Annotated in this window: 183 protein-coding genes; 85 read left to right on the forward strand and 98 right to left on the reverse strand. The window is 67.3% G+C overall.

Going from position 1 to position 207,332, the window contains the following annotated elements:
- Positions 1–62: 62 nt before the first annotated feature.
- The 6 genes from ACE37B_RS21895 to ACE37B_RS21920 form a co-directional block, all read right to left on the reverse strand.
- Positions 63–1,817, reverse strand: a complete 1,755-nt coding sequence (locus ACE37B_RS21895) for a ribonuclease J (protein ID WP_409925472.1) — start codon at positions 1,815–1,817, stop codon at positions 63–65.
- On the reverse strand, positions 1,810–2,700 hold the full coding sequence (gene dapA / locus ACE37B_RS21900) for a 4-hydroxy-tetrahydrodipicolinate synthase (protein ID WP_409925473.1): 891 nt from the start codon (positions 2,698–2,700) through the stop codon (positions 1,810–1,812). The genes ACE37B_RS21895 and dapA overlap by 8 nt, the downstream gene beginning before the upstream one ends.
- 257 nt (positions 2,701–2,957) lie before the next feature.
- On the reverse strand, positions 2,958–3,578 hold the full coding sequence (locus tag ACE37B_RS21905; RefSeq protein WP_409925474.1) for a MarR family transcriptional regulator: 621 nt from the start codon (positions 3,576–3,578) through the stop codon (positions 2,958–2,960).
- 31 nt (positions 3,579–3,609) lie between these two features.
- Positions 3,610–4,689 (reverse strand): YbhN family protein, encoded by a 1,080-nt coding sequence (locus tag ACE37B_RS21910; RefSeq protein WP_409925475.1) that lies wholly within the window; start codon positions 4,687–4,689, stop codon positions 3,610–3,612.
- Positions 4,690–4,785: 96 nt separating this feature from the next.
- Positions 4,786–5,394 carry a hypothetical protein gene (locus tag ACE37B_RS21915; RefSeq protein WP_409925476.1) on the reverse strand — a complete coding sequence of 203 codons (609 nt, stop codon included), beginning with the start codon at positions 5,392–5,394 and terminating at the stop codon, positions 4,786–4,788.
- A 185-nt stretch (positions 5,395–5,579) separates the two neighbouring features.
- Positions 5,580–6,986: an NAD-dependent malic enzyme gene (locus tag ACE37B_RS21920; protein ID WP_409925477.1), complete on the reverse strand. Its 1,407-nt coding sequence runs from the start codon at positions 6,984–6,986 to the stop codon at positions 5,580–5,582.
- 129 nt (positions 6,987–7,115) lie between these two features.
- Between ACE37B_RS21920 and ACE37B_RS21925 the strand changes: the two genes are divergently transcribed.
- The 5 genes from ACE37B_RS21925 to ACE37B_RS21945 all read left to right on the forward strand — a co-directional run bounded on the left by ACE37B_RS21925 (position 7,116) and on the right by ACE37B_RS21945 (position 13,848).
- Entirely contained in the window at positions 7,116–8,027 is a 912-nt protein-coding gene (locus ACE37B_RS21925; protein ID WP_409925478.1) for a transporter substrate-binding domain-containing protein, read from the forward strand.
- Between the two features lie 114 nt (positions 8,028–8,141).
- Complete coding sequence (locus ACE37B_RS21930; protein WP_409925479.1) at positions 8,142–8,906, forward strand: amino acid ABC transporter permease; 765 nt, start codon at positions 8,142–8,144, stop codon at positions 8,904–8,906.
- 20 nt (positions 8,907–8,926) lie between these two features.
- Positions 8,927–9,721, forward strand: a complete 795-nt coding sequence (locus tag ACE37B_RS21935) for an amino acid ABC transporter ATP-binding protein (protein ID WP_409925651.1) — start codon at positions 8,927–8,929, stop codon at positions 9,719–9,721.
- A gap of 30 nt (positions 9,722–9,751) precedes the next feature.
- Positions 9,752–11,698, forward strand: coding sequence for an SGNH/GDSL hydrolase family protein (locus tag ACE37B_RS21940; RefSeq protein WP_409925480.1), 1,947 nt, complete (start codon positions 9,752–9,754; stop codon positions 11,696–11,698).
- A gap of 107 nt (positions 11,699–11,805) precedes the next feature.
- Positions 11,806–13,848, forward strand: coding sequence for an SGNH/GDSL hydrolase family protein (locus ACE37B_RS21945; RefSeq protein ID WP_409925481.1), 2,043 nt, complete (start codon positions 11,806–11,808; stop codon positions 13,846–13,848).
- A 62-nt stretch (positions 13,849–13,910) separates the two neighbouring features.
- Here ACE37B_RS21945 and ACE37B_RS21950 read toward each other — a convergent pair whose 3' ends face one another.
- The 5 genes from ACE37B_RS21950 to ACE37B_RS21970 all read right to left on the reverse strand — a co-directional run bounded on the left by ACE37B_RS21950 (position 13,911) and on the right by ACE37B_RS21970 (position 19,195).
- Positions 13,911–14,807, reverse strand: coding sequence for a DUF1996 domain-containing protein (locus tag ACE37B_RS21950; protein WP_409925482.1), 897 nt, complete (start codon positions 14,805–14,807; stop codon positions 13,911–13,913).
- The gene (locus ACE37B_RS21955; RefSeq protein ID WP_409925483.1) at positions 14,779–16,299 is read right to left on the reverse strand and encodes a right-handed parallel beta-helix repeat-containing protein; all 1,521 of its coding nucleotides are present in this window, start codon (positions 16,297–16,299) and stop codon (positions 14,779–14,781) included. Before ACE37B_RS21955 ends, ACE37B_RS21950 begins: the two co-directional genes overlap by 29 nt.
- 130 nt (positions 16,300–16,429) lie before the next feature.
- Positions 16,430–16,963, reverse strand: a complete 534-nt coding sequence (locus ACE37B_RS21960; RefSeq protein WP_409925484.1) for a plastocyanin/azurin family copper-binding protein — start codon at positions 16,961–16,963, stop codon at positions 16,430–16,432.
- Positions 16,960–18,591, reverse strand: a complete 1,632-nt coding sequence (locus tag ACE37B_RS21965) for a long-chain fatty acid--CoA ligase (protein WP_409925485.1) — start codon at positions 18,589–18,591, stop codon at positions 16,960–16,962. The genes ACE37B_RS21960 and ACE37B_RS21965 overlap by 4 nt, the downstream gene beginning before the upstream one ends.
- 25 nt (positions 18,592–18,616) lie before the next feature.
- Positions 18,617–19,195, reverse strand: coding sequence for a hypothetical protein (locus ACE37B_RS21970; protein ID WP_409925486.1), 579 nt, complete (start codon positions 19,193–19,195; stop codon positions 18,617–18,619).
- Positions 19,196–19,308: 113 nt separating this feature from the next.
- On the opposite strand from ACE37B_RS21970, the gene ACE37B_RS21975 reads away from it, so the two are divergent.
- From ACE37B_RS21975 to ACE37B_RS21985, 3 genes are all read left to right on the forward strand, one after another.
- On the forward strand, positions 19,309–20,028 hold the full coding sequence (locus tag ACE37B_RS21975; protein ID WP_409925487.1) for a hypothetical protein: 720 nt from the start codon (positions 19,309–19,311) through the stop codon (positions 20,026–20,028).
- A 67-nt stretch (positions 20,029–20,095) separates the two neighbouring features.
- Positions 20,096–20,590 (forward strand): thiol peroxidase, encoded by a 495-nt coding sequence (gene tpx, locus ACE37B_RS21980; RefSeq protein WP_409925488.1) that lies wholly within the window; start codon positions 20,096–20,098, stop codon positions 20,588–20,590.
- Between the two features lie 51 nt (positions 20,591–20,641).
- Positions 20,642–23,116: a hypothetical protein gene (locus tag ACE37B_RS21985; protein WP_409925489.1), complete on the forward strand. Its 2,475-nt coding sequence runs from the start codon at positions 20,642–20,644 to the stop codon at positions 23,114–23,116.
- A gap of 124 nt (positions 23,117–23,240) precedes the next feature.
- On the opposite strand, the gene ACE37B_RS21990 is transcribed toward ACE37B_RS21985, so the two are convergent.
- The 4 genes from ACE37B_RS21990 to rpsO form a co-directional block, all read right to left on the reverse strand.
- Entirely contained in the window at positions 23,241–24,506 is a 1,266-nt protein-coding gene (locus tag ACE37B_RS21990) for a glycosyl hydrolase family 18 protein (RefSeq protein WP_409925490.1), read from the reverse strand.
- A 43-nt stretch (positions 24,507–24,549) separates the two neighbouring features.
- Entirely contained in the window at positions 24,550–25,353 is an 804-nt protein-coding gene (dapB, locus tag ACE37B_RS21995; protein ID WP_409925491.1) for a 4-hydroxy-tetrahydrodipicolinate reductase, read from the reverse strand.
- An 80-nt stretch (positions 25,354–25,433) separates the two neighbouring features.
- Positions 25,434–27,896, reverse strand: coding sequence for a polyribonucleotide nucleotidyltransferase (locus ACE37B_RS22000; RefSeq protein WP_409925492.1), 2,463 nt, complete (start codon positions 27,894–27,896; stop codon positions 25,434–25,436).
- 274 nt (positions 27,897–28,170) lie between these two features.
- The gene (gene rpsO, locus ACE37B_RS22005) at positions 28,171–28,428 is read right to left on the reverse strand and encodes a 30S ribosomal protein S15 (RefSeq protein WP_409925493.1); all 258 of its coding nucleotides are present in this window, start codon (positions 28,426–28,428) and stop codon (positions 28,171–28,173) included.
- 242 nt (positions 28,429–28,670) lie between these two features.
- On the opposite strand from rpsO, the gene ACE37B_RS22010 reads away from it, so the two are divergent.
- The 3 genes from ACE37B_RS22010 to ACE37B_RS22020 all read left to right on the forward strand — a co-directional run bounded on the left by ACE37B_RS22010 (position 28,671) and on the right by ACE37B_RS22020 (position 31,535).
- Positions 28,671–29,447: an ABC transporter ATP-binding protein gene (locus tag ACE37B_RS22010; protein ID WP_409925494.1), complete on the forward strand. Its 777-nt coding sequence runs from the start codon at positions 28,671–28,673 to the stop codon at positions 29,445–29,447.
- The gene (locus ACE37B_RS22015) at positions 29,444–30,211 is read left to right on the forward strand and encodes an ABC transporter permease (RefSeq protein WP_409925495.1); all 768 of its coding nucleotides are present in this window, start codon (positions 29,444–29,446) and stop codon (positions 30,209–30,211) included. The genes ACE37B_RS22010 and ACE37B_RS22015 overlap by 4 nt, the downstream gene beginning before the upstream one ends.
- A gap of 124 nt (positions 30,212–30,335) precedes the next feature.
- Entirely contained in the window at positions 30,336–31,535 is a 1,200-nt protein-coding gene (locus tag ACE37B_RS22020) for an ABC transporter substrate-binding protein (protein WP_409925496.1), read from the forward strand.
- Positions 31,536–31,574: 39 nt separating this feature from the next.
- Here the strand turns inward: ACE37B_RS22020 and ACE37B_RS22025 are convergent, their stop codons facing one another.
- The 13 genes from ACE37B_RS22025 to rimP form a co-directional block, all read right to left on the reverse strand.
- Positions 31,575–32,543: a bifunctional riboflavin kinase/FAD synthetase gene (locus ACE37B_RS22025; RefSeq protein ID WP_409925497.1), complete on the reverse strand. Its 969-nt coding sequence runs from the start codon at positions 32,541–32,543 to the stop codon at positions 31,575–31,577.
- A 115-nt stretch (positions 32,544–32,658) separates the two neighbouring features.
- On the reverse strand, positions 32,659–33,531 hold the full coding sequence (gene truB / locus ACE37B_RS22030; protein ID WP_409925498.1) for a tRNA pseudouridine(55) synthase TruB: 873 nt from the start codon (positions 33,529–33,531) through the stop codon (positions 32,659–32,661).
- Between the two features lie 7 nt (positions 33,532–33,538).
- A complete protein-coding gene (gene rbfA, locus ACE37B_RS22035) occupies positions 33,539–33,916 on the reverse strand; it encodes a 30S ribosome-binding factor RbfA (RefSeq protein WP_409925499.1) in 378 nt (125 codons plus the stop codon).
- Between the two features lie 23 nt (positions 33,917–33,939).
- A complete protein-coding gene (locus ACE37B_RS22040; RefSeq protein WP_409925500.1) occupies positions 33,940–34,593 on the reverse strand; it encodes a hypothetical protein in 654 nt (217 codons plus the stop codon).
- Complete coding sequence (locus ACE37B_RS22045; RefSeq protein WP_409925501.1) at positions 34,586–35,572, reverse strand: ABC transporter ATP-binding protein; 987 nt, start codon at positions 35,570–35,572, stop codon at positions 34,586–34,588. Before ACE37B_RS22045 ends, ACE37B_RS22040 begins: the two co-directional genes overlap by 8 nt.
- Positions 35,572–36,651 (reverse strand): ABC transporter ATP-binding protein, encoded by a 1,080-nt coding sequence (locus ACE37B_RS22050; protein WP_409925502.1) that lies wholly within the window; start codon positions 36,649–36,651, stop codon positions 35,572–35,574. Before ACE37B_RS22050 ends, ACE37B_RS22045 begins: the two co-directional genes overlap by 1 nt.
- Positions 36,648–37,589 carry an ABC transporter permease gene (locus tag ACE37B_RS22055; protein WP_409925503.1) on the reverse strand — a complete coding sequence of 314 codons (942 nt, stop codon included), beginning with the start codon at positions 37,587–37,589 and terminating at the stop codon, positions 36,648–36,650. The genes ACE37B_RS22050 and ACE37B_RS22055 overlap by 4 nt, the downstream gene beginning before the upstream one ends.
- The gene (locus ACE37B_RS22060) at positions 37,586–38,758 is read right to left on the reverse strand and encodes an ABC transporter permease (protein WP_409925504.1); all 1,173 of its coding nucleotides are present in this window, start codon (positions 38,756–38,758) and stop codon (positions 37,586–37,588) included. The genes ACE37B_RS22055 and ACE37B_RS22060 overlap by 4 nt, the downstream gene beginning before the upstream one ends.
- Positions 38,759–38,859: 101 nt before the next feature.
- On the reverse strand, positions 38,860–40,686 hold the full coding sequence (locus tag ACE37B_RS22065) for an ABC transporter substrate-binding protein (protein WP_409925505.1): 1,827 nt from the start codon (positions 40,684–40,686) through the stop codon (positions 38,860–38,862).
- A gap of 180 nt (positions 40,687–40,866) precedes the next feature.
- Positions 40,867–43,911: a translation initiation factor IF-2 gene (gene infB / locus ACE37B_RS22070; protein ID WP_409925506.1), complete on the reverse strand. Its 3,045-nt coding sequence runs from the start codon at positions 43,909–43,911 to the stop codon at positions 40,867–40,869.
- A gap of 48 nt (positions 43,912–43,959) precedes the next feature.
- The gene (locus ACE37B_RS22075) at positions 43,960–44,346 is read right to left on the reverse strand and encodes a YlxR family protein (protein ID WP_409925507.1); all 387 of its coding nucleotides are present in this window, start codon (positions 44,344–44,346) and stop codon (positions 43,960–43,962) included.
- Complete coding sequence (gene nusA / locus ACE37B_RS22080) at positions 44,249–45,640, reverse strand: transcription termination factor NusA (RefSeq protein WP_409925508.1); 1,392 nt, start codon at positions 45,638–45,640, stop codon at positions 44,249–44,251. Before nusA ends, ACE37B_RS22075 begins: the two co-directional genes overlap by 98 nt.
- Positions 45,637–46,206 (reverse strand): ribosome maturation factor RimP, encoded by a 570-nt coding sequence (rimP, locus tag ACE37B_RS22085; RefSeq protein WP_409925509.1) that lies wholly within the window; start codon positions 46,204–46,206, stop codon positions 45,637–45,639. Before rimP ends, nusA begins: the two co-directional genes overlap by 4 nt.
- A gap of 310 nt (positions 46,207–46,516) precedes the next feature.
- Here rimP and ACE37B_RS22090 point away from each other — a divergent pair, with 310 nt between their 5' ends.
- Both ACE37B_RS22090 and ACE37B_RS22095 read left to right on the forward strand, forming a co-directional pair.
- Positions 46,517–48,283, forward strand: a complete 1,767-nt coding sequence (locus ACE37B_RS22090; protein ID WP_409925652.1) for a proline--tRNA ligase — start codon at positions 46,517–46,519, stop codon at positions 48,281–48,283.
- An 86-nt stretch (positions 48,284–48,369) separates the two neighbouring features.
- Complete coding sequence (locus ACE37B_RS22095) at positions 48,370–49,935, forward strand: AMP-binding protein (RefSeq protein ID WP_409925510.1); 1,566 nt, start codon at positions 48,370–48,372, stop codon at positions 49,933–49,935.
- A gap of 98 nt (positions 49,936–50,033) precedes the next feature.
- Here ACE37B_RS22095 and ACE37B_RS22100 read toward each other — a convergent pair whose 3' ends face one another.
- Both ACE37B_RS22100 and ACE37B_RS22105 read right to left on the reverse strand, forming a co-directional pair.
- Positions 50,034–50,891 (reverse strand): MaoC/PaaZ C-terminal domain-containing protein, encoded by an 858-nt coding sequence (locus ACE37B_RS22100; protein WP_409925511.1) that lies wholly within the window; start codon positions 50,889–50,891, stop codon positions 50,034–50,036.
- Between the two features lie 12 nt (positions 50,892–50,903).
- Positions 50,904–51,842, reverse strand: a complete 939-nt coding sequence (locus ACE37B_RS22105) for an SDR family oxidoreductase (RefSeq protein WP_409925512.1) — start codon at positions 51,840–51,842, stop codon at positions 50,904–50,906.
- A 227-nt stretch (positions 51,843–52,069) separates the two neighbouring features.
- Here ACE37B_RS22105 and ACE37B_RS22110 point away from each other — a divergent pair, with 227 nt between their 5' ends.
- A complete protein-coding gene (locus ACE37B_RS22110; protein ID WP_409925513.1) occupies positions 52,070–53,284 on the forward strand; it encodes a geranylgeranyl reductase family protein in 1,215 nt (404 codons plus the stop codon).
- A gap of 147 nt (positions 53,285–53,431) precedes the next feature.
- On the opposite strand, the gene ACE37B_RS22115 is transcribed toward ACE37B_RS22110, so the two are convergent.
- Positions 53,432–53,809: a hypothetical protein gene (locus ACE37B_RS22115; protein ID WP_409925514.1), complete on the reverse strand. Its 378-nt coding sequence runs from the start codon at positions 53,807–53,809 to the stop codon at positions 53,432–53,434.
- Between the two features lie 121 nt (positions 53,810–53,930).
- On the opposite strand from ACE37B_RS22115, the gene ACE37B_RS22120 reads away from it, so the two are divergent.
- From ACE37B_RS22120 to ACE37B_RS22130, 3 genes are read left to right on the forward strand one after another with little or no spacing between them, the layout of a single operon-like run.
- Positions 53,931–55,001: an AAA family ATPase gene (locus tag ACE37B_RS22120; RefSeq protein ID WP_409925515.1), complete on the forward strand. Its 1,071-nt coding sequence runs from the start codon at positions 53,931–53,933 to the stop codon at positions 54,999–55,001.
- Position 55,002: 1 nt separating this feature from the next.
- Positions 55,003–56,061: a DUF58 domain-containing protein gene (locus ACE37B_RS22125; RefSeq protein ID WP_409925516.1), complete on the forward strand. Its 1,059-nt coding sequence runs from the start codon at positions 55,003–55,005 to the stop codon at positions 56,059–56,061.
- The gene (locus ACE37B_RS22130) at positions 56,058–57,044 is read left to right on the forward strand and encodes a VWA domain-containing protein (RefSeq protein WP_409925517.1); all 987 of its coding nucleotides are present in this window, start codon (positions 56,058–56,060) and stop codon (positions 57,042–57,044) included. Before ACE37B_RS22125 ends, ACE37B_RS22130 begins: the two co-directional genes overlap by 4 nt.
- Before the next feature lie 150 nt (positions 57,045–57,194).
- Here the strand turns inward: ACE37B_RS22130 and ACE37B_RS22135 are convergent, their stop codons facing one another.
- The 3 genes from ACE37B_RS22135 to ACE37B_RS22145 form a co-directional block, all read right to left on the reverse strand.
- Positions 57,195–58,745 (reverse strand): VWA domain-containing protein, encoded by a 1,551-nt coding sequence (locus ACE37B_RS22135; RefSeq protein WP_409925518.1) that lies wholly within the window; start codon positions 58,743–58,745, stop codon positions 57,195–57,197.
- A 51-nt stretch (positions 58,746–58,796) separates the two neighbouring features.
- A complete protein-coding gene (locus ACE37B_RS22140; RefSeq protein ID WP_409925519.1) occupies positions 58,797–59,840 on the reverse strand; it encodes an LLM class F420-dependent oxidoreductase in 1,044 nt (347 codons plus the stop codon).
- 117 nt (positions 59,841–59,957) lie between these two features.
- Positions 59,958–67,859: an RHS repeat-associated core domain-containing protein gene (locus ACE37B_RS22145; RefSeq protein ID WP_409925520.1), complete on the reverse strand. Its 7,902-nt coding sequence runs from the start codon at positions 67,857–67,859 to the stop codon at positions 59,958–59,960.
- Between ACE37B_RS22145 and ACE37B_RS22150 the strand changes: the two genes are divergently transcribed.
- Positions 67,858–70,317 carry an alpha-L-fucosidase gene (locus tag ACE37B_RS22150; RefSeq protein ID WP_409925521.1) on the forward strand — a complete coding sequence of 820 codons (2,460 nt, stop codon included), beginning with the start codon at positions 67,858–67,860 and terminating at the stop codon, positions 70,315–70,317. The two genes, ACE37B_RS22145 and ACE37B_RS22150, sit on opposite strands and share 2 nt — an antisense overlap.
- A 133-nt stretch (positions 70,318–70,450) precedes the next feature.
- Here the strand turns inward: ACE37B_RS22150 and typA are convergent, their stop codons facing one another.
- Positions 70,451–72,337, reverse strand: coding sequence for a translational GTPase TypA (typA, locus tag ACE37B_RS22155; protein ID WP_409925522.1), 1,887 nt, complete (start codon positions 72,335–72,337; stop codon positions 70,451–70,453).
- Positions 72,338–72,523: 186 nt separating this feature from the next.
- Positions 72,524–74,149 carry a long-chain-fatty-acid--CoA ligase gene (locus tag ACE37B_RS22160; protein WP_409925523.1) on the reverse strand — a complete coding sequence of 542 codons (1,626 nt, stop codon included), beginning with the start codon at positions 74,147–74,149 and terminating at the stop codon, positions 72,524–72,526.
- Between the two features lie 125 nt (positions 74,150–74,274).
- Between ACE37B_RS22160 and ACE37B_RS22165 the strand changes: the two genes are divergently transcribed.
- Positions 74,275–75,162, forward strand: a complete 888-nt coding sequence (locus ACE37B_RS22165) for a hypothetical protein (protein ID WP_409925524.1) — start codon at positions 74,275–74,277, stop codon at positions 75,160–75,162.
- Between the two features lie 31 nt (positions 75,163–75,193).
- Here the strand turns inward: ACE37B_RS22165 and ACE37B_RS22170 are convergent, their stop codons facing one another.
- From ACE37B_RS22170 to ACE37B_RS22185, 4 genes are all read right to left on the reverse strand, one after another.
- Positions 75,194–76,177 (reverse strand): TIGR03621 family F420-dependent LLM class oxidoreductase, encoded by a 984-nt coding sequence (locus ACE37B_RS22170; protein ID WP_409925525.1) that lies wholly within the window; start codon positions 76,175–76,177, stop codon positions 75,194–75,196.
- Positions 76,178–76,194: 17 nt separating this feature from the next.
- Positions 76,195–77,439, reverse strand: a complete 1,245-nt coding sequence (locus tag ACE37B_RS22175; RefSeq protein ID WP_409925526.1) for a cytochrome P450 — start codon at positions 77,437–77,439, stop codon at positions 76,195–76,197.
- A gap of 21 nt (positions 77,440–77,460) precedes the next feature.
- Positions 77,461–78,264, reverse strand: a complete 804-nt coding sequence (locus ACE37B_RS22180) for an enoyl-CoA hydratase/isomerase family protein (RefSeq protein WP_409925527.1) — start codon at positions 78,262–78,264, stop codon at positions 77,461–77,463.
- A gap of 79 nt (positions 78,265–78,343) precedes the next feature.
- Complete coding sequence (locus ACE37B_RS22185; RefSeq protein WP_409925528.1) at positions 78,344–78,961, reverse strand: TetR/AcrR family transcriptional regulator; 618 nt, start codon at positions 78,959–78,961, stop codon at positions 78,344–78,346.
- Positions 78,962–79,050: 89 nt separating this feature from the next.
- Here ACE37B_RS22185 and ACE37B_RS22190 point away from each other — a divergent pair, with 89 nt between their 5' ends.
- The 6 genes from ACE37B_RS22190 to ACE37B_RS22215 are packed head-to-tail and all read left to right on the forward strand — an operon-like array spanning position 79,051 to position 84,894.
- The gene (locus ACE37B_RS22190) at positions 79,051–79,245 is read left to right on the forward strand and encodes a hypothetical protein (RefSeq protein ID WP_409925529.1); all 195 of its coding nucleotides are present in this window, start codon (positions 79,051–79,053) and stop codon (positions 79,243–79,245) included.
- An 8-nt stretch (positions 79,246–79,253) separates the two neighbouring features.
- Complete coding sequence (locus ACE37B_RS22195) at positions 79,254–79,547, forward strand: hypothetical protein (protein WP_409925530.1); 294 nt, start codon at positions 79,254–79,256, stop codon at positions 79,545–79,547.
- A complete protein-coding gene (locus ACE37B_RS22200; RefSeq protein WP_409925531.1) occupies positions 79,525–81,201 on the forward strand; it encodes an N-acyl-D-amino-acid deacylase family protein in 1,677 nt (558 codons plus the stop codon). Before ACE37B_RS22195 ends, ACE37B_RS22200 begins: the two co-directional genes overlap by 23 nt.
- Positions 81,201–82,190: an alpha/beta fold hydrolase gene (locus ACE37B_RS22205; protein WP_409925532.1), complete on the forward strand. Its 990-nt coding sequence runs from the start codon at positions 81,201–81,203 to the stop codon at positions 82,188–82,190. The genes ACE37B_RS22200 and ACE37B_RS22205 overlap by 1 nt, the downstream gene beginning before the upstream one ends.
- A complete protein-coding gene (locus tag ACE37B_RS22210) occupies positions 82,187–83,686 on the forward strand; it encodes an FAD-dependent oxidoreductase (RefSeq protein ID WP_409925533.1) in 1,500 nt (499 codons plus the stop codon). Before ACE37B_RS22205 ends, ACE37B_RS22210 begins: the two co-directional genes overlap by 4 nt.
- Positions 83,683–84,894: a phosphotransferase gene (locus ACE37B_RS22215; protein ID WP_409925534.1), complete on the forward strand. Its 1,212-nt coding sequence runs from the start codon at positions 83,683–83,685 to the stop codon at positions 84,892–84,894. Before ACE37B_RS22210 ends, ACE37B_RS22215 begins: the two co-directional genes overlap by 4 nt.
- 187 nt (positions 84,895–85,081) lie before the next feature.
- Here the strand turns inward: ACE37B_RS22215 and ACE37B_RS22220 are convergent, their stop codons facing one another.
- Positions 85,082–86,215 (reverse strand): acyl-CoA dehydrogenase family protein, encoded by a 1,134-nt coding sequence (locus tag ACE37B_RS22220; protein WP_409925535.1) that lies wholly within the window; start codon positions 86,213–86,215, stop codon positions 85,082–85,084.
- A gap of 172 nt (positions 86,216–86,387) precedes the next feature.
- Here ACE37B_RS22220 and ACE37B_RS22225 point away from each other — a divergent pair, with 172 nt between their 5' ends.
- From ACE37B_RS22225 to ACE37B_RS22240, 4 genes are all read left to right on the forward strand, one after another.
- Complete coding sequence (locus ACE37B_RS22225) at positions 86,388–87,194, forward strand: LLM class flavin-dependent oxidoreductase (RefSeq protein WP_409925536.1); 807 nt, start codon at positions 86,388–86,390, stop codon at positions 87,192–87,194.
- Between the two features lie 82 nt (positions 87,195–87,276).
- Positions 87,277–88,890, forward strand: coding sequence for an AMP-binding protein (locus tag ACE37B_RS22230; protein WP_409925537.1), 1,614 nt, complete (start codon positions 87,277–87,279; stop codon positions 88,888–88,890).
- Between the two features lie 9 nt (positions 88,891–88,899).
- Complete coding sequence (locus ACE37B_RS22235) at positions 88,900–89,661, forward strand: HAD family hydrolase (protein ID WP_409925538.1); 762 nt, start codon at positions 88,900–88,902, stop codon at positions 89,659–89,661.
- A gap of 109 nt (positions 89,662–89,770) precedes the next feature.
- Positions 89,771–92,188: a glycoside hydrolase family 65 protein gene (locus ACE37B_RS22240; RefSeq protein ID WP_409925539.1), complete on the forward strand. Its 2,418-nt coding sequence runs from the start codon at positions 89,771–89,773 to the stop codon at positions 92,186–92,188.
- A gap of 39 nt (positions 92,189–92,227) precedes the next feature.
- On the opposite strand, the gene ACE37B_RS22245 is transcribed toward ACE37B_RS22240, so the two are convergent.
- Positions 92,228–92,785: a hypothetical protein gene (locus ACE37B_RS22245; RefSeq protein WP_409925540.1), complete on the reverse strand. Its 558-nt coding sequence runs from the start codon at positions 92,783–92,785 to the stop codon at positions 92,228–92,230.
- A gap of 147 nt (positions 92,786–92,932) precedes the next feature.
- Between ACE37B_RS22245 and ACE37B_RS22250 the strand changes: the two genes are divergently transcribed.
- The 7 genes from ACE37B_RS22250 to ACE37B_RS22280 all read left to right on the forward strand — a co-directional run bounded on the left by ACE37B_RS22250 (position 92,933) and on the right by ACE37B_RS22280 (position 99,429).
- Positions 92,933–93,835 carry an SDR family oxidoreductase gene (locus ACE37B_RS22250; RefSeq protein ID WP_409925541.1) on the forward strand — a complete coding sequence of 301 codons (903 nt, stop codon included), beginning with the start codon at positions 92,933–92,935 and terminating at the stop codon, positions 93,833–93,835.
- A 162-nt stretch (positions 93,836–93,997) separates the two neighbouring features.
- Positions 93,998–95,113: an acyl-CoA dehydrogenase family protein gene (locus ACE37B_RS22255; protein WP_409925542.1), complete on the forward strand. Its 1,116-nt coding sequence runs from the start codon at positions 93,998–94,000 to the stop codon at positions 95,111–95,113.
- 34 nt (positions 95,114–95,147) lie between these two features.
- Positions 95,148–95,417, forward strand: a complete 270-nt coding sequence (locus ACE37B_RS22260; protein WP_409925543.1) for a hypothetical protein — start codon at positions 95,148–95,150, stop codon at positions 95,415–95,417.
- A 58-nt stretch (positions 95,418–95,475) separates the two neighbouring features.
- Positions 95,476–96,324, forward strand: coding sequence for an alpha/beta fold hydrolase (locus ACE37B_RS22265; RefSeq protein ID WP_409925544.1), 849 nt, complete (start codon positions 95,476–95,478; stop codon positions 96,322–96,324).
- Positions 96,325–96,407: 83 nt separating this feature from the next.
- Positions 96,408–97,292 carry a RecB family exonuclease gene (locus ACE37B_RS22270; protein ID WP_409925545.1) on the forward strand — a complete coding sequence of 295 codons (885 nt, stop codon included), beginning with the start codon at positions 96,408–96,410 and terminating at the stop codon, positions 97,290–97,292.
- Positions 97,293–97,294: 2 nt separating this feature from the next.
- Positions 97,295–97,882, forward strand: coding sequence for a phosphatase PAP2 family protein (locus ACE37B_RS22275; RefSeq protein ID WP_409925546.1), 588 nt, complete (start codon positions 97,295–97,297; stop codon positions 97,880–97,882).
- A 179-nt stretch (positions 97,883–98,061) separates the two neighbouring features.
- Positions 98,062–99,429 (forward strand): wax ester/triacylglycerol synthase domain-containing protein, encoded by a 1,368-nt coding sequence (locus ACE37B_RS22280; protein WP_409925547.1) that lies wholly within the window; start codon positions 98,062–98,064, stop codon positions 99,427–99,429.
- A 51-nt stretch (positions 99,430–99,480) separates the two neighbouring features.
- Here the strand turns inward: ACE37B_RS22280 and ACE37B_RS22285 are convergent, their stop codons facing one another.
- Positions 99,481–99,708 (reverse strand): hypothetical protein, encoded by a 228-nt coding sequence (locus ACE37B_RS22285; RefSeq protein WP_409925548.1) that lies wholly within the window; start codon positions 99,706–99,708, stop codon positions 99,481–99,483.
- A 146-nt stretch (positions 99,709–99,854) separates the two neighbouring features.
- Between ACE37B_RS22285 and ACE37B_RS22290 the strand changes: the two genes are divergently transcribed.
- From ACE37B_RS22290 to ACE37B_RS22300, 3 genes are all read left to right on the forward strand, one after another.
- Positions 99,855–100,640 carry an SDR family oxidoreductase gene (locus ACE37B_RS22290; protein ID WP_409925549.1) on the forward strand — a complete coding sequence of 262 codons (786 nt, stop codon included), beginning with the start codon at positions 99,855–99,857 and terminating at the stop codon, positions 100,638–100,640.
- A 12-nt stretch (positions 100,641–100,652) separates the two neighbouring features.
- Positions 100,653–100,997 (forward strand): hypothetical protein, encoded by a 345-nt coding sequence (locus tag ACE37B_RS22295; protein ID WP_409925550.1) that lies wholly within the window; start codon positions 100,653–100,655, stop codon positions 100,995–100,997.
- A gap of 126 nt (positions 100,998–101,123) precedes the next feature.
- On the forward strand, positions 101,124–102,167 hold the full coding sequence (locus ACE37B_RS22300) for a hypothetical protein (RefSeq protein WP_409925551.1): 1,044 nt from the start codon (positions 101,124–101,126) through the stop codon (positions 102,165–102,167).
- 15 nt (positions 102,168–102,182) lie between these two features.
- On the opposite strand, the gene nudC is transcribed toward ACE37B_RS22300, so the two are convergent.
- Positions 102,183–103,004 carry an NAD(+) diphosphatase gene (gene nudC, locus ACE37B_RS22305; protein WP_409925552.1) on the reverse strand — a complete coding sequence of 274 codons (822 nt, stop codon included), beginning with the start codon at positions 103,002–103,004 and terminating at the stop codon, positions 102,183–102,185.
- A gap of 47 nt (positions 103,005–103,051) precedes the next feature.
- Here nudC and ACE37B_RS22310 point away from each other — a divergent pair, with 47 nt between their 5' ends.
- From ACE37B_RS22310 to ACE37B_RS22325, 4 genes are all read left to right on the forward strand, one after another.
- A complete protein-coding gene (locus ACE37B_RS22310; protein WP_409925553.1) occupies positions 103,052–103,555 on the forward strand; it encodes an FABP family protein in 504 nt (167 codons plus the stop codon).
- Positions 103,556–103,688: 133 nt separating this feature from the next.
- The gene (locus ACE37B_RS22315) at positions 103,689–104,867 is read left to right on the forward strand and encodes a steroid 3-ketoacyl-CoA thiolase (RefSeq protein WP_409925554.1); all 1,179 of its coding nucleotides are present in this window, start codon (positions 103,689–103,691) and stop codon (positions 104,865–104,867) included.
- A gap of 92 nt (positions 104,868–104,959) precedes the next feature.
- Complete coding sequence (locus ACE37B_RS22320; RefSeq protein ID WP_409925555.1) at positions 104,960–105,484, forward strand: thermonuclease family protein; 525 nt, start codon at positions 104,960–104,962, stop codon at positions 105,482–105,484.
- 71 nt (positions 105,485–105,555) lie between these two features.
- Complete coding sequence (locus tag ACE37B_RS22325) at positions 105,556–106,401, forward strand: ChbG/HpnK family deacetylase (RefSeq protein ID WP_409925556.1); 846 nt, start codon at positions 105,556–105,558, stop codon at positions 106,399–106,401.
- Positions 106,402–106,432: 31 nt separating this feature from the next.
- Here the strand turns inward: ACE37B_RS22325 and ACE37B_RS22330 are convergent, their stop codons facing one another.
- Together ACE37B_RS22330 and ACE37B_RS22335 are read right to left on the reverse strand one after the other, a co-directional pair.
- Positions 106,433–106,672, reverse strand: coding sequence for a hypothetical protein (locus tag ACE37B_RS22330; RefSeq protein WP_409925557.1), 240 nt, complete (start codon positions 106,670–106,672; stop codon positions 106,433–106,435).
- Positions 106,669–107,685 carry a PIG-L family deacetylase gene (locus ACE37B_RS22335; RefSeq protein ID WP_409925558.1) on the reverse strand — a complete coding sequence of 339 codons (1,017 nt, stop codon included), beginning with the start codon at positions 107,683–107,685 and terminating at the stop codon, positions 106,669–106,671. Before ACE37B_RS22335 ends, ACE37B_RS22330 begins: the two co-directional genes overlap by 4 nt.
- A 124-nt stretch (positions 107,686–107,809) precedes the next feature.
- On the opposite strand from ACE37B_RS22335, the gene ACE37B_RS22340 reads away from it, so the two are divergent.
- Both ACE37B_RS22340 and ACE37B_RS22345 read left to right on the forward strand, forming a co-directional pair.
- Entirely contained in the window at positions 107,810–108,448 is a 639-nt protein-coding gene (locus tag ACE37B_RS22340) for a YbhB/YbcL family Raf kinase inhibitor-like protein (protein ID WP_409925559.1), read from the forward strand.
- A gap of 294 nt (positions 108,449–108,742) precedes the next feature.
- A complete protein-coding gene (locus ACE37B_RS22345; RefSeq protein WP_409925560.1) occupies positions 108,743–110,542 on the forward strand; it encodes a putative bifunctional diguanylate cyclase/phosphodiesterase in 1,800 nt (599 codons plus the stop codon).
- A gap of 184 nt (positions 110,543–110,726) precedes the next feature.
- On the opposite strand, the gene ACE37B_RS22350 is transcribed toward ACE37B_RS22345, so the two are convergent.
- From ACE37B_RS22350 to ACE37B_RS22360, 3 genes are all read right to left on the reverse strand, one after another.
- Entirely contained in the window at positions 110,727–110,972 is a 246-nt protein-coding gene (locus ACE37B_RS22350; RefSeq protein ID WP_409925561.1) for a hypothetical protein, read from the reverse strand.
- Between the two features lie 849 nt (positions 110,973–111,821).
- Complete coding sequence (locus ACE37B_RS22355) at positions 111,822–112,076, reverse strand: hypothetical protein (protein WP_409925562.1); 255 nt, start codon at positions 112,074–112,076, stop codon at positions 111,822–111,824.
- Between the two features lie 147 nt (positions 112,077–112,223).
- A complete protein-coding gene (locus ACE37B_RS22360) occupies positions 112,224–112,460 on the reverse strand; it encodes a type II toxin-antitoxin system Phd/YefM family antitoxin (protein WP_409925563.1) in 237 nt (78 codons plus the stop codon).
- A 350-nt stretch (positions 112,461–112,810) separates the two neighbouring features.
- Between ACE37B_RS22360 and ACE37B_RS22365 the strand changes: the two genes are divergently transcribed.
- The 5 genes from ACE37B_RS22365 (at position 112,811) to ACE37B_RS22385 (ending at position 119,829) form a co-directional block, all read left to right on the forward strand.
- A complete protein-coding gene (locus ACE37B_RS22365; RefSeq protein ID WP_409925564.1) occupies positions 112,811–113,677 on the forward strand; it encodes a rhomboid family intramembrane serine protease in 867 nt (288 codons plus the stop codon).
- 39 nt (positions 113,678–113,716) lie between these two features.
- Entirely contained in the window at positions 113,717–115,408 is a 1,692-nt protein-coding gene (locus ACE37B_RS22370) for an FAD-dependent oxidoreductase (RefSeq protein WP_409925565.1), read from the forward strand.
- 67 nt (positions 115,409–115,475) lie between these two features.
- Positions 115,476–116,330, forward strand: a complete 855-nt coding sequence (locus ACE37B_RS22375) for a zinc-dependent peptidase (RefSeq protein WP_409925566.1) — start codon at positions 115,476–115,478, stop codon at positions 116,328–116,330.
- Between the two features lie 72 nt (positions 116,331–116,402).
- Positions 116,403–119,357: a putative bifunctional diguanylate cyclase/phosphodiesterase gene (locus ACE37B_RS22380; protein WP_409925567.1), complete on the forward strand. Its 2,955-nt coding sequence runs from the start codon at positions 116,403–116,405 to the stop codon at positions 119,355–119,357.
- A gap of 94 nt (positions 119,358–119,451) precedes the next feature.
- The gene (locus tag ACE37B_RS22385) at positions 119,452–119,829 is read left to right on the forward strand and encodes a hypothetical protein (RefSeq protein ID WP_409925568.1); all 378 of its coding nucleotides are present in this window, start codon (positions 119,452–119,454) and stop codon (positions 119,827–119,829) included.
- Positions 119,830–119,835: 6 nt separating this feature from the next.
- Here the strand turns inward: ACE37B_RS22385 and ACE37B_RS22390 are convergent, their stop codons facing one another.
- Positions 119,836–120,819 (reverse strand): LLM class F420-dependent oxidoreductase, encoded by a 984-nt coding sequence (locus tag ACE37B_RS22390; protein ID WP_409925569.1) that lies wholly within the window; start codon positions 120,817–120,819, stop codon positions 119,836–119,838.
- A 197-nt stretch (positions 120,820–121,016) separates the two neighbouring features.
- Here ACE37B_RS22390 and ACE37B_RS22395 point away from each other — a divergent pair, with 197 nt between their 5' ends.
- Genes ACE37B_RS22395 through ACE37B_RS22405 form a run of 3 tightly spaced genes read left to right on the forward strand, consistent with a single transcriptional unit; the run spans position 121,017 to position 125,329 of the window.
- Positions 121,017–122,441, forward strand: coding sequence for an amidase (locus ACE37B_RS22395; RefSeq protein WP_409925570.1), 1,425 nt, complete (start codon positions 121,017–121,019; stop codon positions 122,439–122,441).
- Between the two features lie 11 nt (positions 122,442–122,452).
- The gene (locus ACE37B_RS22400) at positions 122,453–123,997 is read left to right on the forward strand and encodes an AMP-binding protein (RefSeq protein ID WP_409925571.1); all 1,545 of its coding nucleotides are present in this window, start codon (positions 122,453–122,455) and stop codon (positions 123,995–123,997) included.
- Between the two features lie 60 nt (positions 123,998–124,057).
- Positions 124,058–125,329 (forward strand): Glu/Leu/Phe/Val family dehydrogenase, encoded by a 1,272-nt coding sequence (locus ACE37B_RS22405; protein ID WP_409925572.1) that lies wholly within the window; start codon positions 124,058–124,060, stop codon positions 125,327–125,329.
- 31 nt (positions 125,330–125,360) lie between these two features.
- Here the strand turns inward: ACE37B_RS22405 and ACE37B_RS22410 are convergent, their stop codons facing one another.
- Positions 125,361–126,674: a pyridoxal phosphate-dependent decarboxylase family protein gene (locus ACE37B_RS22410; RefSeq protein WP_409925573.1), complete on the reverse strand. Its 1,314-nt coding sequence runs from the start codon at positions 126,672–126,674 to the stop codon at positions 125,361–125,363.
- Between the two features lie 107 nt (positions 126,675–126,781).
- On the opposite strand from ACE37B_RS22410, the gene ACE37B_RS22415 reads away from it, so the two are divergent.
- Both ACE37B_RS22415 and ACE37B_RS22420 read left to right on the forward strand, forming a co-directional pair.
- Positions 126,782–126,949: a hypothetical protein gene (locus ACE37B_RS22415; RefSeq protein WP_409925574.1), complete on the forward strand. Its 168-nt coding sequence runs from the start codon at positions 126,782–126,784 to the stop codon at positions 126,947–126,949.
- A gap of 44 nt (positions 126,950–126,993) precedes the next feature.
- The gene (locus ACE37B_RS22420; RefSeq protein WP_409925575.1) at positions 126,994–128,676 is read left to right on the forward strand and encodes an amidohydrolase; all 1,683 of its coding nucleotides are present in this window, start codon (positions 126,994–126,996) and stop codon (positions 128,674–128,676) included.
- A gap of 16 nt (positions 128,677–128,692) precedes the next feature.
- Here ACE37B_RS22420 and ACE37B_RS22425 read toward each other — a convergent pair whose 3' ends face one another.
- Positions 128,693–129,697 carry a CobW family GTP-binding protein gene (locus tag ACE37B_RS22425; protein WP_409925576.1) on the reverse strand — a complete coding sequence of 335 codons (1,005 nt, stop codon included), beginning with the start codon at positions 129,695–129,697 and terminating at the stop codon, positions 128,693–128,695.
- A gap of 82 nt (positions 129,698–129,779) precedes the next feature.
- On the opposite strand from ACE37B_RS22425, the gene ACE37B_RS22430 reads away from it, so the two are divergent.
- A complete protein-coding gene (locus ACE37B_RS22430; RefSeq protein WP_409925577.1) occupies positions 129,780–130,955 on the forward strand; it encodes a CaiB/BaiF CoA transferase family protein in 1,176 nt (391 codons plus the stop codon).
- 27 nt (positions 130,956–130,982) lie between these two features.
- Here the strand turns inward: ACE37B_RS22430 and ACE37B_RS22435 are convergent, their stop codons facing one another.
- Together ACE37B_RS22435 and ACE37B_RS22440 are read right to left on the reverse strand one after the other, a co-directional pair.
- Positions 130,983–132,470, reverse strand: coding sequence for a serine hydrolase domain-containing protein (locus tag ACE37B_RS22435; protein ID WP_409925578.1), 1,488 nt, complete (start codon positions 132,468–132,470; stop codon positions 130,983–130,985).
- Positions 132,471–132,611: 141 nt separating this feature from the next.
- Positions 132,612–133,520, reverse strand: coding sequence for a hypothetical protein (locus ACE37B_RS22440; protein WP_409925579.1), 909 nt, complete (start codon positions 133,518–133,520; stop codon positions 132,612–132,614).
- Between the two features lie 45 nt (positions 133,521–133,565).
- Between ACE37B_RS22440 and ACE37B_RS22445 the strand changes: the two genes are divergently transcribed.
- The gene (locus ACE37B_RS22445; protein ID WP_409925580.1) at positions 133,566–134,261 is read left to right on the forward strand and encodes a hypothetical protein; all 696 of its coding nucleotides are present in this window, start codon (positions 133,566–133,568) and stop codon (positions 134,259–134,261) included.
- Between the two features lie 48 nt (positions 134,262–134,309).
- Here the strand turns inward: ACE37B_RS22445 and ACE37B_RS22450 are convergent, their stop codons facing one another.
- On the reverse strand, positions 134,310–135,422 hold the full coding sequence (locus ACE37B_RS22450) for a M24 family metallopeptidase (RefSeq protein WP_409925581.1): 1,113 nt from the start codon (positions 135,420–135,422) through the stop codon (positions 134,310–134,312).
- 101 nt (positions 135,423–135,523) lie between these two features.
- Between ACE37B_RS22450 and ACE37B_RS22455 the strand changes: the two genes are divergently transcribed.
- The 6 genes from ACE37B_RS22455 (at position 135,524) to otsB (ending at position 144,023) form a co-directional block, all read left to right on the forward strand.
- Positions 135,524–138,688 (forward strand): BTAD domain-containing putative transcriptional regulator, encoded by a 3,165-nt coding sequence (locus ACE37B_RS22455; RefSeq protein ID WP_409925582.1) that lies wholly within the window; start codon positions 135,524–135,526, stop codon positions 138,686–138,688.
- Between the two features lie 71 nt (positions 138,689–138,759).
- Positions 138,760–139,092: a glutaredoxin family protein gene (locus tag ACE37B_RS22460; RefSeq protein WP_409925583.1), complete on the forward strand. Its 333-nt coding sequence runs from the start codon at positions 138,760–138,762 to the stop codon at positions 139,090–139,092.
- Positions 139,093–139,114: 22 nt separating this feature from the next.
- Positions 139,115–140,560 (forward strand): pyridoxal-phosphate dependent enzyme, encoded by a 1,446-nt coding sequence (locus ACE37B_RS22465; protein ID WP_409925584.1) that lies wholly within the window; start codon positions 139,115–139,117, stop codon positions 140,558–140,560.
- Positions 140,553–141,728 carry a cystathionine gamma-synthase gene (locus tag ACE37B_RS22470; RefSeq protein ID WP_409925585.1) on the forward strand — a complete coding sequence of 392 codons (1,176 nt, stop codon included), beginning with the start codon at positions 140,553–140,555 and terminating at the stop codon, positions 141,726–141,728. Before ACE37B_RS22465 ends, ACE37B_RS22470 begins: the two co-directional genes overlap by 8 nt.
- Positions 141,729–141,780: 52 nt before the next feature.
- The gene (locus tag ACE37B_RS22475) at positions 141,781–143,238 is read left to right on the forward strand and encodes a trehalose-6-phosphate synthase (RefSeq protein WP_409925586.1); all 1,458 of its coding nucleotides are present in this window, start codon (positions 141,781–141,783) and stop codon (positions 143,236–143,238) included.
- Positions 143,235–144,023, forward strand: coding sequence for a trehalose-phosphatase (gene otsB, locus ACE37B_RS22480; protein WP_409925587.1), 789 nt, complete (start codon positions 143,235–143,237; stop codon positions 144,021–144,023). Before ACE37B_RS22475 ends, otsB begins: the two co-directional genes overlap by 4 nt.
- Here the strand turns inward: otsB and ACE37B_RS22485 are convergent.
- The 3 genes from ACE37B_RS22485 to ACE37B_RS22495 are packed head-to-tail and all read right to left on the reverse strand — an operon-like array spanning position 144,012 to position 147,214.
- On the reverse strand, positions 144,012–144,773 hold the full coding sequence (locus tag ACE37B_RS22485; RefSeq protein WP_409925588.1) for a ribonuclease HII: 762 nt from the start codon (positions 144,771–144,773) through the stop codon (positions 144,012–144,014). The genes otsB and ACE37B_RS22485 overlap by 12 nt on opposite strands.
- A complete protein-coding gene (locus ACE37B_RS22490; RefSeq protein WP_409925589.1) occupies positions 144,757–146,145 on the reverse strand; it encodes a hypothetical protein in 1,389 nt (462 codons plus the stop codon). The genes ACE37B_RS22485 and ACE37B_RS22490 overlap by 17 nt, the downstream gene beginning before the upstream one ends.
- A gap of 58 nt (positions 146,146–146,203) precedes the next feature.
- The gene (locus tag ACE37B_RS22495; RefSeq protein WP_409925590.1) at positions 146,204–147,214 is read right to left on the reverse strand and encodes an NAD(P)H-dependent glycerol-3-phosphate dehydrogenase; all 1,011 of its coding nucleotides are present in this window, start codon (positions 147,212–147,214) and stop codon (positions 146,204–146,206) included.
- A 77-nt stretch (positions 147,215–147,291) separates the two neighbouring features.
- On the opposite strand from ACE37B_RS22495, the gene cofC reads away from it, so the two are divergent.
- The gene (gene cofC / locus ACE37B_RS22500; RefSeq protein ID WP_409925591.1) at positions 147,292–147,915 is read left to right on the forward strand and encodes a 2-phospho-L-lactate guanylyltransferase; all 624 of its coding nucleotides are present in this window, start codon (positions 147,292–147,294) and stop codon (positions 147,913–147,915) included.
- Positions 147,912–148,664: a PIG-L deacetylase family protein gene (locus ACE37B_RS22505; RefSeq protein WP_409925592.1), complete on the forward strand. Its 753-nt coding sequence runs from the start codon at positions 147,912–147,914 to the stop codon at positions 148,662–148,664. Before cofC ends, ACE37B_RS22505 begins: the two co-directional genes overlap by 4 nt.
- Positions 148,665–148,795: 131 nt before the next feature.
- On the opposite strand, the gene ACE37B_RS22510 is transcribed toward ACE37B_RS22505, so the two are convergent.
- Both ACE37B_RS22510 and ACE37B_RS22515 read right to left on the reverse strand, forming a co-directional pair.
- Entirely contained in the window at positions 148,796–149,221 is a 426-nt protein-coding gene (locus ACE37B_RS22510; RefSeq protein WP_409925593.1) for a histone H1-like repetitive region-containing protein, read from the reverse strand.
- Positions 149,222–149,225: 4 nt separating this feature from the next.
- Complete coding sequence (locus tag ACE37B_RS22515) at positions 149,226–149,513, reverse strand: HU family DNA-binding protein (RefSeq protein WP_409925594.1); 288 nt, start codon at positions 149,511–149,513, stop codon at positions 149,226–149,228.
- 329 nt (positions 149,514–149,842) lie between these two features.
- On the opposite strand from ACE37B_RS22515, the gene ACE37B_RS22520 reads away from it, so the two are divergent.
- Positions 149,843–151,306: a PhoH family protein gene (locus tag ACE37B_RS22520; protein WP_409925595.1), complete on the forward strand. Its 1,464-nt coding sequence runs from the start codon at positions 149,843–149,845 to the stop codon at positions 151,304–151,306.
- Positions 151,307–151,366: 60 nt separating this feature from the next.
- Positions 151,367–151,975 (forward strand): PolC-type DNA polymerase III, encoded by a 609-nt coding sequence (locus ACE37B_RS22525; RefSeq protein WP_409925596.1) that lies wholly within the window; start codon positions 151,367–151,369, stop codon positions 151,973–151,975.
- On the opposite strand, the gene ACE37B_RS22530 is transcribed toward ACE37B_RS22525, so the two are convergent.
- Both ACE37B_RS22530 and ACE37B_RS22535 read right to left on the reverse strand, forming a co-directional pair.
- Positions 151,963–152,928 carry a helix-turn-helix transcriptional regulator gene (locus ACE37B_RS22530; RefSeq protein WP_409925597.1) on the reverse strand — a complete coding sequence of 322 codons (966 nt, stop codon included), beginning with the start codon at positions 152,926–152,928 and terminating at the stop codon, positions 151,963–151,965. The genes ACE37B_RS22525 and ACE37B_RS22530 overlap by 13 nt on opposite strands.
- Positions 152,925–153,866 carry a helix-turn-helix transcriptional regulator gene (locus ACE37B_RS22535; RefSeq protein ID WP_409925598.1) on the reverse strand — a complete coding sequence of 314 codons (942 nt, stop codon included), beginning with the start codon at positions 153,864–153,866 and terminating at the stop codon, positions 152,925–152,927. The genes ACE37B_RS22530 and ACE37B_RS22535 overlap by 4 nt, the downstream gene beginning before the upstream one ends.
- A 108-nt stretch (positions 153,867–153,974) precedes the next feature.
- Between ACE37B_RS22535 and ACE37B_RS22540 the strand changes: the two genes are divergently transcribed.
- The 4 genes from ACE37B_RS22540 to ACE37B_RS22555 all read left to right on the forward strand — a co-directional run bounded on the left by ACE37B_RS22540 (position 153,975) and on the right by ACE37B_RS22555 (position 157,665).
- Entirely contained in the window at positions 153,975–155,213 is a 1,239-nt protein-coding gene (locus tag ACE37B_RS22540; protein WP_409925599.1) for an aminotransferase class V-fold PLP-dependent enzyme, read from the forward strand.
- Between the two features lie 15 nt (positions 155,214–155,228).
- Complete coding sequence (gene sufU, locus ACE37B_RS22545) at positions 155,229–155,699, forward strand: Fe-S cluster assembly sulfur transfer protein SufU (protein ID WP_409925600.1); 471 nt, start codon at positions 155,229–155,231, stop codon at positions 155,697–155,699.
- Positions 155,700–155,800: 101 nt separating this feature from the next.
- A complete protein-coding gene (locus ACE37B_RS22550) occupies positions 155,801–156,466 on the forward strand; it encodes a PaaI family thioesterase (RefSeq protein ID WP_409925601.1) in 666 nt (221 codons plus the stop codon).
- A 104-nt stretch (positions 156,467–156,570) separates the two neighbouring features.
- The gene (locus tag ACE37B_RS22555) at positions 156,571–157,665 is read left to right on the forward strand and encodes a phosphotransferase (protein ID WP_409925602.1); all 1,095 of its coding nucleotides are present in this window, start codon (positions 156,571–156,573) and stop codon (positions 157,663–157,665) included.
- Positions 157,666–157,753: 88 nt separating this feature from the next.
- Here the strand turns inward: ACE37B_RS22555 and ACE37B_RS22560 are convergent, their stop codons facing one another.
- The 8 genes from ACE37B_RS22560 to ACE37B_RS22595 form a co-directional block, all read right to left on the reverse strand.
- Entirely contained in the window at positions 157,754–159,040 is a 1,287-nt protein-coding gene (locus tag ACE37B_RS22560; RefSeq protein WP_409925603.1) for a cytochrome P450, read from the reverse strand.
- Entirely contained in the window at positions 159,037–160,377 is a 1,341-nt protein-coding gene (locus tag ACE37B_RS22565) for an aromatic ring-hydroxylating oxygenase subunit alpha (protein ID WP_409925604.1), read from the reverse strand. Before ACE37B_RS22565 ends, ACE37B_RS22560 begins: the two co-directional genes overlap by 4 nt.
- On the reverse strand, positions 160,374–160,613 hold the full coding sequence (locus ACE37B_RS22570; protein ID WP_409925605.1) for a transposase: 240 nt from the start codon (positions 160,611–160,613) through the stop codon (positions 160,374–160,376). Before ACE37B_RS22570 ends, ACE37B_RS22565 begins: the two co-directional genes overlap by 4 nt.
- A gap of 248 nt (positions 160,614–160,861) precedes the next feature.
- Positions 160,862–161,416: a YbaK/EbsC family protein gene (locus tag ACE37B_RS22575; RefSeq protein WP_409925606.1), complete on the reverse strand. Its 555-nt coding sequence runs from the start codon at positions 161,414–161,416 to the stop codon at positions 160,862–160,864.
- A complete protein-coding gene (locus ACE37B_RS22580; RefSeq protein WP_409925607.1) occupies positions 161,409–162,683 on the reverse strand; it encodes an MFS transporter in 1,275 nt (424 codons plus the stop codon). The genes ACE37B_RS22575 and ACE37B_RS22580 overlap by 8 nt, the downstream gene beginning before the upstream one ends.
- Positions 162,680–162,919, reverse strand: a complete 240-nt coding sequence (locus ACE37B_RS22585; protein WP_409925608.1) for a 4a-hydroxytetrahydrobiopterin dehydratase — start codon at positions 162,917–162,919, stop codon at positions 162,680–162,682. Before ACE37B_RS22585 ends, ACE37B_RS22580 begins: the two co-directional genes overlap by 4 nt.
- A 65-nt stretch (positions 162,920–162,984) precedes the next feature.
- Positions 162,985–163,338 (reverse strand): hypothetical protein, encoded by a 354-nt coding sequence (locus ACE37B_RS22590; RefSeq protein WP_409925609.1) that lies wholly within the window; start codon positions 163,336–163,338, stop codon positions 162,985–162,987.
- A 55-nt stretch (positions 163,339–163,393) separates the two neighbouring features.
- Entirely contained in the window at positions 163,394–163,702 is a 309-nt protein-coding gene (locus ACE37B_RS22595) for a ferredoxin (RefSeq protein ID WP_409925610.1), read from the reverse strand.
- A gap of 43 nt (positions 163,703–163,745) precedes the next feature.
- Here ACE37B_RS22595 and ACE37B_RS22600 point away from each other — a divergent pair, with 43 nt between their 5' ends.
- A complete protein-coding gene (locus ACE37B_RS22600) occupies positions 163,746–165,908 on the forward strand; it encodes a S9 family peptidase (RefSeq protein WP_409925611.1) in 2,163 nt (720 codons plus the stop codon).
- 37 nt (positions 165,909–165,945) lie between these two features.
- Here the strand turns inward: ACE37B_RS22600 and ACE37B_RS22605 are convergent, their stop codons facing one another.
- Entirely contained in the window at positions 165,946–166,323 is a 378-nt protein-coding gene (locus ACE37B_RS22605) for a MauE/DoxX family redox-associated membrane protein (protein ID WP_409925612.1), read from the reverse strand.
- Positions 166,324–166,340: 17 nt separating this feature from the next.
- Positions 166,341–167,210: an MBL fold metallo-hydrolase gene (locus ACE37B_RS22610; RefSeq protein WP_409925613.1), complete on the reverse strand. Its 870-nt coding sequence runs from the start codon at positions 167,208–167,210 to the stop codon at positions 166,341–166,343.
- Positions 167,211–167,435: 225 nt separating this feature from the next.
- On the opposite strand from ACE37B_RS22610, the gene ACE37B_RS22615 reads away from it, so the two are divergent.
- The 3 genes from ACE37B_RS22615 to ACE37B_RS22625 are packed head-to-tail and all read left to right on the forward strand — an operon-like array spanning position 167,436 to position 170,676.
- On the forward strand, positions 167,436–168,884 hold the full coding sequence (locus ACE37B_RS22615) for a thioredoxin family protein (protein ID WP_409925614.1): 1,449 nt from the start codon (positions 167,436–167,438) through the stop codon (positions 168,882–168,884).
- A 9-nt stretch (positions 168,885–168,893) separates the two neighbouring features.
- A complete protein-coding gene (locus ACE37B_RS22620) occupies positions 168,894–169,409 on the forward strand; it encodes a UGSC family (seleno)protein (protein ID WP_409925615.1) in 516 nt (171 codons plus the stop codon).
- Between the two features lie 28 nt (positions 169,410–169,437).
- Complete coding sequence (locus ACE37B_RS22625) at positions 169,438–170,676, forward strand: aminoacetone oxidase family FAD-binding enzyme (protein ID WP_409925616.1); 1,239 nt, start codon at positions 169,438–169,440, stop codon at positions 170,674–170,676.
- Between the two features lie 18 nt (positions 170,677–170,694).
- Here the strand turns inward: ACE37B_RS22625 and ACE37B_RS22630 are convergent, their stop codons facing one another.
- The 5 genes from ACE37B_RS22630 to ACE37B_RS22650 form a co-directional block, all read right to left on the reverse strand.
- A complete protein-coding gene (locus ACE37B_RS22630) occupies positions 170,695–171,591 on the reverse strand; it encodes an HpcH/HpaI aldolase/citrate lyase family protein (RefSeq protein ID WP_409925617.1) in 897 nt (298 codons plus the stop codon).
- Positions 171,592–171,602: 11 nt separating this feature from the next.
- A complete protein-coding gene (locus ACE37B_RS22635) occupies positions 171,603–172,667 on the reverse strand; it encodes an HpcH/HpaI aldolase/citrate lyase family protein (RefSeq protein ID WP_409925618.1) in 1,065 nt (354 codons plus the stop codon).
- 94 nt (positions 172,668–172,761) lie between these two features.
- A complete protein-coding gene (locus tag ACE37B_RS22640) occupies positions 172,762–175,224 on the reverse strand; it encodes a hypothetical protein (RefSeq protein WP_409925619.1) in 2,463 nt (820 codons plus the stop codon).
- Positions 175,217–175,762, reverse strand: coding sequence for an RNA polymerase sigma factor (locus ACE37B_RS22645; protein ID WP_409925620.1), 546 nt, complete (start codon positions 175,760–175,762; stop codon positions 175,217–175,219). Before ACE37B_RS22645 ends, ACE37B_RS22640 begins: the two co-directional genes overlap by 8 nt.
- A 37-nt stretch (positions 175,763–175,799) precedes the next feature.
- Entirely contained in the window at positions 175,800–176,000 is a 201-nt protein-coding gene (locus ACE37B_RS22650; RefSeq protein ID WP_409925621.1) for a hypothetical protein, read from the reverse strand.
- Positions 176,001–176,161: 161 nt separating this feature from the next.
- Here ACE37B_RS22650 and ACE37B_RS22655 point away from each other — a divergent pair, with 161 nt between their 5' ends.
- Positions 176,162–176,407, forward strand: a complete 246-nt coding sequence (locus ACE37B_RS22655; protein ID WP_409925622.1) for an AbrB/MazE/SpoVT family DNA-binding domain-containing protein — start codon at positions 176,162–176,164, stop codon at positions 176,405–176,407.
- A complete protein-coding gene (locus tag ACE37B_RS22660) occupies positions 176,391–176,816 on the forward strand; it encodes a PIN domain-containing protein (RefSeq protein WP_409925623.1) in 426 nt (141 codons plus the stop codon). The genes ACE37B_RS22655 and ACE37B_RS22660 overlap by 17 nt, the downstream gene beginning before the upstream one ends.
- Before the next feature lie 29 nt (positions 176,817–176,845).
- Here the strand turns inward: ACE37B_RS22660 and ACE37B_RS22665 are convergent, their stop codons facing one another.
- The 7 genes from ACE37B_RS22665 to ACE37B_RS22695 form a co-directional block, all read right to left on the reverse strand.
- Entirely contained in the window at positions 176,846–177,667 is an 822-nt protein-coding gene (locus ACE37B_RS22665; protein WP_409925624.1) for an A/G-specific adenine glycosylase, read from the reverse strand.
- A gap of 15 nt (positions 177,668–177,682) precedes the next feature.
- Complete coding sequence (locus tag ACE37B_RS22670) at positions 177,683–178,198, reverse strand: MaoC family dehydratase (protein ID WP_409925625.1); 516 nt, start codon at positions 178,196–178,198, stop codon at positions 177,683–177,685.
- Positions 178,199–178,248: 50 nt separating this feature from the next.
- The gene (locus ACE37B_RS22675) at positions 178,249–179,619 is read right to left on the reverse strand and encodes a YbhN family protein (RefSeq protein ID WP_409925626.1); all 1,371 of its coding nucleotides are present in this window, start codon (positions 179,617–179,619) and stop codon (positions 178,249–178,251) included.
- Between the two features lie 96 nt (positions 179,620–179,715).
- A complete protein-coding gene (locus tag ACE37B_RS22680) occupies positions 179,716–180,741 on the reverse strand; it encodes a serine hydrolase domain-containing protein (RefSeq protein WP_409925627.1) in 1,026 nt (341 codons plus the stop codon).
- 16 nt (positions 180,742–180,757) lie between these two features.
- The gene (locus ACE37B_RS22685; RefSeq protein WP_409925628.1) at positions 180,758–181,915 is read right to left on the reverse strand and encodes an ArsA family ATPase; all 1,158 of its coding nucleotides are present in this window, start codon (positions 181,913–181,915) and stop codon (positions 180,758–180,760) included.
- Positions 181,912–182,874, reverse strand: coding sequence for an ArsA family ATPase (locus ACE37B_RS22690; RefSeq protein ID WP_409925629.1), 963 nt, complete (start codon positions 182,872–182,874; stop codon positions 181,912–181,914). Before ACE37B_RS22690 ends, ACE37B_RS22685 begins: the two co-directional genes overlap by 4 nt.
- A gap of 58 nt (positions 182,875–182,932) precedes the next feature.
- Positions 182,933–183,856: a hydroxymethylglutaryl-CoA lyase gene (locus ACE37B_RS22695; RefSeq protein WP_409925630.1), complete on the reverse strand. Its 924-nt coding sequence runs from the start codon at positions 183,854–183,856 to the stop codon at positions 182,933–182,935.
- A 46-nt stretch (positions 183,857–183,902) separates the two neighbouring features.
- On the opposite strand from ACE37B_RS22695, the gene ACE37B_RS22700 reads away from it, so the two are divergent.
- Positions 183,903–185,039, forward strand: a complete 1,137-nt coding sequence (locus ACE37B_RS22700) for a CaiB/BaiF CoA transferase family protein (RefSeq protein ID WP_409925631.1) — start codon at positions 183,903–183,905, stop codon at positions 185,037–185,039.
- 13 nt (positions 185,040–185,052) lie between these two features.
- Here ACE37B_RS22700 and ACE37B_RS22705 read toward each other — a convergent pair whose 3' ends face one another.
- From ACE37B_RS22705 to ACE37B_RS22730, 6 genes are all read right to left on the reverse strand, one after another.
- Positions 185,053–185,352, reverse strand: coding sequence for a hypothetical protein (locus ACE37B_RS22705; RefSeq protein WP_409925653.1), 300 nt, complete (start codon positions 185,350–185,352; stop codon positions 185,053–185,055).
- Complete coding sequence (locus ACE37B_RS22710; protein ID WP_409925632.1) at positions 185,352–186,281, reverse strand: phytanoyl-CoA dioxygenase family protein; 930 nt, start codon at positions 186,279–186,281, stop codon at positions 185,352–185,354. The genes ACE37B_RS22705 and ACE37B_RS22710 overlap by 1 nt, the downstream gene beginning before the upstream one ends.
- A 72-nt stretch (positions 186,282–186,353) precedes the next feature.
- On the reverse strand, positions 186,354–187,448 hold the full coding sequence (locus tag ACE37B_RS22715; protein WP_409925633.1) for a ribonucleotide-diphosphate reductase subunit beta: 1,095 nt from the start codon (positions 187,446–187,448) through the stop codon (positions 186,354–186,356).
- Entirely contained in the window at positions 187,448–189,868 is a 2,421-nt protein-coding gene (locus ACE37B_RS22720) for a ribonucleoside-diphosphate reductase subunit alpha (RefSeq protein WP_409925654.1), read from the reverse strand. Before ACE37B_RS22720 ends, ACE37B_RS22715 begins: the two co-directional genes overlap by 1 nt.
- A 447-nt stretch (positions 189,869–190,315) precedes the next feature.
- Entirely contained in the window at positions 190,316–190,669 is a 354-nt protein-coding gene (locus ACE37B_RS22725; RefSeq protein WP_409925634.1) for a hypothetical protein, read from the reverse strand.
- Positions 190,670–190,805: 136 nt separating this feature from the next.
- Positions 190,806–191,375 (reverse strand): TIGR00730 family Rossman fold protein, encoded by a 570-nt coding sequence (locus tag ACE37B_RS22730; protein WP_409925635.1) that lies wholly within the window; start codon positions 191,373–191,375, stop codon positions 190,806–190,808.
- A 71-nt stretch (positions 191,376–191,446) separates the two neighbouring features.
- Here ACE37B_RS22730 and ACE37B_RS22735 point away from each other — a divergent pair, with 71 nt between their 5' ends.
- Complete coding sequence (locus tag ACE37B_RS22735) at positions 191,447–193,078, forward strand: acyl-CoA dehydrogenase family protein (RefSeq protein ID WP_409925636.1); 1,632 nt, start codon at positions 191,447–191,449, stop codon at positions 193,076–193,078.
- 45 nt (positions 193,079–193,123) lie between these two features.
- Here ACE37B_RS22735 and ACE37B_RS22740 read toward each other — a convergent pair whose 3' ends face one another.
- The 6 genes from ACE37B_RS22740 to ACE37B_RS22765 form a co-directional block, all read right to left on the reverse strand.
- On the reverse strand, positions 193,124–193,816 hold the full coding sequence (locus tag ACE37B_RS22740; protein WP_409925637.1) for an HAD family hydrolase: 693 nt from the start codon (positions 193,814–193,816) through the stop codon (positions 193,124–193,126).
- Between the two features lie 5 nt (positions 193,817–193,821).
- The gene (locus ACE37B_RS22745; RefSeq protein WP_409925638.1) at positions 193,822–194,514 is read right to left on the reverse strand and encodes a dienelactone hydrolase family protein; all 693 of its coding nucleotides are present in this window, start codon (positions 194,512–194,514) and stop codon (positions 193,822–193,824) included.
- A 15-nt stretch (positions 194,515–194,529) separates the two neighbouring features.
- Positions 194,530–195,564, reverse strand: a complete 1,035-nt coding sequence (locus ACE37B_RS22750) for a TIGR03842 family LLM class F420-dependent oxidoreductase (RefSeq protein WP_409925639.1) — start codon at positions 195,562–195,564, stop codon at positions 194,530–194,532.
- Positions 195,565–195,631: 67 nt separating this feature from the next.
- A complete protein-coding gene (locus ACE37B_RS22755) occupies positions 195,632–197,113 on the reverse strand; it encodes a CoA-acylating methylmalonate-semialdehyde dehydrogenase (RefSeq protein WP_409925640.1) in 1,482 nt (493 codons plus the stop codon).
- 64 nt (positions 197,114–197,177) lie between these two features.
- Positions 197,178–198,593: a dihydropyrimidinase gene (hydA, locus tag ACE37B_RS22760; RefSeq protein ID WP_409925641.1), complete on the reverse strand. Its 1,416-nt coding sequence runs from the start codon at positions 198,591–198,593 to the stop codon at positions 197,178–197,180.
- 1 nt (position 198,594) lies between these two features.
- On the reverse strand, positions 198,595–199,437 hold the full coding sequence (locus ACE37B_RS22765) for a nitrilase-related carbon-nitrogen hydrolase (RefSeq protein WP_409925642.1): 843 nt from the start codon (positions 199,435–199,437) through the stop codon (positions 198,595–198,597).
- Between the two features lie 89 nt (positions 199,438–199,526).
- Between ACE37B_RS22765 and ACE37B_RS22770 the strand changes: the two genes are divergently transcribed.
- Complete coding sequence (locus ACE37B_RS22770; RefSeq protein WP_409925643.1) at positions 199,527–199,832, forward strand: hypothetical protein; 306 nt, start codon at positions 199,527–199,529, stop codon at positions 199,830–199,832.
- Positions 199,833–199,903: 71 nt separating this feature from the next.
- Here ACE37B_RS22770 and ACE37B_RS22775 read toward each other — a convergent pair whose 3' ends face one another.
- Together ACE37B_RS22775 and ACE37B_RS22780 are read right to left on the reverse strand one after the other, a co-directional pair.
- On the reverse strand, positions 199,904–200,299 hold the full coding sequence (locus tag ACE37B_RS22775) for a hypothetical protein (protein WP_409925644.1): 396 nt from the start codon (positions 200,297–200,299) through the stop codon (positions 199,904–199,906).
- Positions 200,300–200,399: 100 nt separating this feature from the next.
- Positions 200,400–201,212 carry a hypothetical protein gene (locus ACE37B_RS22780; RefSeq protein ID WP_409925645.1) on the reverse strand — a complete coding sequence of 271 codons (813 nt, stop codon included), beginning with the start codon at positions 201,210–201,212 and terminating at the stop codon, positions 200,400–200,402.
- A 105-nt stretch (positions 201,213–201,317) separates the two neighbouring features.
- Between ACE37B_RS22780 and ACE37B_RS22785 the strand changes: the two genes are divergently transcribed.
- The 5 genes from ACE37B_RS22785 to ACE37B_RS22805 all read left to right on the forward strand — a co-directional run bounded on the left by ACE37B_RS22785 (position 201,318) and on the right by ACE37B_RS22805 (position 207,233).
- Entirely contained in the window at positions 201,318–201,827 is a 510-nt protein-coding gene (locus ACE37B_RS22785; RefSeq protein ID WP_409925646.1) for a hypothetical protein, read from the forward strand.
- Positions 201,828–201,846: 19 nt separating this feature from the next.
- Positions 201,847–204,393, forward strand: coding sequence for an ATP-dependent helicase HrpB (gene hrpB / locus ACE37B_RS22790; protein WP_409925647.1), 2,547 nt, complete (start codon positions 201,847–201,849; stop codon positions 204,391–204,393).
- 6 nt (positions 204,394–204,399) lie between these two features.
- Entirely contained in the window at positions 204,400–205,134 is a 735-nt protein-coding gene (locus tag ACE37B_RS22795; protein WP_409925648.1) for a TSUP family transporter, read from the forward strand.
- 74 nt (positions 205,135–205,208) lie between these two features.
- Positions 205,209–206,537: a chlorophyllase/cutinase-like alpha/beta fold protein gene (locus tag ACE37B_RS22800; RefSeq protein ID WP_409925649.1), complete on the forward strand. Its 1,329-nt coding sequence runs from the start codon at positions 205,209–205,211 to the stop codon at positions 206,535–206,537.
- Between the two features lie 63 nt (positions 206,538–206,600).
- Positions 206,601–207,233 (forward strand): LysE family translocator, encoded by a 633-nt coding sequence (locus tag ACE37B_RS22805; RefSeq protein WP_409925650.1) that lies wholly within the window; start codon positions 206,601–206,603, stop codon positions 207,231–207,233.
- Positions 207,234–207,332 lie beyond the last annotated feature (99 nt).

Genomic DNA, 207,332 nt, shown 5'->3' on the forward strand with positions numbered 1-207,332 from the left:
GGATGCGTCGACTCACGTCACGTTCGGATGCGTCGACTCACGTCACGTTCGGATGGGTCGACTCACGTCTCCATGACGACGGGCACGATCATCGGGCGACGCTTGGTGCGTTCGCTCACGAACTTGCCGGCCGCACGACGTGCTTCGCGTTCGAGTTGCTCCACGTCGCGGATGCCGTCCGACAGGGCCCGCTCGAGCGCATCGGCGATCGTGTCGCATGCCTCGTCGAGCAGTGCTTCGGCTTCGGGGGCGTACACCCAGCCGCGGGTGATGATCTCCGGGCCGACCAGCACCTTGCCGGTCTGGACGTCGACCGTCGCGACCACGACGATCACGCCTTCCTCGGCCAGCTTCTGGCGGTCACGGATCACGCCGCTGCCGACATCGCCGACGATGCCGTCGACGTACAGATACCCCGACGGCACGCGGCCGACCTGAGCGAGGCCATCGCTGGAGAGTTCGAGCACGTCACCGTCTTCGCACTGGATGATCCGGTTGCGCGGGACGCCCATCAACTCGCCGAGCTTCGCGTTCGCCACCATGTGCCGGTACTCGCCGTGGATCGGCACGAACCACTCGGGGTTGACGATCGACAGGTAGGTCTTGATGTCGTCGGCCTGAGCGTGTCCGGTGGCGTGGACGTCCATGACGCCGGAATGGATCACGTCGGCGCCGAGGCGTAGGAGGCCGTCGATCACCTTGTTGACGTTGCCCTCGTTGCCGGGGATGGCATGGCTCGACAGCACGACGGTGTCGGACTCGCCGAGCTTGAGGAACTTGTTCTCGCCACGAGCCATCAGCCCGAGTGCCGACATCGGCTCGCCTTGCGAACCCGTCGAGATCACGCAGATCTGGCCGGGCTCGTACTTGTCGATCTCCGAGATGTCGATGAGCGACGACTCGGGAATGTTGAGCACCTTCAGGTCGAGGCCGAGCCGGATGTTCTTCTTCATGCTCAGCCCGAGCGTGGCGACCTTGCGACCATCGGCGATGGCGGCCGTTGCGATCTGCTGGATGCGATGCAGATGGCTCGCGAAGCTGGCGGTGACGATGCGACGATCGCGGTGCTGCGCGAACAGCGTCGTCAGGACACCACCGACGTTGGTCTCGCTGGGCGCGAAGCCGGGCTCTTCCGCGTTGGTCGAGTCCGACATCAACAGTCGGACGCCTTCGGTCTTCGCGATCTGGCCGATGCGCGCCAGATCGGCGCGGCGTTCGTCGACCGGCGTGAGATCGAGCTTGAAGTCGCCCGAGTGCAACACCACACCTTGCGCGGTGTGTACGGCGATGGCGTGCGCGTGCGGCACCGAGTGGGTGACGGGGATGAACTCGATCAGCAGCGAGCCGACGTCGATCTGTTGCCCGTCTTCGACCGAGCGGCGGTCGATCCGGCCGAGCAGGCCCGCTTCCTCGATGCGGCTGCTGGCCAGGCCGAGCGCGAGCTTCGAGCCGTAGACCGGCAGTGGCCCGTCGAGCAGGTGGCCGATCCCGTCGTTGTCACGAAGCAGATACTGGATCGCTCCGATGTGATCCTCGTGGCCGTGGGTCAGCACGATCCCGGCGATCTGCTTGGCGTTGTCACGCAAGTAGGTGAAGTCGGGCAGGATCAGGTCGATCCCGTGCATGTTCATCTCGGGGAACATCAGCCCGCAGTCGATGAGCACGATCGTGCGGTCCGGGTCGTCCGCGGCCCCCTGCTCGATCGCCATGCAGTTGCGACCGATCTCACCGAGGCCTCCGAGGAAGACGATGCGCACCGGCACCTTCGGATCGAGGCGAGCGGTCAGGGGTTGTTGCTTCGTTCGGGCGTCAGCCACGGGAGGTCACCAATCGTTCGTAGACGCCGACGGCCGTCTGCTCGAGGCCTTCCGGGGCGGGCCCCATCGGCAGTCTGGCTTCGCCGACCGAGTGGCCGAGCGTTCTGAGCATCGCTTTGGCGGGGAGCGGATTCGGTGCCGCGTCGCCGGTCTCGAAGTCATAGCTCTCGAGTTGGCGTGCGTTGATCTCGCGGGCGGCTGCCGCGTCGCCACGACCCCACGCGTCGAACATCTCCACGTGATCGGGGGCGCACCAGTGCGTCGCCACGCCGACCGCACCGACGGCACCGACGGCGAGCAACGGCAACGTCATCGAGTCGTCACCGGAGTACACCTCGAAGTCGGCGGGCGTGTCGAACACGATGCGGGCGGTCGCGCCGGGATCCTTCGCCGCGTCCTTGAGCGCCACGATGTTGGGCACCGTGTTGGCGAGCGAGGTGATCAGCGCGCCGTCGATCTTGCGACCGGTGCGCACGGGGATGTCGTAGAGCATGATCGGCAGCTCGGTGTTGTCGGCGATCGCCCGGAAGTGGGCCTCGATGCCCGACTGGGACGGCCGGCTGTAGTACGGGCACACGCCGAGGATCCCGGCGACGCCGAGCTTCTCCGCTTCGACGGTCAAGCCGATGTCTTGGCGCGTGTTGGACCCGGTGGTGCCGGCGATGATCGGGACGGTCACCGCGGCGGCGACCGCTTCGAACAGGGTCAGCTTCTCGTCGATCGACAGCGTCGCCGACTCCCCCGTGGTTCCTGCGACGACGAGCCCTTCGTTGCCCTGCTCGACGAGCCACTTCGCGAGCGTCACCGCGGCGTCGACGTCGAGTTCGCCCTGGTCGTCGAACGGCGACACCATCGCCGTGAGCACTCGACCGAAACGAGCCATCACCGCGCTCCGTGGACGCGGCTCGGTTGCATCTGCACATTCACGCCAAAGAACCTAGGGCAAACCAAGAACGATCCCGCGACCCGATCCCAGAAAGCCAAAGAGCGGGTCGACGAAGTCGAGCAAATCGGCGCGGCCCTGCCGACAGCGGCGGTGCACCCGTGTCCGAGCGCAGCGAGTCCGGGCGCAGCCCGGAGAAAAGAGTTTTGAGGCGACGAAGTCGCCGGCGACGTCAGTCGCCTGAGCGGCGAAGCCGCTCAAAAACTCCCTTCGGTCGCCCGGTCGATGTCTTGGGTGAGGATCAGGTCTTCGTGCAGTTCCATCCAGATGTCGTGGTAGCTGCCGCACATCACGCCGGTGAACATCATCGTCTCGCCGGCCTGCACCTTGGCGACTGCTTCGGTGAGACGCGTGGAGTACGGCGCGAGTCGGGCGATCTCGTCGCCCATGGCGTCGATGATCGGTTTTGCCTGTTCGTGCATCTCGGCCAGTTGGGCGATGACGCCGGCGTCGTAGTCGGTGTCGGTGTGGTCGTTGGGTGCGCCGTCGCGGAGCTGCCATTCGCCGCACAACTCCTTGAACCGGACGTTGACCTCGACGAAGTCGGGGTAGTGCGCTTCGAGCGCAGCGGACGCGTCGAAGTCGTGGAGATCCTCGCTCAACTGGTCGAGGTGGGCCTCGCGGCCTTCGGCGGTCAGCTGCCAGAGCGACCGCTTGTCACGGAACTGCGCGTGCCCGGCTTCGGCCAGGTGCCCGAGGTGCTGCTCGACGTCACCCACCGGCTGCGACGTCATGTCGGCGAGCGTGGCCGCATTGGCGAATCCCTTGATCCGCAGTGCGTGGAGTGTTCGAAACGGTCCGGTCGATTCGTGCGCCATGGGGCGCAGTGTTGCCGACGCTGCCGAGGCGCTACGAATTCAAGGCGCGCTGCGGACCCGGGAGCAGCGCGGCCTCCGCAGCTTGCACGGCCAGCCGGCGAGCCTGACGCGACGACCACACGGCGTAGAGCACGGCTCCGAGCACGATCGGGGTGACGTAGGTGAGCAGCCGGTAGACGACGACGCCGGCGAGCGCGAGCGGGGCGGTCACCCCGGCTGCGACGAGCGCGCCGGTGAGGCCTGCCTCGACGACACCGATGCCACCGGGGGTCGGGGCGAACGTGCCGAGCAGGTGGGTGAGGAAGAACAGTCGGAAGAACTCCGTCGCCCCCAGTTCGTCACCGACGCCGACGCCCCGCAAGGCGACGAGCAAGATGACCGCGCCGCACGCTTGCGCCGCGACGGTGCGGGTCAGGATCCACCACGGCCGCTTCGCCATCTCGAGCAGTTCGAGGCGCACGGCACCGATGCCGGACGCCGGGTCGTGCGAACGGCACGCGGTGATGCGACGGGCGAGGCGAGCCCACACACCGCGGGTCTGACGCGACGCCCACCCCTCGAGGCGTTCCGAGCGGAGCACGACCGACCAGAACACCACCGACAGCACCAGCACGACGACGATGCCGATCAACATCGCCACGTCGGTGAGGCGTGCCGGACGCTGCGTGAGGTCGATCAGCAGTGCGATGAGCGGCAAGAGCCACGACGCGAAGGTGGTGGCGATCCCGTAGGCGACCAGGGTCGTGGCGAATCGTGTGGTCGGCACACCCGAATCGCGAGCGATCGACCACCGCAGCGCCGTGCCGAGCGCGCCACCGAACGGCACGCCCTTGCTCACGGCGTTGCCGACGTCGTGGATCGTCACCGCTCGCCCGAGCGACACGTCGCCGAGCATCCGGCGCATGATCCCAGCTCGCGACAGGCGCTCGTAGGTCGCCAGCACGACGAGGCCGACGATGGTGAGCATCGACAGCTTCCCGATCTGGCTGATGGCGTCGCCGATCAGACCCCGCTGGAGGTACACCGCAGCACCGAGCGCAACCGCCAACACCGCCATGGCGACGATGCGCAGCGTCGCCGTCCGCGCCGCACGCTCCGAGGGGATCGTCATCGTCGATGACGGTAGGAGCTGCGGCACGGCCATGCTCAACTGTTCGGCATTTCTTCAGCCGATCGTCAGCACTCGGCTGTGTGACACCCGTCACGGTCATGCAGCAGCGTCACACGCTTCCAGTAGCGAGTACGGCACGACGCTGGCTGCGAGGTCGACGAAGCCCGACCAGAAACGATCTGGCGTGCTCAGGCCAGAGACGGGTCCGCTCTGCTCGTACGCGGCAGGCTCGTTCGGCGGCGTGATGGCCCACAGGAGCGCACTGTCGTCCGACTCGCCGAGCGGAGACACTCCACCGAGGAGGGCAACGTCGTTCGCGCCCTCCGGCAGGTTGAGGCCCCAGTTGGCTGGGATCGTGTCGAGGGATTGCAGGTCGCCGTCGATGGCGAGTTCGACGTCGACACCCCGCGTGATGTCGCCGACGAGCCGAAAGCGCACCCCGACTCCCGCAACATCGAGCGACACGGCGACATCACCTGGCCGCTCGGCGATCTCGACCAGAGATATCTGCGCGCCAGTGCCCTCGATGACCGCACACGTCGGCGTCCTTGGATCATCGGGCGGATCGTCGGCTGGAGCAGGAGCCGCGAGGGCCTCCTGATCGGGCCGCCGATCAGGATCGACGAGCGACTCGGCGGTGACGATCCCCGACTCTGCCACCACATCCACGGAGGCATCGGTGCTCGACATCGACGACTGGTCCACGTCGGAGCGAACCATGTCGGGCTCGGAACTGCAAGCGACAAGCGCAAGCACCATGACGGTTGGCACCCACATCTTGCGCACATCGCCTCCTCGGCCCGGACGGCCCGGACGGCCCGGACAATGTCAACCTACTGTCACTCCGTTCCGACGTCGATGGCCGTCACGCCGCGTCAGGGGAAACGGGTTCAGGGGAGGCGGCTGACGCCGTCGGCAATGGCGGCTTCGGCGACCGCCGCGGCGACGCACATCGACACCGAGCGATCGAACACCGACGGCATGATGTTGGTCGCCGACAACTCCTCGTCGCTCACCGACTCCGCGATCGCCGCGGCGGCTGCGAGCTTCATGCCCTCGGTGATGTCAGATGCCCGAGCATCGAGCGCCCCACGGAAGATCCCCGGGAACGCCAGCACGTTGTTGATCTGGTTCGGGTAATCGCTTCGACCCGTGCCCATCACGCTCACCAGATCCCCGACCAACTCCGGCTTGATCTCCGGATCGGGGTTCGCCATCGCGAACACGATCGGATCGGCATTCATGTTGGCGATGTCGTCGACCGTCAAGATGTCAGGCGCGCTCACGCCGATGAACACATCGACGCCGTGCATCACATCGCTCAACGCACCCTGCAACCCGTCGGGGTTCGTGTTCTCCGCGAACCACTGCTTCCAGGCGTTGAGCCCCTCACGACCGTCGTAGACCGCACCCTGGCTGTCGACACCGATGATCTTGCCGGCACCGGCACCCAACAGGATCTTGCCGATCGCGACACCGGCCGCGCCGACGCCCGAGATCACGATCGTCAGTTCGTCAATCTTCTTGCCGGTGACTCGCAAGGCGTTCTCCAGCGCCGCGAGCGTCACGACGGCGGTGCCGTGCTGGTCGTCGTGGAACACCGGGATGTCGAGCGCCTCCTTCAAGGCCTCTTCGACCTGGAACGCTCCGGGCGCGGCGATGTCTTCGAGGTTGATGCCACCGAACGTCGGGGCGAGGCGGATCACGGTCTCGATGATCTCCTCCGGCGACGACACGTCGAGACAGATCGGGAACGCGTCGACACCGGCGAACTCCTTGAACAACAGTGCCTTGCCCTCCATCACCGGCATCGCACCCTTCGGCCCGATGTCGCCGAGACCGAGCACCGCGGTGCCGTCGGAGACGATCGCGACGGTGTTGCGACGGATCGTGTACACGTCGGCGAGGGATTCGTCGGCCTCGATCGCCTTGCACACGCGGGCGACACCCGGCGTGTACGCCATCGACAGGTCGTCCTGGTCACCGACGGGGCACAGCGACAACACTTCGATCTTGCCGCCCTCGTGCATCCGGAAGGTGCGGTCGTGCCACTCTTCGAGCACGACACCCTCGGTGGCTTCGACCGCGGCGACGATCTCGGCCTGGTGCGCCACGCTCTTGCAGTTGACGACGATGTCGCGTTCGAGATGACGCCCCTTCGCCACGAATCCCTCGATCGCGAAGATGTTGCCGCCCGCCGCACCGATCGCCGTGCACAGACGCCCGAGCACACCGGGGGTGTTGTCGAGAGTGACGTCGAGGGAGATCGAATACTGAGTGGCGGGAGGCGCTGACATGAGCGGCGAGGCTACTTGCGCAAAGCGCCGTGAACCCTGCCCGATTCGATCATTCCGGCAACGTCTGGATGTCGCTAGCGTGCACGTTGCGTGAACAACCATCCAAGGAGAACCGCCGTGTACACGAGCATGAAGTCCACCTCTACCCGCCTCGCTGCCGCCCTCGCCGTCGGCGCGCTCGTCATGGCCGCGTGCGGCAGCGACGACGACGCCGCAGACGACGCGCCAGCAGACACCACTGCCGACACCGCCGCCGACACCCCGGCCGAGACGACGCCGGCCGACGCGGCCGACCCCTGCGCCAACACCATCGACGACGGTGTGCTCACCATCGCCACCGGTGAGCCGGCCTTCTTCCCGTGGGTCATCGACGATGCACCCGAATCGGGCCAGGGATTCGAAGCCGCGGTCGCCTACGCGGTCGCCGCCGAGATGGGCTACGCCGCCGACGCCGTCACCTGGGTACGCACGAGCTTCGACGAAGCCATCCAGCCCGGAGCGAAGAGCTTCGACCTCAACCTGCAGCAGTACTCGATCACCGCCGAGCGCGACGAGAACATCGACTTCTCGCTCCCCTACTTCACGAGCAACCAGGCGATCGTCGGCCTCGAAGGATCCGCTGCCGAAGGTGCCACGTCGATCGCCGACCTCAAGGGCGTGAAGTTCGGTGCACAGGTCGGCACGACCAGCCTGCAGTTCATCACCGACGTGATCCAGCCCGACCAGGAGCCGCTCGTCTACGACGACAACGTCGGCGCCAAGGCCGCGCTCGAAGCGAACCAGATCGACGCTGCGGTGTTCGACCTCCCGACCGCGCTGTTCGTCTCGGCCGTCGAGATCGAAGGCTCCAGCGTCATCGGCCAGTTCGCCTCCGACGCCGGTGAGAACACCGACCAGTTCGGCATGGTCCTCGAAGACGGCAACCCGCTCAAGGAGTGCGTCGACGCGGCGATCACCACGATCACCGACAACGGCACGCTCGATGCGCTCGTCACCGAGTGGCTCGCCGACAACACCGGCGCACCGTTCATCAGCGAGTGAACCTCCGGCGGGTAGCGGGAATCGACGAGTGAACCTCGGAGCGTGAGCGACTCCTTGACCCGACGGCAGGCCTACGAGCGAGGCCGCCGACGACGGGGCCTCATCATCGCGAGCGTGAGCACGACCATCGTCATCGCGACGTTGGTCGTGCTCATCCCGCGGGCGCCCCGCTGGGATCGGGTCAAGAAGTCGTTCTTCGACACCGAGATCCTCCGCGACTCGTTCCCCGACCTGGTTCGAGCGTTCTGGCTCGACATCCAGATCTTCCTCTGGTCGACCCCACTCATCTTCGTGCTGTCGCTGTTGATCGCGATCGCACGCAACTCGCGCAGCCCGGCGTTGTTCCCGCTGCGGGCCTTCGCCGTCGTGTTCACCGACGTGTTCCGCGGCGTTCCGGTGATCTTGATCATCTTCCTCGTCGGCTTCGGCGTACCCGGCCTCATCGACTCGCGCGCGTGGAGCAACCCGCTGATCTGGGGCACCGTCGCTCTCGTGCTGTCGTATTCGGCGTACGTGTCGGAGGTCTTCCGCGCCGGCATCGAGAGCGTCCACGAAAGCCAACGCGCCGCCGCGCGCTCACTCGGCATGTCGAGTTCTCAGACGATGTCGACCGTGATCCTGCCGCAGGCGATGCGCCGCGTCGTCCCCCCGCTCATGAACAGCCTCGTGAGCTTGCAGAAAGACGTCGCGCTGGTCAGTCTCATCGGGCCGGTCGAGATCTTGCGCCGGGCCGAGATCCAGAAGTCGCTCGCCGCCAACTTCACGCCGTACGTCGGCGCGGCGATCATCTTCCTGGCGCTGACGATTCCGTGCACCCGGCTCGCCGACTGGGCGCTCAGCCGTGAACGTCGCCGGACCGGCGCGACGGCGATCGCATGAGCACCGACCGCGAGCACCCCATGAGCGATCCCCTCGATCCCATCGCACCCGGCGGTTTCATCGCGCAGGCCGGCGTCAAGCTCGATCTGATCGGCGTGCGCAAGGCGTTCGGCGACACCCAGGTGCTACGCGGCATCGACCTGTCGGTGGCACACGGCGAGGTGATCACCCTCATCGGCGCGTCAGGCTCGGGCAAGTCGACCCTGCTGCGCTGCGCGAACCTGCTGGAGCCGATCGACGACGGCGCGATCCTGCTCGACGGCGTCGACATCGCCGAGCCCGGCCTCGACCCCGATCCGATCCGTCGCCGCATCGGGATGATCTTCCAGAGCTTCAACCTGTTCCCGCACATGAGCGTCGTCGACAACGTCGCCATCGGGCCACGCAAGGTGCTCGGTGTCGCCAAGTCCGAGGCCCGATCGCAAGCACGCGAACTCCTCGTGCGACTCGGTCTCGCGGATCGGATCGACGCCTACCCCGACCAGCTGTCTGGCGGCCAGCAGCAACGTGTGGCGATCGCCCGATCACTCGCCATGCAGCCCGAGGTGATGCTGCTCGACGAGATCACCTCCGCGCTCGACCCCGAACTCGTCGGTGAAGTCCTCGACGTGGTCCGCGACCTCAAGGCCGGCGGAATGACCATGCTGTTCGCGACCCACGAGATGGCGTTCGCCCGAGAGATCAGCGATCGAGTGTGCTTCCTCCACCAGGGTCAGATCCTCGAGCAGGGGCCACCCGATCGACTCTTCGGTGCACCGACCGAGGAACGCACACGGGTCTTCCTCCAGCGCGTCATCGACGCGGGTCGCCTGTAGCCGATGTCGAGTTGGCTACGTTTCTCCGTGATGCACGACACTGGGAGGGGCGAGCCGATGAACCGAGGTCGCCACCGTGTGCGAGCGATCGGGTTCGCACTCGTGGTGTCGCTGGTCGTCGTGCCGTTCACGGTCGCCGACGAGCGCGACCGCCCTGCCACTGCGGCCGCTGCGACCACCCGGTACGAACCGGTGCAGCCGTGTCGGCTTGCTGACACCCGGTCCGGTGTCGGCTTCAGCCTCCGCAACTGGCAGACCGCGCGGATCGGGCTCGACACCTGTGGGCTACCAACTGACGCTGCCGCGATCGTGGTCACTGCCACGATCGTCAACGACGCCGGACGCGGCTTTCTGACGCTCTACCCGGCAAGCTCCACCAGACCGAACGCTGCGAATCTCAACTGGGATCCCGGCATCACGAGGGGCAACACGGCGACCGTCGCGGTGAGCGCGGCGGGCGTCGACGTCTTCAAGAGCAACGGGTTCGCATCCGGTCACGTCGTCGTCGACGTCGTCGGCGCGTTCGTTCCGGCGACCGAGGCGACGAGTGGCCGCTTCGTCGCACCGGCCGCGCCACGCCGACTGGTCGACACTCGCGGCGGCCCGGCGCCGGCGAGCGGCGACGCGTTGCGCATCCCGGTTCCCGACGGCGTCGACGCCGACGCGACAGCGCTGGCGATCACCGTCACGGCGGTCAAGTCGTCGGGACGCGGGTTCTTCACCGCCTACCCCGCCGGCACCGACCGCCCCGAAGCGTCGCTGCTCAACGTCGATCGTGCCGGTCAGTTCCGCGCTGCGGCGACGGTGGTGCCGATCAACGCCGACGGCTTCGACCTCTATGTCGACACGAGCTCCCATGTCGTGGTCGACCTGACCGGATGGTTCACCGGCCCATCCGCCGATGCGTCGTCGGCGGGTCTGTTCGTCCCGGTCGCACCGCGGCGCATCCGTGACACCCGCCCCGAGGCGAAGCCGATCCACCCGACCGGCACGATCGACGTCGTCCTGCCGGGTCGCCTCACCGAAGGAGTGCAGACTGAGCCCCCCGCGGCCGTCGCCGTGAGCATGACGATGATCGACGCTCTGGGACAGGGCTTCCTCACCGCGCACGCCGCCCGCAACGCTCGGCCCGAAACGGCGTCTGGGTACGGATTGCGCGGCGAGTTGACCGCTCAGTTCGGCTTCACGGCCACGTCGAGCGCCGGGCTCGCCGTGTATTCATCGAGCGGCACCGAACTCACCGTCGACCTGCTCGGCTGGTTCACCGGCCCGAGCCTCGGCACGCCACTTCCCCCGGCTGTCAACCCGGTTCCTCGTCAGCGCGTCCTGGCCATCGGCGACTCGTCGATGGCGGGCGTCGATCGAAACTTCGCCAACGGGGCCCTGCTCGGCGCCGACTTCACCTTCCTCGCCCGATCGTGCCGACGCCTGGTTCGCCCGTCGTGTTCCGGTCGCGAGGGCCCGATTCCACCGCCGACCGCACTCGACACGATCAACGCCGCGGGCGTGGACAACTATGACGTGCTGATCATGATGACTGGCTACAACGACCTGATGCCCGGCGTCGCGAGCGATGTCCCGACGATCGTCGCCGCGGCCAGGCGTGCCGGGTTTCGCCGCATCATCTGGATGACGATGGCACGCGAGTTCCGCAGCGACCGCGGCGGCGCCGATTCGTTCCAGGTGTACGAAGGCCATAATTCGGCGATTCGGGCAAACGCCGCCGTACACGACTTCATGATCGCCGTCGAATGGTCGGCGCTGGTCCGCCAATCGCCGTCGTGGGTCTACAGCGACGGCATCCACCTCGACCGACCAGGCGGATGGGCCGCGGCCGACGTCATGTCGCGCGCCGTTGCCCACGTCACGGGACAGCCGTGCCCGCTTCCGGAGGTACCGGGCGGGGCGACCGCCGACGTGTGCCCCGACCCAGGCACCCGGCCGCCGATCGACGTGCGCCGCCTCTACGGGTTCTGATCGCCCGATCCGACGCGCTGAGCTCCTGCCTTCGATGAGGGCGATCCGCACGGCGAGCACCACCGCCTGCCATGCGACACTCGATTTCGCTCACTACCGTCGAACGAGTGCGTTGGCGACATCGAACACCGGGTGCACGCGTCGCCGCGTCGATCGTGTCGATCGTGCTGGTCATGTCCGGCGTGTCGACACTGCCGAGCGGAGCCGACGCGACCGCAACACCGAGGCAGGCACCGCCGGACGAACCATCGCAGTGGCAGCCGTCTGACTCCGCTGCCCAGGCCCCGTCGGGAGCCACGTCGTACACCGCACTTCGAGCCTGCCGCCTGCTCGACACCCGGCCCGGGGCTCCCGACGCCGAGATCGACACCGCGCAGGTCGACGACCGCACATTGCGGTTGTCCGTCGACGGATGCGCCATCCCCAACGACGCGACGGCGGTGCTCGCGACCACCACGATCGTGCGACCTGCCCGCACCGGTTGGCTGGTCGCCTATCCGACGGGCACGTCGACACCGACTGCGGCAACGTTGAACTGGGTCGCTGGCGCGACCCGCGGTAACACCACGGCGATCACCGTCGGCGACGATCGTCTCGTCGACGTACGACGAAGCGACGGCTTCGGGGCCGGTGACCTCGTCATCGATGTCGTCGGCGCATTCGTCCCCGCCACCGGTGCGACGCGAGGCCGCTTGGTGCCGGTGGAGGCGATGCGCCTGCTCGACACCCGCGAACGCGCCACTGGAAGACTCGATGCCGACGCGTCGACACGCATCCCGCTCCCCGACGGAGTTCCGGCTGACGCGGACGCCGTCGCGATCACCGTCACGGCGATCGATCCCACCCGTCGGGCCTTCGTGACCGCGTACGGCGCAGGGACCGATCGGCCGAACGCGTCCATGCTCAATGTCGACGTTGCCGGTCAGTTCCGTTCGTCGTCGACGATCGTGCCCGTGACCAGCGACGGGTTCGAGGTGTTCGCATCGAGCGACATGCACCTGACGGTCGATCTCACGGGATGGTTCACCGGGCCCTCGGCGGCCGAGTCCATCGACGGCCTGTTCGTTCCCGTAGCACCGCGGCGGCTCCGCGACACCCGACCGGAGACGCATCCGATCCACGAGCGCGGCACGATCGAGGTGGCAGTTCCCGATACTCCTGCGGCGGTGATGACGAGCATGACGCTCATCAGCCCCGACGAGCGTGGCTTCCTCACTGCGCATGCTGCTCGAACCGAGCGGCCGACCACGGCGTCGGGCTACGCGATGCGCAACGAGACCACGGCCCAGTTCTCGATCACGCCAGCGTCGACAACCGGCCTCGCGGTGTACTCGGAACGAGGCACCGATCTGACCGTCGACCTGCTCGGCTGGTTCACCGGTGCGCCCGTCGACGAGACCCTCGATACCGCACCACCGAACCCGGTCCGCTTCCCGCGCGTCATCGCGATCGGCGACTCGACGATGGCCGGTGTGCGGTGGTATCGAACGCAAGGCGCGCTCACCGGTGCGTCGTGGACCTTCGACGGCGAATCATGTCGTCGCCTCGTCAGGGCGTCGTGTCGAGGGCGCGAGGGCCGCGTGCCGTCGACGGTTCTCGAGCGTCTCACGGTCACCCCCGACGTGTTCGACGTCCTCGTCGTCATGACCGGCTACAACGACGTCGCGTCCACCTTCGCCGCCGATGTCGAGCAGGTGATGGCAGCGGCGCGCGCCAAACACATCCGTCGGGTCGTGTGGCTGACCTACTCCCGCGAGTTCGCCACGGACCGCGGTGCGACCGGCGCACCTCAGATCTACGCGTTCCACAACGCGCTGCTGCGCGAGGCCGGCGAGCGCTTCGACGACCTCGAGGTCGTCGAGTGGTCGACGGTCGCCCGACAACGACCGACGTGGTTGCACGCCGACGGCATCCACTTCACCAACGAGGGCTCGTTCGGCAACGCCGACTTCATGTCACGAGCCGTCGCCCACGTGACCGGTCAACCCTGCCCGGTCGGACCAGCCGACGACCCGGTGTGCCCCGACCCCGGCCGCGTCGACATCCCCGACGTGCGGTCCCGTTACGGCATCGTCGACACCACCCTGCAGTGCTGGGAAGTCGGCCCCACGCGCGAGCCGGTCTGCCTCACCGACCCCTACGCCACGTAAGGGCACGGCGAAAGGTCATGGTGCCTGGCACCATGACCTTTGGTGAAGGTTCGCATGGGCGGTCAACTGCCGAGGCCGCAGACCAGGCCGCGGTTCAGGCAGTTGGTGACTTCGCTCTCCAGCTTGTCCTGATCCCAGGTGTTCCAGAAGTCGGCGTGGGCCGTCTCGAGCGAACCCGAGCTCAGCGAGAGTCCGGTGGGATCGACCGGCGGGAAGTCGATCGCCATCAGCAATTGCGGCACGGCGATCGGATGGCTGTCGGGGCAGCCGCCGTCGCTGTAGCGCACGTGCGCGCCACTACCGAACGACGACAGCCGCGATCCGTCCCAGCAATCTGGAAACGTGATCCACAGTCGCAGGGTGCTGTTGCTCGAACACGCCGGCGGCTCGACCTCTCGTCTCGCTCCACCACCGCATCCCCACGCGACCACGTCGAGGTCCGGGGTCTCGGCCGCCGCCGCGTCGCCGGCGATCATCATGAAGCCCGCCGGGTACGCGACGACGTCGGCGTGGTCGACGCCGTTGCCCGGCCGGTAGTACGCGGTGAGACCGAGCGCGTCGATGCGAGCACCGCGGTCGTCGAGCAGCGTCGGCGACCAATACGAGGCGGTGTCGAGCCGCTGATCGCACGACGTCGTCGCCCCGATCGCCCGCTCGTAGCCGGGATCGGAGTCGACGGCGTTGTTGCCGAAGAACTGGTGCTGATGGCTGGCACCCGGCTGCCAGGGCAGCACGATCGGATCGTCGAATGCGAGATGGCTCACCTCGCATTCGACGACGAACTGCGGCACGCGCCCCTGCGGCCCGATGCGCTGCGGGTCGATCTCACCGCCCGCGTCGGAACCAGGCTCGCCGCCACCGCACGCCGCCGACACGATCGCCAGGACGATCGTCGACGCTGCGACGATCGCGCGGAGGCGCCCGATCGACTCAGCCTTCCGGGGTCGTGATGGCGTCAAGATCGATCTCGTACGGCACGTCGCGTGCTGGACGGGCAGGCGCCGTCGCGGCGTCCGGCATGTCGTCGAGGTCGGGCAGCGGCGGCAACTCGGCGATCTCGTAGTTCACCGATGGCGGCCGCGTCTCGACTTCGCCGAGCCACGCCAACACGTTGAGCGCATCGACAGCCCACGCCTCGTCCGTCTCGGGGAGGATGTCGCCGTCACAGTTGGCGATCGTCTCGAGCGCTGCCGGCTTGGTGGTCGCGAACGTGTTGCCCGCCCAGCAGTTGCGCAGCGAGCCGGTCGGCGCCTCGACGCCAGCGACGCCGAGGTCGGCTTCACGGCTGTCGCGGACCACGTTGTCACGGATCACGTTGTCGTACGCCTCCCACAGCAACACGTCGGGGATCTCGTCCGCCAGCGGCGCATCGCGCTGTTCGGCACACGTCAGATCCCACTCGTCCTCGGTCGGCAGGTCGTCGTTGGGTCCTTCTTCGAGGAACGGAGTGAGACCGATGCCGGTCTTGTCGTGGTCGTAGACCAGGTTCTTCTCGACACGGTTGCCGACGCCGCCGGGGATCAGGATCCCGTTCCCCATCGCCAAGAGCGCGACGTCGATGGCGGGCGTGTCGGGCTGGTTGTTCGAGTACACCGTGTTGCCCATGATCACGTTGTCGCGCTGCGGGTAGCAGAGTTCGTAGCTGCCCGAGTTCGGCACGATGCCCGCCCGGTTGTTGCGAAACGTCGAGTTGACGATCGCGAGGTTGCCACCTGCGTTGGTACCCGAGTAGCCGAGTCCGTTGTGCTCGGACAGCACGTTGTCCATCACGGCGTCGCACGGGAAGCACTGACCGATGTAGAACCCCGCGTCGGGGCTGCCGGCGCCGTAGGAGTTGTCGATCTGACCGACGACGGAATCGAACGCGTAGATCCCGTAGTCGCCGTTGCGATACGCGCTGACATACGACACGCGGTACCCCTCGGCGGAGATGAAGAACACGCCATTGTTGGTGTAGTTCTGCGTGGTCAGGTTCTCGACGGCGACGCCCTTGGCCCCGAGCACCCTGATGCCGTTGTCGAGTTCGAACTGTCCGTCGAGCACCACGCCTTCTCGTTCCAGACCGCGGATGACGATGTCGTCGGTGACCACCGAGACCGCCTCGTTGTAGACGCCCGGCGAGATGAGCACGAGGTCACCCGGAACGGCAGCGTCGACCGCCTCGGTGATCGTCGCGAACTCGTCCGGCACTGCGAGGATGCCGTCGGCACTCGGCCCGTCCGGATCGGTCGCAGGCGGATCGGTCGCGGGTGGGTCGGTCTCGGGAGGATCCGTTTCGACCGGATCGGTGGCCGGCGGATCGGTCGCCGGCGGCTCCGTCTCGGGAGGATCGGTCGCCGGTGCCTCGGAGGCGGCGGGGGCCGGCTCGTCGACCTCTGCTGAACCGTCGCTGCCGCCGCACGCCGCGATCACCAATGCCGCGCCGCAGGCCAGTGCCCACATCTTCTTCATCGTTCCCCCTGATGGTTGCTCGTCACGTCGACGTTCAGGCGACTGCCCGATGTCCGAGACGGTAGTTGCTTCGAGCCGGGCACGACGATCTTCGCGCCGCACCCTGCGATGAACGGCCCGGATCGGCGGATCAGGCCGGGACCGTGACGACGATCGTGCCGACCATGCCGACCTCTTGCGTACCGTGGATCGAGCAGTAGTACGGGAACACGCCCGGCGTGTCGAACACGTACGCGTACTCGTCACCGGGCGCGAAGTCGGCGGTGTCGGCCCGGAACGTCGTCAGCTCCGCGACCTCGTCGACCGGCAACACGTTGTGCTCGTTGCGCCCGCCGTTGATCCACAGGACCTCGGTGCCTGCCTCGATCTCGAGCGTCTCCGGTCGGAAGCTGTTGTCGAGCGAGCGCACTTCGACCGTCACACCGTTCGCGGGAAACGTCTCCGGATCCGCACTCGCCGTCTCGACGATCCCGGCCTCGTCGACACTGCTGGCCGCATCCTCCATGGCGGGCGCCGGTGTCGTCGCCGGGAGCGGCGCGCGCGTCGCCGGGGGCGCGTCGACGGTGTACACGTCGCTCTCGTCGGGCGCGCACCCCAACGCCAGCACCCCCAGCACGCCGGTCAGCGTGAGTATCCGTCGGGCCGTCATCGAACCGGACGTCATTGGGCCATCAACGCGTTCGCGTACTCGCTGCGTAGGTCCTTCTTGGAGAACTTGCCCACGCTCGTCTTGGGGACCTCGTCGATCCAGACGATCCCCTTCGGCAACTGCCACTTGGCGACCTTGCCGTCGAGGAACTCGATGATCGCATCCTCCGTGGGCTCCTCGCCCGGCGCACGCACGATGCACGCCAGCGCGGCCTCTCCCCACTTCGGGTGCGCCACACCGATGACGGCGGCCTCCGCGACCTGCGGATGCGCCATGATCTCGTTCTCCAACTCGACCGACGAGATCCACTCGCCGCCCGACTTGATCAGGTCCTTCGTGCGGTCGACCAGCCGGATCCGACCGCGCTCGTCGACGGCCGCGACATCGCCGGTCTTCAGCCAACCGTCGGCGGTGAAGCTCTCACCACTGCGCGGATCGTCGTAGTAGTCGGCGGCGATCCAGTTGCCACGACACTGCAGTTCGCCGCTCGACGCACCGTCCCACGGGATCGGTTCGAGGGTTTCGGGATCGACGACGCGGGCTTCGACGCCGAAGCTGATCCGGCCGACCTGGGTGCGGAGCTCGGCTTGCTCGTCGACGCTGAGCAAGCGCTGGTCGACGTCGAGATGACAGACCGAGGCGATCGGGCTGGTCTCGGTCATCCCCCACGCCTGCAGGACCGGCAGTCCGAGCTGCTCGCGATACCCCTCCGACAACGACTTCGGCACGGCCGACCCACCGCACGGGATCGCCCGCAACGACGACGTGTCCTTGCCCTTCAGCTCTGGGAGCACGGCCATCCAGATCGTCGGGACGCCCGCAGCCACCGTGACCTTCTCGTCGACGATCAGCTTCGCGAGTGCCGGACCCGACAGGTCGGGTCCGGGCATGACCAGCGACGCGCCACTCGCCACGGCGGCGTGCGCCAGCCCCCAGGCGTTGGCGTGGAACATCGGCACGACCGGCAAGATCACGTCGGCTTCGCACGCTCCGAGGCTGTCGGACATCATCGCGCCCATCGTGTGCAGGAACGTCGAACGGTGGGTGTAGACGACGCCTTTCGGGTTGCCGGTCGTGCCGCTCGTGTAGCACATGCTCGCGGCGCGCCTTTCGTCGGTGATCTCCGGGAAGTCGATCGGCGACGCCGCCGCGAGCAGCTCCTCGTAGTCGTGGAGCTGCACGTCACCGAGGTCGAGATCGGGAACGCTTCCGGCACCGTCGTTCATGATGACCAGGTGACGTAGCCGCTCGAAGGTCGGCAACAGCGGGGCCAGGAGACCCATCAGCGACTGGTCGGCGAAGATCACCTCGTCGTCGGCATGGTTGACGATGTAGGTCAGCTGTTCGGGGAACAGCCGGATGTTGAGCGTGTGGAGCACCCGCCCGGTGCACGGCGCCGCGAAGTACAGCTCGAGGTGGCGCGCCGTGTTCCAGGCGAACGTCGCGACGCGACCGTCGGCGGAGATACCGAGGGTGTCGAGCACATCCGCGAGGCGACGCGTGCGCTGTGCCCACTCTGCATAAGTCGTGCGCTCGAGACCGGCGCCGGTCGCGGTGATGATCTCTTTGTTGCCGAAGTACTTCTCGGCACGATCGAAGAGATGTGTGATGGTCAGCGGAACGTCTTGCATCAGGCCCTGCATGGCCTGGAACGTACCACCCCGTGCGTCAGCCGAAGAAGGTGTCGATCAGCGGCTGCAGGCCATCGGCGGGCTTCGGAAAGCTCTGACGTTCGCCCTCGCCCGGGCTCCACGACGTGATGAACGGGCATTCGTCGGCCGGAGCCGACACCGAGTCCCGCCCCACCACGTTGGCGGTCACCGCCCGGCGCAGTTCGACGTCGTAGGTCGCTTCCATCATCACGAGCGTGAACGTGTCTCCATCGTCCTCGAACTCGCAGCGCTGGCCTTCCGACGACGCGGTCACGGTCGCACAGAGAATCACGTTGGCGTCGTCTCCGACCACCGCGTGTGCATCGCCGAACGTGTCGAACCACGCCGACGACCATCCCTCGCCGTCGCTGAGATACACGTAGCCGACCGATTCGCCGCCATCGGGAGCATCCTCGTGCGGCTCGCCGTTGCACACGGCGGCGGACGGGAAAGAGTCGGCCATGTCGATCGCCGATCCACCGCCACCACCGTCGTCGGAACCACCGCAGGCGCTGAGAGCCAGCGCTGCGACGACGGACGACGCCACGGCGATCCGCCGGGAGCGCAAACGTGATTGGGACTGCAAGTTGAGCATGCGGCGATCATCGTCCTACGTCGTCAACTCAGCGTCAACGACCGTGATCGACCGTGATCGACCAGGCCGCCGCCGGACCGAGTTCGCCGACGATCGGATACCGTCTGAGGTTCGTGAGCGACGCCGCACTCCCCGATCCGCAGGTTCCCCCGGCGACGCTCCCTGCGTCCCCTGATGCTTCGTCGCCGCCATCCGGATCGCCATCGTCGCCGCGTGGTCCTGCCCCCGAAGCGAAACGTCCGGCCTGGGCCCCGTTGACCTTGGCCGCGTTCGTCGGTCTGGTGATCTGCTCCAATGCGGCCACGGCCGTGTGGGCGAACTGGGTGAACTCGAACCCGGAGGGGTTGTTGCTGCTGTCATCGCGCAACCGGTACCTCGCGTTGACGCTCGCCGCCGGTGTCTCGCTACCGGCGTACGCGATCATCGCCTTCCTGCGTATCGGCGTCGCATTCGTCGTTTGCCACCTGATCGGGCGGGCATACGCCGGGGAAGTGATCGGCTGGTTCAAGCGGTACCTGGGGTTCACCGACGAGTCGGTCGACGCGTTCGACCGCGGGTTCGAGAAGGCCGAGTGGGCGCTCATCCCGTTGTTCGCCGGCTCCAACCTCGTCGCCGCACTCAGCGGGGTACGACAGACACCCCCGGTTCGCCTGGCGATGTTGCTGTCGGTGGGGATTGCCGGCCGCCTCGTGTTGATGTGGTGGCTCGCCCGCACGTTCGAGAACCAACTCGTCGACTTCCTCGAGTGGGTCGCCCGCTACCAGTGGTGGGTCGTCGGCGCCTCGGTGGCACTCGTCGTGCTGGTCAACATGCGCAATCTCCGCCGTCGTTGACGCCAACGCCCGACGCCAACGCCCGACGACACCGCTGCTGGCGTCGACCCTGCTGTAGTCTCGCCTCATGGCTGAAGTCACTCTGGGGGGCAACCCCGTCCACACGTCCGGCGAACTCCCCGAAGTCGGCAGTTCCGCACCATCGTTCACCCTCACCGGCACCGATCTCGGAAACGTCACGAGCGAGGGGCTCGCAGGAAAGAACGTGATCCTCAACATCTTCCCGTCGGTCGACACGCCCACCTGTGCGACGAGCGTGCGCACCTTCAACGAGCGCGCTGCGTCGCTCGACAACACCGAGGTCATCTGCGTCTCGGCCGACCTGCCGTTCGCACAGAAGCGCTTCTGCGGTGCCGAAGGAATCGAGAGCGTCGTGTCCGCCTCGACGTTCCGCTCGTCGTTCGGCGACGACTACGGGGTCAACCTCGTCGACGGCCCGCTCGCTGGCGTGCTCGCTCGTGCGGTCGTCGTCGTGGGCGCCGACGGAACCGTCAAGCACACCGAGTTGGTGGGCGAGATCGCCCAAGAGCCCGACTACGACGCCGCGCTCGGCTCGGTCTGATTTCGCGCCTCGTGCACGGCAACGATGCTGCGCACGTGGTTCGATGAACACGTGATCGGACGCCGACGGGACCAGGACCCCGACGCCACCAACGAAGACACCGGCGCGGAGTCGGCCGTGTCGCCGTGGGCGACCGGTGACGTGCCAGTCGCCGACGATCGTCCCGAGATCGATTGGGCGGTCGGTGCCCTCCGCCGTGATCAACGCGAGGCCGAATCCGACCGCGACGAGCCACCTCGGCGCCCGGCAGCGTCGATCGGTATCGGCGTCGCCGCGGTGGTCGCCGTCGGTGCGGTCGCGGTGTTCGTGTGGCCTCGGTCGGATGACGACGCAGCGCCCGTCGACGACGATCCCGCCACCGCGGAAACGGTGCTCGACGAACTCCCCGAACTCGACGATGGGCTCGACGATGGGCTCGGCAACGAACGACCGGACACTCCGGGGAACGGCGAACTCCTCGACGACGCTCGCGATGACGACATCGATGATGCCGGAAGCGGCGACGGCGACGAACTCCTCGACGACCCGGACCTTCGGCCCGGTGGACTCGGCTCCGTGATCGAGGTGCCCTCGGCGCTCGGCGAGTTGACGGCGGCCACCGAGGTGGTGCTGACCACCGCCGACGCGATCGTGACGCTCTCGCTGCCGTCGGGACGCGTCCGGACGGTCGAGATCGGTCGCGACACGTCGTTCGGTTTCGGCGGCCCGCCGCCCGTCGTCTCGCCCGACGGCGCGGTCATCCCGGGCGGTGACGGATCGCTGCTCCTGATCCCTCGAGTGGGCGGAGCGATCACCGTCGACGCCGCCGAACTCGGCGGCAACGGGATCTTCGCGCAAGGCTGGCTCACCGACGACGACGGTTCCACCGCGTTCCAGGTGACCGCGTTCGGCTCGTCGTCCCCCACCGAGTATCTCGTCCGCCTCGACGGGTCCGTGCGGGAGGTCAGCGATCCCTCGCTCGACGTGTTCAGCAGCTTCGAATACGTACGCAGCCCGAACGAGCGGCTCGTCAACGACGCCGGAGGCGTGTACCGATTGCTCGTCGACGGATCGGCCGAGCGGATCGCCGACGGACGCGGGTTCTCCTCGAACGGCGACTCACTGCTGCTCCGCGAGTGCGACGCCGCCCTGACGTGCCAACTGCTCGTCGCCGACCTCGTCACCGGCGAACGACGCATCGTCGACCCGACCCTGATCGACGGATTCGACCCGTTCTCACTCGACCTCGCTCCCGACGGCACTGCGCTGTCGATCCAGGTCGACAGTGGATCGAGCGAACGTCTCATCGTCGACTTCGACGAGGGCATCGTCGCCCGAGCGCCGTCGTTCGCGCTCTTCGCCCTCGGGTCGTCCTGGGTCGGCGACAGCTCCGGCGTCATCCAGCCCAGCGTCACCGGGCGCGGACTCACCTTCGTCGACCGCGCGACCGGGGAGACGAGCGACTTCGGCGACGAACTGGGTGCCGTCGGCTCGGTCACGGTGCGCTATCCCGACAGCGAACTCCCCCTGGAGACCGGTCCGATCAGCACGGTGAAGGTCGGGTTCGACGATCCGCTGAGCGCCAGCACGGGAATCGAACTCGTCGCCGTCGGTCGACTCGGTTCCGCCGTCCACCTCGATCTCGACGCCGGTCTCGCCTCTGCGTGGTCGGCGCCTGCGCTCCCCGGACAGCGAGCGCCAGGGCTCTTCGCCGCCGGCGCCACGGTCATCGCGGTGAGCAGCGGTGGTGACGGCTACCGGACCGATTTCGGGCAGGTGACCCCCTTCGAGAGTTCGCCGTCGTCCGGTCCGATCCCACCGGCGCCTCGCTTCGCCGGGTCGACGCCGGGAACGGTGTGGGCGCCTGCCGTCGACGATCCGACCAAGTATCTGCTCTACCCGCTCGACGGAACGCCCGAGACCCCGGTGGACACGGCGACCATCGACGTCGACGGTGCCACCATCCTCGGGGCCGACGGCCTCGGTGGCCTGGTGGCCGAGGTCGGCGGCGACGTGTTCGCGTTGTCACCACAGGGAGCCACACGGATCACGAGCGGTGATCTGCTCGCGTTGAACCAGTTCACGGCGCTGGTTCGCGAGTGCGACGAGACGCTGGTGTGCCGGGTGCTGCTCGTCGGACGAGGCAGCGGCGTCTCGCTCGACGTCGCCGGGAGCGATGGCGAGGTGGCCGTTGCGGCGGTGAGCGATCTGGCCGTTGCAGGGGTCGACGTGGACCGAGGGGTTCCGGTCGCCGACACCATGTCGCCATCCGGGTCCCTGCTGGTGCTCCCGCAACGCGCCGGCACCTCCACCGACGGCGTCGAACTGTGGGCGGTCCACGACGTCACCACGGGAACCGTCACCTCGATTCCGAAGCCAGCCGACGGCCAGCCGCTCATCTGGAGTGAGGTCGGCGACACTCTCGTGTTCCTGAGCGACGGTGATCTCCACGTCTACGAACGAGCGACCGGTGCGGTCACCACACTTCGCGGCATCGGCGAACTCCGGGCCATCACCCGCGTCGACCCCGACTTCGACGCCGAGTAGTCCACACCGCCGGCGCCACGGAGTGGTTGCGGTCGACAGATGGTCGCGGTGGACCAACGGTTGCGGACCGGCCGGCCCATGAGCCCAGTCGTCGGACCCGCGCCTCGCTGCTCCTCGCTGCTGATCAGTCCGACACGGTCGGGAGGATCTCGTTCCAGACGTCGTCGTCGTCGAAGCCGTAGGCCCACAGCGCGACACCGTCGAGTTGCGCGGCGCGGGCGAGATCCATCCGCAACCGGACGCCGTCGGCGTCGACGTAGTGCACTTGGCGGGTCTGGATGCACGTCGTCGTGCCGTCGGTGAGCTCGAGGTCGTAGGTGAACGACCACTCCCCCGTCACCTCGTCGAAGATCGGGGTCGCGCCGCGCCGTTCGATGAGGTCGTCGACCGTGCGATTGTTGACCGAGGTCACCCCCGGCACCTCCACGTCGGTCGGGCACTCGCCACTCACCGACACCGGCCAGTTCCGCCCGTAGGCAGCGAGCCCGAGCACGACCTTGCTCGGGTCGCCCGTCGCAGCGACCACGCCATCGATCGATCGCTGCACGAACGACAGTGGTGCGATCGGGCCCGGGTCGCCCACCGAGAAGTCGTAGGCCATGATGCGGATGCGGTCGACGTGCTCGGCGATCGCTCCATGGTCGTAGACCCAAAAGCCGCTGTCGCCGTTGCGTTCCGTGTCGTAGATCGGCGGAATGCTGACCGTCAGTGTGCGGCCGTCCGCGCGCAGTGCGTCGCTCATCTCTGCGACGAAGGCGACCCAATTCGGGCGAGTCGTCGCCCACGTGTCGCGACCGTCGGCGAACGCGAACTGCTCGTAGTCGAGATCGATCCCGTCGGCGTCGAGTTCGTCGGCGAACCTGCGAACCGCCTCGACGTGGCGCGACCTGGTCGCCGGGTCAGCCAGGATCGCTGCCATCTCGCCTGCGGGCAAGGCGTCGACGATCGACGGGACGAGCGCGACGTCGCTGTCGCGAACGACGTCGATGAACGCCTCGGCCAACTCGGTGTTCGTGTTCTGATCGACGGTGATCGAATCGACGCCGGTCGCAGCGAACCAGAAGGGGCTGACCTCGCGCATCGACGGCACGCGGAGCGGAGCCGTGGCCAGCGACGAATCGAGCGTCCAGTACGGCGCCCACGCGTCGAGCGGGATGTCAGGCTTGGGCGGCGGTGGCGGAGGCGGCCCGTCGTCGAGGACGAGCCCGATGCCGAGCACGCCGGCGGCGAGCGCGACCAGCCCGGCCAAGATCCCGATCTGACCGCGCCGCGAGAGTCGCGAGAGCCAGGCGGCGCGGGCGCTCGACGTGGTGGGATCGATGGGAGCGTCTGCCGCCACGGGCGTCGTGTCCAACGTGGCGAGATCGGTCTCCGTCGTGGACTGATTCATCGTGGCGCCAGCGTGGCACATCGTCGTGCGCCCACCGCGGCAGTCAACGCAGGAACGGGTCGAGCGACAGCGTGACGCCAGGGTGCTCTGCGATGTGACGGCACGCGAGCATCACACCGGGCATGAAGCTCGATCGGTCGTAGCTGTCCTGACGGATGATCAGCGTCTGGCCGAGCGTGCCCAGGATCACCTCCTGATGCGCCACCATGCCTTCCATCCGGACCGAGTGGGCCCGGATGTTGCGCGGTCCGGCACCGCCGCGGGCACCCGGGTAGACCTCGAGCTCGGTCGGATCGGCAGCGAAATCACGGTCGCGAGCCGCCGCCATTCGCTCGATCGTCGTCACCGCCGTGCCCGACGGAGCGTCGATCTTGCGGGTGTGGTGCAATTCGATCACCTCGGCGGTGTCGAACCACGGGGACGCCATCTCGGCGAAGCGCATCATCAACACCGCCGAGATCGCGAAGTTCGGTGCGATCAGGCAGTTCGGGCGGTCGTCGGGCCCGAAGGCCGCCTCGATCACCGTCAGATCGCCGTCGCCGAATCCGGTCGTTCCCACGACGGCGTGGATGCCGTGTTCGGCGAGCCATGGCAGCGTCGCCCGCGCGGCGGCCACGACGGTGAAGTCGACCACGACATCGCACCCCGCGTCGGCGAACGCGTCGAGGTCGCCGGCCACCGCCACGTCGTGCACCGTCTCGCCGATGGCGGACGGATCGACGGCGGCGACGAAAACGAGATCGGGGTCAGCGGCCACCGCATCGCAGACGGTTCGACCCATCTGCCCAGCGGCGCCGTTGACCCCGACGCGTACGGTGCTGTTGTCTGAGCTGCTGCTGGCGGGCACGGGGCGCAATGTAGCCCCGAGCCCACCCGAACGGGTCCCGCCCGTCCGGTTCAGCGCAGTTCAGTCGGATTCAGCCCAGCTCAGCGATGCCGACGACGGGCGCCACCACCACCGCGGCGGTTGCCACCGTCGCGGTCGGGCTTCGGACGCTCGCTCTTCGGACCGAGATCGCCGAGTTCGCCTTCGAGTTCGGCGTCGAAGCTGTCTTCGAAGCTCACCTCGACGACGTCGGTCGCCACCGCACCATTGTCCGATGCCGGAGCGTCGTCACGGTCGCTGCGCTCGGCCCGGTCGTTGCGGCTGCGACGCTCGCGGCCACCACCGTTGGAGCCGCCGCCGTCGCTGGCATCACCGTCGCCGCCGAGCGGGCTCGTCGGGGTCAGGCTGACCTTGCCCTTGTCGTCGATCTCGTCGACGCGGACCTCGATCTCCTGACCGAGTTCGAGCACGTCCTCGACGGCATTGATCCGGCGCCCGCCACCCATCTTGGAGATGTGGACGAGGCCATCACGGCCCGGGAGGATGTTGACGAACGCACCGAACTTGGTGATGTTGACGACACGACCCATGTAGACGCCCTCGAGCTCGGCCTTCGGCGGATCGACGATGTTGAGGATCGCCATCTTGGCTTCCTCCATCCGCCACGCCTCGACTGCTCCGATGGTGACGATGCCGCGGGCACCGTCGTCGTCGACCCCGATGTCGGCGCCGGTCTCCTGCTGGATCGTGTTGATGACCTTGCCCTTCGGGCCGATGACCTCTCCGACCTTGTCGAGCGGGATGTAGATCGTGGTGATCTTCGGCGCCGTCTCGGCGATCTCGTCGCGCGTGGCCGGGATGGCCTCGTTCATCACGTCGAGGATGGCGAGACGAGCATCACGAGCCTGCGCGAGCGCGGCACTCAGCACGTCGGCGGGGATGCCGTCGATCTTGGTGTCGAGCTGCAGGGCGGTGATCGCATCTTCGGTCCCGGCGACCTTGAAGTCCATGTCGCCCATGGCGTCTTCGGCACCGAGGATGTCGGTCAGCGTGACGTACTTGCCATCTTCGTAGATGAGGCCCATGGCGATACCCGACACGTGGCTGCGCACCGGCACGCCGGCGTCCATCAGCGACAGGCTCGACGAGCAGACCGAGCCCATCGAGGTCGAGCCATTGGAGGCCATGACCTCCGAGACGAGGCGCAGTGTGTACGCGAAGTCCTGCTGGTTCGGGATGACGGGCAGCACTGCACGAGCGGCGAGCGCTCCGTGGCCGATCTCGCGGCGCTTCGGTGAACCGACGCGGCCGGTCTCGCCGTTGGCCCACGGCGGCATGTTGTAGTGGTGCAGGTAGCGCTTCTCGTTGTTCGGTGACAGCGAGTCGATCATCTGGTTCATGCGCGGCATCGCCAGGGTGAGCACGTTCATCACCTGGGTCTCGCCACGCTGGAACAGACCCGAACCGTGCGCGGTCGGCAACACGCCGACTTCCGCGCTGATCTCACGCAGGTCGGCCGGACCGCGACCGTCGATGCGCACACCTTCGTCGAGAACGCGGCGGCGCACCATCTTCTTCATGAGCGAACGAACGGCTTCTTTGACCTGCTTGGACTGGCCGGGGAACTCCCCGTCGTCGCCACACAGCTGCGCGACCGCGTCGGCGCCAACCGCGTCGACGGCCTCGTTGCGGTCGGCCTTGGCCGAGATCTTGATCGCCGGCGCCATGCCCTCGGAGGCCACGCGCTCGACGGCAGCGAAGATCTCCGGGGTGTAGTCGAGGACCGGAGTCCACTTCATCTGCTCGATGGGCCCCTTGGTCGCGATGACCGAGGCGAGGAGTTGACGCTGCAGCGCGATCGACTCCTTGATCCAGACCTTGCAGGCCTGGAGGCCATCGCCGAGGACTTCCTCGGTGACCTTCTTGGCACCGTCGTCGTAGTAGTAGAACGCGTTCTCCGAGCCACCTGCTTCGACCATCATCACGGCGACGTCACCGTCGTCGAGTTCACGGCCGGCGACGACGAGTTCGAACGTGCCGTTCTCGGCTTCGTCGAAGGTGGGATGGGGGATCCACTCGCCCTCTTGGCTGTACGCCATGCGGACGGCGCCGATCGGCCCGTCGAAGGGGATTCCCGAGATCATCAGCGCAGCGGAGGCTGCATTGATCGAGAGCACGTCGTGGGGGTTCACCTGATCCGCACCGAGCACGGTCGTGACCACCTGGGTCTCGTTGCGGAAACCCTCGGGGAACGAGGGGCGCAACGGTCGGTCCGTGAGGCGGCACGTGAGGATGGCGTCCTCGGTCGGGCGCCCCTCACGACGGAAGAACGAGCCGGGGATCTTGCCGGCCGCGTACGCCCGCTCCTCGACGTCGACGGTCAGGGGGAAGAAGTCCATGCCGTCACGGACGGACTTCGCCGCATTGGCGGTGGTGAGGACCTTGGTTCCACCGATCGATGCCACAACGGCACCCATCGACTGGGGGGCGAACTTGCCCGTTTCCAAGGTGAGTGTCTTGTCGGTCCCTGAAACGGGGCCGGACACGGTGATGGCTTCAGCCATGGTGGTTCCTTTCGAACACGCAGCACCCTGCCGCGTGGCTTCTGAGGAGCGCAGTGGCCGGTTCTCGGTCGGCACGACCCGAGATCGACAGCCACGAAATGAAAAGACTCCGCACAGCATCTCGGAGTCGGTCACCGGCAACCAGCGCCTGGAACTCCGTCGACCGGACGTTCCGGTCCCGACCAGCATACCCCACGAAAACGACAACGGGCGGGACCCTGTGAGGGCCCCGCCCGTCAGGCGTCGTGCTCGGCCGAATCGACCGAGCGGCGTCTCAGCGACGCAGACCGAGATCGGCGACGATCTTGCGGTAGCGCTCGACGTCGATGCCCTTGACGTAGTCGAGCATGCGACGGCGACGACCCACGATCATCAGCAGCCCGCGGCGGCTGTGGTGATCCTTCTTGTGGACCTTGAGGTGCTCGGTGAGGTGCGTGATGCGCTCGGTCATCAGCGCGATCTGCACTTCGGGCGACCCGGTGTCGGACTCGTGGGTCTTGTTCTTGTCGATGGTCTCTGCCTTGCTCGGCATCGTGTTCGGCATCGTCGTTGGCCTTCCGGTGTGTCGTGTGACTGGAGGTCGCAGCCGGAACGCTTCCGGTTCTGCATCACGCCTGCGCAGCGATCGAGCAGCGACCTGCCGACCAGCCCAAACGGACCGTGGGAGCATAGCGGCGGACCTTGGGACCCACACTCGCAGCACGCCACACGTGGCGACGCACCGCCGCCGACCGGATCGGAGCCTCACCGGGACCCGCAGATACAGTCCTCGGCGTGTCGGCCAGCGTCGAGATCCGAGGGGTGTCCAAGTCGTTCGGCGCCCTGCGAGCACTCGATCACGTCGACCTCACGATCGAACCGGGCGAGATCGTGACGCTGCTCGGCCCATCAGGATGCGGCAAGACGACGCTGCTGCGCTTGATCGCCGGACTCCTCGACACGACATCGGGCGCGATCACGATCGATGGTGCGTCGCCGCGCCGAGCTCGGTCGTCCAAGCGCGTCGGATTCGTGCCCCAGGCTCCCGCGCTCCTGCCGTGGCGGACCGTACGCGCCAACGCTCGTCTGCTCCTCGACCTCAACGCCGGTTCACCCAGAGCGCGCTCGTCGTCTCGCTCGTCGTCCGTCGACGAACTGCTCGACGCCGTCGGCCTCGCCGAGTTCGCCGACGCGCATCCCCACGAGCTTTCCGGAGGGATGCAGCAACGCGTCGGCCTCGTGCGAGCGTTCGCGCTCGACGCACCGCTGCTGCTGATGGACGAGCCGTTCGCTGCGCTCGACGAGATCACTCGTGAGGAGATGCGTCATCTACTCGTTCGCCTCCGCGACCAGCACGAGGCCACCGTGGTCTTCGTGACGCACTCGATCAGCGAAGCCGCGTTCTTATCCGATCGCGTGGTCGTGATGTCACCGCGACCCGGACGCATCGCCACGATCGAGCCGGTCGACTTTCCTCGTCCACGCGAACCCGAGCTCGAAGACCAGTCCGAGTTCTTCACGGTGTCGGGTCGGCTGCGAGGCGCCCTCCGGGCAGCGGGAGGCTCGTCGTGAAGTGGGCCCGCTCCGTCGTGACGCCCGTCGTCGGCGTCGTGGTGTTCCTCGCTGTCTGGGAGTCGTTCGTGCGCGCCTTCGACATCCGACGGTTCGTCCTGACGGCGCCGACCGAGATCCTCTCCGAGCTGCTCGACGATCCGAACGCGTACTGGTCGAACACGCTCGTCACTGCGCAGCATCTCGCCGGGGGTCTGTTGATCTCCGTGTCCGTCTCGCTCGTCGTCGGATCCGTCATGGCCGCCTCGCGCTACATCGAAGAGGCGACGGCGCCGGTGTTGATCATCATCCTCGTCACCCCGTGGGTGGCCTACATCAACTCGGTCGTCATCTGGTTGGGGTTCAACGATCGCCCGATCATCTTCATGGTCGCCTTCACGTCGTTCCCGTTGCTGACCTTCGGTGTCGTCACCGGCATGAAGAGTGCCGATCCCGCCGCTCGCGAGCTGTTCGCCAGCGTCGACGCGTCGCGCTGGGAGGTCCTGTGGCGGCTCCGGCTCCCGTCCGCATTGCCCACCGTGCTCACCACCGCCCGGTTCGCCGTCGCCCTCGGTCTCGGCGCCGCCTACTTCAGCGAGGGAGCGTCGTCGGGGTTGCGCGGTTTGGGCGTGATCGGACGCCGAGCTGCACTCGACCAAACTCGCGGCGCCGAAGTGCTGTGGACGACCATCTTCTGCACCGCTGCGCTCGGCATCTCCGGTCTCGTCGCCCTCTCACTCGTCGAGAAGACGGCGCTGCGCTGGCATGCATCGCAACGCGACTGACCGTCGCCTGCCATATCACGACGTCGTGACGATCCGGCTCGGCACGATCCTGCGAGCGAGCCCTCGTTACCCTGTCGGCTTGCGGCAGACGAGGATACTGCCGACTCCGCTGACAGGACTTTCGATGCTCACCACTCTCCACTCGCTCCCCCTTCGCCGGACCGCCACGTTCGCGATCGCGATGGCGATCGGGCTCGCTTCGTGCGGTTCCGACTCGACGGACACCACCGACGACTCATCGGCCGACACCGGCGCGACACCCGAGGCCACAGCGCCACCCGAAACGACCGGGTCCGACCTGGCCGTGGTCGCAGGCGCGCCGTTCCCGGCCGAACGATGCGCTGCGAACGAGGCAGCCGGCACCGTCACGTTCCTCACCGGTTTCGACTTCGCTGCGGCGGCGTCGATCGTCGAAGTGATCGTGGCCGACGCTGCGGGCTACTACGACGACCTCTGCCTCGACGTCGAGATCCGCCCAGGGTTCTCCGCCCAGAACTACCCGCTGCTCGCGTCCGGGAGCGCACAGTTCGCATCCGGCGGGTCATTCAGCGAGGTCGTGAACTTCGCCAACGCCAACGACGCGTCGTTCATCGCCGCGTCGGTCGCTGGCCGGACCGCCATCGACACGCTCATCGTCAAGGCCGGTGTCGCGACCGAACTCGCCGACCTCGCCGGCACGACGATCGGTGTGAAAGGCAAACTGCCGACGTCGATCGAGGTCATGTTGCTCGAAGCCGGCCTCGTCGAGGGTGACGACTTCGACACGGTGCTGCTCGAAGGCTTCGATCCGCTCGCTCACATCGCGCAGCCGATCGACGCATTGCCGGGTTGGAAGAGCAACGAAGTCGGTGCGCTCGAGCGCGCTGGCGTCGGCATCTCGCTGTTCGATCCGCTCGAAGCGGGCGTTCCTGGCTCGTTCGGGGTGATCTTCACCACCGCCGAGTTCGCCTCCGAGCACCCCACGGCGGCGACGGACTTCATGCGGGCCACCGCACGCGGGCTCGCCGACGCGGTGACCGACCCGGCGGCGGCCGCGGCGACCGCGGTCGATCTCATCAACGCCGGCGGCAACCCGAACTTCCTCTCCCCCGACGGCGAGACGTTCCGGTGGGAGACCGAAGCCGAGTTGATCCTCGCCGGCACGCCCGAAGGAGTCGGCTTCGGCACGCCCGATCTCGCCGTGCTGCAGGCCGAACTCGATGCCTACGCGCCCACCGGCGTCTTCGGCGACGACGTGTCGACGCTCGATGCGTCGACCTACGTCGCAAGCAGCGTGATCGATGGCGTCTACGACGACGACGCCGTCGTCATCTGGCCCGGGTGATTCAGACCGGGTGATCCGGAACTGGCGAACAGGGCGGTCTCAGGCGCTGTCGCGAGACGCTTCGAAGTCGATCAGCAGGGTCTTCGCGTGCTCGACGTCGAACCGGAGCTGTTCGATCAACGCGTCGATGCCGTCGAACTTTCGCTCCGAGCGCAGGAAATGCGTGAAGCGAACGGTGGCGGCCTCGCCGTAGAGGTCGCCGTCGAAGTCGAGGAGATGGGCTTCGAGCAGCGACGTCTCGGCGAACTCGTAGAACGTCGGGCGGCGCCCGAGGTTGATCGCGCAGTGGTGCGTGTCGCCATTTTCGCGTTCGTAGATGCCTGCGTAGACGCCGTCGGCCGGGATGCACAGCCGATTGGGCACCTCGACGTTGGCGGTCGGGAACCCCAACAACCGGCCGCGCTGGTCACCTTGGACGACCCGACCGTTGACCTCGAACACGTGACCGAGCAACGCGTTGGCGCGGGTGACGTCGCCGCCGGCCAGCGCACGGCGGATCGCTGTCGACGAGATCGGCTCGTCGATGCCGTCGCTGCGCGGCACCAGTGTCAGCGGGACGACGTCGAAGTCGTGCTCGGCACCCATCTTCGACAGCAGATCGACGTTGCCGTCACGTCCGCTGCCGAAGTGGAAGTCCTCGCCGACCACGATCGCCGACGCCGCCAGATGTTCGACGATGATGCGGGTGACGAACGACTCCGGCGACTCGGCGGCTTGGGTCTCGTCGAAGGCGATCATCACGACCGCGTCGATGCCGGTGGCACCGAGCAGATCGAGCTTCTGCTCGGGCGACGTCAACAGCTTCGGTGCCGATGCCGGACGCACGACCGTCGCCGGGTGCTTGTCGAAGGTGATCAGCACGCTGCGACAACCCCGCGCCTCGGCCAACTCCCGAACCTGTGCGATCACGGCCTGGTGGCCGAGATGCACGCCGTCGTAGGCGCCGATCGTGATGACGGATCGCTCGCCGGGGAAGGCGGGGCTCGATTGGTCGGTGATGAGCTGCACGGCCTGGAACGCTAGTCGTCCGTTCCCACGACCAGGACATCTTGCTGGAGTACCGGCTCGCACAGCAGTTCGACGACGCCGGTGATGTCGTCGCCGGCCACAGTCGATCGTCGATTCAGACGGGGACGACCACCATCGGCTTCGCTTCGTCGGCGCCGTGCGCTTCGTACACCGCTGCCAGGGAGCCGTCGGGGCGAAACAGCGCCCACGGGCCGTCGCCGTCCCAGCGGGGCAGGACGCGACCGTTCGCGACGAATCCCTCGATGCGGTCGTTGATGTCGACGCGCGCCAGGGTGCGCACCGCCTCCTCGACCGGCAACAGCACGCACTCGTCCGGAGGTGCTGCCTCCCCGATCGTGAACCGGCCGACCGCGGTTCGTCGCAGGTTGCGGAGATGCGCGCCACCGCCGAGCAGCGTGCCGAGGTCGGCGGCGAGCGTGCGGATGTAGGTGCCAGCTGTGCACTCGACGGCGGCGAGGAACACCATCGGATCGTCGGTCGGCATCAGTTGGAACGAAAAGATCGTCACCGGACGCGCAGGCCGCTCGACCTCGATGCCCTCGCGGGCGAGTTCGTGCAACCGCTTGCCGTCGATCTTGATCGCCGACACCATCGGTGGAATCTGCTCGATGTCACCCAGTAGATGCTCAGCGACCGCGTCGCGCGCCTGCTCGATCGTCACGCCGGACATGTCGTACGTCGCGGTGACCTCGCCGTCGGCGTCGAGCGTGTTCGTCTCGGAACCGAGCACGATCTCACCGAGGTACGCCTTCGTGGTCTTCTCCACGAAGCGCAGCAGCTTGGTTGCTTTGCCAACCGCGACGACCAGCACGCCGGTCGCGCTCGGGTCGAGCGTGCCACCATGGCCGACCTGACGTTCGTCGAAACGGCGGCGCAGCATCGCCACCACATCGTGGCTGGTCACGCCCGCGGGTTTGTCGACGACGGCGATGCCGTGCGTCGTCGCGGGTTTTCCTCGCCGCCCCACGAGCCGTTCAGCGCTCGCGGGCGCGATCGGCGCGCAAGATGTCGTCGATCCGTTCGGCGGACCTGATCGCCATATCCGGTCGGAAATCGAGAATCGGCGTCTTCTTCGTTCGGATCTGGCGAGCGATCGACGACTGCAGCCGCACCCGGTACTCGCTGAGCGCTTCGATGATCTCGTCGTCACCGTCTTCTCCCGCGAGTGAGTCGAAGAAAACGATCGCCCGGTTGAGTTCCGGATCGACGTCGATGCCCGTGATGGTGACGAACGACAGTCGTTCGTCGTCGAGCCGCACGAGATCCTCGGCGATGATTTCGCGCAGCGTCTCGCCGACGCGCGCCGAGCGCGGGTACTTGCGACCGCCGCTGCCGGACTGCTTTCGTGCCATCCCTGCAACCTAGCGGCAGCAGGTCAGGTGAAGTCCGGCACGCCTCGGATCGACCGTTTCAGTTCGGCGACGCCACTGGTCGCGAGCTTCTCGACAGCGTCCCACAACTCGACCGCTTCGGCGCCTCGCGGCGCCTGGTTGAGCACGGGGCCGAAGAAGCTGCCCTCTCGGTCGGTGCCGGGCCGGAACGTGAGGATCGGCGTGCCGACATCAGGGCCCGTGCGGGCCAGCGCGAGTTCGGTCTCAGCGCGCAGATGCGCGTCGTGCGATTCGTCACCGGCGTGCGAGACCAGGTCCGGATCGAAGCCAGCCTGTCGAAGCACCGACGCGAGGAACACCTCGTGCTGCTCGCGCGCTTCGTCACGACGCTGATCTCGATGCAACGCCTCACCGAGCGCCGTGTACCAACGAGCGACGGCCGCCGGGTCGGAATCGCTCATGCGGATCTGATCAGCGATTCGAAGCCCTTGGTGACCGAGGTAGTGCCCCGCCCGATACTCCGGTTTGTACCACTCCTGGCGGTTGTCCTCGTTGAGGATGTAGAGCGAGATGAACCGCCACGCGACCGAGTACTGGCGCTGCTCTTGCACGTTGACGACCCAGCGAGACGTGATCCACGCCCACGGGCACACCGGGTCCCAGAAGAAATCGAGGTCGGTGGTCGTGCCGTCAGCCATGTGCTGACAGTACCGGGTGATGACACGCCACGAAATGGCCCACACTCACCTCGGTCAACTGCGGTTCGATCGTCCGACACTCGTCGGTCGCGGCCGGACAGCGCGAGTTGAAGCGACAACCGGCTGGCGGGTTGATCGCCGACGGCAACTCGCCTTCGAGTACGCGCTCTTCGACCAGTGTCTCGGCACCCGGAATCGCCGCCATCAACGCACGCGTGTAATGGTGCGTCGGCTTCTCGAAGAGGTCGTCGGAGCCAGCGATCTCACAGGTCTTGCCCATGTACATCACCATCACCCGATCGGAGATGTTCTTCACCACCGACAGGTCGTGGCTGATGAACATCAGACTGACGCCGTAGCGCGCCTTCATGTCTTCGAGGAGGTTCAGGATCTGCGCCTGCACCGACACGTCGAGCGCGGACACCGGCTCGTCGCAGATGATGACCTTCGGGTCGAGCACCAGCGCTCGGGCGATCGAGATGCGCTGGCACTGCCCGCCGGAGAACTGGTGCGGCTTACGTTCGCCATAACGCGGGTCGATGCCGACCGCCTCCATCAGGTCTTCGATGGTGTCGAGCGTCCACGAGTCGTTCTCGCCCCAGACCTTCAAGCCTTCGGCGATGATCTCGCGGACGGTGCGTCGGGGGTTGAGCGAACTGATCGGATCTTGGAAGATCATCTGCAACTGCGGTCGGACTCGACGCAGCTCCTCGCTCGAAAGCGACGTGAGGTCGGTCCCCCGGAAGGTGACCCGGCCCGAGGTCGGTCGGGGCAACTGGATGGTCGCACGGGCCGTGGTCGACTTGCCGCAGCCCGACTCGCCGACGATGCCCAACGTCTCGCCTTCGACGAGGTCGAAGCTGACGTCGGAGACGGCGTGGACCTTGCCGCCGGAGATGGGGAACTCGACGACCATGTTCTCGACGCGAACCAGTACGTCGTCGCCGTCGCGGAGGTGAGCAGTACCTGAGCCGGCCATCAGACGAGTTCTCCTATGACGTCGGTCATCGGTAGGCCAGCGGCGTTCTCGCCGTCGGCCAGGTTTGCGGCGAGCGCTGCGTCTCCGTCAGCCGTCCCCACGGGGTGGAAGCACGCGAAACGATGGTCGGCGCTGTCGCCGTCGAGCGGCGGCTTCGTGTTGAGGCAGTCGGGACGAGCGTGCCGACAGCGAGCCGCGAACGCGCAGCCCTGCGGCGGGTCGAGCAGGTTCGGCGGGCGCCCGGGGATCGGTTGGAGCCGAGAATGGCTCGGCATCGTCGGGTTCGGAATCGAGTCGAGCAACGCCTGGGTGTACGGGTGGCGCATGTCGGAGAAGATGCGGTCGGTCCGCCCCACCTCCATCAAGCGCCCGGCGTACATGACCCCGACCCGGTCTGCCCGCCCCCGGGCCACACCGAGGTCGTGGGTGATCAGGATCATCGACATCTTGCGCTCCGTTCGGAGCTCGTCGAGGAGATCGAGAATCGACTTCTGCACGGTCACGTCGAGCGCCGTGGTCGGCTCGTCGGCGATCAACAGACGCGGCTCGCAGGCGAGCGCCATGGCGATCACGACGCGCTGGCGCATACCACCCGACAACTCGTGTGGATACTGACGCAACCGCTGCTCCGGCGACGGAATGTGCACCTGCTTCAGCAACGCGACCGCACGCTCGGTTGCTTCACGCTTGGAGATGTTGAGGTGATAACGCATCGCCTCGGTCAGTTGAGCGTCGATCCGCTTGACCGGATTGAGCGAGGTCATCGGATCCTGGAACACCATCGCGACCTCGACGCCGAAGAAGTGCTTGCGCTCCGCTTTCGTCAGCGTGTCGATGTCGCGGCCGCCGATCTTGATCGAGCCGGTGCGCGTGCCGTTGCCGGCCAACAGGTTGATGAGCGTGCGGGCGAACACCGACTTTCCGGAGCCCGACTCACCGACGATCGCGTAGCTCTCGCCTTCGGCGAGTTCGAGCGAGACACCGTCGACAGCCCGAAGCCGTCCGGCCGGTGTGGCGAACTCGACGGCGAGATCCTCGACCTGCAGCATGCTCGACGTCGCAGAAGTGGAGTCGGTCACAGGCTTGCCTCCCGGATGTCGTAGCGCTTGAGCAGTCGGTCGCCCACGAGATTGAGGGCGAGCACGGTGAGGAACAGCACGATCGCCGGGGCGAACACGACGTGCGGTGCCTCGTTGAACTTGTCGCGGCCGGTGGCGATGATGGAGCCCCAGGTGATCGAGGGCGGCTGCACGCTCAAGCTGAGGAACGACAGCGAACTCTCCACCACCAAGATGATGCCGGTCGTGAGGAACGCGAACGAGACGAGCGTCGGCATCACGTTGGGCAACACCTCTCTGACGAGTATCGAACGCTTTCGCACGCCGAGCACCTCGGCAGCCTTCACGAACTCGCGGTCCGCGACCTGCAAGGTGCTGGCGCGAACGATGCGCGCCAAGGCGGGTATCGCCAACAGACTCACCGCCAAGATCACGTTGAAGAGGCTCTGGCCCCGAACGGTCACGATGAAGATGACGAGCAGCAACGCCGGCACCGACAGTGTGACGTTGATGATCATCTGGACGACGATGTCGACCTTGCCTTTGAGGTAGCCGGCGAGCAGGCCCATCAGACCACCGACGCCGATGCCGATCGCCGTCACCACCACTGCGACGAAGATCGACAGTCTCCCACCGATGACGACGCGGGAGAAGACGTCTTGGCCGAACGACGTGTTGCCCATGAAACCGCCGATCAGCGTGCAGTCTTCACCGGAGGCCGCGTCGTCACAACTGACGTCGAACATGTTCGTGATCCACGGCTGCGCGACGATCCTGTCGGCGTTGCGCAGGTCGGGATCTTGTACCAGCGGGTTCGCCTCGCCGAGGATCACGAACGCCAGCACGAGTACGAGCCAGCCCACGCTGACCCAGAAGACGAGATTCGAGTCACGCTTGCGTCCACCAGACGACGGCTTGGCGGTCGAGGTCTGGGCGATGTCACCTGCGATGTTGGTCATGACTCCGCCGCCTTCACTCGGGGATCGACGACGTTGTACAGCGCGTCGATGATCAGGTTGGTCACCACGAAGATGATCGCCACCAGCGCGACGAGCGTCTGTACGGCGAAGAACTCCTGTCGATACACCGCTTCGATCAGGTAGCCGCCCATTCCGTCGAAGTCGAAGATGAACTCCACGACGACCGCACCGTTGACGAGTTGGGCGATGTTCAGGCCGAGGACGGTCATGAGCGTGACGGTCGAAGGACGAAGAACATGGCGGAACAGGATGTGCGTGTTCGACATCCCCTTCGCCTTGGCGACGGCGACGAAGTCCTGCTGGAGGTTCTGGATCATGTCGGCGCGAAGTAGACGGAGGTACACGGGCGTCGCCGCGAGGCCGAGTACCACCGCAGGCAGCCAGATCGATCTGAGGTGCTCGAACACGCCATCGGACAACGGCGAGTATCCGGTCAATTTGTAGTAATCACGTTCCACGGCGAACGCGTATCGAAGCGTTTCGCCGATCACGAAGACCGGGAGTGACAACAACACGAACGCCATGAAGTTGACCGTCGTGTCGCCTCCCGAACCTCCTCGGAAGAAGTGGAAGATCAAGACCGGGAGGACGAGCGCGACAGCGATGACGCTGGTCAACAGCCAACCGAGCGTGAACTCAGCGAGGAGGTAGATGGGCACGACGATCACCCCCAGCGCCCAGAGCGGGATTCTCCGCGGGGGTTTGCTCGCCTGGTACGCCGACCAGATGCCGAGCGGGATGGCGAGAGCCAATGCGATGAATTGACTGTAGAGAAAGAGGAAGATCGTCCGGGGCAGGCGCTGCTCGATCGTGTCGGAGAGCGGCTCCTGATTCTTGTAGAACGCGTAGCCGAGGTCGCTGTTGATCAAGACCTGATTGCTCCAGGCTCCATACTGCGACAGCAGCGACCGGTCGAGGCCCTGGTCGTCGACGCACTCCTGTACCGCTTCTTCGGTGGCGGCCGTACCAAGTGCGATCTCGCACGGCTCACCCGGCACCTGCCGGATCAGGAACGACGTTCCCAACGTGACGAGCAAGAGCACCACCGCTGCGCCGATGACGCGTTGGGTCGCGTACTTGGTGTCGATACGCCATCGGAGGACGAAAAAGAGCGCCGTCAAGACGACGATCAGCAGCAGCAAGATCATGAAAGCACCTCGGTCGGGAACGGGACAGGCAGCGAGCCGGTGGGGTGCGACACCATGTCGTGTCGCACCCCACCAGATCAGCGGATCAGCAGATCAGTAGCTCAGCTCTCGATCCAGGCTTCGTCGACCTCGACGCGCCCGGCAACTGCCTGCTGGTTGCGGTTGCCCGACTCCAGCGTGATGTGCTGGAGACCGTGGACCCCGTCGCGGTACGGGATCGACCACTGCGTGGTGTCGAGCCACATGTTGTACACCTGATCGGCGAACAACTGGTTCATCTCCTTGGCGATCTCGTCGATTTCGGCCCGATCGACCGTGGTCCACGACTCGAACAGCAATTCATCCATGGCCGGGTCGACGATGCGACCGAAGTTCAGCGCAAGACCCTCGGCGTGGCGGCTGTGCCACCAGACGAGCTCGAGTCCCGGGTGACCCTGACCGTGGTTACGCCAGGCGAACACTTCGAACTGGCCGGTGATCGCACGGGTGATCAATTCGGACTGTGCGAACTGGTCGATCGCCACGTTGAGCCCGCAGTTGCGGTTCCACATGTCGGCGAACAGCTCCGCGGTCAACAGGTTGGCCGGTGCGTCGGTCGTACCGTAGTTGATGACGTCCGGCCGTCCGATCTCGTCGAAGAGGGCGTTGCCGGCCTCGGGGTCGAACTGCGGAAAGCCCGGGTCCTCGATGTAGCCAGCGGCACCCTCAGCGAACGGACCGTTGGCCAGCGCGTTGCCCGGCGCACGGAACGTCAGGTACTCGTTGCGGTCGGTGCACAGCGTCAACGCCCGACGAACGTCGGGGTTGTCGAACGGCGGGATCGAGTTGTTGAACATCAGGTAACCGACCTCGCGGGCAGGGTCGGTCTCGACGAGACCGTTGCCGTCGTCGAGCCACTCGCCTTCCCAGAACTCGCGGTTCTCACCGAAGCTGTCGTGGTTGACGTCGGCGTCGCCGGACTGCATCGTCGCCCGACGTGTCGACACGTCCGGGTTCGGACGGAAGTCCACACCGTCGAGGTACGGCAACGGCTCACCGTCGGCACCCATGCGCCAGTAGTTCGGGTTGGCGACGAGACGAGTCACCTCGCCGCGAACCTGCTCCTCCATGATGAACGGACCGGTCCCGACCGCGAGGTCACCGGCGCGGGTCTCGCTGTCCCAGAAGCTCGGGGCCAGCAGCCAGCCGGTGCGGCCGGCGAGGTTGTTGCCGAAGGTGGCGAAGGGCTTGTTGAAGCTCACCGTCACCGAGCCGTCGTCGTTCAGCACGATGCTGTCTTCGATCGCGCCCGGGTTGTTGGCGTTGAGCGGCGTGCCGTTGAGCAGGTCGAAGAAGACCTGGCCCTGCAGCGTGCCACTCGCCATCTCGATCATGTTGCGGTAGACCGCAGCACCATCGGCAGGCGTGCCGTCGTGGAACGTCACACCGTCACGCATGACGAGCGTGAACTCGGTGAAGTCGTCGTTGGCGGTGAACTCCTGCAGCAGGAAAGGCTCGATGCCACCGTCTTCGTTGACGATCGTCATCGTGTCGGCCACTGCGTTCATCACGGTGATGCACGACACGGCGCAGTTGGCCCCGGGGATGTCCCACGTGTCCGACTCGGCTTCGAGCAGGTACGTCAGGGTGCCGCCGCGCTGGATCGCCATCGGCTCGGCCATGTCGTCTTCGCCATCGGCGGGTTCCTCGGCCATGTCGTCTTCGCCGTCGGCTGGCTCGTCGGCCGGCTCGTCGCCATCGTCGGCCGGTTCGTCGGCGGGCTCCTCGGCGTCGTCGGCCGGTTCGTCGGCGGGCTCCTCGCCGCCGCCGGCGTCGACTTCTTCGTCGGCACCGGTGTCATCGCTGCTGTCGTCGCTTCCGCCACAGGCGGCTGCGATCATCGCACCCGCCACGAGCGGGGCGACCACGAGACGGACACGTCGTTTCATGATTCCCCCTTCAGGAACCCCGGATGGGTTCTGTCGTAGGAACAGAGTATGTCAGGCGTCACACTCCAGGAGAAATCAGGAGACGCATCACGAACACACGAGCGGTCCGGAGACGACCACCGCGTCAGAGCGTGGCAGTGAAAAGGGGGGGTCCGAAGTGCTGGGTCTCGATGACGCCGCTCAGAGCGACGTGCGCTCGATCTCGATGTCTTCGTAGGTCTCGATGATGTCGCCCGGCTTGAGATCTTGGAAGTCGTCGAGGCCGACACCACACTCGAAGCCTTCGCGGACTTCACGTGCGTCGTCCTTGAAGCGCTTCAGCGACGCGATCGCGCCCTTCCAGATGATCGTGCCGTCGCGCAGGAAACGCACCTTGGACCCGCGGGTGATGACACCCGAGGTGACCATGCACCCGGCGATCGCGCCCAGCTTGGGAACCCGGAAGATCTCGCGCACCTGGGCTTCGCCGGTGACCTGCTCTTCGAACTCGGGGTCGAGCATGCCGACCATCGACAATTCGATGTCTTCGAGCAGCTTGTAGATGATCTCGTAGGTACGGATCTCGACCTCGGCGTGCTCGGCAGCCTTGCGCGCCTTGCCGTCGGGTCGCACGTTGAAACCGATGATGGTGGCGTTGGTCGCCTCGGCGAGCGTGATGTCGTTCTCGGTGATCCCGCCGACGGCGCGATGCACGAACGACAACTCGACCTCGTCACCGTTGAGCTGACGAAGCGAATTGGTGACCGCCTCGAGCGAACCCTGCACGTCGGCCTTGATGAGCAGGTTGAGCTGCGCCTTCTCGCCAGCCTGGATCTGGGCAAAGATGTCTTCGAGCTTCGTGCCCGTCTTGACACGCGAGTCCTCACGAAGGTGACGTGCCTTGAGGCGCTCGGCTCGCGCCTCGCCGACCGTGCGGGCGACCTTCTCGTCGGGAGCGGCACGGAACTCGTCGCCAGCTTCGGGAACCGTCGACAGGCCCAGGACCTGGACCGGCGTGGACGGACCCGCCGTCTTGACCTGCTCACCCTTGTCGTTGATCATGGCGCGGACCTTGCCCCAGGCGCCGCCTGCGACGATCGGGTCGCCCACCTTGAGCTCGCCCTTGTCGACGAGCACCGTGGCGACGGGGCCGCGGCCCTTGTCGAGCTGAGCCTCGATGACGATGCCCTTCGCTCGGCCGGTCGGGTTCGCCTGCAGATCTTCGAGTTCGGCGACCACCTGGAGCTGCTCGATCATCTCGGCAACGCCGATGCCCTTCAGCGCCGACATCTCGACGACGATCGTGTCGCCGCCCCACGACTCGGGAACGAGTTCGTACTCGGCGAGTTGCGTCAGCACACGCTGCGGATCAGCGTTGTCCTTGTCGATCTTGTTGACCGCCACCACGATCGGCACGTCCGCCGCTCGTGCGTGGTTGATCGCCTCGATCGTCTGAGGCATCAGGCCGTCGTCGGCCGCCACCATCAACACGACGATGTCGGTCGCTTCGGCGCCACGAGCACGCATCTGCGTGAACGCCGCGTGACCCGGTGTATCGAGGAACGTGACCGAGCCATGCTCGTTGTGCACCTGATAGGCACCGATGTGCTGCGTGATGCCGCCAGCCTCGCCCTCGACGACGTTGGCGCCACGAATGTGGTCGAGCAAGGTCGTCTTGCCATGGTCGACGTGGCCCATCACGGTGATCACCGGTGGACGCGGTTCGAGATTCTCGTCATCGTCGGAGTCGTCGAACAGCTTCTGCAGCTCGACCTCTTCTTGTTGACCGGGCTCGACCAGCAGGATCTCCGCACCGACTTCGAGCGCGAACAGCTCCATCTGCTCGTCGGCGAGCGTCATCGTCGCCGTGACCATTTCGCCGTTGGTGAGCAAGAAGCGGACGACGTCAGCGGCAGTACGGTTCAGCTTCGGGCCGAACTCCTGCGCCGACACGCCCCGCTCGATGATGATCTCGCCGGCGGGAACGGGCACATCGGACGACGTGTACTGCGTGAGCTGTGGCTGGAGATCGTCCTGGTCGCGACGACGACGCCGACGACCGGTACGACGCGGCGGACGCCGCTGGCCGCTCGGACGATTGCCGCCGGGGCGACCGGGACCGCCACCGGGGCCACCGCCACCGGGAGCACCGCCGCCAGGACGCTGCCCGCCAGGACCGCCGCCGGGGCGATAGTTGCCGCCGCCACCAGGGCGCGGCGCACCACGGCCGCTCGGTGACGCCGGACGCGAAGAACCGGGCGGCGGGGGAATCGGCTTGCCGGACGGCGACAACGGCTTGGCTGCGCCGGGCGGAGGAGGAACCGGTCGACCCGATGGGCTCACCGGCGCCTTCGACGCGGGTGACGCCGACACGTCGTGCGGCAGCGGCGATGTGGTTTCCGGCGGCGGAGTGCCGTCGGCGCTGGGTCGAGCGCTCGAGATCACGCGACGCGGCTCCGGTGGCGGAGGCGGCGGGGCAGGAGCCGGAGCGGGAGCCGGACGCGTGGCCGCCGACTTCGGGATCGGCTTGCCTTCAGCAGCGAGCACCACCAGGTCGGCCGCCGACGGGCCGGTCTCTGCAGCTGGTGCGGGTGCCGGAGCGGGTGCCGGAGCGGGCTGGGGCGCAGGGGCTGCAGGGCGCGGCGACGGCGGAGCAGGCGGCGGCGGCTTCGATGGCAACGACGTCGAGGGGCGAGTGGCTGGCGGCTCTGCCGGTGTCGGAGCGTCGGCTGCCGGCGCCGATTCGGTCGTGGTATCGGCCGGCTTCTTCGACGACACGATCGGCGTGACCGTCGCCTCGGTCTCGGGCGCGCCGCCCTGTTCGGGCTGCTCGGCGGCGCTGTCGGCTGGCGACGACTCGACGCCAGCGGGAGCGGCACTCGTCGACGTGTCGACGACATCGTCGGTGGTCGCGGTTGCAGCGCTGCCCGTCGTGCCGGTCGCAGCCGCAGGGGCCGCCGGCGAGTCGGCGGTTTGCTTGGCTGCGGCTTTCTTCGTGGTCGACTTCTTGGCGGCCGACTTCTTGGCAGCCGACTTCTTCGCTGGCTTGACCTCTTCGGGCTGCTCGTCGCGAGTCAGGCCTTCGCGCTCGGCGCGACGACGCAACATGTCGGCGTATGCCTCCTGCAGGGTCGACGAGGGGCCCTTGGCCGCCACGCTCGCCGCCTTCGCGAGGTCGAGCAACTCTGCATTGGTCATCCCGAGCTCCTTGGCGAGCTCGTGGATTCGGATCTTCTTCGCAGACACGTTTCGATTCAACCTTTCCCTGTCGTCTTTCCCTCACCCGGCACGCAATCAGCGGGTGTTGTTCGTCGTTCGGATCGCGTCGAGCTCGTCTCGACCGATGGTGGTGCGCCAGGCTCTGGCGAACTGGCTTCGTCGAATCGCCTCATCGAGACACGACGATTCGATCGTCGCGAGCTCGGCGTCACCCGAGCCGTCGACTGCCCGGCACAGCCACGCGCCACGACCGCTGCTCGGCCCATCGACGACGATGCCGTCGGCCGACCGGGTGATCCGAACGAGTTCGGACGCCGGGCGGCGCTGACGGCAGCCGATGCAGCTGCGGACGGGATGATGACGATCAATCGCTGGAACCAGCCTTCGTATAGCCCGCCGCTTCCGCCGAGACCGCGGTGTCGAACCACACCTCGGCGATAGTGGCACCGTAGTAGCTGCCATCGGGCTCGTGATACTTCATGGAGTCGCGGTTGCCCTTGATCGGGTAGCCCTCGGGGGCGACGGCCGGATCGTCGAGCGGCGCGTGGCCACCGACGGGCAGACCCGCCGCCTCGGCAAGGATCGCCGCGTCCTCGGCCGCCCGGTCAGCCTGGCGTTGAGCAGCCGCCTCGGCAGCCATCTGGTCCTGCCATGCCGACTCCGAGATGACCGTTCCGTCCGTGGCGTGCCACTCCATCTCACCGGTCTCGGTGTTGGCGACCCATTGGCCGTCGGCGTAGTCGACGTTCTCCTCGTCACGGCCGCCGGCGGGGATGCCTTCGGCCAGTTGCGTCTCAGAGCGGATGTCGACGCGCACGCCGGTCAACCGAGCTGCCAGCCGCGCGTTCTGGCCTTCACGACCGATGGCGAGGCTGAGCTGGTGGTCGGGCACGATGACATCGGCCTGTGTGCCGTCAGGCGACATGATCACCTGGGTGACCTTGGCGGGCGACAACGCCTTCGCAACGAAGTCGTGGATGTCTTCGGAGAACGGGACGATGTCGATCTTTTCGCCTCGCATCTCGTTGACGACCATCCGGACACGGCCGCCACGAGCACCGACGCACGCGCCGACCGGATCGACGTTGTGGTCGTTCGACCAGACGGCGATCTTCGTGCGGTGACCGGGTTCGCGAGCGCAGGCCTTGATCTCCACGATGCCGTCGGCGATCTCGGGGACCTCGAGTTCGAACAGCCGCTTGATGAGTCCGGGGTGCGTGCGGGACACGACGATCTGCGGGCCCTTCGGCGTGCGACGGACCTCGACGATGTAGGCCTTCTGGCGCTCACCCTGGTCGGGACGCTCGAAGGGCACCTGCTCGGCCTGCGGCAGCAACGCCTCCGCGCGGCCCAGGTCGAGCAGCGTGTAGCGAGCGTCGGTGCGCTGGATGATGCCGGTCACGATGTCGCCCTCGCGGTTCGCGTACTCCTCGAACTTGCGATCCGATTCGACCTCGCGGATGCGCTGGCTCATCACCTGACGGAAGGTCTGCGCCGCGATGCGGCCCATCTCCTCCTTCTTCGGCGTGTCGTCGCGCTCGTTGACCCAGTTGCCGTCTTCGTCGACGTCGTAGGCGATGAACGAGAAGTCCATGGTCTCGGGGTTGACCTCGACGACCACCTCGTCTGCGGCGTCGGGTCGGCGCTTGTACGCCGACGCGAGCGCGTCGACGAGCACATGGAGCAGAGCGTCTTCCGACAGCCCCTTCTCCTGTGCGAGCAGCGAGATGGCTTCGCTCATGTCGAGATTGGTCACGACTCTTGCTTCTCCTTCTTGGTCGCAGCAGCATCTGCTGACTTGGGTGCAGCAGCTGCTGACTTCTTCTTCGTGCCGCCTGGTTTGGGAGCGGGGCCCCACTCGAACACGGTGCGAGCCTTGTCGATGCCGTCGATCGGGAACGTGCGCTCCTCGCCGGAGTCGAGCAACACCGTCGCCGTGGTCTCGTCGGCACCGATCAACTTGCCGTCGATGCGGCGGTCCTCGCCCTCACCCACGGCGTGGCCGGCGAGACGAACGGTGATGTCCTTGCCGATCTCACGCTGGAAGTGCCGCGAAGTGCGGAGTCGACGTTCGAGGCCGGGGCTGGTGACCTCGAGCGTGAACTGACCGGCGATCGGATCCTCGTGATCGATCTCACGCGAGATCAAGCGAGTGGCCAGCGACAGCGTGTCGAGGCTGATACCCGACTCCGAGCCCGGCGGCGTGTCGAGCGTGATCTGCACCACGGCGCTCATCCGCACGATGTCGTAGAGCTCGAGATCGAGGTCGGAGGCAATCGGTTCGACGAGCGCTCGTACTCGTTCGAGTTCTGTTGCTGCCATCGTTGTCTCCTCTCTCCTGATCTCGGTGTCGTCGAGGCCCGTTCAACAAACAAGGCGTGAGGCAGAGCCCCACGCCTTGGTCAAGTGAACCAATTTGCGGAATCCGATGCTAGCAGCCGATCGCGTCGCTCGGGGCCGAGGACGCTGCGTTTCGGTCCGGGCGCTCGATCGAGCGCGATGTCCCGAGCGCGATGTCCCGGCGCCGTGTCGCAACGCCGTGTCGCAACGCCGTGTCGCAACGCCGTGTCGCGCGGTGCGACCGCTCCCGAGCGTGTCGACGTCGGGCAGATAGGTTCTCGGCGTGCTGCGCATGTCGAAACTGTTCTTGAAGACGCTTCGCGATGATCCCGCCGACGCCGAGGTGCCGAGCCACCGGTTACTCGTCCGCGCCGGCTACATCCGCAGAGTCGCGCCGGGCGGCTTCTCCTGGCTCCCGCTGGGCTGGGAGGTGTACCGAAACGTCGAACGCGTCGTTCGTGACGAGATGAACGCCGCCGGCTTCCAAGAAGTGCACTTTCCGGCACTGCTCCCCCGCGAGCCGTACGAGGCGACGAACCGGTGGACGGAGTACGGCGACAACCTGTTCCGTCTCGTCGACCGCAAGGGTGCCGACTTCCTCCTCGCTCCGACGCACGAGGAGATGTTCACCCTGATGGTCAAAGACGTCGCTGGCTCCTACAAGGACCTGCCGCTGAGCATCTATCAGATCCAGACGAAGTACCGCGACGAAGCGCGGCCTCGCGCCGGGTTGTTGCGGACCCGCGAGTTCGTGATGAAGGACTCCTACAGCTTCGATCTCGACGATGCAGGGCTCCAAGCGTCGTACGACGCGCACCGCGCCGCCTACATCTCGCTGTTCGAGCGGATGGGCCTGCCCTATGTGATCGTGTCGGCCATGTCGGGCGCGATGGGTGGATCGGCGTCGGAAGAGTTCCTCGCGCCGATGACCGTCGGCGAAGACACCTACATCCGTTGCACCTCGTGTGCGTATGCAGCCAACGTCGAAGCGGTCACCACGCCCGTTCCCGATGCGATCCCACTCGACGGTCTTCCCGACGCCGTCGTGCACGACACGCCCGACACACCGACGATCGAGACCCTCGTCGACTTCGTCAACGCCGATCCGGCGCTACGTCGACCGGATCGCGACTGGACCGCCGCCGACACGCTCAAGAACCTCGTCGTCAACCTGAAGCACCCGGACGGATCCGTGGAGCCGTTGGCGATCGGCATCCCCGGCGACCGCGACGTCGACATGAAGCGACTCGAGGCGCAGGTCGCCCCGGCCGAGCCGGAACCGTTCTCCGAGGACGACTTCCGGAAGTACCCGGCACTCGCCAAGGGCTACATCGGCCCCGGTGCACTCGGCGCCGAGAGCGCCTCGGGGATCCGATACCTCGTCGATCCTCGCGTCGTGACCGGGACCGCGTGGATCACCGGCGCGGACCGCCACGGCAACCACGTGATCAACCTGACCGCAGGGCGCGACTTCACGCCCGACGGCGTGATCGAAGCCGCCGAGATCCTCGACGGCGACGTCTGCCCGCAGTGCGGCTCCGACGTCGAGATCGCTCGCGGTATCGAGATCGGCCACATCTTCCAGCTCGGTCGCAAGTACGCGGAGGCGCTCGACCTGTGGGTGCAAGGAGAGGACGGCAAGCCGATCACCCCCACGATGGGGTCGTACGGCGTCGGCGTCACCCGCTGTCTGGCGGCGATCGCCGAATCGACCCTCGACGACATCGGATTGTGCTGGCCTCGCGAGATCTCGCCTGCCGACGTCCACCTCATCATGGCGGGAAAGGAAGACGGCCCGCAGCGTGAAGTCGCCGAACGGCTCGCAGCGGATCTCGACGCCCGCGGCATTCGCGTCCTGTTCGACGATCGGGTGAAAGTGTCGCCCGGCGTGCGCTTCAAGGACGCCGAGTTGATCGGCGTGCCGACGATCGCTGTGGTCGGTCGCGGCGTGGCCGATGACGACCCGACGATCGAGGTGAAGGACCGTCGTTCCGGCGACCGCGACGACGTCCCCCTCGCCGACGCCGTCGCCCACCTCGTTGCCGTCTGCACCACCTGACCGCCGACCGTATCGGTTTGTCTCTGAGACAAACCGATACGGTCGGGTGCGAGCGGGGCGTCAGCTCGGCAGTATTTTGAGCCGGCATGTACGCCACCCCGTATGCCGCCCTGCATCCCGATCGGCCAGCGTTCGTCATGGCATCGACCGGCGAATCGGTCAGCCTCAGCGAGTTCGAGGCCCGAGCCAATCGACTCGCGCACCTGCTGTACGCGCACGGCCTACGTCCACTCGACCACTACTCCGTCTTCATGGAGAACAACGACCGATACCTCGAATCATGTGGTGCGGGCGAACGCTCCGGTCACTACTACACCTGCATCAACTCCTATCTGACGCCTGAGGAGATGGCCTACATCGTCGACAACAGCGACTCGCAGGTCGTCATCACCTCGGCGGCGAAGTACGACACGGTCGCTGCCGCCCTGCCCGACTGTCCCGCCGTGACGCTGGTGCTCGTCGTCGGAGGAGCTGACGCCGGCATCGCCCTCGACGATCGCATCCAGGACTTCGAGGCAGCGACCGCACATCACCCGTCGACGCCGATCGAGCACGAACGGCTCGGCACCCCGATGCTCTACTCGTCTGGCACCACGGGCCGCCCGAAGGGAATCATCCGCCCGCTTCCCGATCAACCACCGAGCGAGCAGATGCCGTTGTTCGCGTTCCTCTCGGCGCTGTGGCACTACCGCGAGGACATGGTCTACCTGTCGCCCGCGCCGTTGTATCACTCGGCACCTCAAGCAGCGGTCAGCCTCACGCTGCGCCATGGCGGCACCGTCGTCATCATGGAACGCTTCGACCCCGTGGAGTATCTCCGTCTCGTCGAGAAGTACCAGGTCACCCACACCCAGTTGGTGCCGACGATGTTCAGCCGCATGCTCAAGCTGCCCGCCGAAGACCGCCAGCGCTACGACCTGTCGTCGCTCGAGATCGCCGTGCACGCGGCCGCGCCGTGCCCGGTCCAGGTGAAAGAACAGATGATCGAGTGGTGGGGTCCGATCATCCACGAGTACTACGGAGCCACCGAAGGCCTCGGCTTCGCTGCGTGCAACACCGAGGAGTGGCTGGCGCACAAGGGCACCGTCGGGCGCATCGTGCTCGGCGACTTGTTCATCGCCGACGACGAGATGAACGAGTTGCCGATGGGCGTCCCCGGCACGATCTGGTTCAAGACGGCGACCGAGTTCGAGTACCACAACGACGACGAGAAGACCTCGGAAGCGAAGTCGGCCGACGGCACGATGACGACGGTGAACGACGTCGGCTACGTCGACGAGGACGGGTTTCTCTATCTCACCGACCGGGCGACGTTCATGATCATCTCGGGCGGCGTCAACATCTATCCGCAAGAGACCGAGAACCTGCTCATCACACATCCGTCGGTCGCCGACGCGGCCGTGTTCGGGGTACCCAACGTCGACCTCGGCGAGGAGGTGAAGGCCGTCGTGCAACCGATGCCCGGCATCGAAGCCGACGACGCGCTCGCAGCCGAGTTGACGGCGTTCTGCGCCGAGCACCTCGCTCGCCACAAGGTGCCGCGCTCGATCGATTTCACGGACGAACTCCCTCGCCTTCCCACCGGCAAGCTCTACAAGCGCAAACTCCGCGACGCCTACTGGAACGACTCGCCGAACAAGATTCTCTCCTGACCTACCCGTAACGGTTTGTGTCAGACACAAACCGTTACGGGTGGATGATCGCCCGGGTGGACAGCGATCGCTTGCGATGTGATCGCTTCAGGGGCCCTTCAGGAGTGACGGAGGAGGCCCTGGTCGATGACGATGCGTTCGTCGCCACCCGCGCCGTCGTGCGCGCTCGTCGTGAAGATCGTCTCGCCGGCCTGCTCGCCCGCCCACATGCGGATCGTCAACGCCTCGCCGGGGAACACCGGCGAAGCGAAACGGCCCTCGACGTGATCGAAGCGCGCGGGGTCACTGTCGCAGAGCGTGTGGAGCAGCGCCCGACCGGTGAATCCGTACGTGCACAGGCCGTGCAGGATCGGCGTATCGAAGCCCCCCATCGCGGCGAACGCCGGGTCGGTGTGCAACGGGTTGCGATCACCCGACAGGCGGTACACGAACGCCTGATCGCGAGACGTCTGGTACGTCACGACGTGGTCGGCGTCACGCTCTGGCGGCACGTTCTTCGGTCCGGAAGGCCCACGATCGCCGCCCCAGCCGCCCTCACCGCGGATGAACGCCGACATCGTGGTGGTGTACAACGGCTCGCCGTCCATCGTGGCGACGTTGCGCGATTCCACGACAGCAGCTTTGCCCTTGTCGTACATCCCGATGATCTCGCCGGTGATGGTCGCGGTCCCTTCGACCGGAATCGGCCGGTGCAAGGTGACGGCTTGCTGGCCGTGCACGAGCATCGCCGGATTGAACGTGCCGATCTTGCCCATCGCCGAACCGCGGCCGTATCCGATCACGACGGGAAACGTGGGGAAGACGCGCTGGTCGATTCCGTTGGAGTTCTCGGTCGTGAACGCCAACTCCTCGTGACCCGCTCCGATCCCGACCGCGTACAGCAGCGCGTCCTTGGAGTTCCACGAGACGTCGATCGGGTCGGACGTGGCGCCGACGGCATCAGGATTCAGTGGCATGTCATGCTCCGTTCAGTTCTGCCCGATCCCGGCGATCAGGTTCTGGGGTGGTCCGCCGGTGGCACCGTTCATGCCGGTGTTCCCACGGGCCTCGGCGAGGAGACCTTCGACCGCTGCGCCGAGCAGCGTCGGGTCCTCGATCGGGTCGATCGACGGGCCGCGAACCCACGGCTCTGCGACCGCGAGGAACTGCCCTGAGGCTTCGAAGACGCGCCCGGTCACACCCGCTGCCTCCTCCGAGCACAGCCACGTGACGATCGGAGCGATCCACTTCGGTGAGCGAGCCTCGCGTTCCTCGTCGGACTCTGGCTCCGGGCCCAGGCCCTCGGTCATGCGGGTGAGCGCCACGGGCGCCACTGCGTTGACCGTGACCCCGTAGCGGGCGAGTTCGAGCGCTGCAATGTTGGTGAACGACGCGATGCCCGCCTTGGCGGCGCCGTAGTTGGTCTGACCCGGATTGCCGTAGATCCCCGACACCGAGGAGGTGTTGACGATCCGCCCGCTGACCGGCTTGCCAGCCTTCGACTGGTCTCGCCAATACGCTGCAGCGTGACGGGCAGGGGCGAAGGTTCCCTTGAGATGCACGTGGATCACCGCGTCCCACTCGGCTTCCGACATGTTGGCGAGCATCCGGTCCCGCAGGATGCCGGCGTTGTTGACCACACCGTGCAGATCACCGAACGTCTCGATCGCCAGATCGATCATCCGCTTGGCGCCGTCCCAGTCCGCCACGTTGTCGCCGTTGGCCACGGCCTCACCGCCCAGGGCGACGATCTCGGCGACGACCTGCTCGGCAGGTGACAGGTCACCGCCGCTGCCATCGATCGCTCCGCCCAGATCGTTGACCACGACCTTGGCACCCTGACGAGCGAGGCTCAGCGCATGCTCGCGCCCGATCCCGCGTCCGGCGCCGGTGACGATGACGACCCGCCCTTCACACAATCCACTCATGGCCGTCACCGTAGGCCCTGCGCTGCGAGAGGATCGAAGTCGACGGCGCACCTGCCTCTCCCCTGTCGCCCGGCCCCCGTCACCTGTCACACTTCGCCCGTCGTCCGTTGTCGCGTCTGCGCCACGCTCCAGCCGACCCGTCGACGGCGAGGCCGGGTGACCGATGCCGCTGGATCGGCTCGACGTCGTCGGGTCCAAGCCGCAGGACCAGCCGTATCCTCGACTACGTGGGCGATCGACTCGTGGCGGATGTGGTGATCGTGGGAGCGGGACCCGCGGGGTCGGCAGCTGCCATCGAGTTGGTTCGGGCGGGCCGGACGGTCGTCGTCCTCGACAAGGCCTCCTTCCCTCGCGACAAGTGCTGCGGCGACGGCCTCACGACACTGGCCTTGCGTGAACTCGAGCACCTCGGCTTCGAGCCCGGTTCGGTCGCCGACTGGTTCGACGTCGCCGGCGCCACCCTGCGTTCGCCGTCCGGACGCGTGGTCGAGGTGCCGCTGCCCGACGACGGCAAGTACTCCGCGGTCGCACCGCGACTGCAACTCGACAACGCACTGGTCGACCTCGCGCGCCGCGTCGGTGCCGACGTTCGCGACGGATCCGGATTCCACTCGCTCGAGCGGTTCGACGACCGGGTCGATGTCGTGGCCGACGACCTCTCGGTGACGGCCCGCTACGTGATCGCGGCCGACGGCATGTGGAGTCCGGTTCGCAAGGCCGTCGGCGCCAACGTCGCCGGCTACCTCGGCGAATGGCACGGCTTCCGCCAGTACGCGTCGAACGTCACCGGCCCGGCCGCCTCGCAGCTGTTCGTGTGGTTCGAGCCCGATCTGCTCCCCGGCTACGCCTGGTCGTTCCCACTGCCCGGCAACCGGGCGAACGTCGGCTTCGGGGTGCTTCGCGACGGCGAGCGCTCCGGGAAGGACACCAAGGCGATCTGGCCCGACCTGCTCCAGCGGCCGCACGTGATCGAGGCGCTCGGCGCGGACTTCGAGATGGACGACCGCCACACGGCGTGGCCGATTCCGGCCCGGATCGATTCGCTGCCATTGACGTCGGATCGGGTGTTGTTCGTGGGTGACGCCGCCGCGGCGACCGACGTGATGACGGGTGAAGGCATCGGCCAGGCCCTGCTCACCGGGCGCCTCGCCGCCGAGTCGCTGATCTCCGCCGGTGCGCTCCAACCGAGCGTCGCCGCCGACCTCTACCGACGCGAAGTAGCACATCATCTCGTCGCCGATCATCGGATGTCGCTCGCGCTCGGCAAGGTGTTGACGACGTCGTGGGGCGCACGCGGTGCGCTTCGAGTCGTCGAACGCAGCGGCAACTGGGGTCGGCGCAACTTCGCCCGATGGATGTTCGAGGACGAACCGCGTGCAGTGGCGCTCACACCCAGCCGCTGGCACCGCGACTTCCTCGCCCGCCCAGGCGCCTACGCCTGACCAGAAAGGTCATCGTGCCTGGCACCATGACCTTTGACCAGAAAGGTCATCGTGCCTGGCACCATGACCTTTGCGCCCTGACCTTCACGACCTTCAAAGAGGTCATCGTGCCTGGCACCATGACCTCGCGGTGTCGGCGCGGTGTACTCACTCGTCGGGGAGTTTGGACTCCACGGTGACGTCGCCGACGTCGACACGGATCCCGTCGGCGTCGATGTCGGTGGGCTCGTCCGGTGACTCCGACACGGCGACGATCTCGTCGCGCTTGGGGCCCTCGTAGATCTCGCTCAGGGCCACCATCGCGCCGGCCATCGCCGCACCGGCGACGCCACCCTTGCGGCGGCCGGCTTCGATCGCCGACAGCCGGCGCTGCGCCTGCATCTCCTCCGCCTCGATCGACGCGGCATCGATGCCCGGATCGACCAAACCGAGCGTGGCGGCCGAACCGCTCGCATCCGCGGCGCCCACGTCGGTGGGCTCGTCCGAGCGTGCGGGATCGGGAGCGCGGCCGTCCGACGAGGTCATCCCCCCGATCGTAGAGCCGGCGCAGAGACCGAGCACGACGGCGCATCGAGCTGGTCGGCCACTATCTTCGAGCGGAGCATGACGGTGACGAGCGGAGCATGACGGTGACGAGCGAGCAGACATGACCGAGTACGCCTTCGATCCGACGCACGGCACCGGTCCGTCCGGACCCGCGCCGATCACACCGATGGACGACCGAGAGACCGGCGAGGTCTTCGAGCGCATCTTCTTCGAATTGCGCAAGGTGATCGTGGGCCAGACCCGCCTCCTCGAACGCATGCTCGTCGGTGTGCTGTGCCGAGGTCACTGCCTCCTCGAGTCGGTCCCCGGCCTCGCCAAGACGCTGGCAGCCGAGACGCTCGCGAACGTGGTCGGCGGCACGTTCGCTCGCATCCAGTTCACCCCCGATCTGCTCCCCTCCGACATCGTCGGCACGCGCATCTACCGCGGCTCGTCGGAGACGTTCGACGTCGAGTTCGGACCGGTGTTCGTCAACTTCTTGCTCACCGACGAGATCAACCGAGCACCCGCCAAGGTGCAGTCGGCGTTGCTCGAGGTGATGGCCGAACAGCAGGTCACGATCGGCGGTGTCACCCACCCCGTGCCGACACCGTTCTTCGTCGTCGCCACGCAGAACCCGATCGAGTCGGAAGGCGTCTACAACCTGCCCGATGCGCAGCGCGATCGCTTCATGATGAAGATCACCCTCGATCATCCGACCGCCGACGAGGAGATGGCGATCCTCGACCGGATGAGCGTCACCGCTGCATCGCCGATACCCGAGCAGGTCATCTCGCTCGACCAACTCGTCGAGCTGCAGACGCGCGCCGACCGCGTCTTCGTCGATCGCTCCGTCAGCCAGTACGCCGTCGACGTGGTCCAGTGCACCCGATACCCGAGTCGGTTCAACCTGGCAGACCTCGACAGCATCATCGGGCTCGGAGCGAGCCCCCGTGCCACGATCAACCTGATTCGGGGCGCACGCGCCCTCGCCATGCTGCGTGGTCGCACCTACGCGACGCCCCAAGACGTGTTCGACCTCGCGCCCGAGATCCTGCGTCACCGGTTGCTGCTCACCTACGACGCGCTCGCACGCGACGTCACGTCCGATCAGATCGTGCAGCGAATCCTCGCCACGGTGCCCGCCAACTGGGTGTCACCCAAGCCGAACGACGCGTTCGAGCGGAGCTGACATGGCCCCGCCGACGGACCCGGACGGCATCACCTGGTACGCCGGAGGCGACGTGACCATCCGGGAACAACCGACCGCGCAGCCCGCCGCGACCCGACCGCCGACATCGCTCCCCGCAACGCCTCCGCCTGCCCCGGCACATCCGTGGCTGGCGGGGCCGACCCCCGATGCCGCCGCCGAGATGGTTCGCTCGATGGAGTTGTTGATCAACCGCCGACTCGACGGTGTCCTGCACGGCAACTACCAGGGGCTCACTCCCGGCCACGGATCCGAACCGGGCGAATCGCGTCAATACCAGCCGGGCGACGACGTCCGCCGGATCGATTGGAACGTGACGGCGCGCACCAACGAGACCTACGTCCGTGAACAGATCGCCGACCGCGACCTCGCCGCATGGCTGGTCGTCGACACGTCAGCCACGATGCGCTTCGGAACGACCCTCAACGACAAGGCCCACACGGCGATGGCTGCCGCAGCCACCGTCGGATTCCTCACCGCCCGCAACCAGAACCGGCTCGGCGCCGTGCTCGTCTCCGGACCCCGGATCCACGTGATGCCGCCTCGGGCCGGCGCCAATCAGGTGCGGGCGATCCTGTCATCGCTCGCCGGCGCGCCGACCGGCGAGGGCGCTGGCGCAGCCGACCTCGCCGGTGCCCTCGAACGCGTCGGCGCCGTCGCGAAGCGACGAGGATTTATCGCCGTGATCTCGGACTTCACCGGCAACGGCTGGCATCGTGCCCTCGGGCGACTCGGCATCCGCCACGACCTGCTGGCGATCTCGATCCACGACCCGCGCGAACTCGATGTCCCACCGATCGGTCTGGTCGAACTCGTCGATCCGGCAACCGGCACGACCCGCGAGATTCGGGTCACCGCCAAGATCCAAGATCGGTACCGCGCCGCCGCTGACGCCGAACGAGTCGCCCGCAACGAAGCGATCGGCCGAGCCGGTGCGGAGCTGATCGAGTTGTCGACCGCCGACGACTGGCTCGGCAGCATCATCCGACACGTCCAGGAACGTCGCGTGCAAGCCGTGAGAGGGGAAGCGATCCGACGATGATCCCCGACTTCCTCGCTCCGGGCCGACTGTGGCTCCTGCTCGTCGTGGTCGCGATGGCCGCTGCGTACGTGGCGTCGCTGCGCTGGCGCAGGGCCGCACAGGTTCGCTTCACCCAGGTCGACTTGCTCGATCGGGTCGCGCCCAAGCGACCACGATGGCGTCGCCACGTGATCGCCGGCATCCAGTTGGCGGGCCTGGCGGTGGCCGTCGTCGCCGTCGCCCGACCGGTCGAGCGCACCACGGAACGAACGAACAGCGAGGGGCGCATCCTGGTGCTGTTCGACGTGTCGCTGTCGATGGAGGCCGACGACGTCGAACCCAACCGACTCGAATCCGCCAAGGACGCTGCGCGGAACTTCATCGAGGAGGTCGACGACGACGTCGAGGTCGGGCTCATCTCCTTCGCCGGCGTCGTGACCGTCGAGGTGAACCCGACCCTCGATCGCGACGTGGTCGACGACCGCATCGAACGACTCGATCTCGATCTGTCGACCGCGATCGGTGACGCGCTGGCGGTCGGCACGCGCCTCCTCGTCGACGGAGCCGCAGACGACGAGAACCGCGACGACGACGTTGCGCCCGGCGTGATCGTGCTGCTCAGCGACGGCGAGACGACGGTCGGTCGACCGACCGCGGAAGGCGGGAGCCTCGCTGCCGACGCCGGCATCCCGGTGTTCACCATCGCGTTCGGTACCGAGCGCGGGACGATCATCGACCCCGTCTCGGGAGAGCCGGTGCCGGTTCCGGTGAGCCCGGCCGATCTCGAACTCGTTGCCGAGCAGACCGGTGGCGAGTCGTTCATCGCCGAGACCGGCAACGAACTCGCCAACGCCTACGACCAGATCCGCGAGTCGCTCGGCGACACGCTCGGCGAGGAGATCGAGATCACCAAGGAACTGACGTGGCGCTACGCCCTCGGCGCGTTCCTGTTGCTCGCCGTTGCCTGGAGCCTCTCGCTCTGGTGGCTGCGCGGCATGGTGTGATGCGGCATGGTGTGATGCGGCATGGTGTGATGCGGCATGGTGTGATGCGGCATGGTGTGATGCGGCATGGTGTGATGCGGCATGGTGTGATGCGGCATGGTGTGATGCGGCATGGTGTGAACCCGTTGCGCTGACCGGGACGTGGGGCGTTCAGCTGTCGGCGATAGTCGTGGAGGGCTGTTGCTGGGGGTCGGGGATCGTCGTCGACGGCGGCGTCGTCGTCGGAGCGGTGGGCAGCGGCGCATCCGGCCCGGCGAGATCGGCGAGTTCTTCAGCGATCAGGCGGACCACGAGGTCGTCGAGCGCAAGTTCTTCGTAGTCGGTCGTGGTGATGTCGGTCGACGGGCCGGTTGCGGTACCACCGGCGCCGCCCGCGCCATAGCTGAGGAAGACGAACGGGGCGCCCGTGGCGACGGCGAGCTGGCGGAACACCAACTCGGCGACGTCGTCGGACTCCGATGAGGCGACCGGGAAGATCTTGATGCCCCGCTCGACCGCGTCGACGATCGAGCGCGTGTACGGCGTCTCGACCTGGCGCGACACCTGCGGCGGTGCGTCGGCCACGACGAACACCAGTTGGACCGCATCGGCCGGATCCCGCCACCCGGGCTCGGCGAGCGCTGCGGCGAGGCCTTCATCGAGCGCTTCGGGGTAGTCGCCACCACCATCGGCGACGACGTCTGCGAGCGCTTGGCGGAACGTCGCGACATCGTTGGTGAAGTCGAACGTCGATGTGACGAAGGCGTCGCCTTCGTCTCGGTAGAGCGTCATGGCGAAGCGGACGTCGGGGCGAGGGTCGAGCCCGCTGATGCGTTCGGCGACCGTGTCGATCGTCGCCTTCAAACGGTCGATCTCGTCGCCCATCGAACCGGTCGCGTCGAGGAGGAACAGCACGTCGAGCGGGACCGTTTCACCGATCGCGACCGCGGGTGCCGACAGCCGCACGTCGCTGCCACCGAGGGCATCGACCGACGAGCCTCCCTCCACGGCGAACGTCACTGCGGCATCGGCATCGACGTCGTACAGCGACGGGAAGAAGCGGGCGGTCCCGTCGGCAGTGGTTCGTAGGCGAGCGACGTCGCGCTCGCCTGCCGTCACCTCGACGAGCGCGCCCGCCACCGCGCGGCCGGCATCGTCGGTGACCGTCACGACGCTGCGATCGACACCATCGAACGGGCGTGCCGTGATGCCGAGGCCTGCCACCCGATCGAGGTAGTCGACGAAGCCGTCGTAGTCGACGTTGTCGTCGACGCTGCCCGCACGGAGTGGCGAGCCGTCGACGGGCGGGGCTTCGATGTCACCCTCCACCAACACTTCGCGCTCGCCCGCAGCCGGAGTGACGACACTCATGTCGTCGACCGAGTCCGCTGCAGCCTCAGTCCGCTCCTCGGCTGGCTCCTCGGCTGACTCCTCGGCTGACTCCTCGGCTGACTCCTCGGCTGGCTCCGACGCCGAGCCGGACATCGTGTCGGCGCCGCCCGACCACTCGGGCTCGCCACCGACCCAACCGCCATCGTCGGTATCGCTGCCCAGCCCGGTGCCGGAGGGAGCCACGGTCGCCACGCTCGGCACCCCGTCGGCGCGTTCCTCGCTCGTCGCGTCGAGGGACGAATCCGAGTCGTCGTCGCTTCCGCACGACGCGACGGCGAGTGCGCCAGCGGCGACGAGGGCGGTGAGGCGGGTGAGCACGGTGTGTTCCATGCCCACTGAGACGTTTCTCACGAGCGGGTGGTTCCCGCTCGTGCGAAAACGTCAGAGCATCGACTTGAGTTGCTCGATCGTGCTGACCGGGTCGGCGCCGACGGCGTTGACGCTGAGGTGGGTGACGCCGGCTTCCTTGTAGGCGGCGATGCGCTCTTTCACGTAGCTCGCCGGACCGACGAGGTTGGTGTTCGCCAGCATCTCGCCCGGGACGATCGAGGCGGCCTTGTCCTTCTCGCCCGCCAGGTAGTGATCCTGGATCGCGATCGCCTCGTCGACGTAGCCGTACTTCTGCATGATCGTGTTGTAGAAGTTCTTGTCGCGAGCACCCATGCCACCGACGTACAGCGCGGTGCTGGGGCGGGCGAAGTCGAGGATCGCATTGGCCTTGTCGCCGACCAGGTCCTCACCGATGGCGACCATGCCGCCGGCCGAGATCTGCAGTGGACCGAGTTCGGGATCGCGCTCGGCGTTGCCGGCTTTGATCTCGTCGCCCCACACGTCGTGGTACTTCTCCGGGTCGAAGAAGATCGGAATCCAGCCATCGGCGTGCTGCGCCGTCGCCTTGACCGACAGGCCCATGAGGCTCGCCCAGAAGATGGGGATGTTGTCGCGAACGGGATGGTTGATGATCTTCAACGGCTTGCCGAGACCCGTTCCCTGCCCCTCGGGCAGCGGCACCTGCACGGTCGGGCCGTCGTAGACGACCTTCTCGCGCTTGAGGGTCATGCGAGTGACGTTGATGTAGTCGCGGATGCGCGGCATCGGCTTCTCGTAGGGCACACCGTGGAAGCCTTCGATGACCTGCGGGCCCGAGGCACCCAGGCCCAGGATGAATCGTCCACCCGACACGAAGTCGAGGCCGGCCGCCGTCTGGGCCATGCAGGTCGCCGTGCGCGAGAACACGTTCATGATCGCGGAGCCGATCTCGATCGTCTCGGTCTTCGCTGCGAGGTAGCCCATCTGCGACACCGCATCGAAGCTGTACGCCTCCGGCACCCACACCACGTCGAGGCCGGCCTTTTCCAATTCCACGACCTTGGCGACGTCGGCGTGGAAATCACCGGAGTAATTGATCATCATCGAGAGCTTCATGACCGGCGATGCTACGGGAACGCCTGTTCTCGACCGCAATCGAACGACACGATCGAATCGAGTACCCGATGCGCGGCGACGTGATGGCCGCCCGATCGGCGGGCGGCCACCACGTGATCAGGGCGAATAGCCCATGTAGGAGGCAACGCCCAGGCCCGCGTAGTACACGTCGCTCGCGCTCACGCCGACGGTGTAGTTCCCGGTGACCGACACGTCGGCGCCGCCACCTGCGACGGCGGTCACGGTGCCACCCTGCAGCTTGCCGTCGACGATGTTCGAGCCGACACCGACCTTGACGCCCGCACCGGCTTCCACCGCGGTCGACACCGACGTGCCTCGCCGATCGGCGACCGAGCCCTCGTTCCAGGTGCCGATGACGCCGAGTTCGGGGGTGGACATCCCTGCGTAGGCGCCGCCGCCGACGGTGATCTCGACGCCGAAGTCGCCGTCGGAGTCCCACACGAACTGGGCATTGGCGGTACCGCCGAGCCCGGCGAACGACACCGTCGTGGTCGCCCCCACCCCGTAGTTCCGAGCCGATTCGGGCGCACCAGGACCGAGTCCGCTGGGGTCCTCTCGGTTGATCGGATCGCCGTCCGCGAAGAGGTACAGGTTCGTCTGGAAACCGTCGAACAGGATCGGGTCGCGGCTGGTGAACCGGCCGATGGTCGGGTCGTAGTCGCGTGCGCCGAACCGGACGAGCCCGCTTGCCTGCTCCACGAGACCTCCTCGGAACCCGAACGGCTGGAAACCCGGAGCGCTGTCAGCGGTGATCGCGCCGAGTTCGTCGTAGTCGAGCCGCTGGACGACCGCACCGGTGGTCGAGTCGACGACGAGTCGCGGTGACCCGCGCCAGTCGCGAACGACGACGTGGTCGACGCCGCCGCTGACGAGGTAGTCGGGGGACGCCGGATGGGTACCGAACACGAAGCGTGTGGCGACGGCACCCGAGCCGTCGAGTTCGACGACCGGCGACGGACCGCGTCCGTAGATCCACGAGCGATCGTCGACGCCGTCGACCTCCCGACCGACCCGGCGGTCGAGCCCGTCGTACTCGTACTCGATGAGCGCGCCGCCCGGCGTCGTCACCGACTGGAGCAGCTGAGACGCATCGATGTCGAACGTCGTCACGTCGGTGCCGTCGGTGATCGTGACGAGGTCGCCGGCTGCGTCGTGGTCGTAGATGACGCCGCCGATCGACTCGAGGCGGTCACGCTCGTCGTACGCCCCCGCTCCACGCGGGCCGTTCACGAGGTTGTCCGCATCGTCGTAGGTGTAGGTGCCGGGGACGCCGTCCTCGGTGGCCGATGCGAGCCGTCCACGATCATCGTAGGTGTACGACCACACGACCGGTGTACCGCCTTCGACGGTTTCGGTCCGGGCCGTGACCCGGCCGAGGTCGTCCCGAGAAATCACCTCGTCGTAGATCTCCACGGGCGGTCCACCGGTCGTCTCGACGGCGGTGATCCGAGCGAGTTGCCCGAAGCCGTCATAGTCGTAGGTCACCTCGACGTCGCCGACCGAGCGCGAGGTCACGAGCCCGGAGTCCGCGTCGAGCGTCATCGTCTGGTTCCCGATCGAAGTCAACCGGTCGTCGCCGTCATAGCCGTAGGCGACGGCGACACCGCCCGCGGTCTCCTGGCTCGTGCGGAAACTGGAGTCGTAGGCGACGGTGACCGTGCCGCTCGCCGGCCCACTGGTCGCGTACGACACCGGGAGGAACCCGTCGTAGTCGATGTCCACGTCCGCTTCGCCGTCCGCGTCGATGAGCAGACCGGACGTCGGGTCGTAGCCGAAGGTCACCGGCGCAGCATCGCCGGCGCGTGTCGTCGGTCGGCCGTCGACGTAGGTGACGTCGATCGTCTCGCCGTCGGGACGCGACACCTGTGTGACACGGCCCGCGTCGTCGCGCACGTACGTGGTCGTTCGCCCGTCGCCGTCGGCGGCGTCCGGCGCGGTGTGGCTGGCGAGGCGGTCGCGCAGGTCGAAGGTCTGCGTGTGGACCTCGCCCGATGGCACCGTGACCGCGGGGATGTTGCCGTGACCGTCGAGTCCGAGTCCCACGGTGGCGGTGTCGGGCAACTCGATGGCGACGAGACGACCGGCGTCGTCGTAGGTGTACGTGGTCGTGTCACCGTTGGGGTCGGTCAGCGAGGTGAGGTCGGCACCGTCCCAGGTCGCGGTCGTGGTGCGAGGGTTGACGCCGTCGTCGACGACGGCACTGAGGACCCGTCCGGCGCTGTCGTAGGTGTAGGTCGTGGTGGCGAGTCCGGCCGGCGAGACGGACTCGACTCGGTCGAGCGCGTCCATCGTCGTCACGAGAGTGCGGCCCTCGTCGGTCGTCGTCGTCAACGTGCGAGCTGCGTAGTCGTAGGCGACGCTCTCGGTGCGGCCGTCGACGGTCACGGCCGTCGTCAGCGTGTCGAGGACCCCGCCGACGCCGAGCTGCAGGCTTCGCTGTGCCGTCTGCTCCTGGGTCCGTGAGTCGGTCGCGACCACGACGCTCGAAGGGTACGGCAACCCGAATCGGTATTGCGGGTCCGGGGCGTATGCAACCTCGGTCGTGGTCCCGTCGGACTCGGTGTGCAGTTCGGACCCGTCGCGCCGGTAGACGCTGGTTCGGACCTCGCCGTCGATGCCGGTACGCGTGATGATCCGGTTTCCGAGGTCGTCGCTCTCGGTTCGGATCGTGCGGCTCTCGAGGAGCGGATTGGTGATCGTCGTCTCGACCACGCCCGGCGACGGGATCGTCTGGGAGATCGTCGTGGTCCCGTCCTCCGGGTCGGTGGCCGTCAGGAGGCGTCCGGTTGCGTCGTAGGTGAAGGTGTAGGCAGCGCCAGCCCGCTCCCCCGTCACGCTGGTGAGCAAGCCGCTCGTGCCGCTGTAGCCGAGCGACGTCGTCTCCGATTCCGGGTTGGTCACCGACACGAGTCGATCCTGCCCGTCGAGCGCGAGCGTCGTGACATCGCCGAACGGCGACACGATCGCCGTCGGCGCGCCGGCGCCGTCGCGCAGCACCGTCGTCGCGTTGCCGAACCGATCGGTGACGGAGACGATCCGGCCGGCGGTGTCGTACTGCACGGTCGACAGGACGGTCCGGGACCGCAAGCCCTCCGTGCGCAGGTGCCGTCCGGAGGGGTCGAACACGTGGAGCACGCCGTCGTCGGGCACGAATCGTTCGTTCGTCTCGACCGGCGGGGTCGCGCTGGCGATGACCCACATCCGTTGGCGATTGAAGAGCCCCTCGCCGAACACGACCTCGTTCGTCGGTGAGATCGCCAGCGACTCGAGCGAGAAGAAACTGGTCGACGTGGCGAAGTCTCCCGTCTGCGGGAAGCCGGGCTCCGCGGTGCCCGCATATCGGGTGATCATCCCGTCGGGGCCGATGCGCAGGAGGCGATAGTCGGAGAACTCGCCGTCGTTGTTCCAGTCTCCCGTGTCGCAGTAGTCCGGGTAGTTCGACGGGTCGGGCCCGCTGTAGTCGGGGTCGCCCGGCTGAGGCAGCTCGCACTGGCCGATGAAGCCGCCCGTGGCGAGGATCACCGCGCCGTCGGGAGCGACCTCGATCGAGGCGATCGGCGGGAGGGCCGTGTCGAGACGATGGAGGTCCTCAGCGCACGGACCTGACTCGTAGGTGCCCCCGTCGGCGAGCAGGCTGGGATCGCCTCCGAAGGAGAAGAACGCCACGTCGGGCACGTCGCCCCAGGCGTCACTGTCGTAGCAGTGGTTGCCGCCTCCTCCCCCGGAACCGGGACCGAACGTCTCGAAGTACTCGCCCGCCCAACGCTCGATGCGCCCGTCGACGGTGATGCGCCGGACGACACGGTTGCCCTCGTCGACCACGAGCAGACTGCCGTCGGGCAACTCGGCCATGTCGCGGAGGTTGAACCAGTTCGCCTCGGCGGCCAGCCCACCGTCCCCGCACGAGGTCTCGTCGGTACAGAAGCTGCCCGCGCCGCTGACGGTCTGGATGATCCCGTCGGTCGTCACGCGGCGAAGGCGATCGAGGCTGCCGATGAAGATCGAGCCGTCCTCCATCACCTCGAACGACTGGGGATAGCCGAGCGTCGCCTCGACCGCCGGACCGTCGTCGCCACAGACGGCGTCGGCGTCGTCGCAGTCGGCCGGACCCGGCGGCGCCGACGGGCAGATGAAGTCCAACCAGCCGTAGCAGGCACCGTCGCCGGCGACGGTGGAGATCGTGCCGTCGGGAGCGATGCGGCGAACCGCCAGCTTGGCGGCGTCGAGCAGGTAGATCGAGCCGTCGGGGCCGGTGTCGATGTCGAACGCTGCGAACTGCGCCTCGGTCGCCGGGCCGCCGTCGCCGCACGCGTCGTCGTAGGCGTCGCACGATGCCGGATCGATTGCCGACTGCACCGATGGGTCGGAGCAGTCGACGAGACGGCTGAGACACGATCCGTCACCTGCGATCGTCGCGATGATGCCCGTCTCGGCGTCGATGCGCCGGATCCTGCGGGAACTGTCGGTGAGCAGGAGGATGTCGCCGTCGTCGGCGTAGGCGATCTCGGAGATGCCGATGAACACCTCGGCCTCCGTCGCTGGCCCACCGTCGCCGCAGGGCTCGCCGTAGGCGTCGCAGTCGGCAGGCGCCACGTCACCGCTGAACGCTGCCGGGACCACCGGGCCGAACTGGCCCGGCACCTGCGAGACCCGCTCGCGGCTCCCGTCGCCGCGCAGCAACGAGCCGGTGTTGGCGTCGTAGCCGTGGACGCCCGACAGCGACCAGCCGCCGAGTCCGAGCGACACGGTGTCGGTCTCCGCACCGGTGACCGTGATGTCGCCCTTCACGGTGCGCCGGATGGGGACGCGGGCGTCGGCGAGTGCGTCGGCTCCGTTGCTGGCCACCAGGAACGATCGGTTGAAGATGCGGAACAGCCCGCCGATCCGGCGCACGGCGTAGCGCCCCTCGAACGAGTACGTCGTGGCGACCGTGGCGGTCGTGGAGCCGGCGACGATGCGCCCGAATGCGTCGCGACCGTCCCAATCGACGGTCCAGGTCTGGTTCGTGGCGAGTGGGAAGCTCTCGCTGAACTCCCGGCCGGCGATGGTGAGGGTGATGTCGACACCCTCGCTGGCGAGCGCCCCCGCCGGCAGTGTGGAACCCGTGACCGGGATGGTGATCCGTGTGCCCCGCCCCGGAACGCGCGCCGAGGAATACGTCAAGCGCTGCCCGGTGCCGGCGAGCTCGATCTCCTCGCGCAACACGCGGTTCTCCGGGTCGATCGTGCCGTATCCCTCCTCGGTCGCCGCCGCCGGCGTGTCGACCATGTCGACCGACGTGTCGACGTCCTCGTTGACCACGACGGGAATGTCCGGAATCGGATTCGTCGGCTCGGTGACGATGCGATAGTTGAGATCCTGCGGGCTGAAGTGAGTCAGTTCGCTGCGCCAGAACTCGTCGCCCGGCGCGTAGTGCGCCGCCAGTTCGGCGCGCTCGACGTCGTCGACGTAGTCCGACACGTCGTCGGCGATGCCGTCGCCGTCCTCGTCCAGGTCGACACGTCCGTCCGTGACGGACACGACGGCGAGGACGATGCCATCGGGTTGGCTCTCCCAGCGACCGACCTGACGGTTGTAGGTGCCGGTCGGTACGAACGATCCCACCGGCATCCCGAGGAAGTTGTCGGTGAGCAGGACGACCGGCTCGTCGAGCGCCACGCCGATGGCTCCCGCTGCGACGGCCTCGGCCGCCGTGATCTCGACGGCGTACGTATAGCCCGACGTGCTCGGCAGGTCACCGGGCATCGCGGCTTCGCCGCTGTCGCCCTCGGTGTACTCGGTGACGGTGATCGTGAGCGAGTCCGCAGGCTGCGTGGATCCGTCGGCGAACTCGAGTTCGGCGGTCGTTCCGTCGCGCACGAGGACCCGCGCCCGCCGTGACCCGTCGCCGTCGGTGACCTGACCGGCGACGTGGCTCGAGAAGCCGTCGCCAGGCGCCGCACCGTCGAGTCCGATGAGGGTCGACTCGGGGTCGACCTCGACCAACGCGACGTCGTCGACGGTGACCCACTCGGCCCACTCGATGTCGACGGTCCGCTGCGAGGGCAGGAAGCCGGGAGCGGTGTAGTCGATCGTGATCGGCGCTCCCCCGTTGACGGCCAGATCGAACAACCCGTCCGCTGCGGTGACGGTGTGGCCGAGCGCGTCGTCCTCGAGCACGGTGACCGTGACCCCGGACAGCGGGTTGCCGACGACGTCGACCACCCTCCCCGACACGATCCCGGTGCGCTCGTCGTCCAGTGCGCCCGGCTGCACACCGACCTGCACGGGGTTCGAACCCGAGTGCAGGAACGAGGCAAGATCCGCCGTCGTGGTCGCCCCGGCGGGAGGCAGCTCCTCGACCACGAGGTTCCGCGGCACGGGGGTGAGCATCGTCCGCTGTGAACCCGCCAACGGCGCGGAGGTCTCGCCATCGTCGGCGGCGACGACCTCCAGGTCGTACGGCGTGTCGGGCACGAGGCCGTCGAGGAGCGTCGACGTCGCCGGCACCGCCACCGTCTCGACCAGCGAGCCGTCGACGAACACCCGGTACTCCCCGGAACCGCCGATCCCGTCCGCCGCCGGCCACTGCACTCCGATCGACGTCGGCGTCGGCGACGATGTCGACAGCTCGGCACCGGGCGGGAACCCCAACCCCTCCGGCGGCAGCGTGGTGGTGGTAGTGGTCGTCGTGGTCGTGGTCGTGGTGCTCGTCGTCGAGCTCGTACTGGTCGTGGTCGTGGTGACGGTCTGGCCCGGAGCGATCCAGCCGGTCACGTCGACGATCAGGTCGACGGTTCCCGGGCTCGTGAAACACACAGCACCGCCCTCACCGATCCGGCTGATCACACCGTTCGACACCGCCCCGACGTCGATGTTGAGCGACGCGGCGTTCGGACGATCGACCCCGCACGGCCACACGGTCACGAACGTGGGTCCGACCGGGTTCGCAGCGGCCACGTTCAACACGACCGACTCCGCATCCGCATCGACGCCGCCGCGTCCCGCGACGACCAGTTCGGTCACCTCGTTCGGGCCCGGCGTGCCGATGCCGGCGAACTCGTCGTCGACCGTCTCCGCACCGGCCCGGGTGTCCAGCAGACGGGCCGGACGGAGAATCGTGGTCCCCGACCCGCTCGGCACGTAGCCGACGGCGTCGATGACCACGTGAATCGACGCAGAACTCGAAATGCAGATCGCTCCCCCGTCGCCGACTCTGGCGATCAGGTTGTTCGAGATCGCCTCACCCGCACCGACGTTGAGCGACGCGGCGAGGGGCATCTCGGTCCCACACGGCCACACCGTCGCGAACGCTCGACTCGCCAGACCGACCCCGGCGATGTTCAGCAACACCGCCTCGGCATCCTCGGCAACGCCACCGCGACCGAGCGGCAACATCTGCAGCACCTCACCGGCATCGAGCGTCCCGACCCCCTGCTGGAGGCCATCGATGGTCGCTTCACCGGTTCGCGTCTCGACGATCCGAGCAGGCGGCAACGTCACGATCGGCGAATCCGGAGACAGATAGCCGACCACGTCGACGACCAAGTCCATCCCCGACGACGAGAACAGACAGACGCGCCCCTGACCGTCGAGGCGAGCAACGGCGCCGTTGGCTCGGATGTTGCCAGCGGCGACATTCAACGAGCTCGCCGTCGGCGGCTCACCGCCACACGGAAACGTCGTCACGAACGCCCGGCTGTCCGGTCGGATCGCCGCCACGTTCAACACCGCGGCGACGGCGTCCGCGGCGACGCCGCCACGCCCAGCGACCCCCAACTCCGTGATCTGACCCGCCGTGCGGCGACCGATGCCCGCCGACACGTCGTCGATCGTCGACTGGCCGGGGCGCGTGTCGAGCAAGCGGGCGGGCGTCAGCGTGACGATGTCGGGGTCGAGTTCGGCCGCCGAGACCACCGGCGGAGTGAGAACAGGCCCCGGCCCCACCAGAGCGAGCACGCCCAGTACCAACGACAGCGCGAGCGAACAGATTCCGAGCTTGCGCCCATCGAACTCCATGGTCGGCAACGTAGGGAACGCCTGGCAACAGCTCGGTAACAGCGACGGCGAGGTCGTCGACGTTCGCGCCGAGCGCGCATGTGGAGCTGCGACGCGCGAGACTGAGCGACCGATGGGGATGCCGAGATGGTGGGACGAGCGGCGCTTCGGTCTGCTCGTGACCGCCTCGACCGCCACCGTGCCGGGGTGGGCCCCGATCGGGGCTGACGCCGGTTCGTACCGCGAACACCTCGACGGGCAGCGCGACGCACGAGACGGTGACGATTCCGGTGCGGGGCAGCTGGTGGAAGTTCTCGCCCATCATCGCGAGCGATGGGGGCACATCGATCGGTTCGACGACTTCACGCAACTGCTCGGCTTCGACCGCTTCGATGCCGAGGCGTGGGCCCGTCTGATCATCGATGCCGGAGCGGGCTACGCGGTCGTCACCGCCCGACATCACGACGGCTGGGCCTGGTGGGACTCCCCCGGCACGTCCACTCGTCTCACCGACATCGGGCCCCGACGCAACGTCGTCGCCGAGTTCGCTGCCGCGTGCGAACGCAACGACCTCGTGTTCGGCACGTCGTACGCGTTGCTCGTGGCGGGTGACGATGAGGCCGACACCATCGAGCTCGACGAGCGGGCGGCGTCGACGACCGTCGGCCAGGTCGACCAGGTCGACCAGGTCGACCAGGTCGTCCAGGCCGACGTGCTCGACCTCGTCAGTCGCTATGGCGCAAGCCTGTTGTGGGGCGAAGGGCCACGCGTGCACGACAGCGGTCGCTGGCAGAGCGCACAGCTGTCGCGGGCTGCCTCCGACATCGACCCCGACGTCGTGTTCGACGACCGCTGGGCGCTGTCGTCGCGTGATCGCCGCGACGACGACACCCGGTCGGCCGACGTCGTGCGCACCTTCGAGGTAACCCCGCCCATCGGAATCGTCGATGGGCCCTGGGAACTGCGGCGCAGCCTCGGCTCCGGTTTCGGATACAACCGCTGCGATCACGCCGACCATCACCTCTCCAGCCGCGACATCGTTTCGCTGTACACCGAGGTCCTCGCCAAGGGTGGCCACCTGCTGCTCACTCTCGGTCCGACCGCGGACGGGACGATTCCACCGCTGCAGGCGGATCCACTGCGGTTGGCTGGCCGCTGGATCCGGCGCTTCGACGGCCTGCTGTCGCGATCGCAGCCATGGGAATCATGGGGCGACAGCGGCTCACGACTGTTGCAGATGCCCGACAACTCCCTGATCGCGGTCGACGTGGCCGGTGATGGACGCTTCGAGATCGACGCTCGCGATCATCGGGTCACGAGCGTGACTCGTCTGAGCGGCGCGTCCGTCGTCGACGCGAGCCCTTCCGACGAGACACAACCAGTGGCCTTCGAGCACGACGGCGTCACGCTACAGATCGCCCGCGACCCGCGGTCGGCTCGCAACCGGACCCTTGTGCCACGCAACGAACCTGGACGCGACGAACCTGGACGCGACGAACTTGCACGCAACGAACCTGGAGGCGACGAGCTCGGCATCGAGGTCTACCGCATCGTGCTCCAACCCGTCGATCGACCCGTGGAGCTGTTCGAGCCCACCGACGCCGAGCCGATCCCCCTCGCGCCGCTGCTCGCCGACGCTCGACCCGGCGACGTGATCCAACTCGGCGACGGCACCTACCTCGGACCGGTGGAGGTTCCCGATCGCGTCGTGGTGCGGGGATTCGGAGCGATCCGTACCCGACTCGTCAATCCCGCCACCGGCATCGCGCCGCCCGCTCCGGTCGTCACCCTCCATGGCTCGGCACGACTGGAGTACGTGTCGGTCGAGCCGTCTCGTGGCGTCGGGCCCGTCGCGCCTGTGGTGAGCGACCTTCTGGTCTCGCTCTCGGGCCCGAACTCGGCCGTGCTCGGCTCGACCGTCGAGGGCCAGATCGACGTGACGGGCGACGACGCGACACTCCGAGCGGTGACTGGCCGAAGCGTCGTCGTGCGACGGGCGCAGCGGGTCTCGCTCCTCCGCTGCACGTTCACCGGCCACCACGACGACGTCGGCGTCCGTCTCGTCGGCGGTGACGGACATCGAATCGAATCCTCCGCGTTCACCGACCACCTGTGCGCGATTCAGGCGACCGACACGACCGGAACCGACGTGCGCGGAAACTCGATCACGGCACGGCGCTGGGGCGTGCGGCTCGAACGGACCGAGGATGCCCACGTCCACGCCAACCACGTTCGATCGACGATGCGAGCCGTCGACATCGACGGCGGAGCGCACGCGAGCGTCGACGGGAACGCGGTGATCGGCGGTGACAGCGGCTGCATCGTGCAGGGTGGCGCTGCCGACTGCCTCGTCAGCGGCAACCACTGGGAACGGTGCCGCATCGGTCTGCTCGCGTGGGACACCACCGATCTCCATCACCACGACAACGTCGCGATCGACCTGCTCGATCCCGATGGCGCTGCACTCCACGGTCCCTGACGGATCTCCAACCCCGATCCCCCGATTCCCGCCCAGCAATCTCGGCCCCGATTCGCGCCAGCAGTGGCAACGATTTCGGGTCGAGATCGAAATCGAGCGGCGCGATTCGGGGTCGAGATCGGAGTGGGGCGGGTCAGTCTTCGTAGCTGCGACGTTTGGCTTCGCGGTTGCGGATCGTGGCGTCGAGCTCGACCTTGCGGATCCGGACGTTGTTCGGGGTCACCTCGACGCACTCGTCGATGCTGATGAACTCGAGCGCACCTTCGAGCGACAGGATCTTCGGCGGCGTGACGTTGACCGTCTGATCCGACGACGAGGCACGAACGTTGGTCTGCTTCTTCTCCTTGCAGATGTTGACGTCCATGTCACCGGCGCGCGAGTTCTCCCCGACGATCATGCCGCAGTAGACCTCTTGACCAGCGGAGACCATCAGCGTCGAACGCTCCTGCAGGTTGACCATCGAGTAGTTCGTGACCGGGCCGGTGCGGTCGGCGACGAGCACACCCTGCGGCCGCGACCGGATCTCGCCGGCCCACGGCTCGTAGCCCTCGGAGGTGTGCGAGAGCACGCCGGTGCCACGCGTCTCGGTCATGAACTCCGTGCGGAACCCGATCAGGCCGCGGGCCGGGACGATGTAGTCGAGGCGCTTCCAGCCGGTACCGGTCATGTTCTGCATCCGACCCTTACGCGTCGCGAGCAACTGGGTGACGGCGCCCATGTACTCGTCGGGGACGTCGATGGTCACCCGCTCGAACGGTTCGTGGGTCTTGCCGTCGATCTCCTTGGTGAGCACGACCGGCTTGCCGACGGTGAGCTCGAAACCTTCGCGGCGCATCTGCTCGACGAGGATCGCCAGTTGCAACTCACCGCGACCCTGGACTTCCCAGGCATCGGGGCGATCGGTCGGGAACACGCGCATCGACACGTTGCCGACGAGTTCTTGATCGAGTCGCGCCTTGACCAGGCGAGCCGTCAGCTTCTTGCCCTCACGACCTGCGAGCGGAGAGGTGTTGATGCCGATCGTCATCGACAGCGCGGGCTCGTCGACTTCGATGACGGGAAGCGGCACTGGGTTCTCCGGGTCGGCGAGCGTCTCACCGATGAAGATGTCTTCGATGCCGGCGACTGCCACCAGGTCTCCCTGACGAGCGGACTCGACGGGCACGCGGGTGAGGTGCTCGGTGAGGAACAGTTCGTTGATCTTGGCGCGGGCGACCGTGCCGTCGCGCTTGCACCACGCGACCGATTCACCCTTCTTGATCGTGCCTTCCATCACCCGCAGCAACGCGAGACGACCGAGGTAGGGCGACGCGTCGAGGTTCGTGACCCACGCCTGCAGCGGCGCACCTTCGTGGTAGGTCGGCGCTGGGATCGAGTCGAGCAACACCTCGGCGAACGTCTCGAGGTCCTTGCCGGTGACGGTTCCGGCGACGATCGCCTTGGCCTCGTCGAGGTCGGTCGTCGACCAGCCGTCGCGTCCCGAGCAGTAGACGATCGGGAACTCGACCTGATGCTCGTCGGCATCGAGGTCGAAGAAGAGTTCGTAGACCTCGTCGACGACTTCTTCGACGCGAGCATCGGGGCGATCGATCTTGTTGATCGTGAGGATCACCGGCAGGTCGCGAGCGAGCGCCTTGCGGAGCACGAAGCGAGTCTGGGGAAGCGGACCTTCGGCCGCATCGACGAGCAGGACGATGCCGTCGACCATCGTGAGCGCCCGTTCGACTTCGCCACCGAAGTCGGCGTGACCGGGCGTGTCGACGATGTTGAGGGTGATGTCGTGACCCGAACGACGATCCTTCCAGACCAGCGACGTGTTCTTCGCGAGAATCGTGATCCCCTTCTCGCGCTCGAGGTCGCCGGAGTCCATCACTCGCTCGGCGACCGACTCGTTGGCGCGGAAGGCCCCCGACTGATGCAGGAGCGAGTCGACGAGCGTGGTCTTGCCGTGGTCGACGTGGGCGACGATCGCGAGGTTGCGCAGGTCGTCGCGCCGACAGAGGGTGTCCGATTGAGTCACGCGTCGACGCTATCGGCGCCACGACGCCGAATGCGGGAGCCTCAGGTCACGTACCACTGCGATGAGAACCGACGCGCACAGCTCACACCGATCCTCATCGCTGCCAGGTCACGTGCCACTGCGATGAGAACCGACGCGCACCGGTCACGCCGATGCTCATCGCTGAGCTGGCGGTGCGGCTGCGAGTCAGCTGACGCGTCGGTCCATGCCCGCCCAGTAGGGCTCGCGGAGGTCCTTCTTGAGCACCTTGCCGGTCGGGTTGCGCGGGAGCATGTCGACCCATTCGACACTGGTCGGGCACTTGAACGTCGCGAGTTGCGACTTGGCGAACGCGATGATGTCGGCGGCGGCGGTGTCGTCGTCGGCGGCGGCTCCCGGCGCTGCCACCACGATCGCCTTGCCGGTCTCACCCCATTTCTCGTGCGGCACGCCGATCACCGCGACATCGGCGATCGCCGGGTGTTTCATCAGCACGTTCTCCACCTCGGCCGGATAGACGTTCTCGCCTCCCGACACGATCATGTCCTTCACCCGGTCGTGGATGTACAAGTAGCCGTCGTCGTCGAGATAGCCAGCGTCACCCGATTTGAACCAGCCGTCGTCGGTGAGCGCCTTGGCGGTCTCCTCTGGCAGATGCCAGTAGCCGACCATGTTCTGCGGCGAGCGGATCCAGATCTCGCCGACCTCGTTCGGGCCGAGCGCCGTGACGCCGTCGTCGCCGACGATGCGCAACTCGACCCCCGGCCCGGCGACTCCGCACGAGCGCAGTCGGTGCCTGTTGGGGCCGGTCGGATCGTGATCCTCTGGCGGCAGGTTGACGATCGCGCCGGTGGTCTCGGTGAGTCCGTACGCCTGCCAGAACTTGCAGGGCTTGAACATCTCGACGCACTTGGCAAGCACCTCCTCGCTGATCGGCGACGCTCCGTAGACGAACACCTTGAGGCTCGAGTAGTCGGCGTCGGCAACGCCGGGCACCATCAGCATGAACTGCAGGACGGCCGGGACCAGGAACGCGTGCGTGATCCCGTGGTCTTCGATCAGCGAGATGAGCGCCGCGGGATCGAGCTCACGAAGGATCACCGACGTACAGCCTTCGTACATGCCGGCGATCGCCCAGCCCCCACCGCCGATGTGGAACAGCGGCATGGCGATCAGGTTGATCGCGTCGGCGTCGAGTTCCCAGATGTCCTTCGCCAGCGGGAGGAGGCTGAAGAAGTTCGAGTTGCTCAGCATCACGCCCTTGGGTCGGCCGGTGGTGCCGGACGAGTAGAGCTGGAACGCCGTGTCCGACTCGGCGCCGGAAGTGCCCGGATCGTCGGCGGGATACCGGTCGACCCAGTCGTCGTAGCGCTCCACCGCTGCGTCGCCTGCGAGCTCGGCGTTGCCGTCGCCGATCACGACGAACGTGGTGACCTTCGGCAACTGATCGGCGATCGACTCGAGGATCGGCACGAAATCGGGTCCGACGACGAGCACCTTCGCGTCGGCGTCGTCGACGATGAACCGCACCTCGGGCGCGGCGAGGCGCCAGTTGACGTCGACACACACGGCGTTGAGCAGCGACGCCCCGAAGAACACCTCGAAATGCTCGATGCCGTTCTTGTCGAGGAACGCGACTCGGTCCTGGTCGCCGACACCGGCGGCGGCCAGCGCGTTGGCCATGCGACACGATCGATCGAGCAGCTCACCCCACGACATCTCGCGTTCGCCTTGGATGAGGGCAACATGCTCGGCACGCCCGGCGCCGTGTTCGCGGACGATTCCGGCGACGTTGGTGATGTTCGAAGCAGCGGGAAAATCCGTGGTCGTCATGGCCGTGACCGTAGTCACTCGCATCACCGGGCGCTGCCTCGAACGCAGGCCCGGCAAGCGCCCGGCAGCCGATCTGTGCGTGGCCATCCCACCGCCGCGCGTGACAAGTCTCTACGATCGTGTAGGTGACCGACCTCTTGAACTCCAGCTCGACCGGTGCGACTCCGCCGGAGCCGCCGGTGGCTCCCGATGCTCCGTCGGCTGCCTCGTCCCTGGCGGCAGCCTCGTCGCCGGCACCGGTGAGTTTCTCGTCGCCGCCACCGGCATTCCCCCCTCCCGACCCGGCGGGCAGCGCCGCTGGCCGCGCCTCGAAGCTGCTCGTGCTCGTCGGCCTCGCCGGTCTCCTCATCGGGATCGTCATGACGATCCTGTGGCTCGGGGCCCGCAGCGATGCCGACGCCGCTCTCGTCGAGCGCGATGCGGTGCTGGTCGAGCGTGACGCTGCGACCAATGCACGGATCGCCGCCGAGACCGAACTCACCGCGGCGACCAGTTCGCTCGCCACCGCCGAAGAAGAACTCGCCGCAGCGCGTGCCGAACTCGCCGCAGCACAGGAGTCCGCGGCCAGCGCGGAAGAGCTCGACGCGCTCACGTCGCAGATCGCCGACCTCGAGGCCGAGGTTGCGACGCTCAGCGATGAGAACGTTCGCCTCCAGGCCGAGCTCGATGCAGCCATTGCCGCAGCGGAGTCACCGGTCGACGAAACCCCGGTCGACGAAACCCCGGTCGATGGCGGCGACGCGCCGCTGGTCAGTGCAGCGGAGTTCGACGCGACGACGACGCCGGAGTTCGCTCGCTACATCGGCGAACTGCTGTCGTCGTCACGTGGGTCGAGCCAACTCGGCGAAGCGGCCAGCATCTGCTTCGGTACCGAGGTGATCAACGCGATCGGCGTGGACGCCATCGGCAACGGCCAGAACAACGCCGCGTCGGGCGCCGAGCGCCAGATCGTCATCGATGCAATGGTCGCCGCTGCCGGCACCTGCGGCATCGACCAGAGCCTGATCTTCTGATCCGCGCCGACGGCAACAGATCGATGCGGACTCAGGTGCCTGCGAGCCGCTCGACGATCGGGGCGAACGCTTCCATGTTGGTGTCGCTCACCGTCACGTAGCTGATCTCGTAGCGCTCGCGACGCTCGACGAGGCGCTCGGCGATCTGGTCGAGCGTGCCGATCAAGCAGTTGGGGTGGTCGATGATCTCCTGGGCCTCGAGTCCGAACATCTTCCCGAACTGCTCGGCGGTCGCTGCGCCCGACGCCTCGTCGGGTGTGACCACGGTGAAGTATCCGGCGATCTCGATCTCGGGCAGTTCACGACCGGCCGACTCGGCGCCCTCGCGCACCCAACGGACCTTCTCGTCGATCTTCTCGGCGGTCGACGACTGCACGCCGGCTGGGCCGATCTTCCCGGAGGAATTGTCGAAGTTCAGGCTCACGATGTCAGCCTCGCGCCCGGCGATCCCGAGCACGCGCGGTGCACCGCCCCCGATCATGATCGGCATCGGCGTCTCGGGGACCGGCGAGGCGGCGAATCCGTGCAACGAGACGTACTCGCCGTCGATGTCGACCTCCTCACCGGACAGCAGCATCTTGGCGGCCCGCACGTACTCGTCGAGTCGCGACACTCGCACGCCGGCTCGGTCCATCGGGATGCCGAACGCCTCGTACTCACCGGCGAGCCACCCAGCTCCGAGTCCGAATTCGATTCGCCCGCCGCTCAGCCAGTGCATGGTGGCCGCCTCCTTGACCAAGATCGCGAGCGGCCGGTAGTCGATGCAGAACACGCGCGCACCGATCTTCAGCGTCGTGGTCGCCTCGGCCGCCATCGTCATCAACGGAATGGCGGCGTAGCGCTGGTGCGGATGGTTGGTGGCCTTCAACGCAGGGCCGTCGCCGAGGTAGTGGTCGGCGAGATGCAGAGCCGAGTAGCCGAGCTCTTCGACCTTGCGGGCTTTGTCGCGCCAGTCCTGGGGCGACTCGGCGCTGTACGACTGGACGGCGAAACGAAACGGGCGCTGGGTGCTCATCGCGCCCAGGTTGGCCGCTACCGCTGCGCGAAACCGAGCCGGAACGACACGACGGCGCGGGCGAAGATGTTCGACTCGACGTCGGGTTCGGTGATCGCCGAGAGATCGGTGATCCTGGCCGAGAGTTGCGAGAACACCGACGCCAACGTCCCTCGGGCGACGTGGGTGCCGATGCACAGGTGCGTCCCGAAGCCGAAGGCGACGTGCGGGTTCGGCGATCGGCGGATGTCGAATCGATACGGATCGTCGAACACGGCCTCGTCGCGGTTCGCCGACGGGTAGAGCAACACGATGCGATCGCCCCGCTCGATGGGCTGATCGCCGATGCGATCGTCGGCACCGGCACGCCGGAACATGTTGTTGAGCGGCGTGACCCAACGCAGGACTTCTTCGACCGCGCCGGCGACGAGTGACGGGTCGTTCGCCATCGCGTCCCACTGTTCGGGATGATCGACGAACTCGCGCAAGCCGTGACTCAGCGCCGTGCGGGTCGTTTCCGCGCCGCCTGAGATGAACAAGCCGACCTCGTGCGCGATCGCTTCGGGCGGCAGCGGCTCGTCGTCGATGCGACCGTGGATCCACGTCGAGATGAGGTCGTCGCCGGGGTTCGCGTACTTCTCCGCGGCGATGCCGCCGAGCGCGGTCATGAACTCGGTGTTCGCATCGATGAAATCGCGGAACACCTTGCCATCGCGCTCGCGCATGTCGGTGCGCATCAACCGCTCCGACCACGACTTGAGATCGCGCCACTGCGACTCGGGGAAGCCGAGCAGCCGAGCGGTCATGCGCGCCGGCACCTGGCCCGACAGTTGTTCGACGACCTCCATCTCGTCGGCGCCGTCGGCGAGCGCGGCGTCGATGACCTCACGCACCAACTCGTCGAGTTCGGCCTGGCGCTGCTCGACCGACTTCTTGGTGAAGTTGCCTTGGACGAGCATCCGCTGTTGACGGTGGCGCGGGTCGTCCTGGGCGATCATGTTGATCTCCGACGGCGACCACAACGCTCGGTAGCCCTGCCCCGACAGGAACACCGTCGAACGGCGTTCGACGTCCATCAGGTCGGCGTGTCGCGTCACGCCCCACAAGCCGTTGCGTTCGTCTCGATACACCGGTTCGTTGGCCCGCATCCACTCCCAGGCGTCGTGGGGGTTGCGACGGTAGAAGTCGGGGTCGAGCAGGTCGGCGATCAGTCGATCACCGCGCCACTCGACGCGATCGTCGTGTTCATTGCGGAGGGTGGTCCGGTCTTCGTCGAGCGACATGCGACCATCGTCGCAGATGCGTCAACGACCGTGGAAGACGGGCGATCGCTTCGACACGAACGCGTCGACGGCTTCGGCGTGGTCGGCGGAGACGAAGCACGGCATCTCCAACGACGTCGACAGGTCGAAGCTGGTCAGCAGCGCCTGCTTGATCTGGGCGTTCACTGCGATCTTGGTGCCCTGCAGTGCGAGCGGCGCTTGTGCGGCGAGTCGCTGCGCCCACCGATCGGCTTCGTTCGCCACCTCGTCGGCCGAGCACACGCTGCTGGCGACGCCCAGACGTAGCGCCGCGTCGGCCGTCAACGGTTCGCCGAGCATCAGGTGACGTTTGGCGGCGAGCGGCCCGACGAGCAACGGCCAGATGGCGGCGCCGCCGTCACCGGCGACGAGGCCCACCTGCACGTGCGGATCGATGATCGCGGCGGAATCGGCCATGACGATCACGTCGCACAGCAGGGCGATCGACGCGCCCAACCCGACAGCAGGTCCGTTCAGCGCGCACACGATCGGCACCTCGACATCGAGTTGGTCCCAGATCAGCTGCTTCGCTTCGCGTCGCAACGCGTGCAACGCGTCGGGTTCGCGAAGCGCCGGGAACCAGCTCATGTCTCCGCCGGCCGAGAAGGCCCGCCCGCTCCCGGTCAGTACGATGGCTCGTGCCTCGGGTTCCTGCTTGAGGAGTCGGAACAGTTCGGCGAACTCGAAGTGCAGAGCGGCGTCGACTGCGTTCATCGGCGATCGAGGATGATCGATCGTCACCGTGACGACGTGTCCTCGACGCGTCACGGTCATCGTCTCGAAGTCGTGATCGTCGATGCGTTGCATGGTCGGCAACGCTAGGCCACGTCGACGTGTCGACCCGTGCCGGGGCATCGACGTCTCGACCCATGCCGGGCGGCGTCCGTCACGGGTCGTCGAGAAGCGGGAGTATGTGTTCGACGAGGATCGGCAGGGTCGCGAGCATCGTCCGGCGAGCTCGATCGCGATCGATGCGACCACGTCCGACCCACTCCACGGTCAACTCCTGCACGAAGCCGCCCCACGCACGCACGAACGCCCGCACGACCGGCTCGTCGGCGCGGTCGCCCAGCCCGATCGCGACCAGCGTCTGGTCGGCGAAGATCTCCCGGGCCTCGTCGAGGATCGCAGCCACCTCGTCGTCTCGCTCGGCGCCGCCGACGTTCACCGAGTTCATCCATCGGGTCGGGTTGCGTTCGATCGCTGCGAGGAAGCTGTCGACGACGGTGCTCCACGCTTGTGGTGTGCCGACGGGTGCGGCCGATTCGTTGCCGAGTGGAGCCCGAGCCGCCGCTCGCACCACCTCGAGGTACAGCTCACGCTTGGATTCGAAGTAGTGGTGGAGCAACCCACGTGCGATTCCCGCCTCGGTGGTGATGTCGCTGATCGACACCTCGCTGTAGGGCCGTTCCCCGAACAGCCGCCCGGCGACGCGGACGATCTGATCGCGCCGGACGTCGGGGTTCAGGCGAACGCGACGCGGTGCGTCGCCGACGGAACTCATCACCTCATCTTGACGACTCACGCGCTCGGAGCCAACGCGCTCGAACTATTGGACGACGTTCAACAAGCAGGCTACGCTCCGATCCCACTATGGGTCTGCGACGATTCGTGTCCCCCGAGCCCGGCGAGGACCTCGAGTCGGTCGCGACGCGTGTGCTGCCCGAGACCTCCGACCCCGTGAATCAACTGCTCTCGTGGAACCTTCACCTGGCGGCACGTCGCGGGCGCGTGCTGCTCCCCAGCGACATCGTCTTCACCGAACCTCCGCCGGCCTCGAGGGAATGACCGATCGCATGACGGCCGTCATCAGCCACGCCAGCATCGTCGGCGGTCACGATGGTCGTGCCGAGATCGACATCGAGATCACCTACGACAACGGCGGCATCACGACGATCTCGCTGGACGAGGAGGCCTGCATCGCGTCACTCGACCGCGCCGGAGTGACCTCGATCGACGAACTGGTCGGCAAGCCGTGGAGCGTCGTGCTCCCGCCGCTCGAACACCGGACACTCGAACACCAGGACGGTCCGCATCCGGCGGCCGACGACGCGAAGGGACACCACCATGCTCGACCTCGTCATCCGTGATGGACTGATCGTCGACGGGTCCGGCCTGCCGGGCCGCCACGGCGACGTGGCGATCGACGGAGGCCGCATCGTCGCTGTCGGCGGCCGGGTGGGTGACGCGCGCACCGTCGTCGACGCCACCGGAAAAGTCGTCGCCCCCGGCTTCATCGACCCGCACACCCACTACGACGCCCAGCTCTGCTTCGACCCGTACGCGTTTCCCGCCATCGAACACGGCGTCACGACGGTGGTGCCGGGCAACTGCTCGTTGTCGCTCGCCCCGCTCCGCGTCGATCAACGCGACGCGTTCAGCCGGATGTTCCGACTCATCGAGGAGATGCCCGAGGCAGCGTTCGACGCCGGGGTCGATTGGCGGTGGGGTGAGGGCTTCGGAAGCTGGCTCGACACTCTCGCCGCGAACATCGCACTCAACGTCGCCCCGCTGGTCGGCCACTCGGTGTTGCGCATGTTCGTCATGGGCGCCGACGCGCAACAGCGTCATGCGACAGCACAGGAAACCCGGGCGATGGCCGATCTCCTACGCTCATGTCTCGACGCTGGCGCCATCGGCCTGTCGACCAGCTTCGTCGACATCGACGAGACCTACCGTCCGGTTCCGAGCCGCTGGGCCGCTCCCGCCGAACTCGACGCGCTGTGCGCCGTGCTCGGCGAGAAGCCAGCCGTTCTCCAGATCGTGCACGAGTTCTTCGATGCCGACCTCACCGTGGCCCGCATCGACCAGCTCGCCGACCTGTCACTTCGCCACGGCATCACGACGACGCTGTCGCCGCTGTTCCACTCCGACGCCAACCCGGGCGCGGTCACCAAGGTGATGGCCGCCGTGCACGAGGCCCGCGCCCGAGGCGCTGCGGTGTGGCCGCAGGTGCAGACACGGCCGATCGACATCAGTTTCACCCTCGATCAACGCAGTCTCATGCTGCTGACGATGCCGTCGTGGTGGCAGGTCGCCTCGCTCGGCGACCACAGCGCGAAGCTCGCCGCGGTCGCCGACCGACGCCAGAAGCTCGTCGACGAGATGAACGCGCTCGCTGCGCGCGGCACCGGCGGCGCGGGCGCGTTCGTCGTGCGCGACGTGGTCCACGACCGCAACCGCGAGCTCGTGGGCCGAACGATCAGCGACATCTCCGACGAACGTGGATGCACCCCCGGCGACGCGATCGTCGACCTCGCGCTCGACGAAGACCTCGGCACGTGGTTCATCAGAGCGTCGATCGGCCACGACAACTCCCCGGTGATCGGCGAGTTGCTCGCCGACCCACTCGTACACGTGGGAGCGTCCGACGGCGGTGCCCATGTCGGCTCGTTCTCGACGTTCGGCGACACCGGCTACCTGTTCTCCGAGTTCGTTCGCACCACGAACTCGCTCAGCTTGGAGGCAGCAGTGAAGAAGATCACCCTCGACCCCGCCACCATCTGGGGACTCGACGGTCGAGGCCTCCTGTCCACCGGGAACGCAGCAGACGTCGTCGTCTTCGACGCCGATCGGATCGGCCGAGGGCCCGAGATCGCGTCCGACGACTTCCCCGGCGACGGGCTCCGGTGGATCCGACGGCAAGAGGGAGTGGAGACCGTCGTGGTCAACGGCGAGATCACGTGGACCGACGGCAACGGGTACGTGCCGGGCGCTCGCGCCGGCGAGATCGCGACCCGCTGATGTCGGGCCCGGTTCTCCCCGCAGGCTGTCGATCCCACGTCGTCGACGTGGCAGGCACGCGCCTGCACTGCGTCGAGGCGGGCGAGGGCCCTCTCGTGCTGCTCGTGCACGGGTTTCCCGAATCGTGGTATTCGTGGCGCCATCAGATTCCCGCCCTCGCCGAGGCCGGCTACCGGGCGGTGGCGATCGATGTTCGCGGCTACGGACGCTCGTCGAAGCCGTTGGCGATCGACGAGTACCGCATGGTTCGACTGGTCGCCGACAACGTCGGCCTCGTGGCTGCGCTCGGCGAGGAGACGGCGACGATCGTCGGGCACGACTGGGGAGCCCCGATCGCGTGGACGTCGGCGATGCTGCGACCGGACGTGTTCGTCGCGGTGGCCGGGCTGTCGGTGCCGTTCTCGCCACCGTCGGAACACCGCCCGCTCGAGATGATGCGCGCACTCGCCGGCGACGAGGAGTTCTACGTCGAGTACTTCCAGGAACCGGGACGAGCCGAAGCCGAGATCGAAGCCGACGTCCGCGACTGGCTGCTCGGATTCATGGTCACGGCATCGGGTGACGCTCCACCACCGGACCCCGCAGCGGGCACGGTGGCGACCGTGCCGCGGGGAGCGAAGATGAAGGATCGTTTCCACCGGCCCGACGTGCTGCCTGCATGGCTCACCGACGACGACGTCGACGCCTACGCGAGCGAGTTCGAACACTCGGGGTTTCGCGGACCGCTGAACCGCTACCGCAACGTCGACCGCGACTGGGAGGACCTCGCAGCGTTCCGGGGAGCGTCGATCCGGGTGCCGGCGTTGTTCGTGGGCGGAGACCGTGACGGACCGACCGTGTGGGGCGCTGCGGCCATCGCTGCGTTCGGTCGGACGTTGCCACACCTACACCGCTCGACGATTCTCGAGGGGTGCGGACACTGGACTCAACAGGAGCGGCCCGACCAGGTCAACGACGCGTTGATCGACTTCCTGCGGAGCGTGTCGTGAACGCGACACGTCGCGCCGCGACACCCCAGGACATCGCCGTCGTCGGTGGCGGCATGGCCGGCATGCTCGCTGCGCTGGTGCTCGCACGTGACGGCCACTCGGTCACCGTGTACGAGCGCGACGACACCGACCTCCCGGCGACCGCCGACGAGGCCTTCGAGCAGTGGGACCGGCGAGGTTCGCCGCATGCTCGCCAGTCGCACGCCCTGCTCGCGCGGCTTCGGCGATTTCTCTGCGACCGAGCACCCGACGTACTCGACGCCTTGCGCGAACAGGGAGCAACCGAGCTCTCGATCGAGCAGATCCTGCCACCCGACATCATCGACCGCGAGCCACGCGACGGCGACGACGAACTCGCGATCCTGTGCTGCCGGCGCCTCACGATCGAGTGGGTACTCCGCAAAGCTGTGACCGCCGAACCCGGCGTCACGTGGCGCGGCGGCGTCCGCGTCGAGGGGCTCCTCGCCGACGGCACCGGCGGCACGGACGCGCCCAGGGCCACCAGTGTCAGGGGCCTGCGACTCGACGACGGCACCACGCTCGAGGCCGACCTCGTCGTCGTCGCCGGCGGACGAAGCACTCCCGTGCTCGACTGGCTTGCCGAACTCGGCGCCACCGAGCCCGGCGAAGAGCACAGCGAGGCCGGGATCATCTACCTCTCGCGCTTCTACCGGCTGCGAGACGGCCGGACGCTTCCGGTGCTGACCAAGGCGGGCGCGGGCGGCGATCTCGGCTATCTGGCGTTCGCCGGGTTCTACGGTGACAACCAGACCTTCTCGATCACCCTCGGCATCCCGACGGGCGATCGCGAGCTGCTGAAGCTGCGAGACGTGGATGCATGGGAAGCCGCGATTCGCACCCTCGTACCGCTGGAACCGTGGACCGAGGACGGGCTGGCCGACCCGATCTCGGATGTCGAATCGATGGCCCGCTTGCAGAACCGGATCCGACGCTTCGTCGTCGACGGCGAACCCGTCGCGACCGGCCTGGTCGTCATCGGCGACGCCGCGGTCGTCACCAATCCCTGGTACGGCAAAGGTTGCTCGATCGCCGGGATCGGAGCCGAGGCCCTGTCCGATGCGCTGATCCGACATGGTGGCGACCGTGTCGCGGTCGCCCACGCGATGGACGAGGCCGTGCGCAACGAGATGGAACCGCACTATCGGATGGCCTGTCGACAAGATGCCGATCGATCCAGCCTGCACGCTGCGCTCCAGGGGCGCGCCGAGCCAGACCCGGCTGCCGTTGCGACGCGCGACTTCGTCGTCAACGGGCTCATTCCCGCTACCCGCGTCGACCCCGACGTGTTCCGTGCGTTCTTCCGTTCGTTCAACATGCTCGACGATCCGACTGCGCTGTTCGCGGACCCGAAGGTGATGGCGGCCGCCGGGGCGGCCCACGCTTCCAAAGACGAGCGGCCACCTCTGCCGGAGCTCGGACTGCCACGCGACGACCTCCTCGTGGTCGCATCGAACGCCCGGTCGCACGGGCGATGAGCCGTCAGCACGGCAGCCGCCGGAGAGCCGCACGCCACGGGACCCCCGAACGCGTGATCCCGCAGCGCGTCGAGGAACTCACCGCGGACTGGTTCACCGACGTCCTCGCCACCGGTTCGACGGTGACGGAAGTGCGCTGCGAGGAGATCGGGGTCGGCATCGGATTCATGGGGCAGGTCCATCGATGTCACCTCAGCTGGCGCCCCACGGCGAGTATCGGCGACTCGGCCGATCTCCCCTCGTCGGTGATCGTGAAGACACCGACGCAGGTCCCCGAGAACTTCGCTGCCGGTGATGCGCTGCGCGCCTACGAACGTGAGATCGTCGTCTACCAGACCCTCCGGACGACGCTCGGCGTCCCGATGCCCGGCTATCACCACGGGGAGATGGACCCCGATCCGGCTCCGTGGATCCAACGCCCGTTGTTCTTCCTCTTCGACCATCTGTCGATCCGCGGCGTCAACTGGGTGATCAACCGCTTCCTCGGCATGTCGGGCAAGAGCAGGCGGCGCTACATCCTCGTGATCGAGGACATCAGCGACGCCCGTCCGCCGACGCAGATGTCGGGCGGCTCGCTCGACGATGCCCGACGATCGCTCGAGGTGCTCGCTCGGTTCCACGCCGCGAACTGGATGCGTACCGATGCCACGCAGCACTACCGGCACATCTTTCCGGTCGACACCGTGCCTCGCGTCGGGCAGGCGAGCTATGTCAGGAACCGCGAGGCGTTCGTCGAGCGGTTCGGCTCGGTGCTCCACGACGGGATGTTGGAACGCCTCGACGAGATCCAGACCCGAGTCCCCGAGATCTGCTCGTCGCTGGCCGCGGAGCCCTGGACGTTGCTGCACGGCGACTACCGACTCGACAACGTGCTGTTCCGCCCGAACGGCGAGGTGGTGGTGCTCGACTTCCAGGGCCTCAGCTCCGGACGGCCCGCCATCGACGTCGCCTACTTCATCACCACCGCGCTCAGCGCCGATCATCGCGACGAGGAGGAGACACTGCTGCGCGCGTACCACGAAGCACTCGTCGCCTCCGGCGTGTCGTCGTACTCGTTCGACGAACTCGTCCGCGATGGCGAGCTCGCCAAAGAGCTGCTGGCGCACCGCATCGTCGGCAGCGCCGACGTGCTCGACACCTCGGTGGCGACCGGCGGCGACGATTTCTTGGACGTCATCCAACTCCGCGTCCTCGACTGGCTCCGCTGACGCAGCGAGTCGACCACCGTCTTGCGGGGGCGGCCGCACCGATCCACAACGCTCCGACCCTGATAGACGACGGCATCCGCTCGGACGCTGCGCACGGTCCCGCGCTCGTTCACGACGAGTACGCGGCCGTCGACTCGAGCCCTGTTGCTCGCGTCCCATCGGCCTCGCTCACGCCGTGCCGGCGGCTTCAGAACATGGCGACGTCGGTGTCGATGCCGAGCAGCAGCTGGCCGATCTTCTCGTTGAGTTTGGGCGCCGTCTGGATGTGTTGCGTGACGACGTGGGCATCGCGCAGACACCGGCCGAGGACGCTGGTGTCGTAGACCGCGCTGCCGCCCGCCAGCGTGAACGCGACGTCGGCGACATCGGCGGCGACGGACGCAGCGTGCGTCGCTGCGAGGCGGATACCGGTCCGACGCTCCAGGTTCGCTTCGCCGTCGGCGGCGACGGCTTCCCACGCCTGGGAGATCTCGTCGAGCAGGAACACTCGCGCCGAACGCAACGCCGCCTCGGCCCGAGCGAACTCGATCTGCGTGAACGCGCTCTCGGCGAGCGTGCGGGCCGAGAACTGCGGGCGCTTGCCCTGCGCGATCTCGTGGACCTCGTCCATCGCTCGCCGGGCGACACCGAGCCCGACCGACGCCACGCTCGCTGCGAGCAGGGCGAAGTTCGGGAACCGGGCCAGCGTCGTGTCGACGACCGGAAGGGTGATGCCGGGTTGCATCGTTCGTTCGGAGGGAGCGAACGCTCCGTCGACGGAGTAGTCGAGCGATCCGGATCCGCGCATCCCACCGGTGTGCCACGTGTCGTGGAACGTCACGACGTCGGCGGGAAACCAACACAGTCGGAAGGTCTGATCGTCGCAGCGTGTTCCGCCGAGGATCCACTGGCAGTGCTGAGTGCCGCTCCCCCACGCCCAGCGTCCCGAGACCGAGAAACCATCATGGCCCTCGACGGTCACCGATGCGCCGGTGCCGTTCGGGGCGAACACGCCGCCGGTGACGGTGGCCGACGGGCCGTAGATCTCCAACGCTGCCTCGGCGGGCAGGAACGCCGACATCGACGAGGTCGTCGACGCGATCATCGAGCACCACCCTGCGGCGCCGTCGGCATGAGCGAGCGCCATGATCGCCTCGAGCATCGGTCGAGGTTCGATCTCGGGACCGCCGTATTGGGCCGGCACGCACATCCGCATCAGGTCGGCAGCGACGAGCGCCTCGACGACCGGAGTCGGCAGACGGCGTTCCCGCTCGCCTGCATCTGCGTGCGCCTCGATCAGATCGGCGACCTCCACCGCGGCATTGACGACATCGACACCCATGGGCGGAGCGTAGAACACTGCCACCGATTCGCACGATCGTGACCTGTCGAGACGACCGTGACCGCGCAGGCGTCGAGCCGATGGCACCAACCGACGCGGCACGGCGCGAGAACACGGCGCGAGAACACGGCGCGAGAACACGGCCCGCGGAGAATGCGGTACGGTCGAGATCGTGAAGTACGGCTTCGTTGTCCCGTGGGGCGACGCCGCCGACATCGGTGATCTCGCCGAAGCAGCAGAATCGTCGGGCTGGGATGGACTGTTCGTCTGGGAGCCGGTGTGGGGCGTCGACGCCTGGATCTCGCTCGCGCTCGCCGCGGTCCGAACGTCGCGGATTCGCCTCGGGACGCTGCTGACCCCGCCATCACGCCGACGCCCGTGGGAACTCGCAGGCCAAGTCGCCACGGTCGACCGGCTGTCCGACGGTCGAGTCACGCTCTCGGTCGGCCTCGGAGCACTCGACAGCGGGTTCGAGGCGTTCGGCGAGGAGTGCGACCGTCGCGTCCGGGCCGAACTGATGGACGAATGCCTCGACATCGTCTGCGGACTCTGGGCGGGTCAGCCCTTCGAGTACGACGGTGATCACTACCGGATCCGCCCGACCGACTTCCCGACGATCGGCGAAACGGTGCAGCAGCCGCGAGTGCCGATCTGGTGCGTGGGAGCGATCGGCCGCGAGCGGTCGATGCGGCGTGCGTTGCGCTGGGACGGCGTGATCCCGCAGGTCCTCGATCCCGACAGCCCCGGCGGTGCGCGCCAGCCCACGCTCGACGAGGTGGAACGGCTTCGCACCACGATCGCCGACGGGCCGTCGCCCGACACCGACATCATCGTCGAAGGCCAGTGGACCGAGCATTCTCCGAGCGCATACGCGAGCGCCGGCGCGACCTGGTGGATCGAGTCGATGTGGACGGCGATGAGCGAACACTCCCCCGTCACCGCGGCCTACGACCGACTCCGTCTCGGCCCACCGGTCTGACGAACGCCGGAGCACACCGAGCACGTCGAGCGTTCCGGTCGGCTGGTCCGGTCGGCTGGTTCGGTGAGTAGGTTCGACGCCGATGAACGACACCGGATGGAACTTCGCCGACCTGTGGGAAGCGATCGCGACACAGCTTCCCGATGCGCTCTGTCAGCAGCAGGGCTCGCGCGAGATCGACTGGTCCACGTTCAACCGCCGCGCCAACGGCATCGCTACCAGGCTGCTCTCGGGGCCCGGGGCTGGCGAGCAGGACAAGGTCGCCCAGTACCTCTACAACTGTCCCGAGTATCTGGAGTCGGTGTTCGCGGCGTTCAAGGCCGGCTTCGCCGTCGTCAACACGAACTATCGCTACGCTGCCGACGAACTCGTCTACCTGTGGGACAACGGCGATGTCACGGCGGTGGTGTTCCACGCGACGTTCACCGAACAGATCGAAGCGATCCGTGACCGGGTGCCACGAATCACGACCTGGCTGTGGGTCGACGATGGCCACGGGACGTGCCCCGACTGGGCGACACCGTACGAGACCGCGGCAGCGACCGGCACCGACGACAACGTCGAGGGCTCGTGGGGCCGATCAGGTGACCATCTGCTCCTGCTCTACACCGGCGGCACGACCGGCATGCCCAAAGGCGTGATGTGGCGACAGGACGACCTGTTCGGAGTGCTCGACGCCAACAACCGCAAGCGAATGCCACCGGAGCAAGACCTCGATGCGGCGACGACGCGCCTCACCCAAGCCGGCCCGCGCAACATGCCGTCGGCGCCGCTCATGCACGGCACCGGGCTGTTCAACGCGATCAGCAACCTGATGATCGGCGGCTCCATCACCACCATGCAGGGCCGATCCTTCAGTCCCGAAGAATTCCTCGACACAGTGCAGACCTACGGCATCAACTCGACCTCGATCGTCGGCGACGCGTTCGCCAAACCGATCCTGCGAGCACTCGACGCGGAACCCGGTCACTGGGACATCTCATCGCTGCGCGTGATCGTGTCGTCGGGCGTCATGTGGTCGAAGGAAACCAAGGACGGACTCCTGCGACACAATCCCCGTCTCATCATGGTCGACGCGCTCGGCTCGTCGGAAGCGATCGGGATGGCGACGAACACCACGACGTCGGAGTCGAGCGGCGACACCGCCCGCTTCGAACTCGGTCCGAACACGCGGGTCGTCACCGACGACGGCCGTGACGTGGCGCCGGGGTCGGATGAGCTCGGTCGGGTCGCGATCCGCGGCCGCACTCCGATCGGCTACTACAAGGACGAAGCGAAGTCGGCGATGACGTTCGTCGTGATCGACGGCGACCGCTACTCGATTCCTGGCGACTATGCCACGGTCGATCACGACGGCACCGTCGTCCTCATGGGCCGCGGGAGTCAGTGCATCAACACCGGCGGCGAGAAGGTGTACCCCGAAGAGGTCGAAGAGGTACTGAAACTGCATCCGTCGGTCGCCGATGCCGCCGTGATCGGCGTGCCCGACGAGAAGTGGGGCGAGGCGATCACGGCCCTGGTCGAACTCGTGCCCGGCGCGACCCTCGACCAAGCTGCCCTGCGAGATCACGTCAAGTCACGCCTCGCGGCGTACAAGGCACCCAAGCGAGTGCTCGACATCGGCACCGTCGGACGCGCTGCCAACGGCAAGCTGGACTACAAGGCACTCGCCGTTCTCGCTCGCGACAGCTCCTAGTCTGGCCCGATGGCGCAACAGGACGGCACAGCGGATCACGCGAACGCACCAGATCGCGAGACCGGCATCTCCGGATTCCGTTGGAACGACTTCGATGCGGTGCTGTTCGACCTCGACGGCGTGATCACTCCGACCGCCGAGATCCACGAACACGCGTGGGGCGAACTCTTCGCTGACTTCGACTACACCGAGGCCGACTACCTCGCGTACATCGACGGCAAGCCGCGTTACGACGGGGTCCGCTCGTTCCTCGCGAGCCGAGGGATCACCTTGCCCGACGGCGACCCGACCGACCCACCCGGCACCGGCACCGTCGCCGCGTTGGGAAACCGCAAGAACACGCTGTTCAACGACATCCTCGTGCGCGACGGCATCGCTCCGTACCCCGGCTCGGCTGCCACACTCGACCTGCTCGAGCGCCTCGGCGTCGACTCGGCGATCGTGTCGTCGTCACGCAACGCCGTGCCGGTGCTGCGAGCGGCGGGACTCCACGACCGGTTCGAGGTCGTCGTCGACGGCATCGTGGCCGGCGATGCCGGTCTCGCTGGCAAGCCGGCGCCGGACGGCTACCTGCTCGGCGCGCGTCTTCTGGGCGTCGAGCCGAATCGCACGGTCGTCGTCGAGGACGCGGTGTCGGGCGTCGCCGCCGGGGCCGCTGGCGGCTTCGCGGTCACGATCGGGGTCGATCGGGGCGCCGGTCATCAGACACTGCTCGACCACGGCGCGACCTTCGTGGTCGACGACCTCGACCAGTTGCTGCCGTCGACGTGACGGCGTCACGACACGGTTTCTGCACCGTCAGCAAGAGCGGCACCCACGCTGCGAACCGAACCGTCAACCGCAACGCGGCTCACCGCGACTGAGACCAGGACCGATCGAGATGGCCAGCAATCACATCCCACCGCCCACCGGCCCGGCGCAACATCGCTTCCCGGCCGAGCCGTGGCGCTTCGTCGAGACCGAGTACGACCCGTCCGATCTCGGGGTGACCGAGACGCTGTTCAGCGTCGCCAACGGGTACCTCGGCATGCGCGGCAATCCCGAGGAAGGCCGAGACGCACACACACACGGGACGTATCTGAACGGCTTCCACGAGACGTGGGAGATCCGCCACGCCGAGAACGCGTTCGGCTTCGCCAAGGTGGGCCAGACGATCGTCAACGTGCCCGACGCGAAACTCATCAAGCTCTACGTCGACGACGAGCCGCTGTTGCTCTCGAGCGCCGATCTCGTCGCCTACGAGCGAGCGATCGACTTCCGCTCCGGCCAGCTCGAACGGTCGCTGATCTGGCGAACTCCCGGCGGCAAGAAGGTCCGCGTTCGCTCGACGCGCATGGTGTCGATGGCCGAACGCCACCTCGCCGTGATGACGTTCGAGGTGACGATGCTCGACGCCGCCGCACCGGTCTGGATCTCCTCGCAACTGCTCAATCGCCAAGACGGAGAAGACGAGTACCACGTCGCCGCTGCCGCACTCGGAGAAGGCGACGATGCCCGCGACCCGCGCCAGGCGAGCGGCTTCGACCATCGGGTCCTGCAGCCGAAGGTGCGACGCAACGGCTGCGATGACGACGGCACAGGGACCGTCGTGCTCGGCTACCGTTGCACGAACAGCGCGATGACCCTTGCGTGCGGTGTGCATCACGAGGTCCACGCCGATGGGCGCTACGAGGTCACCACCAAGGTCGACGAGGACATCTCGAAGACCATCGTCGAAGCGCACGCCGAGCCGGGCGTACCGATCACGATCGTGAAGTACGTCTCGTACCACACGTCGACAGGCGTGCCCTGCGAAGAACTCGCCGACCGATGCGAGCGCACGATCCAACGGGCGAAGACGCTCGGGGTCGCCGAGATCCACCGAGAGCAGCGCGAGACGCTCGACGCCTTCTGGGCTGCGTCCGACGTCGAGATCGACGGCGACCACATCGCCCAGCAGGCGCTGCGATGGAACCTGTTCCAATTGGCTCAGGCGACGATCAAGACCCAAGAGCAGGGCATCGCAGCGAAGGGGGTCACCGCCGGCGGCTACGACGGTCACTACTTCTGGGATACCGAGGTGTACGTCGTGCCGTTCTTGGCCTACACCGACCCGGTCGCCGCCAGAAAGCTGCTGCGCTTCCGGTGGAGGATGCTCGACGCAGCCCGGCGACGCGCCCGCGTCCTCAACCAGCGCGGCGGCTTGTATCCGTGGCGAACGATCAACGGCGAGGAGGCGTCGGCGTACTACGCCGCCGGCACCGCGCAATACCACATCAACGCAGCGATCGTGTTCGCGCTCGGGCGCTATCTCGATGCGACCGGCGACGTCGAATTCCTCGCCGAAGAAGGCGCCGAGATCCTCACGGAGACCGCCCGGTTGTGGGAAGACCTCGGCTTCTACGCGACGAACAACTCCGGCTCGTTCCACATTCACCGCGTGACCGGACCCGACGAGTACACGACGGTCGTCAACGACAACTGCTACACGAACATCATGGCGCGCTTCAACCTTCGCTACGCCGCGCGCACGGTGCGGTTCCTCGCCCAGTGGAACCCCGAAGCGTTCATCGCGTTGCAACGCCGGACCGGTCTCGAACTCGCGGAGCTCGACGCGTGGGACGCTGCGGCCGACGCGATGTTCATCCCCTTCGACGAAGAACGCGCGATCCACCCACAAGACACCGCGTTTCTCGATCTCGAACCATGGGACTGGGAAGGCACGCCGCTCGACAAGTATCCCCTGCTCCTGAACTACCACCCGCTGGTGATCTACCGACACCAGGTGCTCAAGCAGGCCGATGTCGTGTTGGCGATGTATCTGCGCCAGGAGCAATTCAGCGAAGAGCAGAAGCGACGCAACTTCGACTTCTACGACCCGATCACGACCGGCGACTCATCGCTGTCGGCGTGCGTGCAGGGCATCGTCGCCGCACACGTCGGGCACGCGGATCTGGCGCTCGACTACTTCCAGCGAGCGCTCTACCTGGACGTGTGCGACGTACATTCGAACACCGCCGATGGCGTACACATCGCGTCGTGCGGTGGCGCCTGGGCGGGCATCGTGCACGGCTTCGCCGGAATGGTCGAGACCGGCACCGCGCTCAAGTTCGCGCCGCGACTTCCGCCAGCGTGGTCGGCAATTCGCTTCTCGCTGCAGCGCCACGGGTGCTCGATCAGCGTCGAGGTGACCGCTGCGGGCGCATTGATCACGGTCCACGATGGCGTGGGCGTGCCGATCATCGACGGCGACCGTGAGATCATCGTGACCCCAACCGAGCCCTATCTCGTCGCAGCCGCCGCACCGTCGACCGGCTGAGTCCGGATCCGGTACGTCGACGCTCAGAGCGAGATCAGGTCACTCGGTGATCAGATCACCGATCACGTAGTTGCGACTCGCGAACCCGTTCTCGGCGTCGAAATCCGAGAACGTCACGGTCAGGCCATAGCGTTCGCCGGTCTCCGCGTCGGTGATCACGCAGTCCAGCGTGTTGCCCTCGTCGAGCACGCTGGTGACCTCCGGACAGGCGACATCAGCGGGGTCGATCTCGACGCCGACCTCGGGGCTCAAGATCTCGGCGGCTTCCGATTCGACCAGCGGCATCTCGCCGGCCGTGATGATGTTGGAGGTGCGCACGAAGATCTCGTCGTCCTCGACGAACTCGGCGAGGAACGTGATCGTCGAGCCTTCCGGAGTGAGTGCTGAGCACTCGAACGTCTGGCCCTTCTCCTCGGCGGCCGGGGTGTCGCACGTTGCGTCGGTCAGGTCGCCCATCCCGATCTGATCCGCGAGTTCGCCACGGATCAGCGTCGTTGCGACGTCGCGCGGATCGCTGTTGCTGCACGCGGACAGGAGCAGGACGCTGACGAAGGCGCCGAGCACGGCGCCCACCTGTCGATTTCGTGATCGAGACATGGCACCATCAGATCACCCCGACGTGACCCAACCGCGAACCGACCGCACCACAACCATCGGATCACGCCGGATCACGCCGGATCACGCCGGATCACGCCAGGACGGATTCTCTGGTCGGGCCGGGGCGACGATAGCTTTTCGGCCCATATGAGCAACTCAGAACTCGGTTTCGACGGCAAGGTAGCGATCATCACCGGAGCCGGTGGCGGCTTGGGTCGGCAGCACGCGCTGATGATGGCGGCCCGCGGTGCCTTGATCGTGGTCAACGACCTCGGCGGCGCCGTCGACGGATCCGGTTCCGACAAGGGCGCTGCGCAGTTGGTCGTCGACGAGATCACCGCTGCCGGTGGTGAAGCCGTCGCCAACACCGACTCCGTCGCGACCCCCGAAGGCGGCGAGGCCATCGTGCAGTCGGCTGTCGACGCGTTCGGCACCGTCGACATCGTGATCAACAACGCGGGCATCTTGCGCGACAAGTCCTTCCACAACATGACCCCCGACCTCGTCGACCCCGTCCTCGACGTCCATCTCCGCGGCGCGTTCAACGTCACGGCACCAGCCTGGAAGATCATGCGCGACAAGAGCTACGGCCGCATCGTCTCGACGTCGTCGGCCGCTGGCATCTTCGGCAACTTCGGCCAGGCGAACTACGGCGCCGCGAAGATGGGCCTGGTCGGTTTCACCAACGTGCTCGCCGTCGAAGGCGCCAAGTACAACGTGCGCGCCAATGCGATCGCCCCGCTCGCGTTCACCCGGATGACGGAGGACCTGCTCGGCTCGCTCGGCGAGAAGCTGCAGCCCGAACTGGTGTCGCCACTGGTGACCTATCTGTCGCACGAGTCGTGCGAGTCGACCGGCCGGATCTACTCGGTCGGCGGCGGCCGCGTCGCCGAGGTCTTCATCGCCGAGTGCCAGGGCTACACCGACACCGAAGGACTCACCCCCGAAAGCCTCCGCGACAACTGGGATGCCGTCACCGACCAGACCGGCTACGAGGTGCCCTCTGCCATCGCAGAAGAAACGGCGATGTTCCTCAAAGCCCTCAGCTGACCCGCTGGCATCCCCGACGCCGGTCAGGGTCACGAAAGGCATCGAGGTCATCGAGGTCATCGAGGTCATCGAGGTCATGGTGCCTGGCACCATGACCTTCGTGACCCGTATGACCTTGCGTCTGGATAGCCGCAGACGGGGTCGGTCTGGCACGATCGGTGCATGATCCCGGTCGAGGAGTTCCAACACGAGGCGGCGACCTGGCTCGCTGCGAACGCCAGCGGCGCACCGCGGGACTACGGCGCCATCTGCCCGCCTGATCTGATCGATCAGGGCATCGCCTGGCAGCGGACGATTCGCGACGCCGGGTACGCGGGGATCCATTGGCCGACCGAGTTCGGTGGACGCGGACTCAGCCCCGACCACAACGGGGCGTGGCTGCTCGAATGCGCGAAGGCCGGCGTCCCTTCGGTGCTCAACATGGTCGGTCTGGTCCTCACGGGTGGCGCGTTGTTGCGCTACGGCACGCCCGAGCAGCAGGCCACACATCTTCGCGCCACGCTCGACGCCGACCACGTGTGGTGCCAGCTGTTCTCCGAGCCGGGCGCCGGCAGCGACCTCGGCTCGCTGTCGACCCGTGCCGAACTCGACGGCGATCGCTACATCGTCAACGGCCAGAAGGTGTGGTGCTCCGGCGGCCGCTACAGCAACTGGGGCATCCTCATGGCTCGGACGCGTTCGTTGGAGGAGGCCAAGAAGCACGACGGCATCTCCTTCTTTCTGTTCCCGATGGACCTGCCTGGCGTCGAGATCCGACCGTTGAAGCAGATGACCGGCGACGCCGAGTTCGACGAAGTGTTCTTCACCGACGTCGAGCTTCCTGCCGACCACCTGCTCGGCCCGCTGCACGGCGGCTGGGGCGTCGGGATGGCGGTCTTGACCAGCGAACGCGGGCACATCGGCACGTCGGTGATCTCGCTCGAGCGACGCCTCGAGCAGACCGCGCGGCTCGCCGACGGCCGAGACCTCACGATGACGGAACGCCAACAGCTCGCCGGACTGCTCAGCCGAGGATCCTCGTTCAAGGCCATGGCGCAGCGCCAGGGTCCGATCGCGTCGACCGCCGCATCACTGATGAAGCTCGGGATCACCGAGATGATGTTCGACGTCGCGATGACCCGCGGGTCGTTCGGCGGTCCGAACGCACTGCTCGACGGCTCCGACGCGGCCGGCATGCTCGCCGCGCCGGGAGGACGCATCGCAGGCGGCAGCAGCCAGGTGCAACGCAATATCATCGGTGAGCGCCTCCTCGGCTTGCCGAGGGAACCCAAGGCGTGACCCACCCGACACCCACCCGACGAGCGGAGTACTGATGGCACGAGACGACACCACCGAATTCGACGACCAGGCGCCCGCGACGAAGAACGGGCCGTCGCTGTTCTTGATCTTGTCGATCGCCGTCGCTGCACTGGCGGGCGTGTTCATCGTCCAGAACCGCGACGAGGCCGAGATCCAATTCCTGTTCTTCTCCGGCGAGTTCCGGATCTGGGTCGCGATCAGCTTCGCCATCCTGCTCGGGGTGTTGCTCGACCGGTTGATCCTCACTTGGTGGCGGAGGGCGCGACGCGACGCGAAAGACTGAATTCGACCTCGATTGGTGCGCCCGCGAGCGCACGAACGATGATGGCGCCGTGCGGGTGATGTCGTCTGATCATGTCAACGTTGCGATCCACGAGTTCGGTGGCAACGGGCGGCCTCTGCTCTTGTCGCACGCCACCGGGTTCCACGGCTACTGCTACCTCCCCATCGCCGATCGCCTCGACCAACAGTTCACGTCGTACGCGCTCGACTACCGCGGACACGGCGCCACACCGTGCAACGACGACTGGGACGGCGACTGGTTCCGCTACGGCGACGACGCGCTCGCCGCCGCCCGCCGCATCGCTCCCGACGGCGGCCTGATCGGATTCGGGCACTCGATGGGTGCGACCGGCTTGCTGATGGCCGCCCATCGCGAGCCCGGGTTGTTCGACCTGATCATCGGGTTCGAGCCGATCGTGTTCCCGACAGCGATGCCTGACGACGGCGGCGACCAGGACGGTCCTCCGTCGATGGTCGAAGGGGCACGACGCCGCCGACCCACCTTCCCGTCGTTCGAAGCGGCCGTCGACAACTACGCGTCGAAGCCGCCGTTCCAGTTCGTCGACTCCGACATGTTGCGTCTGTACGTCGCACACGGATTCCGCCCGTCCCCCGAGGGAGTCCGGCTGAAGTGCGATCCCGCACACGAGGCGTTGACCTTCATGGGTGGCGCCGGACATCGACTGTGGGACGCACTGCCCGAGATCGACACACGGGTGGTCGTGATCGGCGGTGGTGATGGCGAGGGCCCCGCTCAGATCGCACCCGGCATCGCCGAACGCCTCCCCGACTGTCTCTTCATCAGCCAGCCGGACAGCACCCACTTCGGGCCGTTCGTCGACCCGGCCGGCACCGCTGACCTCATCGTCGACCTCACCGCCGGCCTGACCACCGACCTGACCACCTGACGGAGCGCCGAGCATGCCGGTCGACACCGAAGACGGTCGAGACGGTTGCCGGGCTGTCACACCGGCTCTCTACAGTGGGCGCCATGACCGACACCCTCGCTGACGCCGTCTCGGCGACGCCCGAGCCCGTGTGGCCCATTCCGTCGTCGCTGTCGCCGTCGCGCGTCTCGTCGTTCACGTCGTGCCCGATGCAGTTCCGGTTCTCGTCGGTGCAGCGACTGCCCGAGCCGCCGGGCGTGGCCACCACCAAGGGCTCGCTCGTCCACCGAGCGATCGAGCTGTTGTTCGAACTCCCGAACACGCAGCGCACCCGAGCTGCGCTCGACCACTGCCTCGATTCGGCGCTCGCGGAGTATGCAACGCACCCCGACTACGTCGGTCTACGCCTGGACGAACGGGGCGCGGCGAGCTTCGAGCGAGACTGCCGCAAGCTGATCGAGCGGTACTTCGACATGGAAGATCCGACCATGATCAATGCGATAGGTCTCGAACTCCGCCTGGCTGCGCAGGTCGGCTCGCTGGAGCTGCGCGGCATCATCGATCGGCTCGAACTCGACGACGACGGCGAACTCGTCGTCACCGACTACAAGACAGGGCGGGCGCCCTCCGGCCACTTCGAACAAAAGAGCCTGTCGGGCGTTCACTTCTACTCGTTCCTGTGCGAAGCCGTGCTCGGCAAGCGGCCCGCCAAGGTGCGGCTGATGTATCTGTCGAGCGGCGAGACGATCGAGACCGTGCCGACCGCACAATCGGTGCGGTTCATCGACACGCGAACCGCCGCCGTCTGGAAGGCGGTGGAGCGAGCCTGCACCACCGGCGAGTTCCGACCCAACGTGAGTCGACTGTGCGACTGGTGCAGCTTCCAGGAGTGGTGCCCCGCGTTCGACGGCGATCCCGACCTGGCTGCGACGGAGGCCGTCGAGCGCTACGAGCAGTTGACCTCCACCGCGTCCGACACAGCAGGCTGAGCGTGGACGATCCGCAGCGCAACGATGCCATCCACGTCCAGGCAGCACCGGGACGAGCATCGTTGGGGCCACTCGTCGAAGCGTTCGATGCTCGCAGCGACCTGCTCCTCGAGCGCATTCGCGGCAACGCCATCGCCGATCGGGTGTTCACGACGGCCAGCCACGTCGGCGACTTCAGTCTCGTGTGGCACTCGATCGGGCTGGCGCGCGCGATCATCCGACGCCGGCCCGATCAATTCATCGTGCTCGCGGCGGCCATCGGTGCCGAGAGCCTCATCGTCAACCAGGGTGTCAAGCGGATCTTCCGTCGAGCACGTCCGACGGTGGCCGGCGACGAGCGACTCCAGGTCCGTCAGCCGAGCACCTCATCGTTCCCCTCCGGGCACGCCAGCGCCGCGGCGTTCGCCGCCACGCTCCTGACCGCGTGGGACGGACGGCGGTGGGGTCGGCTCTGGTGGACGATCGCGTCGGTGGTCGGCGCGAGCCGCGCGTACGTGCGTATCCACCACGCCTCCGACGTCGTCGGAGGCGCAGTCGTCGGCAGAGCCCTTGCACTCCTCGTGCGGCCGTCGCTGCGACGGCTCCGCTGAGCCCGATCGCCAACCTCGCCGCCGGGCGTCTCCACAGCGATCGTTCGAGTCGAGGGACCGTGCCGAGCGCCCGCCGAGTAATGTGACGATCTGGCTCGACGACCACGCGGTTGCGGCCCGGGCACCGGTCGGGCGAGCCGACGCACGCAAAGGAGCGACCGATTCACTACGACAACAAGATGTCCGACGCCGAGGGACTGATGTGGCGGATGGAGAAGGATCCGTCGCTGTCGTCCAACATCGGCACGGTCACCATTCTCGATCGCGCGCCCGACTTCGAACTGTTCCGGGAGCGGATGCTGCACGCATCGCTGCACATGCCGCGTCTTCGCCAATGCGTCCGCGTCGCGCCGGGCAACCTCGCACCGCCGAGTTGGGTTCGAGACAGCAACTTCGACATCGACCACCACGTCCGGCGCGTCGCGCTCGCAAAGCCGGCCGACGAGCGGGCGCTGTACGACCTCGCGTCGGTCATCACGTCCGATCCCTTCGACCGCACGCGCCCGCTGTGGCAGTTCACGGTGGTCGAAGGCCTCAAGGGCAACCGAGCCGCGTTGATCCAGAAGCTGCACCACACGATCGCCGACGGGGAGAGCGGGGTCTTGCTCAGCCTGCTCTACCTCGACTTCGAGCGAGATGCGTTGCCGCCTCCCGCACCGACGCCCGACGAGGCCGACGAAGCTGCCGAAGCGATCGACCGGGACCTCGAGACAGCCGATGCAGTCCGCGACCTGCTCGCAGGAGCGCTTCGGGTCCCGCTCGGCGTGCTCGGCCAAGTGAAGGACCTCCTCGCCGACCCGGCGCAGATTCCCTCGGCCACGACAGCGGCGACGAACACGGTTCGAGGTATCGCGACGCAATTGGGCGACACCGACGGGGCTCGCTCACCGTTGTGGACCCAACGGTCGATCCGTCGCCGCTTCGAAACCACGTCCGCGCCGTTCACGGAGACCAGAACTGCCGCGAAGAAGCTCGGCGGCACCCTCAACACGGCGTTCATGACGATCGCCACGGAGGCGGCGAGCCGCTATCACGTCGAGTTCGGTGAGCCGGTCGAGGCCTTGCGTTCGTCGATGGCGATCAGCACCCGCACCGACGACAGCGGCGCGAACGCGTTCTCACTCGTCCGGATGCTGGTGCCAACCGGCGAGATGTCGATCGACGAGCGCTTCCGAGCCATCCACGAAGCGACCGATTCGGCCGTTCGCGCCTCCTCGTCGGCATCGCTCGACAAGCTCGCCGCGCTCGCGGCACTCCTCCCGACGTCGGTCGTGACCCGACTCGCACGCCAACAGGCGCAGACGATCGACTTCGCGACCTCCAACGTCAAGGGTGCTCCGGTGCCGATGTTCGTCGCTGGCGCACAGTTGATCGCGAACTATCCACTCGGACCGTTGAGCGGCGTCGCGTTCAATCTCACGCTGCTGTCGTACCTCGGTCGACTCGACATGGGGATCAACATCGACGCCGCCGCGGTGGCCGAGCCCGAACGGCTTCGTCAGTTGGTGACCGATGCGGTCGCCGATTTCACCGCACTCGCCGACTGACGGCACCTCGCCCGCGGCGAGCTACCGTCCGTTGCGCCAGGTCAGACCAGGTCAGACCAGGTCGGACGCAGGCTGCGCAGCGGACACCGCCGCCGGGTTGAAGAGGTCGACATCGGTGAGCAGTGTGCGCACGTCGAGCAACAGGTCGGCCACCTCGCCGGACGACACCAGCTCGCGCTGCATCATCTTGGCAAGGGCGGCATCGATCACTCCGAGTGCCTCGCTGATCACGGCTTCGTTGGTGCCGGACTGACTGACGTTGGGAAACTGATCTGTCATTGCGTTTCACCGTACCCCGAACGTCGAGGTCGCGCGCGCACATGCGCCGGATGCCACTCGATCTTCACAGTCGTTGTCGCTACGTTCGCACACCCACCGCTGCGCCGGAGCCCGCTGTGCTGGCCTTCGGCCTCTACGATGCGCGCATGGACCTGTCCGGAAAACACACCGTCGTCACCGGCGCGGGTCGAGGAATCGGCGAGGCACTCGCCCGAGCGTTCCACGACCGCGGCGCACGAGTCACCCTCGCCGATCTTGCCGGAGCGCCCCAGGTGGCAGCCGACATCGGCGGCGACCGTGCCGTCGGCCTGGACGCCGATATCGCCACCGAGCGCGGCAACGAGCAGTTGATCGCCGCGGCTCGCGAGGCGTTCGGGCCGGTCGACTTGTTCTTCGCCAATGCCGGCGTCGGCACCGGCACCGATCTGTCGACGACCGAGGACGTCTGGGACACGGCGTTCGACGTCAACGTGCACGCACACCGCTGGGCCGCCAAGTACCTGATCGACGAGTGGCTCGAACGCGGTGAGGGATACTTCTGCTCGACCGCATCAGCCGCTGGGCTGCTCGCGCAGATCGGCTCGGCTCCCTACACGCTGACCAAGCGGGCGGCGGTCGCGTTCGCCGAGTGGATGGCGATCACCTACGGCGACCAGGGCATTCGCGTGAGCTGCCTGTGCCCGCAAGGCGTCAACACGGCGATGATCAACGGTGGAGACGGCGGGATCACCGGCGGTGACGTCGTGAAGGCAGCAGGTGCCGTGCTCGAACCCGGCGACGTCGCTGCGGCCGTCGTCGAGGCGATCGAACTCGAACGCTTCTTCGTCCTCCCTCATCCGGAGGTCGCCGACTACATGCAACTCAAGGCCAACGATCCCGAGCGCTGGCTCGGCGGCATGCGCAAACTGCAGCGTCGCGTGATGGGTGCCTGACCCGAGCGGATCATGCATCGTTCGGCCGCCGCGCTCGCACGTTTCGGGCTTCGTCCTGCCGAACCGATCCGCTTCAAGCGCAACGACAAAGGCCGCTACATCGTGGGCAGAGTCGAAGGCATCGAGATCGACGGCAGCATCACCTTGCGTGACCCCGACGGCTCGGCGCGATCGCTGAAGCCCGAGCGAGTCGAGATCCGTCGTCCCGGCTCCGGCGGCCGCCTACGCTGGCAGGCCGTCAGCGATGTCGCGATCACCTGGGAACAGCTCGAACTGTTCGAGAAGGCGCCGGAACCAGAACCGGGACCGATGCGTCGCGTGAAGATCGAACGGAACCACCCCACGCTGTTCGACTGACCCGCCGGGCCTGCCTGACCCCTCGAGGTCCACCTGACTCCCCCGGCCCGACTGTCGGCCGGCGAGATGATGTCCGGGATCGGCCGGGGTCGTGGCCGCAGGTGCCGCCGATCTAGCGTTCGCGTCATGGCAGTACGACTGGACGAATCCGACGAATACATGCACGAACTCGGCCCCGAGTCGAACTTCAACGAGAGCATGTACATCAATTGCTTCGATCACGGGCAAGGCGTCGGCGGCTGGTTCCGGATCGGCAACCGTGCCAACGAGGGCTACGCCGAGATGACGGTGTGTCTGTACCTGCCCGCCGTCGACGGCCACGGTGGGCGCCAGGTGGCCTTCCAGTACAAGCGGCCCGAGATCGACAACAACGACGCCTTCGATGCGGGCGGTCTGACGTGGACGATGGTGACACCGTTCGAGGAGTTGCAGATCGACTACACCGGCAAGGTGCTGCTCCTCGACGAGCCCGAACAGATGGCGAACCCTCGCGACGCATTCAAGAACAACGAGTTCGTCGAGGCCGAGGTCCATCTGACCTTCGGCGGACAGGGCCGCGCATCGATGTTCGGCGGCGAACCCGACGAGCCCCACGAAGCCCCCGGCGAGGAGTTCGCCAAAGGCCACTATGAGCAACTCATCTCGGGCACCGGGACGATCCGAGTCGGCGAACGCGAATGGCAGATCGACGGCTTCGGGCTCCGCGACCATTCGTGGGGTCCCCGCTACTGGCAGGCCCCCTGGTACTACCGCTGGCTGACGGGCAACGTCGACGCCGACTTCGGCTTCATGGCCAGCCGCGTCGCGAAGAAGGACGGCCCGGGAACCCGAGGTGGCTTCGTGTGGGAGAACGGCAAGATGCACTACTGCGACGACGTGCAGATGTCGACCGTGACGCGCGGTGACGAGCACTACCACGACACGATCGAGTTCACGATCAGTTCGAGTCGCTCGGAACGCTCGTGGACGATCTCGGGCGAGGCGATCGACCTGATCCCCCTGCGCAATCGACGTCAGACTCCCGACGGCGACTGGCTGCAGACCCGGATCTCCGAGGCGTTCACGAAGTGGACGGTGCGCTCCGGCGAGTTCGAAGGCCGCACCGGCTTCGGGATGAGCGAGTACCTCGACCAGATCATCGACGACGCACCGGTCGGTATCGCCGAGTGACCCCGCTGTGCTCGCCTACTCGGCGAGCCACGCCTGGATGATCTTGCCGGCGATCGAGATCTCCGGTGGGATCATCGGCAATGCGTCTTTGCGGTACCAATTGGCGTCCATGATCTCGCCTTCTTCGAGCACGATGTCGCCGCCGACGTAGTTGACGCGGAACCCGACCATCAGACTGTGCGGGAAGGGCCACGGCTGGCTCCCGACGTAGCGGACGTCGTCGACGTCGACGCCGACTTCCTCTTTCACCTCTCGGATGACAGCACCTTCGAGGTCCTCACCCGGCTCGACGAACCCGGCGAGGCAGGAATACATCGGCCGCGGGAAACGGACGCCCCTCGCGAGGAGCGCCTCCTGATCGGGTCCGGGCTCACCTCGGGTGATCAGGGTGATCATCGCCGGCGCAACTCGTGGGTAGACGACCAGACCGCAGGCCGGACAGCGCAGACCACGCTCGCCGGGCGACGGCTCGGTCGGCGTCGCGCAGCGACCGCAGAAGCGGTGCGTACGAACCCATTCCGCGGTCTGCACGGCGCGCCCGGCAGCGAGCCACTCGGCCTCCGATGCCGTGGCGTAGTGGGTGAAGAGATCCATCGCCGCGCCATACGACGGGTCTTCACCGTCGGGAACGTCGACGGCCCACCAGCCTTCGCCGTTGACGATGCCGATGAAGTGCGACGACCACGATGCCTCCTCCAGACGATCGTCGACGAACACCGACGTACCGATCACGTGGACGTACCGGTGCGTACCGGCGAACCCTGGCGGCACCTCGTTGAGCGCTTCGTACAGCGACGCCGTGTTCATCGAGACCAGACCGAATTCGTGTGCACTCATCGCAATGATGCGTAGCACGAACGGCGCTCGCACCTACGCTCGGCGCGATGACGCCCGCCACGACTCCGCCGTTGCACCCCGATCTGATCGTCCTCGAGTCGTTGCTCGGAACCTGGAGCGGCAACGGAACCGGCGAGTACCCGACCATCGACGGTTTCGAGTATTCAGAGACGGTCACGTTCGGCCACGTCGGCAAGCCGTTCCTCGCGTATGCGCAGCGGACCGCGGCTCCCGACGGCCGCCCGCTCCATGCCGAGACGGGCTACTGGCGGGTTCCCGAGCCGAGCCTCGCCGAGCTCGTCATCGCTCATCCGACCGGCATCACCGAGGTGCTCGAAGGATTCGTGGCGCCGAACCTACCCGGGAGCGGCACGCTCGTGATCGACGTCCGCTCCACGAGCATCGCGTCGACGGCGTCCGCCAAAGAGGTCACCCGAACCGAGCGGACCTTCGAGATCACCGGCGACGTCATGCGGTACACGATGCGCATGGCAGCGGTCGGCCAGCCGCTGCAGCACCACCTCGCTGCCACGCTGCACCGCCGTTCGTGAGCCAGCGACAGAGTGGGTCAGACCCACTCTGTCGCCCAGGCAGTCTCCGCGATCGCGCCGACGACAGAGTGGGTCTGACCCACTCTGTCGTTTCGATTTTCGGTGACGGCGTGGCGGGCGTAGCGTGGCGCGCATGTCGAATGTCGTGATCGTCGATGCCGTCCGTACTCCGATCGGAAAGCGAGGTGGCGGACTCTCCACCATGCATCCCGCTGAGGTCTTGTCGCAGGTGCAGAAGGCCATCATCGACCGGACCGGGATCGACGCCCACGAGGTCGGCCAGGTCGTCGGCGGATGTGTCAGCCAGGTCGGCGAGCAGAGCTTCAACATCGCCCGCACGGCGTGGCTCGCCGCAGGCCTGCCGCTCGAAACCGCGGCGACCACCATCGACACGCAGTGCGGATCGAGCCAGCAGGCGACCAATCTCGCCACGTCGCTCGTCGGTTCCGGCGTGGTCGACGTCGCCCTCGCCTGTGGCGTCGAGGTGATGAGCCGCATCCCGATCGGCATCAACTCGTCGAAGAAGCTGGGCCTCGGTGTGCCGATTCCGAAGACGTACTTCGAGCAGTACGAGATGACGTCGCAGTTCGAAGGCGCCGAGCGGATCGCCGACAAGTGGAACATCAGCCGCGCCGACGCCGACGAGTTCGGGCTCGCCTCGCAGGAACGAGCGGCTCGCGCGTGGGCCGAAGATCGCTTTGCCGGCCAGTACATCACGGTCGAGGCACCCGACGTCGACGAGGAAGGCAACCCCACGGGCTCGACTCACACCGTTGCGCGCGACGAAGGCCTACGCGAGACCACGCTCGACAAGCTCGCCACGTTGAAGCCCGTCGCCCGCGAGAACGGCGTGCACACGGCGGGCAACGCCTCACAGATCTCCGACGGGGCTGCGGCCGTCCTGGTGATGACCGACGACAAGGCCGGCGAACTCGGCCTCACGCCGCGGGCACGCATCGTCGACACCTGCCTGGTCGGCGTCGACCCGGTACTCATGCTGACCGGGCCGATCGACGCCACGCAGAAGCTGCTCGCCCGCACCGGGCTGTCGATCGAGGACATCGACGTGTTCGAGATCAACGAAGCGTTCGCCTCGGTCGTGCTCGCGTGGGCGAAGGAGACCGGCGCCGACCTCGACAAGACCAACCCCAACGGGGGCGCGATCGCGCTCGGTCACCCGCTCGGCGGCACCGGGGCGTTCTTGATGACGAAAGCGCTGTACGAACTCGAGCGCACCGGCGGCCGGTACGGCCTGATCTCGATGTGCTGCGGCGGCGGCCTCGGCACCGGCACGATCATCGAACGCCTGTAGACGTCCGCCCCCGTCGCCCCACGCCCCGAGGCGGTGGGCGTCTCGACTGCTCCTCGGTCCTGGTTCCGACACGCTGCGATAGACACGAGTCGATGAGTTGGTCGGTGCTGCGCGGGATCGTCGTCGGCGCGCTCGTGTGCGCCGGGTGCACCTCGGCCGATGCGGGACCCGACCCGTCCGACACCGTGCCGGCCTCCGGCGTCGACGCGAACGCGACGGTCGAGCGCATCGTCGACGGCGACACGATCGACGTCGTGATCGATGGCCGAGATGAGCGAGTCCGTCTCATCGGTATCGACACCCCCGAGACGAAGCGACCGGACACGCCGGTCGAGTGCTTCGGCCCCGAAGCGACTGCACACATCGACGCGTTGCTCCCGACGGGCACCCCGATCCGGATCGAACGCGACATCGTCGGACGAGACCATTTCGACCGGCTGCTCGGCTACGTCTACCGAGCCGACGACGGACTGTTCGTGAACGTCGAGATGATCCGGGCAGGATTCGCACAGCCGCTGTCGATTCCGCCCAACGAGACCTACCGCTCGGTGTTCGTCGAGGCGGCTCGAACCGCCGAACGACAGGGAGTGGGTCTCTGGTCGGCCTGCGCGAGCTGAAGCGCTGACGAGGCGCACAGCAACGAGAACCGGTCCGCGCGCAGCAGACGTGGGCGGATAGCGTCGTCGCCGTGACGGACTCACTCGCCGAACGGCTCGGGCACACTCCCGACACGAAGCTCGTCATCTTGTCGTGTGACGACCTCGGTGCGAGCCACGCCTCGAACGAAGGCGTGTTCCGAGCGCTCCGCGAGGGCGTCGCGACGTGCGCATCGATCATGGTTCCCGCTCCGTGGGCGGGTCATGCGGCAGCAAAGGTGCTGCCGAGCGACGACATCGGCGTCCATCTCACGCTCAACTCCGAACACGAGACCTACCGCTGGGGGCCGGTGACCCACGCGCCGTCGCTGCTGTCGGGCGAGGGAGGATTCCCGCGAACCGTCGCCGATCTGTGGGAACACGCCGACCGCGACGAGGTGCTGCGCGAGCTGCGAGCGCAGATCGAACGGGCGCAGGTGTGGGGCATCGACGTCACCCACCTCGCACCGCACCTCACGGCGATCACGCTGCGACCCGAGTTCTTCGACGTCTACCTCGAACTCGCCGACGAGTTCCAGCTCCCGATCCGCTTGCCGTCGACGATCACGACCGAGCAAGCCGGATTCCCGTTCCGCCAACTCGCGAGCGAGGAAGGGATCGTGTTTCCCGATCACTTCGACCACGACTGGCGAGCCGGCAGTCGCGACCGCGTGTTCGGAGCGATCGAGCGACTGCAGCCGGGCGTGACCGAGATCCACATTCAACCTGCCATCGACTCACCGGAGGTCCGAGCGTTCGCCGGAGCGTCCGCGGACGGCTGGATCGCCGACCTCGAGCTCGCGACCAGTGCCGAACTCCGCTCGGCGTTCGACCGCTCGGGCGCCATCTTGATCGGGTTCCGACAGCTCCGCGACGCCATGCGCGCACAGTCTCGGTGACGACGGCTGCTCACGCGACCAGCCCGAGGATTCAGAGGGCGGCGACGATGCCGCGGATCGCGTCGCTGGCGCGGCCCGACTTCAGTTCGGCGAGGATTTCGCCGGTGTGTCCGCTCGCCTTGAGCTTGCCGCGCATGAACGCCACCGTCGGATCGAACCCGTCGGCGGCCGCGTCGACGACCGGCACCGTGAACACCACGTCGGCATCGTCAGGCCCAGCGGTTCGCTCATCGCTCTTGGCCACGACGACCCGATACTGCACGCTGCTCATGATGTGGCTCCTGGCTTGTCCGAGTCGACATGGCCGACGGCGGATGTGACGCCCCCGGCTCGAATCCCGTCGAAGAGATCGCGTTCGTCGTCGCTCTCGGGGATGCTCCCGGCGCGCGATCGAGCAAGGATCCAGTCTTCCCAGGGATAGGTCTCGGCGAGTTGCTCGTCGGTCAAGCCGAACCACCAGCCGGCGTTCGGGTCGACCTGGGTCGCATGCGCTCGCAGAGCGCCGGTGCGCGCCCACTGGAAGTCGGCGACGTCGATCTTGGTGGTGATGCGATGATCTTGCGCCGGACGATCGAGCCACTCCTCGGTGAAGGGTGATTCCCCGGTGTAGCGCAGCATCGCCTCGTGGACCGCGAGGATCCGGGCCTTCGCCCACACGGAGTAGTACAGCTTCGACGGAGCGAACGGCTCGCCGAGTTCGCGATACCAATTCGGGTCGCCGGCACGATCGAACGCCAGCACGGAGATGTCGTGCACCCGCAGATGGTCGGGATGCGGGTAACCCTTCTGGTCGTCGCCATAGGTGATGATGACCTGCGGACGGGTCCGACGGATAACGGCGACGAGTCGCCCCACCGCCTCGTCGAGGTCGGCCTGGTGGAAACAGTCGGGATGCTCGTTCGGCGGGGTCTCGGCCATGCCGGAATCTCGGTAGCCCAGCATCACCACTTCGTCGAACCCGATGATCTCCGCCGACGCAGCCAACTCCGCGCTGCGCATCGATGCGACGAGCGCGCGCTCCTGCTCGGGCGACATCTCGAAGAACGGTTGGCCCTCCTCACGCAGCGACGGATTCTGCAGATCGCCCTCCTCGCCGCCGGTGCAGCACACCAGCGTGGTGCGAACGCCTTCACTGTGGTACTTCGCCAACGTCGGCGCTCCCTTGGACGCTTCGTCGTCCGGATGGGCGTGCACGGTCAACAGCGACAGCGGCTCACCACCGGCGACGGTCACGGCGGTCGCCGACCGCACGTCGTCGATCTCTGCAGCGTTCGGGTCGGGCACGGGGCCGAGGCTATCCGTGGCGCAGAACCTCGGCACGACCGATGCCCTACGCTCGACATCCGTGACTCGATTTCCGTCCCGATTGCCGGCTCGATGCTCCGTGGCCGTCGCCACCGTGTGTGCAGTGTTCGCACTCAGTGCGTGCGACACCGGCGACGGCACGACGCTGCAGGACCCGGTGGCACCGACCACGTTGCCGCCCATCGACACGACCCCGCTCGAGTCGGTCGCGATCGATCCGACCGACGCACTCCTCGCCACCGTGGCACCACCCGACGACGTCGCCGAGCCACCCGCACCGCTTCCCGGTGAAACCGGGCTCCGGTTGTTCACCCCGTGGGCCGAGGGGGGCCCGATCGACGCTCGTTTCGGGTGCGACGGCAGCAACGCAGCTCCACCGCTGAGCTGGAGTGACCTGCCCGACGGCACCGTCGAGGTCGCCGTGGCGCTCGTCGACGAATCCAACCTGTCCAACGGACGACCGTTCGTGCACTGGGTCATGGCCGGACTCACTCCTGCCACGCCCGGACTCGCAGAAGGGGAGGTGCCGATCGGCGCCATCCAGGCGCTCAACTTCTTCGGCAACGTCGCCTACGACGGGCCGTGCCCGACGCTCGGCGAGACCAACTCCTACCGGGTGACGCTCTTTGCGCTCAACCAGCAGGTCGAACTTGCCGATGGAACTCCTGCAACGCAACTCCTCGATCTCATCGACGCAACAGCGATCGAGTCGGCCAGCGTGCTCGGGACGAGTACTCGCTGACGATCTCACCTCGCCGAGCGCTTCCAGGATCACCGACGACGGCGGACACTCATGGCGGACGACAACGACTCAGACGCGACCGGCGCGACCGGCGCGCCTGCGACCGGTGCCACGAGCGTGCCTGCTCCCGGCTGGCCTGCGCCGCCGGTGACGCCCCCGCCTGACGCACCATCCATCCCAGCTGCGCCTTCCGCCCCCACTGCGCCATCCCACCTCGCTGCGCCATCCCACCTCGCTGCGCCATCCCACCTCGCTGCGCCATCCCACCCCGCTGAGCCGCTCGACGAACCGCTGGTGACGATCGAGCATGCCGCGGACACGCTTGCAGCACCGACGGGCAACGTCGCCGCGACCGCGGCGAACCTCCTCGAGCTGCCCGAACACCTCCGAGGTCTGCTCGACGCCGACGGGACCGGCGTGGCCATCATCGGGCCCGACGGTCACGTCGCACAGATCAACCGCGTGATGATGTCGCTGATCGGTGCCGACTCGGTCGACGACTTGGCGCCGGAATCGCCGAGCATCACCGTGTTGCGCTCGCTGCTCGACCACGTGCCGCTCGACGTGTTCGCACCCGAACTCGAGTCGGATGCTGCGCCGACGCGGGCTCGACACGATCGAACCTGGCAGGGCGATTTCGACCATCGCACGCTCGGTGGAACGACACGATTGCTTCGAGCCACCGTTCACGCCACCCGCTCCGAACGCGCTGACGAGACGACGATCGCGCTGCTCGTCCACGACGTCAGCGAGTCGCGTCGCGAACGAGCGCTGCTCCATCATCGAGCAACGCACGACCCACTGACGGGTCTCGACAATCGGCCGTCGATCATGCTCGTGCTCGCCCAGGCGATCGCGTCGCAACGGGACCGGCGCGGCCATGTCGCCGCGTTGTTCGTCGATCTCGATCATCTGAAGTTCGCGAACGATGCCTTCGGCCATCAGGTCGGCGACCAACTTCTCGCGTCGACCTCCCATCGCCTGGCGCAAGCAGTCCGACCCGCCGATCGCGTCGCCCGTCTCGGCGGTGACGAGTTCCTCGTCGTGTGCGCCGACATCACCGATGCAATCACAGCCCTCGAGTTGGCCGAACGCGCTCGCCGAGCCCTGCGCGGCCACCTCCGGATCGGTGAACTCGACCTCGACTTCTCGGTGAGCGTCGGCGTGGCCTTGACCGACGCGGATGTGTTCGACCTCGACGACGAGGCGGCGGCTGCACTCCTCATCAGCAACGCCGACACCGCGATGTACCAGGCCAAACAGCAGGGCAGGGACCGCTGCACCCTCTTCACGACGCAGATGCGGGCCAGCGCCCGGGAACGTACCGAGATGGCAGCTGCCCTGGCTCGTTCGGTGTCCGATGGCGACCTGACCGTCGACTACCAGACCGTCTTTTCGTCGGTCACCGGCGAAGGCGTCGCAGCGGAGGCGCTCGTCCGCTGGACACACCCGACCCAGGGTCGCATCGACCCGGCGACGTTCATCGGCGTCGCAGAAGAATCGGGCATCATCGGCAAGCTCGGCGAGGTCGTCCTCGACCGCGCGCTCGGCGATCTCGCCGCTTGGATCGGCATCGGCACCGTGAACGCCGACTTCGCCGTCCACGTCAACGTATCCGGGATGCAGCTCGGCTCGAACTCGTTCGTCAACACCGTGTCGACCATGCTGCGTGTGCACGAGATCGAGCCGCACCAACTCGTCCTCGAGATCCGCGACACGTCGCTGTCGGGTCGTGTCGGCGACGTCGAACGCTCGATCCGAGCGCTCCGACGTGCGGGTGTTCGGATTGCGGTCGACAACTTCGGCACCGGTCCGAAGTCGATCGGCGTGATGACCGACGTCGGCGCCGACGTGATCAAACTCGACGGCGCACTCGCGCTGCCGAGCGGCGTATCGGACGCCGAGACGCGCCTCGTGCGAGCCGTGGTACTGCTCGCTCACGCGCTCGACATGACCGTGGTCGCCGAACGCGTGAGCGGCACCGAGCAACTCCGCCGCCTTCGCTCAGCGGGATGCGACCTCGTGCAGGGCAACCTGCTCGCTCCCCCTCGCCCGGCCGACGAACTTCGCACGGTGCCGCTCCACGGCTGGTGACACCGCACGGACGAACCCGGGAGACTCGCAGGGAATCGCGGGGTGCGGCTCGCGAGCTCTGCACACGGACCTCGAAGCGCGGCACGTGGCTGACGGTTGCGCGCGGCTGTACATGTGAGTCCGCCGAACGGGACGTCCCGACCCGACATCGGTGGTTCGGTGGTCGAATCCGTCGCGAACGGTTTCAGGCCGTCCAGCCGGACGACGGGTTGGTCAGCGTGATCGATCCGATGTCGATCGGCGAGCCGTCGATATCGACGGTGGCGTTCTCGAGGGTGGTGATCACGGCACTGCACTCTGCGTCCTCGACGGCATCGGGGAGGTCGAACGATCCGGCGATGACGGGCCAGGTTGCAGCCACGGTGGAGTCGGGTTCGTACCAGTCCTGGACATCGTCACAGGCCATGGCGAACAGGTGCTGACCAACCATCACCGTGACCGAAAATCGATCGTCGGGCAAGGAGACCGGCCCTGGCGGAGCTGGCTCGCTGGGCGGCTGCGGCACCGGGATCGACCGGTTCGTCGTGTCGGAGCGTCACGGCGAGAACGCTTGGCCCGCTTGCGTCGCAGAACGCGTCGTCGTCCGCCCATCTTCTTTCGCTGCTCCCCGGGAGATAGCGGGTCGAGTCATGGACGCCCCATCGATCGCAACGGGATCGCCAGCACCGATGACCTCACCGTTGCCGGTGACCAGGGTGTCACCGTCGTCGCCGACCGTGGTGTCGGGGATCGAGCGAACATCGGTGTACCTCGCAGAACAGAAACAGAACAGAACGGAACAGAACAGAACCGAAGGAAAGAGAAGGAGAAACTGCGTGCTCACTTCGACGTTGCGAAACAGTCGTCAGTTCCCCATCTCCGACGCATGCTTTCAGGCATCGACCCGCGCAGCCGACGGGACTCCCCTACGCTCGACTGGGGCCTCGGCGCAGCACGGGCCTCGTCCGGGTCACCGAGCGCGCGATTCGAATGGATCGAGACGACGGAGCGATGCGTCGACAAGCTGATTCGCCAGCAGGTGTGCCCGTTGTGGTGCTGCGGCGCGGCGCGCCAGCTTCGGGCCAGCCTCCGGGAGCGACCCGGCAGATCGGCACGTACCGCGGCCCATGCTGCGTCCCGGGATCGCTCTCGGCTCATGCCGGGCGAATCGAGGCAGCGACCTCAGGCATGGAATCAGATTCTCGGGTTCATGGCCGCCAGGCTCGTCCTCGCGTCGCAGCTCCGGCGAGACACGGGTGTCGAGCACTCGATATCGCTCGCCCCCAAATTGCGAGGACGGTCAGTCGTGATCGAGACGGGGTACTGCCACGACCTCGAGCGCATCGATTCCGATGAGGTCGCCCGGATTGCAGATGTCCACCGGTAGCTCGGCTGCGGGTGCGGTCGCGGCGATCATCGCGTCGTAGGCCCGCGCTGTTGCTGCGCGGCCGTTGCGCCTCAGCGACGCTGCCGAACGCTGTCGCGGCCGCAGCGTCGAAAGGAAGCGGACCGAAGTCTGCTTCTTCGGCCTGGAGATGTGCTTGGCGTGCGACACGGTCGTCGTCGGTCGTGGCCACGAGCGGACCGACGGACAGCTCCGCCAGGGTTGCCGCGGTGATGAATGCTGCGTCGGATACAGCATCGATTGCCGTGATCCGTCCGAGAAGGATCAGCGTGCTCGTGTCGAGAGCGCCACGCTCGCTCACACGGATGCGTCGATCACGGAATCGAGATCGCGGCGCAACTCGCCAGGGTCATCTCGGGGAGGGTGGGCTCGCCGACGCATCAGCTCTGCGATGGAGGCCACACTCGAGCGCAGGGGACGGAGTTCGGTCACCTGCTGGCCGCGGCGCGTCACGGTCACGCGTTCACCACGGGCCACGCGATCGACGACCTCACCGCCGTGGTTGCGTAGCTCTCGGATCGGCACATCCGCCATGTCGTCAAGGTGTCACCGGTGATGCATTGCGGACAGTCGAACCGCGCAGAAGTGTCCGGTCGGTCGACGATCAACAGCACTCGGGAACCGGCGACATGTCCGACGGCCCGGTTCGCCGGTGGTGTTCGTCGCGTGTTTCGCGCTCTGCAGGAACGTGCCGCCGAGCCCTCGGTATCCTGAGCGTCGTGCCACTCCCGTTGCCTCCTTCCGACGCCGGCGGCACGGAGCCCGGACGGTCCCGCAGCCAGTCCAGCCTTCCGCAGCCACCTCCGAGCGCCACGTCGTTCGGGGTACCGAGCGGTCCGCCCGTCGGCCCACCATCGGCCGGACCAGCCGGAAACGCTGGCTCCGTGAGTTGCTACCGGCATCGTGACCGAGTCGCCGGTCGTCGCTGCACGCGCTGCGGCAAACCGGCGTGCGGCGAGTGCCTCGTGCAAGCCAACGTCGGCAGCCATTGCCTCGAGTGCGCGAAGGCGTCGCGTCCCGACCTGCGCACTCGGGCTCGCTTCTGGTCAGCGGGCAAACCGGCGCTCGTCGCCTACACCCTGATCGCAGTCAACATCGCCGTCTTCGTCCTGCTCGGCGCTGCGTACGACCTCGGCGGGATGCTGTCGGGTCGGATCACCGATGCACACCTGCAGTTCGGGCTCAACTCGCTGTTCGTCGACGGCAACCCCGTGCCGTACCGCCTGTCCACCGATGAAGTGGTCATCAGCGGGGGCACCGACTACTACCGACTCGTCACCTCCGGGTTCCTCCACTTCGGGTTGATCCACATCGGGATGAACATGTTCTTCCTGTATCTGCTCGGCAACGAGATGGAGCCGATCCTCGGGCGGTTGAAGTTCGCACTGGTGTACGGAGCGTCGCTGCTCGGTGGTTCGGCCGGCGTGATCCTGATCGATCAGGGGTCGATCACCGCTGGCGCATCGGGAGCCGTGTTCGGCCTGCTCGGTGCATACGCGGTCGGCATCTGGCGACACGGCGTCAACGTCTTCAGCACGCAGATCGGCTCGCTGCTGATGATCAACCTGTTCTTGACCTTCTTCGTGGCGAACATCTCGATCGGCGGGCACATCGGCGGTCTCGTCGCCGGCGGCATCTGCGGGTTCGTCGTGCTCGCCCCTGGCTACAAGGGCGTCCCGAACTGGGCGAAGTACGCCACCCCCTGCATCGTTGCGGTCGCCGCCCTCGCCGTGGCGCTCGTCGCAGCATGACCCTGAACGCAGCGCCGTCGGCGTCACTAGCCTGATCTCATGGCACTGCGCGAGACCCACATCGAGCGGATGCGAGACGGATCGTTCGACACACTGATCATCGGCGGCGGCATCAACGGCGCGGTGACCGCCGCGTCGCTGGCTGGCCGAGGCGCCAACGTGGCGCTGATCGACCGGGGCGACTTCGCGAACTTCACCAGTCAAGCCTCCTCGAACTTGGTGTGGGGCGGGTTCAAGTACCTGGAGAACTACGAGCTGTGGCTCGTGTTCAAGCTCTGCCAGTCACGCAACCGGCTGATGCGCGCGTACCGCGACAACATCAAGGAGATCGGGTTCTACGCTGCACTCGACAAAGGCGGGCCCTATCCCCCGTGGTTCGCAGCACTCGGCGCCCTCGGCTATTGGATCATCGGACAGTTCGGGACCCGGTGGCCTCGCTTGTTGTCGCGCGACACGATCGAACGAGAAGAGCCAGCGATCAACACGACGGGCGTCGCTGGCGGCATCGAGTATCGAGACGGCATCTTGATCGACAACGACGCACGCTTCGTGTTCAGCTTCGTCCGCTCCGCGATCGAAGCCGGCGCCGCGGCAGCGAACTACGTCGAGCTCGTCAGCGCTCGGCGTGATGGCGATCGCTGGATCGCCTCGCTACGCGATGTCGACAGCGGCGACGAGTTCCAGACGACAGCGCGCACGATCGTCAATGCAGCCGGACCCTTCGTCGACGAGACCAACGAGAGCTGGGGCCTCACCACCGAACACCGGATCGTGTACTCGAAAGGCATCCATCTCGTCGTGCCGCGACTCACGACGCGTCACCACGACAAGGTGCTTGCGTTCTACGACGACACCGAGCGACTGTTCTACGTGATCCCGATGGGCCGCCGCTCGGTGATCGGCACCACCGACACCCGTGTCGACACACCGTTCACCCAGGTCGACGACGACGACATCGACTTCTTGCTCGCACAGATCAACGCCCGCCTCGACCTCGACGAACCGCTCAGCCGCAAGCACATCATCGCCGAACGGTCGGGGGTGCGTCCGCTCGTCGTGAAGACCGACGGCGCCGACCACGACGACGTCGACTGGACCAAGCTGTCCCGCAAACATGCGGTCGAGACCGACCACCGTCAGCGCGTCGTGACGATCTTCGGCGGCAAGCTCACCGACTGTCTGAACGTGGGCGAAGAGGTGGCCGACGAGATCGAGCAGCTCGGTATCCCCCTCGAACGCGACCTGCACAACTGGTACGGCGAACCGGCCAAGGCCACGCGCAAGGAGTTCTACCGGCAGGCGCGTCTGATGAAGCTCGACGGGCTGCGCGACAAGCCGGAGGTCGAGCCCCTCTCGGATCGACTGTGGCGCCGCTACGGCCGCCGAGCCTTCGCCATGCTCGACGCCATCCGCCAGGAGCCGTCGATGGCGGAAGACATCATGGGATCCGCCGACTACATCCGAGTCGAACTCCACGAGGCGGCTCGCTCCGAGATGGTCACGCGCCTGGAGGACTTCATGCGTCGCCGCTCCAAAATCGACCTGGTGGTGTCCGACGACGACATCGCCCGATCCAGCGGGCTCCGCGAGGTCGCCGAGATCCTGTTCGGCGACGACGCCGAACGCCGCCTCGCCGAGTACTTCGGCGGGGTCGACAAGGTCCCCGAGGCCGTGATGGCCGGCCCACCACCCACTCCGCGGACCCGCTCGGCCGGCGTCGTGCTCCACTGACCGTCATCACATCCGCCGTCATCACATCCGCCGTCATCTCATCCATGCGCCGTCCCGCCGAGCACCGTTGCCTCGACCACCGTTGCGAGCTCGCAACGCCCGGGCTGGCAATGTCCGGGCGGGCAACGTGTTGAGCCGTCTCGTTCGCGCTGCGCTCGGGCGTCTCGGTTTGCGACGGTCGGCGCCGTCGTTCGATCCCCGTTGGGAGCCGTTCCTGCACCGAGGCTTCGAGCACTGGCGGTTGCTGTCGCCCGACGAACTCGACCGCATGCGTCATCTCGTCGCGCTGTTCTTCTTCGGTCGACGATGGGAGGCAGCGAGAGGAATGGACCTGACCGACGAGGTCAAGGTCCTCATCTCGGCGCAGGCATCGATGTTGCTGCTCGGACTCGAACTCGACGAGTACGCCGACGTGACGTCGGTGATCGTGCATCGTTCGACGGTTCGCCTCCACGGGGCCCGGCCGACCGGGGGCGGCACCTGGTCGAGCGGGACCCAACACCTGGCCGGGCAGGCCCACCACAAGGGTCCTGTGGTGCTGTCGTGGGCGGCGGCGCGCAGCGGGGCGCTGGTACCTCAGCGCGGCATGAACGTCGTGTACCACGAGTTCGCACATCGTCTCGACATGCTCGACGGCATCACCGACGGGACCCCGCCACTCGAGAGCGAGGAGGCGGTCCAGCGATGGCGCGACGTCTGCACCGCTGCCTTCGATCGAGTTCGAGAGGGCGAGTCCATCCTGCGCGGCTACGCCGGCACGAACCCGGCGGAGTTCTTCGCGGTGTCCACCGAGTTGTTCTTCAACCGACCGATCGACCTGCGGGCTCACGAACCCGCGCTGTACGGCGAACTCCAGGCCTTCTACGGACAAGACCCAGCGGCTCGATATCCCGACGCCGTCCCGTTGATCCCACCCGCGTGACACGTGACGCCGGCGACACGGCGAGACGGTTTCTTGAATCAAGGGACGATCTGTCGTCGTCGATGACATCTCGTGCGTTTCACCCTTCGACCAGCAGGCGGCTCGTTCGCGTTGCGTCTGCTCGTCCTGCTCTTCGTGCCGCTGGTCGCGTTCGGCACGCTGGCGATCCAGCGCATCGACGAGCAGACCACGGCAGCCCACGAAGCGCGGGCGCTCGTCGAGGACGCACGTCTGCGAAGTGACGTGGCCGCCGTGTATGGGCCGGCGCAGCTCGAACAGATCGCCCTCGAGGGCCTCGCCGTCGTCGATTCGATGAACGTGCCGCGCGGCCTGGTCGTCACCTTCGCCGGTGTCGACTTCGAGGCCACCTACGACGAGAACGACCGACGACTCGACGACGCGCTCGACAACTTGCTCGATCGGCACAGCACCCTGGCGTTCACCAACGGCTCGACGCTGCGCGACGAGTTGAGCTTCCTGCGCGGCACGCTCCAGGCTCAGCGCGCGCTCTCCAGCGAGTTCCGCGCCGACCAACTCGACGTCCGCACGGTGTTCGAAGAGCTGTCGTCGACGCTCGCCGATGCAGCTGCCAGCAGCGAGCTCGCCAACGACGTCGACCGCCGCCTTTCGGGTGAGCGGAACCAACTGGTGGCCATGACCAGGTTGATGGAAGCGGCCGGCGACCGAGGAAGCGCACTGCTCGACAGCATGTTCATCCCGTCGGTCAACGCGATGCGCCAGGTCGTCATCACCGACGCCCGCCACGCCGACGCCGCAGCAGCGTTCGCGAAACTGCTCGACGACCGCACGGCGATCGACGGCCTGCTCGACTCGCTCCCCGCCGTGTCACCCGAACTGCTGGCTCTGACGGGTTCGGCCGACGACCGCACGAGCATCGATCCGGCGAAGGTGCAGCTCGCCGCAGGCGAGTTCGTCGCCCACCTCGACTACCTGGCCGCGCTCGGTGACTACTCCACCGACTTCCACCGAGACGTCGTCGTTACCCTCGAGGACACCGCCGACGCTGCCGAGCGTGCGGCAACGCAGACCCGGCTGTTCGTCGGATCCGTGATCGCCGTCAGCCTGCTCCTGCTCGGCTTCGTCGTCTGGTCCACACTGCGCCCTCTGCGTCGCCTGACGAGGCGCGCTCGTCGGATCAGCGATGGCTCCTTCGACCTCCAGCCGCTCCCGGTTCGTGGCCCGGCCGACGTGCGAACGCTCACGTCGACGGTCAACAAGATGACCGCGACCTTGCGAGCGGTCGACCACGAGATCGGCATCCTCGCGACGGGGCCGGGCGAGCATCATCAGGTCGATCTGCCAGGAGCGATCGGCGTGTCGCTCAAGCAATCGTTCCATCGGCTCGAATCCACCACTCGACAACTGCACGCCAGCGAACTGCTCGCGCGGGCCATCGTCGAGCAGGCCGCCGACGCGATCTGGACCACCGACACCGACGGCATCATCACGCGCGCCAACGAAGTCGCCGGCGCCCTGACCGGCGTGGCTCCCGACGACCAGATCGGTACGCCACTGTCGACCCACCTCCCGCTGACCGACGGTGAGGTCACGATGACGACCCCGAACGGCGAAACGGTTCACCTGCTGATCGCCAGCAGCCAGATCGACGGGCCCACCGCGCCGTTGGTGGCCGTGATCGCCCGCAACATCTCCGAACGGCTGCGCTTCGAGGAACGGCTCGCCTACCAGGCGCACCACGACGCGCTGACCGGCCTGCCGAACCGGTACGCACTCCTGGACGCGATCGCCGCGGCGCCACCGGACGAACCATTGTCGGTGCTGTTCGTGGACCTCGACGGGTTCAAGTCGGTCAACGACACCAAGGGCCATGTCGCCGGCGACGCCGTGTTGAGCGACGTCGCGCAGCGCATCTCTCGCCACATCCGACCAGGCGACCTCGTCGGCCGTCTCGGCGGGGACGAATTCGTGGTCGTCAGCCACGACGTCGCCGACGAGGACTCGATGGTCGCGTTCGCGTATCGGCTCATCCGCGAGATCGAGCAACCGTCGGTCGGACCAGACGGATTGATCGCCCTGTCGGCCAGCGTCGGCGTGGCCACCTTTCCGGGAGGGCTCCGAGCTGACGGACTGTCGCCGCTCGACGCCATCCGGCGATCCGACTCGGCGGTCTACGCCGCCAAGCGTCACGGGCGTGGCCGGGTCGAGGTCTTCGACGCTCGACTCCAGGAGCGCATCGTGCGCGACGCCGACATCGAACTCGCGCTGCGCCAGGCCGTCCCGAACGGGGAACTCGAACTCCACCTGCAGCCGGTCTTCGACATCCGATCCGGCCGGTTCGCCGGTGCCGAGGCGTTGATTCGCTGGAACCGTCCCGGGGTCGGTCTCGTTCCGCCCGGCCAGTTCATTCCGATCGCCGAACGCTCATCGCTGATCGCCGACATCGGCCGGTGGGTGCTCAACGCCTCGTGCGACATCCTCGCGAGATGGCAACGCGACAGCGAGCTCGCGTCGATGCAGGTCGCCGTCAACGTCGCCGGTTCGCACCTGATCGACGGTGATCTCCTCGCCGACCTCGACGACGCGATCGCGCGCACGGGCATCGACCCACGACTCCTCGAATTCGAGATCACCGAGACTCAGCTGATGCAGGACATCGAACGGGCGAAAGCGGTGCTGGCCGAGATCCGGTCCCGCGGTGTGAGCGTCGCGATCGACGACTTCGGAACGGGCTACTCCTCGATGGCGTACCTGCGCGAGCTCCCGATCGACGTGCTGAAGATCGACCGGAGTTTCGTCGCCGGCCTCGGAGACGGCGACCCGACGGTGCTCGACGCACTCCTCACGATCGGCCACGCGCTCGACCTGACCGTGGTCGCCGAGGGGATCGAGACCGCCGAGCAACTCGCGTTCCTCACCGCTCACGGATGCGACCGGGCCCAGGGGTTCCATCTCGCCCGCCCGCGCCCGGCGGCGCAGGTCGAGCGGGTCATCGCACCCCGCAAGTGGCGGGGTCAGACGCAAGATCACCGCAGCGTCAGCGTCTGAGCGGGACCCCGCCGACGTTCCCCCGAGGCGCTGCGCTCACGCTGCGTGGGCTCGTCGGGGAACTCTGTCACAGGGCTGTGCGCATGATGGCGACATGAACACCACCTCCGAGCGCACCACCCTCCAGGGCACCATCCCCCAGCGCACCACGACCCCGCGCACCACGACCCAGCGCGAGTCGGTGGCTGCCCGCGACATCTCGACCGCGCCGTCCGTCGCAGCGGCGCCCGGCGTCGGCCGGGCCGACTCGGCGGACCACGAACAACTCACCCTGCTCTCGGTGCCGGCCGACACTCGTGCGACCCAGCTCCCCACGTCAGCGGTTCACCCCCGCTTTCAGCTCAACCGCAAGACCCGCGAGATCGGGCTCGCTCACGTCGCCGAGATCCGCCGTCAGCTCGCCGAGGCTCAAGCCGTCCGCGATGCTGCGAACGTGCAGCGGCTGCCACGCCGACGCACGACGGCGGCGTGACCCCGATCAACCAGCCGACGGCGAGAGATCTCGAACCGCCTGCCAGTGGTTCAGGTCCGGATCGAGCGGCAAGATGGCGAGCGAGCTGGTGGTCACGCCGTTGTCGAAGTACTCCTGGATCTTCGCTCGACACGCAGCCGGCGATCCGTGAACGATCAGGTCATCGACCACCTGGTCGGGGATCTCGGCCAGCGCCGCCTTGCGGTCACCGGCCTGCCAGGCGTCCCACATACCGCGGAGTTGATCTCCCCGTCCGAGCCACTCGTGGAACGCGGCGTAGACCGGCACGTTGAGATACGCCGCGATGGCGAACTTCGCCGCGGCTCGAACGACCTCGGAGTTCTCGCTGGGGCAGCAGAAGATCCGACACACCACCTCGCGCTCGTCGCCACCAGCCGCGTCGGTGACCACCTTGGTCACGGTCGGCACGTCGTGCGGAGCGAGCCAGTTGATGATCACGCCATCGCTCTCCCGACCTGCGAGCCTCAACATCCCCTCGCGCAGCGCCGCGACCAGGATCTGCGGACGCTGCTCCGGGCGCACGCCCAGCCGGAACCCACTGACCTCGAAGGTGTCATAGGCCTTGCTCACCTTCTCGCCGTCGAGCGCATCGTTGAGGAAGCGCACGACATCGCGCACCTTCTTGTACGGCTGCTCGAACGGAATCCCGTTCCAGCGCTCCACGATCACGTTGCTCGACGAGCCGATGCCGATCGCGAACCGACCCGGCGCGGCGTCGGCCAGCGAGGCGACGCTTTGCGCGAACAGTGCCGGCGAGCGCGTGTACGCCGGCACGATCGCCGTGCCCAGACGCAGCCGTGGTTCCCAGGCGGCGGCGAGTGCGAGCGGCGTGAACGCGTCGGCGCCATCGCTCTCGGCCGACCAGATGTCGGAGTAGCCGAGATCAGCGAGTTCGGCCAGCTTGGCCTGATGCGAATGCAACGGGCCGGGAAGTGGGACGGTCATGCCAGGTCGAGTGGGGTGGGCCATGACGCCGAGACTAGGAGACGGCGTCCTCGATCAACGTGTCCCGACACCTGCGGTTCGCCCCGCCACCATCATCATCACGCGCCGCCGCCATCACTCGCTACCAGTACCGGTACCGCCACCGCCACCGCACAGCACGACCGGTGTGGGATCGCGCCTGCGATCCCAGCAAGCCATGCGGGGTTCGGTACGGTCTCGCCATGAGCGATGACACGTTCCAAGGTGATGCCGTCGGCCTGGTCGAAGCGTTCCGCGCCGGCGAACGATCACCATCCGAAGAACTCGCCGCGACCTACGCCGCGATCGACTCGAGCGACCTCAACGCCGTCTGCTTCACCGACCGCGAGGCTGCCGAGGCTGCCGCCCGAACCGCCGACATCTCCCTCCCGTTCGGTGGCGTGCCGATCGGCGTCAAGTCGCTCACCGACGTGGCCGGGTGGCCGGCCGACGAAGCTTCGGTGCCACTCAGACACCTCGTCGCCGCGCACACGGCCACCATGGTCCAGCGAATTCGTGATCTGGGCGGCGCCGTGCTCGCGGCGCAGACCACGTCGAGCGAGTTCGGCGGAGTCAACGTGACCCGCACCGTGCTCCACGGCACGACGCACAACCCGTGGCAGCACGGACGCACCCCCGGCGGTTCGTCGGGCGGATCCGCTGCCGCGGTGGCGGGAGGTGTGCTCCCGATCGCGACCGGCGGCGACGGTGGCGGCTCGATTCGCATCCCGGCCGGCTTCACCGGCCTCGTCGGCTTGAAGGGCACGTTCGGCCGCATCCCCCTCGGGCCTGCTGCGCAGTACGGCAACCTCACGGTCTCGACGGGCTGCATGGCCCGCTCGGTGCGCGACACCGCTCGCTGGTTCGACGTGACGAGCGGACACGACCCGACCGACCCACTGAGCCTTCCGAAGGATGCGCCGTGGGAGCCGATGCTGGGGACGCACGTCGATGCACTGCGCGGGCTTCGTGTCGCCGTCGTGCCCGACTGGGGCGGCGCCACCGTGTCGCCGGTGATGTGGGAACTGCTCGAGGAAGCAGCGCACCTCTTGATCGACGACGTCGGGCTCCGCCGGGTGGACGGCGTCGAGACCCAACTCCCGCGGATGGGCGCTGCGTGGTCGATCTCGGGGATGATCAGCATCGCCGAGCAACTCAAAGACCATTGGCCCGCCTGCGCCGACGACCTGACACCGGAGATGCGAGCCGGGCTGGAGCTGACCGCTGGGCGCTACGGCGCCGACGAGCGCGCGAAGATCGAGCGCCGTCGGATGGAGGTCAACCAGGCGATGGCGAGGATCTTCGATCCGAGCGAGGGGGTCGACCTGATCATCACCGCCAGCAATCCCGACGTCGCCTTCGATGCCGACGGCCCGCTCCCCTCCGAGTTCGGCGGTGTCAAGGCCGGCCAAGGCAACAACGGACTCCTCACCTTCCCCGCGAACCTTCACGGCAACCCCGCCATCTCGGTTCCCGCCGGCTTCCTCGACGGCCTCCCGATCGGCCTTCAGATCATCGGCCGGCACTTCACCGAGCCGCTGCTCCTCGACCTCGCGCTCAGCGTCGAACGAGCTCGCCCGTGGCCGCTCACGTCGCGCAGCACCACGACGGGCGCTCGACTCGCGTAAGTTGACGGCCGATGAAGGTTGCACTCACCGTCAATGACTTCCTCCGACGAGCGGAACTTGTCTATCCCGATCGCGACGCCATCGTCGACGAACCCGACCAACCCGCCGAGAGCTGGGACACCATCGACTACCGCGAGATGGCTCGCCGAGCCAAGGCGATGGCTGCAGGGCTCGACGCGCTCGGCATCGGCGTCGGCCAACGCGTCGCGATGGTCTCGCACAACTCGGCTCGTCTGCTCACTGCACTCTTCGGCGTGTCGGGCTCGGGCCGCGTGCTCGTACCGATCAACTTCCGGCTGGTCGCCGAGGAGATCCGCTTCATCATCAGGCACTCGGGAGCTCGACTCCTCCTGATCGACCCCGAACTCGCCGACGCCCTCGAGGGCGTCGACTGCGAACGCAAGATGATCATCGGCGCCGAGAGCGACGCCGAACTGCTGCGCTTCGACGTCGAACCCGAGCCGTGGGACGGCGACGAGGATGCGACCGCCACGATCAACTACACCTCCGGCACGACGGCTCGTCCGAAAGGCGTTCAGCTCACACACCGCAACGTGTGGATCAACGCCACCACGTTCGGATGGCACATGGGGGTCAGCGACCGCGACGTCTACCTGCACACGCTGCCGCAGTTCCACTGCAACGGGTGGGGGATGCTCTACGCGGTCACCGGCATGGGCGCGAAACACGTCATCATCCGAAAGATCGACGGCCACGAGATCCTCCGACGCGTCGCCGAGCACGGCGTCACGCTGATCTGCGGTGCGCCTGCGGTGCTCAACGCGGTCCTCGATGCGGCCACCGAACTGCGTGCGGCTGGCGAACCGGTTCCCGGCCGCGACCGCGTCCGCATCGTGGTCGCGGGCGCTCCGCCGCCCACCAAGACGATCGAACGCACCGAGACCGAGCTCGGCTGGGAGTTCGTCCAGATCTACGGCCTGACCGAGACCGCACCGCTCATCACGATCAACCGCAACCGCGCCGAGTACGACGCGTTGACACCGACCGAGCGGGCCCAGAAACTCGGTCGCGCCGGCGCGCCCAGCATCGGCACGACGATGGCCGTCGACGCCGAGGGCGAGATCATGGCCCGCAGCAACACGATCATGGCCGGCTACTGGGAGCAGCCCGACCAGACCGCACTGGCGATCCGTGACGGCTTCTTCCACACCGGTGACGGCGGCATCATCGACGACGACAACTACGTCGTGATCTCCGACCGCAAGAAGGACGTGATCATCACCGGAGGCGAGAACGTCTCGTCGATCGAGGTGGAGGACGCGATCTTCCAGCATCCGGAGATCACCGAGGTCGCCGTGATCGGCATTCCCGACGAGAAGTGGGGCGAGCTCGTCACCGCGCTCGTCGTCACCACGCCGGGCAGCACGCTCGACGAGACCGGTGTCATCGCGCACACGAAGTCCCTGCTCGCGGGGTACAAGTGCCCGAAGCGAGTCGAGTTCCGCGACGAACTCGCACGCACCGCAACCGGCAAGCTGCAGAAGTTCAAACTGCGCGAGCCGTTCTGGTCCGATACCGGCAAACAAGTGAACTGATCGGAGCATCGCAGCAGAGATCCCGGTTGTGGTGCCTCCATTCGGGTAGACCTGTTCGGCATGGACCCGCACCCGCTCCCGCTCGGACACGACCTCGGCATGAAGCCGTTCGAAGCGGTCCAGTACTTCTTCGACGAGGCCGCCGACATCCTCGAACTCTCGGAATCGGCTCGACAACTACTGTCGATCCCCAAGCGTGAGTTGCGCGTCGAGTTGCCGTTGCGCCGCGACGATGGAACCCTCTCGGTGCTCATCGGCTATCGGGTCCAGCACGACAACTCCCGCGGGCCCTACAAGGGCGGACTCCGGTTCCACCCGAGCGCCGATCTCGACGAGGTCCGCGCGCTCGCCTCGCTGATGACCTGGAAGACCGCGGTGGTCGACGTGCCATTCGGCGGAGCGAAGGGCGGCATCGAGGTCGACACCGCCACGCTGTCGCGCGCCGAGTTGCAGCGACTCACCCGCCTCTACACCCGGGCGATCGCCGACGTGATCGGACCGACCACCGACATCCCGGCACCCGACATGGCCACCAACGCGCAGGTGATGGCGTGGATCGTCGACGAGTACTCCCAGATGGTCGGACACGCTCCGGGTGTCGTCACGGGCAAGCCGATCGAGTTGGGCGGGTCGCCGGGCCGCAACGAGGCGACCGGCACCGGTTGCATCGTGTGCCTCGACCAAGCAGTCGCACACGCGGGCATGAAGCGCGAGCGAACGACCGTTGCGATCCAGGGCTTCGGCAATGTCGGGAGCTGGGCGGCGCGAGAAGCGCAGGAACGTAACTACGTGGTGGTGGCAGCCTCCGACGTCGGCGGCGCGGTGTACTGCCGAGGAGGCCTCGACATCGACCAACTGATCGAGCACAGCGACGCAACGGGTTCCATCACCGGCGCTCCCGGCGTCGACTCGATCACGAACGAGGAACTCGTCGCGCTCGACGTCGACGTGTTGATCCCGGCCGCCGTGGCCGGCGTGATCAACCCGAGCAACGTCGACACGGTCCGGGCCTCGATCATCGTCGAGGGAGCGAACGCTCCGGTCACGCCCCGCGCCGACGCCGCGCTCGCCTCGGGCGGCGTCACCATCATCCCCGACATCCTCGCAAACGCCGGCGGTGTGACGGTGAGCTACTTCGAGTGGGTGCAGAACATCCAGCGTTTCCGGTGGAGCCGCCAGCGGGTCATGGGCGAACTGGAGTCGATGCTCACCAGCAGCTATCGGCTGGTTCGGTCACGCGCAGACAAGCACGACGTGCCGTTGCGGGCCGCTGCGTTCGTCGTCGGCATCGACCGCGTGCACGAGGCGAGCAAACTTCGCGGCATCCTCTGACCGATCGGCGCCGACGGAGGCGTCTCGTACGTCACTCCAGCGTGGCGTACGTCGTGGAACGATCGTCGGTCGTGTGACCACGCACCTCGTCGACACAGGCGCGCAGATCGACCAGATAGTCGTCGATCACGCCCGTGTTGGTGTTGCTGACCGTCGAGTGCAGGTTGTCAGGTGGCCCCTGTCGATCGTGATACCAGCCTCGTGCGAGCAGGGCGTCGCCGAGTGCGAACATGTCGATCGGCGACGCGTCGTTGACGCCGCCGTCATCGGCCGCCATCGCGACGAGGTGGAACTGGCCGTCACCGAGCACCCGGATTCCGTCGATCGCCATGATTCCCGCGCGGAGTCTGTCGGCGTTGATCAACGTCTGGCGCGTCAAGTCGACGTAGCCGTCGACACCGAGGTGTTGCATCACCGCCCACGCGCACGCCATCGGCAGACCGGAGCGAGTGCCCTGCATGTTCGGCGAGGCGTAGAAACCACCCAGCCAACCGTCGAACACGAACGTCTGGTAAGCCCGCGACGCTTTCGTCCGGTGCAAGATGACCGACACGCCCTTGGGCGCGTACCCGAGCTTGTGGATGTCGGCCGAGATGGTCGTGACACCGTCGACTCGAAAGTCCCAAGGCGACACCTCGCGACCGAGCCGCTCCGCGAATGGCAGGACGAAACCACCCATGCACGCGTCGACGTGGCAGTTCGCGCCCACCGACGCAGCGAGCGCTGCGATCGCAGCAATGTCGTCTTGCACGCCGTGCGGGTACTGCGGTGCCGAGCCGACGACGATGGCGGTGTTCGCGTTGACCATGGCCGCCATGGCATCCACATCGGCGGTGTAGTCCGCTCGCACCGGGGCGATGCGAACGACGAGCCCGAAGTTGTGGGCCGCTTTGTGGAACGCCGCATGAGCGGTTTCGGCGAGCACGATCTCCGGCTCGGTGATGCCACGCTCTGCCGCGGCTCGTTCGCGCGCCGCCAGCACGCCGCACAGGATCGACTCGGTACCGCCGCTGGTGAGGAAGCCCGCCACCTGGTCGTCACCGTGCAGCAGGTCGGCGGTCCACCCGACGACCTCTCGTTGGATCTCCGCCAGCGACGGGAACGCCTGGGTGCTCAGCGCGTTCTCGTGGAGGTAGAGCTGCGCTGCACGCTCGGCCACCTCGTGGACGCTCGGGCCTCCGTCGTAGACCATGCCGAACGTCTTGCCGTCCGCCCACTTGACGTCACCCGCTCGCTTGTCGATCAGATCGGCGATCACGTCGTCGACGGGTCGGCCGGCTCGCTGTAGTGCTCCCATCGGATCAGTCTCGCGCAGCGAAGCCGACCCCTCCGCCTCGCCCGTCATCGACGCAGGCGTACCAGTCTGCGTCAGACACAAACCGCTACGCCTGCGTCCGGCCGCTGCGGTGACATGTGCGCCGACCCATGACACGACCTGCTATTGTCCGACGCATGACCAATCGGCTCACTCACCGATTCGCCGCGGCCACGCTCACTTCGCTCATCGTGGCGGCAGCGTGCGCCGGTGCAGACGCCGACGCTCCCGAGCCGCATGATGATGCAGCAACCATTCCGATGACGGTCGAGACCAGCGGATCGTCATCGGCGTCCCCCGACTGACGCCGTCTCGATGTTCGCTTGACACGACCCGGTACGGTCCGGGCATGAGCGCCGATCCGAACGCCACCGTCGTCTACCGAGCGCGAGCGATACGCACGATGGACCGGTCGCAGCCGGTCGTCGAGGCTGTCGCCGTTCGCGACGGACGGGTGTTGGCCGCCGGATCGTTCGAGGAATGCGCGTCGTGGGGGCCGCATGTGGTCGACGACCGCTTCGCCGATCACGTGATCGTCCCCGGCATGATCGAGGGGCACGCTCACTCGCTCGAAGGAGCGTTCGCGATGCTTCCCTACGTCGGCTGGTTCGACCGCCATCGCCTCGAGGGCACCGCGCCCGGCGTTCGTTCCTACGACGAACTCGTCGACCGCCTTCGCCGTCTCGACGCCGACATGCGCGACCGCGGCGCCGGGGCGCTCGAGCCGCTGGTCGTCGGCGGGTTCGATCCGATCTACTTCCGCAACGAGGCGCGCCTCACCCGTGACCACCTTGATCGTGCCTCGACCGAGCGGCCGATCTTCGTGTTCCACGCGAGTGCGCACCTCGCAACGGTCAACTCCGCGATGCTCGCCGCGCACGGCATCACCCGCGACAACGCAGTCACGGGCGTCGCCCGAGACACCGACGGCGAGCCCAACGGTGAACTCCAGGAAATGCCTGCCATGTCGCTCGCATCGTCGGCGCTCCAGAGCATCTTGCGGGCGATGAACGACCCGGCCTCGATCGACGCACTCGGGCAGATCTGTGCCAACCAGGGCATCACGACCGTGTGCGACCTCGCGTCGGCCGGACTCCAGCGGCCCGCCGTCCAAGACCTGTGGCACGCAACGGTCGATCGCGACACGTTCCCCGCCCGCATCCTCCAACGCCACGTCGCCGCGATCCCACCGGGAGCCTCCACCTGGGATGACGCTGCCGAGCACCTGCTCACACTCGCCGAACGCGACACCGACAAGCTCCGCACCGCCGGCATCAAGATCATCCTCGACGGGTCGATCCAGGGTTTCACCGCCAAGATGGACTGGCCCGGCTACTACACCGGCACCGACCACGGTGTCTGGATGACGGCGCCCGATCAACTCCTCGACATCTGTCGGCCGTTCCACCAGCGTGGGATCAACATCCATGCTCACTGCAACGGCACGTTGACGATCGACCTGTGGATCGACACCGTCGAACGGCTCGTGATCGAGTACCCGTGGCTCGATCACCGGCACACGGTCCAGCATTGCCAGCTGACCTCACCCGCTCAGTTCCGGCGCATGGCGAGGCTCGGCATGTGCGCCAACATCTTCACCAATCACCTCTGGTACTGGGGCGACGAACACCATGATCTGACCGTCGGCCCTGAACGCGCTCGTCGGATGGAAGCGTGCCGAACCGCCGAACTGGAAGGGGTTTCGTTCTCCATCCACAGCGACGCCAACGTCACACCGCTCGGTCACCTCCACACGATGTGGTGCGCCGTGAACCGAGTGACCCCCTCGGGGCGCGTGCTCGGCGAGAGCGAGCGGATCAGTGCAGCATCGGCGCTGCACGCCGTCACGATCGGCGCGGCGTACCAACTCCACCTCGACGCGGAACTCGGCAGCTTGGAATGCGGCAAGACGGCCGACTTCACCGTGCTCGACGACGACCCACTCGCGGTCGATCCGATGGCGATCAAGGACATCGGCGTGTGGGGCACGGTCGTGAGCGGCGTTCCGTTCCCGGGTCGGCACGCCGACTGACCCGATCCCCGGCGGCTCAGTCGACGCGTCGACCGGGCATGCCACCAGCCGGCTCGACCGAGCCGAGGTGCAGTTCGGCGAGCGCATCGAGCCGCCTGAACGTATCGGCGGTGTCGTCGAGACCGATGGCGACGAGGCCGACCTGCGGAGGGGTGCCCCGCAACGACACGACCTCACGCTGAGGGCCCACGCACTGGATCAACACGTGCCGCTCGGCATCGACGACGACCCATCCCTTGAGACGGAGCACGCCGTCGGGAACACCGGCCATGAACGCGTCGATGTCCTGACGTCCGATGCGCTCGACGGATCCATCGGGCCCCCAGCGCCAACGCCGATATCGCTGATGCACACTCGCTGCGCCGGAGGAGTCGTCGGAGCGCAGTCGATCGACGCCAGCGATCCACGGCGAGTCGGGGAGCACGACATCGATCGGGAGGTCACCCGCAACCGACTCGACGATCGGCGCCGCCGTGATGCTGCGCAGCCAGGTCCGCACCGGTGCGAGCTCGCCTGGATCGCACCGATCGATCTTGGTCAGCACCACCAGATCGGCGCCCTCCAGCTGTCGGCGCACCTCGCCGCCCACGTAGCGATCGGACGCGCTCCGCCGAACCGAGTCGGCCGCGGCGAGCACGATGGTCCCGCCTCGCTCGAAGCCCGGAACACTGCCCCACCGGGCGATCGCCGCCGGGTCGGAGACGCCGCTCGCTTCGATCACGATGTGGTCGAGGCGCGGCGCCACGAGCGCGAGCTCCCGCAGCGCCGTACCGAGGTCGTCGCCGAGGGTGCAACACACGCAGCCGTTGGCGAGGTTGACGAGACCATCGTCGTTCGCCATCGAGTCGGCGAGCAGCGCCGCGTCCACCCCGAGCTCACCGAAGTCGTTGACGATCACCCCGATGCGCCGGCCGTCGGCGCGGCGCAAGAGCGAGTTGAGCAGCGTCGTCTTCCCCGCGCCCAGATACCCGCCGATCACCGTGACCGGTATCGCCGATGGCCGTACTGCACCGACATGCATTCCCGCAGGTTCGCGCGTCGGAGCGAGATGAGTGACATCTCCGGCTCGTCGCGAACCGCCCGCCGCGGTGATCATCGTCACCATGGGACCATTGGATGGCGTCAAGGTTGTGGATTTCTCGGTCATGATCTCGGGGCCACTGGCCGCGATGATGCTCGCCGATCAGGGTGCCGAGGTGATCAAGGTCGAGACCCCCGGCTTCGGTGACATCATGCGGCTGCTGGGAACCTCGAAGAACGGAATGACCGGGATCTTCGCGAACAACAACCGAGGCAAGCGGTCGCTGGTCGTCGACCTCAAGTCCGATGGCGGCAACGACGTCATCTGCAAGCTCGTCGAAGATGCTGATGTCGTCATCCAGAACTTTCGTCCCGGCGCGATGGCACGACTCGGTCTCGGCTACGACGAGTTGTCGGCGATCAATCCGAACCTGATCTACACCTCCATCTCGGGCTACGGGTCGACCGGCCCGTACAGCAGGCGACGAGTCTATGACAACGTGATCCAGGCGGCCTCGGGCCTGGCCAGCGTGCAAACCGATCCGGCGACCGGCGAGCCGTCGATGTTCCGCACACTGTTGTGCGACAAGGCAACGGCGTACACCGCAGCGCAGGCGATCACCGCCGCGCTGTTCGCTCGTGCCACCGGCAAAGCCAAGGGTCAACACATCGAACTGGCGATGCTCGACACGGCCATCGCGTTCATGTGGCCCGACTCGGCGATGGACGCAGCCCTGCTCGACGACGACGTCACCCGCCAGCCGACGCTCGCAGCGAACTATGCCGTGACCCGTCTCGCCGATGGGTTCGCCAGCGCCGCTGCCGTCACCGACTCCGAGTTCATGGGTCTCTGCTCGACGTTCGATCGTGCCGATCTCGCGGAGGATCCGCGCTTTGCCAACACGCTTTCGCGTATGGCGAACGCCACGGAGATGGTGGCGCTGCTGACCGAGGCGGCCGCCCAGTGCTCGCTCGCCGACTTCGTCGAACGCTCCGAGGAGTTCGACGTGCCCGCATCGAAGATCAACTCCCTCGACGATCTGCCCAGCGACCCGCAGGTGCTCAACAACGAGGTCTTCGTCGAGCGAGATCATCCGATCGCCGGACGGCTCCGCGAACCTCGACCGGCCGCGCGACTGCACGCGACCCCGCAACAGATGAGCCGCGTAGCGCCCGGTCACGGTGAACATTCCGACGAGATCGTCACCGAACTCGGCCTCGACCCGCACGCCCTGCGCGCCGCAGGCGTCATCCACTGACTCGGGCGCCTGGGGTCGCGGCAGGCCTCAGCCGGTGGTGAATCCGCCGGCGGCGAAGGCCGCGTTGACGAGTCGTTCGAGGTCGGTCGAGTCGCGCACGTTGTCACCCGCGACGGTCACGGCCCACGTCACGCCGTCGCCGCGGTTGAGGACCATCGCGTGGGTCGCCTCGATCGTCCCGGTGTGGCCGAAGCGTCCCGCTCCGTAGGAGATGATGCCGATGCCGTAGCCCTGCTGTCCGTACTGGCCACCGACGGGGGTGACGATCTCGAACACCGATCGCTGGTCGAGCGGCTTGAACCCCGGCGTGTCGAGATCGAGCGCGTCCATGATCGTGACCAGATCGGTCGGCGTGGCGATCCATGCCCCCGCCGCTCCGAGCGTCTCCATGTAGTTGCGGCCGAGCGTGGTTCGGTGCTGCACCTCGTCAGGGCCGGGATCGATGGTGGGCGGCATCCGCATGCCCGAGATGCCGAGCGGGGTCAACAGGTAACGGTAGACGGCGTCCTCGTACGACAGCCCCGTGATGGCCTCGATGGCGAGCCCGGCGATGCAATAGTTCATGTTGCTGTAGACGTAGCCGCCTCCACCTGCACCGCTCGTCAATCCGCGCCGTGCTGCGTCGTCGCAATCGTCGGCAGCACCACCGAAGAACGTCGAGTCGAACTTCCCGAAACCAGAACGGTGGGTGAGCAGTTGGCGCAGCGTGAGGGATCGAGCCGACGCTGACACACGCAGCGTCGAGTCTGGGGCCACCGAACCGTCGGCCAGTTGGCCAGCGAGATGATCGGCGACCAGACCGCCGACCGGATCGTCCAGCGCGACCAGGCCATCGGCGACGAGCGCCATGACGACGATGGCGGTGATCGGCTTCGAGATACTGGCGATGCGGAAGCGGTCGTTCGGGTCGACCGGTTCACCACGCGCCGGATCCCGCACCCCGAACGCGGCGGCGTGGACGACATCGCCATCGATCGACACGGCGACGGACGCCGCGGTGTTCCCCGGGCGGATCAGCGCCGCCTCCAGCGACCGGTCGAACGCTGCCCACCCGGTGCGTGCAGCACCTGCGTCGTCGGGCAGCGCTCCACCGGCACCGTTCGTGGCGGTCGAGTCACCGGAGTTGGGAGGCGGCGAACCGCCGAGTCCGGCATCGTCGACCGGGAACCTGGCCAGGTCGACGTCGAGTTCGACCGGTGGTCCGAGTTCGAGCAACGGGTCGTCTGTCCCGGGATACGTGGCAGGAAACTCGTCCGCTGCCGCGTCGGGTTCGGCATCCAGATCACGATCGGCGCTGGCGTTCACCCCTGGTTGGGTCAGCGCGGTGGCGGGCGCGGGAGCGGCGAGCGTCGTGGGCGCCGCCGGAATCCGGTTCGTCGCCGACGCGTTCGGGACGGTCGTCGTGGCCTCGGTCGTCGTGGTGATCTCGGCGGCGACCGGGGGCGAGGCATCGGCCGAACACGAAACGACCGCCAGCGAGGCGACCACCGCCAGCACCGACCACGGTTTCGTCACGACGTCTTCACCACCGGACCATGATGACCGCTCGACACCCGGCAGTGGCGGCACCGGTCGCGATCAACCACGCCCGTGGGTCACGGCGATCGCTTGCGGCATACCCTCGAGCCAGATCGAGCCAGATCGACTCAGATCGACTCAGGTCTGGTCAAGCACGGCGCGGGCAACGATGTCGGTACCGAACGCTGTGAGGATCGCCAGGTACAACAGCCCGGTCGCGGCCATCACCGCCGAGTAGTACCGCTCACGCAACGCCGCCTTGGTGACCATCACGAGGATGATCGTGGTGAGCGCACACGCGCCCCACATCCACCCGAGGAGACCGCCCCAACCGTCATCGACCGTCCCGACCCAGACGCTGATCATTCCGGTCGGCAACAGCAGTGCGCCCACCTCGAGCGGCCACAGCCATGCCAGTGCCGTGACCAGTTCGTTCAGCAGTCGACGCGGGAGTCCGGGTTGAACGAGGTACCAGTGGCCGAGCAGCATGCCGTCGCTGATCGCCCCGATGAACGCCGCACCGATCAGCGTTCGCAGTAGCGCCACCGTGGTGTTTCCACCGGCGTCGATGGCCGCTGCGATCAACCCGACCATGCCGATGAGCGCCGGCACGAGGTCGAGTACGGGTGGGAACTCCTTCACACGGGTCGTCGCCCCGCTCTCACCGGTGCCGACACCTCCGACGTCGCGCCCACCGCTGTCCGCGGCTGATGTGGTTCGTTCGATGCCCGTCATCGCCGCAACGCGCTCGGAGCGCCGATCGAACTCCTCCTGCTGGCCGCTCACCCCGGCCGACTTGCGAGCGATCGACACGCCCAGACCGACCAGGCAGGCAGCGGCGACGCCGAGCGAGGCGCCCTCGCGTACCGGGTTCACCCCGAGCGCGAGCCCTGCGGCGAACGCTCCGATCGCGAAGCAGAAGTAGACACCTCGCAGCAGCCAGCCATAGCCGAGACCGACCACCCGACGCCGTGTGGTGAACCAGCAGAACAGCATGCCCCCTGTCGCCCATTGCAAGAGCACGGTCGCGGCGTCGAGGCGAATCACAGCCGATCAGGCTAACGCCGTTCCCGGTTCTAGCCTGAGCGGTGCATGACCATCGATCGTCGCATCCGTCCGCTCCCTACCGGCATCGCGACGTCCGCCCGAGCAGCGATCATCGCCACGGCCGTCGCCTCACTGTTGCTGACCGGCTGCTTCACCGGCGAACGCCCGAGCTTCGACGACGAGGGCGCCAACCGCGCCGGCACCAGCACCGGGAGCCCCGACATCGATGCCGTGGCGGAGCGCCTCGACGAGGTCGCTGGGGCCACGTTCACGGCAACGTTCGTGATCGAGACGAAGTTCGGCAGTCTGACCTCGACCGGCACCGTCGTGCAGACCTCCGACGGCCAGCGCACCGTGACGGTCGAGCGTCCGGCGGCGACGACGCGGTACTCGATCCTCGACGGTGACGAACAGACGTGCAACGTGTTGACCGGCGAGTGCGAGTCTGCGTTGAACGACGCTCGGATCTCCGATGTCGGCATCCCGCACACGTTCTACGGCCCGTCGTTCGCGACCCGCTTGCGCGTCAGCGCGGACCGACGCATCGGCGAATCGAGCGCCTACACGTCGCCGATCGCCGGCCGAGATGCTCGTTGTGTCGACGTGCAGGTCGCTGGTGGCACCGAGACGTTCTGCTCGCTCGACTCCGGCGTACTCGCTCGCTTCATCGGCAACGACGTCACCGTCGAGTTGACGAGCTACTCGCCCGACGCCGACCCGGCGATGCTCGCAGCAACCTGAGTCGACCAGTCGAACCTTCCGCACGAACCCGCCGGGCGGCTCGTGAAGTCAGACGGCAACGAGCGAGTGATCGGAGTTGTTGACCGGCACCGGTCCGCTCTCGGTCGCCACGACGATGTCTTCGAGTCGCATGCCCCACTTGCCCGGCACGTAGATGCCGGGCTCGACGCTGAAGGCGTGGCCCGCTTCGAGCGGTCGCTCGTTGCCCTCGACGATGTAGGGATCCTCGTGTTCTTCGAGGCCGATGCCGTGACCGGTTCGATGGATGAAGTAGTCGCCGAACCCGGCTTCGGCGATGATCGAGCGAGCCGCACGATCGACGTCTTGACACGGTGTTCCGACCGTCGCGGCGCGAACGGCGGCAGCCTGAGCCTCGTGCAGCACGGCGTACGCCTCGGCGACGTCGCTCGCGATCTCACCGGTGAAGAAGCACCGTGTCGTGTCGGAGCAGTACCCGTTCATCGTGCCGCCGAAATCGCACAGCACGATCTCGTTCTTCCGGATCACCCGGTCGCCGGCGTGATGATGCGGGCTCGCTGCGTTCTCACCGGCGGCGACGATCGCGAAGTTCACTTTCTGATGACCCTCCTCGATGATTCGCCGGCCGATGTGCGCCGACACGTCCGCTTCGGTCCGGCCGACGAGTGGAATCTCACCGCGCTGGAGTTCGCCGGCGATCGTGTCGACCGCTGCACCGGCGGCGGCCAGCGCGTCGATCTCGGCGCGGTCCTTGCGCATGCGGAGCGGGCCGACCACGTCGACAGATCGTGTGTACTCGACATCGCGAAGATGTGGGAGGAGTTCGACGAGGAACCGTGCCCACATCTGGTCGCCGACGGCGATCCGCTTCGAGCCGGCAGCGAGCCGAGCGACGATCGCCGTCGGATCGTCGGTTTCTCCCCACGGAACGATGTCGAACACACCGGGCTGCTCCACGACTCGGGCTCGCTCCAGGCCGGGGATCACCATCGTTGCGTCGCCCTCGCGGGGCACCACCAGCATCGTGAGGCGTTCGAGCGGCATCGCGGTGTATCCCGTGAGGTACGGGAGGTCGTGTCCGACCGAGATCAGCAGCGTGTCGACCGACTCGGCCTCCATCGTCGCACGTACCCGGTCGAGTCGATCGAGGTACACGGCAGCATCGGCAGTCTCGGAACTCATGCGTGCAGTCTGCCAGTGTCACCCGCTGGTCGCCTCGCGCAGCGCGCCCACCAAACGCCCGCACATCGACGGGTTCACCCCGGCCCTCTACAGTTGTCCGCGTGACGACACCCGCCGCGGCGAATGGCATGCCGGTCCTGCATCGCACCATGATCAGCCGCCCACGGCTCCTCGACGTGATGGCCGATCGGATCAACCGGTCGGTCACCGTCATCACCGCGGGCGCCGGGTTCGGCAAGAGCACGCTACTCGCCCAGGCGATCCACGACCCGATGATGTCTGGATTGGCCCACATCGTGTTCCACCGGCTCGGGAGCCGTGACCACGACGCGTCGCGCCTCACCGAGTCGTTGACTCGCCAGATCGGCGAACTCGCTGCGTCGCTCGTGGCCGCCGGCGACGAGCACCCGTTGCGCCTCGATCGATTCGCTCCCGACGTCTCGGTCGCCGATCAACTGTGGCACCTGAGCCCGGTGCGCGTGTCGGTCATGATCGACGATCTCCACCACCTGCCGCCGGGTGCGAGCGGTTGGACGGTGATCAACGACCTCATCGGCGATCTCCCCGACAACGCAGACCTGGTGTTCAGCGGTCGCGGACCGCACGAATTGAAACTGGCCCGGCTGATCGCGCGCGGCGAGGCGGTCGACATCACCGAGTCGATGCTCGCGTTCACGGACGACGAACTCGACGAGTTCGCCAGCAACCGTGGCGTCGACCGCAGCCACCTCGACGACCACGGATGGCCTGCCTTGGTCGAGTTGGAGGCCAGCGCGGGGTTGGCCGGCGCGCACAGCTTCGTCGCGCAAGAGGTCCTCGATCGCCTCGACCCCGGCCGGGTCGCCGCGCTGCGCCGCTTGGCGGTGGTCGACGTGATCGACGCCGAGATCGCCGCCGAGATCGCCGCAGTGTACGTCACCGGCGCCGGAGCAGCCGAGCCGCCCGAACCGCAAGGGGGCGTTGCGTCGATGACGCCCGGTGAGTTGCTCGCCGGACTGCCCCTCACGACTGCCCTCGACGACGGCACCTGGGTCATGCACGATCTGTGGCGCGAGGTCCTCACCGCCGCACTCCCCGACGCCGAGCGCCGCGTCGTCGCATCGAGCGTGAGCGCCGTGCTCCGGCGCCGAGGACAGCTGCGCGACGCTCTGGTTGCGGCAGTCGCCGGCGACGATCGAGACGCAGGTGTCCAGACCCTCGTCGAGTTCGCCCGCGACCTGCCACTGCGACACTCGATCGCCGACCGCCAAGCGGTGATCGACCTGCTCCCGCCGACGCTGTCGTCGACCGCCGAGGCCGAGTTGCTGCGCGCCGACGTCGCATACGCGACCGAACCGATGGCGGCAGCCGAACCGCTACAGCGCTCTATCGATGCCGCGACCGCCCAGAACCGCCCCGAGGTCACCGTGCTCGCGTTGCTTCGACTCGGTGACCTCGCGTATCGCTCCGGCGACCGAGCTGGGCTCCGTGATGCGCGAACTCGACTCGGTCGGCTCGCCGACCTCGGCGGCACGGGAGCCGAGGCCGGCCTCGCGTTGACCGATGCCTGGCTGCTCATGCTCGACAACGCTTCCGAGGCGGCGCTCGACGCCATGAAGTCGCCGGCGCTGCCGCGCTATCGGCCCGTGAGCTCGATGGTCGACTACTACCGCGCCGTGCAGCTCGGTCACGCCGGTCGATGCGACGCATCACTCGCAGCCCTCGACGACCTGAGGCGCACGCCCGACGCCCGCATCCTCGAACGCTTGGGCGGCTTCGGGACGTTGATGACCTGGTGGACCGGCCGTCTGCAGGTGGCGGGCCGAGCGGCCACGCTGCAACTCCTCGATCGCCTCGGCGCCGACCGACAGGTCCACCTGTACGTGGAAGCGGCCGCCACTGCGGCGTTGTTTCACGCCTCGGCTGGCGAGGTGACCGCCGCTCGCTCCCTCATCGAACGAGCGACCGCGCAGGCCAGCCGAGTACCCGACACGGCATGGGGGGTGATCGCGATCCAACTGGCGACGGCTGCGGTCGAACTGATCGACGGTGACGAGGCGGCAGCTGCGGCACGGCTCGAACGGGTCGTACCCGAGTCGGGCCCCTTCGACGGCGTCGCCCGCCACGTGTTCGGCAACGCTGGGGCGATGATCTACGCCCTCGTACCGCGAGCGCGGCCGTTCTTCGACGCCGAGACGGTCGGCCCCGACCTCGCGGTCGCCACCCGGGTCGGATCCGCACTCGTGTCGTTGCGCGAACACGGCAGCACCGATGGAGCCGTTCGCCTGCCTTGGGATGACCTGCCCCGACTCCGCACGTGGGCCTACGAGCCCCATCTGGCCGAACTGGCCGTCGCGGCGATCAGCGCCGGTTCGATTCGCGCCCGAACGGCCCTGCAGGCGCTGCTCCACGATCCGCGGCGAGCACTGCGCGGTGTCGCCGCCCGCCACGACGGACCGGTCGGCCAACTCGCGGCGACCGAACTCGCAGAAACCCCACACCGCCCCGCCGACACCGTGCGCGTCGGAGTTCTCGGCCCGACGATCATCACGTTCGGCGACGAACCGGTCGACTCGGCCATCCCGATCAAGCGCAAGATGGTTCGCGAGCTGCTCCTCCTTCTCGTGATGCGCCGAAGCGTGCGACGCGACGAGGCCGCCGCAGCCATCTGGCCAGACAAGGACGAGAACGCTGCCCGGAACAACTTGCGCGCCACGTTGAATCACCTTCGTCAGCTGCTCGAAAGCGACGGCAGCGACGACAGCAGCCCGCCGTGGCACATCCGTTCCGACGGCGAGTCGCTCACGTTGTTCGCAAGCGACCGCCTCATCGTCGACAGCGATCTGTTCATCGCATCGATCGACGCCGCGCGCAGCGCCGACCGAGACCGTCGCGCCGCCGACGCACTCGAGGCATACCGACACGCCGTCGAGCTGTATCGCGGACCGTTCCTCGACGACGCGCTCGATCAGGATTGGGCGTTCAACCAGCGCACGACGTTCCACCTCGACTTCGTCGACGCAGCGACCCGAGCGAGCGAACTGGCATCGGGACGGGGCGACACCGACGCTGCGATCGGCTTCGCACGCCGAGCGGTCGACGCCGAGGAACTGTCGGAACGAGCCCACCGAGCGCTCATCCGCGCCCTCACTGCAAGCGGCGACCGGGCGGCGGCACGGCGTGCCTTCGATCGCGTGTGTGCCGTCCTCGCGGCCGACGGCCTCGAACCCGACGGTGACACGTTGCGCCTCGGGGCTCAACTCGGCGCTCCCGTCACCCGAAGCTGATCCTGACAACGTCATCGAAACAGACGCGGCCGACGAGCGTCGCCGGCGCCCTCGGTTTGTAGCGTGGCTCCATGACTGCGAGCACCCCCACACAGGTCGATCTCTACTGGCGTCCGGGCTGTGGATTCTGTTCGTCGCTCATCCGCCAGCTCGACAAACTGGGCATCGACCGGGTCGAGCACAACATCTGGGAAGATCCGGCCGCCGCCGAGATCGTTCGCACACACGCGAACGGCAACGAAACGGTGCCCACCGTCGTGATCGGCGAAGTCGGAATGGTCAACCCGTCCGCAGCACAGCTTGCTGCGCATCTCGCCCAGCATGCCCCCGACCTGCTGCCCGACGGCTACGTCGCGCCCGAGCCCGGTCCGGTCGGTCGGGCACTCGGCAAGATCTTCGGCTGAGCAAAGGGGGTACTCTCCCGACATGAGCCATCCACAACTCGAGGGCACGGAGATCGTCGACTCGGTACTCGATCTGATCGGCAACACCCCGATGGTCCGACTGAAGCGGGTGAGTGAGGACCAGGGCATCGAGTGCAGCCTCGTGATGAAACACGAGGTCACGAATCCCGGCGGATCGTCGAAAGACCGTCCCGCGCTCGAGATGATCCTGGCCGCCGAGGCGAGCGGTGAGCTCCAACCGGGCGGCACCATCGTCGAGCCGACGTCCGGCAACACCGGTGTCGGACTCGCCATCGTGGCCGCGCAGCGCGGCTATCGCTGCGTGTTCGTGATGACCGACAAGGCCGGCAAGGAGAAGGTCGACCTGTTGCGCGCGTACGGCGCCGAGGTCGTGGTGTGTCCGGTCGCCGTGGCGCCCGAAGACCCACAGAGCTACTACAAGACCGCCGAGCGGCTCACCGTCGAGTTGGGCGCCTATCGCCCCAATCAGTACTCCAACCCGCACAATCCGACCGCCCACGTGAAGACCACCGGCCCAGAAGTGTGGCGTCAGACCGCCGGTCGCATCACCCACTTCGTCGCCGGCGCCGGCACCTGTGGTTCGCTCACCGGCACGGGCCGCTACCTGAAGTCCATGAACCCCGACATCCAGTTGATCGCCGCCGACCCCGAGGGTTCGGTGTTCTCCGGCGGGTCCGGTCGGCCGTATCTCGTCGAAGGTGTCGGCGAAGACTTCTTCCCCGCGGCGTATGACGGCGACCTGTGGGACGAAGTGATCCCGATCAGCGACGAGGAGAGCTTTCTCACCGCCCGCTACGTGAGCCAGACCGAAGGGATCCTGATCGGCGGGTCGGGTGGTACCGCCGTCGCCGCAGCGCTGCGCATCGCTCGCCGTAGCGATCCCGACGCGATGATCGTCGTCTTCAACCCCGACTCCGGTCGCGGTTATCTGTCGACGGTGTTCAACGAGAAGTGGATGGCGAACTTCGGCTTCCTCAAGGAATGCGACCAATGCGTCGGCGCCGTCCTCGACACCCGCAACGCGTCGATCGAGAACCTGCTGTACGTCAATCCCACCCAAACCGTCGCGAACGCGATCGAGGTGATGCGCTCCAACGGTGTCAGTCAGTTGCCCGTGTGCAAGAACTCCCCGCCGTTCGCGAACGCCGAGGTCTCGGGATCGGTCGACGAACTCGAACTGATGGAGGTCATCCACCGCGACCCCAGCGCGATGTCGATGGAGGTCGAAAAGGTGATGGGGCCGAAGCTACCGACGATCGGCGTCGGACAGAAGGTGGAACTGGCCGTCGAGATGCTCGAGACCTCCCCCGCGTTGCTGGTGCTCTCCGGGGGTCGCCCGCTGAGCGTGCTGACGCGCACGGACGTGTTGTCGTACTTCACGGCCGTTGCCGAGGCCGCCCAGCACACCACCGACCTCGAGAACGAAACGGAGCATGCCGATGGGTGACACCGAGACCGAGACCGGCGCCGAACGTGGGCTCGCCGGCTTCTCGACGCGGGCGATCCACGCCGGCCAAGACCCCGAGCCGACCACCGGCGCCGTGATCCCACCGATCTCGCTGTCGACGACGTTCGCGCAAGACGGCGTCGGCAACCACAAAGGATTCGAGTACTCGCGTTCCGGCAATCCGACGCGCACCGCGATGGAGATCCAGGTCGCGTCGCTCGAAGAGGCCCGCTACGGGATGGCGTTCGCATCGGGCCTCGCCGCCGAAGACAACATCTTGCGGCTGCTCACGCAAGGCCAGCGGGTGATCCTCGGCAACGACGCCTACGGCGGGACGTTCCGCCTGATCTCCAAGGTCTGGGCCCCGCTCGGCTTTCCGTGGTCGGCGGTCGACCTGACCGACCTCGACGGGCTGCGCGACAACTGGCCGAGCGACACCGGCATGGTGTGGCTCGAGACCCCGACCAACCCGCTGCTGACCTGCTTCGACATCGAGGCGATTGTGTCGATCGCGCACGAGCGCGGCGCGATCGTCGTCGTCGACAACACGTTCGCCACCCCGTATCTGCAACAGCCGATCACACTCGGCGCCGACATCGTCGTCCATTCGGCCACCAAGTACCTGGGCGGGCACAGCGACGTCGTCGGCGGATTCGTCGCGACCTCGGACGACGGGTTGGCCGAACGTCTGTCGTTCACGCAGAACGCTGCCGGCGCCGTGCCGTCGCCATTCGACTGTTATCTCGTCCTGCGTGGCGTGAAGACGTTGGCGGTACGCATGGACCGCCACTGCGAGAATGCCCGCGCCGTGGTCGACCTGCTCGTCGATCACGACGCCGTCGAACGGGTCCTGTATCCACAGCTCCCCGACCATCCCGGCCACGAAGCAGCGGCCAAACAGATGCGCGACTTCGGCGGCATGGTGTCGTTCACGCTGCGCGCCGGCCGAGACGCAGCGATGCGGGTCGCAGCCGCCACCTCCATCTTCACGCTCGCCGAGTCGCTCGGTGCGGTCGAGAGCCTCATCGAGCATCCCGGGGCGATGACCCACATGTCGGCCGCCGGATCACCGCTCGAAGTGCCGGACAACCTCATCCGGCTCTCGGTCGGGATCGAAGACGCGCACGATCTCGTCGACGACCTCGCCGCCGCGCTCGACACGATCTGAGCTGTCTGGCGGGTGTGGTTTGCCCGGCGAGCGTCCGTGCCATGCTGGCACCATGACCGCCTCGAGCCCCCCAGGACACATCGACGCCGACCCTCTCGCCGGTTCTGCTCCGGAGTCTCCCGCCACATCGACCGAGCATCCGATCGTCGTCGCCGCCAACCGACTGCCGGTGAAGCGAACCCCCGAGGGGTGGGCACCGTCGCCAGGCGGACTGGTTCGAGCGCTGCTGCCGATGCTGCGGGCGTCGGGCGGGACGTGGGTCGGATGGACCGGCGAACCCGACGACGTGCCCGAGCCGTTCACCGTCGACGGTGTCGATCTGCACCCGATTCCGATCAGCGAGGAGGAGATCGAGCTCTACTACGAAGGCTTCTCCAACGACGGCCTGTGGCCGCTGTACCACGACGCACTGCGCGAATCGACCTACGACGCGGCGCAGTGGGACGCGTACCGAACGGTCAACCAGCGCTTCGCCGACAAGCTCGCCGAGATCTCCCCCGACAACGCGTTCGTCTGGATCCACGACTACCAACTCCAGCTCGTGCCGGCGATGCTGCGAGCGCAGCGGCCCGACCTCACGATCGGGTTCTTTCTGCACATCCCGTTCCCGCCCGTGGAGTTGTTCACGCGACTGCCGTGGCGCGACGAGATCATCGAAGGACTGCTCGGCTGCGACCTGCTCGGCTTCCAACGGCCGATCGGCGCAACCAACTTCGCTGCGTGCGCGCACCAGTTGCTCGACACCGACGAGAGCGACGACGTCATCGAGAACGACGGACACTCGACGCGCCTCGGCGTGTTCCCCATCTCGATCGATGTCGCCGAAGTCGAGGAGATGGCTGCCGGTCGAGCGTCGCGCAAACGCACGAGTCAGATCCGAGCGCGACTCGGCGACCCGGAGGTCATCCTGCTCGGCGTCGATCGCCTCGACTACACGAAGGGCATCGGACTTCGGCTCAAAGCGTTCGGTGACCTGCTCCAGGACGGTCGTCTCGACCCCGAACACCATGTCCTCGTCCAGGTCGCCACGCCCACGCGAGAAGCCGTGGAGCACTACCGCGACGAGCGCCAGGAGATCGAGCGGCTCGTCGGCGAGATCAATGGACGCTTCAGTCGGATCGGCCTCCCGGTTGTGCACTACCTGTACCAGACCCTCCCCTACGACGAACTCGTGGCGTTGTATCGGGCAGGCGACGTCATGCTCGTCACCCCGTTCCGAGACGGCATGAACCTCGTTGCGAAGGAGTATGCAGCAGCACATATCGACGGCGACGGCGTGTTGGTGCTGTCGGAGTTCGCTGGAGCGGCCGACGAGCTCACCGATGCCGTGTTGGTCAATCCGCACGACGAGGCGGCCCTGCGCGACGCGATCGTCGAAGCGGTCGAGATGCACCGGCACGAACGCCGCGGTCGGATGGCCGGGCTCCGCAATCAGATCCGCAAGAGCGATGTGCAGAGCTGGGCCGATCGCTACCTGGCCGCGCTGTTGGCGGCGGGAGACGCATCGTGAGCGAGCACGCCGTCGACGACCCGGCCGAGTTGGCCGCGATCCTCGCCCAGTTGCCGTCACCGATCCTGCTGGTGTTCGACTGCGATGGTGTTCTCGCGCCCCTCGTCGACCATGCGGACGATTCGGTGCTCACACCGGGCGTCGCCGAGCGCCTGGTCTCGCTGGCAGCCGCTCGACCTGGTGACGTGCGAGTGGCGGTGCTGTCGGGGCGCTCGCTCGACGGACTCGCTCAGTTTGCATTCGACGAGTCGATCATCGTCGTCGGCAGCTACGGCGGCGAGCGACGCGATCGCGAACCGCACCCACTCGACGACGACGAGGCCGCGCTCTTGCGTCTGCTCGACGACGAAGCCACCCGCGCCTGTCAACTCGCCGGCCCCGGTGCTTGGGTCGAACGCAAGCCGGCGAGCGTGGTGCTCCACGTGCGCCAGGCCGATCGCGACGCCGGCGCCAAGGCGCTGGCCGACTTGGCGCAGCGACAACGATCGATCGCCGGGTCGCAGGCACACGCCGGAAGCGACGTGCTCGAGTTGATGGCCCGCCCGAGCAACAAAGGGCTCGCGTTGCAGCAGCTCTGCGACGACGAAGCACCAGCGTCGACCGTGTACCTCGGCGACGACCTCCCCGACGAAGACGCGTTCGCCGTCCTCGGCGCCGGCGACATCGGCATCAAGATCGGCCTCGGCGAAACCCGAGCGCCCCATCGACTCCAGGACCCGACCGCCGTCTCGGTATTCCTCGACCGGCTCCTCGACCGGCTCCTCGACCGTGCGTCAGAACAATGAGGTCTGCCCAGCTGGCGGCGTGCGACGCACCCCGGTCCACGGGTTGTAGTTGTCCATGAACACCCAGCTCCGACGGTGGATCGCCGACGGGCCGTACCCCTGGATCGCGAACTTGTGCAGCGGGCACGGGTATCCCTTGTTCGTCGCGAACGACCAGTGCGGGTAGTGCTCGGCCTCGGCGCGCATCTGCCGATCACGCACCACTTTCGCCAAGATGCTCGCGGCGGCGACGCTCAGGCAGCGACGGTCGGCCTTGACGACGAGCTCCACGGCGCCCACCGCTGGCGACACGAAATCCCACTTGCCGTCGGTCACCGCGACGTCGGGGACCACGCCGAGGCCCTCGATCGCTCGACGGGCCGCGAGCTTCTGCGCAGCCGACATCCCGAGCTGGTCACATTCCTCCTGCGTGACGGCACCCACCGCCCAGGCGTCGCACCAGTCGGCGATGCGGTCGAACAACGCCTCGCGGCGCCGTTCGGAGAGCACCTTGGAGTCGCGTACGCCGTTGACGCGACGCTGTCGCGGGAGGATCGCTGCGCCGACCATCAGCGGTCCGGCCCACGCTCCTCGACCGACCTCGTCGATACCGACCACGATCTCGTGACCGCGACCCCACAGCAACTGCTCGATCTCGCGGGTCGGTGCCGCCTGCCGGCGGGCCGCCGTGCGAGCAGGCGGAGCGCTACGAGCGACGTCAGCCGATGTCGAGTGGGCCACGAGTTCGGCCCGTTCAGGCGAACGAGCCACCGTCGGGGTCGACGTCGGCGATGCTGGTCACGGACAGTGTCGCCGAACGCGGCGCAGCCGGGGCGGCCAGCAACGCTTCACCGATCGCTTCGTGGGTCTCCCACGACGAGTCGATGGCAGGAGCGGTGAGTCGCATCGGAGCGCCGTGCTGCTCCCACAGCACCGCCGGGCGTTCGCCGTGCCACCGGATTGCGAACGACACGGCGGTCGTCGATGCGGCCGGAACCTGATGCACTTCGAAGTTGCTGCCCAACCAGCCGACCGGGAACCCTGCTGGCAACAGCGCTGCCGTGTCACTCCCCGTGTCGCCCGCCGTGTGGCGAACGAGGCGACGCTCGATGCCGCGGACGAAGCGCCCGACCGACTCACTGCGCCGGAGCCCGGCAAACGACACGTCGTCGCCAGCAGCGACCGACTCGGTCGAGGCAGCGACCGTTCGTGCAGTTCTGCGGCCTCGCCGCGGTTCGATCATGCGCTCGATGTCGCGAGCCGCGCGTTCGTCGCCGGCGCGTCGCGCGACGAATCGGGCCGCATCGAGTGCGGTGCGACGATCGGGCGAATCGCTGTGGTCTCGCCCGACGAGTTCGGTCGGCGCGACGATGTCGAGCAACCACGACGCTGCATCGTCGCCGCATCGCACCAGTTCAGCGACATCGAGGAGGAACCCGACCGGATCGATTGCGGCATCGACGGGGCCTTCGAGCAGCAGGTCACAACGCGCTGCAGTCAGCGCCTCGACCAACGACTCGTCAGGCAACACCAACCGGCTCGCTCGCTCGGTCACATGGGTCCAGCCGCGAACGACCGACATCGCGGGTGGAACCGCAACGAAGCGATGCCCCCCTGCGTCGGCTGCCGGCACGAGCACACGCACCGTCGCCCGATGGCCGATCGGCAGCAGGATCGCATCGTCGGGCAGATCGATGCCTTGGATCTCGACTGCCGCTGGCGCTCGCTCGGTGAGCACCCTTGCGCCGGATGCGACCACGGCGACGGCGAAGGGCATCGGCGAGTCGTTCTCGAATTCGACGACCATGCAGCCGCCGAGCTCCGGGACCGCCCACACTCGCTGGACGGCATCGCCGTCGGGCACACGAACACGGGTCTCGACGACGGGCGTACCTTCGATCCGACGCTGCCGGACCGTGGGCTCGTCGGCAGGCACGTGCCATCGGTCGTCGGCGGCAACGAACCAGTCGAGCGTCGGCCGCTCTGACTCGGTGCCGGGTCCGGCATGCTCGCGCATCTCCTGAGGCTCGCGACCCCACGCGAACATCGCACCCCACGGACTCACCGTCCAGCGGGGCAACAGCCCGGTCACGCCGATCGTGATGCCGAGATCGACCCCGACCTGCTCCGCGTTGCTCGCCATCGCCGTCACTCGTTCATCACTCCGCTTCGCTCACGTCGGCGATCCCGCCGACATCTCGTCACTTCTCGATCTCGCTCTTGCTGCTGCGCTCCATCAGAGCGGACAGCGCTGCCGATGCGGAGAGACCGTCGTGGCAGACGGCCACGACCTGCTCGGTGATCGGCATCTCGACACCGTATCGGCGAGCGAGCTCGAGGACGCTGGGACACGACTTCACGCCTTCGGCGACCATGCTCATGCTCTCCACGATGTCGTCGATGCGCTCTCCCTCGCCGAGGCGCTGCCCAACGGTGTTGTTGCGGCTCTGCGTCGACGAGCACGTGGCGATGAGGTCACCCATCCCGGCGAGACCGGCAAAGGTCATCGTGTCGCCACCCATCGCCTCGCCCAGCCGAGTCATCTCCGCAAGCCCCCGCGTGATCAGCGTCGCGCGAGTGTTGTCGCCGAAGCCCATGCCGTTCGCCATGCCCGAGGCGATGGCGATGACATTCTTCACGACGCCAGCGACCTCACACCCGACGACATCGGGGTTGGTGTAGACGCGCAAGCTCGGACGGCTGAAGATCCGCTGGAGTTCGGCGGCGACCCGAGCATCGTCGATCGCCACCACGCTCGCCGCGGGCTGGCCGTCGATGATCTCCTTGGCCAAGTTCGGCCCCGTCATGACAGCGACCGGATGGCCGGGCATCTCTTCCACCGTGACCTCGCTCATACGCATCTGCGTGCCCCGCTCGAGCCCCTTGGTGAGCGTGACGACCGGAACCCACGGGCGCAGATACTGCGCGGCTTGCGCGGCCACGTCGCGATAGCCGTGGCTCGGAACAGCCATCACGACCACGTCGGCGTTCGAGACCGCCTCCTCGAGCGAACTCGTGGCTGCGAGGCCACCAGGCAGTTCGAACGTCGGCAGGTAATCGGAGTTGCGGTGGTGCTGGTCGATCTCGATCGCGAGAGCAGGCCGCCGCGCCCAGAGGGTCGTCGGCGTGTTCGCCGCGGTGAGTGCAGCGACCGTGGTCCCCCACGACCCGGCACCGATGACCGCAACCTTGATCTTGGGCAATCCCGTCATGCCCAGACCGTAGTTGGCCGGACCACCGTGGACGCCCGCTGGGAGGCCCGGAGCACTCGTGGTCCTACATTGTCGACGTGGACGTCGCCGCGCTCATCCCGGTCAAGGCCTTCTCCTCGGCCAAGCAGCGTCTGTCCCATGCGCTCACTCCCGCCGAACGGGTCCGGTTCGCTCGCTGGATGGCCGAGGGGGTCGTCGCCGCGGTAACGCCGATGCCGGTGGTCGTCGCGTGCGACGACGACGAGGTCCGCGACTGGGCACGATCGCTCGGCGCCGACGTCGCGTGGGGGCCCGGGCTCGGGCTGAACGGTGCGGTCGACGACGGGGTGCGCCACATCGCACGAGCCGGATTCGACCACGTCATCGTGTCGCACGCCGACCTGCCACTGCCGCACCATCTCGTCCACGTGCCGCGCCCCGGCGTCACCACGCTGGTCCCCGACCGCCGCCACGACGGCACCAACGTGATGTCGTTCCCTGCCGACGTCGCGGTGCCCGCTTCGTATGGTGGCGGCTCGTTCCGGCGACATCTCGCCGCTGCCTACGACACCGGCAAGCGCGTCGTCGAGGTTCGTGTCGATCTCGAACTCTCGCTCGACGTCGACACGCCCGCCGACCTCGCCCATCCACTGCTCTCGGAGGTGCTGCCCGAATGGCTGCCAACGATCCCGGCCAACCGCTTCACCCACGTGTCTCGATGACCGACCCGTCGTCGTTCTCGCGTGATCTGGCGACCCCGTCGTCCGCGCTCGCGATCGGAGCGCATCCCGACGACGTCGAGTTCGGCTGCGGCGGATTGCTGGCGAAGTGGGCGGCCGACGGCTGCGTGATCCACCACCTCGTCTGCACCGACGGATCGAAGGGCACCTGGGACCCCGACGCCGACGTCTCGGCACTCGCCGACCGGCGACAGATCGAGCAGCGCGAAGCGGCCCGGCGGCTCGGCGGCGACCACGCGGGTGACGTCCGGTTCCTCGGTCACGTCGACGGGGAGCTCCGCAGCGACCTCGACGTTCGGGCGGCGGTCGCCTTGACGATTCGGCAGCTGCGTCCGGCGGTCGTGCTCGGCCATGATCCCTGGAAGCGATATCGGCTCCATCCCGATCACCGTCACGCCGGCTTGCTCGCCTGCGACGGCATCGTCGCCGCACGCGACCCCCACTTCTTCCCCGAACAGCTCCGCGACCACGGTGTCCGCCACCATCGGCCCGAGGCCCTCCTGCTGTGGGAAGCCGACGAGCCCGACCACGTCGAGGACGTCTCCGCCACGGTCGATGCGAAGCTGCACGCACTCGAAGCTCACGAGAGTCAGTTCGAGTCGACGATGAAGGCGGTCGACGATGCCGAGCTCGAGCGATTCCGCCAGCGGATTCGGGCTCGACTCGGCGAGCTCGGCGCGCCGTTCGAACTCCGCGCCGCGGAAGTGTTCAAGCTGATCACGAGCCTGTGACGATCACCCTCTGACACCGGCTGACACCGGCTGACACCCGGCTGACACCCGGCTGACAACGCAGAACGGGCGGGGGCCGTAGCCCCCGCCCGTTCCGGAACACCATCGCTGCAGCACGAGGCTGCGGGCGACTACTTCTTCTTCGCTGCGGTCTTCTTCGCAGCAGGCTTCTTGGCCGCCGTCTTCTTGGCTGCCGTCTTCTTGGCCGCGGGCGCCTTCTTCGCAACCGCCTTCTTCGCAGCTGCCTTCTTGGCCGGAGCCTTCTTGGCTGCCGCCTTCTTGGCAGGCGCCTTCTTCACGGCTGCCTTCTTGGCCGGAGCCTTCTTGGCTGCCGCCTTCTTCGCAGGCGCCTTCTTCACGGCTGCCTTCTTGGCCGGAGCCTTCTTCGCAGCTGCCTTCTTCGCAGGCGCCTTCTTCACGGCTGCCTTCTTGGCCGGAGCCTTCTTCGCTGCCGCCTTCTTCGCAGGCGCCTTCTTCGCAGCTGCCTTCTTGGCCGGAGCCTTCTTGGCAGCTGCCTTCTTGGCGGGGGCTTTCTTGGCTGGACGCTTCGCGGCCATCAGATCACTTCTTCTTGCCGTTCAGCGCTTCCTTGAGCGCCGAGCTGGCCGAGAACTTCATTGCGGTCGAGGCCTTGATCTGCACCGGCTCACCCGTCTGCGGGTTGCGGCCGGTGCGAGCGCTGCGCTCGGTGGTGCTGAACTTGCCGAAACCCGGCCAGGTGACGGCTTCGCCCTTCTTCGTTTCGGCGACGACGTGATCGAAGAACGCTCCGAGCGTGCGCTCGGCGTCGGCCTTCGACACACCAGCGGCGTCTGCCACTGCGTCGATCATTTCTGCCTTGGTTGCCATTGAATCCTCTTTCGATGAGTGACCATTCCCCCGCCACGGATGCGGCAGGGCCGATTCAGCGCCCGCTCTTTCGGGCCCGAATGACACACACGTAACTTACCGCGGACCCCGATACACAAGTACCAAAGTCTTTGCATCTGCAATCAGAGGCATCTGCAACCCTTGCGCTGTCTGGCCTCGGCGCCCCGCCGGGAGTGTCGACGGCCTTCGACGCACCCGACTTCACGGTTCATCCACCATCACCCCCTGCTCGTCGGCTACAACAGAGTTCGTTGCGTATGAGTTCCCTTCTCGGCCCTCACGACCCGAACAACGACCAGGAGTAATCGGTGACCGACCTTCTCCCGTCCGACACGCCCGCCGCATCGACTGCGGCGAACGAGCTTCGGGAAGGAGGTGTGCCAACACCCACCGAGCCGGTTCCGACCGCGTCGAGGCACGAGGTTCCCACTCCCCGAGTCGCGACCGGCGCCAGAACCCGACTGGTCCTCGACACCTCCGTCTTGATCGCCGATCCGACGTGCATCTTGGAGTTCAAGGACGTCGACGTCGTGATCCCGCTCACGGTGGTCGAGGAGCTCGACGGCTTGAAGAGTCGCAGCGACGACGTCGGCCGGGCCGCCCGAACCGCGCTTCGCACGATCGAAGAGCTCCGAGTTCGCCACGGCGGCTCCCTGGCCGAGCCCGTCGCGACCGGAGCGCACGGTGCCACCGTGCAGATCGAGATCAACAACATCCGCAAGCATCTGCTGATCGAGCACGGCCTCGACCCATCCGTGCCCGACAACCGGATCATCGGTGCAGCGATCGGCCAAGCCGACTTCGGACCCACCACGATGATCAGCAACGACGCGGCCCTCCGGATCAAGGCGGCCCACCTCGGCGTGAGCGCCGCCGAGCACCGCCTCACCGCAAGCGACCGATCGGTGACGGCGATCGGTTGGTCGACGATCGACGCGGGCTACGAGATCATCGACTGCCTCTACGCCGCCGGAGCGATCGCGATCGACGCGGTCGTCGAGACCAACGCTGACCGCCCTCGAGAGAACGAGTTCGCCGTGCTGCGCTGCGGTTCGCAGTCCGCCCTCGTGCGCACCGTCGACGACGAATTCGTCCTGTTGCCGCAGACGGCTCCCGAGCCTTGGGGGCTTCGTCCACGAAACAAGGAGCAGCGGTTCGCGCTCGAACTGCTCCTCGATCCCGACATCGCAGTCATCGCGCTCGACGGCCGGGCCGGTACCGGCAAGACCTTGCTGGCCATCGCTGCCGGACTCGAGCTCGTCGTCGAGCAGCGCCGGTACGAACGACTCGCGGTCTATCGCCCACTCGTCCCGGTCGGTCGCGCGGATGTCGGCTTCCTCCCCGGTGGCCTCGACGAGAAACTCGACCCGTGGATGTCGGCCATCCACGACGCGATCGTCGCGTTGAGCGACCACGGCAACAGCCACGATGCGCGCAACCTCGTCGACGAGTTGACCGATCGAGGGCAGCTCTCGCTCGAGTCGGTCACCTTCCTTCGGGGACGCTCGCTCCAACGCCAGATGGTGCTGATCGACGAGGCCCAGAACCTCGAGCCGACCACGCTGCGGACGATCCTCACCCGCGTCGGCGAGGGAACGAAGGTGATCTTCACGGGCGATACCAGCCAGATCGACGCGCCCTACCTCGGCGAGTCGAACAACGCACTGAGCGTGTTGGCCGGCGCCTTCGCCGATCAACGCTGTTTCGGGCACATCACGTTGACCGCTTGCGAACGCAGCTCTGTCGCGAGCCTCGCCGCCGAACTGCTCTGAACGTCAGCACCACACGACGCGCATGCCAACCATGTCGCAGGGCCGCTCTAGGGTGGCGTCGTGGCACTCCCCCGGTTTGCGGTCGTCGATCTGGAGACCTCTGGCCTGTCGACGTCGCGGCACCGGGTCCTGCAGATCGGCGTGGTCACCGTCGACGCGGACGGCACGGTCGTCGACGAATGGGAGAGCCTGGTGCGCTTGCGCTGGCCGCTCGCACGCGTCGGCCCCACTCACGTGCACGGCCTGACTCGCTCCGACCTTCGCGGCGCGCCGCGCATCGGTTCGGTCCTCGACGAGTTCGAACGACAGGTCGGCGAGTCGCTGTTCACCGCGCACAACGCTGGCTTCGATGGATCGTTCCTGATGCAAGCTGCTCGTCGCCGTAACGGATGCACGCCACCGTGCTTGTCGCCGCGTTTGTGCACGCTGCGCATGTCTCGCAGGCTCGACCCCGAACGCACTCTGTCGCATCGACTCGGCGACGTGTGCGCTCGCTACGGCGTCGCGATCGAGCGGCCGCACGATGCGTTGGCCGACGCGTCGGCGACGGCAGCCATCCTCCCGCACCTGTTGGCTGCGCACTCGATCACCGAGTTCGAGCAGCTGACGCCGTTCTTCGACCGCGAGCCCGCCGCCGAGACCCGCGGGCCGATTCCTCAGTCTCGATAGCGATCGAGCATGCGTCCAGCGAGCTCGTCGACGGTCTGGCGGAACGACACCGGCTCCACGAGTTCGGCATCACGGCCGAGACGGATCAACAGGCGCGCCATCCACCGCTCGCTCGCCAGTGGCATCGTCACCGTGGCCCACCCGTCGGGCCCGTCCTCGACGACCTCGTCCACCGGATAGCGATCCACGACCCAGCGCGCCCTCGGCCCGACTCGCACCACGGCACGGGGCACCTCGACGTCGGTGAAGAACGGAGCGGGCGCAACATCGGTCCCCTCGTTGGGCACGGTCGCTCCCGTCCACTCCACCGCTTCGAAGCGGTCGATGCGGAACGTGCGCCGCTGCGACGATCGAGCATCGTCGGCGAGCACGTACCAGTTGCCCTGCTCGACGAAGACGTGACGCGGGACCATCACCCGCTCGCTGACTTCATCACGAGACGGCGAGTAGTAGCGGACCTGCAGTTCGGCGGACTCCGCGACCGAGCGGACCACGAGATCGGCGAATCCGGGTCGGTCGAGGTCGATCGCCACGCCAGCGGTGTCGTCACCCGTGTCGGGGGTGTCGAGACCGACCGCTCCCAGCGCAGCAGCCAGCTTGTCCATCCCGCGGGCCAGCGATCCGTCGGCGTCGAAACCCGGGAGCTCCATCGCCGCCCGCGCCGACACCAGCAACGAGAACGCCTCGGGTGCCGTCAGACGCAAGGTTCGAGTGAACAACCGAGGCACTCCCACGTAGACCATCCCGTCGTCCACGAACACATCGATCATCTCGTCGACGTAGGGCGGGAGCCCGCACATCGCGACGAGCTCCAGATCACGGGTCACCTGCGCCGGAGACATGTCGAAGCGAGCCGCGACGACGTCGAGCGGTACCTCGCCTTCCTCCATGAGGTACGGCAGCATGACGAGCAGGCGACGCAGGCGGTCCTCGGCATTGCGGGGGCCGCTCATCGGGGGTCTCCGGTACCGACAGCGCGCAGCCAGTCGACGATGTGCGCACGGACCGGTGCGGGTCCGAGCACCACTGCGTGGTCGGCGAGGCCCAGCACCCACGATCGGAACGCGTCGAGATTGGTCGCCGGCACGAGGACCTCGATCACACCGTCGGCTCCACGATGCACCACGCGATCGGAGCCGAGTTCGCGTTCGATCGCAGCGGCGCGCATCGCCGAGATCTCGACGGTCGCCTCGACACCGTCGTCGGCGGCGTGCCCGATCTGCTTCGGATCGGCGGGAAAGGCCGAACGTGGATCGAAGTCGGCGGGCCGAACGAACGCGTTCGGCGATCCGACGTCGATGTCGCCTTCGATGCGGTCGACCCGAAAGGTGCGCTTCCCCTCGCGCAGATGATCGAACCCGACGAGATACCAGAACCCGCCACGGAGGAGCACGCCCCACGGCTCGACCTCGCGAGGTTCGCCGCGGTAGCCGAACGAGATCACCGACCGCGACGACACCGCCGCGCGGATCGTGGGCAGTTCTGGCCGGTCGGGTAGCACGGCCGACACCGACGGCCGCTCGTTGCCGACCGCACCGCCCAGTTTCCAGATCGCATCTTGGCCAGCATCGGTCCGGATCGTGGCCACCGCGACCTGCAGCGCTCGCATCTCGTCGGGGTCGAGATCGAGATCGTCGAGCTCGTACGCCGATCGATCGATCCAGTACTGCGCCTGTCCGCCCAGCTCGCTGCCCGACACGACCGTCATCTCGATCGGGACACCGATGCCGCGCAACGCAGACTTGTCGCGCTCGAAAGCCTGGCGCGCCGCTGCATCGCCGTCCGGATACTGCCCGGCCAACTCCGTGCGAATGCGTCGAAGGGACAACGGCTCGCGTGTCTCGAGCAAGAGCGCCAGCAGGTTGGTCAGTCGCTCCACCCGGTCGGCCATCCCGACACGATAGGGCTCTGCGTACCAGCACGTCCGACTCCCGAATTCGTCGGTTCGTGAATCCAGGCCCGACCAAACGGCCGGGTGGCTCGTAGAATCAGGGAGCAGATGAGTTCCTTCGACATCGATGCCGTCCGCAGCCAGTTTCCGTTGCTGTCCGAACGCACGATCGACGATCGCCGCCTGGTGTACCTCGATTCCGGGAACACGTCACAGAAGCCGCGCCGGGTCATCGATGCGATGTCGGAGTTCATGGAACGGTCGTATGCGCCGATCAACCGCAGCTCCTACCGGCTCGCCGGTGAAGCCACCGACGCCTACGAGGGCGCTCGTGTCGCGATCGCCCGACTGATCAATGCCCCCTCGGCCGACGAGGTCGTCTTCACCAAGAACGCCACCGAGTCGATGAATCTGATCGCTCAGGCGTGGGGCCGAGCGAACCTCGGCGCCGGTGACGTGGTCGTGCTGACGGCGATGGAGCATCACGCCAACATCGTGCCGTGGCAGATGCTCGCCGCCGAGCGCGACATCGAGATCCGCTGGATCCCCCTGACCGCCGACGGCCAGCTCGACCTGTCCGACCTCGACAACCTGCTCGACGGTGCGAAGGTGCTCTCCTTCACCGCGATGAGCAACGTCCTCGGCACACTGCCACCGGTGCAGAGGCTGTGCCGTGCTGCGCACGATGCCGGCGCGCTCGCCGTCGTCGACGCCTGCCAGTTCGTGCCCCACAACGTCACCGACGTCCAGACGTGGGACGCCGACCTCGTCGCGTTCTCGAGCCACAAGATGTGCGGGCCGTCGGGGATCGGAATGCTGTGGGGCAAGATGGCGATCCTCGACGAGATGCCGCCGTTCATCGGCGGCGGGAACATGATCGACACGGTCACCTTCGACGGATTCACGACCGCGCCGGTGCCGGCGAAGTTCGAAGCGGGAACCCCGCCGATCGTCGAAGCGGTCGGGCTCACCGCCGCCGTCGAGTTCCTCGAGGACATCGGCATGGCCAACATCCGTCAGCACGAGATGAACCTGACTCGCTACACCCTCGACACGCTGCAGGCCCGCTTCGGTGACGACATCACGATCTTCGGCCCCGACAACGTCGAGGTGCGCGGCGGAGTGTTCAGCTTCACCTTCCGCGATCTGCACCCGCATGATGTCAGCCAGGTGCTCGACGAGACCAACGTGTGTGTGCGTGCCGGCCACCATTGCGCCAAGCCCTTGATGAAGACCTTGGGCGTCGCTGCGACGACCCGGGCCAGCGTGTATCTGTACAACGACGAGGCCGACATCGACGCGCTGGCCGACGGCCTGGACGGCGCGACCGATATCTTCGGTTTCTGATGCGAGGACGTGACCATGTCGGGACTTGAAGACCTCTACCGCGAGATCATCCTGGATCACTACCGAACACCGCGCAACCGCGGTGAACTCGATCCGCCCGCGACGCGCACGGAGGGCCACAACCCGCTGTGCGGCGACGAGATCACCGTCTACCTGGCCCTGGAGGGCACCGGTGACGAGGCCATCGTTTCCGACATCAAGATCTCGGGCCAAGGTTGCTCGATCTCGCAGTCGTCGGCGTCGATGATGACCCAGGCGGTCCTCGGCAAGCCGATCGGTGACGTCAAGGCGGTGCTGCGTCGGTTCAAGGCGATGATGGGCGTCGAGAGCGCCGACGCCGTCGATGCCGACGACGACATCGACCTCGGCGACCTCGAGGCGCTCCAAGGCGTCGTCAAGTTCCCGGTACGCATCAAGTGCGCCGTGCTCGGCTGGAACACCCTCGCGAGTGCGCTCGACGAGGCCGGCGCCTCGGCGACCGACTGAGCGAGTCGGCCGCCTCGACCGGCGTCGTTCAGGTTCATCCGATTCGGATTCGTCCCGTCCGGGTTCGCATCGGCTCGGTCCGGCCGTGCAGGCTTCGTCCGATGAGTTCCGCTCCGCAGTCCCCGTTCCCACCCGACATCGCCGACGCTCGCGCTCGGCTCGGCGCCTCGTACCGCCGGCTCGGACACGCGATCGCCGGGCACCTCGTCGAGGTCGACGTGCTCGATCGGCTGACGACGGCGCTCGATGCCGCCACCGCTGAACTCGATGCGCTTCCCGCACGCGATCGCGTCTCGGAACGTCCGACCGGCGATTGGGGTCCGCCTCCGGCGAGTGGCGAGGCGATGTTCAGCTTCGACGAGCGACCGGTCTCGGGGCGCGCTGCGCCGCTCGGGTTCGACGTGTCGGTCACACGCGACGGCGACGAAGCAGTCGGGCGACTCACGCTCGGCAAGGCACACGAGGGAGCGCCGTCGCGCAGCCACGGTGGGATCATCTCGGCGCTCTTCGACGACCTGTTCGGCTTCGTGCTGACGATCGCCGAGCAAGCAGGGTTCACCGGCGAGCTCACGATCCGCTACGAGGCCGGCACACCGATCGGCGTGCCGCTGGTGTGTCGCGTGCGCATGGTGGAGCGAGTCGGCCGGAAGCTGTTGATGACCGGTGAGCTCACGCCGGAGTCCGATGAGACGCAGGTGTTCGCTCGAGCGACCGCGACGTTCATCGCCATCGACCCGGAACGCTTCCGCCAGCTGACCACCGACTGAGTCTTCGACAGCCGGGTCACCGACGGCCGGTTCACAGGCGGCGGGGTCACCGGCGAGCGCGCCGACGCCAGGCCACGAATCGCGGCCGACTACGTTGCGTCGGCATGGCTGACGTCACCATTCCCACCCAGATCGCCGACATCACCGTCGACTGGTTGAACGAGGTCCTCGGCGGCCCCACTGCCGGGTTCGGCATGATCTCGTCGTTCGAGGCGGCGCGCTTCGGCGAAGGTGTCGGCATCCTCGGTGAACTCGCTCGCTTGCATCTCACCTACGGCGACGGCGAGACGGGGCCTGCGACGATCGTCGCGAAGTGCCAGTCGCCGTCGCCCGAGAACCAGTTCCTCTCGCAGATGATGGGCTTCTACCTCCGCGAGACCAACTTCTACCGCCACGTCGCCGGCGACGTCGACATCCGCGTGCCACGCCCTCACTACGTCGACGCTGCTCCTGACGGCCTGCCGTTCGTGCTGTTGATCGAAGACATCCAGGGCGCCGTCACACCCGACCAGATCGCGGGCCTCAGCGTCGAGGAGGCGAAGAAGATCATCTCGACCATCGTGCCGCTGCACGTCCAGTTCTGGGGCACCGACGAACTGCTCGGGCTCGAGTGGCTGCCGCCGATGAACAACGACCTCTACAAGGGCGGCCAGGCGATGGCCACCGCGTTGTTCCCGGGGTTCGCCGAGCACTTCGGAGACCGGATCCCGGCCGCCGAACTCGCTGCGATCGGACGCGCCTGCGAGCGCTACGCCGAGTTGCTCGACTACACCGTGACGATCGGGACCCCGACGTTCACGCACACCGACTGCCGTGCGGAGAACTATCTGTTCGGTGGCCCCGACGGCGACGACGCGGTCACGGTGATCGACTTCCAGCTCTCGACCCGCCACGTCGGCATGTGGGACGTGACCAACCTGCTCGCCGGGTCGATGGAACCGGCGTTGCGCAAGGAGACCGAGCGGTCGCTGCTCGAGCACTACGTCGCCGAGATCAACGCCGCCGGGATCGACTACACGATCGAGCAGGCCGTCCACGAGTACCGGGTGTGTCTGCTGCAGCAGACCACCGCACAGGTGATCACCAGCGACCTGCAGGGCGGCAACGAGCGCGGCACCGCCCTGCTCGAACAACTCCATCTCCGCCCCGTCCACGCCGCCGTCGACAACGACGCCATGCAGGTCCTCGACCTCTTCTGATCAACACCTGGGGTCAGACCCCACGTGATCAACACCTGGGGTCAGACCCCAGCGGTTCAACACCTGGGGTCAGACCCCACGTGTTGGGTCAGCGGTAGGTGACGTCGAGTTCGAGGTGTTCGAGGCCGCGGAGGATGAAGCTGCCGCCGTAGCGCAGCGCTTCACGGTCGACGACCGAGATCGTGTCGATGCGCGTGGCGAGCACCTGCAACGCGACCACCGCTTCGAGCCGGGCCAGCGCCGCACCGAGGCAGTGGTGGATGCCGTGGCCGAACGCGATGTGGTTGCGCACACCCGGCCGATCAGGCCGGAACGCTTCGGGGTCGGCGAACACCCGGTCGTCGTGGTCGGCCGAGCCGTACATCACCCACACGGTCGCCCCGGCAGGAATCGGCGTGCCCGCCACCTGGGTCTCCGCGGTGACGATGCGGTAGAGGCCCTGATTCGGGCTCGCCCAACGCAAGCCCTCCTCGGCCACGAGCGCCGCCCGCTCGGGGTCGGCCTTGAGGCGCGCCCACTCGTCGGGGTGCTCGGCGAGCAGCACCATCAGGTCCGCCATCAGGCTCGTGGTGGTCTCGCTGCCGGCGACCTGGATCTGACGGATGATCGAGAGCATCTCGGCCATCGTGAGCGAGCCACCCTCGACGCCGAGTTCGGGATCGGCCTGCAGCTCGGCGTTCACCAGGTCGGTGAGGAAGTCGTCGCGGGGATCGGTGCGGCGAGCCTCGATTTCGCTCGCGAAGTACTGCTGCTGGGCAACGATGTCGCGCTCGGCGGCGACCCGCTCGTCGTCGCTGATCGGCTTGCCGATGGCGGCGACCGATGAGTCGGCCCATTTCTTGAACTCACCACGATGCGTGTCGGGCACCTCGAGGATCGTGGCCACCGCTGCCACCGGAAGCGGCACGGCGAACCGGTCCATGAAGTCGACACGCCGCTCACCGTCGAACCCGTCGACCAGTTCCTCGCAGATCCGGCGGATGTCGGGTTCGAGCCGCGCCACCCGTTTGGGGGTGAACGCCATCGACACGAGCCGCCGGTACCGGGTGTGCGACGGTGGGTCCTCGGTGAGCATCGTCGACACGTTCGGCCAGCCTCCATCGACGTACACCTCACGCAGCCGGGCGAGCAGCTCCGGCGTCGGCTTGAACGCGGGCGTACCGAAGCGCGACGAGAAGGTGACCGGATCGTGCAGGATTCGCTTGACGTCGTCGTAGCGCGACACGGCGTAGATGCGTTCGTCGGGCCGCCCGAACATCGCACCGTCGAGTTCGAGGACCGGTGCGTCGTCGCGCATTGCCTGGTAGTGCGGGTACGGGCATTGGACGACGGCGTCGTCGGACACGTCGAACGTCACGTCGGTGGCGTCGGTCATCGAGCGATCCACTCGTCGAGGATCGCGTGGAAATGGCGCGGTTTGGTCTCCTGGTAGTCCGCGAACGTGACGCCGGGCTTGATCATCGCTTCGAGCCCGATCTGCACTTCGGGCAGGTTGTAGACGTCCTGGTTGAAGACGCGGCCGAGCATCCCGAGCTCGCTCGCCGTCGTCCAGTCCTCGTCGTCGGCCAGCCAGTGGATGGGTGCCGCCGGCGGCCGCTCCCCCGTGAACGGCGAGAGGAACATGCACTCCATGATCGAGCGCCGGTGATCGTTGCCGTACGGGCGGAAGCGGTAGACGATGCGGTTGTACGCACCCCAGGGATGAAAGTTCGGGAAGACCGTGTAGTAGATGCTCTCGGTGAGCTCGGCATCGCAGAGTTCGTCGACGCGGTCACCGAGCGCTGGCCGCAACGACGCCCGCGCGGCCTCCGCACCGAGGTGCCGGGCGGTCTCGCCGTCGGGCACGATCGCCTTGGGATCCTCGTCGAGGTTGCGGTCGCTCATCGCGTCGAAGATGTCCTGCTGTGACGGTTCCCACGCAACGTGCGGGCTCGGCACACCGTTCGGCGTGATCGCTCGGGAGAAGTTGCCGAACACGTCGTACTGACTGATCGCGTCGCCGAGACTCGGCAGCAACTGCGGGTGCGTGGCAACGACGTGGAACGCCTCCATGAACGCCTCCTGCGCGACCTTCCAGTTGCAGTCCATCACCTTGGCGACGTGGGCTTCCTTGTAGCGATCCTCCAGCGGCCAGCGTTCGAAGTGTCGATCGAGGTCGCCGAGGAACGTCTCCAGCGGTTCGCAGTCGGGATCCATGTTGACGAACACGAACCCGCCCCACGTGCCGACCCGCACGTCGGGGAGCGCCCACTCGTCGGGTTCGAGGCGGGGGAAGTCCCACTGGCACGGCACCTGCTTGAGGCAACCGCCGAGCTCCCAGGCAAAGCCGTGGAACGCGCAGCGCAGTTCGGTGTCACGTCCCCGCGATTCCTTCAGGCGACGCCCCCGATGCGGGCACACGTTGTGGAACGCCTTGATCTCGCCGTTCTCCGCGCGCACCACGAGGATCGAGCGGCCGACGATGTCGTAGGAGAGGTGATCGCCGATCTCGGGGAGGTCCTCCTCACGACATGCCATCTGCCAGACCTTGGTCCACACCTTCTCGACCTCGAGCCGGTGGAATTCGGCGGACGTGTAACGCTCGACCGGTACATCCGCTTCGCTCGGTGACATCGGCGAGAACCAACGGAGCACCTCGGGCACCTCGTGCGAATCGGTGTCGAGGAGCTGTTGGTAGGTCAGCGATGGCGGCTGGGTGTAGTCGATGGTCACTGCGCGCTCGCCGACTCGGTCGGGCGGAATCGTGGCAGCACAGCCAGCCGCGGCGGCAGTTGCGGCCCGGCGAGCCAGCCGCAGAGATGGGGGTCGGCATGACGGAGTTCACCGCTGATCCACTCCCCGTCCGGCGTGAAGACTCCGGTGATCCCTCGGCGTGACGTGACCTCGACGTTGCCGTCGTCTCGCACGTCGTAGAGCGCACCGCTCAGTGCATGTCGTCGTGTTCGCACGCAAACCCCCTGTTGTCGAACGTGTTCGACGAACTTGCCAGAGCGTCGAGCTGTCGATCAGGGCCAAAGGTCCCAGAATTGATCGCCCGGTCAATTCGACGGCGAGCAGGCTCGAGGCCATCCAGCAACCCGGCGCAGCCGCACCGCGTTCACGTTTCGGGTTGATCGACCAGCACCTCGCCCGTGCAACACCTGGGGTCAGACCCCAGCGGTTCAACACCTGGGGTCTGACCCCAGGTGTTGGCGGGTCAGGTGCGTTTGAGGTCGGTGACGACTCCGCCGCTCGCTTCCACGAGCTTGTGCGGCTCGATGCCGAAGACGTCGTTCCAGGTGCCGGCGGCCGCCCACACCTCGTCGTACTGCAACAGGTCGGGATCGACGAACACGTCGAGGTCCGTGTCGTGACCGAACGGCGGCACCCCACCGATCGGGAAACCGGTCGCCGACCGCACCGCGTCGGCGTCGACGCGCACGCAGCGTTCGGCACCGGCCGCAGCGGCGAGCAGGCGCTCGTCGAGCATGTTGGAACCGCTCACGTACGCGAGCACCAGGTCGAGGTCGCCGGGCATCCGCTCCACGCCGAAGATCAGGCTCTTCACGATCTGGCCGACCTCGACGCCGATCGCGTCGGCAGCATCCTGCGCCGTCTTGGCCCCCTGCGGATACGTCACCGGCCGCACCTCCACACCCAGCCGGCGCCCGGCCTCGATCACCTTCACGACGTTGCGATGCAGGTCGTTCCCACGTGTCTCGTTCGCGAGTTCGTCGTGCGGGGGCGAGTCGGGTGCTGCGTCGTCAGGCATCGGCGGGAACGGTAGCGGGACCGGCCTGCGCGATCACGAACGTTCCCGTCAGACACAGCCCCGCCGTGATCACGTACGGCCACTGGTATGACCCGAACACGTCGTACAACCATCCGATCAGCAACGGGCCACCGGCCACGCCGGCGATCGCGATCGCCTGCGACCGACCGAAGATCTTCGGGTAGTCGACGACCCCGAACCGCTCCGCGATCAACAGCGGCTGCAACATCAACAGGTTGCCGACCGTCATGCCGAACAGCACGATCGATGCGAAGATCAGCCAGGTCGCCTGCGCCACGCCGATCCCGGCGAGCGACACGGCTTGCAGGGCTGCCAACACGACCGTGAGTTTCGTCATCGGCACGATCGAGACGAGTCGTCCGCCGATGAGGCGCGCCAGCACCGATGTCGCGGCCAGCACGGCGATCGCGAACTGCGCGGTCGACTCGTCGGTTCGACCCTCCACCAGTTTGACGAGTTGTTGGATGCCCCCGACCTGGGATCCCAAGGCGAGCACGAAGCCGTAGGTGACCATCTTGTAGAACTTCGACGACACCGCCTCCGCGTACGGGATACCTCGAGCCAGAGCCGGCGCTGCACCGCGTTCCAGGCGGATGCCATCCGGCTCCCACCCGTCGCTGGCCGGGTCGGGGCGGATCAGGAACCAGGCGACCGGGACGATGGTGACCGCGAAGAACAGGCCGAGCCACGGCGTCGTCGCCGCCAGTCCGTTGTCGTCGATCAGTCGCTTCGCGAACGGCGTCACGACGATGCCGCCGACCGACAACCCGGTCGATGCCACCGACAGCGCGACGCCGCGCTTGACGTGGAACCACCGGGTGACGACGGTCGTCGTCGGCACCAGCCCGGCGAACGCGTAGCCGACCGCGAACACCGCGTACGCCAGATACATCTGCCACTGCGCCTCGACCTGGCCGATCACCGCCAGCGACCCACCGGCGATCACCGCACCGATGATGATGATGATCCTCACGTCGTAGCGAGCGATCAACTGCGCGACCCACAAGCCGACCAGGCCGCCGATCACGAAGAAGATCGTGACGGCGAACGAGATGCTGCCGAGCGCCCAGCCCTGCTCGTTGCTGAACGCGTTCAGGTAGACCGCCAAGCCGTAGAACGCGAGCCCGGCGTTGATCAACAGGACGAAGAAGCAACCGGCGACGACTCGCCATCCGGGGAACCGTCCGGTCAGGGGTTCGCCGGCCGGCACCGACCCGACCTCGGTCGGGCCCGCCTCGCTGGTCATCGTTCGAGCAATCGATCGATCGCTGCCGCCACCGCGTGGTCCCGATCGGTGACCGTGTTGCCGGCGTCGTGGGACGTGAGGCGAATCGACACGCGCCCGTAGACGTTCGTCCACTCCGGGTGATGATCGAACTCCTCGGCGATGAACGCCACGCGGGTCATGAAGCCGAACGCCTCACGGAAGTTCGCGAACTCGAAATCCTGCGTCAGGGCACCGTCTGTCTCGATCCAGGCCATGCGCGGAAACTACACCCGCCTGCCCGAATCGAGCGGATCGGTACGTGCGGCGCAGCGCGGTGAACTCAGCGTCGGCGCTTGAAGATCTTGGAGAAGAACCCGCGTTTCGCTGCCGCCTCGCGTTCGGCCTGCACCTCGGCCATCACGTCGTGCCCGATTGCGTTGACGATGTCTTCGGCGGCATCGAGCACCGCCGCGGCCGACCCGTCGTCGAGTCCCGCAGGTTCGGGAGGTGTCACCGGGACCGTGAGCGATCCGTGGGTCCACGCTGCGTCCGCGAGGCGACGTTCGTAGCGCTGACACTGCTCGGGGCACCGCCACGGTGCGTCGGGGGCCAGGTCGAGGTTGCACTTCCGGACGGTGTCTCCGTTCGGGTACGACCGTGATTCGAAGTGCTTGCACTCGGTCCGCATCGGCATGTCGTCCAGAATACTTCCGCGAGGTGCGCCTGCGGCCGTCGACCCTAGGAGCGTCTCAGGCGGCCGGTTGTGCGTCGTCAGCGATCCTGGCCGTGACGACCTCGTCGGTGGCCAGTTCGGCGACCGGTTCGTCGATCTCGATGAAGATGCACTCACCGGGGCACATCTCGGCGGCGTGGATCACGTCGCCGACGTGGCGAGGCGACACGGCGGCGAGACTGCCCGATCCACCCGGATCGTTCAGCGGTCGACCGGCCTCGGCCACGTAGGCGATGCCGTCTTCGAGCTGCACGAACACCTCGCCGCAATGATCGACACAGATCCCGTCGCCCGTGCACAGGTCTTGGTCGATCCACACTCTCATGGCTGTCCGAACGGTACCGCTCTCTGCCTACATTGGCTCGACCGTGAAGCACTCAGATTCGCCCTCAACGACCGACGTCACACCGGCACCGGGCTCGCCCGCAGCAACGCCGATTCCCGCGATGCCGCCGAGCGCACCGCGACGTCCGCACACCTGGCAGCGCCCCACGGGTGACGCCGACGACGACTATGCCTGGATGCGCGACCTCGACGATCCGGAGTTCCTCGCCTACCTGCACGCGGAGAACGACTACAGCGACGCCTTCTTCGCCACGCACGGGGAGCCGATCGAGGAGTTGTTCGGCGAGATCAAGTCCCGTGTCCAGGAGACCGACATGTCGACGCCGGTCCGCAACGGTGACTGGTGGTACGTGGCCTCGACCGCGGAGGGCATGAGCTATCCGACGCATCATCGCGGGCCGACGCTCGACACCGCCGACGCGCACCTCCTGATGGACGAGAACGCCGAAGCCGACGGGCACGAGTACTTCGACCTCGGTGCGTTCGACGCGTCCCACGACCACACGCACTTCGCCTGGTCCGCCGACACCACCGGCGACGAGCACTACACGCTGCGGATCCGCCGGTTCGACGCCGACGGATCCTTCGTCGACCTCGACGATCGCATCGACGACGTCGCCAATGCCGGCACTGCGTGGTCGGCCGACGGCGACTGGCTGTTCTACGTCCGCTCCGACGAGCAGGAACGACCGTTCCAGGTGTGGCGGCACCGAGTCGGCGAGGCAGACGCCACCGACGACGTCCTGATCTACCAGGAGACCGACGAGCGCTTCTTCGTCGAGATCGGGGAAACCCGCTCCGACGAGTGGATCGTGATCCACGCCGGTAGCAAGACGAGCGCCGAGGCCCACCTCGTCCCGAGCGCGCAGCCGTTGATCGCTCCGACGTGCGTCCTCCCTCGCCGAGACGGCATCGAGTACCAGATCGACCACTGGGGTGACCGCTTCGTGATGGTGAGCAACGACGACGCCGTCGACTTCCGCGTGATGGCAGCGTCCGTCGACGACGACTGGACCGACTCGACGAGCTGGAGCGAACTGGTCGCTCACCAGGCGGGTCGTCGCATCCTCGGCGTCGAGGCGTTCGAGTCGCACCTGGTGATCTACGAGTGGGCCAACGCGCAACCCCGCTTGCGTCTGCTGTTCCGCGACGGCGACACGAGCAGCACGGCCGGCGAACGCATCATCGACCTCGGCGGCGAACCCCACGACGTCGGCCCGTCGGCGAATCCGGAGTGGACGACGACGACGCTGCGCTTCGTCACGCAGTCGTTGACCACGCCGGCGACGCTGTACGACGAAGACGTCTACTCCGGTGAACGCACGCTGCTGCGTCGCATCCCGACGCCGAACGTCGATCTCGACCGGTACGTGTCGAGCCGCATGTGGGCGACGTCGGCCGATGGCACCTCCGTGCCGATCGACGTCGTTCGCCACGTCGACACACCGATCGACGGCACCGCTGCTGCGTGTCTGTACGGGTACGGCTCCTATGAAGCGTCGATGCCGCCGTGGTTCTCCGTTGCTCGCCTCTCGCTGCTCGACCGCGGCATGATCTGGGCGCTCGCGCATCCCCGCGGCGGCGGCGAACTCGGGCGCAACTGGTACCTCGACGGCAAGCTCGAACACAAGCAGCACACCTTCGACGACATGCTGGCCAGCGCGCAGCATCTGATCGACACCGGCGTCTGCGCCCCCGATCGCCTGGCGATCCGCGGAGGCTCGGCGGGTGGTCTCCTCGTCGGCGCGTGCATGACCCAGCGACCCGACCTGTTCGCCTCTGTCGTCGCCGAGGTGCCCTTCGTCGACATCGTCAACACGATGAGCGATCCGACGCTGCCGCTCACGGTCACCGAGTGGGAGGAGTGGGGCGACCCGCGCACCGAGCCGTTCGCCTCCGCCATGCTCGCCTACTCCCCCTACGACAACACCGTGCCCGCCGAGTATCCGGCGCTGTTCGCCACCGCCGGGCTCAACGATCCGCGCGTGAGCGTCCACGAACCGGCGAAGTGGGTCGCCCGCCTGCGCAGCGTCGCGACCGGCGACGCGCCGATCCTGTTGCGCACGGAGATGGGCGCCGGCCACGGCGGACCGACCGGTCGGTATGAAGCGTGGCGCGACGAAGCTCGGACGCTGGCCTTTCTCCTCGCGACCACGACCGCCTCGAACGACACGTCTGCCGACTGAAGCGACGACTTCCCGCCAACCGACACGGCGGGAGCGATCAGAGCGCGGCGAGCACTGCGAGCACGAGCAGTGCGAGGTTGCGCGCGACGTGCTTCCACCCGATCGGTTCGGCGGACCACGCACCGAAACACGCGCATGGCGGCCGGACACCTTCGCGCAGTCGAACCCCGATCAGCACGGTGAACGCCACGAGCAATGCGGCAGCGGCACCGGCCGCCGCGACCGGAACGAGGCGCACGACGAGCAGCGCCCCGAGCGCGAGTTCGAGCCACGGCACGATCGGGATCGTCCAGGCGGGTGCTCCCAGGCCTCTCGCCTGAGACGGCCACGCGGGTCCGGCGGCGAGCTTCGACGCACCGGCAACGACGAACGCTGCACCGAGCGCGATCGAGGCCAACAGTGCGACGGTCGACATCGCCTCGGTCGGCTGCCTCAGCCGTCGGACGCGCTCGGCACGTCGCCGACGGCGACGGTCAGCCCTTCACGAGCCCCGAACACGTCGACCCCGTATTCCAGGCCGAGTCGAGTCGCCTCGGCGACCAACTCGTCGAGTTCGTCGTCGTGATGGCTCGGGTCGTGGTGGAACAGCGCGAGTTTCTTCGCCCCGGCTTCGGCCGCCATCCACACGGCGAACTCGATGGTGCAGTGGCCCCAGTCGCGCTTCAACTCGAACTCGGCTGGCGTGTACTGCGCGTCGTGGATCACCAGGTCGGCACCGGCGCACAACTCGATCGCTCCGGGCGTGGCGACGAACGAGCCGTCGATCGGCATCTGGTGATCGCTGAGATACGCGACCGATCGACCCGCCCACTCGACGCGGTAGCCGACCGTGTTGCCCACATGAGGGATCTGGCGTGCCATGACCTGCACCTGGTCCTGCTCGCCGAGCGTGAACTCCGAGTCGAGCACCTCGTGAAACGAAACGTCTCCGGGCAGCACCTCGAGATGCACCGGGAACAGCGGGGGCTTGATCGTGTCGGCGAACACGCTCGCGACCGACGCCCCGCTTTCCTGCTCAGGCGCGTAGACGGCGACACGGGAATCGACCTGCAAGAGTGGCGTGAAGAACGGAATCCCCTGGATGTGATCCCAGTGCAGGTGGCTCAGCAGGCAGGTCCCGGTGAACGGCATGCCCGCAGGCCGGCTGCGACCGAAGTAGCGCAACCCGGTGCCGAGATCGAACAGAATCGGGTCGACGTCGGGGATGTCGAGCGAGACGCACGACGTGTTGCCGCCGTACTTGAGGATCTCGCTGCCGTGGCACGGGGTCGAACCACGGACGCCATGAAACGTCACCGACATGCCGCACGAAGCGGAGCGATGGTGTGCGTAACCCCCGATTCACCAATCGTATGCACTCCGCGCCGCTTCCCGACAAGACCGAGCGATGTGACCCATGTCGACCTCGCCGACGGCGGGTCCGGTGTCGACGCGTCGTCTCGGGTACCGTCCTGACGACAGCGAGCCGCACCACGCCGCTCGGCCCGACGATCACGACGGAGATGCGACCATGACGGAGACGAGCACATGAGCGACGAGTCGGCACCGGCGCTTCCCGATGGTCTCGTCGTGGTGGTCAAACGGGAGTGCGAGACGTGCGTGACCGTCGTGCCGGTGTTGCGCCAACTCGCAGCAGCGGGCGAACTGCACGTCTACTCCCAGGACGATCCCGAGTTCCCCGGCGACCCCGCAGCGATCGACGACACCGATCTCGCGCTCAGTTGGCATCACGACATCGAGACCGTGCCGACGCTGATCCGCGTGGAAGATGGCGTCGAGGTCGACCGCACCGTCGGCTGGTCACGCGCTGCGTGGGAAGCGCTCACCGGGATCGACGGCCTCGGACCCGACCTGCCGGTGATGCGGCCCGGATGCGGGTCCCGGTCGGTCGATCCGGATCTCGTCGATTCGCTGCGTGTTCGCTACGGCGGGTCCGCGCTCGCCGCTCGTCGCATCGAGGTCGCCGAGGCCGAGGACGTCATGGAGATGATGTTCGCCCGCGGGTGGACCGACGGTCTCCCCGTGGTGCCGCCGACCGAGGAACGCGTGATGGCGATGCTCGACGGCACGAGTCGCGCGCCCGGCGAGATCGTCGCGACGATCCCGCCCGACCTCGTCGACATCACCGTCGAGAAGGTCGCCATCTCCGCGGTGATGGCCGGGTGCAAGCCCGAGTATCTGCCGTGGGTGCTCACGGCGGTCGAGGCCGCGTGCAACGACGAGTTCAACATGCATGGCGTGTTGTGCACGACGATGCCGGTCGGCCCGGTGATCGTCTGCAGCGGGCCGGGCACCCGGGCGATCGGCATGAACTCGGGCGGCAACGTGTTGGGCCAGGGCAACCGCGCCAATCTCACGATCGGACGCGCGCTGCAACTCGTCGTGCGCAACTTCGGTGGCGGCGTCCCGGGCGACATCGACCGCGCGACACACGGCAGTCCGTCGAAGATCAGTTTCTGTTTCGCGGAGGCCGACGACACCTCACCGATCGGCACGCTGGCCGGCGAGCACGGCATCGAGCCGGGCACCGACGCGATCACCATCTTCGCCGGCGAGGGTCCGCACGGATTCGTCGACCAGTTGTCGCGCACGCCCGAGTCGCTCGCGAAGTCGATGGCGATGAAGCTGCAGTCGGTGCAGCATCCGAAGCTGATCATGATCTTCGACACGATCCTGCTGATGGGCCCCGAACACGCACGCGTCTACGCCGAGGCGGGGTGGAGTCGCGAGCAGATCGTTGCTGCGATCAGCGAGCACCTGAACTCGCCGGGTTCCGACCTCGTGCGCGGCGCGCACGGCGTCGCCGAGGGCGTGCCGGAGGCGTTCGGGTCGGCCGAGTCGCTCCCGAAGTTCCGGCCCGGCGGCTTGATGCTCGCCTTCGCCGGCGGCGGTGCCGGGCTGTTCTCGCAGGTCATCGCTGGCTGGGCCAGCGGCGACAAAGGCTCCAAGCCGGTCACCCGAGCCGTCCGGTACTAGGTTGTAGTCATGACCGTGTTGCTCGACCCGACCAGTGAACGTCACGTCGCCGAACGGGAGCGGCTGGTTCGTCCGTCGTCGCTCGAGGGCCTCACCGTCGGCCTCCTCGACATCTCCAAGCCGCGCGGCGACATCTTCCTCGACCGGATCGAGGAGCGCTTGAACGGGGTCGGCGCAACGGTGAAGCGGTACGCCAAGCCGACGTTCACCAAGCCGGCACCGGTCGATCTGCGCCATCAGATCGCCACCGAGTGTCACGTGGTGATCGAGGCGCTCGCCGATTGAGGCAGTTGCACGTCGTGCAGTGTGCACGACATCAACGATCTCGAACTCCGCGGCATCCCGTCCGTCTTCGTCGCTTCCGATCAGTTCGTCGACGCGGCCGAGAAGCAGGCCCGCTCGCTCGGCTTCCCGGCGGTCGCTCGCGTCTTCACGCCGCATCCGATCCAGGACCGCACCGACGACGAGATGCTCACCTACGCCGACCTGGTGTTCGACGAACTCCTCGACCGCCTCACGCTCTGAGCGCGCCGGCAGCTCCCGTCGCCAGGCGATGAGCAACAGCGCGACGTTCGACGCGGTCGTCATCGGCGGCGGTGCCGCAGGGTTCTTCGCCGCGATCACGGCGGCGGAACAGTCCGACGCGTCGGTGCTGATCCTCGAGAAGTCGTCGCAGCTGCTGCACAAGGTGAAGATCTCCGGCGGCGGTCGGTGCAACGTGACCCACGACTGCGCCGAACCGCGTGAGCTGAGTGTGAACTATCCACGCGGCGCCAAGGCGTTGATCGGTTCGTTTCATCGGTTCGGGCCTGCCGAGACCGTCGAGTGGTTCACCGGGCGTGGGGTCATGTTGAAGACCGAAGCCGACGGTCGGATGTTCCCCACGACCGACGACTCTCAGACGATCGTCGACGCGCTGCTCGACGCTGCCGCGGCCGTCGGCGTGCAGGTGCACACCTCCGAGGCGGTCACCTCGATCGTCAAGACCGACACCAACTCCGGGGATGTCTTCGAACTCCAGACCACCGCCGGGCGCACCTACGCCGCGTCGAGTGTCGTCATCGCGACCGGCGGCACGAGGGTCGCCGCAGGCGCGGCGCTCGCCGCGAGCCTCGGGCACCGACTCGAACCGGCGACGCCGTCGCTGTTCACGTTCAAGATCAAGGACCCGCGACTCGCCGGGCTGTCCGGGTTGTCGGTGGATCCCGCGGACGTCGCCATCGCGCAGAGCAGACTCCGCAGCAGCGGACCCGTGCTCATCACCCACACCGGCCTGAGCGGCCCGGGAATCCTGAAGATCTCGGCGTGGGGCGCCCGTGAGCTCGCTCAGCGGGGCTATCGGTTCGACATCTCGCTGAACTGGCTGCCCGACGCCGATCCGGCGGCGGTGATCGACGAGAAACGACGCAGCGACGCGAAACGACGCCTCTCCAGCAGGAGTCCGTTCGAGTCGATCCCGAAACGACTCTGGCAGCGTCTGGTCGAAGCAGCCGGCATCGCCGAGGAGACGACGTGGTCGCAGCTCACCAAGGCGAACGCCACACAGCTGCTCGACGAGTTGACCGACGCGACCTTCACGGTCGTCGGCAAGAGCACGAACAAGGACGAGTTCGTCACCTGCGGCGGCGTCGCGCTCGACGAGATCGACTTCCGCACGATGCAGAGCAAGCTCGTCGACGGTCTCTATTTCGCTGGCGAGGTCATCGACGTCGACGGCGTCACCGGCGGCTTCAACTTCCAGAACGCCTGGACCACCGGCTTCCACGCCGGCAGCCACATCGCCGCACGGTGAACGCAACCAAGCGTGCGATCAGGACAAGGCGGTGATGGCAGCCGCGACGGCGAGGACGCGGCGGGCGTTGTCGACGTGCAGGTTCTCGATCATCCGGCCGTCGACGGTCACGACACCGCGACCCTCGGCGAGGGCCTGATCGAACGCGTCGATCACGCGACCCGCGTACTCGATCTCGTCGGCCGAGGGTGCCCAGATCTCGTTGGCCGGATCGACCTGCGACGGGTGGATCAGCGTCTTGCCGTCGAAGCCCATCTCCATGCCCTGTCGACACTCGGCGGCGAAGGCCTCGTCGTTCTTCACGTCGTTGTAGACGCCGTCGACGATCACCTTGCCGGCCTCACGCGCCGCGAGCAGCGCGGTCGCGAGGTGCGGGACCAGCGGGTGACGTCCGGGCACGATCGGCGAGCGCAGTTCCTTGGCCAAGTCGTTGGTGCCCATGATCAGCACGGCAACACGCGGGTGCGCAGCGATGTCGCGGACGTTGAAGATCGCGGTCGGTGTCTCGATCATCGGCCAGATCTTCACGTCGGCTGCGGCGCCGGCGGCGTCGAGCGCCGCCGAGACCGCGTCGACCTGTGCGACCGAGTCGATCTTCGGGATCACGACGGCGGACGGCCCCGCAGGGCCGGCGGCTGCGATGTCGTCGGCGCCCCAGTCGGTGTCGAGCCCGTTGCAGCGGATCGTGAGCTCACGACGCCCGTACTCACCGGACTGCACGGCCGCGACCGCCTTGGCCCGAGCGTCGGGTTTGGCGTCGGGCGCGACCGCGTCTTCGAGGTCGAAGATGATCGCGTCGGCCGGAATCGCCTTGGCCTTCTCGAGCGCTCGCTCGTTGGCGGCCGGCATGTACAAAACGGAGCGGCGGGGACGCAGCTCGTCGCTCGGGTTCGCGTCGTTCGTCGTGTTCGTCACGGTCGATCTCCTCAAAATCCGTAGGTCGCGGCGAGGTCGGCGTCGCGTTCGGACAGCCGCTTGGCCAACTCGACGACGACGTGGCACTGCTTGACCGATGCGTCGTCTTCCATCTTGCCGTCGAGCATGATCGCTCCGGTGCCGTCGCCCATCGCCTCGATGACCCGCTGCGCGTGGGCGACGTCGGCCGGGTCGGGGCTGAACACCTTCTTCGCGATGTCGATCTGCACCGGGTGCAGCGACCACGCGCCGACGCAACCGAGCAGGTAGGCGTTGCGGAACTGGTCTTCGCAGGCAACGGTGTCCTTGATGTCGCCGAAGGGCCCGTAGAAGGGCAGGATGCCGTGGGTGACGCACGCGTCGACCATCCGGGCGATCGTGTAGTGCCACAGATCCTGCTGGTAGGTGGTGCGGGTGGCGTCGATCTGGGTTTCGCCGTCGTCGCCGACCGGCGGGTCTTCACGCACGAGGTAGCCGGGATGCCCGCCGCCGACACGTGTCGTCTTCATCCGTCGGTTGGCGGCCAGGTCGGCAGGGCCGAGCGAGAGGCCCTGCATCCGCGGCGAGGCGGCGCAGATCTCCTCGACGTTCGCCACGCCCCGTGCGGTTTCGAGGATGGCGTGGACGAGCAGCGGCTCGGTGAGCCCGGCCTTGGCTTCGAGCTGTGCGAGCAGCCGGTCGACGTAGTGGATGTCTTCGGGCCCTTCGACCTTCGGGATCATGATGACGTCGAGCGCCTCGCCGCATTCGAGGACCGCAGCGGTCAGGTCGTCGAGGCACCACGGCGAGTCGAGGCTGTTGACCCGTGTCCAGAACTGGGTCTGGCCGAAGTCGACGGTCGTGGCGACCTCGATCATCCCGGCCCGCGCTGCGTCCTTCTGGTCGGCCGGCACGCCGTCTTCGAGGTTGGCGAGCAAGATGTCGACCGTCGGCGCGATCTGAGGCACCTTGGAACGCATCTTCTCGTTCGACGGCGGGAAGAAGTGGATCATCCGGCTCGGCGGGAACGGGATCTCACGAACCGGAGTCGGAGCTCCGACGGCGAGCGGACGGTAGAAGTCTTTGGCGGGGCGCATCGTCCGCCGAGCTTAGGGTGCCCGCCCCTGCGAGCAGAAGTCCCTGCTCGACTCGATCATGGGGTTCGCGCGCTCCGCCCGGACACCGTCCGGGTCAGATGCACAGTTCGCGGCTGAAGTCCTGGTGTCCGCGGCCCGGTACGCAACTCCACGTCTGGGTGCCCGATCGGAAGCGGAAGCGACCGTCGTCGCCACGCTCCAGCACCAGCTCCCAGCGCACCGCGTTGGTCGAGTCGTCGAACAGGTTCGAGGTGGTCACCGCGACGTTCCACTCGAACTCCGACACCTGCACCGCCGTGATCGATCGGATCTCGTTCACGTCCGGGCGCCCCGCCACGGCGTTTGCGAACTTGACCGGATCCGCGGCCCACGTCGGGCCGGCATCGATCGCCTCGTCGATGCCGGGCAGGCTGATCGCGCCCGTCGGCCCGGTGTCGATCTCGGCCCGCCCGTCCCAGTACGCCGCTGAACCGACGGCGGTCTCGTCGAACGGGTCGGCTCGAACGAAGAAGCCGTCGTCCGCGATCAGGATCCGCCCCGATGGGTCGAGCGCGTCCGGCCACGTGAGTCCCGACAGCACGATCGTGTCGACCGTGCCGTCCGGCCAGCCTCGGGCGATCGTGACTTCTTGCCCGCCGAAGATGCTGGCGACGAACCCGCCGTCGAAGGTGGGAACGATCCAGGGCATGCCGCGTGGCTGCCAGTCGGCTCCGGGCTCGAACGTCCAGGTCGTCGTGGCTGCTGGTACGAGGTCGTTTCGGTTGACGACGAGCGTCGGGTATGAGACCTCGACGGAGATCATCGCCGCGGTGGACTCGATCGCCTGGCCGTTTCGATCGAGCCATGGCACGGCGATCTGCGCCGCCGGGTCGGGGCGCACCACCTCCATCCCACAGCAGTTCACGTTCACGAGCCCCTGCCGTGTCGCCACGATTTCGGAGTCGCCGACGTTGTCGACCACGCCCGGCCAGCGCCCGATCTCGCGCCCGGCATCGTCGTCGGCAAGCGACACCGCGACGACGTCGGCTGCGAGCCCGTCCCCGTCGGGGACCAACGCAGCGACCTGCAGGTAGACGACGTCGTCGGGCCCGAGGTGGTACACGAATGCGCTGTCGCCGTACGCCTCCGGCAAGGTCGTCTCTACGGGAGGAACAGAGTGTCGAACCAGGGTTCTGGCGACCCGGTCGTAACTCACGGGCACACCATCGGCGCCCACGACGACTCCGGTACACCCGAGGCAGGGCTCGGCGATGCCTGCGCCGTCGAACCCGAGCGACCGCCAGTTCACCTCGATCGACGGCAGCAGCGCCAGCGTCAACTCGTCGCCGCGGCGTGCGAACACTGTCCCGTCGGCATCGCTGGCGACGTACTCGAACCCGTCCGGCACGCTCGCCCACGACCCGGAACCGTCGGGGTGGAGGATCGCGAGCACCGGCACCTCGCCTCCGTCCGATCCGACGGGGCCGAGGTCGGTGGCATACACCGTTCGCTGGTCACTACTCGGAGCCGGTACGGCCGGACCGGTGATCGCCGGCCGCGGCGTCCGTTCGTCGTTCACCGACAGCGCCCACTGCGTGCCGAAGTTCGGTGACGAGACGACGAGTTGCTCATCGACCTGCGCGAAGTGGGGCGTCACCGTGTCCAACCCCCTCGGTGCTCCGGTGATGTCGACGTACTCGATCAACGTGGCGCCGACGTCGCGAGCACGAGCGATGACGCCGTCGGTTCCGTGCCCGAAGGCAGCTGGCGGAAGCTCGACCCAGGTGGCGGCGTCGAGCGGTTCCGAACGCGCCACGACCTCACCGGCGAACTCGCCACTGAGGGGCACGGCGACCATCTCGAACGCGAACGGCGGCCCGATCGGGTGGAGGCCGTACACGACGTCGCCCGGTCCGTAGGTGAGATTGCTGACGCCCGACTCGGCGAGTTCGCCGCCCAACGGGATCACACGCCGTTCTCCCGAGAATCCGATCGATGCGATCGACGACCGGCTCGGCAGGTTGACGACGACACCGAGTTCACCGATCGCGACGTCCGGGCGGCTCTGTTCGCCGTAGGGGATGGTCGCAAACTCGGCCAGGTCGAGTTGCGGCGGCGGACTCGCCACGTCGACGGCGATGAGCTCGACGTCCGAGTCGGCCGGTGTCACCGTGCTGGACGGCACCGTGCTGGACGGCACCGTGCTGGACGGCACGGTGCTGGGCGTCACGGTGCTGGGTGTTGCGGTGCTGGGCGGTTCGGTGGTGGCCGACACGTCGGCGCCTGGGGCGGATGTCGCCGGGGGCGGTTCGGTGGTGAGCAGGGTGTCGTCGTCATCGGGCCGTAACAGCAGCACACCGGCGAGGACGGCCAACAGCACGGTCCCGGCAGCGATGCCCACCGCGATGCCGAACGGGGCTCGTCGCGAGGAACGCCGAGCCGGGTGATCCGTTGCTCCGCCGATCAGTCGGCCTTGCGCGACGGCGGCCCGCTCGGCGTCGAGATCCAGTCGTGCTTGGCTCTCGTCGCTGGCCGCCTTCGCCAGCGCACGGAGCTGATCGTCGAGCCGGTCATCCATGATGATCTCCTTCGCTGCGGTGCTCTCCTTCGTCGGCGTTCGCTGCGTCGAGTCGGGCTCGCAGCGCACGTCGGATCTTGAACAGGGTCGCCTTCACCGCGCCTCGACTCGTGCCGATCCGCTCGGCGATCTCGGCGACCGACAGATCGTCGGCGTAGTACATCGCGGCCACCAAGCGTTGACGCTCCGACAGCGTTGCGGTGAGTTCGTTCCATCGATCGAGCGCCGGCGTCGCCGACGGCTCCTCGTGGCGTCGCCCGTCGGAAGCCACGGCGCGGGTTCGCAGCCGATCGACTGCGCGTTGTTCCGACGCGGCCGAGCGATGATGGTCGATCAGGAGGTTGGTCATCACGCGCGCGCACCAGGCGCCGGGAGCGTCGTACGTCGCCACGTCGTCCCAGTGCGTGTGTGCCCGCAGCATCGTCTCCTGGGCGAGATCGCGGGCGGTGTCGAGGCGACCCGTCTTGAGGACACCGAGAGCAACCAGGCGGGGATACACCTCCCGGAACACCGCCTCGTAGTCGTGCGTCTCGGCCACCCTCACATCCTCCTACACGGATCGCAACGACGGTCGGTTACCCCGCTCCCGGCCGGTTCGCCAGCAAGTCGGCGCGCCGTCGGCGGACATCGCGTGGAGCAGCAAGGACCGATTTCATCAAGCGGGGCGGTACGGCGAGGCGGTCGGCCGACACGATGCGGCTGGCACGGAGCCGTTGGAGCGCGATCGGTGCCGCCGTCGCCGTCAGCATCGCCGTCGGCGTCGGCGTCGGCGGCATCGGGCTCGTTCGTGCCGACGCCGACCCTGCCGTGCCCTCGGTCTCATCGCTGTCGAGACCTGGCGTCTGGTCGACACGCGGACGTCGTCGGGGATCTCGATCCTCGCCAACCGACCGAGTTGACCCAACGCCCTCGCGACAGTGATGGTACTCTGCCATCCATGACGGTATCGATCGACAGGGCAGGGCGAGTGGTGATCCCGAAGGATATCCGGGATCGCCTCTCGCTCGCCGCTGACGCCGAACTCGACATCGATCTCGACGGCGACACCATCCGGCTCGTGCCGGTACGCCAGGCGGGCCGACGGGCGATCGACATCGACGGGCTCCCGGTACTCGAACGAGTCGACGGGCACACGACGACCGACGCCGACGTGCAACGGTGGCGCGATGCCGACCAACGCTGACCGCTACGCCGTCGACACCAGCGTCGCTGTCGCCGCGCTGGACGCCGGGCACGCGGCACACGCCGCATGTCGTGCAGCGATCAAGGAGCATCGACCCAGCCTCGCTGGCCACGCGGCGTTCGAGACGTTCTCGGTACTCACCCGCATGCCCGGCCCGCTGGCAGTCGACGCTCCCACTGCGGCCGACGTCATCGCACGAATGTTTCCCGTCATCGACTGGCTCGACCCCGCCGACGCCTCAGCCCTCGTCGGCAGACTCGGCACGATCGGCATCACCGGCGGCGCGGTGTACGACGCCCTCGTCGGCGAGGCCGCCCGGAAACTCAACGCTCGCCTCATGACCCGAGATCGGCGAGCCCAGCGCACCTACGACCTCATCGGCGTCGCCTACGACTTCGTCGGCCCTTGAGCCGACGCGACGATCCGCCACCGACCGGGTCAGTCGGGGAGGCAGGCGCGGCCGTTCGTCACGACGACGAGTCGGTCGAGCACCAGGCCGGTGAGGATCCGTTCGTCGAAGTCCTCGACGGGGCGGGACCCGACGGTCAACGCGGCGAGCACTCGCCCGCGGGCCTGGCGGTCGCTGCCGTCGAAGCGGGCCTGCTTCCCGCTCACGCCTGCCGACCCGATAGCCGGGTCGGGGTCCGGGTGGCCAGCGACGCGCCAGGCGCACGTCGCAGCGACCGGACACTCACCACACCGAGGCGTCGGACGGCACAGGACGGCACCGAGGTCCATGATCACCTGGTTCCAGGTCCACCCGTCGCCGAGCGGCACGAACGAGTCGGCCGCGACCTGCGCCCGTTTCGGGGTCAGCCGCTCCCCCGCCGTACGCGCCAACACGCGGGCGATGTTCGTGTCGACAACGGCCACGTCTCGCTCGAAGGCGAACGCCAGCACGGCCCTCGCCGTGTACGGGCCGACGCCGGGCAGAGCGAGCAGCGCATCGAGGTCATCGGGCACTGCGCCGTCGAAGTACTCGACCACATGCGCCGCGGTCGAATGCAGGTTGCGCGCACGGCGCGGGTACCCGAGACCCTGCCACAGCCGGAGCACGTCGCCGAGCGAGGCCGACGCGCATGCGGCCGGCGTCGGGTACGCGGCGAGAAACGACTCCCATTTCGGGATCACGCGGTCGGCTTGGGTCTGCTGCAGCATCACCTCGGCGACGAGGATCCGCCACGGGTCACGTTCGCGCCGCCAGGGCAGGTCTCGCATCCGGGGAAGCCCCCACGCCAGCACCTGCCCTGGGTCGATCACCGTGTTCGACCGAGATCAGTCGGCCCAGACGTCGGTGCCGTCGTAGGGACGCTTGCGATCGGGTGCGAACTCGCGCTTCCAGATCAGCACCTTGCGCTTGAAGTAGCAGACTTCCTTGCCGTCCTGGTTGAAGCCCTTCGTCTCGACGGTCACGATGCCGCGGTCGGGCTTCGACGACGACTCCTTCACCTCCAGGACACGCGTTTCAGCGTGGATCGTGTCGCCGTGGAACGTCGGAAACTTGTGCTGCAACGTCTCGATCTCGAGGTTGGCGATCGCCGCGCCCGACACGTCGGGAACGCTCATCCCGAGCACCAACGAGTACACGAGGTTGCCGACCACGACGTTGCGGCCCTGCACCGACTCGGCGGCGAACCAGTCGTTGGTGTGCAGCGGGTGATGGTTCATCGTGATCATGCAGAAGAGATGATCGTCGTATTCGGTGATCGTCTTGCCGGGCCAGTGCCGCAGCACGTCACCGGGCGTGAAGTCTTCGAGATACCGGCCGAACGGGCGCTCATGAGTCGTCATGGCAGCAACGTACCGGCCGCGCTGATGCGGGCGCCAAACGACGCCGACGATCAACTCCGTCGCGCCGCGGTCGGGCCGTCGCCCGACTCGTCCTCGTTCACACCGTCCTCGTCGGCGTACTCCAGGTTCGGATCGTGGAAGGTCACGTCGTCCGGCGACGCGTCGTCCGACGTGATCGGGTCGCGCCGGAATCGAAGTGCGAAGTCGATCTTGGACTCGCCCGACTCGGAGCTGTCACGTGCGAGTTCGCGCAACCGGGCCAGTCGATCGCGTTTCTCGATCTTCCAGGGCCCGACACGCAACGACGCATAGGCGAGACCTCCGAGGAGGATCGGGAAGAGGTATTGCGCCGAACGGTACGCCGCGACCGACGGCGCCGCGATCCGGCGCGGGATCCCGAAACCGGGCAGGACGGCCAGGTAGGTCCCCTCGACGACACCGAGCCCACCGGGCAGGATCGGGATCGCCGCGAGGACGTTGGCGAGCCCGAACGCGACGAGCAGCGCGTCGCCGTCGAGGGTCCCGCCGAACGCACGGACGAACACCCACAATGCCGCCGCGTCGAAGAGCCAGTTCGCTGCGGCCCACAGCATCACCCGACGGAGGAGCACCCGATCGCTGACGAGTTCTTCGAGCCGCTCACCGATCTGACGGAACGCACCCTCGAAACGATCCTCGTCGGTACGGAGCTTGCGCGCGATCCAGCGAATCACTCGAACGGCTCGACTCTGACCTTCGATGATCCCGAACACGAGCGCCGCGGCGATCCCGATCACGATGACGCCGATGAGCGCTGCGGTGCCGTACAGCGGGTTGACACCACGAATCGGGATCGACACCAGCAACGCCATCCAGAAGATCACGTTCAACACGACTGCCGATCCGATCCCCGCCGTCGCCAACGCGAACCCGGCCTGCGGGCCCGACACGCCCGACAGGGTCAGCAGCCGGTAGCCGAGCACCGAGCCAGCGGCATTTCCACCCGGAACGATGTGCGACAGCGCCTTCGTGCTCAGCTGGATGCGGAACAACCGCATCCCCGACAGCGTGTCACCCACACTGCCGAGCGCCGCGCGCGTGAGCAGCGAGTAGCAGTACAACGCGACGACTTCGAGCGCGAATCCGAGCGCGATCAGCACGGGGTTGACGTCGCGGATCTGTTCAGCCGCCCGGTTGAAGCCAGCCACCAGGCCTGGCAGCAAGAAGTACATGACGACGACGACGATGAGCGTCTTCAGGGTGAAGCGCAGCGGTCGGACGCGCGGTTTCATCGAGGTGATGAGTTGCGGAATCGTGGGCAACTCGCCGGTGGCGAATCCCTCTCGTTCCATCTCGAACGTCGCATCGGGCGCGGCGGCGCTACGTGCGTCTCGCCCGTCGACGACGGTCTCGTCGTCGGTTCCCTCGTCGCGGTCGCTCATCGCCACTCACACTTCCTAGCAACTTCGCACAGCGACATGGCGCGCGTTCCACCGAGCCCGATCATGCTCCCCCACCACCGACCGGTTCGCCCCGGGTCACCCCGCCGAGCAGATCGACTGCGCGAGACGGGCCACGCGCATCGCCAGCCCCGGGTTGTGCGCGACCGCCGTCTTGCCGAGATGCACCAGCACGAGATCGAGCGACGGCACCACGAGCGTGAACTGGCCTTCGTAGCCGTGGCAGGCAAGGCTGCCCGGGAACGCCGGCCACAGCCACCAATGTCGGCCGTAGTCGAAGCCCGACTCCGGATCGTGAGCCGACGGGGTGCGAGCGTGGTCGAGCCAGCCGGCCGGCAGGATGCGTTCGCCCCGACCGGCATCGGTGACACCGTCATGCAGGTACAACTCGCCGAATCGAGCGAAATCCCGAGCGGTTGCGTACACGTACGACGAGCCGACGAAGTCACCGGCAGGATCGAACTTCGCCGTGGCCGAGTGCATCGACGACGGCTCGAACAGACGGTGACGGAGGAAGTCGCCGACCGCCTGCTGACGCTGCGTCGCGTCGCTGCCCGGACCCGACCTGGTCCCGGTGATCACGTCGCCGATGATGCGGGTGACGATGTTGGTGGTCCCGGACGAATAGTTGAACGCCTCCCCCGGCGTGCGCGCGAGTGGCAGTGACGCCGCGTACCTGCCAAAGCTCTCGTGAGCCCCCGAGAACAGCATCTCGATGCAGTTCGACACGCCGTCATCGACGTAGTCCTCGACGAACGTGAGCCCGGGCCGCATCTCGAGCAGCTGCAGCAGCGTGATCGCTGCCTTCTCCGTACCCACCCATTCGGGAACCGGTGCCGGTGCGTCGACGTCGAGGCGACCGTCACCGACGAGCAGCCCGACCGCTGCGTGCGTCATCGACTTCGCCATGCTCCAGGACAGCAACGTCGACTCCGCGGTGATCTGCTCGGCCGGCTGGAAGTCGTTGGCCGGTTGCACGCCGTACCGCTCCACGACGACCTCGCCGCGATGGACGGCAACGCACGCCAGTGACACCCCCTGCTCTGCGGGTCGCTCGAACAGTTCGTCGAGCAGGTCGTCGAGCAGATGGTCGGGCGTCGGCACGGGAGGAGTCTCGCAGTCAGACGAGGCGTTCGGCCAGACCGATGAGTCCGGGTACGTCGTGGATGTCGGCGTCGAGCAGCGGTAACTCGACGACCGGTGCGTCGCCGGCCAGCCGGTGCAACGCCGAGATCTGCGCCCGTTCAGCAAGCGCGAGACCGGTGAGTTCGCGATGCCACTCGACGTGTTCTCGCAGCGGTCCGTCGTCGAGACCGTCGAGTTCTTCGCGAACTTCCTCGGAGAACTCGATCGGGAGCGGATGGATCAGGTTGACGACGACGCCACCGAGGGGGAAGTGCTTCTCGCTGATCGCATCGAGGAGATGCTCGGCCTCACCGACGGCTTCGGCACGCGGGCTCGCGACCACGACGAACGCCGTCCGGTCGGAGCGCAGCAACTTCGACACCTGTTTCGCCCGATCGCGGAGTCCACCTTCGATGTTGGCCAACGACCGGAAGAACTGCACCGTGTCTTCGACGATCTGCGGGCCGGCCAGACGCTTCACCGCCCACAGGAACATCGACGACGCCGCATCGGTGATCTTGGCGAAAGCTCGCTGACCGACGGTCAGCGTTCGATAGACGGGATGGCTCAGGAAGCCGACGAGTCGGTCGGGGGCTTCGAGGAGGTCGATCGCGTGGCGAGACGGCGGCGTGTCGACGATGACGAGATCCCACTCGCCGCTCGTGTGGAGTTGGTGGAGTCGCTCGATCGCCATGTACTCCTGCGCACCCGACAGCGACCCCGAGATCGCTCGATAGACGGGGTTGTTGAGGATCGCCTCGGCCTGCTTGCGCGTGCCGGCTTGATCTCGCACGAGACGGTCGAAGGTCTGCTCGGCATCGAGCATCAACGCGAACAACTCGCCGTCGGTCGAGCGCTTGGTGACACCGCTCACCCGGTGCGGCTCGTCCGCGACCGCCGAGTCGTCGAGTCCGAGTGCGTCGGCGAGGCGCCGAGCCGGATCGACGGTGACGACAACGGTGCGACGGCCCGCCCGTGCCGCAGCGACGCCGAGGGCGGCAGCGGTCGTGGTCTTGCCCACCCCGCCCGGTCCGCAGGTGAGCAGCAGATCGGCGTGCTGGAGCGCGTGGGCCAGCGACGGCTGCCCGGACATGGTGCCGGAGCTCTTGCTCGGGTTCGGCGCCGACGAGCGCGAGTCGTCGACCCGACTCATGCATCGCTCCGCTCGACGGGGGCCGCCGTCAACGCATCGGCGAGGACGACGATGTCGTCGACGTCGAGCGCTGGCGACGCAATGCGCGGCAGCGTGATGATCGGCTCCGGCCGAGCCGCGGCGAGCCTGCCCAATTGCTCACGTTGCTGCACGAGCCGACTCCTACCGAAGTCGGCGGCCGATTCGAGCGCCGCTTTGGCGTCAGGCGACAGCTTGATCTTGTGCGAGCGCGACGCCATCGCCGGCGACTTGTCGAGCCCGGGACGATCCTCCCAGCACCCGTTGACGACGAGCGGGAGCAAGCTGACACCGAGGTCGTCGCCGAAGTCGTGTGCCAACTCGATCAGCTCCGTGATCGGCGTCTCCTCGGGCAACGCGACGAGCAGCGCACGACATCGCTCGGGGTCGGTGAGCATCGCTCGAACCTCCTCGGCCTGCTCCAACACGGGGCCGCTGCGCACCACATCCGACAACCCGCTTGCCGACCGCAGGAACGGGGCAGCGTGACCCGCGGGCGGCGCGTCGACCACGATCAGGTCAGCCTGGCCGGTTCGCTCCATCTCTTTGATCTTGCCGAGCACCAGGAGGTGTTCGAGTCCGGGCGTGGCCGCAGCGATCATCGGCAGCGACGCCGCGGATGCTGCACGCCGGAGGAGGCCCCCCACGCCCCGGAGTTCGAGGTAGTCGCCGAAGGCTTGATCGGCGGGGATCGTGCGCGCCCGCACGCGACCGCCGCCGTCGAAACGCCGAAGGGTCTGCTCTCGATCGTTGATCTCGCGTCCGCCGAGCAGCGGTCCCATCCCCGGACGCCCGTCGACGGAGATGAACATGACGTCGGCGCCTCGGCGTCCGACGGCGAACGCCAGGGCCGCAGCGACCGTGGACGAGCCGACCCCGCCCTTGCCGGCGACGACGATGACACGACTCGAGGTGAACCAGTCAGCGCCATTGTCCGTCACCTCGACCACGGTATCTGTCACCGTGCGAAGTCCCGCGGCAGCCCCACTCGGCCGATGTTCACAAGAAGCGGGGTCCCGCGATGCCGACGGCGCTCGCGACCCCACGGCCGACGGCGTCACACGCAAGCCCCGCCGCCTCGACGAGCCCCGGGACGGACAGCCCGGTGTTTACACCCATCGCTTCGAACGCGTGTGCGAGGTCTTCGATCGGGACGTTGCCGCTGGCCCCCGGTGCGAACGGGCACCCGCCGAGGCCACCAACGGCAGCGTCGAGACGCGTCGCTCCGTTACCGATCGCGGCGAGGGCATTGGCGATCGCCAGCCCTCTGGTGTCGTGCAGGTGCGCGCCGACCGACACCGGCCGACCCTGTTCGGCCATGGCGGCCACGACGGCCGTGGTCAGCGCGGCAACCTCGGTCGGCACGGCGACACCGATCGTGTCGGCCAGCCCGACCGACGCAGCCCCAGCATCGGCGACGCGACGTGCGAACTCGACGACACGCTGCGGTTCGACCACCCGCTCATAGGGGCATCCGAAGGCTGTCGCCAGGGTCACTTCGACCGTCGCTCCCTCGGCCAGTGCGGGCGCCATCGACGCCTCCAACGCCTCCAACGCCTCCGACGCTCCGGCGCCGGCGTTGCCGCGGCTGTGGGTGTCGCTCACCGACACCACGAACTGCAGGTGGCGCAGCCCGCTCGCGAGCGCTCGTTCGACACCGCGACGGTTGAGCACGAGCCCCCATCGGACGACGTCTGCCGATGCGGTCGCCGCACAGAACGCGTCGGCGTCGGCCATCGCCGGCACGCGATCCGGTCGTACGAAGCTGGTGAGTTCGAGCTCTCGGACACCGGCGGCCACCAATGCGTCGAAGATGACGAGCTTGTGCTCGGTCGGGATCGGTGCTTCGTCCTGCAATCCGTCGCGCAGCGTCACGTCACGCAGCACGATCGACTCGGGAAGCTCACCACCACGTCCGAACACGTTCCCATCATCGCCGCTGCGGCCCCGAAGCGCTACAACTTGACGTATGGGTGATGCGTCACGCACCGGTCCGCTCGTCGGGGTCAAGGTCCTCGAACTCGGCAACTTCATCGCCGGGCCCTTCGCCGGTCAGCTGCTCGGCGACTACGGGGCCGAGGTCGTCAAGATCGAGTCGCCCGATGGCGGTGATCCGATGCGGCGGTGGGGTGTCACGGTCGACGGCGACAGCCTGTGGTGGCCGACCATCGCCCGGAACAAGCAGTCGGTCGTGGCCGACCTGAAGCACCCCGACGATCTGGCGATGGTGCAGCGCCTGGCGCACGAGTGCGACGTCGTGCTGGAGAACTTCCGACCGGGCGTGCTCGAGAAGTTCGGGCTCGACTACGCCACCTTGGCGCGCACCAACCCGGGCATCATCGTGACCCACGTGTCGGGGTTCGGCCAGACCGGTCCGCGTGCAAACGAAGCGGGTTTCGGATCGATCGGCGAGGCGGTCGGTGGTATCCGACACACCACCGGTGACCCGGATCGCCCGTCGGCTCGCGCTGGTGTGAGTCTCGGCGACTCGCTGGCGGCGATGTTCGCGGTGATCGGCACACTCTCGGCGCTGCACGAGCGGTCGACGAGCGGACGCGGTCAGGAAGTCGATGTGGCGATCTACGAGGCGGTGGCCGCGTTGATGGAATCGACGATGGCCGACTACGCCGTCGCCGGCGTGATCCGCAGCCGCAGTGGTGGAGCGTTGACCGGTGTCGCTCCCTCCAACGCGTATCCGACCGCCGACGGTGCCGACGTGTTGATCGCGGCGAACGCGGACGCCGTGTTCGTCCGGTTGTGCACGGCGATGGGCCGCCCGGAACTGGCGGCCGACGATCGGTTCGCGACGCACGGTGCTCGCGGTGAACGCGAGAAGGAACTCGACGAACTGGTCGCCGACTGGACCCGGACGCGCACCGTCGACGAGATCCTTGCTTCGATGGTCGAGCACTCGGTACCGGCCGGGCGCGTGTACACCGCCGCCGACATGGTGACCGATCCGCACTACCTCGCCCGCGAGATGATCCAGACGATCACGTCACGATCAGGCATCGAACTCCCGATGCTCGGCGTCGTCCCCAAGTTCTCCCGGACGCCCGGCAGCATCAGCTCACCCGGGCCCGACCTCGGCGAACACACTCCCTGAGCGACAGAGTGGGTCAGACCCACTCTGTCGCCGGCACCTCCACCTCCACGCGGCGTTCGAACACGAACTCGTAGTCGAGGTAGGCGTTGAGGTGTTCTTGGTCCGGAGCGGGAGCGATCAGCTGGGCCGACTGCAACAACATCCACCCGTCACGCAGGGCGTCGACCCCGCTTCGGTAGGGCGCAGCGCCGGGCTGGGCGGGTTCCGGCAGCAGCGGGCCCGCCCCATCAGCACCGTCGTGGAACGCCCAACCGATCGCGGTGCTGTCGAGCGACGAACCGTCCGCCCACAGGTACAACACCTGCTGGCGCATCACTGCGGCGCCTCCGTGTCACCCGGGTCACCCGGGTCACCAGCGTCACGAGCGGCGACGAGCGCTGCACGCTGCTCGAGACGAGTGAGGTAGTAGTCGACGTCGTAGGCATCGTCGCCGCTCAGGTAGCGCCACAGACGCGCCCGCTGGATCTGATCGTTGCGGTACTGCGCGACGCTCGTCCACGGATGCCAGGTACGCAGCACCTCGGCCACACTGCCGGGTTGCACCCTCGCGAAGATGTGATCCGACGGCGAGTTGTGCATCTCGTCGAAGTCGTTGGAGTTCCAGTGGCGCACCTGCGGCTCCGTCGGGTTGAGACGGATCTTGTACAACCAACGGTCGTTGCCGCCCGGGTTGGGTTGGCCGGCGTGCCAGAGACCGTGGTGGAACACGATGACCGTGCCGGCGTCGCACGCCACCTGCTGCTCTCCGACGATGTGCTGATACCGATCGAGCCCCGACGAGTTCACCCGGCGCAGGTGGCTGCCGGGCACGAACCGGGTCCCACCCTCGCCGGGCGCCACCGCCGCCGGAAAGTAGAAGAGCTGGATGTCGAACGTCGGGTCGGTCGAGTCGGTGATCGCGTCGACGTGGAGCGGCTGTCGATGCGTGCCGCCGGCGGGTATGTGGTGCACCCAGTCGTGGTCGTAGGTCGGCGACGGGCCGACGAGCGACTCGACGATGCCGCGCACGGCGGGCAACCGCAGATACTCCCCGATCGCCGACGGCAACGGGTAGCACTCATCGAACGGCGTGCCCGACTCCGGCGGTGTCATCCCGCTCGGCAAGAACCGTTCGGCGTTCAACTGCGCGATCTCGTCGACCACACGACCATTGAGATCATCGGGAACGATTCCGTCGAAGCGCAAGAAACCGTTGGCGACGAACTCCGCCATCTGACGCGTGCTCAACCGGTGGTCGGACATCGCCCTACCGTACGCGCCCGCACCGAACGGCGAGCGAACTGCAGCCCCGGCCGCCGTTCGCTCGCCGTGCGCTCAGAACTCTTCGTCGAAGGCGACGTCGCCCTGGATGCCCGTCTGGTAGCTCGACACGGTCCGCTCGAAGAAGTTCGACAGGCCCTGCACGTCTTGCAGTTCCATGAACGAGAAGGGGTTCTTCGACCCGAACTCGCTCTCGTAACCGAGCAGGTGCAACCGCGTGTCGGCGACGTACTGCAGGTACTGGCGGGTGTCGGGCAAGCTCATGCCCGGCACACCCTCACCGAGTACATCAGCAGCAAACAGGTACTCGCACTCGACGGCGTCACGCAGCATCTCTCGAATGTCTGCTTCGAGACGATCGTCGAACAACTCGGGCTCCTCGGACCGAACGGTGTTGACCACCTCGAGCGCGAAGTTCATGTGACACGACTCGTCGCGAAAAACCCAGTTGGTGCCGTCGGCCAACCCGTTGAGCAAGCCCTTCGAGCGCAGGAAGTAGACGTAGGCGAAGGCCGCGAAGAAGAACAAGCCTTCGATGCACGTGGCGAAGCAGATCAGGTTCATCAAGAACCGTCGGCGCTCGTCGGGCGTGGTGATCGCGTCGAGATCGTGGACCTCGTCCATCCACTTGAAGCAGAAGTCGGCCTTGGCACGAATCGACGGGATGTTCTCGACGGCGGCGAACGCTGCTTCGCGTTCTTTCATGTCGGGGATGTAGTTGTCGAGCAGCGTCAAGTAGAACTGGACGTGCAACGCCTCTTCGTACAACTGACGCGACAGGTACATCCGAGCTTCGGGTGCGTTGATGTGCTGGTACAGATTGAGTACCAGGTTGTTCGCGACGATCGAGTCTCCGGTCGCGAAGAACGCGACGAGGCGCGACACCAGATGACGCTCGGCCGGCATCAGCTTGCGGTCGAGATCGACGAGATCGTCGGAGAAGTCGATCTCGTCGACGGTCCAGGTGTTCTTGATCGCGTCGAGATACATCTCGTAGAACTTCGGGTACCGCATCGGCCGCAACGTGAGGTCGAAGCCAGGATCGAGGATGTGTGTCGGACGGTCGGCGCCGACGGGAACGGTGGTCGCCAGGTTCTCGTCAGTGGTTTCGGTGTCGTGATCGTTGACGATCGGGTCGATCAGTGCCATCAGTCGCATGCCTCGCAGCTCTCGGGGTTCTCCAACGAACAGGCGATGGCCTCTTCGTCGGTGAACGTCTTCGTCGGTTCGGGGGCGGGCCCACCAGTGGGCGCACCAGGCGTCGGAGCGCCGCCGGTCGTGCTCTTGTTGATCTTCGTGGCCGGCCGGCTACGCAGGTAGTAGGTGGTCTTCAGACCCGCCTTCCACGCATGGAGGTACATCGACGACAGCTTGCCGATGGTCGGGGTCTCCATGAAGAGGTTCAGCGACTGGCTCTGATCGATGTAGGCCCCACGCTCGGCGGCCATGTCGATGAGCTGGCGCTGCGGGATCTCCCACGCGGTGCGGAAGACCTCTTGCAACTCGGCCGGAATGCGGTCGACGCCCTGGATCGAGCCTTCCGCCTTCTTGATGTCGGAGATCATCTTCTCGTCCCACAGGCTGCGGGACTGCAGCTCACGCACGAGATACCGGTTGATCTGCATGAACTCACCGGACAGCGTCTCGCGCTTGAACAGGTTGGACACCTGCGGCTCGATGCACTCGTAGCAGCCGGCGATCGAAGCGATCGTGGCCGTCGGAGCGATCGCGATGAGCAAGCTGTTACGAAGACCGTGCGCAGCGACGCGGCCGCGCAGTTCGTCCCAGTCGAGCTCAGCTGGCGGCGCGACCGGCGCACCATTGCGCTGCCACATGTCGAACTGCAGTTGGCCTTTCGCGGCGCGAGTGTCGTCGAATGCGGAGTGCGGGCCGTGGACCTCGGCGAGCTCGGTCGACGACCACAGCGCGTGGAAGTAGATGTGGGCCGAGATGCGCTCACTGAGCGCCTTCGCCTCCGGCGAATCGAACGCCAGGCCCTGCTTGAAGAACACGTCCTGCAAGCCCATGAGACCGAGACCGACCGGACGCCAGTTGTTGTTCGAGAACTCGGCCTCGGGCGTCGGGTAGTAGTTGATGTCGATGACGCGGTCGAGGAACGGCACCACCTGGCGAACGACTCGGCCGAGCCGCTCGTAATCGAACTCGCCGCCGGGCTCGACGTAAGCGCCCAGGTTCAGCGAACCGAGGTTGCACACCGCCGTGTTGTCCTGGTCGGTGACCTCGAGGATCTCGGTGCACAGGTTGGAGAGGTGCACGACGCGCGGCGACCCGTCGGCGTTGGTCTCACCGGTCTGGTTGCACTTCGCGTTGGACGCGTCCTTGAAGGTCATCCAGCCGTTGCCGGTCTGCGCGAGGGTGCGCATCATGCGGCTGTAGAGCTGTCGGGCCGGCACCTGCTTGACGTACTCGCCGGCTTCCTCGGCACGCAGGTACTCACGCTCGAAGTCGGCGCCGTACAGATCGGTGAGCTCGGGCACCTTCTTCGGGTCGAACAACGACCACTGCCAGTCCTTCTCGACGCGCTCCATGAACAGGTCGGGCACCCAGTTCGCGATGTTCAGGTTGTGCGTGCGGCGTGCGTGGTCGCCGGTGTTGTCACGCAACTCGAGGAAGTCCTCGATGTCGGCGTGCCACGACTCCAGGTACACGCAGGCGGCTCCCTTGCGACGGCCGCCCTGGTTGACCGCGGCGACCGAGGAGTCGAGCGTGCGCAGCCACGGCACGATGCCGTTCGACAAGCCGTTGGTCCCGGTGATGAGGCTGCCCTTGGAACGGATCCGGTGCCAGGCGACGCCGATGCCACCGGCGAACTTCGACAGCTTCGCGATGTCGGTGTAGCGCTTGTAGATGCCTTCGAGGCTGTCGGTCGGCGAGTCGAGGAGATAGCAGCTCGACATCTGGCTGTGCGTGGTTCCGGAGTTGAACAGCGTCGGGCTCGACGGAAGGTAGGCGAGCGACGACATCAGGTCATAGAAGTCGACGGCCTCCTCGACCGTGCCGCGGAACTCACCGGCCGGGTTGCCGGCCACGAGACCACACGCCACGCGCAAGAAGAAGTACTGCGGGGTCTCGATGACGTCGCGGCGCGACGGGTGGCGGAGGAGGTAGCGGTCGTAGACCGTACGCAACCCGAAGAACTCGAACTGGCGGTCACGATCGGAGTTGATCGCGGCGTTGAGCTCGGGGGCGTTCGCCTCGACGAAGTCGAACACTTCCTTCGACACGATGCCCTGGTCGTAGCCGACCTTGACCGACTCGGAGAACCACGGAATGTTCTGGTTGCGGACCTCTTTGTCGATGATCGTCGCGAGGAGCCGCGACGCCAGCTTCGAGTAGTTCGGCTCGTCGACGATGAGACCTGCAGCGGTACGGATCGACAGTTCGTCGAGCTCGCGGGTCGTCGCGCCATCGGCCAGCGCCGAGATGGTGCGGGTGGCGACGCGCATCGGGTCGACCCCGAGGAGGCCTTCGGACGCCCGAGCGATCGCGTTGACGATCTTGTTCAGATCGACCGGCTCGACGGCTCCGTTGCGCTTCGTGACGCGCATACCGGTCGGTCCGGCATCGGCCACACCGACCGCAGCGCCGGCACCAGCCACCCCAAGACGCGACTCGGGACGCTCAGCGTCGACGGTTGCGGTGTCGGCCTGTGGGTTCACTCGGCCAGCCGGGGGTCGGTCAGCTGGTGTGTCATGGTCGATCAGTGTCACTGTTGCTCCTCTTTTTCGTCTTTCTGACGCCGTCGCCGTCGTTGGCACATCGAGCGCGTTCTCTCCCCGGAGCAGCAGTTCGAACCGGTTGGCCCCAACCACCACATCTGGTATTCACTTCACCTTCGCCCCCCTGAGAGCCACCAGATGATGTGCCGTTTCCGGTCAACTCGGTTGGTGGCGGAGGTGTAATTACAGCAGCGGGATTCGCCGCGCGCAAGCTCATCGAACGACTTTCGAGCGTTATTTTCGAGCTGCTCTCGACCGCGCTCGCGAACGTGCTGGTCACAGCCTCGCGAGGTCCGCTACGAGGTCCGTTCGGCGGGCTCGGACTTCGGCGAGATCGGCCTCGACGCGCAGCCGCGACCACACACGAGCGGGCGTCGAGGCCGTCGCCGACACCACGCGCACCACTCCGTCGGTGCCGACTCGCTCGGCTTCGGCATGCCAGATCACGTGCAGTTGTTCGAGCGATCCGTCACGACCGCGGACGTGGTTCTCGCGGTACTCCAGTGTCGTTCGCCAACCGGCTTGCTCGAGTTCGCGTCGATCGTGCTGCAACGTCTGGCCGTGCAGGCGGTGGGGCGGCCGGGGCCGCTCACGGAACGGACCACGACGAAAGAGTGACTCGGCGGGCATCGCTCCATCGTGAACGACGCAGCCTGTGCGTCGCTAGGGGATCAACACTGTGAATTGACGACCCACAACGTGTGCACCACCTGTGGACATCGCCCGATCGCTGGGGACAACGGCGCTCAAGCGACCGGCTGGGGCGTCAGGTCACCCATTTCGGCGTGAAGGGTTTCGCGGGGGCGGTCGCTGCGAACACGGCGTCGGCAGCGGTCGTGACCCGCTGGGCGAGCGCGCCGTGGTCGGGCTTCATGAAGCCGGCCTCGACCGCACCCTCGATGAAGGCGAACAGCGGTTCGTAGAACCCGTCGACGTCGAAGAACACGACCGGGACCGAAACGATGCCGAGTTGGTTCCACGTCAAGATCTCGAATGCCTCGTCGCACGTGCCGAACCCACCCGGCAGCACGATGACCGCGTCCGACAGCGCCGCCATACGCGCTTTGCGAGTGTGCATGTCGACGACGACTTCGAGCTCACTCAACGTGTCGTGGGAGACCTCGAGCGCTTCGAGTTGTTCGGTGATGATGCCGGTCACGGTCCCGCCCGCCGTCATGGCGGCATCGGCCACCGCCCCCATCAACCCGACTCGACCGCCGCCGAAAATCAGCCGATGGCCGCCTTGGGCGATCTCGATGCCGAGTTGCGCGGCCGCTTCTCGGTAGACCGGGGACGATCCCGCACTCGATCCGCAGAACACGCTGATGGCTGCCATGGGTCACAGTGTGGACGTTGGAGTGCTCAAAAATGGGCGAAGTTCCGGATCGACAATTACTCTCGCGGCCCATGACCGATCCTGTCGCCGCTCCCGACCTGCCCGCAGCTGCCGAGGTCATCGACCTCGCCGATCGTGTCGTCGGCAAGGCGGTACGTCGCCTCGCCCAACTCGAGGGCGGCCCCGACGCACACCAGGTGTTGGCCTACGACGTCGCGCACGCCGCGTCCGCGGTCGCCACGGCGAAGTCGCTGATCGACTACGGGAACAAGGGCGAGGTGGAGGCGAAGATCACCTGTGCGTACGCCGCCGACATGGCGCACGACGTCGCCTCCAAGATTCTCGGCCGTGAGGCCGATTGGGGTGTCGACCGCGACGCCATGTCGCTGGCGCACCCGTTCATCGCGCAGTACCGGGCGCCTGAGTTCCTCGCCTCGCTCGCCGACTCGCCGGGCCCGTCGCACCTGAGCGACGACATGACGATGGTGGCCGACACGTTCGACGCCTTCGCCCAGAACGTCATCGCGCCGCACGCGGAGCACGTGCATCGCACCAACGCCGACGTGCCGGAGGAGATCATCACCGGCATGGCCGAACTCGGTGCGTTCGGCCTGAGCGTGCCGGCCGAGTACGGCGGCTACAGCGAAGGCGGCGACGAGGAGTACATCGCCATGGTCGCTGCGACCGAAGCGCTGTCGAAGGCGAGCCTCGGCATCGGTGGCTCGCTGATCACGCGCCCCGAGATCCTGACCCGAGCGCTCGTCAAGGGCGGCACCGAGGAACAGAAGCAGAAGTGGCTGCCGCTGCTCGCCACCGCCGAGGTGATGCCCGCCGTGGCCGTCACCGAGCCCGACTACGGCTCCGACGTCGCCGGGATCACCGTGATGGCGACCCCGGCGCCGGGCCCCAACGGCGAAGACGGTTGGGTGATCAACGGCGTCAAGACGTGGTGCACGTTCGGGGCTCGCGCCGACGCGCTGACCTTGCTCGCCCGCACCGATCCCGACCGCACCAAGACCCACCGCGGCCTGAGCCTGTTCATCGTGCCCAAGCCGCGCGGCGACGCTCACGGCTTCGATCTGCGCCAGGAGATCGACGGCACGCCGACCAACGGTCGCATGGAAGGGCGCCCGATCGACACCATCGGCTACCGGGGGATGCACAGCTACGAGATCTCGCTCGAGGACTGGTGGGTGCCGGCCGAGAACCAGGTCGGCGGAGCGGAGGGTCTCGGCAAGGGGTTCTACTACCAGATGGCCGGCTTCGAGAACGGACGTCTGCAGACCGCGGCGCGCGCCGTCGGCGTGATGCAGGCCGCGTACGAGCAGGCGCTCGACTACGCCGAGAACCGCAAGGTGTTCGGCACGTCGATCCTCGAGTATCAGCTGACCCGCGCCAAGCTCGGCCGGATCGCGGTGCTGACCCAGGCCGGCCGCCAGTTCTCGCTCGCCGTCGCGACGCTGATGGCGAAGGGTGCCGGCCAGATGGAGGCGTCGATGGTGAAGGCCTACGTGTGCAAGGCCGCCGAGTGGGTCACCCGTGAAGCGATGCAGATCCACGGTGGCATGGGCTACGCCGAGGAGTACCCCGTCAGTCGCCTCTTCGTCGACGCTCGCGTGCTGTCGATCTTCGAAGGCGCGGACGAGACCCTGTGCCTGAAGGTCATCGCCCGCCAGTTGATCTCCGCCGCCAACGCCGACTGAGTCGCTCGCCGGCTTTCGCCAGCGATGACGCCGGTGACTCGGCGCTCAGGTCGTCAGTTCGTCGGCCAGGTCGTGGAGCGAGGTGATGCGTTCGAAGTCGGCGCCGGCGTGGTCGTCGTAGGGGTCGAGCAGGATCGGGTGCAATCCGGCCGCTGCGGACGCGGCGATGTCCATCGTCACCGAGTCACCGACGTAGGCGATCCGCGACCGCTCGAACTCGGCGAAGTGCCCCAGCGCATGGTCGAAGATCGTCGGGTCGGGTTTGGCGACGCCGACCACCTGGCTGTCGACGATCACCCGCATCTCGACGTGCTCGCCTGGTCCGACCTGGCAGACGGAGCGCCGCAGCATGGCCTCGATCTGCCCGGACGCGTTCGACACGACGCCCATCGGCACGCCTGCGCCGGCGAGTCGGTCGAGCGCTGATCGGGAGTCGTCGATCACGTAGCGCCACGTGGCGTGATAGCGGGTTCGGTCGAGCACCGCCATCGCCTCGTCGACGTCGTCGGCGTCCACCGACACGGACTCGACGTACGCGCGGTTGTAGACGTCCCACGACGTCTCCTCCGAGCCGGCGTCCGACTTCGCCTTCATCCCGAGGTAGTGCGCCCGCCGGTGTGCCTGGACCGACCCGTCGCCGCCGTAGTAGGCGAGCAGCGGCCCGAGCACGAGCGGGTCGGGCAGCACGAGCACGCCGCCCGCGTCGAAGATGACGGCGTCGAAACGCGTGGTCGTCACCTGCGTCAGCCGAGATGCTCGTGGAGGAACGCGGTCGCCTGCGGCCAGATGAGGTCGTAGAGCTCCTGGTTCTGGGTGCCGAGGGCGTTGTGCGGTGCCATGAACGCATGACCGCTGCCCTCGTGCACCGTGATCGTCGCGTTCTTGCCGATCGCCTGCAATTCGGCCTCGAGGTGCATCGCCGTGCTCGGCGGGAAGAAGTCGTCGTGCTCGGCCATGTGACCCTGGATCGCCGCCTCGATCTTGGAGTAGTCGGGCTGGCTGTCGCCCTGCGGGAACCCGTAGAACGGCACGGCCGCCTTGATCTTGTCGGGCCGGTTCGCGGCGAGCAGGAACGTCAGCATGCCGCCCATGCAGAAGCCCATCACGCCGAGCGCCTCGCCGGTGGTCGCGTCGTGGTCGGCGAGGAAATCGACCGCGCCGCTCATGTCGGCGGCGGCGCGTTCGGGTGGCAGCGACGACATCAGCTCGCCGGCCTTGTCCATCTCGTCGTGAGCGGCGAGTTCACCGTGGTAGAGGTCGGGTGCGAGTGCGACGAACCCGGCGGCGGCGAGGCGATCGGCCATCTCCTTGATGCCCGAGTCGAGCCCCCACCATTCCTGCACCACGATGACGCCCGGGCCCGAGCCGCTCTCGGGAACCGCCAGGTAACCCTGCGCATCGATGCCGTTGCTGGAGAAGTCGATCATCTGTCCCATGCGACAGAAACTAGCTCAGCGTTTGGCGAGACCCGTCCCGGTGAGCATCGGGATGATCTTCTCGCCGTACTCGGCGAGCGTGTGATCCTTCGCGTCGTGCTGGAGGTAGATCGCGAACTGGTCGACGCCGAGCGCCGCCAACTCCGCCAGCCGCTCGAGGTGTGCCTCGACCGGACCGAGCAGGCAGAAGCGGTCGATCACCTCGTCGGGGACGAAGCTGGCGTGCTCGTTGCCGGCGCGCCCGTGCTGGTTGTAGTCGTAGGTCTCGCGCCCCGCGATGTAGTCGGTGAGCGCGGCCGGCACCATGGTCGACATGGACGACGAGTTGCCGTATCGCTCGACGATGTCGGCCACGTGGTTACCGACCATCCCACCGAACCATCGGACCTGGTCACGTTGCGCCGCGAGTTCGTCGGCCGGGCCGACGTAGGCCGGTGCCGCGACGCAGATGGTGATGTCGTCAGGATTCCGGCCGACCGCCTCGGCGGCGGCACGCACGCTACCGATCGTCCACTCGGCGATCGACACGTCGGCGAGTTGCAGGATGAAACCGTCACAGGTCTCGCCGATCAGTTGCAACGCCTTGGGTCCGTAGCCGGCGCCCCAGACCTCGAGCTCGCTGTCGGCCGCCCACGGCAACGTGATCGTCGAGCCCTTGTAGTCGACGCTGCGGCCCGATCCGAGTTCGCGGATCACGTGGATCGACTCGCGCATCGTCGCCAGCGTGGTCGGCTTGCCGTTGGTGACCCGCACGGCGGAGTCACCTCGACCGATCCCGCACACGGTGCGGTTGCCGAACATCTCGTTGAGTGTCGCGTACGTCGACGCCGTCACCGTCCAGTCGCGCGTCGCCGGGTTGGTCACCATCGGACCGACCGTGATCTTGCGCGTCTCGGCGAGGATCTGTGAGTAGATGACGTACGGCTCCTCCCACAAGATGTGCGAGTCGAAGGTCCACACGTGACTGAACCCGTAGGTCTCGGCCCGCTTGGCGAGATCGATCACCCGCGCCGCTGGCGGGGTGGTCTGCAAGACGATGCCGATGTCCATGATGCTCCCTGTTGCTCCCTCTTACTTCTTGCTGCTTCTCGGTTGCTTCTCGGTTGCCGACCTCGTGTCAGCGGGTCTCGGGGAATCCGAGGTCGACCTTGCTGGTCGCCGGATCGGGCCATCGACTCGTGACCACCTTGCCCTGGGTGTAGAAGTTGATGCCCTCGGGGCCGTACATGTGGTTGTCGCCGAACAGGCTCGCCTTCCACCCGCCGAAGGAGTAGTAGCTGACGGGCACGGGGACGGGCACGTTGACGCCGACCATCCCGACTTCGACGTCGAACTGGAACTGGCGCGCTGCGCCACCGTCTCGGGTGAAGATCGCCGTGCCGTTGGCGTACGGGCTGGCGTTGATGACCTCCAGGCCGTCGCTGTAGCCCGCCACACGCTTCACGCTGAGCACCGGGCCGAAGATCTCGTCGTCGTAACACGCCATCCCGGGCTCGACGCGATCGAGCAGCGTCGGGTTGAGGAAGAACCCGTCGTCGGGGACACCGTTGCGCCCGTCGACCACGACCTCGGCGCCCGACGCAGCGGCACCCTCGACGTAGCCGCGGACTCGGTCGCGATGCTCCGCGGTGATGAGCGGACCCATCTCGCTGTCGGGTTCGTCACCGGGCCCGACCCGAACCGACGGGATGCGCTCGGCGATCTTCGCCACGAGGTCGTCGGCGATCTCGTCGGCGGCGAGCACGACGCTGATCGCCATGCACCGCTCCCCCGCCGATCCGTACCCGGCGCTCACCGCCGCGTCCGCGGCCATGTCGAGGTCGGCGTCGGCGAGCACGAGCATGTGGTTCTTCGCGCCGCCGAGGGCCTGCACGCGCTTGCCGTGACGCGTGCCCGTCTCGTAGATGTACTTCGCGATCGGCGTCGACCCGACGAAGCTGACCGCCGCGACGTCGTCGTGTTCGAGGAGCCGGTCGACGGCGACCTTGTCGCCCTGCACGACGTTGAAACACCCGGCTGGCAGACCGGCTTGGGCGAGGAGTTCGGCGACGAACATCGTGACCGACGGGTCCTTCTCGCTCGGCTTGAGCACGAACGTGTTGCCGCAGGCGAGCGCGTTGGCGAACATCCACATCGGCACCATCGCCGGGAAGTTGAACGGGGTGATGCCGGCGACGACGCCGAGCGGCTGGCGGATCGAGTACACGTCGATGCCGGTCGCCGCCTGTTCGGAGTAGCCGCCCTTCATCAGGTGCGGCACGCCGCACGCGAATTCGATGTTCTCCAGGCCTCGTGCGACCTCACCGAGCGAGTCCGACAGCACCTTGCCGTGCTCGGCGGTGAGCAGCGAGGCGATCTCCTTGCGGTTCGCGTCGACGAGTTCACGCATCCGGAACATGACCTCGGCGCGCTTGGACAGCGACGCTGCCCGCCACGACGGAAACGCGGTCTTGGCCGAGGCGACCGCGGCGTCGACCTCGTCGATCGACGCGAGGCCGACCTCGCCGGTCTGGACACCGGTCGCCGGGTTGAACACGGGCGAGGTCCGCCCCGATGTCGATTCGACGACCTTGCCGTCGATCCAATGTGAGATGCGCATGTGAATGCTCCGTCGTACGAGTTGCGAGGCGTATCGGTTTGTGTCTGACACAAACCGTTACGGGTCAGTGGAGGTAGGTGGACAGGCCGCGCTTGACGAAGCGGCCGTGGCCCTTGCGGCCGAGGTAGGTGTCGTTCTGCACGACGACCATCCCCCGGGAGATGACGGTGTCGACCTTGCCGTCGACGACGAAGCCTTCGAACGAGGAGTGATCGAAGTTCATGTGGTGCTTGTCGTTCACGCCGATGCGGGTCTGGGCGTTGGGATCCCACACGAGCACGTCGGCGTCGGCGCCGGGTTCGAGCACGCCCTTCTTGTCGAGGCCGAACATCCGCGCCGGGGTGGTGCAACACGTCTCGACCCAGCGTTCGAGGGTCATCTCCCCCATCACGACACCCTGGTAGATCATCTCCATCCGGTGTTCGACGCCACCCATGCCGTTCGGGATCTTCGAGAAGTCGCCGAGCCCGAGTTCTTTCTGATCCTTGAAGCAGAACGGGCAGTGATCGGTGGACACCACGGCGAGTTCGTTCATCCGCAGGCCCTTCCACAAGTCCTTGTGGTGATGCTCGTGCTTGGAACGCAACGGCGTGGAACACACCCACTTCGAGCCTTCGAAACCGGGCTGCGCGAGGTGGTCTTCGATCGACAGGTACAGGTACTGCGGGCACGTCTCGGCGAACACGTTGAGCCCCATGTGCTGCGCTCGCGACACCTCCTCGAGCGCCTCCGATGCCGACATGTGCACGATGTAGAGCGGCACGTTGCCCGCCACGCGGGCCAGCTTGATCGCTCGGTGCGTGGCCTCCGACTCGGTCTCCTCCGGTCGGGTGAACGCGTGGTACTTCGGGTCGGTCTCGCCGCGGGCGAGTGCCTGGCCGATCAGCACGTCGATGGCGATGCCGTTCTCCGCGTGCATCATCATCAGGGCACCGGACTCCGATGCGTTCTGCATCGCTCGCAGGATCTGGCCGTCGTCGGAGTAGTAGACGCCCGGGTAGGCCATGAACATCTTGAAGCTGGTGATGCCCTCGTTGTCGACGAGGTACGTCATCGCCTTCAGCGACGCTTCGTTCACATCGCCGATGATCTGGTGGAAGGCGTAGTCGACGTGACACTCGCCGGCGGCCTCCTCGTGGCGGGCGGCGAGCGTCTCGTACACGTCTTGGCCGACCTGTTGCGACGCGAAGTCGACGATCGTGGTGACGCCACCCCACGCCGCGGCCCGCGACCCGGTGTCGAAGTCGTCGGCCGACACCGTGCCGCCGAAGGGCAGCGACATGTGGACGTGGGCGTCGACGCCACCCGGCACGACGTACTTGCCGGTCGCGTCGATGACGGAGTCGGGCGTGATGCCGTACGCCGCGGCGTGGCCGGGCGCCAGGATCGCCGCGATCGATTCGCCGTCGATCAGGACGTCGGCCTCGCGCCGCCCGATCGCCGAGACGACGGTGCCGCCGGAGATGAGTGTGGTCGCCATGTCAGCCCTCCACCAGTTCGCCGTAGGCATCGGGGCGGCGGTCGCGGTAGAACGCCCAGCCGTCGCGCACTTCCTTGATGCGGTCCATGTCGAGATCTCGCACGATCAACTCGGGCTGGTACGCATCACCCTTGTCGCCGACGTAGGTGCCTCGCGGATCGACGAAGTAGCTCTGCCCGTAGAAGTCGTTGTCGCCGAGCGGTTCGATGCCGACCCGGTTGATCGCTCCCACGTAGTACATGTTGGCGACGGCCGCCGCGGGCTGCTCGATCGACCACAGGTACTCGCTCAACCCCCGATGGGTGGCCGACGGGTTGAAGACGATCTCGGCGCCGTTGAGCCCGAGCGCCCGCCAGCCTTCGGGGAAGTGGCGGTCGTAGCAGATGTACACGCCCACCTTGCCGACGGCGGTGTCGAACACCGGATAGCCGCCGTTGCCGGGCCGGAAGTAGAACTTCTCCCAGAAGCCCTTGACCTGCGGGATGTGCTGCTTGCGGAACTTGCCGAGATACGTGCCGTCGGCGTCGACCACCGCGGCGGTGTTGTAGTACACGCCGGGCTGCTCGATCTCGTACATCGGCAGCACCATGACCATCTGCAACTCGGCGGCCAGCTTCATGAAGCGCTGCGTCGTCGGGCCGTCGGGGATGTACTCGGTGTACTCGTAGTACTCGGCATCCTGCACCTGACAGAAATACGGCCCGTAGAACAGCTCCTGGAAGCAGATGATCTGCGCGCCCTGAGCCGCCGCATCGCGCGCCGCTTGCTCGTGCTTCTGGATCATCGACTCCTTGTCACCGGTCCAGTCGGTCTGCAGCAGCGCCGCACGGATGAGGTTGGCCATGGGCGAACACTAGCCATGCTCGGATCGGGGCCGTGCCCGCCGTGGCCGGGTTCATCGGCCCGTAACCCTTCTGGCCGTATCCTCGCCCGATGGGTCTGCGTGACAGCGTCAAGGTCGCCACCGACTGGCTGCTCGGTCGTGACGAACCGAAGCCGCCCGACCCCGACAAGACGGTGGAGGCCGGCTGGGTGCCGCAGTGGCAGTCACAGATGATCTGCGACCTGCTCAACGCGGAAGGGGTGCCCGCCGTCGTGACCGACGACTACGGCCTCAACCCGATGATGACCACACGCGAACCGATGGCACGCATCTTCGTGACCGAGGATCGCAAAGCGGAAGCCGAAGAGATCATCGGCGACTTCCTCGGTCACCCACCCCGCCACCGCGGGTTGTAGCGCCGAACACCATGCCGAACACCATGCCGAACACCATGCCGAACACCATGCCGAACACCATGCCGTCTGGCTCACGACGTCTTGCTGCGTGTTGCCCGACGGCCGACGACCAGCACGTAGATCGCAGCGATGGGTAGACCGAGGAACCAGCCGTTGAGGAAGACCAGCACAGACGTCGACGACTCGTTCGCGGCGAACAGCCCCCACATCACGACCATCGCCACACAACATGCCCCGGCGAACGTGAGGCCCTGTGCAGGCGAGCTTCGTGCGATCGCACCGACGGCCATCGCCGGCCCGAGCGACAGGAGAGCGAACTGGGGCCCGGCGGTCAGCGGGTTCGCATTCACCCAGTTCGCCGAGGACCAGGTGAACAGCGAACCCAGCGTCGAGCCGAGGACCGCAGCGAAAACGAGCAGCAACAGCCGGCGCACGTACCCGAAACGAGGGTCTGGCCGAGTGCTCACCCGGACGATCATGTCCCGGTGCTGCCAGATCGTCAAGCGCCACCGCCCGAGCGGCCACGATCAGTCGCAGTGATCGCGGCGATCAGTCGTCACCCCAGCGCTACATGGCGACTTTGCGGAGGAGTTCGGCGGCGAAGGAGCATTCGGGCTGCGCGGCGGGCGGACCCATCGGCATGATGCCGTGCGGGCCGACGACGTCGGTGATCAGGCGCGTCGGGAGGATCTCGACGTCGACGGTCCAGTCGTCTTGCTCGTCGGCGAGCGCAGCACGCTTTTCTTCCATCGCGTCGACGAACGCCACCGGCAGACGCCGACCGACACCCGCCACCAGCCAGACCGGCGTGCCCCACGCCGACGCCGCAGCCGCGATCGTCGACGATCCCGACGGGACCACGGCGCGCTCGGCGTCGAGCGCGAGCGCTTCGATCAACACCACGTCGGCGACCCTGGTCGCAGCCCCGGCCGCCCCGGCGTCGACCGGTTCGTAGTCGACGTCGTTGCGCTCGAGGCGACGCACGAACGACGTGGCGGAATGATCGATGTCGAGCGCCAGCACCCGCACGTCGCCACGCCGAGCGAGCCCGGAACCGATCACGCTCGGATCGCCGATCGTGACGACACAGCCGTCGTCGGGCAACGCCGCGCCCAGTTCGGCTGCGGTGCGATCCCTGCGGATCTGATCGGCGAGCTCCCAGACGGCCTCGAAGGGCTCCGACGATGTCGAGACGTTCGCGCACAGCCACCACAACGGCCCGGTGAACGGATGCCGTTCCACGATCCGACGGCAGGCCACGACGAGGCCGGCCGGGTCGACGTACAGCGAGCCGAGCGCGTGCGCCGTCTCCTCGACGAGCGCCGCGGGATCGACCCCGTGGGCCCGGGCGACGTATCGGAGATGCTCGATCGGATGCACGAACGCGACCGTACCCGTCGCCGCGGTGACGCGCCCATGCAAGCAGCCAGGAACGGAGACCGGGCAAACGGGCTCATCGGAGCCTCACCAGCTACGCTGCTCGCCGTGGCAGAGACCGACGTGAAGCTCCCCTCCGACCTCGTTCTGACACCGCTCAAGGGCGGCGCACTCGGCACCGGTCGTCCGGTGATGGAGTGGATGACCACGTTCCATCTCGCCTCGGTCGTCCTCGATCCGTACACGAACGAGAGCTCGTGGATCCTGCGCACCGCCACCCGCGTGCTGCGCGAGTTCCGTGACTGCGACGTGCGCACCAACCTGATCGTCACCGCTGGCGCCGCCGACGCCGCCACCTTCCTCGGCCCACTCACCGATGAGTTCCTCGTGTTCTGCGATCCCGAGCGTGCCGCCGTCAAGGCGATGGGGCTCACCGAGCTGCCGGCGTTCGTGCTCACCCGCGTCGACGGCGTCGTCGACGCGAAGGCCGAAGGCTGGAACCCGGAGGCATGGGAGAAGGTCGCCGACGCGATCGCGAAGATCACCAAGTGGTCGTCGATCGAACTGCCGGCCGCTGGCGATCCGGTGCCGTTCCGCGGTTCGCCCGCGCTGGGCTGATCCGACGCGGGCCGGGTCGATGATCGACGCGCCGGTACCGCTCCCCGATCTCCCGGTCGTCGAGGCGATCCCTGCGGTCCTCGACGCGCTCGCCGAGCAGCGTCGCGCGATCCTCGTCGCCCCGCCCGGGGCCGGCAAGACCACCGTCGTTCCCCTCGCACTGCTGCACGCCGACTGGCTCGGTGACCAGCGCATCGTGATGCTCGAGCCGCGCCGGCTCGCCACTCGCGCCGCAGCACAGCGCATGGCGCACCTGCTCGGCGGGCGGGTCGGTGAGCTGGTCGGCTACCAGACGCGCGACGAGCGTCGGATCGGGCCCGACACGCGCATCGAGGTCGTCACGGAGGGAATCCTCACCCGACGCCTGCAACGCGACCCGGAACTGCCCGGTGTCGGTGCGGTGATCTTCGACGAAGTGCACGAACGCAACCTGCCGACCGACATCGGCTTGGCCCTCGCTCTCGACGTCGGCGGGTCGATCCGACCCGAGCTGCGCCTGCTCGCCATGTCGGCCACGCCCGACACCGACGGCCTCGTGCGAGCGCTCGGCGCGCCGGTCGTCACCAGCGAGGGCCGCACCTACGACATCGACGTGCAGTGGGTGGCCGGGCAGCCCGTTGCTCGCGGACGGCGACGACCGGGTCCGCCCCCGCGCATCGAACCAGAGGTCGCCGCGACGGTCGTGCGCGCCCTCGGCGAACACGACGGCGACGTGCTCGTGTTCCTCCCCGGCATCGGTGAGATCCGTCGCACCGAGCAACTGCTGCGCGAAGCGCTCGGGCCGGGCATCGGCATCCACCCGCTCGCCGGCGCGCTGTCGCAGGACGACCAAGACGCCGCGCTTGCGCCGTCGCCGCCGGGTCGGCGGCGGGTCGTGCTGAGCACCGACATCGCCGAGACCTCGCTCACGGTCGACGGCGTGCGCATCGTCGTCGACTCCGGTCTCGTCCGTGAACCGAGGTTCGACCCGCGCACCGGGATGACTCGACTGACCACCGTCTCGACGAGTCGCGCCTCGGCCGACCAGCGGGCGGGTCGAGCCGGGCGCACCGAACCGGGGGTCGCGTACCGACTGTGGAGCAAACTCGAACACGGCACCCGCGCCAAGCATCGGACGCCCGAGCTGCTGCAGGCCGACCTCGCCGGGTTCGCTCTCGAACTGGCCGCGTGGGGTGTCGGCAACGACCGCAGCCGGCCCGTCGGCGACCTCGTGTTCATCGACGAGCCACCGACCGCCGCGCTTCGCCAGGCGCGCGACCTGCTCGTCGTGTTGCACGCGATCGACCCCGACACCGGTGCGCTCACCGCGCTCGGCGAGAAGATGCTCGCCCTGCCCGTGCACCCGCGCCTCGCCCGGATGGTGGCGATCGAGCGGTCCGCGCTGTCGTGCGTGATCGCGACGCTGATCGACGAGCGTGACATTCTGCGCGGTCGCCCCGACGAACTCCCCGTCGATCTCGCGTTGCGGGTCGGGGTCGTGTCCGGAGCGGCCGGGCACGATCGCGCCGACCGCGGCGCCGTGCACCGGGTTCGTGAACGAGCGCAGGAACTGGCCCGCCGGATCGGGATCCCCTTCGACCGCCAGGCGATCGACCACGGTCGCTGCGGCGAGGCGCTCCTGCACGCCTTCCCCGACCGCCTCGCCGGTCGCCGACGGCCCGGCCAGTTCACGCTGCGCTCCGGTAGCGGCGCGTTCATTCCCGACACCGACCCGATGGCCGAGGAGGCGTTCGTCGTCGCTGCCGACCTCGACGGCAAGAAGGACCGAGCCCGGATCCGTCTCGCCGCCGCCGTCGATGCCCAAGCGGTCGTCGAGATGTCGGCGCAGGGCGGCGACAACATCAAGGCCGACATCAAGGAACAGCGGACCCTCGCCTGGAACGCCGACCGCGACGACCTGATCGAGACGGTCGAGCGCCGCCTCGGCGCGATCCGGCTCGGCTCGACGACACGCCGTCCCGAACCGGGCGACGAGACGACCGCTGCGCTGATGGCCCGAGTCCGCGACACCCGGCTGGCCGTGCTCGGCTGGTCGGCCACGTCCACGTCGCTTCGCCAACGCGTCGAGTTCCTCCATCGTACGATCGGCGAGCCGTGGCCGGACTGGTCGATCGATGCGCTGGTCGGCTCCGTCGACGACTGGCTCGCCCCGTATCTGCCCGGCGCGACCGGCCGGGCCGACCTGGACCGACTCGATGTCACGATGGTGCTGCGCTCACAGCTTCCGTGGCCGATCGGCGCCGAACTCGACACGGTCGCACCACCGACGCTCCAGTTGCCGAGCGGTCGCACGGTCCCCGTCGACTACTCCGGCGAGCAGCCCACCGCAGCGGTGCGCGTGCAGGACCTGTTCGGCGTGACGGTGCATCCGATGGCCGGGGCCGAACCGATCCGCCTCGAGCTTCTCTCTCCTGCGGACCGTCCGATCCAGGTCACCGCCGACCTCCCAGGGTTCTGGGCGGGCTCGTGGAGCGAGGTCCGCAAGGACATGGCCGGCCGCTACCCGAAGCATCAGTGGCCCGCCGATCCGGCGACCGCCGAACCGAAACGCATGAAGGACCGCTGAGCGGCCGTGCCCGAGATCGTCGGTCTTCCGTTCTTCGGCGCGCTCGCCTGCCTCGCGGTCGTCTACCTCGGGGCGGTCATGCAGGCCACCACCGGCATCGGGGTCGGCATCTTGTCGTCGCCGGTGCTCTTGCTCGTCGACGCCGATTTCATCCCAGCGGGCACGCTGCTGTCGGTGCTCCCGCTCTCTGCGATGGTGGCGTGGTCCGACCGACGCCACATCGACCGGCCGGGCGTCACCGCCGCGCTGATCGGACGAGTGCCCGGAGTACTCGTCGGCGCGGCGGTACTCGCCGCGGTCTCCGACACGACGCTCGCCTTGATGGTGTCGACCACGGTGCTGCTCGGCGTCATCGTCTCGCTCACGTCACGGCGCTTCGCACCGACCACCGCCGCGCTCGTCGCGGCGGGTTTCGGGTCGGGTTTCACCGGCACCGCCGTCGGCGTCGGCGGGCCACCCATCGCCCTAACGTATCAGCACAGCGACGCCGCCGTGATGCGGGCGACGATCTCGTTGTTCTTCTCGGTCGGATCGACGTTTTCGGCCATCGTACTCGCACTCGCCGGCGAGCTCGGCGGCCGCGAACTCGCACTCAGCGCCTTCCTGATCCCGGCGGTGCTGCTCGGCCTGGTCACGGCGCGACACTTCGCGGCCTACCTCGTCGGCCCGGCAGTTCGACCGGTCGTGCTCAGTCTGTCGGCATTCTCGGCGATCGCGCTGCTCATCCGCACCATCGTGTGATCGACCGCTCGTGGCATCCGCAATGGTGGAGCTGCGCGCTGGTCGAGCGACCTCGACCTGACATCATCTCGAAGATGCGTCGCCTCCTCCCCGCGTTCATTGCCCTCGCCCTCTTCGGTGCTGCCTGCAGCAGCGACGACACCTCCAGCGACGACACCTCGGCCGCTCCCGCCACCGACGAGACACCGTCGACCGAGGCACCGTCGACCGAGCCGCCTGCGACCGATCCACCAGCTACGGAGCCGCCCGACACCGAACCCGCTGTCACCGAAGCGCCTGCGACCGATCCCCCTGCAACCGATCCCCCTGCAACCGACCCGCCGGCAACCGAGGCACCTGCGGCCGAGCTGGCACCGTTCACGCCGATCGGCGACGGACCGTACGCCGTGGGCGTGCAGACGATCACGATCACCGACGCCGAGCGCGACCGTCCGCTCACGGTCGATGTGTGGTTCCCGCTGGCCGAGGGAACGACCGGGGACCCGTATCGGTACACGTTCATCACCGGCGACTACTACGAATCGCCCCGGGCGATCGGAGCCGACCCCGCATCGATCTCGCCCGACGGCCCCTTCCCGCTCGTCGTCTACACGCACGGCTCGGGCGGGCTGCGCTACATCCACTCCGACTACACCGAGACGCTCGCCTCGCACGGCTATCTCGTCGTCGCCGCCGACCACACCGGCAACACCACGGTCGATCAGTTCCTCGGCACCGAAGACGACCGAGCGACGATCGCCTACAACCGCCCACGCGACGTGCAGGTGCTCATCGACGAGTTCCTCAACCCCGAGAGCCTCGAAACGGTCGGCTTCGTCGCGTCGGCCGACCCCGAACAGATCGCCGTGACCGGCCACTCGCTCGGCGGATACGCCACCTACGCGGTGGCATCGGGCATGGAGAACGAAGCGGGCACGCTTGCACCCGACCCTCGGATCGGCGCGTTGATCCCGCTCGCTCCGGCGCTCGGCGACGGCAATCCCGAGACCTCCCTCCTCGTCGACGAGCGACTCGCAGCCGTCGACGTGCCGACGCTGGTGATGGTCGGCACCGACGACGCATCGACGCCCCCGAGCCCGAACGTCGACCGAGCCTTCGAACTCGCCACCAGCTCCACGCTCTATCGCGTCGACCTCGTCGCCGCCGAACACCAATCGTTCACCGACGTGTGCGACTACTTGGAGTTCTTCCCGACCCTGGAGAACCCGACGGAGGCGGTCATCGAGACGGTCGAGGACTTCGCCGAGGCAGGATGCTCGGAGGGCGACATGCCCATCGACCGGGTCAAGGAGATCACCAACACCTTCGCCGTGTCGTTCCTCGATTCGGTGTTCGACGGCACCGAGATGATCACCGCCGACACGACCGAGATCCCCGACGACGTGATCTTCGCCCAGCGATAGGGCGACGCTCACGGATGCGATACCGGCACGGTCGCGCCGGTATCGGCCTGGCAGAATCTCGCCGTGCCCTCGACGGATTCACTGCTGGCGTTCAGCGCGCTGGCCTTCGCGATCATCATCATCCCGGGTCCGAGCGTCATGTTCGTCGTCACCCGTGCGCTCACGTTCGGTCGTCGGGCCGCGCTGTTGACCGTCGCAGGCAATGCGGCCGGGTTCTACGTCCAGGCGCTGCTGGTCGCGGTCGGCGTCGGCGCGATTCTCGAACGTTCGGTGCTCGCGTACAACACCGTGAAATTCGCGGGCGCCCTGTACCTCGTCTGGTTGGGGGTGCAGACGTTCCGGCGGCGAAGCGCCCTCGCCGAGGTCGCCGACGCCACCGAATTGCAACCGCGCCGTTCGATCGCGCTCGACGGGTTCATCGTCGGTGTCGCGAACCCGAAGACGGTCGTGTTCTTCGCCGCCGTGCTGCCGCAGTACGTGCGCACGGGCGGCGCACCGGCCGGCGTCCAGATGGCGGTACTCGGGCTCGTCTTCGCAGCGGTCGCCCTCGTGTCGGACAGCGTGTGGGGACTCGCCGCGGGTACCGCGCGAGGGTGGTTCGCCCGGTCGCCTCGACGCCTCGCCCAACTCGGCGGTGCGGGCGGCCTGGCGATCGCTGCGCTCGGCGTACGGCTGGCGATCAGCCGCCGCGACTGATCACTCGGCCCGCGCTGCTCCCCATGCCACGGCCACAACGGCCCAAGCGTGTGGTGAGCGTCGACGCACGCGAACGTGGCGGTGTGCAGGGCGCACACC

The sequence above is a fragment of the Ilumatobacter sp. genome (assembly GCF_046290335.1).
GTDB lineage: Bacteria > Actinomycetota > Acidimicrobiia > Acidimicrobiales > Ilumatobacteraceae > Ilumatobacter_A.

Excerpts from the sequence above, each read along its gene's own strand:
- ACE37B_RS22470 (WP_409925585.1), top strand. The coding sequence starts at position 140,553 with ATGGGTGACACCGAGACCGAGACCGGCGCCGAACGTGGGCTCGCCGGC.
- ACE37B_RS22410 (WP_409925573.1), bottom strand. The coding sequence starts at position 126,674 with ATGACGGGCGAGGCGGAGGGGTCGGCTTCGCTGCGCGAGACTGATCCG.
- ACE37B_RS21955 (WP_409925483.1), bottom strand. The coding sequence starts at position 16,299 with ATGAAGAAGATGTGGGCACTGGCCTGCGGCGCGGCATTGGTGATCGCG.
- ACE37B_RS22265 (WP_409925544.1), top strand. The coding sequence starts at position 95,476 with ATGTCGTCTGATCATGTCAACGTTGCGATCCACGAGTTCGGTGGCAAC.
- ACE37B_RS22120 (WP_409925515.1), top strand. The coding sequence starts at position 53,931 with ATGACCGAGTACGCCTTCGATCCGACGCACGGCACCGGTCCGTCCGGA.
- ACE37B_RS22430 (WP_409925577.1), top strand. The coding sequence starts at position 129,780 with ATGGGACCATTGGATGGCGTCAAGGTTGTGGATTTCTCGGTCATGATC.
- ACE37B_RS22770 (WP_409925643.1), top strand. The coding sequence starts at position 199,527 with ATGGGTCTGCGTGACAGCGTCAAGGTCGCCACCGACTGGCTGCTCGGT.
- rbfA (WP_409925499.1), bottom strand. The coding sequence starts at position 33,916 with ATGGCACGAAAGCAGTCCGGCAGCGGCGGTCGCAAGTACCCGCGCTCG.
- ACE37B_RS22095 (WP_409925510.1), top strand. The coding sequence starts at position 48,370 with ATGTACGCCACCCCGTATGCCGCCCTGCATCCCGATCGGCCAGCGTTC.
- ACE37B_RS22765 (WP_409925642.1), bottom strand. The coding sequence starts at position 199,437 with ATGGCCAACCTCATCCGTGCGGCGCTGCTGCAGACCGACTGGACCGGT.
- ACE37B_RS22615 (WP_409925614.1), top strand. The coding sequence starts at position 167,436 with ATGAGCGACGAGTCGGCACCGGCGCTTCCCGATGGTCTCGTCGTGGTG.
- ACE37B_RS22445 (WP_409925580.1), top strand. The coding sequence starts at position 133,566 with ATGACCATCGATCGTCGCATCCGTCCGCTCCCTACCGGCATCGCGACG.
- ACE37B_RS22585 (WP_409925608.1), bottom strand. The coding sequence starts at position 162,919 with ATGGCCTGGATCGAGACAGACGGTGCCCTGACGCAGGATTTCGAGTTC.
- ACE37B_RS22490 (WP_409925589.1), bottom strand. The coding sequence starts at position 146,145 with ATGGCGAGCAACGCGGAGCAGGTCGGGGTCGATCTCGGCATCACGATC.
- ACE37B_RS22560 (WP_409925603.1), bottom strand. The coding sequence starts at position 159,040 with ATGACCGACGCCACCGACGTGACGTTCGACGTGTCCGACGACGCCGTC.
- ACE37B_RS22145 (WP_409925520.1), bottom strand. The coding sequence starts at position 67,859 with ATGGAGTTCGATGGGCGCAAGCTCGGAATCTGTTCGCTCGCGCTGTCG.
- ACE37B_RS22595 (WP_409925610.1), bottom strand. The coding sequence starts at position 163,702 with ATGAGAGTGTGGATCGACCAAGACCTGTGCACGGGCGACGGGATCTGT.
- ACE37B_RS22220 (WP_409925535.1), bottom strand. The coding sequence starts at position 86,215 with ATGGGTGTCGATGTCGTCAATGCCGCGGTGGAGGTCGCCGATCTGATC.
- nudC (WP_409925552.1), bottom strand. The coding sequence starts at position 103,004 with ATGAGTGCACACGAATTCGGTCTGGTCTCGATGAACACGGCGTCGCTG.
- ACE37B_RS22590 (WP_409925609.1), bottom strand. The coding sequence starts at position 163,338 with ATGCCGATGCGGACCGAGTGCAAGCACTTCGAATCACGGTCGTACCCG.
- ACE37B_RS22115 (WP_409925514.1), bottom strand. The coding sequence starts at position 53,809 with ATGACCTCGTCGGACGGCCGCGCTCCCGATCCCGCACGCTCGGACGAG.
- ACE37B_RS22295 (WP_409925550.1), top strand. The coding sequence starts at position 100,653 with ATGCATCGTTCGGCCGCCGCGCTCGCACGTTTCGGGCTTCGTCCTGCC.
- ACE37B_RS22730 (WP_409925635.1), bottom strand. The coding sequence starts at position 191,375 with ATGGCAGCCATCAGCGTGTTCTGCGGATCGAGTGCGGGATCGTCCCCG.
- ACE37B_RS22755 (WP_409925640.1), bottom strand. The coding sequence starts at position 197,113 with ATGCGCATCTCACATTGGATCGACGGCAAGGTCGTCGAATCGACATCG.
- ACE37B_RS22055 (WP_409925503.1), bottom strand. The coding sequence starts at position 37,589 with ATGACCAACATCGCAGGTGACATCGCCCAGACCTCGACCGCCAAGCCG.
- ACE37B_RS22170 (WP_409925525.1), bottom strand. The coding sequence starts at position 76,177 with ATGAGCACCCAGCGCCCGTTTCGTTTCGCCGTCCAGTCGTACAGCGCC.
- hrpB (WP_409925647.1), top strand. The coding sequence starts at position 201,847 with ATGATCGACGCGCCGGTACCGCTCCCCGATCTCCCGGTCGTCGAGGCG.
- ACE37B_RS22205 (WP_409925532.1), top strand. The coding sequence starts at position 81,201 with ATGTCGGGCCCGGTTCTCCCCGCAGGCTGTCGATCCCACGTCGTCGAC.
- ACE37B_RS22425 (WP_409925576.1), bottom strand. The coding sequence starts at position 129,697 with ATGCATGTCGGTGCAGTACGGCCATCGGCGATACCGGTCACGGTGATC.
- ACE37B_RS22670 (WP_409925625.1), bottom strand. The coding sequence starts at position 178,198 with ATGACGACTCATGAGCGCCCGTTCGGCCGGTATCTCGAAGACTTCACG.
- ACE37B_RS22140 (WP_409925519.1), bottom strand. The coding sequence starts at position 59,840 with ATGAAGCTCTCGATGATGATCAATTACTCCGGTGATTTCCACGCCGAC.
- ACE37B_RS21965 (WP_409925485.1), bottom strand. The coding sequence starts at position 18,591 with ATGCAGGGCCTGATGCAAGACGTTCCGCTGACCATCACACATCTCTTC.
- ACE37B_RS22685 (WP_409925628.1), bottom strand. The coding sequence starts at position 181,915 with ATGAGTCGGGTCGACGACTCGCGCTCGTCGGCGCCGAACCCGAGCAAG.
- ACE37B_RS22235 (WP_409925538.1), top strand. The coding sequence starts at position 88,900 with ATGGCGCAACAGGACGGCACAGCGGATCACGCGAACGCACCAGATCGC.
- ACE37B_RS22370 (WP_409925565.1), top strand. The coding sequence starts at position 113,717 with ATGGCACTGCGCGAGACCCACATCGAGCGGATGCGAGACGGATCGTTC.
- dapA (WP_409925473.1), bottom strand. The coding sequence starts at position 2,700 with ATGGCTCGTTTCGGTCGAGTGCTCACGGCGATGGTGTCGCCGTTCGAC.
- ACE37B_RS22580 (WP_409925607.1), bottom strand. The coding sequence starts at position 162,683 with ATGACCAGCGAGGCGGGCCCGACCGAGGTCGGGTCGGTGCCGGCCGGC.
- ACE37B_RS22750 (WP_409925639.1), bottom strand. The coding sequence starts at position 195,564 with ATGGACATCGGCATCGTCTTGCAGACCACCCCGCCAGCGGCGCGGGTG.
- ACE37B_RS22045 (WP_409925501.1), bottom strand. The coding sequence starts at position 35,572 with ATGGCCGGCTCAGGTACTGCTCACCTCCGCGACGGCGACGACGTACTG.
- ACE37B_RS22135 (WP_409925518.1), bottom strand. The coding sequence starts at position 58,745 with ATGGAACACACCGTGCTCACCCGCCTCACCGCCCTCGTCGCCGCTGGC.
- ACE37B_RS22195 (WP_409925530.1), top strand. The coding sequence starts at position 79,254 with ATGACGGCCGTCATCAGCCACGCCAGCATCGTCGGCGGTCACGATGGT.
- ACE37B_RS22535 (WP_409925598.1), bottom strand. The coding sequence starts at position 153,866 with ATGGCCGACCGGGTGGAGCGACTGACCAACCTGCTGGCGCTCTTGCTC.
- ACE37B_RS22390 (WP_409925569.1), bottom strand. The coding sequence starts at position 120,819 with ATGGCCCACCCCACTCGACCTGGCATGACCGTCCCACTTCCCGGCCCG.
- ACE37B_RS22650 (WP_409925621.1), bottom strand. The coding sequence starts at position 176,000 with ATGCCGCCGACGCCGACGCCGACGGCGATGCTGACGGCGACGGCGGCA.
- ACE37B_RS22450 (WP_409925581.1), bottom strand. The coding sequence starts at position 135,422 with ATGAGTTCCGAGACTGCCGATGCTGCCGTGTACCTCGATCGACTCGAC.
- ACE37B_RS21990 (WP_409925490.1), bottom strand. The coding sequence starts at position 24,506 with ATGAATCAGTCCACGACGGAGACCGATCTCGCCACGTTGGACACGACG.
- ACE37B_RS22130 (WP_409925517.1), top strand. The coding sequence starts at position 56,058 with ATGATCCCCGACTTCCTCGCTCCGGGCCGACTGTGGCTCCTGCTCGTC.
- ACE37B_RS22310 (WP_409925553.1), top strand. The coding sequence starts at position 103,052 with ATGACGCCCGCCACGACTCCGCCGTTGCACCCCGATCTGATCGTCCTC.
- ACE37B_RS22495 (WP_409925590.1), bottom strand. The coding sequence starts at position 147,214 with ATGACGGGATTGCCCAAGATCAAGGTTGCGGTCATCGGTGCCGGGTCG.
- ACE37B_RS22725 (WP_409925634.1), bottom strand. The coding sequence starts at position 190,669 with ATGCCCGCCGAGTCACTCTTTCGTCGTGGTCCGTTCCGTGAGCGGCCC.
- ACE37B_RS22100 (WP_409925511.1), bottom strand. The coding sequence starts at position 50,891 with ATGCCACTGAATCCTGATGCCGTCGGCGCCACGTCCGACCCGATCGAC.
- ACE37B_RS22415 (WP_409925574.1), top strand. The coding sequence starts at position 126,782 with ATGACCAATCGGCTCACTCACCGATTCGCCGCGGCCACGCTCACTTCG.
- ACE37B_RS21940 (WP_409925480.1), top strand. The coding sequence starts at position 9,752 with ATGCACGACACTGGGAGGGGCGAGCCGATGAACCGAGGTCGCCACCGT.
- ACE37B_RS22330 (WP_409925557.1), bottom strand. The coding sequence starts at position 106,672 with ATGAGCAGCGTGCAGTATCGGGTCGTCGTGGCCAAGAGCGATGAGCGA.
- ACE37B_RS22020 (WP_409925496.1), top strand. The coding sequence starts at position 30,336 with ATGCTCACCACTCTCCACTCGCTCCCCCTTCGCCGGACCGCCACGTTC.
- ACE37B_RS22420 (WP_409925575.1), top strand. The coding sequence starts at position 126,994 with ATGAGCGCCGATCCGAACGCCACCGTCGTCTACCGAGCGCGAGCGATA.
- ACE37B_RS22185 (WP_409925528.1), bottom strand. The coding sequence starts at position 78,961 with ATGAGTTCCGTCGGCGACGCACCGCGTCGCGTTCGCCTGAACCCCGAC.
- ACE37B_RS22180 (WP_409925527.1), bottom strand. The coding sequence starts at position 78,264 with ATGCAACGCATCGACGATCACGACTTCGAGACGATGACCGTGACGCGT.
- ACE37B_RS22625 (WP_409925616.1), top strand. The coding sequence starts at position 169,438 with ATGAGCAACAGCGCGACGTTCGACGCGGTCGTCATCGGCGGCGGTGCC.
- ACE37B_RS22655 (WP_409925622.1), top strand. The coding sequence starts at position 176,162 with ATGACGGTATCGATCGACAGGGCAGGGCGAGTGGTGATCCCGAAGGAT.
- rimP (WP_409925509.1), bottom strand. The coding sequence starts at position 46,206 with ATGGCAGCAACAGAACTCGAACGAGTACGAGCGCTCGTCGAACCGATT.
- ACE37B_RS22260 (WP_409925543.1), top strand. The coding sequence starts at position 95,148 with ATGGCACGAGACGACACCACCGAATTCGACGACCAGGCGCCCGCGACG.
- ACE37B_RS22125 (WP_409925516.1), top strand. The coding sequence starts at position 55,003 with ATGGCCCCGCCGACGGACCCGGACGGCATCACCTGGTACGCCGGAGGC.
- ACE37B_RS22465 (WP_409925584.1), top strand. The coding sequence starts at position 139,115 with ATGAGCCATCCACAACTCGAGGGCACGGAGATCGTCGACTCGGTACTC.
- ACE37B_RS21905 (WP_409925474.1), bottom strand. The coding sequence starts at position 3,578 with ATGGCGCACGAATCGACCGGACCGTTTCGAACACTCCACGCACTGCGG.
- ACE37B_RS22350 (WP_409925561.1), bottom strand. The coding sequence starts at position 110,972 with ATGGTTGGTCAGCACCTGTTCGCCATGGCCTGTGACGATGTCCAGGAC.
- ACE37B_RS22090 (WP_409925652.1), top strand. The coding sequence starts at position 46,517 with ATGTCGAAACTGTTCTTGAAGACGCTTCGCGATGATCCCGCCGACGCC.
- ACE37B_RS22200 (WP_409925531.1), top strand. The coding sequence starts at position 79,525 with ATGCTCGACCTCGTCATCCGTGATGGACTGATCGTCGACGGGTCCGGC.
- ACE37B_RS22320 (WP_409925555.1), top strand. The coding sequence starts at position 104,960 with ATGAGTTGGTCGGTGCTGCGCGGGATCGTCGTCGGCGCGCTCGTGTGC.
- ACE37B_RS22395 (WP_409925570.1), top strand. The coding sequence starts at position 121,017 with ATGAGCGATGACACGTTCCAAGGTGATGCCGTCGGCCTGGTCGAAGCG.
- ACE37B_RS22175 (WP_409925526.1), bottom strand. The coding sequence starts at position 77,439 with ATGTCGCTCGACGAAGACCGGACCACCCTCCGCAATGAACACGACGAT.
- ACE37B_RS22190 (WP_409925529.1), top strand. The coding sequence starts at position 79,051 with ATGGGTCTGCGACGATTCGTGTCCCCCGAGCCCGGCGAGGACCTCGAG.
- ACE37B_RS22575 (WP_409925606.1), bottom strand. The coding sequence starts at position 161,416 with ATGCCTGACGACGCAGCACCCGACTCGCCCCCGCACGACGAACTCGCG.
- ACE37B_RS22245 (WP_409925540.1), bottom strand. The coding sequence starts at position 92,785 with ATGTCTCGATCACGAAATCGACAGGTGGGCGCCGTGCTCGGCGCCTTC.
- ACE37B_RS22720 (WP_409925654.1), bottom strand. The coding sequence starts at position 189,868 with ATGCGCGTCACGAAGCGCAACGGAGCCGTCGAGCCGGTCGATCTGAAC.
- ACE37B_RS22240 (WP_409925539.1), top strand. The coding sequence starts at position 89,771 with ATGGCCAGCAATCACATCCCACCGCCCACCGGCCCGGCGCAACATCGC.
- ACE37B_RS22675 (WP_409925626.1), bottom strand. The coding sequence starts at position 179,619 with ATGAGCGACCGCGACGAGGGAACCGACGACGAGACCGTCGTCGACGGG.
- hydA (WP_409925641.1), bottom strand. The coding sequence starts at position 198,593 with ATGGCGACCACACTCATCTCCGGCGGCACCGTCGTCTCGGCGATCGGG.
- ACE37B_RS22315 (WP_409925554.1), top strand. The coding sequence starts at position 103,689 with ATGTCGAATGTCGTGATCGTCGATGCCGTCCGTACTCCGATCGGAAAG.
- ACE37B_RS22505 (WP_409925592.1), top strand. The coding sequence starts at position 147,912 with ATGACCGACCCGTCGTCGTTCTCGCGTGATCTGGCGACCCCGTCGTCC.
- ACE37B_RS21925 (WP_409925478.1), top strand. The coding sequence starts at position 7,116 with ATGAAGTCCACCTCTACCCGCCTCGCTGCCGCCCTCGCCGTCGGCGCG.
- ACE37B_RS22160 (WP_409925523.1), bottom strand. The coding sequence starts at position 74,149 with ATGACGACCACGGATTTTCCCGCTGCTTCGAACATCACCAACGTCGCC.
- ACE37B_RS22255 (WP_409925542.1), top strand. The coding sequence starts at position 93,998 with ATGATCCCGGTCGAGGAGTTCCAACACGAGGCGGCGACCTGGCTCGCT.
- ACE37B_RS22660 (WP_409925623.1), top strand. The coding sequence starts at position 176,391 with ATGCCGACCAACGCTGACCGCTACGCCGTCGACACCAGCGTCGCTGTC.
- ACE37B_RS22285 (WP_409925548.1), bottom strand. The coding sequence starts at position 99,708 with ATGACAGATCAGTTTCCCAACGTCAGTCAGTCCGGCACCAACGAAGCC.
- ACE37B_RS21910 (WP_409925475.1), bottom strand. The coding sequence starts at position 4,689 with ATGACGATCCCCTCGGAGCGTGCGGCGCGGACGGCGACGCTGCGCATC.
- ACE37B_RS22065 (WP_409925505.1), bottom strand. The coding sequence starts at position 40,686 with ATGAAACGACGTGTCCGTCTCGTGGTCGCCCCGCTCGTGGCGGGTGCG.
- ACE37B_RS22555 (WP_409925602.1), top strand. The coding sequence starts at position 156,571 with ATGGCTGACGTCACCATTCCCACCCAGATCGCCGACATCACCGTCGAC.
- ACE37B_RS22460 (WP_409925583.1), top strand. The coding sequence starts at position 138,760 with ATGACTGCGAGCACCCCCACACAGGTCGATCTCTACTGGCGTCCGGGC.
- ACE37B_RS22280 (WP_409925547.1), top strand. The coding sequence starts at position 98,062 with ATGTCCGACGCCGAGGGACTGATGTGGCGGATGGAGAAGGATCCGTCG.
- ACE37B_RS22550 (WP_409925601.1), top strand. The coding sequence starts at position 155,801 with ATGAGTTCCGCTCCGCAGTCCCCGTTCCCACCCGACATCGCCGACGCT.
- ACE37B_RS22475 (WP_409925586.1), top strand. The coding sequence starts at position 141,781 with ATGACCGCCTCGAGCCCCCCAGGACACATCGACGCCGACCCTCTCGCC.
- ACE37B_RS22250 (WP_409925541.1), top strand. The coding sequence starts at position 92,933 with ATGAGCAACTCAGAACTCGGTTTCGACGGCAAGGTAGCGATCATCACC.
- ACE37B_RS22060 (WP_409925504.1), bottom strand. The coding sequence starts at position 38,758 with ATGATCTTGCTGCTGCTGATCGTCGTCTTGACGGCGCTCTTTTTCGTC.
- ACE37B_RS22605 (WP_409925612.1), bottom strand. The coding sequence starts at position 166,323 with ATGTCGACCGTCGCACTGTTGGCCTCGATCGCGCTCGGTGCAGCGTTC.
- ACE37B_RS22735 (WP_409925636.1), top strand. The coding sequence starts at position 191,447 with ATGACCGATCCTGTCGCCGCTCCCGACCTGCCCGCAGCTGCCGAGGTC.
- tpx (WP_409925488.1), top strand. The coding sequence starts at position 20,096 with ATGGCTGAAGTCACTCTGGGGGGCAACCCCGTCCACACGTCCGGCGAA.
- ACE37B_RS22745 (WP_409925638.1), bottom strand. The coding sequence starts at position 194,514 with ATGGGACAGATGATCGACTTCTCCAGCAACGGCATCGATGCGCAGGGT.
- ACE37B_RS22540 (WP_409925599.1), top strand. The coding sequence starts at position 153,975 with ATGAGTTCCTTCGACATCGATGCCGTCCGCAGCCAGTTTCCGTTGCTG.
- ACE37B_RS22105 (WP_409925512.1), bottom strand. The coding sequence starts at position 51,842 with ATGAGTGGATTGTGTGAAGGGCGGGTCGTCATCGTCACCGGCGCCGGA.
- ACE37B_RS22075 (WP_409925507.1), bottom strand. The coding sequence starts at position 44,346 with ATGGCAGCTACTACGGTGCCACTATCGCCGAGGTGTGGTTCGACACCG.
- sufU (WP_409925600.1), top strand. The coding sequence starts at position 155,229 with ATGTCGGGACTTGAAGACCTCTACCGCGAGATCATCCTGGATCACTAC.
- ACE37B_RS22640 (WP_409925619.1), bottom strand. The coding sequence starts at position 175,224 with ATGGATGACCGGCTCGACGATCAGCTCCGTGCGCTGGCGAAGGCGGCC.
- ACE37B_RS22385 (WP_409925568.1), top strand. The coding sequence starts at position 119,452 with ATGAACACCACCTCCGAGCGCACCACCCTCCAGGGCACCATCCCCCAG.
- ACE37B_RS22270 (WP_409925545.1), top strand. The coding sequence starts at position 96,408 with ATGACCGACACCCTCGCTGACGCCGTCTCGGCGACGCCCGAGCCCGTG.
- ACE37B_RS22000 (WP_409925492.1), bottom strand. The coding sequence starts at position 27,896 with ATGGCTGAAGCCATCACCGTGTCCGGCCCCGTTTCAGGGACCGACAAG.
- ACE37B_RS22800 (WP_409925649.1), top strand. The coding sequence starts at position 205,209 with ATGCGTCGCCTCCTCCCCGCGTTCATTGCCCTCGCCCTCTTCGGTGCT.
- ACE37B_RS22040 (WP_409925500.1), bottom strand. The coding sequence starts at position 34,593 with ATGGCTGACGGCACGACCACCGACCTCGATTTCTTCTGGGACCCGGTG.
- ACE37B_RS22515 (WP_409925594.1), bottom strand. The coding sequence starts at position 149,513 with ATGGCAACCAAGGCAGAAATGATCGACGCAGTGGCAGACGCCGCTGGT.
- ACE37B_RS22150 (WP_409925521.1), top strand. The coding sequence starts at position 67,858 with ATGGTCGGCAACGTAGGGAACGCCTGGCAACAGCTCGGTAACAGCGAC.
- ACE37B_RS22400 (WP_409925571.1), top strand. The coding sequence starts at position 122,453 with ATGAAGGTTGCACTCACCGTCAATGACTTCCTCCGACGAGCGGAACTT.
- ACE37B_RS21920 (WP_409925477.1), bottom strand. The coding sequence starts at position 6,986 with ATGTCAGCGCCTCCCGCCACTCAGTATTCGATCTCCCTCGACGTCACT.
- ACE37B_RS22635 (WP_409925618.1), bottom strand. The coding sequence starts at position 172,667 with ATGCGCCCCGCCAAAGACTTCTACCGTCCGCTCGCCGTCGGAGCTCCG.
- ACE37B_RS22300 (WP_409925551.1), top strand. The coding sequence starts at position 101,124 with ATGGCAGTACGACTGGACGAATCCGACGAATACATGCACGAACTCGGC.
- ACE37B_RS21960 (WP_409925484.1), bottom strand. The coding sequence starts at position 16,963 with ATGACGTCCGGTTCGATGACGGCCCGACGGATACTCACGCTGACCGGC.
- ACE37B_RS22530 (WP_409925597.1), bottom strand. The coding sequence starts at position 152,928 with ATGAGCGGCCCCCGCAATGCCGAGGACCGCCTGCGTCGCCTGCTCGTC.
- ACE37B_RS22215 (WP_409925534.1), top strand. The coding sequence starts at position 83,683 with ATGAGCCGTCAGCACGGCAGCCGCCGGAGAGCCGCACGCCACGGGACC.
- ACE37B_RS22360 (WP_409925563.1), bottom strand. The coding sequence starts at position 112,460 with ATGGCGGATGTGCCGATCCGAGAGCTACGCAACCACGGCGGTGAGGTC.
- ACE37B_RS22705 (WP_409925653.1), bottom strand. The coding sequence starts at position 185,352 with ATGCGCCAGCAGGTGTTGTACCTGTGGGCGGACGGTTCGTCGCTCGAC.
- ACE37B_RS22290 (WP_409925549.1), top strand. The coding sequence starts at position 99,855 with ATGGACCTGTCCGGAAAACACACCGTCGTCACCGGCGCGGGTCGAGGA.
- ACE37B_RS22710 (WP_409925632.1), bottom strand. The coding sequence starts at position 186,281 with ATGTCCGACCACCGGTTGAGCACGCGTCAGATGGCGGAGTTCGTCGCC.
- ACE37B_RS22405 (WP_409925572.1), top strand. The coding sequence starts at position 124,058 with ATGGACCCGCACCCGCTCCCGCTCGGACACGACCTCGGCATGAAGCCG.
- rpsO (WP_409925493.1), bottom strand. The coding sequence starts at position 28,428 with ATGCCGAGCAAGGCAGAGACCATCGACAAGAACAAGACCCACGAGTCC.
- ACE37B_RS22610 (WP_409925613.1), bottom strand. The coding sequence starts at position 167,210 with ATGTCGGTGACGTTTCATGGCGTCCGTGGTTCGACCCCGTGCCACGGC.
- ACE37B_RS22715 (WP_409925633.1), bottom strand. The coding sequence starts at position 187,448 with ATGGCACTGATCGACCCGATCGTCAACGATCACGACACCGAAACCACT.
- ACE37B_RS21970 (WP_409925486.1), bottom strand. The coding sequence starts at position 19,195 with ATGCTCAACTTGCAGTCCCAATCACGTTTGCGCTCCCGGCGGATCGCC.
- ACE37B_RS22700 (WP_409925631.1), top strand. The coding sequence starts at position 183,903 with ATGGGTGATGCGTCACGCACCGGTCCGCTCGTCGGGGTCAAGGTCCTC.
- ACE37B_RS21935 (WP_409925651.1), top strand. The coding sequence starts at position 8,927 with ATGAGCGATCCCCTCGATCCCATCGCACCCGGCGGTTTCATCGCGCAG.
- ACE37B_RS22230 (WP_409925537.1), top strand. The coding sequence starts at position 87,277 with ATGAACGACACCGGATGGAACTTCGCCGACCTGTGGGAAGCGATCGCG.
- ACE37B_RS22510 (WP_409925593.1), bottom strand. The coding sequence starts at position 149,221 with ATGGCCGCGAAGCGTCCAGCCAAGAAAGCCCCCGCCAAGAAGGCAGCT.